The 227,553-nt window shown below is 67.0% G+C and carries 200 protein-coding genes, 1 tRNA gene and 1 riboswitch (2 of these 202 running past the window's edge); of the genes, 87 read left to right on the plus strand and 114 right to left on the minus strand.

Annotated features, from left to right (window positions below):
• The 10 genes from G467_RS0108680 to G467_RS16075 form a co-directional block, all read right to left on the minus strand.
• Window positions 1-741: the 5' portion of a DUF1501 domain-containing protein gene (locus G467_RS0108680; protein WP_022969347.1), read on the minus strand. Its footprint begins 498 nt before the window's first position; only the first 741 of its 1,239 coding nucleotides appear in the window; the start codon lies at window positions 739-741; its stop codon lies beyond the left edge, outside the window.
• A gap of 10 nt (window positions 742-751) precedes the next feature.
• Window positions 752-2,791 (minus strand): DUF1800 domain-containing protein, encoded by a 2,040-nt coding sequence (locus G467_RS17485; protein ID WP_022969348.1) that lies wholly within the window; start codon window positions 2,789-2,791, stop codon window positions 752-754.
• Between the two features lie 94 nt (window positions 2,792-2,885).
• A complete protein-coding gene (locus tag G467_RS0108690) occupies window positions 2,886-3,245 on the minus strand; it encodes a gamma-butyrobetaine hydroxylase family protein (RefSeq protein ID WP_022969349.1) in 360 nt (119 codons plus the stop codon).
• Window positions 3,246-3,287: 42 nt separating this feature from the next.
• Window positions 3,288-4,202, minus strand: a complete 915-nt coding sequence (xerC, locus tag G467_RS0108695) for a tyrosine recombinase XerC (protein WP_022969350.1) — start codon at window positions 4,200-4,202, stop codon at window positions 3,288-3,290.
• A 7-nt stretch (window positions 4,203-4,209) separates the two neighbouring features.
• The gene (locus G467_RS0108700) at window positions 4,210-4,878 is read right to left on the minus strand and encodes a DUF484 family protein (protein WP_022969351.1); all 669 of its coding nucleotides are present in this window, start codon (window positions 4,876-4,878) and stop codon (window positions 4,210-4,212) included.
• Window positions 4,875-5,705, minus strand: a complete 831-nt coding sequence (gene dapF / locus G467_RS0108705; RefSeq protein WP_022969352.1) for a diaminopimelate epimerase — start codon at window positions 5,703-5,705, stop codon at window positions 4,875-4,877. Before dapF ends, G467_RS0108700 begins: the two co-directional genes overlap by 4 nt.
• A 6-nt stretch (window positions 5,706-5,711) precedes the next feature.
• Complete coding sequence (lptM, locus tag G467_RS18040; protein WP_022969353.1) at window positions 5,712-5,852, minus strand: LPS translocon maturation chaperone LptM; 141 nt, start codon at window positions 5,850-5,852, stop codon at window positions 5,712-5,714.
• A 91-nt stretch (window positions 5,853-5,943) separates the two neighbouring features.
• Entirely contained in the window at window positions 5,944-8,073 is a 2,130-nt protein-coding gene (locus tag G467_RS0108715; RefSeq protein WP_022969354.1) for a S9 family peptidase, read from the minus strand.
• Between the two features lie 26 nt (window positions 8,074-8,099).
• Window positions 8,100-10,193, minus strand: coding sequence for a prolyl oligopeptidase family serine peptidase (locus G467_RS0108720; protein ID WP_033397673.1), 2,094 nt, complete (start codon window positions 10,191-10,193; stop codon window positions 8,100-8,102).
• A 95-nt stretch (window positions 10,194-10,288) separates the two neighbouring features.
• Window positions 10,289-10,621, minus strand: a complete 333-nt coding sequence (locus tag G467_RS16075; protein WP_022969356.1) for a hypothetical protein — start codon at window positions 10,619-10,621, stop codon at window positions 10,289-10,291.
• An 80-nt stretch (window positions 10,622-10,701) separates the two neighbouring features.
• Here G467_RS16075 and G467_RS0108730 point away from each other — a divergent pair, with 80 nt between their 5' ends.
• Window positions 10,702-11,343: a lipocalin family protein gene (locus tag G467_RS0108730; protein ID WP_081940328.1), complete on the plus strand. Its 642-nt coding sequence runs from the start codon at window positions 10,702-10,704 to the stop codon at window positions 11,341-11,343.
• Between the two features lie 9 nt (window positions 11,344-11,352).
• Here G467_RS0108730 and G467_RS0108735 read toward each other — a convergent pair whose 3' ends face one another.
• Complete coding sequence (locus G467_RS0108735) at window positions 11,353-12,306, minus strand: patatin-like phospholipase family protein (protein ID WP_022969357.1); 954 nt, start codon at window positions 12,304-12,306, stop codon at window positions 11,353-11,355.
• Window positions 12,303-13,283 carry a helix-turn-helix transcriptional regulator gene (locus tag G467_RS0108740; RefSeq protein ID WP_022969358.1) on the minus strand — a complete coding sequence of 327 codons (981 nt, stop codon included), beginning with the start codon at window positions 13,281-13,283 and terminating at the stop codon, window positions 12,303-12,305. Before G467_RS0108740 ends, G467_RS0108735 begins: the two co-directional genes overlap by 4 nt.
• Window positions 13,284-13,411: 128 nt before the next feature.
• Between G467_RS0108740 and G467_RS0108745 the strand changes: the two genes are divergently transcribed.
• Genes G467_RS0108745 through G467_RS0108755 form a run of 3 tightly spaced genes read left to right on the plus strand, consistent with a single transcriptional unit; the run spans window position 13,412 to window position 18,046 of the window.
• Complete coding sequence (locus G467_RS0108745; protein ID WP_022969359.1) at window positions 13,412-16,357, plus strand: molybdopterin oxidoreductase family protein; 2,946 nt, start codon at window positions 13,412-13,414, stop codon at window positions 16,355-16,357.
• Window positions 16,354-17,100 (plus strand): 4Fe-4S dicluster domain-containing protein, encoded by a 747-nt coding sequence (locus G467_RS0108750; protein ID WP_022969360.1) that lies wholly within the window; start codon window positions 16,354-16,356, stop codon window positions 17,098-17,100. Before G467_RS0108745 ends, G467_RS0108750 begins: the two co-directional genes overlap by 4 nt.
• A gap of 19 nt (window positions 17,101-17,119) precedes the next feature.
• On the plus strand, window positions 17,120-18,046 hold the full coding sequence (locus G467_RS0108755; protein ID WP_211214057.1) for a dimethyl sulfoxide reductase anchor subunit family protein: 927 nt from the start codon (window positions 17,120-17,122) through the stop codon (window positions 18,044-18,046).
• Window positions 18,047-18,149: 103 nt separating this feature from the next.
• Here G467_RS0108755 and hemC read toward each other — a convergent pair whose 3' ends face one another.
• The 4 genes from hemC to G467_RS0108775 are packed head-to-tail and all read right to left on the minus strand — an operon-like array spanning window position 18,150 to window position 21,562.
• Window positions 18,150-19,067, minus strand: a complete 918-nt coding sequence (gene hemC, locus G467_RS0108760; RefSeq protein WP_022969362.1) for a hydroxymethylbilane synthase — start codon at window positions 19,065-19,067, stop codon at window positions 18,150-18,152.
• 49 nt (window positions 19,068-19,116) lie between these two features.
• Entirely contained in the window at window positions 19,117-19,851 is a 735-nt protein-coding gene (locus tag G467_RS0108765) for a LytR/AlgR family response regulator transcription factor (protein WP_022969363.1), read from the minus strand.
• Window positions 19,848-20,882, minus strand: coding sequence for a sensor histidine kinase (locus G467_RS0108770; RefSeq protein ID WP_022969364.1), 1,035 nt, complete (start codon window positions 20,880-20,882; stop codon window positions 19,848-19,850). The genes G467_RS0108765 and G467_RS0108770 overlap by 4 nt, the downstream gene beginning before the upstream one ends.
• Window positions 20,883-20,896: 14 nt before the next feature.
• On the minus strand, window positions 20,897-21,562 hold the full coding sequence (locus G467_RS0108775) for an alpha/beta hydrolase (RefSeq protein ID WP_022969365.1): 666 nt from the start codon (window positions 21,560-21,562) through the stop codon (window positions 20,897-20,899).
• 147 nt (window positions 21,563-21,709) lie between these two features.
• Here G467_RS0108775 and G467_RS0108780 point away from each other — a divergent pair, with 147 nt between their 5' ends.
• Window positions 21,710-22,180 carry a DUF1203 domain-containing protein gene (locus G467_RS0108780; RefSeq protein ID WP_022969366.1) on the plus strand — a complete coding sequence of 157 codons (471 nt, stop codon included), beginning with the start codon at window positions 21,710-21,712 and terminating at the stop codon, window positions 22,178-22,180.
• 26 nt (window positions 22,181-22,206) lie between these two features.
• On the opposite strand, the gene G467_RS0108785 is transcribed toward G467_RS0108780, so the two are convergent.
• The 3 genes from G467_RS0108785 to dtd form a co-directional block, all read right to left on the minus strand.
• A tRNA-Ile gene (locus G467_RS0108785) sits at window positions 22,207-22,282 on the minus strand.
• Window positions 22,283-22,368: 86 nt separating this feature from the next.
• Window positions 22,369-24,219 carry an RNA polymerase sigma factor RpoD gene (gene rpoD / locus G467_RS0108790; protein WP_022969367.1) on the minus strand — a complete coding sequence of 617 codons (1,851 nt, stop codon included), beginning with the start codon at window positions 24,217-24,219 and terminating at the stop codon, window positions 22,369-22,371.
• Between the two features lie 101 nt (window positions 24,220-24,320).
• Window positions 24,321-24,758 carry a D-aminoacyl-tRNA deacylase gene (dtd, locus tag G467_RS0108795; protein WP_026802513.1) on the minus strand — a complete coding sequence of 146 codons (438 nt, stop codon included), beginning with the start codon at window positions 24,756-24,758 and terminating at the stop codon, window positions 24,321-24,323.
• Between the two features lie 112 nt (window positions 24,759-24,870).
• Here dtd and G467_RS0108800 point away from each other — a divergent pair, with 112 nt between their 5' ends.
• Genes G467_RS0108800 through G467_RS0108810 form a run of 3 tightly spaced genes read left to right on the plus strand, consistent with a single transcriptional unit; the run spans window position 24,871 to window position 27,813 of the window.
• Window positions 24,871-25,779 carry an LpxL/LpxP family acyltransferase gene (locus tag G467_RS0108800; protein ID WP_022969369.1) on the plus strand — a complete coding sequence of 303 codons (909 nt, stop codon included), beginning with the start codon at window positions 24,871-24,873 and terminating at the stop codon, window positions 25,777-25,779.
• A 1-nt stretch (window position 25,780) separates the two neighbouring features.
• Window positions 25,781-26,320, plus strand: coding sequence for a PH domain-containing protein (locus tag G467_RS0108805; protein WP_022969370.1), 540 nt, complete (start codon window positions 25,781-25,783; stop codon window positions 26,318-26,320).
• A complete protein-coding gene (locus tag G467_RS0108810; RefSeq protein ID WP_022969371.1) occupies window positions 26,317-27,813 on the plus strand; it encodes a PH domain-containing protein in 1,497 nt (498 codons plus the stop codon). Before G467_RS0108805 ends, G467_RS0108810 begins: the two co-directional genes overlap by 4 nt.
• A 20-nt stretch (window positions 27,814-27,833) precedes the next feature.
• Here the strand turns inward: G467_RS0108810 and G467_RS0108815 are convergent, their stop codons facing one another.
• Together G467_RS0108815 and trkA are read right to left on the minus strand one after the other, a co-directional pair.
• Window positions 27,834-29,267: a TrkH family potassium uptake protein gene (locus G467_RS0108815; RefSeq protein WP_211214058.1), complete on the minus strand. Its 1,434-nt coding sequence runs from the start codon at window positions 29,265-29,267 to the stop codon at window positions 27,834-27,836.
• A 17-nt stretch (window positions 29,268-29,284) separates the two neighbouring features.
• The gene (gene trkA, locus G467_RS0108820; protein ID WP_022969373.1) at window positions 29,285-30,643 is read right to left on the minus strand and encodes a Trk system potassium transporter TrkA; all 1,359 of its coding nucleotides are present in this window, start codon (window positions 30,641-30,643) and stop codon (window positions 29,285-29,287) included.
• 118 nt (window positions 30,644-30,761) lie between these two features.
• Between trkA and G467_RS17490 the strand changes: the two genes are divergently transcribed.
• Window positions 30,762-31,529 (plus strand): glycosyltransferase family 2 protein, encoded by a 768-nt coding sequence (locus G467_RS17490; RefSeq protein ID WP_022969374.1) that lies wholly within the window; start codon window positions 30,762-30,764, stop codon window positions 31,527-31,529.
• 9 nt (window positions 31,530-31,538) lie between these two features.
• Here the strand turns inward: G467_RS17490 and G467_RS0108830 are convergent, their stop codons facing one another.
• Genes G467_RS0108830 through def form a run of 5 tightly spaced genes read right to left on the minus strand, consistent with a single transcriptional unit; the run spans window position 31,539 to window position 37,006 of the window.
• Window positions 31,539-32,528: a glycosyltransferase gene (locus G467_RS0108830; protein ID WP_022969375.1), complete on the minus strand. Its 990-nt coding sequence runs from the start codon at window positions 32,526-32,528 to the stop codon at window positions 31,539-31,541.
• 29 nt (window positions 32,529-32,557) lie between these two features.
• Window positions 32,558-34,237 (minus strand): ArnT family glycosyltransferase, encoded by a 1,680-nt coding sequence (locus tag G467_RS0108835; protein WP_022969376.1) that lies wholly within the window; start codon window positions 34,235-34,237, stop codon window positions 32,558-32,560.
• A gap of 17 nt (window positions 34,238-34,254) precedes the next feature.
• Window positions 34,255-35,568 carry a 16S rRNA (cytosine(967)-C(5))-methyltransferase RsmB gene (gene rsmB / locus G467_RS0108840; protein ID WP_022969377.1) on the minus strand — a complete coding sequence of 438 codons (1,314 nt, stop codon included), beginning with the start codon at window positions 35,566-35,568 and terminating at the stop codon, window positions 34,255-34,257.
• Window positions 35,565-36,485 carry a methionyl-tRNA formyltransferase gene (gene fmt / locus G467_RS0108845; RefSeq protein ID WP_026802515.1) on the minus strand — a complete coding sequence of 307 codons (921 nt, stop codon included), beginning with the start codon at window positions 36,483-36,485 and terminating at the stop codon, window positions 35,565-35,567. Before fmt ends, rsmB begins: the two co-directional genes overlap by 4 nt.
• 5 nt (window positions 36,486-36,490) lie before the next feature.
• Window positions 36,491-37,006 (minus strand): peptide deformylase, encoded by a 516-nt coding sequence (def, locus tag G467_RS0108850; protein WP_022969379.1) that lies wholly within the window; start codon window positions 37,004-37,006, stop codon window positions 36,491-36,493.
• Between the two features lie 131 nt (window positions 37,007-37,137).
• Between def and G467_RS0108855 the strand changes: the two genes are divergently transcribed.
• The 5 genes from G467_RS0108855 (at window position 37,138) to G467_RS0108875 (ending at window position 43,647) form a co-directional block, all read left to right on the plus strand.
• Window positions 37,138-38,253, plus strand: a complete 1,116-nt coding sequence (locus G467_RS0108855) for a LysM peptidoglycan-binding domain-containing protein (RefSeq protein ID WP_022969380.1) — start codon at window positions 37,138-37,140, stop codon at window positions 38,251-38,253.
• Between the two features lie 49 nt (window positions 38,254-38,302).
• Window positions 38,303-39,415, plus strand: coding sequence for a DNA-processing protein DprA (gene dprA, locus G467_RS0108860; protein ID WP_022969381.1), 1,113 nt, complete (start codon window positions 38,303-38,305; stop codon window positions 39,413-39,415).
• A gap of 42 nt (window positions 39,416-39,457) precedes the next feature.
• Window positions 39,458-39,931, plus strand: coding sequence for a DUF494 family protein (locus G467_RS0108865; protein WP_022969382.1), 474 nt, complete (start codon window positions 39,458-39,460; stop codon window positions 39,929-39,931).
• Between the two features lie 68 nt (window positions 39,932-39,999).
• Window positions 40,000-40,929 (plus strand): RDD family protein, encoded by a 930-nt coding sequence (locus G467_RS0108870; protein WP_022969383.1) that lies wholly within the window; start codon window positions 40,000-40,002, stop codon window positions 40,927-40,929.
• A 213-nt stretch (window positions 40,930-41,142) separates the two neighbouring features.
• The gene (locus G467_RS0108875; RefSeq protein WP_022969384.1) at window positions 41,143-43,647 is read left to right on the plus strand and encodes a DNA topoisomerase I; all 2,505 of its coding nucleotides are present in this window, start codon (window positions 41,143-41,145) and stop codon (window positions 43,645-43,647) included.
• Between the two features lie 42 nt (window positions 43,648-43,689).
• Here the strand turns inward: G467_RS0108875 and G467_RS0108880 are convergent, their stop codons facing one another.
• Window positions 43,690-45,267, minus strand: a complete 1,578-nt coding sequence (locus G467_RS0108880; RefSeq protein ID WP_022969385.1) for an amidohydrolase family protein — start codon at window positions 45,265-45,267, stop codon at window positions 43,690-43,692.
• Here G467_RS0108880 and G467_RS0108885 point away from each other — a divergent pair.
• Window positions 45,266-45,895, plus strand: a complete 630-nt coding sequence (locus G467_RS0108885; RefSeq protein ID WP_162140749.1) for a DUF4124 domain-containing protein — start codon at window positions 45,266-45,268, stop codon at window positions 45,893-45,895. The two genes, G467_RS0108880 and G467_RS0108885, sit on opposite strands and share 2 nt — an antisense overlap.
• A gap of 8 nt (window positions 45,896-45,903) precedes the next feature.
• Here G467_RS0108885 and G467_RS0108890 read toward each other — a convergent pair whose 3' ends face one another.
• On the minus strand, window positions 45,904-46,680 hold the full coding sequence (locus G467_RS0108890) for an SDR family oxidoreductase (protein ID WP_022969387.1): 777 nt from the start codon (window positions 46,678-46,680) through the stop codon (window positions 45,904-45,906).
• Between the two features lie 85 nt (window positions 46,681-46,765).
• On the opposite strand from G467_RS0108890, the gene G467_RS0108895 reads away from it, so the two are divergent.
• On the plus strand, window positions 46,766-46,990 hold the full coding sequence (locus G467_RS0108895) for a hypothetical protein (RefSeq protein WP_022969388.1): 225 nt from the start codon (window positions 46,766-46,768) through the stop codon (window positions 46,988-46,990).
• 104 nt (window positions 46,991-47,094) lie between these two features.
• Here G467_RS0108895 and sppA read toward each other — a convergent pair whose 3' ends face one another.
• Both sppA and G467_RS0108905 read right to left on the minus strand, forming a co-directional pair.
• Window positions 47,095-48,981: a signal peptide peptidase SppA gene (gene sppA / locus G467_RS0108900; RefSeq protein WP_022969389.1), complete on the minus strand. Its 1,887-nt coding sequence runs from the start codon at window positions 48,979-48,981 to the stop codon at window positions 47,095-47,097.
• A gap of 108 nt (window positions 48,982-49,089) precedes the next feature.
• Window positions 49,090-50,439: an MATE family efflux transporter gene (locus G467_RS0108905; RefSeq protein WP_033397629.1), complete on the minus strand. Its 1,350-nt coding sequence runs from the start codon at window positions 50,437-50,439 to the stop codon at window positions 49,090-49,092.
• 72 nt (window positions 50,440-50,511) lie between these two features.
• On the opposite strand from G467_RS0108905, the gene G467_RS0108910 reads away from it, so the two are divergent.
• On the plus strand, window positions 50,512-51,696 hold the full coding sequence (locus G467_RS0108910; protein ID WP_022969390.1) for a DUF3667 domain-containing protein: 1,185 nt from the start codon (window positions 50,512-50,514) through the stop codon (window positions 51,694-51,696).
• Window positions 51,687-52,004, plus strand: coding sequence for a DUF4286 family protein (locus G467_RS18170; RefSeq protein WP_022969391.1), 318 nt, complete (start codon window positions 51,687-51,689; stop codon window positions 52,002-52,004). Before G467_RS0108910 ends, G467_RS18170 begins: the two co-directional genes overlap by 10 nt.
• A 16-nt stretch (window positions 52,005-52,020) precedes the next feature.
• Here the strand turns inward: G467_RS18170 and G467_RS17495 are convergent, their stop codons facing one another.
• On the minus strand, window positions 52,021-52,692 hold the full coding sequence (locus G467_RS17495; RefSeq protein WP_052041119.1) for a DUF3106 domain-containing protein: 672 nt from the start codon (window positions 52,690-52,692) through the stop codon (window positions 52,021-52,023).
• Window positions 52,689-53,609, minus strand: a complete 921-nt coding sequence (locus G467_RS17500; protein WP_022969393.1) for a sigma factor-like helix-turn-helix DNA-binding protein — start codon at window positions 53,607-53,609, stop codon at window positions 52,689-52,691. The genes G467_RS17495 and G467_RS17500 overlap by 4 nt, the downstream gene beginning before the upstream one ends.
• 424 nt (window positions 53,610-54,033) lie before the next feature.
• Between G467_RS17500 and G467_RS0108930 the strand changes: the two genes are divergently transcribed.
• Both G467_RS0108930 and G467_RS0108935 read left to right on the plus strand, forming a co-directional pair.
• Window positions 54,034-56,229 carry a primosomal protein N' gene (locus tag G467_RS0108930; protein WP_022969394.1) on the plus strand — a complete coding sequence of 732 codons (2,196 nt, stop codon included), beginning with the start codon at window positions 54,034-54,036 and terminating at the stop codon, window positions 56,227-56,229.
• A gap of 72 nt (window positions 56,230-56,301) precedes the next feature.
• On the plus strand, window positions 56,302-57,555 hold the full coding sequence (locus G467_RS0108935; RefSeq protein ID WP_022969395.1) for an NAD(P)/FAD-dependent oxidoreductase: 1,254 nt from the start codon (window positions 56,302-56,304) through the stop codon (window positions 57,553-57,555).
• Here G467_RS0108935 and G467_RS16100 read toward each other — a convergent pair.
• The 6 genes from G467_RS16100 to metX all read right to left on the minus strand — a co-directional run bounded on the left by G467_RS16100 (window position 57,552) and on the right by metX (window position 64,340).
• Window positions 57,552-59,297 carry a VanW family protein gene (locus tag G467_RS16100; RefSeq protein ID WP_051130442.1) on the minus strand — a complete coding sequence of 582 codons (1,746 nt, stop codon included), beginning with the start codon at window positions 59,295-59,297 and terminating at the stop codon, window positions 57,552-57,554. The genes G467_RS0108935 and G467_RS16100 overlap by 4 nt on opposite strands.
• A 69-nt stretch (window positions 59,298-59,366) precedes the next feature.
• Entirely contained in the window at window positions 59,367-59,798 is a 432-nt protein-coding gene (locus G467_RS16105) for a hypothetical protein (RefSeq protein WP_051130443.1), read from the minus strand.
• A 140-nt stretch (window positions 59,799-59,938) separates the two neighbouring features.
• Window positions 59,939-60,799 (minus strand): RNA polymerase sigma factor RpoH, encoded by an 861-nt coding sequence (gene rpoH, locus G467_RS0108950; protein ID WP_022969396.1) that lies wholly within the window; start codon window positions 60,797-60,799, stop codon window positions 59,939-59,941.
• Window positions 60,800-61,036: 237 nt separating this feature from the next.
• Window positions 61,037-62,116, minus strand: a complete 1,080-nt coding sequence (locus tag G467_RS0108955) for a homoserine dehydrogenase family protein (protein WP_022969397.1) — start codon at window positions 62,114-62,116, stop codon at window positions 61,037-61,039.
• Entirely contained in the window at window positions 62,113-63,321 is a 1,209-nt protein-coding gene (metB, locus tag G467_RS16110; RefSeq protein ID WP_022969398.1) for a cystathionine gamma-synthase, read from the minus strand. Before metB ends, G467_RS0108955 begins: the two co-directional genes overlap by 4 nt.
• Complete coding sequence (gene metX, locus G467_RS0108965; RefSeq protein ID WP_022969399.1) at window positions 63,318-64,340, minus strand: homoserine O-succinyltransferase MetX; 1,023 nt, start codon at window positions 64,338-64,340, stop codon at window positions 63,318-63,320. The genes metB and metX overlap by 4 nt, the downstream gene beginning before the upstream one ends.
• Before the next feature lie 98 nt (window positions 64,341-64,438).
• Window positions 64,439-64,555, minus strand: a riboswitch (SAM riboswitch).
• Window positions 64,556-64,712: 157 nt separating this feature from the next.
• Between metX and G467_RS0108970 the strand changes: the two genes are divergently transcribed.
• Genes G467_RS0108970 through G467_RS0108980 form a run of 3 tightly spaced genes read left to right on the plus strand, consistent with a single transcriptional unit; the run spans window position 64,713 to window position 68,913 of the window.
• Window positions 64,713-66,521, plus strand: a complete 1,809-nt coding sequence (locus G467_RS0108970) for an assimilatory sulfite reductase (NADPH) flavoprotein subunit (RefSeq protein WP_022969400.1) — start codon at window positions 64,713-64,715, stop codon at window positions 66,519-66,521.
• Window positions 66,521-68,200, plus strand: coding sequence for an assimilatory sulfite reductase (NADPH) hemoprotein subunit (gene cysI, locus G467_RS0108975; protein WP_022969401.1), 1,680 nt, complete (start codon window positions 66,521-66,523; stop codon window positions 68,198-68,200). Before G467_RS0108970 ends, cysI begins: the two co-directional genes overlap by 1 nt.
• Window positions 68,197-68,913: a phosphoadenylyl-sulfate reductase gene (locus tag G467_RS0108980; protein ID WP_022969402.1), complete on the plus strand. Its 717-nt coding sequence runs from the start codon at window positions 68,197-68,199 to the stop codon at window positions 68,911-68,913. Before cysI ends, G467_RS0108980 begins: the two co-directional genes overlap by 4 nt.
• A gap of 7 nt (window positions 68,914-68,920) precedes the next feature.
• On the opposite strand, the gene G467_RS16115 is transcribed toward G467_RS0108980, so the two are convergent.
• The gene (locus G467_RS16115) at window positions 68,921-69,910 is read right to left on the minus strand and encodes a LysR substrate-binding domain-containing protein (protein ID WP_022969403.1); all 990 of its coding nucleotides are present in this window, start codon (window positions 69,908-69,910) and stop codon (window positions 68,921-68,923) included.
• 247 nt (window positions 69,911-70,157) lie between these two features.
• Here G467_RS16115 and cysG point away from each other — a divergent pair, with 247 nt between their 5' ends.
• The 5 genes from cysG (at window position 70,158) to cysN (ending at window position 75,703) form a co-directional block, all read left to right on the plus strand.
• Window positions 70,158-71,597 carry a siroheme synthase CysG gene (gene cysG / locus G467_RS16120; RefSeq protein ID WP_033397630.1) on the plus strand — a complete coding sequence of 480 codons (1,440 nt, stop codon included), beginning with the start codon at window positions 70,158-70,160 and terminating at the stop codon, window positions 71,595-71,597.
• A 10-nt stretch (window positions 71,598-71,607) separates the two neighbouring features.
• Window positions 71,608-71,790, plus strand: a complete 183-nt coding sequence (locus G467_RS0108995) for a hypothetical protein (RefSeq protein ID WP_022969406.1) — start codon at window positions 71,608-71,610, stop codon at window positions 71,788-71,790.
• 22 nt (window positions 71,791-71,812) lie between these two features.
• The gene (gene cysK, locus G467_RS0109000; protein ID WP_022969407.1) at window positions 71,813-72,787 is read left to right on the plus strand and encodes a cysteine synthase A; all 975 of its coding nucleotides are present in this window, start codon (window positions 71,813-71,815) and stop codon (window positions 72,785-72,787) included.
• A gap of 133 nt (window positions 72,788-72,920) precedes the next feature.
• Window positions 72,921-73,832 carry a sulfate adenylyltransferase subunit CysD gene (gene cysD / locus G467_RS0109005; protein ID WP_026802522.1) on the plus strand — a complete coding sequence of 304 codons (912 nt, stop codon included), beginning with the start codon at window positions 72,921-72,923 and terminating at the stop codon, window positions 73,830-73,832.
• On the plus strand, window positions 73,832-75,703 hold the full coding sequence (cysN, locus tag G467_RS0109010; protein WP_022969409.1) for a sulfate adenylyltransferase subunit CysN: 1,872 nt from the start codon (window positions 73,832-73,834) through the stop codon (window positions 75,701-75,703). Before cysD ends, cysN begins: the two co-directional genes overlap by 1 nt.
• A gap of 24 nt (window positions 75,704-75,727) precedes the next feature.
• Here cysN and ung read toward each other — a convergent pair whose 3' ends face one another.
• The 6 genes from ung to rhlB form a co-directional block, all read right to left on the minus strand.
• Window positions 75,728-76,417, minus strand: coding sequence for a uracil-DNA glycosylase (ung, locus tag G467_RS0109015; RefSeq protein ID WP_022969410.1), 690 nt, complete (start codon window positions 76,415-76,417; stop codon window positions 75,728-75,730).
• A 31-nt stretch (window positions 76,418-76,448) separates the two neighbouring features.
• Window positions 76,449-76,907, minus strand: coding sequence for a septum formation family protein (locus G467_RS16125; protein WP_022969411.1), 459 nt, complete (start codon window positions 76,905-76,907; stop codon window positions 76,449-76,451).
• A 108-nt stretch (window positions 76,908-77,015) separates the two neighbouring features.
• A complete protein-coding gene (locus tag G467_RS0109025) occupies window positions 77,016-77,858 on the minus strand; it encodes a response regulator (protein WP_022969412.1) in 843 nt (280 codons plus the stop codon).
• A gap of 8 nt (window positions 77,859-77,866) precedes the next feature.
• Window positions 77,867-78,796 (minus strand): permease-like cell division protein FtsX, encoded by a 930-nt coding sequence (gene ftsX, locus G467_RS0109030; RefSeq protein ID WP_026802524.1) that lies wholly within the window; start codon window positions 78,794-78,796, stop codon window positions 77,867-77,869.
• A 47-nt stretch (window positions 78,797-78,843) separates the two neighbouring features.
• Complete coding sequence (gene ftsE, locus G467_RS0109035; protein WP_022969414.1) at window positions 78,844-79,530, minus strand: cell division ATP-binding protein FtsE; 687 nt, start codon at window positions 79,528-79,530, stop codon at window positions 78,844-78,846.
• 98 nt (window positions 79,531-79,628) lie between these two features.
• Window positions 79,629-81,296, minus strand: coding sequence for an ATP-dependent RNA helicase RhlB (gene rhlB, locus G467_RS0109040; RefSeq protein WP_022969415.1), 1,668 nt, complete (start codon window positions 81,294-81,296; stop codon window positions 79,629-79,631).
• Between the two features lie 171 nt (window positions 81,297-81,467).
• Between rhlB and trxA the strand changes: the two genes are divergently transcribed.
• From trxA to G467_RS0109055, 3 genes are all read left to right on the plus strand, one after another.
• Window positions 81,468-81,800 carry a thioredoxin gene (trxA, locus tag G467_RS0109045; RefSeq protein WP_022969416.1) on the plus strand — a complete coding sequence of 111 codons (333 nt, stop codon included), beginning with the start codon at window positions 81,468-81,470 and terminating at the stop codon, window positions 81,798-81,800.
• A 213-nt stretch (window positions 81,801-82,013) separates the two neighbouring features.
• Window positions 82,014-83,792: a transcription termination factor Rho gene (rho, locus tag G467_RS0109050; protein ID WP_022969417.1), complete on the plus strand. Its 1,779-nt coding sequence runs from the start codon at window positions 82,014-82,016 to the stop codon at window positions 83,790-83,792.
• 98 nt (window positions 83,793-83,890) lie between these two features.
• Entirely contained in the window at window positions 83,891-85,702 is a 1,812-nt protein-coding gene (locus tag G467_RS0109055; protein ID WP_022969418.1) for a monovalent cation:proton antiporter-2 (CPA2) family protein, read from the plus strand.
• 36 nt (window positions 85,703-85,738) lie between these two features.
• On the opposite strand, the gene G467_RS0109060 is transcribed toward G467_RS0109055, so the two are convergent.
• Together G467_RS0109060 and G467_RS0109065 are read right to left on the minus strand one after the other, a co-directional pair.
• Complete coding sequence (locus tag G467_RS0109060) at window positions 85,739-89,044, minus strand: ankyrin repeat domain-containing protein (protein ID WP_026802525.1); 3,306 nt, start codon at window positions 89,042-89,044, stop codon at window positions 85,739-85,741.
• Window positions 89,037-89,306, minus strand: coding sequence for a YcgL domain-containing protein (locus tag G467_RS0109065; protein ID WP_022969420.1), 270 nt, complete (start codon window positions 89,304-89,306; stop codon window positions 89,037-89,039). Before G467_RS0109065 ends, G467_RS0109060 begins: the two co-directional genes overlap by 8 nt.
• A gap of 159 nt (window positions 89,307-89,465) precedes the next feature.
• On the opposite strand from G467_RS0109065, the gene G467_RS0109070 reads away from it, so the two are divergent.
• Window positions 89,466-91,835, plus strand: coding sequence for an alpha/beta hydrolase family protein (locus tag G467_RS0109070; protein ID WP_022969421.1), 2,370 nt, complete (start codon window positions 89,466-89,468; stop codon window positions 91,833-91,835).
• Between the two features lie 12 nt (window positions 91,836-91,847).
• Window positions 91,848-92,621 carry an SDR family oxidoreductase gene (locus G467_RS0109075; protein WP_022969422.1) on the plus strand — a complete coding sequence of 258 codons (774 nt, stop codon included), beginning with the start codon at window positions 91,848-91,850 and terminating at the stop codon, window positions 92,619-92,621.
• 48 nt (window positions 92,622-92,669) lie between these two features.
• On the opposite strand, the gene G467_RS16130 is transcribed toward G467_RS0109075, so the two are convergent.
• The 6 genes from G467_RS16130 to G467_RS0109105 form a co-directional block, all read right to left on the minus strand.
• Complete coding sequence (locus G467_RS16130) at window positions 92,670-94,442, minus strand: DUF885 domain-containing protein (protein WP_022969423.1); 1,773 nt, start codon at window positions 94,440-94,442, stop codon at window positions 92,670-92,672.
• Between the two features lie 75 nt (window positions 94,443-94,517).
• Window positions 94,518-97,097 (minus strand): EAL domain-containing protein, encoded by a 2,580-nt coding sequence (locus G467_RS0109085; protein ID WP_162140750.1) that lies wholly within the window; start codon window positions 97,095-97,097, stop codon window positions 94,518-94,520.
• A gap of 20 nt (window positions 97,098-97,117) precedes the next feature.
• The gene (locus G467_RS0109090; protein WP_022969425.1) at window positions 97,118-97,561 is read right to left on the minus strand and encodes a response regulator; all 444 of its coding nucleotides are present in this window, start codon (window positions 97,559-97,561) and stop codon (window positions 97,118-97,120) included.
• Window positions 97,558-99,645: a PAS domain-containing protein gene (locus G467_RS17505; protein ID WP_022969426.1), complete on the minus strand. Its 2,088-nt coding sequence runs from the start codon at window positions 99,643-99,645 to the stop codon at window positions 97,558-97,560. The genes G467_RS0109090 and G467_RS17505 overlap by 4 nt, the downstream gene beginning before the upstream one ends.
• A 264-nt stretch (window positions 99,646-99,909) precedes the next feature.
• Window positions 99,910-102,114, minus strand: coding sequence for a S9 family peptidase (locus G467_RS0109100; RefSeq protein WP_022969427.1), 2,205 nt, complete (start codon window positions 102,112-102,114; stop codon window positions 99,910-99,912).
• Between the two features lie 120 nt (window positions 102,115-102,234).
• Window positions 102,235-102,999 (minus strand): glucose 1-dehydrogenase, encoded by a 765-nt coding sequence (locus tag G467_RS0109105; protein ID WP_022969428.1) that lies wholly within the window; start codon window positions 102,997-102,999, stop codon window positions 102,235-102,237.
• 80 nt (window positions 103,000-103,079) lie between these two features.
• On the opposite strand from G467_RS0109105, the gene G467_RS0109110 reads away from it, so the two are divergent.
• The 6 genes from G467_RS0109110 (at window position 103,080) to uvrD (ending at window position 110,015) form a co-directional block, all read left to right on the plus strand.
• Window positions 103,080-103,880 (plus strand): SDR family NAD(P)-dependent oxidoreductase, encoded by an 801-nt coding sequence (locus G467_RS0109110; RefSeq protein ID WP_022969429.1) that lies wholly within the window; start codon window positions 103,080-103,082, stop codon window positions 103,878-103,880.
• A gap of 7 nt (window positions 103,881-103,887) precedes the next feature.
• Window positions 103,888-104,931 carry a saccharopine dehydrogenase family protein gene (locus tag G467_RS0109115; protein WP_022969430.1) on the plus strand — a complete coding sequence of 348 codons (1,044 nt, stop codon included), beginning with the start codon at window positions 103,888-103,890 and terminating at the stop codon, window positions 104,929-104,931.
• Between the two features lie 262 nt (window positions 104,932-105,193).
• Window positions 105,194-106,849 carry a putative bifunctional diguanylate cyclase/phosphodiesterase gene (locus G467_RS16140; protein ID WP_022969431.1) on the plus strand — a complete coding sequence of 552 codons (1,656 nt, stop codon included), beginning with the start codon at window positions 105,194-105,196 and terminating at the stop codon, window positions 106,847-106,849.
• An 81-nt stretch (window positions 106,850-106,930) separates the two neighbouring features.
• Window positions 106,931-107,149 (plus strand): hypothetical protein, encoded by a 219-nt coding sequence (locus G467_RS0109125; protein WP_022969432.1) that lies wholly within the window; start codon window positions 106,931-106,933, stop codon window positions 107,147-107,149.
• A gap of 9 nt (window positions 107,150-107,158) precedes the next feature.
• Window positions 107,159-107,803, plus strand: coding sequence for a TIGR00645 family protein (locus G467_RS16145; protein WP_022969433.1), 645 nt, complete (start codon window positions 107,159-107,161; stop codon window positions 107,801-107,803).
• A gap of 43 nt (window positions 107,804-107,846) precedes the next feature.
• Window positions 107,847-110,015 (plus strand): DNA helicase II, encoded by a 2,169-nt coding sequence (gene uvrD / locus G467_RS0109135; protein WP_022969434.1) that lies wholly within the window; start codon window positions 107,847-107,849, stop codon window positions 110,013-110,015.
• A 63-nt stretch (window positions 110,016-110,078) separates the two neighbouring features.
• Here the strand turns inward: uvrD and G467_RS17510 are convergent, their stop codons facing one another.
• A complete protein-coding gene (locus tag G467_RS17510) occupies window positions 110,079-111,932 on the minus strand; it encodes a serine/threonine-protein kinase (RefSeq protein WP_022969435.1) in 1,854 nt (617 codons plus the stop codon).
• Between the two features lie 331 nt (window positions 111,933-112,263).
• On the opposite strand from G467_RS17510, the gene G467_RS0109145 reads away from it, so the two are divergent.
• Entirely contained in the window at window positions 112,264-113,166 is a 903-nt protein-coding gene (locus tag G467_RS0109145) for a c-type cytochrome (protein ID WP_022969436.1), read from the plus strand.
• An 8-nt stretch (window positions 113,167-113,174) separates the two neighbouring features.
• Here G467_RS0109145 and G467_RS0109150 read toward each other — a convergent pair whose 3' ends face one another.
• Window positions 113,175-113,603 (minus strand): GNAT family N-acetyltransferase, encoded by a 429-nt coding sequence (locus tag G467_RS0109150; RefSeq protein WP_022969437.1) that lies wholly within the window; start codon window positions 113,601-113,603, stop codon window positions 113,175-113,177.
• A 138-nt stretch (window positions 113,604-113,741) separates the two neighbouring features.
• On the opposite strand from G467_RS0109150, the gene polA reads away from it, so the two are divergent.
• On the plus strand, window positions 113,742-116,489 hold the full coding sequence (polA, locus tag G467_RS0109155; protein WP_022969438.1) for a DNA polymerase I: 2,748 nt from the start codon (window positions 113,742-113,744) through the stop codon (window positions 116,487-116,489).
• A 236-nt stretch (window positions 116,490-116,725) separates the two neighbouring features.
• Here the strand turns inward: polA and hemF are convergent, their stop codons facing one another.
• Complete coding sequence (gene hemF, locus G467_RS0109160) at window positions 116,726-117,646, minus strand: oxygen-dependent coproporphyrinogen oxidase (protein WP_022969439.1); 921 nt, start codon at window positions 117,644-117,646, stop codon at window positions 116,726-116,728.
• A 68-nt stretch (window positions 117,647-117,714) separates the two neighbouring features.
• Here hemF and G467_RS16155 point away from each other — a divergent pair, with 68 nt between their 5' ends.
• Window positions 117,715-118,677: a chorismate transformation FkbO/Hyg5 family protein gene (locus G467_RS16155; protein ID WP_022969440.1), complete on the plus strand. Its 963-nt coding sequence runs from the start codon at window positions 117,715-117,717 to the stop codon at window positions 118,675-118,677.
• Window positions 118,678-118,685: 8 nt separating this feature from the next.
• On the opposite strand, the gene xth is transcribed toward G467_RS16155, so the two are convergent.
• The gene (gene xth / locus G467_RS0109170) at window positions 118,686-119,459 is read right to left on the minus strand and encodes an exodeoxyribonuclease III (RefSeq protein WP_022969441.1); all 774 of its coding nucleotides are present in this window, start codon (window positions 119,457-119,459) and stop codon (window positions 118,686-118,688) included.
• 148 nt (window positions 119,460-119,607) lie between these two features.
• Between xth and ltaE the strand changes: the two genes are divergently transcribed.
• Window positions 119,608-120,621, plus strand: a complete 1,014-nt coding sequence (gene ltaE, locus G467_RS0109175; protein ID WP_022969442.1) for a low-specificity L-threonine aldolase — start codon at window positions 119,608-119,610, stop codon at window positions 120,619-120,621.
• On the opposite strand, the gene G467_RS16160 is transcribed toward ltaE, so the two are convergent.
• Complete coding sequence (locus tag G467_RS16160) at window positions 120,622-122,046, minus strand: MFS transporter (protein WP_022969443.1); 1,425 nt, start codon at window positions 122,044-122,046, stop codon at window positions 120,622-120,624. It abuts the gene before it with no gap.
• Between the two features lie 147 nt (window positions 122,047-122,193).
• On the opposite strand from G467_RS16160, the gene G467_RS0109185 reads away from it, so the two are divergent.
• Window positions 122,194-123,141, plus strand: a complete 948-nt coding sequence (locus tag G467_RS0109185) for a bifunctional helix-turn-helix transcriptional regulator/GNAT family N-acetyltransferase (protein ID WP_022969444.1) — start codon at window positions 122,194-122,196, stop codon at window positions 123,139-123,141.
• Between the two features lie 4 nt (window positions 123,142-123,145).
• On the opposite strand, the gene G467_RS0109190 is transcribed toward G467_RS0109185, so the two are convergent.
• The 3 genes from G467_RS0109190 to G467_RS0109200 all read right to left on the minus strand — a co-directional run bounded on the left by G467_RS0109190 (window position 123,146) and on the right by G467_RS0109200 (window position 127,139).
• A complete protein-coding gene (locus G467_RS0109190) occupies window positions 123,146-125,191 on the minus strand; it encodes a M3 family metallopeptidase (RefSeq protein ID WP_022969445.1) in 2,046 nt (681 codons plus the stop codon).
• A gap of 61 nt (window positions 125,192-125,252) precedes the next feature.
• Window positions 125,253-125,639 (minus strand): DUF6491 family protein, encoded by a 387-nt coding sequence (locus G467_RS0109195; protein ID WP_022969446.1) that lies wholly within the window; start codon window positions 125,637-125,639, stop codon window positions 125,253-125,255.
• An 81-nt stretch (window positions 125,640-125,720) separates the two neighbouring features.
• Window positions 125,721-127,139, minus strand: a complete 1,419-nt coding sequence (locus G467_RS0109200) for a coniferyl aldehyde dehydrogenase (protein ID WP_022969447.1) — start codon at window positions 127,137-127,139, stop codon at window positions 125,721-125,723.
• Between the two features lie 58 nt (window positions 127,140-127,197).
• Here G467_RS0109200 and G467_RS0109205 point away from each other — a divergent pair, with 58 nt between their 5' ends.
• Window positions 127,198-127,734, plus strand: a complete 537-nt coding sequence (locus tag G467_RS0109205; RefSeq protein WP_022969448.1) for a gamma carbonic anhydrase family protein — start codon at window positions 127,198-127,200, stop codon at window positions 127,732-127,734.
• A gap of 14 nt (window positions 127,735-127,748) precedes the next feature.
• Here the strand turns inward: G467_RS0109205 and G467_RS0109210 are convergent, their stop codons facing one another.
• Window positions 127,749-128,030 carry a YkgJ family cysteine cluster protein gene (locus tag G467_RS0109210; protein ID WP_022969449.1) on the minus strand — a complete coding sequence of 94 codons (282 nt, stop codon included), beginning with the start codon at window positions 128,028-128,030 and terminating at the stop codon, window positions 127,749-127,751.
• Window positions 128,031-128,271: 241 nt separating this feature from the next.
• Here G467_RS0109210 and G467_RS0109215 point away from each other — a divergent pair, with 241 nt between their 5' ends.
• The 6 genes from G467_RS0109215 to G467_RS0109240 are packed head-to-tail and all read left to right on the plus strand — an operon-like array spanning window position 128,272 to window position 134,991.
• Entirely contained in the window at window positions 128,272-128,970 is a 699-nt protein-coding gene (locus tag G467_RS0109215) for an RDD family protein (protein WP_022969450.1), read from the plus strand.
• Window positions 128,967-129,959 (plus strand): stage II sporulation protein M, encoded by a 993-nt coding sequence (locus G467_RS0109220; RefSeq protein ID WP_022969451.1) that lies wholly within the window; start codon window positions 128,967-128,969, stop codon window positions 129,957-129,959. Before G467_RS0109215 ends, G467_RS0109220 begins: the two co-directional genes overlap by 4 nt.
• A complete protein-coding gene (locus G467_RS0109225) occupies window positions 129,949-131,586 on the plus strand; it encodes a DUF4129 domain-containing protein (RefSeq protein ID WP_022969452.1) in 1,638 nt (545 codons plus the stop codon). Before G467_RS0109220 ends, G467_RS0109225 begins: the two co-directional genes overlap by 11 nt.
• The gene (locus tag G467_RS0109230) at window positions 131,583-132,698 is read left to right on the plus strand and encodes a DUF4350 domain-containing protein (RefSeq protein ID WP_022969453.1); all 1,116 of its coding nucleotides are present in this window, start codon (window positions 131,583-131,585) and stop codon (window positions 132,696-132,698) included. Before G467_RS0109225 ends, G467_RS0109230 begins: the two co-directional genes overlap by 4 nt.
• Window positions 132,695-133,690 carry an AAA family ATPase gene (locus G467_RS0109235; protein WP_022969454.1) on the plus strand — a complete coding sequence of 332 codons (996 nt, stop codon included), beginning with the start codon at window positions 132,695-132,697 and terminating at the stop codon, window positions 133,688-133,690. The genes G467_RS0109230 and G467_RS0109235 overlap by 4 nt, the downstream gene beginning before the upstream one ends.
• Window positions 133,687-134,991 (plus strand): DUF58 domain-containing protein, encoded by a 1,305-nt coding sequence (locus tag G467_RS0109240; RefSeq protein WP_022969455.1) that lies wholly within the window; start codon window positions 133,687-133,689, stop codon window positions 134,989-134,991. The genes G467_RS0109235 and G467_RS0109240 overlap by 4 nt, the downstream gene beginning before the upstream one ends.
• Here G467_RS0109240 and G467_RS16165 read toward each other — a convergent pair.
• From G467_RS16165 to hemB, 4 genes are all read right to left on the minus strand, one after another.
• Complete coding sequence (locus tag G467_RS16165) at window positions 134,969-135,550, minus strand: hypothetical protein (RefSeq protein WP_022969456.1); 582 nt, start codon at window positions 135,548-135,550, stop codon at window positions 134,969-134,971. The two genes, G467_RS0109240 and G467_RS16165, sit on opposite strands and share 23 nt — an antisense overlap.
• On the minus strand, window positions 135,547-135,894 hold the full coding sequence (locus G467_RS16170) for a DUF952 domain-containing protein (RefSeq protein WP_022969457.1): 348 nt from the start codon (window positions 135,892-135,894) through the stop codon (window positions 135,547-135,549). Before G467_RS16170 ends, G467_RS16165 begins: the two co-directional genes overlap by 4 nt.
• A 22-nt stretch (window positions 135,895-135,916) precedes the next feature.
• Window positions 135,917-136,759: a shikimate dehydrogenase gene (aroE, locus tag G467_RS0109255; RefSeq protein ID WP_022969458.1), complete on the minus strand. Its 843-nt coding sequence runs from the start codon at window positions 136,757-136,759 to the stop codon at window positions 135,917-135,919.
• A gap of 184 nt (window positions 136,760-136,943) precedes the next feature.
• Window positions 136,944-137,930, minus strand: coding sequence for a porphobilinogen synthase (gene hemB, locus G467_RS0109260; protein ID WP_022969459.1), 987 nt, complete (start codon window positions 137,928-137,930; stop codon window positions 136,944-136,946).
• Between the two features lie 48 nt (window positions 137,931-137,978).
• Between hemB and G467_RS0109265 the strand changes: the two genes are divergently transcribed.
• The 4 genes from G467_RS0109265 (at window position 137,979) to G467_RS0109280 (ending at window position 144,045) form a co-directional block, all read left to right on the plus strand.
• Window positions 137,979-138,821 (plus strand): ABC transporter permease, encoded by an 843-nt coding sequence (locus tag G467_RS0109265; protein WP_022969460.1) that lies wholly within the window; start codon window positions 137,979-137,981, stop codon window positions 138,819-138,821.
• Window positions 138,818-140,401, plus strand: coding sequence for an ATP-binding cassette domain-containing protein (locus G467_RS16175; RefSeq protein ID WP_051130444.1), 1,584 nt, complete (start codon window positions 138,818-138,820; stop codon window positions 140,399-140,401). The genes G467_RS0109265 and G467_RS16175 overlap by 4 nt, the downstream gene beginning before the upstream one ends.
• 11 nt (window positions 140,402-140,412) lie before the next feature.
• Window positions 140,413-143,364, plus strand: a complete 2,952-nt coding sequence (locus tag G467_RS16180) for a bifunctional diguanylate cyclase/phosphodiesterase (protein ID WP_022969461.1) — start codon at window positions 140,413-140,415, stop codon at window positions 143,362-143,364.
• 66 nt (window positions 143,365-143,430) lie between these two features.
• Window positions 143,431-144,045, plus strand: a complete 615-nt coding sequence (locus tag G467_RS0109280; RefSeq protein WP_022969462.1) for a DUF4166 domain-containing protein — start codon at window positions 143,431-143,433, stop codon at window positions 144,043-144,045.
• Here G467_RS0109280 and G467_RS0109285 read toward each other — a convergent pair.
• Complete coding sequence (locus G467_RS0109285) at window positions 143,995-144,966, minus strand: NAD-dependent epimerase/dehydratase family protein (protein WP_022969463.1); 972 nt, start codon at window positions 144,964-144,966, stop codon at window positions 143,995-143,997. The genes G467_RS0109280 and G467_RS0109285 overlap by 51 nt on opposite strands.
• Window positions 144,967-145,065: 99 nt before the next feature.
• Between G467_RS0109285 and rsmG the strand changes: the two genes are divergently transcribed.
• From rsmG to rpmG, 7 genes are all read left to right on the plus strand, one after another.
• On the plus strand, window positions 145,066-145,719 hold the full coding sequence (gene rsmG / locus G467_RS0109290; RefSeq protein ID WP_026802528.1) for a 16S rRNA (guanine(527)-N(7))-methyltransferase RsmG: 654 nt from the start codon (window positions 145,066-145,068) through the stop codon (window positions 145,717-145,719).
• 111 nt (window positions 145,720-145,830) lie between these two features.
• Complete coding sequence (locus G467_RS0109295; protein ID WP_022969465.1) at window positions 145,831-146,610, plus strand: ParA family protein; 780 nt, start codon at window positions 145,831-145,833, stop codon at window positions 146,608-146,610.
• Window positions 146,610-147,503, plus strand: coding sequence for a ParB/RepB/Spo0J family partition protein (locus G467_RS0109300; protein ID WP_022969466.1), 894 nt, complete (start codon window positions 146,610-146,612; stop codon window positions 147,501-147,503). Before G467_RS0109295 ends, G467_RS0109300 begins: the two co-directional genes overlap by 1 nt.
• Before the next feature lie 74 nt (window positions 147,504-147,577).
• A complete protein-coding gene (locus tag G467_RS0109305) occupies window positions 147,578-148,333 on the plus strand; it encodes a glycosyltransferase family 2 protein (protein WP_022969467.1) in 756 nt (251 codons plus the stop codon).
• Complete coding sequence (locus tag G467_RS0109310) at window positions 148,330-148,656, plus strand: lipid-A-disaccharide synthase N-terminal domain-containing protein (RefSeq protein WP_022969468.1); 327 nt, start codon at window positions 148,330-148,332, stop codon at window positions 148,654-148,656. The genes G467_RS0109305 and G467_RS0109310 overlap by 4 nt, the downstream gene beginning before the upstream one ends.
• A 593-nt stretch (window positions 148,657-149,249) precedes the next feature.
• Window positions 149,250-149,486 (plus strand): 50S ribosomal protein L28, encoded by a 237-nt coding sequence (gene rpmB / locus G467_RS0109315; RefSeq protein ID WP_026802530.1) that lies wholly within the window; start codon window positions 149,250-149,252, stop codon window positions 149,484-149,486.
• A 12-nt stretch (window positions 149,487-149,498) separates the two neighbouring features.
• Entirely contained in the window at window positions 149,499-149,663 is a 165-nt protein-coding gene (gene rpmG, locus G467_RS0109320) for a 50S ribosomal protein L33 (protein ID WP_022969469.1), read from the plus strand.
• 101 nt (window positions 149,664-149,764) lie between these two features.
• Here rpmG and G467_RS0109325 read toward each other — a convergent pair whose 3' ends face one another.
• Window positions 149,765-150,814, minus strand: a complete 1,050-nt coding sequence (locus G467_RS0109325; RefSeq protein WP_022969470.1) for an NAD(P)-dependent alcohol dehydrogenase — start codon at window positions 150,812-150,814, stop codon at window positions 149,765-149,767.
• A 94-nt stretch (window positions 150,815-150,908) separates the two neighbouring features.
• Window positions 150,909-151,847, minus strand: coding sequence for an MBL fold metallo-hydrolase (locus G467_RS0109330; protein ID WP_022969471.1), 939 nt, complete (start codon window positions 151,845-151,847; stop codon window positions 150,909-150,911).
• A 106-nt stretch (window positions 151,848-151,953) separates the two neighbouring features.
• Between G467_RS0109330 and G467_RS0109335 the strand changes: the two genes are divergently transcribed.
• Window positions 151,954-152,874, plus strand: a complete 921-nt coding sequence (locus G467_RS0109335) for a LysR family transcriptional regulator (RefSeq protein WP_022969472.1) — start codon at window positions 151,954-151,956, stop codon at window positions 152,872-152,874.
• Between the two features lie 13 nt (window positions 152,875-152,887).
• Here the strand turns inward: G467_RS0109335 and G467_RS0109340 are convergent, their stop codons facing one another.
• Together G467_RS0109340 and G467_RS16185 are read right to left on the minus strand one after the other, a co-directional pair.
• Entirely contained in the window at window positions 152,888-153,568 is a 681-nt protein-coding gene (locus G467_RS0109340) for a response regulator (protein WP_022969473.1), read from the minus strand.
• Between the two features lies 1 nt (window position 153,569).
• Window positions 153,570-155,144, minus strand: a complete 1,575-nt coding sequence (locus G467_RS16185) for a sensor histidine kinase (RefSeq protein ID WP_022969474.1) — start codon at window positions 155,142-155,144, stop codon at window positions 153,570-153,572.
• Window positions 155,145-155,313: 169 nt separating this feature from the next.
• Here G467_RS16185 and G467_RS0109350 point away from each other — a divergent pair, with 169 nt between their 5' ends.
• Window positions 155,314-157,200 carry a potassium transporter Kup gene (locus G467_RS0109350; RefSeq protein ID WP_022969475.1) on the plus strand — a complete coding sequence of 629 codons (1,887 nt, stop codon included), beginning with the start codon at window positions 155,314-155,316 and terminating at the stop codon, window positions 157,198-157,200.
• Between the two features lie 21 nt (window positions 157,201-157,221).
• Here the strand turns inward: G467_RS0109350 and G467_RS0109355 are convergent, their stop codons facing one another.
• Window positions 157,222-157,767, minus strand: coding sequence for a hypothetical protein (locus G467_RS0109355; protein WP_022969476.1), 546 nt, complete (start codon window positions 157,765-157,767; stop codon window positions 157,222-157,224).
• A 202-nt stretch (window positions 157,768-157,969) separates the two neighbouring features.
• Between G467_RS0109355 and G467_RS0109360 the strand changes: the two genes are divergently transcribed.
• Complete coding sequence (locus tag G467_RS0109360; RefSeq protein ID WP_022969477.1) at window positions 157,970-159,034, plus strand: alpha/beta fold hydrolase; 1,065 nt, start codon at window positions 157,970-157,972, stop codon at window positions 159,032-159,034.
• A 33-nt stretch (window positions 159,035-159,067) separates the two neighbouring features.
• Here G467_RS0109360 and G467_RS0109365 read toward each other — a convergent pair whose 3' ends face one another.
• Complete coding sequence (locus tag G467_RS0109365) at window positions 159,068-159,478, minus strand: VOC family protein (RefSeq protein ID WP_022969478.1); 411 nt, start codon at window positions 159,476-159,478, stop codon at window positions 159,068-159,070.
• A gap of 28 nt (window positions 159,479-159,506) precedes the next feature.
• Complete coding sequence (locus G467_RS0109370) at window positions 159,507-159,956, minus strand: helix-turn-helix transcriptional regulator (protein WP_022969479.1); 450 nt, start codon at window positions 159,954-159,956, stop codon at window positions 159,507-159,509.
• A 67-nt stretch (window positions 159,957-160,023) separates the two neighbouring features.
• On the opposite strand from G467_RS0109370, the gene acs reads away from it, so the two are divergent.
• On the plus strand, window positions 160,024-161,988 hold the full coding sequence (gene acs / locus G467_RS0109375; protein WP_051130445.1) for an acetate--CoA ligase: 1,965 nt from the start codon (window positions 160,024-160,026) through the stop codon (window positions 161,986-161,988).
• A gap of 60 nt (window positions 161,989-162,048) precedes the next feature.
• Here the strand turns inward: acs and G467_RS0109380 are convergent, their stop codons facing one another.
• From G467_RS0109380 to G467_RS16190, 3 genes are all read right to left on the minus strand, one after another.
• Window positions 162,049-162,384, minus strand: a complete 336-nt coding sequence (locus G467_RS0109380) for a hypothetical protein (protein WP_022969481.1) — start codon at window positions 162,382-162,384, stop codon at window positions 162,049-162,051.
• Between the two features lie 79 nt (window positions 162,385-162,463).
• Window positions 162,464-163,660: a DesA family fatty acid desaturase gene (locus G467_RS0109385; RefSeq protein WP_022969482.1), complete on the minus strand. Its 1,197-nt coding sequence runs from the start codon at window positions 163,658-163,660 to the stop codon at window positions 162,464-162,466.
• A 170-nt stretch (window positions 163,661-163,830) separates the two neighbouring features.
• Window positions 163,831-165,015, minus strand: a complete 1,185-nt coding sequence (locus tag G467_RS16190) for a CVNH domain-containing protein (RefSeq protein ID WP_022969483.1) — start codon at window positions 165,013-165,015, stop codon at window positions 163,831-163,833.
• Between the two features lie 167 nt (window positions 165,016-165,182).
• Here G467_RS16190 and mutM point away from each other — a divergent pair, with 167 nt between their 5' ends.
• From mutM to G467_RS0109415, 4 genes are all read left to right on the plus strand, one after another.
• Window positions 165,183-165,995 carry a bifunctional DNA-formamidopyrimidine glycosylase/DNA-(apurinic or apyrimidinic site) lyase gene (gene mutM / locus G467_RS0109395; RefSeq protein WP_022969484.1) on the plus strand — a complete coding sequence of 271 codons (813 nt, stop codon included), beginning with the start codon at window positions 165,183-165,185 and terminating at the stop codon, window positions 165,993-165,995.
• A 74-nt stretch (window positions 165,996-166,069) separates the two neighbouring features.
• Window positions 166,070-166,630: an ECF-type sigma factor gene (locus tag G467_RS0109400; RefSeq protein ID WP_022969485.1), complete on the plus strand. Its 561-nt coding sequence runs from the start codon at window positions 166,070-166,072 to the stop codon at window positions 166,628-166,630.
• A 9-nt stretch (window positions 166,631-166,639) separates the two neighbouring features.
• The gene (locus G467_RS17515; protein ID WP_022969486.1) at window positions 166,640-169,429 is read left to right on the plus strand and encodes a serine/threonine-protein kinase; all 2,790 of its coding nucleotides are present in this window, start codon (window positions 166,640-166,642) and stop codon (window positions 169,427-169,429) included.
• Window positions 169,411-169,989: a hypothetical protein gene (locus G467_RS0109415; RefSeq protein WP_155844863.1), complete on the plus strand. Its 579-nt coding sequence runs from the start codon at window positions 169,411-169,413 to the stop codon at window positions 169,987-169,989. Before G467_RS17515 ends, G467_RS0109415 begins: the two co-directional genes overlap by 19 nt.
• Before the next feature lie 4 nt (window positions 169,990-169,993).
• On the opposite strand, the gene G467_RS0109420 is transcribed toward G467_RS0109415, so the two are convergent.
• The 10 genes from G467_RS0109420 to G467_RS0109465 form a co-directional block, all read right to left on the minus strand.
• Window positions 169,994-170,626 (minus strand): thymidine kinase, encoded by a 633-nt coding sequence (locus G467_RS0109420; RefSeq protein WP_022969488.1) that lies wholly within the window; start codon window positions 170,624-170,626, stop codon window positions 169,994-169,996.
• Between the two features lie 51 nt (window positions 170,627-170,677).
• A complete protein-coding gene (locus tag G467_RS0109425) occupies window positions 170,678-171,370 on the minus strand; it encodes a pseudouridine synthase (protein ID WP_022969489.1) in 693 nt (230 codons plus the stop codon).
• An 8-nt stretch (window positions 171,371-171,378) separates the two neighbouring features.
• Window positions 171,379-173,031: a ubiquinone biosynthesis regulatory protein kinase UbiB gene (gene ubiB, locus G467_RS0109430; protein WP_022969490.1), complete on the minus strand. Its 1,653-nt coding sequence runs from the start codon at window positions 173,029-173,031 to the stop codon at window positions 171,379-171,381.
• Complete coding sequence (locus G467_RS0109435; protein WP_022969491.1) at window positions 173,028-173,672, minus strand: ubiquinone biosynthesis accessory factor UbiJ; 645 nt, start codon at window positions 173,670-173,672, stop codon at window positions 173,028-173,030. The genes ubiB and G467_RS0109435 overlap by 4 nt, the downstream gene beginning before the upstream one ends.
• A 58-nt stretch (window positions 173,673-173,730) precedes the next feature.
• Window positions 173,731-174,735 (minus strand): 2-alkyl-3-oxoalkanoate reductase, encoded by a 1,005-nt coding sequence (gene oleD / locus G467_RS0109440; protein WP_022969492.1) that lies wholly within the window; start codon window positions 174,733-174,735, stop codon window positions 173,731-173,733.
• Entirely contained in the window at window positions 174,732-176,393 is a 1,662-nt protein-coding gene (oleC, locus tag G467_RS0109445; protein WP_022969493.1) for an olefin beta-lactone synthetase, read from the minus strand. The genes oleD and oleC overlap by 4 nt, the downstream gene beginning before the upstream one ends.
• 68 nt (window positions 176,394-176,461) lie before the next feature.
• The gene (locus tag G467_RS0109450; protein WP_051130458.1) at window positions 176,462-177,283 is read right to left on the minus strand and encodes an alpha/beta fold hydrolase; all 822 of its coding nucleotides are present in this window, start codon (window positions 177,281-177,283) and stop codon (window positions 176,462-176,464) included.
• 104 nt (window positions 177,284-177,387) lie between these two features.
• Window positions 177,388-178,404: a 3-oxoacyl-ACP synthase III gene (locus G467_RS0109455; RefSeq protein WP_022969495.1), complete on the minus strand. Its 1,017-nt coding sequence runs from the start codon at window positions 178,402-178,404 to the stop codon at window positions 177,388-177,390.
• Between the two features lie 111 nt (window positions 178,405-178,515).
• A complete protein-coding gene (locus G467_RS16200; RefSeq protein WP_022969496.1) occupies window positions 178,516-178,893 on the minus strand; it encodes a DUF4156 domain-containing protein in 378 nt (125 codons plus the stop codon).
• A gap of 91 nt (window positions 178,894-178,984) precedes the next feature.
• Window positions 178,985-181,846: a M16 family metallopeptidase gene (locus G467_RS0109465; RefSeq protein WP_022969497.1), complete on the minus strand. Its 2,862-nt coding sequence runs from the start codon at window positions 181,844-181,846 to the stop codon at window positions 178,985-178,987.
• 118 nt (window positions 181,847-181,964) lie between these two features.
• On the opposite strand from G467_RS0109465, the gene G467_RS16205 reads away from it, so the two are divergent.
• From G467_RS16205 to G467_RS17520, 5 genes are all read left to right on the plus strand, one after another.
• Window positions 181,965-182,678 carry an SDR family oxidoreductase gene (locus tag G467_RS16205; RefSeq protein WP_022969498.1) on the plus strand — a complete coding sequence of 238 codons (714 nt, stop codon included), beginning with the start codon at window positions 181,965-181,967 and terminating at the stop codon, window positions 182,676-182,678.
• Entirely contained in the window at window positions 182,672-183,445 is a 774-nt protein-coding gene (locus G467_RS16210) for a hypothetical protein (RefSeq protein WP_022969499.1), read from the plus strand. Before G467_RS16205 ends, G467_RS16210 begins: the two co-directional genes overlap by 7 nt.
• A 124-nt stretch (window positions 183,446-183,569) precedes the next feature.
• The gene (locus tag G467_RS0109480) at window positions 183,570-183,836 is read left to right on the plus strand and encodes a hypothetical protein (RefSeq protein ID WP_022969500.1); all 267 of its coding nucleotides are present in this window, start codon (window positions 183,570-183,572) and stop codon (window positions 183,834-183,836) included.
• A gap of 7 nt (window positions 183,837-183,843) precedes the next feature.
• Entirely contained in the window at window positions 183,844-184,299 is a 456-nt protein-coding gene (locus G467_RS0109485) for a tRNA (cytidine(34)-2'-O)-methyltransferase (protein WP_022969501.1), read from the plus strand.
• Between the two features lie 134 nt (window positions 184,300-184,433).
• Window positions 184,434-185,009: an outer membrane beta-barrel protein gene (locus G467_RS17520; protein ID WP_022969502.1), complete on the plus strand. Its 576-nt coding sequence runs from the start codon at window positions 184,434-184,436 to the stop codon at window positions 185,007-185,009.
• A 70-nt stretch (window positions 185,010-185,079) separates the two neighbouring features.
• On the opposite strand, the gene G467_RS0109495 is transcribed toward G467_RS17520, so the two are convergent.
• The 5 genes from G467_RS0109495 to G467_RS16220 all read right to left on the minus strand — a co-directional run bounded on the left by G467_RS0109495 (window position 185,080) and on the right by G467_RS16220 (window position 188,121).
• Entirely contained in the window at window positions 185,080-186,105 is a 1,026-nt protein-coding gene (locus G467_RS0109495; RefSeq protein ID WP_022969503.1) for an NAD(P)H-dependent glycerol-3-phosphate dehydrogenase, read from the minus strand.
• Between the two features lie 16 nt (window positions 186,106-186,121).
• Entirely contained in the window at window positions 186,122-186,634 is a 513-nt protein-coding gene (secB, locus tag G467_RS0109500; protein ID WP_022969504.1) for a protein-export chaperone SecB, read from the minus strand.
• Between the two features lie 83 nt (window positions 186,635-186,717).
• Complete coding sequence (locus G467_RS0109505; RefSeq protein WP_022969505.1) at window positions 186,718-187,155, minus strand: rhodanese-like domain-containing protein; 438 nt, start codon at window positions 187,153-187,155, stop codon at window positions 186,718-186,720.
• Between the two features lie 68 nt (window positions 187,156-187,223).
• Window positions 187,224-187,640 (minus strand): hypothetical protein, encoded by a 417-nt coding sequence (locus G467_RS0109510; RefSeq protein ID WP_022969506.1) that lies wholly within the window; start codon window positions 187,638-187,640, stop codon window positions 187,224-187,226.
• A gap of 7 nt (window positions 187,641-187,647) precedes the next feature.
• Window positions 187,648-188,121, minus strand: coding sequence for a YiiD C-terminal domain-containing protein (locus tag G467_RS16220; RefSeq protein ID WP_022969507.1), 474 nt, complete (start codon window positions 188,119-188,121; stop codon window positions 187,648-187,650).
• Between the two features lie 39 nt (window positions 188,122-188,160).
• Here G467_RS16220 and G467_RS16225 point away from each other — a divergent pair, with 39 nt between their 5' ends.
• Genes G467_RS16225 through G467_RS0109530 form a run of 3 tightly spaced genes read left to right on the plus strand, consistent with a single transcriptional unit; the run spans window position 188,161 to window position 191,261 of the window.
• Window positions 188,161-188,940, plus strand: a complete 780-nt coding sequence (locus G467_RS16225) for a uroporphyrinogen-III synthase (RefSeq protein WP_022969508.1) — start codon at window positions 188,161-188,163, stop codon at window positions 188,938-188,940.
• Window positions 188,941-188,988: 48 nt separating this feature from the next.
• Window positions 188,989-190,011 (plus strand): uroporphyrinogen-III C-methyltransferase, encoded by a 1,023-nt coding sequence (locus G467_RS0109525; protein WP_162140751.1) that lies wholly within the window; start codon window positions 188,989-188,991, stop codon window positions 190,009-190,011.
• Window positions 190,008-191,261 carry a heme biosynthesis HemY N-terminal domain-containing protein gene (locus G467_RS0109530; protein WP_022969510.1) on the plus strand — a complete coding sequence of 418 codons (1,254 nt, stop codon included), beginning with the start codon at window positions 190,008-190,010 and terminating at the stop codon, window positions 191,259-191,261. Before G467_RS0109525 ends, G467_RS0109530 begins: the two co-directional genes overlap by 4 nt.
• A gap of 66 nt (window positions 191,262-191,327) precedes the next feature.
• On the opposite strand, the gene G467_RS0109535 is transcribed toward G467_RS0109530, so the two are convergent.
• Complete coding sequence (locus tag G467_RS0109535; protein WP_022969511.1) at window positions 191,328-192,608, minus strand: acetyl-CoA C-acetyltransferase; 1,281 nt, start codon at window positions 192,606-192,608, stop codon at window positions 191,328-191,330.
• Between the two features lie 107 nt (window positions 192,609-192,715).
• On the opposite strand from G467_RS0109535, the gene G467_RS0109540 reads away from it, so the two are divergent.
• Window positions 192,716-193,588 carry a hypothetical protein gene (locus G467_RS0109540; RefSeq protein ID WP_022969512.1) on the plus strand — a complete coding sequence of 291 codons (873 nt, stop codon included), beginning with the start codon at window positions 192,716-192,718 and terminating at the stop codon, window positions 193,586-193,588.
• An 11-nt stretch (window positions 193,589-193,599) separates the two neighbouring features.
• Here the strand turns inward: G467_RS0109540 and G467_RS0109545 are convergent, their stop codons facing one another.
• The 9 genes from G467_RS0109545 to G467_RS16230 form a co-directional block, all read right to left on the minus strand.
• Window positions 193,600-194,058: a GNAT family N-acetyltransferase gene (locus tag G467_RS0109545; RefSeq protein ID WP_026802535.1), complete on the minus strand. Its 459-nt coding sequence runs from the start codon at window positions 194,056-194,058 to the stop codon at window positions 193,600-193,602.
• 93 nt (window positions 194,059-194,151) lie between these two features.
• A complete protein-coding gene (ntrC, locus tag G467_RS0109550; RefSeq protein WP_026802536.1) occupies window positions 194,152-195,603 on the minus strand; it encodes a nitrogen regulation protein NR(I) in 1,452 nt (483 codons plus the stop codon).
• Complete coding sequence (locus G467_RS0109555) at window positions 195,596-196,639, minus strand: two-component system sensor histidine kinase NtrB (protein WP_022969513.1); 1,044 nt, start codon at window positions 196,637-196,639, stop codon at window positions 195,596-195,598. The genes ntrC and G467_RS0109555 overlap by 8 nt, the downstream gene beginning before the upstream one ends.
• Window positions 196,640-196,903: 264 nt before the next feature.
• Window positions 196,904-197,722, minus strand: a complete 819-nt coding sequence (locus G467_RS0109560) for a hypothetical protein (RefSeq protein ID WP_026802537.1) — start codon at window positions 197,720-197,722, stop codon at window positions 196,904-196,906.
• Between the two features lie 484 nt (window positions 197,723-198,206).
• Window positions 198,207-199,388, minus strand: a complete 1,182-nt coding sequence (locus G467_RS0109570) for a hypothetical protein (protein WP_022969516.1) — start codon at window positions 199,386-199,388, stop codon at window positions 198,207-198,209.
• A 1-nt stretch (window position 199,389) separates the two neighbouring features.
• Window positions 199,390-201,300: an ORC-CDC6 family AAA ATPase gene (locus tag G467_RS0109575; protein WP_022969517.1), complete on the minus strand. Its 1,911-nt coding sequence runs from the start codon at window positions 201,298-201,300 to the stop codon at window positions 199,390-199,392.
• Window positions 201,300-202,403 carry a phosphoribosyltransferase-like protein gene (locus G467_RS0109580; RefSeq protein WP_022969518.1) on the minus strand — a complete coding sequence of 368 codons (1,104 nt, stop codon included), beginning with the start codon at window positions 202,401-202,403 and terminating at the stop codon, window positions 201,300-201,302. Before G467_RS0109580 ends, G467_RS0109575 begins: the two co-directional genes overlap by 1 nt.
• On the minus strand, window positions 202,393-203,982 hold the full coding sequence (locus G467_RS0109585; RefSeq protein ID WP_022969519.1) for an HAD-IIB family hydrolase: 1,590 nt from the start codon (window positions 203,980-203,982) through the stop codon (window positions 202,393-202,395). Before G467_RS0109585 ends, G467_RS0109580 begins: the two co-directional genes overlap by 11 nt.
• Window positions 203,983-204,375: 393 nt before the next feature.
• Window positions 204,376-204,963: a riboflavin biosynthesis intermediates N-glycosidase gene (locus G467_RS16230; RefSeq protein ID WP_022969520.1), complete on the minus strand. Its 588-nt coding sequence runs from the start codon at window positions 204,961-204,963 to the stop codon at window positions 204,376-204,378.
• A 623-nt stretch (window positions 204,964-205,586) separates the two neighbouring features.
• Here G467_RS16230 and G467_RS17525 point away from each other — a divergent pair.
• From G467_RS17525 to G467_RS0109620, 4 genes are all read left to right on the plus strand, one after another.
• On the plus strand, window positions 205,587-206,135 hold the full coding sequence (locus G467_RS17525) for a hypothetical protein (RefSeq protein WP_026802541.1): 549 nt from the start codon (window positions 205,587-205,589) through the stop codon (window positions 206,133-206,135).
• 126 nt (window positions 206,136-206,261) lie between these two features.
• Window positions 206,262-206,942, plus strand: a complete 681-nt coding sequence (locus G467_RS0109610; RefSeq protein WP_022969523.1) for a winged helix-turn-helix domain-containing protein — start codon at window positions 206,262-206,264, stop codon at window positions 206,940-206,942.
• 17 nt (window positions 206,943-206,959) lie between these two features.
• Window positions 206,960-208,327 (plus strand): sensor histidine kinase, encoded by a 1,368-nt coding sequence (locus G467_RS16240; RefSeq protein ID WP_022969524.1) that lies wholly within the window; start codon window positions 206,960-206,962, stop codon window positions 208,325-208,327.
• A 92-nt stretch (window positions 208,328-208,419) separates the two neighbouring features.
• The gene (locus G467_RS0109620) at window positions 208,420-208,638 is read left to right on the plus strand and encodes a hypothetical protein (RefSeq protein ID WP_022969525.1); all 219 of its coding nucleotides are present in this window, start codon (window positions 208,420-208,422) and stop codon (window positions 208,636-208,638) included.
• 146 nt (window positions 208,639-208,784) lie between these two features.
• Here the strand turns inward: G467_RS0109620 and glnA are convergent, their stop codons facing one another.
• Window positions 208,785-210,194: a type I glutamate--ammonia ligase gene (gene glnA, locus G467_RS0109625; RefSeq protein WP_022969526.1), complete on the minus strand. Its 1,410-nt coding sequence runs from the start codon at window positions 210,192-210,194 to the stop codon at window positions 208,785-208,787.
• Between the two features lie 254 nt (window positions 210,195-210,448).
• On the opposite strand from glnA, the gene G467_RS0109630 reads away from it, so the two are divergent.
• Entirely contained in the window at window positions 210,449-211,225 is a 777-nt protein-coding gene (locus tag G467_RS0109630) for an undecaprenyl-diphosphate phosphatase (protein WP_022969527.1), read from the plus strand.
• Window positions 211,226-211,277: 52 nt separating this feature from the next.
• Complete coding sequence (locus G467_RS0109635; protein WP_022969528.1) at window positions 211,278-212,672, plus strand: sulfatase family protein; 1,395 nt, start codon at window positions 211,278-211,280, stop codon at window positions 212,670-212,672.
• Window positions 212,673-212,714: 42 nt separating this feature from the next.
• Here G467_RS0109635 and G467_RS0109640 read toward each other — a convergent pair whose 3' ends face one another.
• The 9 genes from G467_RS0109640 to G467_RS0109680 form a co-directional block, all read right to left on the minus strand.
• Entirely contained in the window at window positions 212,715-213,707 is a 993-nt protein-coding gene (locus G467_RS0109640; protein WP_022969529.1) for a YheT family hydrolase, read from the minus strand.
• Window positions 213,707-214,513 (minus strand): lysophospholipid acyltransferase family protein, encoded by an 807-nt coding sequence (locus G467_RS0109645; protein WP_033397634.1) that lies wholly within the window; start codon window positions 214,511-214,513, stop codon window positions 213,707-213,709. The genes G467_RS0109640 and G467_RS0109645 overlap by 1 nt, the downstream gene beginning before the upstream one ends.
• Before the next feature lie 45 nt (window positions 214,514-214,558).
• On the minus strand, window positions 214,559-215,173 hold the full coding sequence (locus G467_RS0109650) for a YiiX/YebB-like N1pC/P60 family cysteine hydrolase (protein WP_155844864.1): 615 nt from the start codon (window positions 215,171-215,173) through the stop codon (window positions 214,559-214,561).
• Window positions 215,166-215,588: a hotdog fold thioesterase gene (locus G467_RS0109655; RefSeq protein ID WP_022969532.1), complete on the minus strand. Its 423-nt coding sequence runs from the start codon at window positions 215,586-215,588 to the stop codon at window positions 215,166-215,168. Before G467_RS0109655 ends, G467_RS0109650 begins: the two co-directional genes overlap by 8 nt.
• A 13-nt stretch (window positions 215,589-215,601) precedes the next feature.
• The gene (locus tag G467_RS16245) at window positions 215,602-216,213 is read right to left on the minus strand and encodes a YkvA family protein (RefSeq protein ID WP_022969533.1); all 612 of its coding nucleotides are present in this window, start codon (window positions 216,211-216,213) and stop codon (window positions 215,602-215,604) included.
• 136 nt (window positions 216,214-216,349) lie between these two features.
• On the minus strand, window positions 216,350-218,170 hold the full coding sequence (locus G467_RS0109665) for a phospholipase D-like domain-containing protein (protein WP_022969534.1): 1,821 nt from the start codon (window positions 218,168-218,170) through the stop codon (window positions 216,350-216,352).
• Window positions 218,167-218,784 (minus strand): YceI family protein, encoded by a 618-nt coding sequence (locus tag G467_RS0109670; protein ID WP_022969535.1) that lies wholly within the window; start codon window positions 218,782-218,784, stop codon window positions 218,167-218,169. The genes G467_RS0109665 and G467_RS0109670 overlap by 4 nt, the downstream gene beginning before the upstream one ends.
• 4 nt (window positions 218,785-218,788) lie before the next feature.
• Window positions 218,789-219,265: a SixA phosphatase family protein gene (locus G467_RS0109675; protein ID WP_022969536.1), complete on the minus strand. Its 477-nt coding sequence runs from the start codon at window positions 219,263-219,265 to the stop codon at window positions 218,789-218,791.
• Window positions 219,266-219,898 carry a ParA family protein gene (locus tag G467_RS0109680; RefSeq protein WP_022969537.1) on the minus strand — a complete coding sequence of 211 codons (633 nt, stop codon included), beginning with the start codon at window positions 219,896-219,898 and terminating at the stop codon, window positions 219,266-219,268. It lies immediately after the preceding gene.
• Between the two features lie 207 nt (window positions 219,899-220,105).
• On the opposite strand from G467_RS0109680, the gene gltB reads away from it, so the two are divergent.
• Window positions 220,106-224,572: a glutamate synthase large subunit gene (gene gltB, locus G467_RS0109685; RefSeq protein WP_022969538.1), complete on the plus strand. Its 4,467-nt coding sequence runs from the start codon at window positions 220,106-220,108 to the stop codon at window positions 224,570-224,572.
• Window positions 224,569-225,972 carry an FAD-dependent oxidoreductase gene (locus G467_RS0109690; RefSeq protein WP_022969539.1) on the plus strand — a complete coding sequence of 468 codons (1,404 nt, stop codon included), beginning with the start codon at window positions 224,569-224,571 and terminating at the stop codon, window positions 225,970-225,972. The genes gltB and G467_RS0109690 overlap by 4 nt, the downstream gene beginning before the upstream one ends.
• Before the next feature lie 63 nt (window positions 225,973-226,035).
• Here G467_RS0109690 and G467_RS0109695 read toward each other — a convergent pair whose 3' ends face one another.
• Entirely contained in the window at window positions 226,036-226,617 is a 582-nt protein-coding gene (locus G467_RS0109695; RefSeq protein ID WP_022969540.1) for a hypothetical protein, read from the minus strand.
• A gap of 91 nt (window positions 226,618-226,708) precedes the next feature.
• A protein-coding gene (locus G467_RS0109700) for a GMC family oxidoreductase (protein WP_022969541.1) crosses the window boundary here: on the minus strand, window positions 226,709-227,553 show its 3' portion. 832 nt of this gene lie beyond the right edge of the window; 845 of the gene's 1,677 nt are visible here — the last part of the coding sequence; the start codon falls outside the window, past its right edge — the gene reads right to left on this strand; the stop codon is at window positions 226,709-226,711.

A 227,553-nucleotide genomic window follows, 5' to 3' on the forward strand; every position in this document is an offset into this window, starting at 1 on the left:
GCCAGTGGGATACGTCGCGCCATGCTCGGGCGCGCGTGCGGCGGCGCCGCTGCGCTTGAGCGCCTGCACCGCTTCGAAGGTTTCACGCCCGGTGTCGCCGAGGCCGCCCTGGTTGCGCTGTTCCCACAAGCCTTCGAAGCCGCCCTGCAACTGGCCGGTGTAACGGCCGGCATCGATCGCGAACTGCGCGAGGTTGGTCATCGCGACGGCCGGCGCCGGTCCCGCCAACGAGCGCGGCAACTGCGCGTCCATCGCGACCGCCGTGAACGGCGAGTGCGAAGTCTGTGCCTGCAACAGGCGGTTCATCCAGCCATCGCGCGTGGACTTGCTGCCGGGCGTACCGCTTTCCATGTAGTCCTGCGCATCGAAATGCGAGCGTGTGTTGTCGGGCGAGCCCACGGCGGTGATCGCCGTCATGCGCCGGTCTTTCCAGAACGTCTGCAAGGGTTGCAGGGCCGGATGCAGGCCGAAGCGGCCGTCGAGATCGAGCGCGCCACCGGCCTGGCCCGGACGCGGAATCGCGATCGTGCGACGTGCCGCGTAGTACGCGGCCTCGGCATACGGCACGAGCATGCTCAGACCGTCGACGGCGCCGCGCTGGAAAATCACGATCAGCGTCTTGCCCGGCCGACCGCGCGTTTGTGCGCTCGCCAAGGACTGCAGCACGCCCGGGATGGCACCACTCAGACCCAAGCCTGCCAATGCGAGGCCACCAGACTTGATGAAGAAACGACGGTTCATCGCGGGCTCCTTACTGGCGCTGGAAATCGGGCGAGCCCAGGATCAGGCCGACCACCTTGATGCGTGCGGGATCGCCGCTCGAAGCGAGCAGACGCACCTGTTGGCCGCGAGTCAGTCCGCCGGCAGCGCGTTCGGGATCGCCGAACATTTCCTGCTGCTCGACTACGGCGGCATCGAGCCTCGCTTCTGGCAAGGGTCGCGCCAGCTGCTCCGCGAGCGTGGTCTGCGTATGCGCGGACACCTCGCCGCCGAGCAATCGCTGCACGCCGCTGGCGAGCAGGGCCTGCGGATCGCCATCGTTGCCCAACTGCGCCAGATCGATGCGCGTGCCGGGGATGCGGTTGGCCGCAAGCGCCGTCGCGAAATTCATGCGCTTGAGCAGGGCGCCGGTATTGACCCAGTCCGCCGCGGTGTCGGGATAGCCCGTCGGTGCCTGGTAGCCGTACAGCGGTTCGCCCAGATCGAGCAGCAGCGCCTGGATTTCGCGGCCATTGGTGTCGGCGCGCAGCGTACGCAGGCTGCTGACCACGAGTTCGAACGGCGTCTTGATCTTGGCGCGATACGTCGCCGTGGTGAAGAACTCCGGGTCGTCGAACAGCGCGCGCAAGGTCGTGCGGATATCGCCCTTCGAGTGCAGGAAGGCCTGGGCGACGCGTTCGACCAGGGCCGGGCTGGGCTCGTCGCTGACAAATTTCACCGCGAGCTTGCGTGCGAGGAAACGCGCCGTCGCTGGTTGCGAAGCGAGCAGATCGATGACCGCCTCGCCATCGCGCTGGCCACCGGCGTCGATGCGGTGGCCGAGTACGGTTTTCACGCCGGCATCGTGCAGGCGCGCATTGAAATAGAAGCCGCCGGTCGGCGCATCGCTGGGCACGCCATAGCGTTCGCGCTGACGCGTGAGGCGTGTGCTCAGGCGCGGGTCGTCGCTGTCCTGCGCATACACGCCGTAACCGCGCGCATCGGCGATCGTCCAGCCAGTGAAGCAGCGCGCGACTTCGCGCACATCCTGCTGCGTGTAGCCGCCATCGACACCGAGCGTGTGCAGCTCCATGAGCTCGCGCGCGTAGTTCTCGTTGATGCCGTTCGGCAGCCGCTGCGCGAGCTGACCGCCGGGATTGGCGCGCAGGCGCTGGATCTGGTCGTCGGCCTGTTCGGCGCTCAGACCGCGGCGCTGCATCAACTGGGTGCGCAACTGTTCGTCCGACATCGCCGCGAGACGCTTCTGCCGATCGCCGCCGGCGATCTGCGCAAGATTGGCTTCGGGCGAAACACTTTCGAAATTGTCGAGATAGAACAGCATCGCCGGACTGTGCGCGGTCGCCGCGAGCAGGTCGCGGAAATTGCCGAGCGCATGCGGACGGATCGCCTCACGATCGAACGCGGGCAGAAACCACTGCGTGACGTTCTTGCGCGCATAGATGTTGAAATGATTGCTCCAGAAATCGACCATGACTTCCTGCAGTTGGCGCTCGGAATACGTCGCGCGCAGCAGCCGATCGGCCGCGAGCTGCTGGTACACCTGCTGCGGCCGGCCGTAGCCGTTGTCGCGATACACCTGCGCGATCGCCTGCCGCATCTGGCTGCGCTCGGCTTCATTGGGCAGGTCGGCGGGCGCGGGGCTTTCCGGTACGCGCACCGCCGCGTCTGCATTGTCGCGTCCTCGACGGCCACCGCCCTGCGCACGCAAGACCTGCTGGCGGATCGCGGTCGGGTTCGGATATTTGCCGTACAGCTCGGCCGTGCTCATCGCAGGCACGGTGAGGCCTTTGAGCCGCGCGGCAAGCGCCGCATCCGGAATCGATTCCGGCTGCAACTGCTGCGCAATCCAGGCCTTCACGCCCATCTTCTGCACGCGCTCGACATCGCCCGGACGCGCGCCGAAGCCCAGTCGTTCCAGCACCAGCCGTGCTTTCTGCGCTTCATTGAGTGGCGCCGCGGGCGCTGCGGTCATCGCCGGCGGTGTCGCGGCGGACGCGTTCAGCCACATCGTCGCCAGCAGCAGACCGACGGCGGCACAAGGTGCCCAAAGACGTGAGCGGAACAGGGTCATGACGAGCTCCTGGAGCGGTGGATGCTGCCAAGAACGCGCGAGGGGCGGATCGGATGACAAGGCCTCCGGCACCTTCGCGCCGGAGCAGGCTGAATCAGCGGTCCCGATCCAACCCACGCGCCTGCAACTCCGCCAGATACGCCGGCCAGCGCACGTCGTATTCCTGGCCGAGTTCGCGCAGCGTGGTCCAGCTGTAGATGCCCGACGCATGGCCGTCGTCGAAATGCAGGGCGACGGCGTAGTTGCCGATCGGTTCGATCTTCGCGATGTTGACATTGCGCTTGCCGGGCACGAGCACACGCTGGCCGGGGCCGTGGCCCTGCACTTCCGCGGATGGCGATTCCACGCGCAGGTATTCGCAGGGCAGCGTGTAGCGCTCGCCGTTGTCGAAGGCGACTTCGAGCGCATGCGAGGCGCGGTGGTGGATGATGTCGATGGGACGGGGGTTGCTCATGTGAGGGTCATTCCGAATTCCGGTGTCGCAAGGCCAGGACTTTCATGAGCCATCGCCAGAACCCGCCTCGCGCTTGCGCCGCGCGCGCGGATGCGCGGCATCGTAAACCTTGGCGAGGTGCTGGAAGTCCAGGTGTGTGTAGATCTGCGTCGTCGCGATGTCGGCGTGACCGAGCAGTTCCTGCACGCCGCGCAGGTCGCCCGAGGATTCGAGCACGTGGCTGGCGAAACTGTGGCGCAGCAGATGCGGATAGATGCGTTTCCAGATGCCCTGCTGCTGCGCAAGATGGCGCAGGCGCAGCTGCACGGCGCGACCGCTGATCGGCTTGCCGCCGCGGCCGGGAAACACCGGCGCATCGGCCACCGGCGCGGATTCGGTCTGCCATTCCGTCAGCGCATTGCGCGCATGGCTGCCGACGGGCACGACGCGTGTCTTGCCGCCCTTGCCGGTCACGCGCACCAGGCCGTCAGCGAGATCGAGCTCGCGCCAGCGCAGCGTGCACAGCTCCGACAGGCGCAGGCCCGAGGAGTAGAACAGTTCCAGCATCGCGCGGTCGCGGCGTCCGAGCGCGCCGTCGGTCGGCACTTCGACCAGGCGCGCGGCTTCGTCGGCATCGAGAACCTGCGGCAGTTTGCGCGGGGCTTTTGGCGCGCGGATGCCCTGCGCGGGGTTGCCCGCGAGTTCACCGTGCTTAAGCAGGTCGGTGAAAAAACTGCGCAGCGCCGACAAGCGCCGCTGCAGACTCTTGCCCGACAGGCCGCGCCGATGCTCGCTGGCGATGAAGCTGCGCAGCTGCTCGCCGTGCAGGGCCTTGAAGCTCGCGATGCCGGCTTCGTCCATCCAGCCCGCGAGCGCCAGCAGATCGCGGCGGTAGTTGCTCAGCGTGTGCGCGGACATCCGCCGCTCGACCTCGAGATGCCGCAGGAAGGCTTCGATGCGCGCGGTCAGCACCGACATGCCGATGTCATCCCCGCGCGAGCGCGGTCGTGAAGCTCTCGCCCATCAAGCGCAGGAACAAGGTGCCCATGCCCGGGAAAAAGCGGTTGCCGTCACGACTGCCGACCGCGATCAGGCCCACGCCCGGCAGCGGAATCAACGCGACCGACTGCGAGGCGTCCTGTTCGTCGCCGAACAGCACCTGCATCTTGTCGGGATTGAGCCGACCGCAGATCGGCTCGTTGGCGACGAGGCAGTCGCGGAACGGCGCGAGGCGCGCATCCGTGCCCGGGATCACCTGCAGCCAGTCGGCGGCGAGACCGTCGATCGCGTCGAACAGCACCACGCGCACGGCGTCGCCGTCGAAATCCTCGCTCAGGCTCGCGACCATCGCGCGCACGGTGTCGGCGCGCGTACCGGCGCGCATCAGCGCCTGCGCGAGCTGGTGCGTGCGCACGGTCAGACGTTCGTTGTCCTGCGCGTTCGCGTACAGCTCGTTCAGGCGGCGATTGAGTTCACGGTTCTTGTCGCGCAGCACTTCCAGCTGATAGCTCGCCAGCGACGCGGCCGGGCCGTCTTCGCGCGGCACCACCATCGACAGCGCCAGGTCCGGGAACTGCGCCAGGAACTTCGGATGCCGGCGCAGCCATACCGCGACTTCGTGCGCGCTCAGGCGTTCGCTTTTTTCCTCGATCATGCCGACCACTCCCCTTCGAATACGAATGCCGCCGGTCCGGCCATGCGCACCGGCGCGTCGTCGCGCGGCCAGGCGATCGCGAGGCTGCCGCCGGGCAGATGCACCTGCACCAGGCGGTCGACGCGTTTTTGCCGGATCAGGATCGCGACCGCCGCGCTGGCGCCGCTGCCGCAGGCGAGGGTCTCGCCGGCGCCGCGCTCGAACACGCGCAGACGGATCTCGTCGCGATGCAGGACCTGCACGAAGCCGACATTGACGCCCTGCGGGAACAGATCTGAAGCCTGCAGGGCCGCGCCGATGCCGGCGACGTCGGCTTTTGCGACGTCTGCCACTTCGATCAGCGCGTGCGGATTGCCCATCGAGGCGGCACCGAAGCGCAGCTCGCGGCCGCCGATTTCGGCGCCGTATTCGGGCTTCTCAAAATCCATGCGCAGCGGAATGCGTTTGGGTGCGAACTCGGGCACGCCCAGGGCGAGCGAGTAGCGACCATCGCCGATATTTTCGACCTCGACGCGACCGGCCGGGCTTTCCAGCGCGAAACGCGCGCTCGCCGTGGCGCCATCGCGCACCAGCCAAGCTGCGACGCAGCGCGCGCCGTTGCCGCATTGCTGGGCAAGGCTGCCGTCGCTGTTCCAGATCCGATAGCGGGCGATCGCATCGCCGTGTTCAGGCGTTTCGATGGTCAGCAGCTGGTCGAAACCGACGCCGGTATGCCGGTTGCCGATCGCGGCGGCGAGCGCCGGCGTCGGCGCCGGACCACCCCGGCGCAGGTCGATGACGACGAAGTCGTTGCCGGCCCCGTGCATCTTGGAAAAACGCAGACCCATCGCCTGTTACTTCGCAGGCTCGGCGGGCGCGTCGGCCGGCGCATCCGGCTTGTCGGGCAGGACCAGGTCACCCTTGTTGCCGCAGGCGGCGAGCAAGGTAAGCACGGTCAGGGCGAACAACAGCGAGGCGAGGCGGGAGGTTTTCATGGGGCGAGTATAACGGCACGGCGGCGCGCGCTGGCAGGGCGCGATGCGCCGCCCGGGCCGCCCGGACGGCGGGATCGCCTGCCCGGGCGGCTTACTGCGCCACACCCAGTTCCTGCAGCAGGAACGCGTAGTACTCGGCGGTCTCGTGGTAGCGCTGGAAACGGCCGGACTTGCCGCCGTGGCCGGCTTCCATGTTCACGCGGAACACCAGCGGGTTCGTGTCGGTCTTGTGGTCGCGCAGGCGCGCGACCCACTTGGTCGGCTCGTAATACTGCACCTGCGAATCCCACAGGCCGGTACCGACGAAGATCGACGGGTAGGCTTTCTTCTCTACGTTGTCGTACGGCGAATACGACAGCATGTAGTCGTAGTACGCCTTTTCCTTGGGGTTGCCCCACTCGTCGAACTCGTTCGTGGTCAGCGGGATCGATTCGTCGAGCATCGTGGTGACGACATCGACGAACGGCACCTGCGCCAGGATCACGCGATAGTCCTCGGGCGCCATGTTCGCGACCGCGCCCATCAGCAGGCCGCCGGCGCTGCCGCCCTGCGCGGCGACCCGGTTCTTGGCCGCATAGCCTTCGGCGACGAGGAAGCGCGTCACGTCGATGAAATCGGTGAAGGTGTTCTTCTTGTTGAGCAGCTTGCCGTTTTCGTACCAGGCGCGGCCCATTTCCTCGCCGCCGCGGATATGCGCGATGGCGTAGACCACGCCGCGGTCGAGCAGGCTCACGACCGTGGGCGAAAAACGCGGATCGGTCGAGCTGCCGTAACTGCCGTAGGCGTACTGCAGCATCGGCGCCGTGCCGTCCTTCTTGAACCCGCGGCGGTAGACCACCGACACCGGCACTTTCGTGCCGTCGCGCGCGGTCGCCCACAGGCGCTCGGTGACGTAGTTCGCCGGGTCATAGCCGCCGAGCACGGGATCGCGCTTGAGCAGGCGACGCTCGCCAGTGCGGATGTTGCGCTCGTAGGTCGTGTTCGGCGTGGTCATCGAGACGTAGCCGTAGCGCAGCCAGTCCGTGCCCGGTTCGGCATTCATGCCCAGGCTCATGGTGTACGCGGGCTCGTCGGAGGCGACGAATTCGCTCTTGCCGTCGGCCGTGAGTGTGCGCAGGCGCAGCAAGCCGCCGGACCGCTCCTCGATCGCAAGGAAATCGTCGAACAGCTCAACGTCCTCGATGAACACGTCGTCCTTGTGCGCGACGAATTCGCTCCAGAGCGCACGGTCGCCCCAGGCCTGGCCATCCTGGAGGGTCATCAAACGGAAATTCGGCGCATCCCAATTCGTGCGGATCACCCAGCGGCCGTCGAGATGATCGGGCGAGTACTCGAAATCGCGCTGGCGCGGCGCGATCACCACGAACTCGCGCGGATCGGCTGCCGGCGCGCAGCGGTATTCGCTGCTGACCGTGCTCTCGACGCCGATGCACAGGTATTTGTCCGAACGCGTGCGGGAGATACCCAGGTAGAAGCTGTCGTCCTGCTCCTCGTACACCAGCCGGTCCTGTGCGACCGGCGTGCCCAGCACATGCGCCTTCACGCGCGTGCTCAACAGGGTCACCGGATCCTTCTCGACGTAGAACACGGTGCGGTTGTCGTCGGCCCAGACGATATTGGCCTCGACATTGCGCACGACGTCGTCGAGTACCTTGCCGGTGCTCAGGTCCTTGAAGCGCAGCACGTATTGGCGGCGACCGACGTCGTCCTCGGCCCAGGCAATGAGTTTGTTGTCCTGGCTGACTTCGGAGTCACCGATCTGGAAGAAGCCCTTGCCCGCGGCCATCGCGTTCTGGTCGAACAGGATTTCTTCCGGCGCCTCCATCGTGCCGGCGCGGCGCGCGTCGATCGGATAGTCCTTGCCGGTTTCGTAGCGGCGGTAGTACCAGTAGCCGCGTTCGCGGTAGGGCACCGACGCATCGTCCTGCTTGATGCGGCCGGTGATCTCGGCATAGAGCGTGTCCTGCAGCGGCTTGGTCGGCGCGAGCAACGCGTCGGCATAGGCGTTTTCGGCCTTGAGATAGGCCAGCATCTCCGCGTTCTTGCGGGTGTCGTCGCGCAGCCAGTAGTACTCGTCCTGGCGCGTGCCGCCGGGAGCGACGACCGCGTGCGGTTTCTTGGCGACGGTGGGAGGCGTGGGCATGTCGGCGGCTCGGGAAATCAGGGGAAGGGCGACCAGGCAGGTCGCGAGGGCGATACGGTTCAACAGCACGGTCGACATGGGTCTCTCCGGCGGAACAGGGATGATCAGAACAGTTTCTTCTTGAGGAAGGTGAACGCGAGCGCCTGCATGAAGGCCGACTGCTCGTTGTTCGCCGCGCCGCCGTGGCCGCCTTCGATGTTTTCGTAATACAGCACGTCGTGGCCCTGCTCTTTCATGCGCGCCATCATCTTGCGCGCATGACCCGGATGCACTCGGTCATCGCGCGTGGACGTGGTGAACAGCACCGGCGGATACGTCACGTCCTTGCTGACGTTCTGGTACGGCGAATATTTCTGCAGGAAGGCCCAGTCGGCGGGCACGTCCGGATTGCCGTATTCGGCCATCCACGAGGCGCCGGCGAGCAGATGGCTGTAACGCTTCATGTCGAGCAACGGCACCTGGCAGACGACCGCGCCAAACAGCTGCGGATACATCACGGTCATATTGCCCATCAGCAGACCGCCATTGCTGCCGCCCTGGATGCCCAGGTGCGCCGGCGTGGTGATCTTTCGCGCGATCAGGTCTTCGGCGACCGCTGCGAAATCCTCATAGGCCTTGTTGCGATTCTCGCGCAACGCCGCCTTGTGCCAGCGCGGACCGTACTCGCCACCGCCGCGGATGTTCGCGACCACGTACACGCCGCCCTGGGTGAGCCAGGCGCGGCCGACACCGGCCGAATAACCGGGCGTCAGCGAGATTTCGAAGCCGCCGTAGCCGTACAGCAGGGTCGGGTTCTTGCCGTCGACCTTCATGCCCTTCGGCGAGACGATGAAATAAGGCACCTTCGTGCCGTCCTTGCTCGTGGCGAAGTGCTGGTTGATCTCGAGCTTGCTCGCGTCGAAGAACGCCGGCAGCTGCTTGATCGTTTCCGGCGCACTGCCGACCGTGCCCAGACGCAATGAGGTCGGGGTCAGGTAATCGGTCACCGTCATGAAGTAGTCGTCGGATTCCTCGTCGTCGATCGCAGAAACGCTGACCGTGCCGAATCCGGGCGCGCCGACCAGGGCCTCGCGCTTCCAGCTGCCGTCCGCGGCCGGCGTCAGCACCGTGATGCGGTTCTTGACGTCCTCGAGCACATTGAGCAGCAGATGGTTCTTGGTCCAGGTGTAACCCGACAGCGCCGCATGCTCGGTGGGCTCGAACAGCACGGTGAAGTCGCGGCCGCCGGCCAGGAACTTGTCGAAATCGGCGGCGATCAGCGCGCCAGCCGCATAGGTCTTGCCGCCGACCGTCCACGGATCGCGCAGCTCGAGCATGAGGTACTGGCGATGCACGTTCTTCTGCGCCGAGTTCGGCACGTCGAGCTTGACCAGCTGGCCGTCCTTGCCGACGACGAACAGCTCGTCGTTGTAGAACGCCAGCGAACGCTGCACGAAATCGCGCTCGAAGCCGGTGGTCAGGTCGCGGAAGCCGCCGGCGGCCATATCGGTCGTCTGCGCTTCGTACACGGTCTTCGCGGCGGCCATCGGCGTGCCGCGCTGCCATTCCTTGACGATGCGCGCGTAGCCGGACGTGGTCATCGAGCCCGGTCCGAAATCCGTCGACACGTACACGGTGTTGAGATCTTTCCAGTTTAGGCCGCCCTTGGCCTCGGGACGGAAGAACCCGTCGGCGACCCAGGTTTTCGACGGCAGGTCGAACTCACGCGTGACATCGGCATCGGAGCCGCCGCGCGACAGCGCGATCAGGCAGCGCGCGTACGCGGGCTTGAGGCAGTCGGCGCCGTGCCAGACCCAGTTCTTGCTCTCGGTCTTGTTGAGCGCGTCGAGATCGATGAGGACTTCCCAGGCCGGCTCGGCCTTGCGGTACTCGGCCAGCATCGTGCGCCGCCACAGCCCGGCGGGGTGTTCCTTGTCGCGCCAGAAGTTGTAGTAGTAGTCGCCCTGTTTGACGACCATCGGAATGCGCGCGTTGGAATCGAGAATCGCGCGCAGGTCGTCGCGCAGCTGACCGAAGCTGGGATCGGCGGTCAGCGCCTTCTGCGAATCGGCATTCTGGGCGCGTACCCAGTCCAGCGCCTTCGTGCCTTCGACGTCCTCCAGCCACTGGTTCGGGTCATCGGTGGGCATGGTCTGGGCTCCGGCGTGGGCGGCGAAAAAAACGCCTGCCAGCCAGGCGAACGCGGTGCGGTGCTTGATCACTGACGGCATGGGGTCTCTCCCTGAAGGACCCCGCAAGCTAGCATGCGTCGTCGGACCCGACCCCTAGGCCAGAAGTCATGCCTGCCGCGCCTTCACGCCACGCGCGCGGACTGCTGTCGAAGCCCGCGGCGATAGCCGGTGCGCGCCGCCTGGACCGTGGCCTGGCGAGGCCGGCGGCGACGCGGCGTCCGGACGAGGACCGAACGCCACGCCGCCGCAACGGCATGCCGGTAAAACGTGAGCAGGGCGGTGGCGGGCGCGGCCAGCAACCAGAACGGCCAGGGGCCGAACCAGCCCGAATCGCCACGCGCGCCGGGCAGGCACAACACCAGCAACAGGCCGACCGTGAGCCATTGCCAGAGACAACGCGCCAGCACGGGCGAGACGACGGGCGTGGCGACGATCCGGGCGACGAGATGCGGCATGGGACTCTCCTGGCGGAACCCGCGACAGCGGGCGTGGAAGCACGATGCCCGGCCCGCTTCTCACCGACTGAGATTCGGTCTTGACGCGACGTTCCCGCGCCGCCGTCCATGCTGGCCGCCTGTTCTCCGCCAGGCTGACCTTGATGCGTATCGTGCTGATCCTCGCCGTCCTGCTCGTCCTGCTGTTCGCACTCGGCCATGACGCGATGGCGAAACCCCCCGCCCGGGACAAGCGCCCGCCGCTATCGACCAAGGCCGAGATAGATTTGGCGCGCTACATGGGCCGCTGGTGGGTGATCGCGAACATTCCCTACTTTGCGGAAAAAGGAAAAGTCGAAAGCGCCGACGTCTATGCCTTGCGCGCCGACGGCCGCATCGACAATACCTTCGTGTACCGCAAGGACTTCGACCACGCCGTCAAGGACATGAAGGGCCTGGCCGAGGTCGTGCCCGGCACGAACAACGCGCAATGGCGCATCGCCTTCCTCGGCGGCCTGGTCAAGGTCGATTATCTGGTGCTGGAAGTGGCGCCCGACTATTCCTGGGCGCTGATCGGCCATCCCAAACGCAAGCTCGGCTGGATTTTCGCGCGAGAGCAGGACATGGGCGACGAGCAATACCAACTGCTGCTTGCGAAGATGGAAGGCTACGGCTACGACACCACGCAGTTCCGCCGCGTGCCGCAGAAAGCGGAGCAGCAAGGCCAGCCGGGCTTCCAGTAACGCCCTCGCCTACTCGAGTTCGGCGAGCGCCTTTTCCGCGGCGCGACGACCGACGTCGATCATTTCGCTGCAGCGCCAGTATTCGTAGATCGCGCAGGCATTGCTGGGCACCTGGATCAACAGATCGGCCGGATCCTGCGCCAGGTGCAGGCGCGTCATGTGCGCGTGCATGGTTTCCAGCGAGCGCGACATCAGGTCGAGCATGCTGCGTTGGCGGCCGCGTACGGGTTCCTCGTCGCGTTCCCGCCAGTTGTTCCACAGCGCGGTCATGCGCGCGCGCAGGCTGGAGCCTTCTTCGTCTTCCTCGGCCATCTCTTCTTCTTCGCGCACGAGGTCGATATCGACGCCGTACGCGGTCGCCAGGGTTTCGCTGTCGGGTTCGGCCGCGGGCAGGCGCCAGGACACCGGCCCGTTCACGTCGACGGCGATCACGTGGTCGACGCGCGCCAGGCGTGTCGCGGCGATCGGCAGGGGTGCCAGCAGGCCGCCATCGACGAGTTCGCGGCCGCCGACGATATGCGGCGTGAACAGCATCGGGATCGCGATCGAGGCGCGGATCGCATCGAACAGCGCACCGTCGTTGAGCCAGACCTCGCGCTGCGTTTCCAGATCGGTCGCAACGGCGGTGAAATCGATCGGCAGGTCCTCAATCTGGTGATCGCCGACCAGCTCGCGCAGCACGCCGATCACGCGGTCGCCGCGGATCAGCCCGGGCAGACCGAAATTGAAATCGAGCAGGCGCAGTACCTGGTTGCGGTCGAGCTTGCAGCTCCAGTCGCGATACTCGGCGAGCTTGCCGGCCGCGAAGATGCCGCCGACCAGCGCGCCCATCGAGCATCCGGCGACCGCCTCGATGCGCAGGCCGCGTGCCAGCAGCACCTCGATCACGCCGATATGCGCCAGGCCGCGCGCGCCGCCGGCGCCGAGCACCAGGGCCACGCTCTGCCCGCGCACCGCATTCATGTGCTCTTCTCGTAGGCCGAGACGGCCAGCTGCAGCAGGGTGCGCGCCTGCTGGCGCAGGCTCTCAGGTTCGGTGATCTCGGCGTCGGCGCCGTAGCGCAACACGTCCATCAGCAGTTCCTTGGCATTGCTGTAGGGAATCTTCAGCTGATAACGGCCATCGGGCAGAAACCGGCCTTCCTGCTTGGAGTGCCAGTGCTCGTCGGCGACCCAGCGCGCGGCCTTGGCGGAGAACACGATGCTCGCCCAGCCCTTGGGCGCACCGGAGAAGATGCCGTAGCTCGAGGCCAGATGCTGGTCGAGCTCGGCATCGGGCAGATCGAGCGCGGCCTCGTCGATGACGCGCGCGTGCTGGATGCGGTCGACAGAAAAACTGCGCAGGCCATCGCGATCGTGATCGTAGGCGTCGAGGTACCAGTTGTCCTTGTAGTGCGTCAGTCGCTGCGGCGAGACGGTGCGGTGCGTGCGCTCGTTGGTCGAGCGCGCGAGATAGTCGAAACCCAGGCGCTTGCGCTCGAGCACGGCACCGGCGACCACGCGGAACGCGATCTCGTCGCGCCGGCGCACGCCGCTGCCGAGCACGCGCACGCGTTCGACCGGCCAGCGTTTGCCGCCGGCCTGTTCGGACAGCAGCGTCTCGATGCGGCTCTTCAGCGGTGCCAGCGCCGAGGCGAGCACGCCGTTGCCGCTGCGGTCGAGCAGCTGATGCGTGGCCAGCAGGGCATGCAACTCGTCGGAATTGAGCCACAGACCGGGCAGTTCGAAACGTTCGGCCTCCTTCTCGTCGTAGCGCAGGCCGCCCTCGCCGGTGGCGTCGCTCTCGATCGGGGCGCCCAGTGCGTCGCGCAGGAAGGCGATGTCGCGATACAGGGTCGCGCGCGAGCAGCCCAGTTCGTCCATCAGGCGCTTGATCGGCACCGGATAGCGGGCGTTTTTCAGTACGCGGTGCAGGGCAAGCGTGCGCTCGTAGCGGTCCATGCGATGGCGGCCGGGATCTGGGGGGATGCGTCTAGGATGGCACCGCCCTCTCGCGGTTCCAACCCCGAACGCGCCTGCCGGTGACGACGGGCTCGCCCGAACGGCGTCGGGACGGCACAATGGCGCCCATGTCCGAGCCGTCCCTCGATCTGCAAAAACCCGTCGGCGACGAACTCAAGCAGACGACCTGCTACATGTGCGCCTGCCGCTGCGGCATCAATGTGCATCTGCGCGACGGCAAGATCCGCTACATCGAGGGTAATCCGGCGCATCCGGTCAACCGCGGCGTGCTCTGCGCGAAAGGCTCGGCCGGGATCATGCAGCACTACTCGCCCGCACGGCTGCGCAAGCCGATGCTGCGCACCGGCGAGCGTGGCGCCAATGAATTCCGCGAAATCGAATGGGACGAGGCGCTGACGCTCGCCGCGACCTGGCTGGGCGAAACGCGCGCGCGCGATCCTGACCGCCTGGCCTTTTTCACCGGCCGCGACCAGTCGCAGGCACTGACCGGGTGGTGGGCGCAGCAATACGGCACGATCAACTACGCCGCGCACGGCGGTTTCTGCTCGGTGAACATGGCGGCCGGCGGCTTGTACACGCTCGGCGGCAGCTTCTGGGAATTCGGCGAACCCGACTGGGAGCACACGCGCTATCTGATGCTCTGGGGCGTGGCCGAAGACCACGACTCCAATCCGATCAAGCTCGGCCTGGGCCATCTCAAGGGCAGCGGCGCCAAGATCGTCGCGGTCAATCCGGTGCGCACCGGCTATGGCGCGATCGCCGACGAATGGGTCGGCATCCGCCCGGGCACCGACGGCCTGTTCGCCTTCGCGCTGATCCACGAGTTGCTCAAGGCCGACCGGATCGATCTCGACTACCTGGTGCGCTACACGAATGCGCATTGGCTGGTCGTGCAAAACCCGGGCGGTGCGGACGATGGTTTGTTTGCGCGCGATGCCGACGGGCAGGCTTTGTGTGCGGTGCGGGGTGATGCGACCGCTTCCCCTCACCCCCGGCCCCTCTCCCCCGGGGAGAGGGGAGACGAAATCCTTCTCCCCTTGGGAGAAGGTGCCCGCAGGGCGGATGAGGGCAACGCCGTCGCGACGAACCTCATCCCTGCGAACACCCCCGACATCTCCCCGCGCATCGTCGGCGACGTCACGCTGCCCGACGGCCGTCGTGCCGTGCCCGTTTTCCACCTCGTCGCCGAACGCTATCTGGATCCGCAGTACGCGCCCGATGCCGTCAGCGACCGCTGCGGGATTCCCGCCGACACGATCCGCCGCATCGCGCGCGAAATCGCCGCCGCGGCCTTCGACAGCGACGTGAATCTGCCGGTCGCCTGGACCGATACGCACGGCCGCCGTCACGCATCGATGCGCGGCCGGCCCGTGGCGATGCATGCGATGCGCGGCATCAGCGCGCACAGCAATGGGTTCCACACCTGCCGCGCCCTGCATCTGCTGCAGCTGCTGCTCGGCGCGGTCGATGCGCCCGGTTCGTTCCGTTACCAGCCGCCGTTTCCGCGGCCGATCCCGCCGGCGAATCGTCCCGGCAAATCCCGCGGCGCCGACGGCAAGCTCGACGCGCCGCCGCTGGGCTTCATCCACGGACCGGAAGATCTGCTCGTCGATGCGCAAGGACAGCCGCGCCGGCTCGACCATGCGTATTCGTGGTCCTATCCGCTCGCCGTGCACGGCATGCTGCATACCGTGATCCGCAATGCCTGGGCCGGCGACCCGAACACGATCGACGTGCTTTTCCTGTTCATGGCCAACATGAGCTGGAACTCGGCGATGAACACCACCGAGACGATGCGCTGGCTCACCGACAAGGACGAGCACGGCGAGTACCGCATTCCCAAGATCATCTATTCCGACGCCTACGCCAGCGAGATGACGGCTTATGCCGATCTCGTGCTGCCGGACACGACGTATCTCGAGCGTTTCGATGCGATCTCCCTGCTCGACCGGCCGATCTCCGATGCCGATTGCGCGAGCGACGCGATCCGGCATCCGGTGCTGTCGGCGCCCGAGCAGGCCGCCGGCCGCGATGTGCGCGGCTTCCAGAGCGTGCTGCTCGATCTGGGCGCACGCCTGAAACTGCCGGCGATGACCGAGGCCGACGGCACGCCGAAGTATCGCGACTATGCCGACTACATCGTTCGCCACGAGCGCGCGCCCGGCGTCGGCCTGCTGGCCGGCTGGCGCGGCGAAGACGGGTCGCAATCGGGCAAGGGGGCGCCGAATCCGGCGCAGCTGGAAAAATACATCGCCAATGGCGGGTTCTGGCGCGAGGCCATTCCCGCGTCCGCGCGCTACTACAAGATGGCGAATCGCGATTACCTGGAATGGTCGGCGAAACTGGGCTTCATCGCCAAACCCGAGCCGGTGGTCCTGCAGCTGTATTCGGAAACGCTGCAGAAATTCCGTCTTGCGGCCCAGGGCCATGGCCCGGTGCAGCCGCCTGCCGCGCAACGCGAGCGCGTGGCGACGTATTTCGATCCCTTGCCGATCTGGTACGAACCGTTCGAAGGCGCGCAGACCACGGTCGCGGATTTCCCGCTCAGCGCGGTGACCCAGCGTCCGCCGTTCATGTATCACGCCTGGGGTTCGCAGAACGCCTGGCTGCGGCAGATCACGGCGCGCAATTATCTCTACCTGCATCCCAGTCTGGCCGAGAAGCAGGGAGTGCTCGACGGCGACTGGGTACACGTGGATTCGCACCACGGAAGAATCACCGTGCAGGCCAAACTCGTCGCCAACATGCAGCCCGACACCGTCTGGACCTGGAATGCGATCGGCAAGCGGCGCGGCGCGTGGAAGCTGTCGAAAAATTCGCCGGAATCCAAACAGGGCTTTCTGCTCAACCACCTCATCTCCGACATCACGCCGCGCGGCGACTACGCCAATGCCGATCCGGTGACGGGCCAGGCGGCCTGGTTCGATCTGCGCGTTCGCCTGAGCAAGGCCGAAGCGCAGGACGGCAGTTCGCCGCAGTTCGCGCCGCTGGCCGGTGCCGATCCCTCCGACGCACCGCTGCGCTACGGCGCCATGTTCCGGAAATCCAAATGACCGCGCTGCCCGCCGTCTCGAAGAAAAAACTCGGCCTGGTCATCGACCTCGACACCTGCGTGGGCTGTCATGCCTGCGCGGTGTCGTGCAAGGAATGGAATGCCGGCGGCATCGCCGGGCCGCTGACCGACGAAAAACCCTACGGCGACGATCCGGCCGGCGTGTGGTTCAACCGCGTGCACAGCTACGAGATCGAAGCGCTGGACGCGCAGCCGGCGATGACCCTGCATTTCCCGCGCAGCTGCCTGCACTGCGAAACCCCGGCCTGCGTGACTGTGTGCCCGACCGGCGCGAGCTACAAGCGCGCCGAAGACGGCATCGTGCTTGTCGACGAGGACAAGTGCATCGGCTGCAAGCTGTGCAGCTGGGCGTGTCCGTACGGCGCGCGCGAGTACTCGCCGGTCGAAGGCGTCATGAAAAAGTGCACGCTGTGCGTGGACCGCATCTACAACGAGAACATCCCCGAGGCCTCGCGCCAGCCGGCTTGCGTGCAGGCCTGTCCGACGCGGGCGCGGCATTTCGGCGATCTGGGCGATGAAAACTCGGCCGTGTCGAAACTCGTCGCCGAACGTGGCGGCGTCGCGCTGATGCCCGAGCTCGGCTATGCGCCGGTCAATCGCTACCTGCCGCCGCGTGCGCGACGCGCGGGCGCGGCGACGCCGGCGTCGCCGCCCGCCGAGAATCTTGAAACCAAAGAACTTCCCTCCCTGCTGCGCTGGCTAGACCGCGCCTTGAGCCGCTGACATGCATCCGGCGTTTTCCGTGATTTTTTTCACCACGCTTTCGGGCGCGGGGTATGGGTTGTGGTTCTGGACGATGGTGGCGATCCCGCTGCTCGATGATCAAGCTCGGCACAGCGGGCTGGCCTTGCTCGTGCCGCTGGCCCTGGGCTTCGTGCTCGTCGCCGTCGGGCTGAGCAGCTCGGTATTGCATTTGGGCAAACCCTTGCGCGCTTGGCGCGCCTTCAGCCAGTGGCGCAGCTCCTGGCTGTCGCGCGAAGGCGTGTTGGCGATGACGACGTTCGTGCCCTTGGCCTACTTCGCCGCCGCCTCTTTCAGCCGGGTGCCTTTCAGCAATGGCCTGGGGGGCGTGGCGGCCCTCTGGCTCGCGGTGGGCTCCATCGCCACGGTCCTGTGCACGGCCATGATCTATGCGAGCCTGCGGCCGATTCCGGCCTGGTCGCATCGGTTGGTACCGGCGGTGTATCTCGTGTTCGCCTTGCATACCGGCGCCCTGATCGCGCTCACGATCGGACTGCGCACGTTCGCGATCGGCAACGAAGGCGCGGCGCTGCTGATCCTGTTGACCTCGATGCTGGCGTGGCGCCTCAAGCGCCGCTATTGGCAGGACATCGACCGGGGCGTCCTGCCCGTCACGCGCAATTCGGCCCTGGGGCTTCCGGCCGATCGCGAGATCAAGCAGTTCGAACGTCCGCATACCGAAGCGAACTACCTCACGAAAGAGATGGGCTTCGTGCTCGCGCGCAAGCATTCGCGGCGACTGCGCCTGATCGCGGTGCTGTTGTTCGCCCTCGTGCCGGCGCTCTGCGCCTTGCCCCTGTGGTTCGTGCCGATGGCCCATCCCACGCCGCTGCTCGCGCTGGCCTGCGCTTCGGCCCTGCTCGGCACCTTCGTCGAACGCTGGCTGTTCTTCGCCGAGGCGAAGCATGTGGTGATGACGTACTACTAGGCCCGCCGGCGGCGTGGCGGCTGGTTGTTTCGACGCGTGGGCGGCGCCTATCGCGGCCAGGTCCGCTCCCACGAGCGCTGCCTCGTTTGCGCAAATATCGACGTTATTTGCTTAGGCCCAGCATCGCGTCGGCACCCTGCAAGAGCAACTCCGCAGCGACGAGGCGGCCGAGGCCCTCGGGATCGGCGGCTTTGCCGACGGCGTGCGCGCGCACGCAATGCCCGGTCGTCGCCGAACCGACCAGTCCTTCTAGCGACAGGATGCCGCCGTCGAGCGTGGCGTAAGCCGCGACCGGGACATGGCAGCTGCCGTGCAGGCGGCGATTCATCGCACGCTCGGCTTCGACGCAGGTGCGCGTCTTGTCGTGATCGAGCACCGACAACAGCGATTGCGTCAGCGCATCGTTGTCGCGGCATTCGACCGCGATCGCGCCCTGCGCGACCGCCGGCAACCAGCCCGGTGCTTCCAGGCGATGGCGGATGTAGCGCGACAGGCCCAGGCGTTCCAGACCGGCGCAGGCGAGGATGATCGCGTCGTATTCGCCCGACTCGAGTTTGGCCAGACGCGTATTGACGTTACCGCGCAGGTCCGCGACCACCAGATCGGGCCGGCGCGCGCGCAACTGCGCCTGGCGACGCAGGGACGAGGTGCCGACGCGTGCGCCCTTGGGCAGGGCGTCGATGTCGGAGAAACGCACCGACACGAAGGCGTCGAAGGGATCGGCGCGCTCGAGCATCGCCGCGAGCGTGAACGGGCCGTCGAGCTCCATCGGCACGTCTTTCAGCGAATGCACGGCGGCATCGGCGCGGCCTTCGAGCATCGCCACTTCCAGTTCCTTGAGGAACAGACCCTTGCCACCGATGTCGGCAAGCGGGCGATCGATGATGCGATCGCCACGCGTGGTCATCGGCACCAGTTCCACGGTCAGGCCGGGATGGGCGGCGCGCAGTCGCGTGGCGACATGTTCGGTTTGCCACAGCGCGAGCGCGCTCTGGCGGGTGGCGAGGCGGAGGAGGGTCATGGCGGCATTATCGCGCGAATTGGCAGGCCGGTCGCGGTCGTGCCCGCGCCTACAGGTGCTTGAGGCGATCGCGCAGACCGGGCACGCAGCGCCGGCTGACTTCCAGCGGCGCCTTGCCGTGCCGCAGGATGGCCTGCACCTGGCCGTCGGGCAGGCGGCGCAATTCGACGAACTCCTCCTGCGCGACCAGGCAGTTGCGATGGATGCGCACGAAGCGTTCGGCGAATTCGGTTTCCAGCGACTTCAGCGATTCTTCGATGAGGTCTTCGCCGCGCGCATGATGCACGACGACGTATTTTTCCTCGGCCTGCAAGTAGTGCACGTCCTCGATCGGAATCAGCCGCAGGCTGCCACGCAGTCGCGCCGAGAGATGGCTGCGCTGCCGGTCGGCGGGCATCAGCGCCGCTGGTACGGTCGCCACGGCCGCGCGCTGGCGCCGCGCCCGTTCGATCGCTTCGGCCAGGCGTTCGCGGCGCACTGGCTTGACCAGGTAGTCGACCGCGGCCGCTTCGAACGCCGCGAGCGCGTGTTCGTCGTAGGCGGTGCAGAAGATCACGGCGGGCGGCGGCTCGAGCTGGGCGAGATGACGCGCCGCTTCCAGCCCATCCATGACCGGCATCGCGATATCGAGCAGCAGCGCATCGGCCGACAGCGCTGCCGCCATTTCCACCGCGTCGCGGCCGTTGCCCGCCTGTCCGACGACCGAACAGTCGGGCATCTCCGCGATCATCGCGGCGAGGCGTTCGCGGGCCAGTTCTTCGTCGTCGACGATCAAAAGTTTCATGGCAGGGGCAGGCCGATGTCGCTGACATAGTAGCCGTCGGCGTAGGCGGTCGTCATGCGGGCGGCCGGGCCAAAATGGAAGGCCAGGCGCTGCGCGATCGATTCCTGGGCGTGGCCGTTGCCCGCTTCGCGCGGGTTCGGCGCCAGCGTCGGATTGACCACGAGCATCTGCAGTCGGCGGTCGGCAACCTTCATGAGTATGCGGATCTCGCCACCGGCGGGCAGGCGCGAAATCCCATGCAGCACGGCGTTTTCCAGCAGCGGCTGCAGCACCAGTCGCGGCAGGCGCAGGTCGCGCGGCACGGCCGGATCGATCTGCCAGTCGACCTTCAGGCGTTCGCCGAGGCGCAGTTTTTCGATCGCCAGGTAGCGTTCGGCGAGATGGATTTCTTCGGCCAGCGTGCCCTCGCCTTGCCCGGCGCCGAGGGCGGCGCGGAACAGCTCCGACAGGTCTTCGACCGCGCGTTCGGCGGTGACCGGGTCGCGACGCACGAGCGCGGCGATGGTGTTCATGGAATTGAACAGGAAGTGCGGACGGATGCGCGCCTGCAAGGCATCGACCTCGGCCTGCGCCTGGGCGTTGACCTGCGCCTGCCATTGGTCGCGCACGTAGAAATAGCGCAGCGACAACATCGCGATCAGCACCGACAGCGCGGTGACGCTGGCGACGAATCGCCATTGGCTGTCGCCGGGCACGCGGTACAACTCGCCCAGGCCCAGATCGATCTGCATCAGGGTCCAGGCCACGAAACCGGAGATCAACAACGGAATCGACAGGGCCGCGGCCACGCCGAGCGGCGTCGGCAAGCGATTGAGCAAGGGAGCGCCCTTGCAGTACAGGATCGCCACTGTCAGCGACAGCCAGATCGCCAGCGCACTCGCGGAGGCGAACTCCTCGAGATTCCAGTGGCCGGCGCGGGTCGGTGCGATCGCGATGATCAGCACCACGAGTTCAGCGATGCCGATCACCGCGGCGATGCGCGGGATCGAGCAGAAGTCGGGAAGCCAGGGGCGACGGAGAGCGGCGGCCATGGCGCGAGTATGGCCTAGGCGGCCTCGAATCGCGCCGTCAGCCAGCCGGCGAGGTCGCCGATCTCGGCCGCGCAGACGCTGTGCTGCATCGGATAGCTGCGCCAGTCCACGCTCACGCCCAGGCCCTGCAGGACTTCGCGGCTGCGCTGGCCGAGCGCCTGCGGCACGACCGGATCCTGCGCGCCATGCGCCATGAACACCGGCGTGCGCTTGCCCGCGTCGGTGATTTCCGCGGCGGTCGTCGGCGCCATCGGCAGATACGTCGACAGCGCGACGATGCCGGCAAGCCCGGCTTCGCGGCGCAGCCCATTGGCCAATGCGATCGCACCGCCCTGGGAAAAGCCCGCGAGGATGACCCGCTGCGGCGGCACGCCGCGGTCGCGTTCGCGCGCGATCAGGGCGTCGACGTCGGCCATCGATTCGCGCACGCCGGTTTCGTCGGCGCGCTGGTCGATCTGCTGGCTGACGATGTCGTACCAGGCACGCATGGGCACGCCGCCGTTGATCGTCACCGGTCGCACCTTCGCATGCGGGAACACGAAACGCAGGGCCGGCCACTCCGGGCGCACGAGTTCGGGCACGATCGGTGCGAAGTCGTTGCCGTCCGCGCCCAGGCCATGCAGCCAGACGATGCTCCAGGCAGGTTTGGCGCGGGTTTCGTGTTCGACGGTTTGCAGCATGGCGGGTGGCTTCTTGCTCGGGCGAGGGGCCGATTATCCGGGCGGCGTCCGGCACATGCCAGCGCGGGCACCCGACGCAAGATGCGGATGTCGGCGCCGCGCGGCCTGGAGGAGGATCAACGGCATCGCCCCCATCGGAGAACTGCCATGTCCTTTCGCGTCCTTGCCCTGCCCGCCGACTCCTTCCAGCCGCTGTTCGGCCGCGATGCCGACACGCTCGCCGCGCAGGGCGTGCAGCGACGTGTCGTCGACTGCAAACCGGGCTATCCCTGCCGCATTTCCTTGCGCGACGCGGAGATCGGCGAGACGGTGCTGCTGCTTAATCACGAATACCAGTCGGCCGGCTCACCGTACCAGGGCCGCCACGCGATCTTCGTCCGCGAACACGCCGAGCAGGCGCAGCCAGCCGTTGACGAGATTCCGGAGGTATTGGCACGGCGCCTTCTTTCCGTTCGCGCTTTCGACCGCGAGGGCATGATGGTCGATGCCGATGTCGTGCACGGCTCGGCGCTGCGGCCGGTTATCGAGCGTCTGCTGGCGCTGCCGCAGGTCGACTATTTGCATCTGCACAATGCCAAGCCTGGGTGCTACGCGGCGAGAGTCGAGCGGGCGTTGTGATTTGCTGTGCGCTACGGCGACACGAGTGGTGGGCCCACCAGGACTCGAACCTGGAACCAAGGGATTATGAGTCCCCTGCTCTAACCATTGAGCTATAGGCCCTGCGTCGGCCGATTATCATCCATATTCGTCGGACCGGAAAAGAAAAAGCCCCGCGATGCGGGGCTTTTTCACGACAGCGATGTTGCTTACTCGAGATCGAGGAACGAACGCAGCTGTTCCGAACGGCTCGGGTGGCGCAGCTTGCGCAGGGCCTTGGCTTCGATCTGGCGGATGCGCTCGCGGGTGACGTCGAACTGCTTGCCGACTTCTTCCAGCGTGTGATCGGTGTTCATGTCGATACCGAAACGCATGCGCAGGACCTTGGCCTCGCGCGGCGTCAGGCCGGCGAGCACGTCGCTGACCGTCTCGCGCAGACCGATGTTGGTCGCGGTTTCGATCGGGGACTCGACATTGGTGTCCTCGATGAAGTCGCCCAGGTGCGAATCCTCGTCGTCGCCGATCGGGGTCTCCATCGAGATGGGTTCCTTGGCGATCTTGAGCACCTTGCGGATCTTGTCCTCGGGCATCTCCATCTTCTTGGCCAGCTCTTCGGGCGTGGGTTCGCGACCCATTTCCTGCAGCATCTGGCGCGAGATGCGGTTGAGCTTGTTGATCGTCTCGATCATGTGCACCGGGATGCGGATCGTGCGCGCCTGGTCGGCGATCGAACGCGTGATCGCCTGGCGGATCCACCAGGTGGCATAGGTCGAGAACTTGTAGCCGCGACGGTATTCGAACTTGTCGACGGCCTTCATCAGGCCGATGTTGCCCTCCTGGATCAGGTCGAGGAACTGCAGACCGCGGTTGGTGTACTTCTTGGCGATGGAGATGACCAGGCGCAGGTTCGCCTCGACCATTTCCTTCTTGGCCTTGCGCGCCTTGGCTTCGCCATAGGCCATCGCGCGGCTGATTTCCTTGATGTCGGGCAGCGACAGGTACAGCGAGTGCTCGATGCCGATCAGCTTTTCCTGCTCGGAGACGATCGCGTCCTTGAACTCGCGGATGCCCGACGACCACTTCTGCTTGCGACGGATGACTTCGTCGGCCCAGCCGGTGACAGTTTCGTTACCCGGCCACGCCTTGATGAAATCCTTGCGCGGCATCTTGGCGTCGCGCGTGGCGATGTCGAGGATGCGGCGCTCGTGTTCCTTGATCGAGCTGACGACGTCGCGCAGCTTGCGCACGAAGGAATCGATCTCGGCCAGCGGCAGCTTCAGGCGCAGGAATTCCGCAGCCATCTCTTCGCGCAGCTTGAGCGACTTCTTGTCGGCCGGGCCGACCTTGGCATGCGTCTTCTGGAACTTCGCGTACAGGGCCTTGAGCACGTCCATGCGGCGCAGCACTTCGGCCGGATCCGGGCCGGTATCGACTACAGCGGCTTCTTCGCCGTCTTCGGTTTCCACGGCTTCGACTTCGATCTCGGCGTTTTCGTCGAGCACGACTTCGGGAATTTCTTCGGCCGGCGCTTCCACGTCCAGGAAGCCGATGACGACTTCGGACAGGCGCTTCTTGCCTTCGACGTGCAGATCGTAGTCTTCGATCAGCATCTGGATCGACCACGGGAAGCTGGCGAGCGAGGACAGGACCTGGTTCAGGCCTTCCTCGATGCGCTTGGCGATCGCGATTTCGCCTTCGCGCGTCAGCAGCTCGACCGAACCCATCTCGCGCATGTACATGCGCACCGGATCCGTCGTGCGGCCGCCTTCGGTGTCGAGCGCGGTCAGGGCGGCGGCGGCTTCTTCGGCGGCGACAGTGTCGTCGTCGGTGCGCGTGGGCGTCGCATCGGACAGCATCAGGGTTTCGGCGTCGGGCGCGACTTCGTGCACCTCGATGCCCATGCCGTTGATCATGCCGATGATGTCTTCGATCTGTTCGGGATCGACGATGTCGTCGGGCAGGTGATCATTGACCTCGGCATAGGTCAGATAACCCTGCTCGAGACCCTTGCTGATCAGCAGCTTGATTTCGTTCTGTTGCGCCGGACGGTCGGTGGCCATGAAGTCTGCCGATAAGAGAGGGGTCAGAGGAACCGCGTATTATACACGGACGGGCCAATTATTGGCCAGGCTCATGTTTATAAACGGTTTTTTGGCCTGGGTCAGGTCTCCAGGCGGAAGGTGACCGGGCCGTCGTTGACCAGGTTGACGATCATATGGGCGCCGAAGCGCCCGGTTTCAACGGTCGGATGCCGTTCCCGGCACAGTGCCAGCAGACGTTCGAAGCCCCGCAGGCCCAGCTCCGGCGGCGCGGCCGAGGTGAAACTGGGGCGCATGCCGCTGCGGGTGTCCGCGGCCAGGGTGAACTGGCTGACCAGCAGCAGGCCGCCGCCAGCGTCGGTCAGCGACAGGTTCATCTTGCCGGCCGCATCGGAAAACACCCGGTAGCCGAGCAGGCGCTCGGCCATGCGCCGGATCTTCGCCTCGTCGTCGCCGGGTTCGACCGCGACCAGGGCCAGCAGGCCGGGACCGATGGCCCCCACCCGTTCGCCGTCGACGGTCACGCTGGCTTCGAGCACGCGCTGGATGAGGGCGATCAAGAACACCTGCCGGGCGGAGAGGAAGGATCCGGGACGAAGGATCAAAACAGAAAGCACCGGCAGTGTCATCCCGGCCACGCGGCGCGCGCGGGCAACCGGCTAGACTTCGGGCATGGATGGAGCGCAATTTTTCGGACGCCTGCTGTTCGCCGCTGCCGCCTGCGTCGGCTGGCTGCCGTTGCGGGTATTGCGCGGCCTCGGCGGCGTTGGCGGCCGTCTCGCGCATCGCCTGAACACGCGCGAGACCAAGGTTGCGCGCCGCAATCTTGAAATCATCGCGCCGGCCCTGTCGATGGAGGAGCGCGAACGACAGGTCGGCGCCATCCTGCGCGCGACCGGACGCAACCTGCTCGAGACGCTGCGCGTGTGGACGCGCTCGCGCGCGGCGAACCTGCGCCTGATCCGGCAAGTGCACGGCGAAGAACACTATCGCGCCGCGCTCGCCCAGCAACGCGGACTGATCATCGCCGCGCCGCACTACGGCAACTGGGAACTGCTGATCGAATTCATGGCCGCGCGCGCGCCCTTCACCCTCGTCTATCGGGTGCCGGAGAAACGCGCCGGCGACGTTTTCCTGCGCCTGGCGCGCGGCGGCGAGAACGTGCAGCTCGTGCCCGCCGAAACCAATGCGATGCGTCCCTTGTGGAAAGCGCTCAAGGACGGCGGCACGGTGGGTATCACGCCCGACCAGCAACCGAAGTTCGGCGGTGGCGAATTCGCACCGTTCTTCGGCAAGGCCGCGCTGACCCTGAGCCTGATTCCCAAGCTCGCCGAACGCAGTGGCGCGCCGGTTCTATACGCCTATGCCGAACCCTGCGACGGCGGTTTCGACATCCACTTCGAGCCGGCCTCGCCCGTGCTCGCGGGCGCGGACCTCGAACACGCGATCGCGACGATGAACATCGAGGTCGAAGCCATCGCGCGTCGCGACCTGAGCCAGTATCAGTGGACCTACAAACGCTACACGCTGCGCCCCGCCCTGCCCGGCGAACACAACCCCTACCATCCGGATTGCTACTGACATGAGCGAGAGTCCCGACGCTGTCTCCGCGGCCGCCGTTCCGTTCGCCGAGGCCGCCTGGCAGGCGCTGCCCGCGCCTGCGGCGCAGCTGGCGATGATTTCGGGCGCGCTGGCCGGGTTCGTGCTCGCGCTCGTTTCGGGCCTCGTGCTCGGCTGGCGCGTGATGCTGGTGCGCTGGGACGGGTCGCTGTGGGCGACGATCGCGGGTGTGTTGGTGTTCGCGGTTCTGGGGGCGGCGCTCGGCGTCTGGCTCGGCTACCGGCGTTGGAAATTCGCCGCCTGGCGCCTGGACGCGCAGGGCCTGCAAGTGCGTCGCGGTCGCTGGTGGCGCAAGGAAATCCTGGTGCCGCGTTCGCGCGTGCAGCATCTGGACATCGAACGCGGACCGATCGAACGCCATTTCGGTCTCGCCACGCTGATCGTGCACACCGCCGGCACGCGCCTGCATGCGCTGCGCCAGCCGGGTTTTCTCGATGCCGACGCGGTCGCCCTGCGCGATGCGCTGGTGCCCGCCAGCAACCGCAGCGACGACGTGCTGTGAGTTCTCCGGTCGAATCGGCCCTCACCGAACGGCGCCTGCATCCGCTGTCGTGGTTGTTCACGCTGATCGGACAGCTCAAACAGTTCGCGCTGCCGCTGGTGTTCGTGGTGATCACCGGCCGGCGCGCGAACGCCGATTTCTACAGCCTCATCGGCGTCGGCGTACTGGTCGCGTATTCGGTCGCGCAATACTTCACCTACCGCTACCGCATCGAGACCGACGGTGTGGTCGTGCGCAGCGGGCTGTTTCAGCGCAGCCTGCGGCATGTGCCGTTCGCGCGCATCCAGAACGTCACCGTGCACCAGAATGTGCTGCATCGCATTTTCGGCGTGGCCGAGGTCAAGCTCGAATCGGCGGCGGGCGGACCGCGGCCGGAAGCGCAGATGCGCGTCCTGCGCCTGGACGCGGCGCACGAGCTCGAACGCCTGGTCCGTCAGCGCGTCGTGCCGGCCGGCGACAGTGCAACGACGGAAGCGACGGACGCGGCGCCACCTTTGCTCGCACTGAGCACGGGCGAAGTGATCCGCCTGGGCCTGATCAATAATCGCGGCATGCTCGTTGTCGGCGGCCTGTTCGCGTTCATGGCGCAGGCGGGCGACAACCTGCTCGGGAAGTTCTTCACCTCGTTCGGACACTGGCTGTCCGGTCAGGCCGGTGCGATGCATCTGACCGCGCTCGGCATGCTCGGTGCGAGCGCGATCCTGATCGCGCTCATGCTGATCGCCTTGCGCGTGCTGTCGGTGAGCCTGGCGCTGCTGCATTTTCATGGCTTCACCCTGCGCGAGGACAACGGTCGCTTGAGCGTGGAGCGCGGACTGCTCACGCGCACGCGTGGCAGCGTGCCGCGCCAGCGCATCCAGGCCTTCAGCCTGACCGAGGGTCTGCTGCACCGCTGGTTCGGGCGCCGCAGCCTGCGCGTGGACACGGCCGTGATGGAGGCGGTCAACGACAAGGCCGTGCTCGGCGAACTCGCGCCGATCGCGTCGCCGGCGCGCATCGATGCCCTGGTCGATCATCTGCTGCGGTCGCCGTCGGCACCAGCGAACGAACGGCCGCGCTGGCCGATCGAAACCTGGCAGCCGCTGCATCCGCGCGCATGGCGCCGCAAGTTTTCCCTGCCTGCACTGCTGGTGTTCGCCGCGACGATCGTCGTGAGCTGGCTGCAAGGTCCCTGGGGCCTGCTCCTGCTTGCGCTGGTGCCGCTGCTGGCGCTACGCGCGACCTGGTGGGCGCGCCATTCGGCGTATTCCGTCGCACAGGATCTGATCGCGTTTCGCAGCGGCTGGCTGGACCGGCAGTGGCGCTTCGCCGAATGCCAGAAACTGCAGGCGGTGGAGTGGGTGCAATCGCCGTTCGATCGCCGGCACGGCATGGCGACGCTGCGCTTCGACACCGCCGGCGCCAGCCCGATGGCCTCGGCTCTTGCGATCCCGTACCTGCCCGAAGCCGATGCGCGCGCGATCTACGAACAGCTCGCCGCCAAGCTGCGCTGATCGCTTCACGCCCCGTAGGATCATTCGCTCCAGAACTGCGGCGTCAGCAGCACGAGCACGGTGAACACTTCCAGGCGACCGAGAATCATCGCGAAGCTGCACACCCAGACCGAGAAATCGCCGAGACTGCCGAAGTGGTTGGCGACGCCGTCCAGGCCCGTGCCGGTGTTGTTGAGGCAGGCAGCGATCGCCGAGAACGCGGTGACGATATCCAGTCCGCTCGCCGCCAGCGCCAGCGTCATCACCAGGAAGCTGATCAGGTACAGCGTGCAAAAGCCCGCGACGGAAATCACCACGCTCTCCGACACGCGGCGGCCGCCGACCTTGACCACGAACTGACCCTTGGGATGCACGAGCTGCTTGATCTCGCGCAGGCCCTGGCGCACGACCATCTGCAGACGCGCGACCTTCATGCCGCCGGCCGTCGAACCGGCGCAACCACCGACGAAGCCCAACAGCACCAGCAACAGCGGCGCCAGCCCCGGCCAATTGGTGTAACCGGTGGTCACGAAGCCAGTCGTGGTGAGGTTGGACACGACCTGGAATCCGCCGTAGTGCAAGGCGTCGGCCACGGTCGGGAAATGCCCGGACAGAAACAGGTTCGCCGCCACGACCAGCGTGGCGATAACGGCGATGACCAGGAAGGTGAACAGCTCGGCGTCGGCCTGGTAGTGGCTGATCGTCGCGCGCCGCCACGCGTACCAGTGCATGCCGAAATTGATGCCGCCCAGCAGCATGAACAGCATCGCGACACCGTCGATCAACGGACTGTGCCAATAGCCGAAACTGCTGTCGTGCGTGCTGAAACCGCCGGTCGCGGTCGTCGACATCGCATGGCAGATCGCGTCGAACAGACTCATGCCGCCCAACCAGTAGGCGAGCGCACACATCAGGCTCAGGCCCAGGTAGACCTTCCACAGGGCACGCGCGGTTTCGGCGATGCGCGGCGTGAGCTTGTTGTCGCGGGTCGGGCCGGTGCTCTCGGCACGAAACAACTGCATGCCGCCGACCTTGAGCATCGGCAGGATCGCCACGGCCAGGATCACGATGCCCATGCCGCCGAGGAAGTTCAGCGACTGCCGGTAGAACAGCACGCTGCGCGGCAGCGCATCCAGGCCTTGGATCACCGTCGCGCCGGTGGTCGTCAGGCCCGAGGCCGCTTCGAATACCGCGTCGGTGTAGCTCAGATAGGGCTCGGCGAGCATGAAGGGAATCGCCGTGACCAGGCTGGCGATGACCCAGATCGACGTCGTGATCAGAAAGCCGTCGCGCAGGCGCAGATCGTAATGCGCATGCCGCACCGGCCACCACAGCAACAAGCCCGCCGCACCGATGATGACGAAGCTGTCGAAGAAGGCGCCCTGGCTGGGCTCGCCCAACGCGTGCGCGATGATCATCGGCGGCACGGTGATCAGGGAGCTCAGCGCGACGATCGCGCCGAAAATGCGCTGCACCGTCTGGTATCGATGATTCACAACCAGCCCGCCCCGGCCTGGAACAGCGCATTGACCTGGGGCAGCTGCCGCTTGTCCATGACGAACAGGATCACGTGATCACCCGATTCGATGACGACATCGTGGTGCGCGATCAGCAACTTGTCGCCGCGTACGATGCCGCCGATCGTGGTGGCTTCGGGCAATTCCAGCTCCTCGAGCGAGCGACCGATCACCCGCGAGGTGCGGCGATCGCCGCGCACGACCGCTTCGATCGCCTCGGCGGCACCGCGGCGCAACGAATACACGCGCGCCGGTGCGCCTTCGCGGATGTGCGCGAGCAGGGCGCTGAGCGTGACCTGCTGCGGACTCACGGCGATGTCGATGCTGCCGCCTTCGACGAGCTCGGCGTACGAAGGCCGGTTGATCAGCGCGAGCACGCGCGGGCAGCCCAGGCGCTTGGCGAGCATCGCCGAGAGGATGTTGGCCTCGTCGTCGTTGGTCAGCGCCAGATAGATGTCGGTCTGGTCGATGTTTTCTTCGCGCAGCAGATCCTCGTCCGCGCAGTCGCCGACCAGGACGATCGAGTTCAATAGTTCTTCAGCGATGCTGCGGGCGCGTTCGCGCGAGCGTTCGAGCACCTTGACCTGATATTTCTTTTCCAGCGTGCGCGCCAGCTTGCGGCCGATGTTGCCGCCGCCGGCAATGAGCAGACGGCGCGTCGGCCGGCTGTCGAGTCGCCGCAGTTCGCTCATGACCGTGGTGATGTTGCGGGCATCGGCGAGGAAGAACACCTCGTCCTCGGCCTGGATAACCGTACTGCCCTCGGGCTTCACCGGTCGGCCGTTGCGGAAAATCGCTGCCACGCGCGCGTCCACGTGCGCCGGCAGATGCTGGCGCAGCTCCCGGATCTCGTGGCCGACGAGCGCGCCGCCGCGCACGGCGCGCACCGCGACCAGCTGCGCGCGGCCATCGGCGAAGTCGAGCACCTGCAGCGCGCCGGGATATTCGATGAGCCGCTCGACATGGCGACACACCAGTTGTTCGGGGCTAATCGCGACATTCACCGCGCTCGCGACCTTGAGGTATTCCGATTCGCGCAGCCGCGCGACGCGCGTGGCGGTGCGGAACTGCTGCTCGGCGACCTGGCAGGCGACCAGGTTGACCTCATCGCTGGACGTCACCGCGACCAGCAGGCCCGCTTCTTCGGCGCCAGCCTGCGCGAGCACGCTGGGCAGGGATGCGTGTCCGACGACCGTACGGATGTCGAGCTTCTCGGCGAGATCGCGCAGACGCTGGGTATCGGTATCGACGACGGTGATGTCGTTGTTTTCCGTCGCCAGGGCCGCGGCGACGGACGAACCGACCTGACCGGCCCCGAGTATGAGAATTTTCATGGTCCCCCTAGCGGGCGTCGGGCCTTGGCACGCTCGCCATCATAGCCCAGCCCCTCGCGGGAAGACCCCGTCGCGAGGGTACAATTGCCGCCCCGCCCCCACCTGCAAGTGCCGAAAGATGGCCCTCCCGCTCCCCTTGTCCGGCGTCGTGATCACCAAGAACGAAGCCGACCGCATCGGGCGCTGCGTTTCTTCGTTGACCGGGATCTGCGCGGAAGTGCTCGTGCTCGATTCCGGATCGACCGACGACACCGTTGCGCTGGCGCGCGCCGCCGGCGCCCGCGTCGAGCACCAGGACTGGCTGGGCTTTTCCGCGCAGAAGAATGCCGCGATCGCCCTGGCGTCGCAGCGCTGGGTGCTGCTGCTCGATGCCGACGAATGGCTGGCCGAGGGCGCCGAGACGAAACTGCGCGCGCTGTTCGCCGACCAGCGCGTGGAGCGCGCCGAGATCTGGCGCCTGCAGCGGCGCACGCATTTCCTGGGCAAGGCGCTGAATTTCGGCGGCTGGGGCCGCGAGGCGGTCGAACGCCTGTTCTGGCAGCCGGTGCGCTACTGGCCGGCGCGCGTGCACGAAAAACTCGACTCCGAAGGCCTGCGCTGCAAGTCGCTGGCGGTGCGCATCGAACACGACACCGCGCGCTCGGCCGACGAATACCGGCGCAAGCTCGACCGCTACGCCGAATTGTTTGCCGAAGAACGCCACGCGGCCGGCCGCCGTGCCGGCAAACTGTCGCCGTACACGCACTGGCTGTTCTATGTGCTGAAGAATTTCATCGTGCGCGGCGGCTTTCTCGACGGCCCGCGCGGCTGGCAGTACCACTACCTGCACGCGCGTTACGTGTTCCGCAAATACGCGCTGCTGCGCGCGCTCAAGAAACCGCGCTGACCGATTGCGTCAGCACATCTGGTTGAGCGCGGCGGCGACGCGCTGCGGGAAGGCGCGATCGTTGTCCTCGAACCAGCGGCGCGCGGCCGCTCCCATCGTCTCGACCTGCGCCTCGTCGAGCGCCAGCGCGCGTTCGACCGCATCGACGATGCCGGCCTCGGACACGAAATACGTCGTCGCCAGATGTTGGGTACCGGTGCGGTCGTAGGCGATCGTGATGCCGCGGTCGGCCGTGATCATCTCGTTCATCGGCGGCGCATCGGTCGCCAGCACGACGGCGCCCACGCCCATCGCTTCGACGAGGTAGTGGCCGAAGCCCTCGGTCTCCGAGGAGCAGACATGGAAGCGGTGCGCGTTCTGGATGCGCCGCAGCTCGGCATCGTCGATGTAGTCGACGCGATGCACGATGTTCGCGGTGGCCGCGCCGGGTTTGGCCGTGTGCGGGCTTTGCAGCACGGTCAGCGTCGGCCATTCCGGATGCTTGCGCCAGACCGCGAGCAGCTGCTCGGTGCCCTTGTTCTGGCTGCGACCGGCGAGATGGAAAAACGCCCGTTCGCGCGGCACCGAGGCATCGAGCCGGTCCTCGCTGGTGAAACCGATGAAGGCCGTGCGCGAGCCGCGACCGGCGAAGATCGGTTCGGCGTGATGGGTCATGCACAAGGTGCCGTCGGTTTTTTCGAGCAGGGCCACGTCGATCGGCAGGCACCATTCCGGATGCGGTGCGAACAGGTTCACGCGGGCGAAGCCCAGGTAATCGGCGCGCACGTGCTCGATCATGATATTGGCGTCGAAACGGCCGAGCTTGTCGCTGCCGCTCAGGCGCATCCACAGCTGGCGCAGGTGCATCGCCAGGGGTCGGAACCATTTGCGCAGCTTGCCGCGCCGGATCGAACTGACGGTGACGTGGAACCCGCCGGTGCGCAGGGCATCGCTCAGCAGACGGATATGGCGGGTCAAGCCGAAGCCATTGTCCCAGGCGATGATGTTGATTCGCTTCATTTGGCGTGCGGCCCCGGTGATTGCAGCAGTCATTTTATCGGTGTCGCAGGCGGCTGACAGCCGGTCGGAAGCACATCCGCCGACAGCATGAGCCACTGGCGGCGGTTCGCGACGGCCACCGGTCGCGCCAAACTACCATCCAGGCAAGGCAGCGCCGGCGATTGCTGGACCAGCAAGCGGCGCTGCGCGGGATCGGCCTGCAGCCAGGCAATGCCACGAGCAAGCTGGTCGGGTTCGCTGCGACTGAAGCCGAATTCCTCGACCGGGCCGATCGCCTGCAGCAGGTTCTGCTCCTTCCAGGCGACCAGACCGACCACGCGATCCGGACCGGCAATCGCCCGCGCCTGACGCATGAGCTCGCGCGAGGAACTGCTGGCATCGAGCACCGGATGCGCGACCAGGCCGTAGCCGGTCCAGACCGCGATCAGCAGCAGGGCCGTGGCCTGGAGCGCGCCGGCCGTGCGCCAAAACGCGACAGCGGCCAATCCCACCACGCCGACGGCGGCGAGCATGCGCCACAGCCACACGACCTCTGCCCCCAGGCCGCGCTCGGCAATCAGGGTCGTCGCGAATTTCGGCTGTCCGAACCAGGCCGACGCACCGATACCGAGCAAGAGCACGGACAGCAAGGCGGCGAACGCGAGCAGCACGCGGCGGAATCCGACACGCGTGCTCACCTCGGTGAGCCACGGCGCCGCGGCGAGCGTAAACGCCGGCAAGGCCGGCAGGATGTACATGTCGCGCTTGCCCGGACTGAGGCTGAAAAAAACCACGACGAGCAGCGCCCAGGACAGCGGCAGCCAAACGCGCGCATCGCGTTCGCGCCAGGCCGCGCGCCAATGACGCGCCAACCACGGAAACGCGAGCGAGAACGGCAGCCAGAACAGCGCGATGATCTCGAGGAAATACCAGACCGGCTGCCGGTGGTGCCAGGCCTCGGCGTAGCGCGTCGCGGTCTGCTTGAACAGGATGTTCTGCAGGTAGGCGGCATGCTCGGGATCGCCGCCGCGCGTGGCTAGGATCAGCATCGGCGCGAACCACAGGGCGATCGCCGCGAAGAACGCCAGCGCGCCGACGCTCCAGCGCCAGGCACTGCCCGTGCCCGGATCGGCCAACCCCGACCAGCGCCGCCAACGCATCGCCGCAAAAGGCAGCAGGATCAGCAGAGGCAGGAAACCCACGCCCTTCGCGATCACGCCCAGACCGGCGGCGAAACAGCCCAGCCAGAACGCGCGCCAGTTCGGGCCGAGCAGCAGATGCCGGCACAGCCCGTACAGCGCGAGCGTCGTGAACATCACCAGGGTCGGATCGATCTGCGCGCGTTTGAACTGATAGACGAACTGCAGCGTGCACAACACCGCTGCGGCCGCCCACAACCCAGCGCGATGACCGTGCAGACGACGACCGAGATCAAACGTCAGCCACAGACTGACCAGACCGGCCACCAGCGAGGGCAACAGGAAGCTCCAGCGCCAGCTGCCGACGACAGACTGGCTTGCGGCCAGCAACCAGAAATACAGCGGCGGCTTGTCCGGATACAACTCGTGACCGCGATGCGGGAACAGCCAGTCGCCGCTTTCCAGCATCTGTTTGGCGACGAGCACGAAGCGCGGTTCGTCGGCGGGCCAGGCATCGCGCAGGCCGATGCCGACCGCGAGCACCCATACGGCGATCAGGAAAAAATAGAGACTCTGCCGACGCTCGCTCATGTGCGGAACCTTAGCACTCAGACCGGTTTCGCCAGCAGGGCATAGAAGAATCCATCCATGCCGTCTTCACCGGGCAGGCGCTGCCGGCCGGCACCGCTCTCGCGGCCGAAACGCGCGTCCAGCGGCAGCGCGCGCGCATCGGCATGGCGACGCAGGAACGCCGCGATCTGCCCCGCGTTCTCCTCGCGCAATACCGAGCACGTGGAATAGAGCAGGCGGCCGCCAGGTTTGAGCACGGCCCACAAGCCCTCGAGCAGGCGCGCCTGCAAGGCCACGAGCGCGGGAATGTCGTCTTCGCGGCGATGCCATTTGACGTCCGGCTGCCGGCGGATGATGCCGGTTGCCGAACAGGGCGCGTCGAGCAGCACCGCATCGAACGGCACACCGTCCCACCACGGCGACGGATCGCTGGCGTCGGCGACCTTCAGCGCGATGTTCGCCGCTTCCAGCTGCAGACGGCGCAAGGTCGCGCGCACCTTGCGCAGGCGACGCTCGTCGATGTCGAGGGCGAGCAAGTGGCCGCGTTCGCCGATCGTCTCGATGATCTGCGCGCTCTTGCCGCCGGGCGCGGCGCAGGCGTCGAGCACGCGTTCGCCCGTCTGCGGCGCCAGGGCCTCGACCGCCAGTTGCGCGGCGCCGTCTTGCACGGCGACCGAGCCGTCGCGCCAGCCGGGCAAAGCTTCCGGCGAAAGATGCGCATCGATGCGCAGCGCCTGCGCAGGAAACGCCGGCTGGCTGACGCAGCCGTCGGGATCGGGCAGCAATTTGTAATAGGCCTCGCGCGACACCACGCGCGGATTCACCCGCAGCCACAACGGCGCGGGTTGGTTGTTGGCGGCAAGCACGCGCTCAGCGTCTTCGGGCCAGTCGCGCATCAACGCGGCGACCAGCCAGTCGGGATGCGAACTGCGTTCGGCCAGATCGGCGCTGACCGGCAAGGCTTCGCGCGTCGCGCGTCGCAGCAGGGCATTCACCAGACCGACCAGGGCCGTGCGACCGAGCACGCGCGTGGCTTCGGCGGTCGCGGCAACGGCGGCGTGCGCGGACAGTTTCAATTCGTCGATCTGCGCCAGGCCGACCAGCAACAGGCAATGCACGGAGAATTCGCGGCGCGGCAACGGCCGTTGCAGCCACTGCGACATCGCGTATTCGTAGCGACGACGATGGCGCACGGCAGCAAAACAGATCGCTTCGAACAAGGCGCGATCGCGCACGTCGGCGATCTGCGGCAGGGCATTGGCGAGTTCGGCTTTTAGCGACCGGCCTTCGCCGAGCACGGACACCAGGCTGCGCGCCGCCTGTGCGCGCAGGGCCGCGCCGGGCGCGCTCACGTCGACCTCAGGTGCGACCGCGCGTTGAGATAGTCGGTGGCGGTGACCGGCCGGCCGCCTTCGCGCTGCAGGCTGATCAGGCGCAGCGCGCCCTCGCCGCAGGCGATGTCCAGACCCGAGCGCGTCGCGGCAAGCACCGTGCCCGGCGCGACATGATGATTGAGCGGCAAGGCCTGCGCGGCATGCAGACGCAAACGTTCGCCGGACACTTCCGCCTCGCAGATCGGCCAGGGATGAAAGGCGCGGATCTTGGCGGCCAGCACGGTGGCCGGCTGCGACCAGTCGAGCCGCGCCTCGGCCTTGTCGAGCTTGTGCGCATAGGTCACGCCCTCGGCCGACTGGATCTGCGGCACCGGTCGGATGCCCAACTGCAGCAGCTTCAAGCCGTCTTCGACCACTTCCGCGCCGAGCGCGGACAGGCGGTCGTGCAGGCTGCCGCCGGTGTCGTCGGGATGGATCGGCGTTTCCAGACTCAGCAGGACCGGCCCCGTGTCTAGGCCCTTTTCCATCTGCATCAGGCACACGCCGCTGCGCGTGTCGCCGGCCTCGATCGCGCGCTGGATCGGCGCGGCGCCGCGCCAGCGCGGCAGCAGCGAGGCATGCACGTTCCAGCAGCCGTACCGGGGAATATCGAGCACCGACTGCGGCAGGATCAGGCCGTAGGCGACGACGATCATCAGGTCGGGCTGGAACTCGCGCAGCGCATCCTTGGCATACGAGGACTTGAAGTTTTCCGGCTGCATGACGGTCAGCCCGCGCGCCAAGGCCTCGGCTTTCACCGGCGAGACGCTCAGCTGGCGGCCGCGACCGGCGGGCCGGTCGGGCTGGCTGTACACGGCGACCACATCGGCGCTGCGCGCGGCGGCGCGCAAGCAGGGAACGGCGAACTCCGGCGTGCCGGCGAAAACGACCCGCAGGGCCATCAGGCCGCGTCTTCGGCGGCAGCGCGGCGCTGCTTGGCGAGCTTCTTCTTGACCAGCTCTTTCTTCAGCGGCGACAGGTAATCCACGAACACCTTGCCGGCGAGATGGTCCATCTCGTGCTGGATGCAAACCGCGAGCAGGCCGTCGGTGGTGATCTCGAAGGGCTTGCCATCGCGGTCCAGAGCGCGCACGGTGATCTGGTTGAAGCGGCTGACGTCGGCAAAGATGCCGGGGACCGAGAGGCAGCCTTCCTGATAGGTCTGGCTGCCTTCGGAGGCAAGGATCTCGGGATTGATGAAGACCATTGGCCGGCTCTTGTCCTCGGATACGTCCAGAACCAGCAGGCGCCGGTGGACGTCGACCTGGGTGGCCGCGAGGCCGATGCCGGGGGCGTCGTACATGGTTTCGAACATGTCGTCGATCAGGCCGCGCAGGGCGTCGTCGACTTGTTCGACGGGCTTTGCGACAGTGCGCAGACGGGGGTCGGGAAACTCGATGATGGGTAGCTTGGCCATGGGGTTCTTAGGGGGCCGTAAACCGGGACAGTGGGGTCGGGGAGTCATTGTAGCTCCCCCGCTTGCAATCTGCTCCCGGATTTGGGCTATAGTTCAGCTCGATTGTCTTGGGGATCAGGTGGATAGCCGCCATGCTTAAACGGCTTCTTGCAGTTTTCACTGCCATGCTGCTCACGCTCGCCACCTTCGCCTTCGCGGCGGAGCTGCGCGGGGACCATCCCTCGACCTATACGGTCCGCAAGGGGGATACCCTGTGGGAGATCTCAGCCCGCTTCCTAAAGAAGCCGTGGCTGTGGCCAGAAATCTGGCAGGCCAACCCACAGGTCAAAAACCCGCATCTGATCTACCCGGGCGATGTTCTAAGCCTGGTGTACATCGATGGCCGCGCCCAGATTTCGGGACCGCAGGTCCATAGCGGCGATCCGATCGAGACGATTCCGCTCTCGCGCATCGAGCCTTTCCTCAAGCAGCTCACCATCGTCAACGACGTCAAGTCGTTGCCCTACGTGATCGGTCTTGAAGAACAGCGCCTGCTCAACAGCTCCGGACAGGTGGTCTATGTCCGCGGCCTGAGCAATGCCACGCCGGGCCAGCAGGTCCAGCTGATGCGGCCGATCAACAGCTACTACCGCGGCGCTCGCTACACCCATCGCAATGCGCTGGACTTCCGTGGCGATGAGTTCCATCGCGACTGGGCCACGTACTGGAGCGATGTCGGTGGCGGCGAAAGCAGTGGCCGCGGTTATGCGGGCACCGAGCTGATGCTGCACTCCACCGGCGAAGTCACCCAGGTTCAGGGCGAAGTCGCGGTCGTGCTGCTGCGTCAGGAAGTGCGCGATGTCCGCGTCGGCGACCGTGTGCTGCCGCTCGATACCGCGCCCTACGACGCCCAGTTCATGCCCACGGCGCCCACGAGCGTGGCCGGCGATGCGCATATCCTGGCGGTGTCCGACGGCGTCATCGAGACCGGTCCGTACAACGTCGTGGCCCTGTCGGTCGGTGCCAGCGACAACGTGCGCAACGGCATGACCTTCTCGGTCTGGCATCAGGGCGAGATGACCCCGGACGTGGTCCGTCATCGCAACCTGCTCGCCGCGAAGGGCGACAAGGTCGATATCCCGGACGAGTTCAACGGTCACGTGATGGTGTTCCGCACCTTCGACAAGGTCAGCTACGGCCTGGTCATGGATGGCATCCGCCCGATCAAGATCGGCGACGTGCTCAAACATCCCGACGCCACTCAGTAAGCTTTTCCTACATCGCGGCGCCTTCGGGCGCCGCGATGCTGTCGGGCCCATGAAAGACGCCCGCGCCCTCCTGATCCTCCTGCGCGCCTGCGGCAATGCCGCGGTCCTGCGCCGTCTGCTCGATCGCTTCGGCCAGGCCGACGCGGCGCTGGGCGCCGGTCCGGCGGCCTGGCAGGACGCCGGCATCGCGCCGGACCGGCATACCGCCCTGGAGCGACCCGATCCCGCGCAGCTCGATGCCGACCTGACCTGGCTGGCCACTCCCGACCACCACCTGATCGGCTGGCATGACGCCGACTATCCCGCCCTGCTCCGACGCACGGCCGAGCCCCCGGCCGCCCTGTTCGTGGCCGGCGACCGCGACCTGCTGTGGCATGCGCAGATCGCCATCGTCGGCAGCCGCAAGCCCAGCGCCGGCGGGCGCGACCACGCCGGCCAGTTCGCCCGCCGGTTCGCGGCGGCCGGACTCACGGTCACCAGCGGCCTGGCCGAGGGTATCGACACCGCCGCCCATCGCGGCGCCCTGACGATCGGGCGCACGCTCGCGGTCATCGGCACCGGCACCGACGTGGTCTACCCGGCCGGCAATCGCGAGCTCATGGCGCGCATCCGCGCCGAGGGCGCGATCGTCAGCGAATACGCACCGGGCACCCCGCCCCGGCAGCTGCATTTCCCGCAACGCAATCGCCTCATCGCCGGGCTGAGCTTGGGCACCCTGGTCGTGGAAGCCGCGCTGCGCTCGGGCGCTTTGATCACGGCCCGCCTGGCCGCCGATGCCGGGCGCGAGGTTTTCGCCTTGCCCGGCTCGATCGACAACCCCATGGCGCGCGGCTGCCATCGGCTGCTGCGGCAGGGCGTCGCCCTGGTCGAGTCCCCGGACGAGGTCATCGACGCCCTGCGACCCCTGGCCGCACAGCTCGCCGAGGACCTGCGCGGCCGCCTGGACAGCGGCGGCCAAGGCGGGGCCGGCTCTCCCCTGCCCACCCCCGATTCGCAGGACACTGCCGCCCTCTGGCGCGCACTGGGTCACGATCCGGCCACGCCCGATCAGCTCGCCGAGCGCACGGGATTGACGGTCGCGACCCTGTCGGCCATGCTGCTGACCATGGAGCTGGACGGACGCATAAGCGCCGAATACGGACGCTACGCCCGCCGCCCATAGACCTACCTCGGCGCGCCGACGATCGGCGCAGGCGACAGGGTGATGAAAGAAACCATACTCGACGTCCTTCTCTACCTCTTCGAACACTATTTCTACGACGACCCCGACGCCGTCCGTGACCGCGACTCCCTCCAGAAAGGCCTGATCCAGGCCGGCTTCAGCCCCGCGGAAATCAACAAAGCCTTCGATTGGCTCGACGAACTCGCCGACCAGCGCCCTTCGTCGGCCGATCCGCGCGTGGGTGGCCCGGTCCGCATCTTCGTGGAGGCCGAACTCGATCGCCTGGATCGCGACTGCCGCGGCTTCCTGATGTTCCTCGAACAGCACGGCGTGCTCGATGCCGACCAGCGCGAACTCGTGCTCGATCGCGCGATGGCGCTGGACCAGGAAGAGATCGACGTCGACGACCTCAAATGGGTCGTGCTCATGGTGCTGTTCAACCAGCCGGGCGCCGAGGCGGCCTTCGCCTGGATGGAAAACCAGATCTTCGGCGACGAGCCCGAACCGATACACTGAACGCCGACAATGGCAACATGACAACCCGCCGTCGAGGCGGGTTTCTCACGCGTGGGGACGCGAAAACAATGAGCGCAAGTCTTTGGTACTACGTTGATCGCCATCAGCAGCGGCAGGGGCCGGTCGAAGCGGAACTGATCCGCGAGGCCTATCGCAGCGGCCAGATCAACGGCGATTCGCTGGTCTGGCGCGAAGGCATGGGCCAATGGCAGCCCTTGCGGCAGTTCGAACTGGAATTCGACCTCGAGGACGAACCGGCCTCGCTGGCGATGCCGGCCGCCGCGCCGGCCTACGAAACCACCGCGTACGCCGCACACGTGTCGACGCCGACGTCGGTCGGTTCGCCATACGCGCCGCCGAGCGCGAACCTCATCGATCACGCCGTGCATCGGGACGGCCACGTGGTCTACGCCGGCTTCTGGCGGCGTTATGCCGCGTCGGTCATCGATGGCCTGATCTTCGCGCTGGTGTTCGGCCTGATCTTCGGCGCGCTCATCGCGATCGGCGGCGCCAGTCTCGGCGCGCTGGAGAATCCCGACTCGATGGCCGGCGGATTCGCCGTCACCTTCATCTTGATGGTTTACGTGGTGCCGATCTTCCTGCAGGCGGGCTACTACACCTGGATGCATGCCTCGCCCAGCCAAGCCACCTGGGGCAAGCGGGCGGTCGGCATCAAGGTCGTCAGCCAGGGCGAACGCATTTCGACCGCACGCAGCCTGGGACGCTGGGCTGCCTACTTCTTCCTGCACCTGTTCACCTGCGGCGTCTCCACCCTGGTCTCGGCCTTCATGGCCGGCCTGTCGGAGCGCAAACAGGGCCTGCACGACATGATGGTCGACACCCTGGTCGTGGATCGCTGGGCCTTCACCGAGTTTCCCGAGCGCCAGCGCGACGAGCTCGGCGGCGTGACGATCGCGATGATCGTGCTGTCGGTCCTGCTGTTCCTGGGCTACTTCGTGGTCCTGATCGGCGTCGCCATGATGGCGCCCTCGCACTGACGGCGACGCCGTCTCCGGCCGCCCCGGCGGTCGGAGATGGCGGCAAAACCCCGTCGGGAAAAGGCGGTCGGCGGCGCCGGCCGCGCTCGCCTTGCTTGACAGCTCAAGGCTTTCAGGTGCCTTAATAAAAAAGGATGGCCCGCTTAAACGCGGGCCTCGCCTTCTGGGCCGGCCGCGTTTGGCGGGCCCCTCACCGCACTTGCGGAGCTGTAAATGGCCAAGAACCTCCTCATCGTCGAATCGCCCGCCAAGGCCAAGACGATCAATAAGTACCTCGGCAAGGACTTCATGGTCCTGGCCTCGTACGGCCATGTCCGCGACCTGGTGCCCAAGGAAGGCGCCGTCGACCCCGACAAGAACTTCGCGATGCGCTACGAGCTCATCGAGAAGAACGAGAAGCACGTCGAAGCTTTGTCCAAGGCCGCCAAGGCCGCCGATACCATCTATCTGGCGACTGACCCGGATCGCGAGGGTGAGGCCATCAGCTGGCACATCGCCGAGATCCTGAAAGAGCGCAACCTGCTCAAGGACAAGGCGCTGCACCGCGTCGTGTTCACCGAAATCACGCCCAAGGCCATCCGCGAGGCGGTCGACCATCCGCGCAAGATCGCCGGCCCGCTGGTCGACGCCCAGCAGGCGCGCCGCGCGCTGGACTACCTGGTCGGCTTCAATCTGTCGCCCGTGCTGTGGAAAAAAGTGCAGCGCGGACTGTCCGCCGGCCGCGTGCAATCGCCGGCGCTGCGCATGATCTGCGAGCGCGAGGAAGAGATCGAAGCCTTCGTGCCGCGCGAATACTGGTCAATGGAGGCGGAGGTCAACCATCCTCAGCAGGCCTTCACCGCGCGTCTGGTCAAGCTCGACGGCCAGAAGTTCGAACAGTTCACCGTCACCGATGGCAAGACCGCCGAAGCCGCGCGCCAGCGCGTGATCCAGGCTGCCGGCGACGCGCTGCATGTCACCGACGTGACCAGCAAGGAACGCAAGCGCCGCCCGGCCGCGCCCTTCATCACCTCGACCCTGCAGCAGGAAGCCGCGCGCAAGCTCGGCTTCACCACCAGCCGCACGATGCGCGTCGCGCAGAAGTTGTACGAAGGCGTACCGATCGGCGAAGAAGGCACCGTCGGCCTGATCAGCTACATGCGTACCGATTCCACGCATCTGTCCGAGGACGCGCTGGCCGAAATCCGCGACGTCATCGCGCGCGATTTCGGTACCCAGGCCGTGCCCGACAAGCCCAACGTCTACAAGACCAAGTCCAAGAACGCGCAGGAAGCCCACGAGGCGATCCGCCCGACCTCGGCCTTGCGCACGCCGGCCAGCGTCGGCAAGTTCCTCGGCGACGACGAGCGCCGCCTGTACGAGTTGGTGTGGAAACGCGCGGTCGCGTCGCAGATGGTGCCGGCCACACTCAACACCGTGTCGGTCGAACTCGCCGCCGGCAACCAGCATTCGTTCCGCGCCAGCGGCACCACGGTCGTCGACCCGGGCTTCCTGGCCGTGTACGAGGAAGGCAAGGACACCAAGGCCGCCGAGGACGACGACGAGGGCCGCAAGCTGCCGCCGATGAAACTCGGCCAGAACGTGCCGCTCGGTTCGATCCACACCGACCAGCATTTCACCGAGCCGCCGCCGCGTTTCTCGGAAGCGTCGCTGGTGAAGACGCTCGAGGAGTACGGCATCGGCCGCCCCTCGACCTACGCCAGCATCATTCAGGTGTTGCTGTATCGCGAATACGTGATGCTCGATGCCAAGCGTTTCCGTCCCACCGACGTCGGCCGCGCGGTCAGCAAGTTCCTGACCGGGCATTTCATGCAGTACGTCGACTACGACTTCACCGCCAAGCTCGAAGACGAGCTCGATGAAGTCTCGCGCGGCGAGAAGGACTGGATTCCGCTGCTGGAGCGCTTCTGGAAGCCGTTCAAGAAAACCATCGACGAAAAGACCGAGTCGGTCGATCGCGGCGAAGCCACCGGCGCGCGCCTGCTCGGCACCGATCCCAAGTCGGGCAAGCCGGTGAATGTGCGTCTGGGTCGCTACGGGCCGTTCGCGCAGATCGGCACCGCCGAAGACGAAGAGAAACCGACGTTCGCCTCGCTGCGGCCCGGCCAGAGCATGCACACGATCTCGCTCGAGGACGCGCTGCAATTGTTCGGCCTGCCGCGCAAGCTCGGTCTGGACGACGGCAAGGAAGTCAGCGTCGCCGTCGGCCGCTTCGGTCCGTTCGCCAAACGCGGCGACACCTATGCCTCGCTGCCGAAAGAAGACGATCCGTACACGGTCACCTTCGAGCGCGCGGTCGAACTGATCCGCGCCAAGGAAGAGATGGTCGCGAACCGGCTCATCAAGGCCTTCCCCGGCACCGACATCCAGATTCTCAACGGCCGCTTCGGTCCGTACATCAGCGATGGCGAGAAGAACGGCAAGATTCCCAAGGACCGCGAGCCCGCCTCGTTGACCCAGGAAGAATGCGTCGCGCTGCTCGCCGTCGGCAAACCCGTGCGCAAGGGCGGCCGCTTCGGCAAGAAGGTCGCGGCGAAAAAAGCGCCGGCCAAGAAGGCCGCGAAAAAAGCCGTCGACGGCGAAGCCGCCGTCAAGAAAGCGCCGGTGAAAAAAGCCGCCGCGAAAAAAACGGCGAAAAAAGCCACCAAGAAAGCCACGAAGAAAACCGCCGCCAAGAAAGCGCCGGCGAAAAAGGCCGCGAAGAAAGTCGTCGCCTGATCCCTCGGGCAGGAGCGACCCTGGTCGCTCCTGCCTCGCCGCCTAGTCGCCCGGCTGACTGAGTTCGGTCAGACCGCGCCGCGCCTTGTCCGCCGCCACCATTGCGCGCACCTGCGCGCGCAGTTGCGCCGCGTCGTACACGATGCCGCCCTTGATCGTGTAGGCAACGCCACCAACGCGATGCGGCCGGCCGTCGCTGCCCAGGCGGATATGGCCCGTGCCGTACAGCACCTTCAGATTGGCGAGCGGATTTTCCGCAACCACCAACAGATCGGCGAACTTGCCCGCTTCGATGCTGCCGATGCGATCGTCCGCACCCAGCGCCTGCGCGCCGGACAGGGTCGCGCTGCGGATGACTTCAAGCGGATGGAACCCGGCCTCGCGCAGCAGCTCCAGTTCCTGGATCGTGCCGAAACCATAGATTTGATAGATGTAGCCCGAGTCGCTGCCGACGGTGACGCGCCCACCGCGATTCTTGTAGTCGTTCACGAAGGCCATCCAGCGCCGGTAGTTGTCCTTCCACGCGACTTCCTGCTCGGTACCCCAGTCGTAGAAAAAGCTGCCGTGGTTATCGCGGTTGGGCTCGAAGAAATTCCACAGCGAGGGCATCGTGTACGCCGCATGCCAGTCGGCGCGGCGTGCGCGCATCAGGTCGCGGCTGGCGTTGTAGATCGTGAAGGTCGGATCGATGGTGAAATCGAGCGCGAGCAGTTCCTTCATCACCGCTTCGTATTTCTCGCTGCCCGGCGGCGCAGCCTGCGCCCAGAGCCGGCCGGCTTCGCCGAAGCGCTTGGATTCGTCGAGATAGTTGTAGTCGGCCGGGTACTGCTGCACGGTCTGGCCGTCGAACAAGGCTTCGGGCAGGCCGTACCAGTGCTCCATCGTGGTCAGGCCCCAGCGCGCGGTGGTCAGCACGTTGACGCGCGAGACGTCGAGCTGCGCGTGATGGCAGGCGCTGCGCATGCCCTGTTTTTTCAGTTCGTCGAACGCCGCGGCAAGAATGTCCGGGCGAAACCCGAAACACTTCATGCCCAGGGCGCCGCGCGCCTTCATCTCGCGCACCCATTGCCGCGCCTGCTCGGGCGTGGTGATCGGCGTATCGCGGCCCTGGCCAAAAAACACATACGGAAAAATGCGTGGCGCCGTGATCGCATTCGCGGCGCTGCGTTTTTGTTCGCTCACGCACCAGTCGATGCCGTTGCCGCAGCCAGGATCGCGGATCGTGGTGATGCCATGGCCCAGCCAAAGTTTGTAGACGTAGTCGGCGGGCACGCCCTGTTCGTCGCCGCCGATGTGACCATGCAGATCGATCAGGCCCGGCAACAGGAACTGGCCGCTCAGGTCCATCTCGCGCCCGCCGGTCTTCAGGCGCGGCCGCCGGTTCGGATCGATCGGCGCCTGGGCACTGCCGACGACGACGATCTCGACGATGCGGTCGCCCTCGATGACGACGTCGGCCGGCCCGAACGCCGGCGCGCCGGTGCCGTTGACCACCGTGACGCCGCGCAGGATCAGCTGCGGATAGGGACCTTCGCCCTCGGCACGCGGCGGCGCGGGTGTGACGGTCGCCCCGGCCGGCAGGGCCAGCCCGAACAGCAAGATGAACAGAAAACGGATCATGGCTTCCCCTGTCTGGCGAGGCCGCAAGGGCCGTCGCACAATGCCCGGCATGAACGCATGGTGGGTCCCTAGCTTAGCCGCTGCGCTGCTGTTCGTCGGCCCCGCGTGTGCCGGCGACACGGTGGTCGTACACCGCTGCGTCGATGCCAAGGGCCGCGTCAGCTTGCAGGATGACCCCTGTCCAAAAGGCTCGCAGCAGAGCACGCGGGAGATGCAGCGTCCGGTCGACGCACCGGCGCGCGCGCCGGCCGCACCGGCCCCGCCCGCGAGCGCACCGGCACCGGTCGTACTGGAGCGTCCGCGTCCGCTGATCGAGCCGCCGCCGATGTATCTGTGCACCAGCTACGACGGCATCGTGCGCGAGAGCGAGGTCTACGACCCGAACCCGCGTTGCGAACCGCTGGCCCTGTACTACCCCAATGGCTACCTCACACCGCAGCAGGCCGGTGCCTGCCGCTGGGTGCAGGACAGCTGCGTGCGCCTGTCCGACGCGGCGGCCTGCGAACGTTTCCGGCGCAAGCGCACCGAAGCCAGTTCCGCAGCGATGCACGCCTTCAGCGACACCGCCGCCTATCGCAAGTCCGAAGTCGAACGACTGACGCAGATCATCGACGAAAGCTGCCGCTAGCCGCGCGCTCAGAAACCGTAGCGCAGGAAACCGCCATCCACGGCGACGCATTCGCCGGTGACGTAACTCGCCGCCGGCAGGCAGAAGAACGCGACCGCCGCCGCCACTTCCTCCGGCTCGCCCACGCGGCCCATCGGCGTGCGCTCGATGACTTCCTCGTAGTACTCCGGCTGCGCCAACGCATCGGACGTGCGCCGCGTGCGGATGTACCAGGGCGCGACCGCATTCACGCGCACGCCATCGCCGGCCCATTCGCAGGCCAGGTTCTTGGTCAGCTGGTGCAGGGCGGCCTTGGTCATGCCGTATACCGAGCCGGTGCGCACATGCGTCAGTCCGGACACGCTGCCGACGTTGACGATGCTCGACATCGCATGCCGCGTCAGCAGCGGGTACGCGAAGCGCGCCAGCTCGAACGCGGAAAAAAGATTGGTCTCGAACAGCGCGCGCCATTCGTCCTCGGCGTAGTCCATCGTCGCGCGCCGCTGGTTGGTGCCGGCGTTGTTGATCAGGATATTGAGGCCGGTGCCGAGGTCCTCGACCCAGTCGAAGATCTCGCGCCGCTGCTCCTCGTCGCTGACATCGGCGGCGAAGTGGCGCACTTCCCGGCCCGGATGCTCATCGCCCAACTCGTTCGCGGTGGCGCTCAGCTGCGCCTCATCGCGCGCGACCAGCAGCACGTCCGCACCCAGGCCCAGCAATTCCGTCGCGATGGCGCGACCAATGCCGACGCTCGCACCCGTCACCAGGGCGATCTGTCCGTCCAGCCGCCAACGGTTCGTGGCCATGCCTGTCTCCGGTAAGTGGGCGCGCCGAGCCGGCGGCGATCTGCTGGCGTAGGATAGCCCGCAGTCCCGATCCGAGGAATCGATCATGCGTGCCATCGCGATGTTGTCCCTGCCCCTGCTCGTCGTCCTGGCCGCCTGCGATGCCGCGCCGCCGATCGAGCAGCAAAGCCAGGCCGCGCAGGACGCGCAGAAGGCCACCGAATTGCGCGACTACATGGAACGCGACAAAGCCAAGGCCAAGGCGGCCGCCGACCAGGCGATCAAGGATGCCGAGGCGCAGCGCAAGGCGATCGAGGACGCGGGGGGCTGAGGTTTCGGGTTTCGAGGATGCAAAAAAAAACGCCAGGGCAATCCCTGGCGTTTTTGTTTCTTGATTTGCTGATCGCGGTCAGGCCCGCTCCCACGAGCCCGCTCCTACAAACCGCAGAAGCAGTGGGCCACGGCGCGGATCGGGCTCGCGCCATTGCGACGCTCGAGCCAGCTGAGCTCGTTCTGCACGCGCTCGGTCGTCTCGCGGCCGAGCAGGGCCGGCGCCGGGCCGAGCGTGCGCAGCAGACCGGCATAACGCGCGTTGCGGCTCATGTCGAGGAAGATCTGGTCGATCGCCGACACCGGCGGCTCGACGTAACGCACGTCGTAGCTGTCGGGTTCGAGCTTGGCGAGCTTGGCCGCTTCGATCTGCGCTTCGCGAATGCCGCCGAGCACGTCGACCAGACCGCGTTCCTTGGCCTGCGCACCGCTCCACACGCGACCGCGCGCGATCACGTCGATCTTTTCCGGTGCGCTGCCGCGCGCCGCCGCGACCTTGCCGATGAATTGCGCATAGCCATGATCGATGACCGACTGGATCAGGTTGCCGGCGGCCGGATCGAGCGGACGCGTGATGTCGAACGCGCCGGCCAGCGGCGTCGTACCGATGCCGTCGCTGTGCACGCCGATTTTTTCCAGCGCGCGCGGTGCGCTCATCCACAGACCGAAAATGCCGATCGAGCCGGTGATCGTCGACGGATCGGCGTAGATGCGATCGGCGTTCATCGAAATCCAGTAACCGCCGGACGCCGCGACATTGCCCATCGACACCACGACCGGCTTGCCCGCTTCTTTGGTCAGGGCGATTTCGCGGCGGATCTGCTCGGACGGGAACACGCTGCCGCCGGGCGAATTCACCCGCAACACGAGCGCTTTGACCGACTCGTCCTCGCGCGCCTGACGGATCAGCTCGGACGTCGAATCGCCGCCGACCGTGCCCGGCGCCTGCTTGCCGTCGGTGATCTCGCCCTCGGCCACCACGACGGCGACGCGCGGACGCTCGCTGAGCAGGTCCGAAGCGCTGAGCTTGCTCGCGAGGTAGGCGTCGAGGCCGACCTGGCGGAACGTGCCTGCCTCGTCGTCGAACGCGCCGCGTTCGGCGAGCATCGTTTCCATTTCGTGCGGCGTCTTGAGCGCGTCGACGAGTTTTTCATCGAGCGCCAGCTGCGCCAGATCGCCTTCGGCGGTCTGCACGCGCTCGGGCATCGCCGCGATCATCGCGGTGATCTTCTCGACCGGCAGCTTGCGCGCCGTGGCGATGTCGCCCAGATAGCGGCTCCACAGATCGTTCATCCAGAACAGGTCCGCTTCGCGCGATTCCGGCGACGCCGCGTCGAGGATGTAGGGCTCGGCGGCAGACTTGTATTCGCCGACGCGGAACAGGTGCACGTCGACGCCAAGCTTGTCCTGCAGGGCCTCGCGGTAGTACAGGCGATAGCGACCCAGGCCTTCGAGCAGCACGGCGCCGTCAGGATCGAGGTAGACCTCGTTGGCCTGCGCGGCGAGGTAGTACTGCTTCTGTTCCATGCCTGCGCCGTAGGCGACGATCTGCTTGCCGTCGGAACGGAAATCCCGCAGCGCCGCGCCCAGTTCGCGCAAGGCCGCGAACCCGGCGACGTTGAAGCCGTCGGTCAGCAGCACGATGCGATCGATGTTCGGATCTTTCTTCGCGGTCGAGATCGCCTTGAGCAGATCGCGCAGCTGGAACTCGCGGCGGCTGTCGCCGGTGGCCTGCGCAAACGCACGCTGGATCGGCGCACTCGTGTACTGCTCGACGAGGTTGCCTTCGAGATCGAGCACGAGTGCGGTCTTTTCCTGCACGGGCCCGGCACCGGCGGCGCCGGCCGCAGAGAAACCCAGCGACACGACGAAAAAGAAGAACAGCGCCAGGAAGAGCATTCCGACGAAAAAGATCATGTGATTGGTGAAGCGGATGAATTGCCACACCCCGACCAGGAAGCTCCAGACCGGATTGGACCGCGACTCGCTCATGTGAAACCGACTCCTGCGACTACAGGCGACAGGATACCCGCCCCCGTCCTCGCCGGCATGCGCCGAACGTCACCGGGCCTTTGGCCCTGCCCTCGCGTGACGGGATGCTCACATCCGTCGTACCTGGCGCCAGAAACGCAGCGTCAGCAGGGTCGCCGCCGCCGTGAGGCCAACAATCAGGCCCACCCACAGCCCGGGCGCCCGGCCGCCGAGGTGAAGACCGAACCACGCGCCCAGCGGCAGGCCCACGCCCCAGTAAGCCAGCACCGTGAAGATCATCGGCATGCGCGTGTCCTTGAGCCCGCGCAGCGCGCCCGAGGACAGGGCCTGAATACCGTCGGGATACTGGAAGATCGCCGCATACACCATGAGCGTGACCGCGAGCGCGATCACGGCCGGGTCGTCGGTCAGCAGGCGCGCCAGCCAGACGCCGCCGAACACCAGCAGCAAGGCCGACGCGGTCTGCGCCAGCAACACCAGGCCGTAGCCCGCCGCCGCTGCCCAGCGCACGCCGCCCGGATCTTCGGCACCGGCGGCATGGCCCACGCGCACGGTCGTCGCCATCGCGATGCCCAGGGGCACCATGAAAGCCGCACTCGCCCAGTTCAGGGCGACCTGGTGCGCGGCGACATCCAGCGCACCCAGACGACCGATCAGCAAAGCCGTGGCCACGAACAGACCGCCTTCCATGAAGATCGACACGCCCATCGGCAGGCCGAGCGCGAGCAAGCCGCGAATCGGCGGCCAATGCGGCGCGTCGAAACGCGCGAACAGGCGCAGGTCGGCGAAACGCCGCGAAAAACGCAGGTACGCGAGAAATCCCAGCGCCTGCCCCCACAGCACGGTCGCGGTGGCATAGCCGAGTCCGGCCGCGCCGAGTTCGGGCAAGGGCCCGATGCCGAACATCAACGCGTAGCCCAGCGGCGCGAGTGCGAGCAGGCCGCCGAAGCCGAACACCATCGTCGGAATCGTCCAGGCGATGCCTTCGCTAAGGAAACGGAAAGAGAAATACAGTGCGAGCGCCGGTGCGCCCCAGGCCAGCGCGCGCAGGAACAGCGTCGCCTCCGGTCGCACTTCCGCCGCGATGCCGAACGCGGTCAGCAACGCCGGCGACCACCAGATCAGCGCCATCAGGAACACGCCCATCGCCAGCGCCAGCCACACCGCCTGGCGCCAGACCGCGCCGATCTCGCCGCGACGATCGGCGCCGTTCAACTGCGACACCGATGGCGGAATCGCCATCAGCACGCCGATGCAGATCAGGATCGCGACCGACCACAGCGCGCTGCCAACCGCGACGGCCGCCAGGGTGGTCTTGTTGTAGTGCCCGGCGAGCGCGGAATCGACCAGATTCATCGCGATCGCGGAAAATTGTCCCAGCACGAGCGGCAATGCGAGCACGAAACTGACCCGCATTTCGCGCCGCAGCCGCGCGCTGCGGCTTTCGGTATGGCTCATGGAAGATGGCGGCGGTAATTGCAATCGCTATAGTACCGGCTATCTCCCGCCGCTTCCCGGAATCCGCGCGCCATGACCGATGCCGAGACCGCACCCGCCGCCGCACCGGTCCCACCCGCCGTCACCGGGCGCGTTTGCGAGAATTGCGGACACGCGTTGCTCGGCGAGACCTGCTACGCCTGCGGACAGCCGACCAAGGGCCTGATCCGCGAATTCAGCACGATCCTCGGCGACTTCTTCGACACCCTGCTCAACATCGATTCGCGCATCGTGCGCACGATCGGCCCGCTGTTCGCGCGCCCCGGTGCCTTGAGCCTGGAGTATTTCGCCGGCCACCGCGTGCGCTACGTCAGCCCCGTGCGCCTTTTCATGTTCCTGAGCATTCTCGCGTTCGTGCTCGCGCAATGGAGCCTGGACGTCAACGTCGGTAACGACACCGGCGGCGTGCAGGTCGGGCGCGGCAAGGAAACCACGAACAACCAGATGGGTCGCGCCAAGACCATTCCGGAAGTCGAACACCTGCGCGACGAGGCGCTCGCCGAACTGGCGAAAGCGCGCGAGGAAAGCAAGGACGTGCCCGGCGTCGCCGTGGGCCTGGACATCGCCAAGACCAAGGTCAGCGAGGCCGCCGAGCGCCGCATCGCCGAAATCCGCGATGGCAAGCCGCCGTCGCCGGAATGGAATCAGACGCCGGGCAGTTTCCAGTTCAACGACAAACCCTGGGACGCCAAAACCAATCCGATCACCGTGTCCTGGCTGCCCGAGGCCGGCAACCGCAAGCTCAACGAATGGATCGGGCGCGCGTCGGGCAATCTCAAGCGCGGCTCGCAGGATCCGGACCTGATCAAGAACGCCTTCCTCAGCGTCGTGCCGCAGACGCTGTTCGTGCTGCTGCCGCTATTCGCCGTGCTGCTCAAGATCGCGTACGCGTTCAAACGACGCCTGTACATGGAACACCTCATCGTCGCCCTGCACAGTCATGCCTTCCTGTGCCTGTGCCTGGCCCTGCTGAGTGTGCTGTCCCTGCTCGACGACTGGGTCGGTGTGCGCGCGGCCTTCCTGTCGGGCACGATCGGCTGGCTGGAATTCGGCGTCGCGATGTGGATGCCGATCTACCTGCTGATCATGCAAAAACGCGTGTACCGGCAAGGCTGGATCATGACCTTGCTCAAGTATTTCGTGCTCGGCCTGGCCTACTCGATCATGCTCAGCTTCGGCGCGCTCGCGGCACTGCTCATCAGTCTGGTGTGGATGTGATCGCCTACGAGGTCAATCTGTTCGTGCAGCAGGCGATCCTCGACGAGTATCGCCCCTGGCTCGATGCGCATGTGCGCGCGATGTGCGCACTGCCCGGTTTCCTCGGCGCGGAATGGTTCGAGCGCAGCGACCCGGCCGCGGCGGACGACGAGGTCGTGTTCTGCGTGCACTACCGGCTCACCGACGAAGCGGCGCTCGCCGATTATTTCCGCGACCACGCCGCGCACATGCGCGCCGACGGCGTCGCCCGCTTCGGCGATCGCTTCCGCGCCGATCGCCGCGTCCTGCGCAGCCTCGCGCGCTACTGAGCGCGCCGCACGGCGGTCAGGGCTGACGCTGACGGCGCAACCAGTCCGCGCGTTTTTCCGCCGGCATCGCCAGCAGACTGCGGCGCAGGCGATCGCGACCGGCTGCGTCCAGTCCCGGCAGCAAGGCAGCGAGATCGGCCCGCGCTTCGGCATCGAGCGTGCGCAGCAGCGTCAGCAGCACCGGGCGATCGGCCTCGGGTACGGCCACGAGCAGGGAGGCCAGCGGCGCCAGCTGCGCGCCGAGCACCGGACCGAGTGACCAGGCGCGTTGGCTCTCGGGCAATTGCCGGGCATAGGTATCGCGCAACAGTTGCTGCTGTTCCGGCGACAAGGCCGCGAACTCTGCGGCCAGTCCCCGCACCTGCCGGCGCTCGTCCTCGGCCAGCTGCGTCCACGCCACGAACGGCGCCCGCCGGCGCGCGCGTTCCGCCGCAGGCAAGGCATCCCACCGCTGCATGCGCGCACGCACGGCCTCACGATCGGCAGGCGTGCGCGCGAGCCAGTCGCGGGCATTGGCCTGCAAGGTTTGTCGGGTCGTGGCATCCAGGCCCGGCCAATAGCTGCGCGCGTTGGCGAGCACGGTCTGTTCGGGCGCGGGCAGTCGCGCGAAGTCGGCCACGTCCGCGACGGCGACGGCCACGCCGCTGATAAGCACACAGGCCCCTGCAAGCCACCAGGCGCGGCTCATGGTCCGCCCTCGGCGTCGGCGTCTGGCGCACTCGATTCGAGCTCCTGCGCCTCCTCCAGCGTGCTCAGCGGGGCTTCGTCGACGACGCCCGGACTGCCGGCGCCGATCCAGCTGAGCAGGCCCAAGTCGCGGGCGATGGTTTCGTCCTGCGGCCGGGCGATCTGCAGGTAGTCGGGATGCGTCACGACAGTCGCATCATCGAGCGCCGGCGACACCGGGACGACCTCGGTCGGCAGGGCCTCGCTCTGCCCCGGCGCGAGCCGCGGCCCGAGCGGCCACAGATACGTCGCGACAAAGGCCAGGGCGAGCACCACCAAGGCGAACACCGCCAGGCCGGTGCGCCGGCCGCGCACCGGCGCTGTAGGCGGCGCAACCGGTGTCGGGCGCGGCGACGGTTCGTCGCGGGCAGACAGCGCCTGCGCGCGCCACTGCGCGAGCGCCGCGATGCGTTCGTCGGGCAGGTCGCGCACGCGCGCCTGCAGGGTTTCGCGCCACTGCCGCAGATCCGCCGGGCTGGCCTGTTCGAGCACGCGCGACAGCGCATGGCGATACGCCGGCTCACGCACGCCGAGCACCTGCGCGGCATGCGCAAAATCCAGACCCGCGACCAGACGCAGCAACAGGGCCGCGCGCGGTCCGGGCGTGAGCTGCGCGAGCAGGTCGCCGCCCTGCCCGGCTTCGAGCAGTTGCGGCTGCCGCATCAGCAGGGTCCAGAACCGGAACGGCCACTGCGCGAGCGGTTCGCGCGGGGCTTCGTCGGCGAACGCGCGCAAAGTTGCCGCCAACGCCGGCTCGGCGAGCGCCGGGTCGCCGCATTGCGCGAGGGCAAACACCCAGGCGCGCCGTTCGATGCCGCGCAGGAACGCCGGGAGGGCGGGGGAACCGGGGTGAGGGGGTGTCGCGGGGGTGTCGGGCACGTCACATTCTAGTCCCAGGCCACCGTGGAGCCGAAGCTTGACAGGCCAAAATTCCATGCTCCGCCAGCGACGGCGCGGGTTTGCGCGTGGAACGTTGTGCACAGCCGGCGAGCGGGCGCCGTTCACGCCGCCAAACGGTCACAAACCGGATTCTGACATCGGCGTGACATGCGCAAGTGATTGTTTTACAACGAATATGACGGCGTGGTTAAAAAATCACCAACCCGGCGTGAGCCCCCTTTTCACAGGGGGTGCGCACCGATGGGCGGACATCATTCCACAGACTTATCCACAGAGGATGTGGATAAGACCTTTTATTCTGGCAGGGCAGTGACTTGCATCATTTTCCTCATCCCTGAGGCAGCACTGTGATGCAAGTCGCCCGAAAGGGTGTCCCAGCCCGGTCAACGGCTAGACTTGCCCCATGTCCGACTCCTCCGGAATCGCCCTGCGCGTCGCCCTGCCGGTGCCGCTGCCGCGTGAATTCGACTACCTGCCGCCGGCCGACGCCGGCCCGGTCCGACCCGACTGGGTCGGTCGTCGCGTGCGCGTGCCCTTCGGACGCGGCGAGCAGATCGGCATCGTCGTCGGCCTGGGACCGCCGGCGCCCGACGGCCCCGAGCTCAAGTCCGCGCTCGCGCTGCTCGATGACGCACCGCTGCTCGGCGAGGAGCTGTTCGCGTCCTTGCAGTGGCTCGCGCGCTACACGCAGTCGCCGCTCGGCGAAGTGCTCGCCCTGGCCCTGCCCGGCGTTCTGCGCGCTGGCCAGCAAGCGCCGGAGACCCGTGCCTACGGCTGGCAACTGACGCCCGCTGGCGCCGCCGCGGTCGCCGGCTTGCGCGCCGGCAGCCGGCCGCGCCGTCTCGCCGAACGCCTGCTCCTGGGCGCCCTCAGCGAGGACACTCTCGATATCCATGTCGCCGACTGGCGGGCGGCCCTGCGCGCGCTGGCCAAACGCGCCCTGGTCGAACGCCTCGCCCTGCCCGCGGCCGATGCCGTCGACGAGGATCCGCACGCGCCCACGCTCAATGACGAACAGGCGGCGGCGCTCGCCACGCTGCGCGCCGGCGACGGCTTCCGCACCCTGCTGCTCGAAGGCGTCACCGGCAGCGGCAAGACCGAGGTGTACCTGCAGGCGATCCGCGACTGCCTGCGCGCGGGCAAGCAGGCGCTGGTGCTCGTGCCCGAGATCGGCCTGACACCGCAAACCCTGCAACGTTTCCGCGCGCGCCTGGGCGTGCCCGTGCATGCCATGCATTCGGGACTGGCCGACGGCGAACGCGCGCGCAGCTGGATTGCGATGGCGCGTGGCGAAGCGCGCGTGCTGGTCGGCACGCGGTCGGCGATCTTCACGCCCCTGCCCGAGGCCGGCCTGATCGTCATCGACGAAGAACACGACGGCAGTTACAAGCAGCAGGACGGCATCCGCTACCACGCGCGCGATTTCGCCCTGGTGCGTGCGCGCGCGCTCGGCATTCCGGTCCTGCTCGGCAGCGCGACGCCGGCGCTGGAATCGCTGCACAACGTGCTCGCCGGCCGCTACACGCATCTGCGTCTGGGCAAACGCGCGGGTGATGCGAAGCCACCGCGTGTGCGCGTGCTCGACGTGCGCAAGCGTCTGCTCACGCACGGCCTGTCGCAGGACGTGTTCGCGGCGATCGCGGCCTGCCTGGCGCGCGGCGAGCAGGCGCTGGTGTTCAAGAACCGGCGCGGCTACGCGCCGGCGCTGCTGTGCCACGACTGCGGCTGGAGCGCGACCTGCAAACGCTGCGACACGCCGATGACTGTGCACGCGGGCGGCCGCACCCTGATCTGCCATCACTGCGGCGCGCGCGCGGCGAAGCCGCCCAGCTGTCCCGACTGCGCCTCGCTGTCGCTGCAACCGCAAGGCTTCGGCACCGAACGTCTGGAGGAAGCACTGGCCACGCGTTTTCCCGATGCGCCGCTGATCCGCGTCGATCGCGAAACCACGCGCCATCGCGACGCGATCGAAAAACACCTGGCCACGCTCGGCGACCGCCCCGGCATCCTGGTCGGCACGCAGATGCTAGCCAAAGGCCACGACCTGCCGCGCTTGACGCTGGTCGCCGTCGTCGGCGTCGACGAAGGTCTGTACTCGGCCGATTTCCGCGCCGGCGAAAAACTGGCGCAGTTGCTGATCCAGGTCGCCGGCCGGGCCGGTCGCGCGAACCTGCCCGGCGAAGTACTGCTGCAGACGCATCATCCCGAGCATCCGCTGCTGCTGACCTTGCTCGGCGGCGGCTATCCCGCCGTCGCCGCGCTCGAACTCGCGCAGCGCGAAGCGGCCGGCTTCCCGCCCTACGAACATCTGGCGCTGCTGCGCGCGGAAGCACCGACCGAAGAAGCCGTCCAGACCTTCCTGCGCGAAGCGAAAGAACGCGCCCGCCCGGCGATGCCCGATGCGATCGCGCTCAATGGCCCGATGCCCGCGCCGATGGCGCGCCGCGCCGGCCGCGCGCGCGGCCAATTGCTGCTTGCCTGCGCGCAGCGGCCGATGCTGCAGGCGGCCCTGCGCCCCTGGGTCGCCGGCCTGTACGAACTCAAGTCCGCGCGCAAGGTGCGCTGGTCGCTGGATGTGGATCCGATCGATCTGTATTGAGGCCGCGCGCGATGCAGCGCGTCGCGTCGGGAAGATGGGCGGGTCCCCGCAACCATGCGATTATTGCCGCCCATGGATTCCCGCAAGCATGTGCTGATACTCGGCGGCGGTTTCGGTGGCCTGTGGGCCACACGGGCCTTGGCTTCTGCGCCGGTGCGCATCACCCTGCTCGACCGCACGAACCACCATCTGTTCCAGCCCCTGCTCTACCAGGTCGCCACCGCCGGCCTGTCGGCGCCCGACATCGCCGCGCCTTTGCGGCACATCCTGCGTGCACAGAAAAACGTCACGGTGCTGCTCGGCGAAGCGCAGGCAATCGACCCCGCCAACCGGCGCGTGACGCTCGACGGCGGCACCCTCGACTACGACTACCTGCTGATCGCCACCGGCGCGGCGCATGCGTATTTCGGCCACGACGACTGGGCCGAACACGCACCGGGTCTGAAAACGCTCGACGATGCCTTCGGTATCCGCCAACGCATACTCGCCGCGTTCGAAGCCGCCGAGCGCGAGGACGATCCGGTGCGGCGCGCGGCCTGGCTGAGTTTCGTGGTCATCGGCGGCGGCCCGACCGGCGTCGAACTCGCGGGCACGCTGGCGGAAATCGCGCGTCACACTCTGCCGCGGGAATTTCGTCGTTGTGATCCCGGCACCGCGCAGGTGCATCTGGTCGAAGCCGGTCCGCGCGTGCTGTCGGCGATGCCGGAGAACCTGTCGGAGAATGCGCGTCGCGAACTCGCGCGTCTCGGCGTCACCGTCCACGTGGGCCAGGCCGTGACCGGCATCGATGCCGCCGGCATCGCCCTGGGCAATGCGCGCATCGCCAGCCGCACCGTGTTGTGGGCCGCCGGCGTCGCCGCGTCGCCGCTCGGCGCGCAACTAGGCGCGGAGCTCGATCGCGCCGGACGCGTGAAGGTGAACCCCGATCTGTCCGTGCCCGGGCATCCGGAAATTTTCGTCGCCGGCGATCTCGCCAGCCTCGCGCAGGCCGATGGCAAACCCGTGCCTGGCGTGGCGCCGGCAGCCAAACAAATGGGCGCGCATGTCGCGCGGGTGATTCGCGCCCGCCTGGGTGGCAACGCGGCAACGAACTTCGTGTATCGCGACTACGGCAATCTCGCGACGATCGGGCGCAAGGCCGCGGTCGTGCATTTCGGCCGGCTGAAATTTTTCGGACTGCTGGCCTGGTGGTTCTGGCTCACCGCCCACCTGTTTTTCCTGATCGGCTTCCGCAACCGCCTCGTTGTGCTGGTCGACTGGGCCTGGTCGTACTGGACCTATCAGCGCAACGCGCGAATCATCGGCGGGCAGGCGCGCCGCCGTTAGGCGGGCTCAAGCGACACCGCCGACACCCGCTGCCATTGCCGCAGGCTGGCGCGCAATGCCTCGACATCGCCTTCTTCCACGCACTGCCACTGCGCCGTCCGCGGCAACCCGCAAGCGGCCGTCGCGATGACCGGCAGACCGCGCGCCATCGCAGCGAGCAAGCCACGCGGCTGATGCTCCACCCACGCCGGCAGGACGACGACCTGCGCACGCGTGAGGCCGTCGGCGAACGTCGCGACGCGTTCGATGGCAAAACCCTGCCAGAAATCCGGTGCCTCGCTCGCTCCCGGCGGCAACAGCAGCACGACGGGCAATCCACGCACCGCTTCGCGCAATTCCAAAGCGCCTTTGCGTGCCAGCGCCGACGCCGGGAAAAAGATTCTGAGACGCTCATCGGGCGCGCCCACGGCGGCGCGTTCCGGCTGGGGCGTGGTAATCGCTGGTGCCGCGGCCCAGGGCAAGGGCTCCGCGCGAGCGGCCGCAAGACCGCAGATGCCGGTATGCGGACTGATCCACCGTCGCGCCTGCGCCAGAGCCTCCCGCTCTGCCGTCACCAGCCACGTGGGTGCACGAAAATCACTCAGGGTCGGACTGTTGGGGTGGCGCGCGGCGGCGCGATCGAGCTGTTGCTGGATCGCTGTCATCGGCAACGCACTCATGAGCACATCAAAACGTCGGCCGGCGAGGACGCCTGACTGCCACAGGTAGGGCAGAAGGCCCTGCGATACGACCAGATGCAGGTCCTCCGGATCGAGCTGCGACGCGAGCATCTGCGCGATCTGGCCCTGTCGCTGGGTCCGCGCTTTCGGAATCGGCTGCCTGCGCCACAAGGCGATTCGCCAACCCAGCCAGGCCCAGGCGCGCGCCAGGCGCGTCGCCAAGGTCGGCTGGACCTGCACGCTGCCCAGCACGCGATCATCTTCGCCGCGTTGATCTTGCAAGTAAGCGCGAAACTCCGGCCAGTCCTCATCGATGAGCCAGGTGCGATGCGCACGCAAGTTGCCGGCGCCGATATGGCGATGACAGGAATGTTCATCGCAACTGGAGCAGTCGTTGCTCGCATCCGCGGCACGACGCCCGACTTGCAGGGGCAGCGCGCCGGACGGCAGGTTGTCGCGGGCCCGGATACGCACGCGCACTGTGGTCTCGTCCATCGCCACATCCAGGCGCCAGGCAAAACCGGCGCGCAGGCGCAGGTCGAGATAATTCCAGAACACGGTCGCGTCGCGATCGAGTTCGGCCAGCGAACCGGGAAGCACACGGGAATGGCGGTGCCGTTCGACGACCTCCAGCCCGGCACGCACCGCGCTGTCGTAGATCGCATTCGACAACTGGCAAAGACCGCCGCCGATCGCCGGCACGATGCAGCCCTCGCGCAATTCGCGCCCGAGGACGAAGCCGCGACGCGCGCTGGCGCGTCCGAGCTGGCGCCAAAAGCTGAAGACCGCGCCCGCCGGCACTTCCAGTCCGTGCAGGGATGCGATCGCTAGGCGCAGGTTCTGGATCTTTCCTGCGACCAGACGCGGGTCTGTTTCGTCTCCGGGCCATAGAGCGCCCTCGAACTCGGCCAGCACCGGCGCATCGCGAAGGGCTTGTCCGGTGCGATGCCGTGTCGGCCGCCCCTGCCAGTGCTCACGACCCGCGCGGGCCAGGCGCAGCCCCCAGGCCTTGGTCTCGAAGACGAGACTCGACCACCGCGAGGGCACGAGCGCGCGCGCGGGTGCTTCGCTTAGATCGCGCATGCGCGACTCCCCATCATGCGGGCGTGTTTCCGCATCGGCCCGCGACGCGTTGGGACGCACGCGATGTCGTCACTTGTCGATATCGGACTTCGGCGGATCGTTCGGACCGAAGCGGATCACGCGGCCGCTGGCGAGGGTGAGTTCGCCTTCGCCCAAGGTTTCGGTGTCGGCATCGGTGCTGATGAAACGTGCGCGCACGCGGCCCTTGCCGCGATCGCCGCTCAGGCGGAACACGAACGTGTCGCTGTCGTCGTACTCGCTGCTGGCGACCAGATCCACGTCCATCGACTGGATATGTCCGATGTGTTCGGCGACATCGGGCTGTTGCTGCAAGGCGGTCTGGGCCTGTTCGGTGAACAGCGACCAGCCCATCATCAGCAGGCCGATCACGGTGAGCGCGATCAGCAGGGCGCCGACCGCGAGCAGGCCGAGGATCCAGCCCAGGGCCGAGCCCTGCTGGCGACGGGGAAACGCAACGAACCGGGCACGGACAGGCAGCATGGGCGGGAGGCTCGGACGACGCGACGGCGCCGCTTGCCCGCGAACATACCGGAAATCGCCGCGCGCCAGAATGGCCGCGGCGACAAAAGAAAACGGCCCCGTTTCCGGAGCCGTTTCGGTGCCGCGCGACGCCGACGGGTTCAGGCCGCGAACAGCGTCCGCATTTTCTTCAGCGCGTTCGCCTCGAGCTGGCGGATGCGTTCGGCAGAGACGCCGTATTCGTCGGCCAGTTCCTGCAAGGTCGCCTTCGGCTCGCCGAGGAAACGGCGCTTGAGGATGTCGCGCGACCGCTGGTCGAGATCGGCGAGGCCGTCGCGCAGCAGTTCGAGCTGGTTCTCTTCGCTGTCGTTGCGCTCGTAGGCCAGCGCCGGATCGTCATTGCGATCGACGAGGTAGGCGATCGGTGCGGGCGGCGCGTGGTCGTCGTCCTGATCGGCCGGCGCATCGAAACCGATGTCGCGACCCGAGAGGCGCGATTCCATTTCCAGCACTTCGCGCTTGGACACCTTCAGGTCGGCCGCGACCGCGCTGACTTCGGCATCGTTCATCCAGCCCAGGCGCTTCTTGGATTTGCGCAGGTTGAAGAACAGCTTGCGCTGCGCCTTGGTCGTGGCGACCTTGACGATGCGCCAGTTGCGCAGGATGAACTCGTGCATCTCGGCTTTCACCCAGTGCACCGCGAAGCTCACCAGACGCACGCCCTGGTCGGGATCGAAACGCTTCACCGCCTTCATCAGGCCGATGTTGCCTTCCTGGATCAAATCGCCCATGCCCAGGCCATAGCCCTGGTAGCCGCGCGCGACATGCACGACGAAGCGCAGGTGCGACATCACCAGATGCTTGGCGGCATCGAGGTTTTCTTCTTCGCGGAAGCTGCGCGCCAGCGACTGCTCTTCCTCGACGGTCAACACCGGCACGCGGTTGACCGCGCTGATGTAGGCATCGAGCGAGCCGAGCGCGCTCGGGATCGGCAGGTTGTGGGTGGTCAACGCAGTATTCATCGCTGTTCTGTCCATGGGTTGAAGTTTAACACTCGGACTGTTTGAGTGCTAAAGCCCTGGCAAGTTCCCGCTGTGTTGCGTTCATGGAACGATGCCAGGGTAAAACCATTGTTCCGGACAGCATGCGCCCGGCCCCTGCGAGATTCAGTGACGGCGGCCGCGAATCATTTCAAGGGCGGGGTGCCGAAGGTCATGGTGGGAGGCTTTTCGGGCTGAATGCCGGCCCAGCGGCCCGGCCTAGCCGGTCCGCCCGGCCAGGCGCAGGGCGTCGTCGAGCAGGGCCGCGGCCGTGACCTCGGCGCCCGCGCCCGGGCCCTGCACGACCAGGGGCTGCTCGCGGTAACGGTCGCTCCAGATCGCCAGGCGGTTGTCGCAGCCCGAGCCGGTGGCGAGCGGATCGTCCGGCGCGAGCTCCTCCAGGCCGATGCGGGCGCCGCCCGGTTCGTCGAGGCGGGCGACCAGGCGTAGCTTGCGGCCAACCCGGTGCGCGGCCTGGAAGCGCGCACGCAGCGGCTCGTCGAGCGCCGCGAGCGCGAGATCGACCGCGTCGGGCGCCGCCTCGGCCAAGGCCGGCGGCAGCAGGGACTCGACGCGGATCGCCTCGGCTTCGAGTTCGAAGCCGGCGTTGCGCGCCAGGATCAGCAATTTGCGCTTCACATCCTGGCCCGACAGATCCACGCGCGGATCCGGCTCGGTGTACCCGCGCTGACGCGCCTCGCGCACGAGGGCGGAAAACGGGCGCATGCCGTCGTAGTGATTGAACAGCCAGGCCAGCGACCCCGACAGCACGCCGGCCAGGCCGTGGATGCGATCGCCGCCGGCGCGCAGCTCGCGCAGGCTGCGCAGCAACGGCAGACCGGCGCCGACGGTCGCGGCATCGCCGTAGCGCAGGGCATGCGCCTGGATCGCCTGGTATTGGCTCAACACGCCGCCGGTGCCGGCCTTGTTCGCGGTGACGACGCAAAAACCTGCTGCGAGCCAGGCCGCGTGCCGATGCGCGACCTCGTCGCTCGCGGTCGCATCGATGATGATGCCGGCGCGGCACAAGGCCGGTGCCACGCCATCGAGATGCTGCGACTCGCCGTCGCCGAGCTGACCGCGCGCGATGCGTGGGTCCAGACCGCCGGCGTCGTGGATGCGGCGCCGCGAATTGGCGACCTGCACCAGCCGCAGACCGGAGGCCTTGCCCGTCGCCTGCAGGCGCGCGAGGCGCGCCAGAAACGCCGTGCCGACCGTGCCCGTGCCCAGCAGCGCCAGCGTCGTACCCTGCGAGCGCGCGGCCGAGGCGGCCGCATCGGCCAGACGTAAGGCACTCATGCGAGCGTGCCTTCGACGTGCGCATTGCTCGGATTCGTGCGCGTCGTGGCGGCCGCCGCGCGCGCCAGGGCGGCGTCGAGATCGGTGAGCAGATCCGCCGTCGCCTCGATGCCGACCGACAGACGCAACAGGCCGTCGCCGATGCCGGCGGCGGCGCGCGCGTCGGCGCTCATCGCGGCATGCGTCATCGTCGCCGGATGCGCGACCAGACTTTCGACGCCGCCGAGCGACTCGGCCAGCGTAAAGCACTGCAAGCCCGCCAGGAACGCGCGTACTGCCGGCAAGCCGCCGGCGAGTTCGACGCTGAGCATCGCGCCGAAGCCCTTCTGCTGGCGCGCCGCGAGCGCATGCCCGGGATGCGAAAGCAGGCCCGGATAGTGCACGGCCGACACCGCCGGATGCGCATCGAGCTGATCGGCGAGCGCGGCGGCGTTTTCCTGATGCACGCGCAGGCGAGCATCGAGCGTGCGCAGACCGCGCAGGGTGAGGAAGCTGTCGAAGGGGCTGCCGGTCAGACCCAGTGCGTTCGCCCACCAGACCAGTTGCTGATGCAGCGCCGCGCTGTTGGCGATGACCGCACCGCCGACGACGTCGCTGTGGCCGTTGATGTATTTCGTCGTCGAATGCACGACCAGGTCCGCACCCAGTGCCATCGGCGTCTGCAGCGCCGGCGACAGGAAAGTATTGTCGGCGACGACGAGCGCGCCGATGCGGTGTGCGGCCTCGGCGACAAACCGCAGGTCGGTGATGCGCAGCAGCGGATTGGACGGCGTTTCGATCCAGACGATGCGCGGGTTTTCCGCCAGGGCTGTCGCCAGCGCGCGCGGATCGGTCAGATCGACGGTCAGCAGGCGGAAGTGGTTCTTCTTCGCCAGCGCATTGAACAGGCGCCAGCTGCCGCCGTAACAATCGTGCGGCACGACGAGCGTGTCGCCCGGCTCGAGCAGGGCCAGCACCAGCGTCACCGCCGCCATGCCGGTCGCGGTGATGACCGCGCCCGCACCGCCTTCGAGATCGCTGAGCGCGTCGGCCAGCAGATCGCGCGTGGGATTGCCGCTGCGCGTGTAGTCGTATTGCCGCTTCTGATCGAAGCCGGCGAAGCTGAAATTGCTCGACAGCACGATCGGCGGCACCACCGCGCCGTACGCGGTGTCGGTATCGATGCCTGCGCGCACCGCGACGGTCGCCGGGGAGAGACTGCTCATGCCGCACCTCCACAAAGTGCGCCAGTGAGGATCGCGGCGATGCGCGCAGGTTCGGTCAGGAAGGCATCGTGGCCGAAGGGCGAGCTGACACGCTCGAGCCGACATCGCGCGCCGAGTTTTCCGGCCAGCGCTTCCAGGGTGTGCAGGGGCACCAGACGGTCTTCGTCGATCGCGACGACGACGCTGGGCACGGTGATGGTGGCCGCGTCGACGGCATGCAGGTCGATCGATTCGGACAGGCGCAGGAACGCCGTCGGCGCGGTGCGCGCGACGTACTTCTGGCCGCAGGACTCCAGATAGTCGGCCGACGCGCAACGCGCGACGCCGTCGATCAGCGCGACCGGCGCATCGAAGCGCTCGGCGAATTCCTCCGGCGTGCGATAGCTGAGCATCGCCAGCTGCCGCGCGAGCGACAGGGCCTCGCGACTGGCACTTTCGTTGCGGCCGAGCGCGACGATGTTCCGCTGCAACGCGCGCCAGGCGCTCGAATAAGGATGCGGCCGGTCGGCGCCGCTGATCGCGATCAGCCGGCCCAGGCGCGCGCCGTGACGCGCGGCGAACTGCAGGCCGACCATCGCACCGTACGAGCAGCCGATAAAGGCGTCGGCGCGGTCGATGCCGAGATGATCGAGCACGGCGGCGAACGCGTCGGCCTGATCGGCGCTGTCGATGGCGACATCGAGGCTGCCGTCGCTGCCGAGCCAGTCGATCGCGACGACGCGGAAACGTTCGGTGTCGAGCGCCTTGCCGGCGCCGACCTGGGCGTCCCACCAGCCGGCTTCGGGATAGGCCGGGCTCGCTGCGACATGCCGGTGCGCGGAAATGCCACCGGCGACCAGCAATACCGGCCCGTCCACTGGCCCCTGCCATTCGCAGGCGATGCGCACCGTGCGCGCGCCGCTATGACGCAGGGGCAGACGCAGCGAAAACGTTTCGCGACCGGTCGCGGCGCGGGCGGCGACGCAGGGCGCGTAGCAGCTGGCCGGTTCGGCGAGGGCGTGGGTATCGGTAAGGCTCATGGCGAACTCCGCAGGTCAGGGTCGACACCCACCAGCACTTCTGCGGAGTTCCGGGAAAGCCGTATCGCGCACGGCGGGACCGAGGTCCCGTCGCTGGCGATCCATCTTCCGGCGGACCGAAGTCCCCGTAGGAGTTGGCACCTTTCCAGCGATTTGCATCGCTGTTGGTTGCCCCGGCGTCATCGGGCCTATCCCTATGCCGGTCTTGATGGATTACGGGGCCGACTCTAGCGGGCCCGTTGGCGCGTGTCAACACTTTCATCGCGATGAAAGGATATTCATTCCGGCAAGGCATGAGCGCATAACCAACCGTCCTTTCCGCCGGGGCCGGGGCGATTCCTAGGATGGACTCCCATCCCGGACCTCGCCGCCATGACCGCCCATCTGCCCGCCCCGATCACCCCGCCGCTGTCCGAGGAACGCGGCGTGCTGCTCGCGCGCCTGGTCGACGGCCTGGAGGCGCCGGCGCTGCACTGGCTGTCGGGTTATGCGGCCGGTCTCGCTGCGCAGCCCGGGCGCGCGACGCGGCCCTTGCAGGCCGTTCCGGTCGCCGAGACCGGCAGCGACGCGCGCCTGACCCTCGTCTACGGCAGCCAGACCGGCAACGCCCGGCGCGAAGCGGAAAAACTCGCGGCCGAGGCCGAAGCCAGCGGCCTGAGCGTGCGTCTGCTGCGGGCCGATGCGTATCCCTTGCGCGAACTCGCCAGCGAACGCCTGCTCTACGTCGTCATCAGCACGCAGGGTGACGGCGATCCGCCCGACGACGCGCTCGCCTTCGTCGAATTCCTCGCCAGCCGGCGCGCACCGGCGCTCAAGGAACTGCGCTACGCCGTGCTCGGCCTCGGCGATGCGAGCTATCCGCAGTTCAACGCGATCGGCCGTCGCCTCGACGCGCGCCTGGCCGAACTCGGCGCCACGCGCGTGTTCGCGCTCGGGGAAGCGGATGTCGACATCGACACCGTCGCCGCCCCGTGGCGCCAGCAGGCGCTGACGCAGGCGCGCGATCTGCTCAAGAGCCCCACCGTCGCCACGGTGACCGCGCTGCGGCCGACGGTGCCCACCGCCGTCGCGTGGTCGCGGGAGCGCCCGTTCGCGGCCGGGCTGCTGAGCAACCAGCGCATCACCGCGCGCGAGAGCGATCAGGACGTGCGTCACCTGGAGCTCGCGCTCGCCGACCCCGGCTTGAGCTACGAACCCGGCGACGCGCTCGGCGTGTGGCCGCGCAACGACGACGGCCTGGTCGACGAAGTGCTCGCCACGCTCGCGCTCGATGGCGAGGAAGCGATCCGCCACGGCGACGAAACCCTGCCGCTGCGCGACTGGCTGGGCACGCGGCGCGAACTGACGCGCTTGAGCCGGCCCTTCCTCGCGCGTCACGCCGCGTTGAGCAACGACGTCGCGCTCAACCGTCTGCTTGCGCCCGAACATGGCGCCGCGCTCGCGCAACGCCTGTCGACCGAACAGCTGGCCGACCTGCTCGCCGCGCATCCCGCGCCCTGGAGCGGCGAGGAACTGGTCGCCGCGTTGCGCCCGCTTGCACCCCGCCTGTATTCGATCGCCTCCAGCCGCAAAGCCGTCGGCGATGAAGCGCATCTCACGCTCGCGCGTGTCGACTATGCGCACGGCCAGGCGCGACGTCATGGCGTCGCGTCGCACTTTCTTTCCCATCGCGACGCCGGCGCCACGGTGCCGGTTTTCATCGAACGCAACGAACGCTTCCGCCTCCCCTCGGACCTTTCGCGCGACATTCTGATGATCGGCCCGGGCACCGGCGTCGCCCCTTTCCGCGGCTTCGTGCAGGAACGCATCGCCACCGGCGCGAGCGGACGCAACTGGCTCGTGTTCGGCGCGCGCCACGCGCGCTCGCAGTTTCTCTACCAGCTCGAATGGCAGGACGCGTTGAAGAACCGCCAGCTGCATCGCCTCGATCTGGCGTTCTCGCGCGACCAGGCCGAGCGGATCTACGTGCAGCAACGTCTGCGCGAAAACGGCCGCGCGGTGTACGACTGGCTCGTCTCGGGCGCACAGGTCTACGTCTGCGGTGCGGTCGCGATGGGCAAGGACGTGCATGCCGCCCTGCTCGAGATCGTCGCCGAACACGGCGCGCGATCGCCGGAGGATGCCGGCGAATTTCTCGCGCAATTGCTCAAGGACGGGCGCTACGCCCGCGACGTGTACTGATGTCGGCGCCCCTGTCCCCGGTGGAAACCCTCAAGGCGAACAGTCGCGGCCTGCGCGGCACGCTGACCGACAGCCTCGCCGATCCGGTCACCGGTGCGCTGCGCGAAGGCGATGCCCAACTGCTGAAGTTCCACGGCAGCTACCAGCAGGACGATCGCGACGTGCGCGAAGAGCGGCGCCGGCAGAAGCTCGAGCCCGCCTATAGCTTCATGATCCGCACGCGCCTGCCCGGCGGCGTCGCCACGCCGGCGCAATGGCTCGCGCTCGACGCGATCGCTCGCCGCTACGGCAACCAGACCTTGCGCCTGACCACGCGTCAGGCCTTCCAGGTGCACGGCATCATCAAGCGCGATCTCAAGCCGACGATCGCGGCGATCAATCAAAGCCTGGTCGACACCGTCGCTGCCTGCGGCGACGTCAACCGCAATGTCATGACCAGCGCTAACCCGGTCGAGTCGCGTGCGCATGCGGCCGTGTACGCAGCGGCGGTCGCGCTGTCCGAACACCTGCTGCCGCACACGCGTGCCTATCACGAAATCTGGCTCGACGAGCAACAGATCGTCGGCGCCGACGAATCCGAACCGGTGTATGGGCCGACTTATCTGCCCCGCAAGTTCAAGATCGGCATCGCCGTGCCGCCCAGCAACGACGTCGATGTGTTCAGCCAGGACCTGGGCTTCATCGCGATCCTCGACGCGCACGGCGACCTGCTCGGCTACAACCTGCTCGCCGGCGGCGGCATGGGCAGCACGCACGGCGACGCCCGCACCTATCCGCGATTGGCCGACGTGCTGGGTTTCATCGCGCCGGACCAGTTGGTCGCTGCAGCCGAGGCGGTACTGACCACGCAGCGCGACTTCGGCAACCGCAGCGATCGCAAGCTCTCGCGCTTGAAGTACACGATCGACAAACTCGGTCTCGACGGGTTCCGCGCGGAAGTCGAACGCCGGCTCGGCACAGCACTGGCACCGGCACACGGGTTCTCTTTCAGCCACAACGGCGATCGCTTCGGCTGGACTGCCGGCTACGACGGCCGTTGGCATCTGACCCTGCGCATCGAAAGCGGTCGCGTGCAGGGCGCCGCACTCGACGGGCTGCGCGAGATCGCCGCGAGCCATGGCGGCGATTTCCGCCTGACGCCGAACCAGAACCTGATCATCGCCAACGTCGCCGACGACCAGCGCTCGCGTATCGATGAACTGGTCGCGCACTACCATCTCGACGGCCATCTGCACGCGACGCCGCTGCGCCGATTCGCACTCGCCTGCGTGGCGCTGCCGACCTGCACGCTGGCGATGGCCGAGGCCGAGCGGTACCTGCCGGCGTTTCTCGACCAGGCCGAAGCGCTGCTCGACACGCATGGTCTGCGCGACGCACCGATCCTGCTGCGCCTGTCGGGTTGCCCGAACGGCTGCTCGCGTCCGTATCTGGGCGAGATCGCGCTCGTCGGCAAAGGCCCGGGCCGCTACAACCTGCACCTGGGCGCGGATTTCCAGGGCCGCCGGCTCAATCGTCTGTATCGCGAAAACCTCGCCGAAGCCGAAATCCTCGCCGCACTCGATCCCCTGCTTGCGCGCTATGCCGCCGAACGCACGGACGCGGAAGGCTTCGGCGATTTCCTGCTGCGCGCCGGCCTGCTGCCGGCGCCGGCCATCATTCCCACGGAGTTAGTGTCATGACCTTGCCCGATCCCGTTGCTGCGGCCGAGGACGGCCGCGCGCTCGCCGAACTCAACCGCTGGCTGGGCGATCGCAGCGCCGAACAACGCGTCGCCTGGGCGCTGGAGTCGCTGTCCGGCGGCCATGCGCTGTCCTCGAGTTTCGGCGCGCAGGCCGCGGTGTCCCTGCATCTGCTGGCGACGCAGAAACCGGACATCCCGGTCATCCTCATCGACACCGGCTACATGTTTCCCGAGACCTACCGCTTCGTCGACGAGCTCGGCGCGCGCCTGTCCCTGAACCTGCACGTGTATCGCCCGCGCATCAGCCGCGCGTGGATGGAAGCGCGGCACGGCCATTTGTGGGAACAGGGCGTCGAGGGCATCACGCGCTACAACCAGTTGCGCAAGGTCGAACCGATGCAGCGCGCGCTGCAGGAACTGGGCATCCGCACCTGGTTCGCCGGCCTGCGTCGCAAACAATCCGAGAGCCGCGCACAGACCGATTTCCTCGAACTGCGCGACGGCCGCTGGAAAGTGCACCCGCTCGCCGACTGGAGCGATCGCGACGTCTGGGACTATCTGAAGAAGCACGACCTGCCCTACAACCCGCTCTGGCACGAAGGCTACGTCTCGATCGGCGACACCCACAGCACGCGCCGCTGGGAACCGGGCATGCGCGAGGAAGACACCCGTTTCGCCGGACTCGTGCGCGAGTGCGGCATCCACAACTAGCGCGCCATCACGCCTCGGCGTTGACCTGCGGAAACCGCCAGCGCGGCCACTGCACCGGATCGATGAGCAGCGGTTCGCCGTCCTCGATCGCGCTGCGCAGATCGCGCGCATGCAATTGCGGCAGCAAGGTGGTGATCAGGGCCTGGGTGTAGTCGCGCAGGACGCGGTCGCGACGCAGCAGCAGCCAGGTCGTGCAGGTCGGCAGCAGATCCTCGGCCGGCAGCACCACCAGATCGACGTCGTCGGGCGTGACCGCCATCTCGGCGAGAATGCCGACGCCGAAACCCGCGCGCACATAGGTCTTGATCAGATCGGCATCGCGCGCGGTGACCGCGAGACTGGGCTCGAGACCGGCGGCGACGAAGGCGCGGCGCAGCGAGGATTCCGGCTCGCGGCTCGATTCGTAACTCACCAGCGGGTACTGCGCGAGATCGGCCAGCGTCAGGCGCCGGCCGAGCGCGGCCAACGCATGCCCGCGCGGCACCAGGACCACGCGCTCCCAGCGATAGATCGGCAGCGCGAGATCGGCGGCGGGCGCGGCACCGGCGGTGCTGACGATGGCGATTTCCGCTTCGCCGCGCGCCAGGCGCGCCAGCGATTCGCTGTCGCCGCCCGGCGTGAGGTGCACGGCGACTTGCGGGAAGTTGCGGTTCAGCGCTGCCAGCGCGATCGGCAGCGCGTAGCGCGCCTGCGTATGCGTCGTGGCGATGTGCAGTTCGCCCTGGGTGTCGCGGCGCAGGTTCGCGGCGAGCGCACGGATGTTCGAGGCTTCGGCGAGCAGGTTGCGCGCATGCACGATGACTTGCTGGCCGGCAGGCGTGATCGCCTCGAGGCTGCGCGCGCGGCGCGTGAAAAGAATGAAACCAAGCTCGTCTTCGAGCTGCTTGAGCTGCTTGGACAGGCCAGGCTGGGTCGCATGGACCTTGGCCGCGGCGAGCGTGATGTTCAGGCCGGAATCGGCGATGGCGACGAGATAGCGAAGTTGGGTCAGGGTCATGTCGGGGTCGATCGGGTAGGCGGCGGGTCGGGTCGGCGGGCGGCGGTGCGGGCGGACATGCGACAGGTGGCGGGCTTCATATATCGCTCCATCTTTATAAAAGGATATGTCAATCCTAGCGGGCCCTCCGGCCGCTGTCCAGACGGCTCCCGCCATATGCCCGGGCGGAATGTCACCAGAGCGGACGGTCATTTCCGCGCACCGCGCGCGCTCGGTAGTTTCGAGGCCTGTCCTCCGGAATCCGTCCATGACCGCGCCCCTGTTTCCGCTGTTCGCCGACCTGCAGGACCGCGCCGTACTCGTGGTCGGTGGCGGCAGCGTGGCCGCGCGCAAGGTCGAGGCCCTGCTCGGCGCGGGCGCGCGCATCACCGTCGGCGCACCGTCCCTGGACGCGCGTCTGCACGCGCTCGCCGAGGCCGGCACGATCATCCATCGCGCAGGCAACTTCGTTCCGGACTGGCTCGACACCGTTTGGCTCGCGGTGGCGGCGACCGATGATCGCGCGGTCAATCGCGCGGTCGCCGATGCCGGCGCCGCGCGTCGGGTGTTCGTCAATGTCGTCGACGATGCCGAGCTCTCCAGTTTCCAGGTGCCCTCGCTGATCGATCGCGGCCCGCTGCAGATCGCGATCTCCACGCGCGGCGCGGCACCGATGCTCGCGCGGCATCTGCGCGAAACCCTGGAGGCGCAGTTCGACGCGTCCCTCGGCGTGTTGACCGAGCTGTTAGGCAAACACCGCCGCAAGATCCGCACGCGGCTTCCCGATCTCGGCCAGCGCCGCCGCTGGTTCGAACGCCTGCTCGCCGGCGCGGTGCCGCGCCTGTTGCGCCAGCGGCAACCGCTGCAGGCCGAACGCGCGCTGCTGACGGCGCTTGGGGAATCGGCGCAAGGTCCGGGCGAAGGCTCGGTGGTCCTGGTCGGTGCCGGTCCCGGCGACCCGGGCCTGCTGACCCTGCGGGCTTTGCGCGCGCTCAACGAGGCCGACGTGATCCTGCATGACCGCCTGGTCAGTGCCGAGGTGCTCGCGCTCGCGCGTCGCGATGCCGAACGCATCGAAGTGGGCAAGCAGGCGGGCCATCACCCCACCCCGCAGGACGACATCCACGCGCTGATGCTCGCGCATGCCCGCGCCGGGCGCCGGGTCGTGCGACTCAAAGGCGGCGATCCGTTCGTGTTCGGGCGCGGCGGCGAGGAGTTGGAAGTCCTGCGCGCCCACGGCATCGCCTACGAAGTCGTGCCGGGCATCACCGCCGCGCTCGCCTGCGCGGCCTATGCCGGCATTCCGCTGACGCACCGCGATCACGCGCAGTCCTTGCGACTGATCACGGCGCATAGCCGCGATTGCGGCGCGCCGCCGGACTGGCGCGCGCTTGCCGCCGAGCGTCAAACCCTCGCCGTGTACATGGGCGTCGCCGAACTCGGGTCGCTGCAAGCGCAGCTGATCGCCCACGGTCGCGAGGCCACGACGCCGTTCGCCCTCATCGAAAACGGCTCGCGCCCCGAACAGCGCGTGATCACCGGCACGCTCGCCGACCTCGCGCGGCGCGCCCAGACGCATGCGGTCGTTTCACCGGCGCTGCTGATCCTGGGCGAGGTCGCGGCGTTCGCGACCACCTTGCACTGGTTCGGCGCCGCGCCCCTGACGCATGCCGATCTCCCTTCCTCCGAACTGCGCAGCGCCGCCTGAAGCCACCGCCATGAGCAAAAACGACGACGCCGTCCCGCCCACCTCCGCCGCCTGCGCACCGCCGACGGCCAAGACAAGACCGTTGCCGAAGAACGGCTGGCGCGACCCGGAACGCCGGCGCGCGTTCGCGCTGGGCTCGCTGCGTGATGCGGCGGGCGCGCGCCCGGTCATCAAACCCGTTTCCGATTCCTGATCGCCTTTCCCCGGGACTTCCCATGATCCACGACAGCATTCTCGACACCATCGGCTCCACGCCCATCGTGCGGCTCGCGCGGCTCGCGCCGGCGCACGTCACCCTGTATGCGAAAGTCGAATCCTTCAATCCCGGCGGCTCGGTCAAGGACCGGCTCGCGCTCGCGATCATTCTCGATGCCGAACGTCGCGGCGTGCTCGCGCCCGGACAGACCGTCGTCGAAGCGACCTCGGGCAATACCGGTATCGCCCTGGCCATGGTCTGCGCCGCGCGTGGCTATCCGTTCGTCGCGGTGATGACCGAAACCTTCTCGATCGAACGGCGAAAACTCATCCGCGCGTACGGCGGCAAGGTCATTCTCACGCCGGCGGCCGAGCGTGGCAGCGGCATGGTGCGTCGCGCCGAAGAACTGGCGCGCAAGCACGGCTGGTTCCTCGCGCAGCAGTTCGCCAATCCGGCCAACCCCGCGTATCACCGCAGCACGACGGCGCCGGAAATCCTGCGCGATTTCGCCGGCAAGCGCCTGGACTATTTCGTCAGCGGCTGGGGCACCGGCGGCACGCTGACCGGCGTCGGCGAAGTACTCAAGCTCGCGCGTCCGGACGTGCGCATCGTCAGCACGGAGCCGGCCGGCGCATCCCTGCTCTCGGGCAAGGACTGGGCACCGCACAAGATCCAGGGCTGGACGCCGGACTTCATTCCGGCCGTGCTCAATCGCGCGGTCGTCGACGAACTGCTGCCGGTCGATGACGTGCTCGCGCGCGATACCGCACGCCGGCTCGCGGCCGAAGAAGGCGTATTCGTCGGCCTCTCGGCCGGCGCGACGATCGCCGCCGCGCTGCGGGTTGCCGAAAACGCACCGGCCGGCTCAGTGCTGCTTGCGATGCTGCCCGACACCGGCGAGCGCTACCTGAGCACCTTCCTGTTCGAAGGCATCAGCGAAGGTTCCGACGACGACTGGCTCGCGCAGGTCGACGCGGGCGCGCTCGCCGCCTGAGCCGCTTGCCAGGCAGGGTCTGCGACGGCTCCGCGACGCGGAGATTCCGTCGGCGCCCTCATTTACGTCACACTCCCCCAACGACCCGTCGCCGGCCGCACCGGCGACGCTTCCCCGGCCAAGGCGACCCATGATGTCTGCGGTACCCGCGCTCTCCCACCTCGACCGCCTCGAAGCCGAGAGCCTGCATATCCTGCGCGAAGTCGCCGCCTCGTTTCAGCGCCCGGTGCTGCTGTATTCGATCGGCAAGGATTCGTCGGTGCTGCTGCACCTGCTGCGCAAGGCCTTCGCGCCCGCCGTGCCGCCGATGCCGCTGCTGCATGTCGATACGACCTGGAAGTTCCGCGAAATGATCGCGTTCCGCGATGCCGTCGTCGCACAGCACGGACTGGATCTGCGCGTGCACATCAATCCCGACGGCGTGCGCGCGGGCGTCGGTCCGTTCAGTCACGGTGCCGCCGTGCATACCGAAATCATGAAGACACTCGCGCTCAAGCAGGCGCTCGATGCCGGCGGCTACGATGCCGCGATCGGTGGCGCACGCCGCGACGAGGAAAAATCGCGGGCGAAAGAGCGTGTTTTTTCCTTCCGCAACGCCCAGCACCGCTGGGACCCGAAGGCGCAACGTCCGGAGCTGTGGGATCTGTACAACCCGCGCGTGCATGCCGGCGAAAGCGTGCGCGTGTTCCCGCTCTCGAACTGGACCGAGCTCGACATCTGGCTGTACATCGCCCGCGAGGACATCGCCGTGGTGCCGCTGTATTTCGCCAAGGAGCGGCCGGTGGTCGAACGCGACGGCGGGCTGCTGCTCGTCGACGACGAACGCCTGCCGCTGCGACCGGGCGAAGTGCCGCAGCTGCGCAAGGTGCGTTTCCGCACGCTCGGCTGCTATCCGCTGACCGGCGCGGTCGAATCGCAGGCCGAGACGCTCGATGCGGTCATCGCCGAGATGCGGGTCGCGCGCACCTCCGAACGCCAGGGCCGGCTCATCGACCACGATCCGGGCGCGTCGATGGAGAAAAAGAAACAGGAAGGGTATTTCTGATGAACGACCCGACCCTTGCGCAACGCCTGGCCACGCACGAGAGCAAGCCGCGCCTGCGCTTCATCACCTGCGGCAGTGTCGACGATGGCAAAAGCACGCTGATCGGTCGTCTGTTGCATGACACCGGCGCGCTGTTCGACGATCAGATCAGCGCCCTGGACAACGACAGCCGACGCCATGGCACGCAGGGCGCCGACGTCGACTACGCCCTGTTGCTCGACGGCCTGGCGGCCGAGCGCGAGCAGGGCATCACCATCGATGTCGCCTACCGCTATTTCAGTACCGACGCGGCCAGCTTCATCGTCGCCGATTGCCCCGGCCACGAGCAGTACACGCGCAACATGGCCACCGGCGCCTCGACCGCGGACCTCGCGATCGTGCTCGTCGATGCGCGCAAGGGACTGCTGACGCAGACGCGTCGACACAGTTATCTCGCGCGCCTGTTCGGCATCCGCCATGTCGTGCTGGCGGTGAACAAGATGGATCTGGTGGCCTACGACCAGGGCGTGTTCGACACGCTCGTCGCCGACTACCAGGCGCTCGCCACGGCGCTGGGCATCGAGGCGGTCACCGCGATTCCGTTGTCCGGATTGCGTGGCGACAACCTGATGATGCCCTCGCCGAACACGCCCTGGTATCGCGGCCCCAGCCTGCTGGCGCATCTCGAAGCCTGCGCGCGCGCGACCGGTCGCGCCGCGGACTCCGCGGGCTTTCGCCTGCCCGTGCAATGGGTCTGCCGGCCGAACCAGGATTTCCGTGGCTTCGCCGGACAGATCGCCGCCGGCGCGGTCCGCGTCGGTGACCCGGTCGTCGTCGCGGCCTCGGGCCAGACCAGCACGATCACCTCGATCGCGCTCGGCGACACGCCGCTCGCGCAGGCGGGCACCGGGCAATCGATCCTGGTCACGCTCGCCGATGAAATCGATATCAGTCGTGGCGATGTGCTCGCAAGCGCCAGCACGCCACCGCCGGTCGCCGATCAGTTCGCCGTTCACCTGCTGTGGATGGGCGCGGCACCGCTGCTGCCCGGGCGCAGCTACGCGCTCAAGCTGGGCACCGCGACCGTCAATGCCCAGGTCACCGAGATCAAGCACAAGGTCGACGTGAACACGCAGGAGCCGCTCGCGGCCAAACGCCTGGAGCTCAACGAGATCGGCTACTGCAATCTCAGTCTCGATCAGGCGATCGCCTTCGAGGCCTACGAAAACAATCGCACGCTCGGCGCCTTCATCCTCATCGACAAGCAGACGCTGGCGACGGTCGCAGGCGGTACCATCGATTTCGCGCTGCGCCGCGCCGCGAACGTGCACTGGCAGGCGCTGGACGTCGATCAGGAGGCGCGTGCCGCGCTCAAGCACCAGACACCGCGCTGCCTGTGGTTCACCGGCCTGTCGGGCTCGGGCAAATCCACGATCGCCAATCTGGTCGAAAAGCGTCTGCTCGCCGAAGGTCGCCACACCTATCTGCTCGACGGCGACAACGTGCGCCATGGCTTGAACCGCGACCTCGGCTTTAGCGCCGAGGACCGCGTCGAGAACGTGCGCCGCGTCGCCGAAGTCGCCAAGCTCATGGTCGATGCCGGCCTGATCGTCATCGTGAGTTTCATCTCGCCGTTCCGCGATGAGCGGCGCCTGGCGCGCGAGCTGTTCAAGGAAGGCGAGTTCGTCGAGATCTTCGTCGACACGCCGCTGGCCGAATGCGAGCGCCGCGATCTCAAGGGGCTGTACGCGAAAGCGCGCGCGGGGCTGATTCCGAATTTCACCGGCATCGATTCGCCCTACGAACGTCCCGAGCACGCCGAGCTCGTTCTCGACACCACGCGCGAAAGCCCCGAGTCCCTCGCCCAACGCGTCGCCGATCGCGCCCTGTAATTTCGGCAGGGGACCCGGCCGCTGCTACGGGGCCGGCAGGGCCCAGTCGATCGGCGCGAGGCCGCGCCCGGCGAGCCAGCGATTGGCGGCGGAGAAATGGCCGCAGCCGATGAAGCCGCGATGCGCCGACAGCGGCGAAGGATGCGGCGCGCGCAGCACGCAGTGTTTGCGCGCATCGATGATCTTGCCCTTGGCCTGTGCGTAACTGCCCCAGAGCAGGAACACCAGGCCCTCGCGCTCGCGGTCGAGCGTGGCGACGATATGGTCGGTGAACCCTTCCCAGCCCTTGCCCTGATGCGAGCCGGCGATGCCCGCCTCCACGGTCAGCACCGAGTTGAGCAGCAACACCCCCTGGCGGGCCCAGGGCAGCAGGTAGCCGTGCGCGGGTCGCGGCAGCCCGAGGTCGCGTTCGATTTCCTTGAAGATGTTCACCAGCGACGGCGGTACGTCCACGCCCGGCGCCACGGAAAAACACAGACCGTGCGCCTGGCCCGGACCGTGATACGGATCCTGGCCGAGCACGACCACCTTCACTGCCTCGAACGGCGTCGCGTCGAGCGCGGCGAACATCTGCGCGCCGGGCGGATAAATGCGCTTGCCCTTGGCTTTCTCCGCGCGCAGGAAGTGGGCCAACGCGCGCATGTCCGGCCGTTGCAGATACTCGGCGAGCCGTCCCTTCCAGGACGGCTCCAGACGAATCGCATCTTCGGTCATGCGGTTTCGGTCATCCGCGACCGGGTCGCGCTCAGATGCCCAGGCCCTTGGCCGAGCCGGTGCGCGGCGATTCGTCTTCGGTGACGATCAGGCACAGCACTTCGCGATCGTTCTTTTCCTTCCAGCCGTCCGCCTGCGGCGTGAGCGTCTGCAGGTGCAGCTCGGAATCGTCATAGGACTTGCCCACGAAACCGGCAAAAGCTTTGGTGCAACCTTCTTCGGCGAGCTTGTCGACGACGTCGTCGCCCGGGAACGCGCCGCGATCGATGTCGAACGCGTGATAGACCTCGTACACATGCGGCTTGGCGCAATCGATCTTGTCCATCTCGGCCACCGACTGCGCGTCCATGCCGCTGCTCAGGCAATCGCCGAGCTTGATCGTGAACACATCGACGGTTTCCGACCCCGGCGCTTCGCCGGCCCGGGTACAGGCGGACAGCATCGCGACGGACAGGGCGAGGACGAGAACAGCACGGAGGCTCGGACGCATGGCGGGATTCCTTGGGATCAGGGTGGGCAACGAAAGGATGATACAAGCGGGCCGGAGGCCACGCGCACGCCAATGCTCGGGTCGGCGCAGGTACGCCGGCACTGCGGGCTACTTCGCGAGCTTCTGCCGGATCAGGCGGCCCACGCGCAGCTGGAACAGCAGCTTGGTGACCAGCAACCGCTCCTCGATGGGCTTTTGCACGAGATCGTTCGCGCCCGCGCGCAGCAGGTCGGTCTGGTTGGCCGGATTGGCGTCGCCGGTCATGACCAGCACGGGCAAGAGGCCTTTGGGATAGTTGAAGTCGCGGCGGATCGAATGCACCAGATCCTTGCCGGTCAACTCGCCCTTGAGATACACGTCGGTGAGCACGACGTCCGGGCCGGGAATGCGACCCTGCGCCTTCATCGTTTCCAGATGCGCGATCGCATCCTCGACGCCGGTGGAATGGATGACGGTCAGACCGTGTTTTTCCAGCATGCGCCGGGTTGCGACGGCGACCACGCGGCTGTCCTCGACGTAGAGCACTTCGCCGCCCGCTTCCGATTCCGGTGCGACATAGCCCTTGATGAAAGCCGCCAGCGCGTTGAAGCCAAGCGACTTGTCGAAATAGTCGGTGACATCGTCGCTGATGCTGCGCGTCTCCAGACGCTCCTGCACGTCGCCCGACACCACGATGATCGGGATGTAGGCCTGCGGCGTGTGGTCGCGGATATAACGCGCGAGCTCGAGGCCGTCGATGTCCGACAGACGCAGCGCGGTGGTGACCAGATTGATGCTGCCGGCCTGCAAGGCCGCCTTGGCTTCGGCACCGGTTTCGCAGCCGACGAACTCCATGTCCGGCAATTGCTGGCGCAGCACGCCTTCGATCATCTTGCGCACGACCTTCGACCCGTCCACCACCATGATGCGTGGCGACGTGGTATCGACTAGTCGGAAGCCGGGACTGCTCATGGGAACACTCAGATCTGCGTGGGGCGAGTCTGCCTCAGATGATGGCCCGTGGCGAGCCACGCGCCGAGCCAGCCGATCGCCGTCGCGCCTGCCAGAACGGCCAATGCGCCCAGCCAGCCCGGGCCATCGAGGTGGAACTGGTTGCCATAACTGGCGATCAGGGGCGACAGGCGCGGTTGCAAGGCCCAGCCCGCGACCAGCAGCACCGCCAGGGCGAGCACGCCCGAGGCCAGGCCGTACCAGGCACCGAGGTAGACGAAGGGCCGGCGCACGAATCCGTCGGTGGCGCCGAGCTGCTGCAGGATGCCGATTTCCTCGCGGCGCGCGCCGATGTCCAGGCGCACGGTATTGCCCACGACCAGCAACACGCCCAAGCCCAGCAAGGCCGCGATCACCCACATCAGGCGGGCACCAAACGCCAGCCAGGCCGACAGGCGCTGACGCCAGACCGCGTCGTGCTGCACGAGGTCGACTTCCGGCCGCGACTTCAATGCGGCCGCCAGGGCCACGCCCTCGTCGCGCGGCTGCACGACGAGCACAGTCGGCAGCGGATTGTCCTCGAGCACGTCGAGCGCGCCGGCGAGATCGCTCATCTGCCGGAATTCCGCCAGACCCTGTTCCGGCGTCTTGATGACCACGCCGGCGACATCGGGGCGCGCACGCAATTCATCCGCCAGACGCTGCGCGGCCGCAGCATCGACCTCGACTTTGAGGAACAGGCCGATTTCGCGCGACTCGCGCACGCTGCCGGAAAAACGTTCGATGTTCGCCAGCCCCAGGCCCAGACCCAGCGGCAGCGCGATCGCCACCGCCATGACGCCGACCGTGAGCAAGGTCGCGAACGGACGCTGGAAGAACCGGCCCAGGCTCGAGACCAGCGAATAGGCATGCTGCTCGCGCCACGCGCGCAGGCGCTTGAGTACGCCGCCTTCGCTGATGCGCGCCGCGGCGGCGGGCTTGTGCCGGATGTCGGACTTGTTGGCACTCACGAGGCCAGCTCCTCGGGCGAGATGTCGTCGGCGAGTTTGCCGTGACTGAGCACGAGCACGCGCCGGCGCATGCGCTTGACCAAGGCGAGGTCGTGGCTGGCGATCATCACCGTCGTGCCCTGCGCCGGCAGGGCAGCGAAGTGATCCATGATTTCGGCGGCGAGGGTCGGATCGAGGTTGCCGGTCGGTTCGTCGGCGACCAGCAGGCGCGGCTGCGCGGCGATCGCGCGGGCGATGCCGACGCGTTGCTGCTCACCGGTCGACAACTCGCCCGGACGCGCTTTTTCGCGCGCGCCGAGGCCGACTTTTTCCAGCGTGACGCGCACCCGCCGGCCGACTTCCGCCGAGGGTGTGCCGGCGATCAGCAAGGGCAGGGCGACGTTGTCGAACACGCTGCGGTCCATGAGCAGGCGATGGTCCTGGTAGACCACGCCGACACGGCGCCGGTGCAGCGGCACCTGGCGGCCGCGCACTTTCGCGAGGTTGCGTTCTTCGACGAGCACGGTGCCGCGCGTCGGCCGTTCGCTCAGGTGGATGAGCTTGAGCAGGGTGCTCTTGCCGGCGCCGGAATGGCCGGTGACGAAAATCATCTCGCCTTCGTCGACCGAAAAACTCAGTTCGCTCAGCGCGGTGTGGCCGCCGGGATAACTCTTGGTGACGTTGTCGAAACGCAGCAGGGTCATGGTTCGTTCCGCGATGGCTCGACGCCATCATGTAGGAGCGCTCCTGAGCGCGAAAGCCCTTCGTCGTCGACCCGGTGTCGCCACCGGGCCGCCTGTCTTCAGCCTGGCTTGACCCAGGACTTCACGCGACTCGCGAAGCGCTTGAGGAAGGACTCTTTCGACACGCCGGGCGCGGCGACGACCGGTGCGGGACCGGTGACTTTCGCGGCGGCATGGGCCGCGGCCTGATCGTTGCGCGGCGCGCCCTCGGGGCGCGGACCGCGGCGGTTGCGTTCGCGCGGCGGCGCGTTCGGATCGCGCGGCGGGCGCGGCGGCGCATTGGGATCGCGCGGCGGGCGCGGTGCCGCATTCGGATCGCGCGGCGGTCGCGGCGTGCCGGAGGACGAGGCGCCGCCCTCACGACGCGGACCGCGCGACGACGAACCCTCGCGACGCGGACCCGAACCGGGACCGCCGCGTCCGCCACTGCCGCCCTTCTTCGGGCCACGGCCGCTGGCTTCGAGTTCGGCGCGGGCTTCGCGGAAGATGTCGGCGATCGACTCGGCCTTTTCGCCGTCAGCACCGACCAGCGGCTCGCGCGGCGTGCGCGGGATCGCGGTCAGGGCTTCGGTGGTCACCGGCTCGACCGGAATCTTCTGCTCGATGTAGGCCTCGATCGCCGGCAGGCCCTGCGCGTAGATCTCGCAGGCGAAGCTGATCGCATCGCCCTCGGCACCGAGGCGCGCGGTGCGGCCGATGCGGTGCACGTAGTCCTCGGCCTCAAAGGGCAGGTCGAAGTTGTACACATGGCTGACGTTATCGATGTGCAGGCCGCGCGCAGCGACGTCGGTCGCGACGAGGATTTCCAGTTCGCCGCGCTGGAACTTGGCGAGCAGGCTCTGGCGCTTCTTCTGCGGCACATCGCCCGACAGCACGCCGACGCGGTAGTGCGCGCGCTCCAGGGCGCGGGCGACTTTCTCGACCCAGGCCTTGGTGTTGACGAACACCATCGTGCGGTTGGCTTCCGTGCGCGAGAGCAGGCCGATCAGCAGCGGCAGCTTTTCTTCGTTGGCCGGGAAATAGATCTTCTGGCGCACGCGCGCCGCGGTCACGAACTCCGCCTCGACGACGACCTTTTCCGGCTCGTTCATGTGCTCGTAGGCGAGCTCGAGCACGCGATGGCTCAGCGTCGCCGAGAACATCAGGGTCTGGCGCTCTTCGCGGCGCGGCAGTTTGCGCAGCAGGAAGCGCAGGTCCTTGATGAAGCCCAGGTCGAACATGCGGTCGGCTTCGTCGAGGATGCAGACTTCGCAGGCGTGCAGGTGCACGACGCCCTGGCGGACGTAATCGATCAGGCGACCCGGGGTCGCGATGATGACGTCGGCGCCCGACTGCAGCATGGCTTTCTGCTTGTCGTAATCGACGCCGCCGTAGACGAGCGCAAACTTCAGGCCGAGGGCGCTGCCGAATTTCTCGGCGTCCTTGTGGATCTGGATCGCCAGCTCGCGGGTCGGCGCGAGGATCATCGCGCGCGGATCGGCCGGACCACGGTTGGCCAGGGCCGGCCGGGTCATCAGGCGGTTCACGAGGGTGACCAGGAAGGCGAGGGTCTTGCCCGTGCCGGTCTGGGCCTGACCGGCGACATCGCGCCCGGCGAGGGCGATCGGCAGGGTCATGGCCTGGATCGGCGTGCAGCGCGTGAAACCCGCGGCTTCGAGGCCGGCGAGAACTTGCGGGTTCAGGTCAAAATTCGAAAAAGCGATATCAGTCAGTGGTTTATCAGTCATTTTTGCTCATTCGCGCGGTCTAGCCGCGCTTGCGCCGGTGGCGCGGGGGTCGCAAACTGCGACGGTGTTTCGGGACGGGTGCCGGTTGGTTTTCGGCATGAGAACCCCCAGTTTAGCGCAATCGATGGCCAGACCCGGCTGTCTTCTTCTATAAGAATCAGGAGTTTCCCCGTGAGTGACCAAGTAACCCATGTCGGCGATGCGGATTTCGAAAGCCAGGTCCTGAAGTCCGACACGCCCGTGCTGGTCGACTTCTGGGCACCGTGGTGCGGCCCCTGCAAGATGATCAACCCGCTCGTCGAAGAGCTCGCCGGCAACTACGCGGGCAAGGTCAAGGTGGTCAAGCTCAACATCGACGACCATCCGAGCAGCCCGCGCAATTACGCCGTGCGCGGCGTGCCGACCCTGATCCTGTTCAAGGACGGCAAGCCGTTCGGCACCCAGATCGGCGTGCCGGGCGACATCAAGCAGCGCCTGGTCAAACTGATGGAATCGGGCCTGTAATCCGAACTCCGGTCGCGAAACCGGCGCCCACGCGCCGGTTTCGCCGACCCGCCACCCCGCCCCGCGCGGCGGACCGGCCACCCTCCCCGTTTAGCGCCGCGCTTGTGGTCTGCCCGCAGCCGGTGGTAGCGTAAGTCCCAGCAAGGTGCCCACGGCACTGCTCTCTCTGCACCCTCTCCTTTCTTCCCCTGACTCGCATTCGCGAGGAACTCTGTGTCCGACAACGAGACCGAAACCGGCAGTCCTGCCGTGAAAGCCCCGCGCAAACCGCGCGGACCCAACAAACCCCGAACTGCCGATGACGCCGCCGCTCCTGCGGTCGACAGCGCGCCTGTCGCCGAGGCGTATGCGCCGGCGCCGCCGCGTGCGCCCGAGGCCAGTGCCGAACACCCGGCACCGCGCCATCCGCAAGGCGGACAGCACGGCGGCCACGCCGGCGGCCAGCCCTCAGGCGGCGCGCCGGGCGGCCAACAAGGCGGCCAGGGCGGTGACAATGCCAATGCCTCCCAGGAATCCCGCGAAGGCGGCCAGGGCGGCGAAGAAGGCGGCTTCCAGAACCGCAACCGCAATCGCCGCGACCGCTTCCGCGACCGTTTCAAGGATCGCGACCGCAACCGCCAGGGCGGCGGTGACGAGGCCGGCGAGAACAACAACAACGGCGGCAACAACGACCGCGGCGAGCGCCAGCAGAATTACCAGCCGCCGCAGCTGCCGCCCGATTTCCCCAGCTACACGCTGACCGAACTCAAGCGCATGCCCGCGCACAAGCTGCTGGAGATGGCGGAAACGCTGAACCTGCACGAGGGCGTGGCGCGCATGCGCAAGCAGGACGTCACTTTCGCCCTGCTCAAGGTGCTCACCCGCCACCCGAACGGCGTCGCCGGCGACGGCGTGCTGGAAATCCTGCCCGACGGCTACGGCTTCCTGCGCTCGGCCGATGCCAGCTACCTGGCCGGTCCGGACGACGTGTACATCTCGCCCAGCCAGATCCGCCGCTTCAACCTGCGCACCGGCGACGAGATCTCCGGCCGCATCCGCAGCCCGAAAGACGGCGAGCGCTATGTCGCGCTCAACATCGTCGACACGATCAACGGCGAGCCGCCGGAAGCGTCGAAGGGCAAGGTGCTGTTCGAGAACCTGACGCCGCTGTTCCCGCGCAAGCGCTTCACGCTCGAACGCGGCAACGGCTCGTCGGAAGACATCACCGGCCGCATCATGGATCTGATGGCGCCGCAGGGCAAAGGCCAGCGCGCGCTGATCGTCTCGCCGCCGAAAGCCGGCAAGACGATGATGATGCAGAACATCGCCCAGGCGATCATCCACAACCATCCGGAAACGCACCTGATCGTGCTGCTGATCGACGAGCGTCCGGAAGAAGTGACGGAAATGCAGCGCACGGTGCGCGGCGAAGTCATCTCCTCCACGTTCGACGAACCGGCCGCGCGCCACGTGCAGGTCGCCGAAATGGTGATCGAGCGCGCCAAGCGCCTGGTCGAGCACAAGAAAGACGTGGTGATCATGCTCGACTCGATCACCCGCCTCGCGCGTGCCTACAACATGGTCGTGCCCAGCTCGGGCAAGGTCCTGTCCGGCGGCGTCGACGCCAACGCGCTGCACCGCCCGAAGCGTTTCTTCGGCGCGGCCCGCAACGTCGAAGAAGGCGGCTCGCTGACGATCATTGCGACCGCGCTCGTGGACACCGGCTCGAAGATGGACGAGGTGATCTACGAAGAGTTCAAGGGCACCGGCAACTCAGAAGTGCACCTGGACCGCCGCATCGCCGAAAAGCGCGTCTATCCCGCGATCAACATCAACCGCTCCGGCACGCGCCGCGAAGAGTTGCTGATCGAACCGGACATGCTGCAGAAGATCTGGATCCTGCGAAAGCTCCTGCATCCGATGGACGAGCTGGCCGCGATGGAATTCCTGCTCGACAAGATGAAGACGACCAAGTCCAACGACGAATTCTTCAGCGCGATGCGTCGCGGCTGAGGGTTCGGACCACGTCACCACGGAACGCCGGCGCAAGCCGGCGTTCTCGTTTCCGGCCGCCGTGCCGTGCATAATCCGGGCAAGAATCCGAGGCGCGCATGCACGGTCAAGGCTATCTCGAACTTTTCCTGATCTTCCTGCTCGCGGCGGTCGTCGCGGTGCCGCTGTTCCGCCGGCTCGGCCTGGGCGCGGTGCTGGGCTATCTGGTCGCGGGTACCGCGATCGGTCCCTACGGCCTCAAGCTGGCGAAGGATTCCACCAGCATCCTCGCGGTATCCGAATTGGGCGTGGTGATGATGCTGTTCGTCATCGGCCTGGAACTGTCGCCCTCGCGCCTGTGGGTCATGCGCCGGCACGTGTTCGGCATCGGCGGACTGCAGGTGGCGATCTCCGCGCTCGCCATCGCCGCAGCGACGGCGATGCTGGGCCTGGGCTGGAAAGCCAATTTCGTCATCGGCCTGGGTCTGGCGCTGTCGTCGACGGCGGTCGGTCTGCAGCTGCTGGCCGAGCGCAAGGAACTGACCACGGGCTTCGGCCGCATGGGTTTTGCGATCCTGCTGTTCCAGGACCTGGTCGCGATTCCGCTGCTCGCCCTCATTCCCCTGCTCGGTGAAGCCAAGTCCGCCGCGCACTCGGGCTTGCCGCTGGACGCCGTGCTCAAGGCGGTAGGCATGATCGCGCTCGTGGTCATCGGCGGTCGCCTGCTGCTGCGGCAATTGTTCCGCGCGGCCGCATGGACGCAGATGGGCGAGGTGTTCACCGCGACCGCGCTGCTGGTCGTGGTCGGCACGGCCTGGCTGATGCAGCTCGCCGGACTTTCCATGGGCCTGGGCGCCTTCCTCGCCGGCGTGCTGCTCGCCGATTCGGAATTCCGCCACGAGCTCGAAGCGCAGATCGATCCGTTCAAGGGCCTGCTGCTCGGCCTGTTCTTCATGGCCGTGGGCATGAGTATCGACGTCAGTCGCGTGATGGCCGAGCCCGGCCTGATCGCCGCCGGCGTCGGCGCGCTGATGCTCGTGAAGCTGATCGTGCTCGTCGCGGTCGGCTGGCGACCGGGCGGCCTGCCGCTGCGCCAGGCGCTGATGCTCGGCGCGGTGCTCGCGCTCGGCGGCGAATTCGCCTTCGTCGTGTTCGGCGAGGCGTTCAAGGCCGGCCTCATCGACGGCGCGCTGCGCGATCGCCTCGTCGCGATCGTCGGTCTGTCGATGGCGGCGACGCCGCTGATCGTCATCGCGATGTCGCGCCTGTTGCTCAAGCACCCGGAGCCGAAGGAAGAGCGCCCCGCCGACGTCATCGACCACGAGACGCCGCGCGTGATCATCGCCGGCTTCGGCCGCATGGGCCAGATCGTCGGACGCATCCTGCGCGCACAGAAGATCCCGTTCACCGCGCTCGAACACAATACCGAGCAGGTCGATCTGTCGCGCCGCTTCGGCACGATGATTTATTTCGGCGACCCGTCCAAACCCGAGCTGCTGCGCGCCGCGCATGCCGAGCGCGCGGAAGTATTCGTGCTCACCACCGACGATCCGGAAACCACGGTGCGCACCGCGCGCCTGCTGCGCCGCCTGTATCCGAACCTGAAAGTGTTCGCGCGCGCGCGCAATCGCCAGCACGCCTTCAAACTCATGGATCTGGGCGTGGAAGTGATCCGCGAGACCTTCCATTCGAGCCTGGAGATGAGCCAGCAGGTGCTCGAGGCCCTGGGCATTCCGCCGGACGTCGCGCAGGAGCGCCGCGAGCGATTCCGCGAACACGACGAACGCATCATGCGCGAGCAATACCTGATCTACGACGACGAAGCGGCGCTGATCGCCAACTCGCAGCAGGCGCTCAAGGATCTCGAAGGCCTGTTCGAGGCCGATGCCAGTCGCAATGATGAAAAACGCGAGCCCGGCCAGATCGCCTGATCCGGGACGCGGACTCGACGGAACGTCGCGGCCGGCTTAGCGCGGATCGCGCAGGAACCGCGCCAGCGACGGCGCGCCGCGCGCAGGTTCGAATTCCGAGGCGATGTCGACGTAACCGCGCAGCAGCGCCAGATCGTGCGGCGTGCGGCCGAGACCGTCGCGCAGGTTGCGCTCGGCGCCTTCGCGCAGCAGACGCTGCACCACGCGCGACAGGCCATGCATCGCCGCCATGTGCAGCGGCGACAGGCCGCGCTGGTCCTGGTGATCGAGCGAGACATCCTCGCCGAGCAGGCGTTCGAGCACGGCCAGGAGTACATCCTCGTCGCAGGCCGCGCCGGCTTCGGCACGCGCACCGAGCAACAACAGCAAGGGCGTCTGGCCGGCAAGGTTGGCGGTGTCCGGCGGCAGATCGGCCATCAGCAGCAGATCGAACAGGGCCAGCACGCGCTGGCGTTCGCGCGCGGTGAATGCGTGCAAGGCCGCGCAATGCAGCGCGCTCAGGCCCTGATCGTCGAGCGCGTCGACATCGGCGCCACGCACGAGCAAACGGCCGGCGATTTCTGGCAGACCCAGCGCGGCGGACAGCATCAGCGGCGTCACGCCGCCGGGCAGGGCCTGATTGGTATCGGCGCCAGCGAGCAACAGACGATCGACGACCGGCAGATGACGCATGCTGATCGCCGCCGACAAGGGTGTCGCGCCGGTGCGCGCGCTGATGCCGGGATCGGCCTCGCGATCGAGCAGCACCTGCACCATCGCCTCGTGACCGCCGCCGGCCGCGCGCAGCAGCGCGGTACAACCTTGGTGATCGACGGCATCGACCGGCAGGCCGAGATCGAGCAGGCGCGCGACCGCATCGGCGTCGCCGCCGATCGCCGCGGCCGGCAAGTCCGCGGGCTGCAGCGCGCGACCGGGCAAGGTCCAGCCGCGCCATTCCAGCCAGTGACCGAGATCGCTGCGGCCGGCCGCGAGCGCGATACCGAGCGCGGTCTGGCCGCCGGGTGTGCGCGCCTGTGGCAAGGCGCCGAAACGGATCAGCAGGCGCAGCGCATTTTCGCGACCGAGCGCGGCGGCGACATGCACCGCGGTCTGGCCGCGCGCATCGCGCGCATTGGGATCGACACCGGCCAGCAGCAGCATTTCCGCCAGCCGCGACCAGCCCAGGCGCACCGCCGCGATCAGCGGCGGATCGCAGGGCGCACGCACGCCGAACGCATCGGCGCCACGCTCGAACAGCGCGATCGCGAGTTGTTCGTTGCCGCGTGACACGTATTCGCCGGCCAGGCAGGCCTGCAGGAAACGCGACAGGCCGCCGACACCGCCGACCGCCTGGCCGCGTTCAAGCAGACGCCACAGCGCGGGCTGCGCCATGCCGCCGCGGTCGAGCAGATGGAACAGCACGCCGTCTTCGCCGCGCAGCAGCAGATCGGCCGGCGCGCCATGGCGCAGCAGCCAGTCGAAACACAGCAGATTGTCGGCGTCGGAAAATTCCAGCAGCAGCATCGCCAGCGCTTCCGGCGACACGCCCACGCCCAGACGCAGCATCGCTTCGGCCGATTCCAGGCGCTGCGACTGCAGGGCTTCGCGCAGCAATTCCTGCGGCGTTTTCTCGAAATGTCCCTCGGCCATGCCTTCGGCGACATTGCTCGGCAAGGCGTACGCGGGATCGAGCACCGAGACCTGCGGCCAGCGCCCGCTCTCGATCGCGTAGTCCATCGCCCGGCGGCCTTCGGCATCGGCCTGATTGGGATCGACGCCGAGCACCATCAGCTGCCGCAGCAGATCCGGCGACGCGCCACCGATGCAGGCAAGCACCAGGGCATTGCGCTGCTGCGCATCGGTCGCGGCGACGTTCGGACGCGTCAGCGCCAGGCGCGCGACCACGTCGGTGTGACCGTTGCGCGCGGCCTCGAGCAAGGGCGTGAGGCCGTTGGCGTCGTGGGCGTTGCGATCGGCACCGGCATCGACGAGCACGCCGACGATTTCCGCATTGCCGCTCGCCGCGGCCTGCATCAGTGCGGTGCGTTGTTCGTGGCCGCGGGCATCGGCGCGCGCCTTGTGCCGCAACAGCAATTGCACGCCGGCCGGATCGTCTTCGCCGGCAACCGCCGCGAGCAGGGCCGGTTGCCCGCCCGCCGGCTCGGGCTTGGCGCCGTGTTCGATGAGATAGCGTGCGAGGCGCCAGTTGCCGGAATTGCAGGCCACGCCGAGTGCGCTGAAGCCTTCGCCATTGAGCGCATCGACCTGCGCACCGGCATCGAGCAGCAGGGCCGCGACGGCCGGATCGGTGCTGCGCGCGGCATGGTGCAGCGGCGTATTGCCCTCGCTGTCGGCCGCGCGCGGATCGGCGCCGTTCGCAAGCAGGGTCATCACCGCTTCCGGACGGCCGTGCCAGCTGTCGCGCGTGGCCGCGAGCAACGGCGTCAGGCCACCATGACGCAGATTGAGATCGACGCCGCGCTTGATCAGTTCGCGCAGCAGTTTCAGATCGCCGAGCAGGCCCGCGAGCATCGGCAGCGTGCGCTGGTCGCGATCGCCTTCGAGCGGCAGCGTGTGCGCATTCGCGCCGTCGGCGAGCGCAGCGAGCGCGATGTCCACGCGACCGGAGCGCAAAGCCGCATACAGACGTGCATCGGCCGGCAGATCGGCGCCCTCGGTGGTCGCCGGCGTCGCTGGCGCAGCCGCCGCGACGACGCTCGCTCGACTCACGGTCTCGCTCGCGACCGGCGCGGTGCGCGCCAGGTCGCCATGGCGGTGCACGAAGGCATGGGCGGCCAGCGCCAGCAGCGGATAGGCGATCAGCACCGGCAACCGCGCCGGCGCCGGCAACACGCCCGGCCAGGCCAGGCACAGACCCAAGGCGATGACCGCGAACACGACCGCCGCGATCGCCAGACCGCGCAGGGCGCCGGCGTCGCCGACCGAGGACAGCAGACCGGCGAACGACTGCCCGTGGCGCGAGGCCTGCGCAAAGGCCGGCCACAGCCGCCACAGACCGACCAGGACGAACCCCGCGGACAGGCTCAGGCCCAGCGCGGGCATGAGTGCGCCGCTTTCGCGCAGGCTCTCCAGCGGCCAGGACACGGCGAGCGCGAGCAGGCCTTCGGCGAGCAGCCAGAGCAGGCTGATGCTGGCGAGGTCGGCGAGTAGTGGAAACCGCGGGCGGGCGAGGTCGCGGCTGCCGCGCAGCGCGCTCCAGCCGAGCACGAGCACGGGTTGCGCCAGGGCCAGCAGCAGGGCGATCGCGACCGGCTGCGTCGGCAATGCCAGTGTCGACCAGGCCAGGCCCAGCCCGAGGGCCAGCAAGGCCCAGGGCCGCAGGGCAGGCCGGGCGTCAGCCATCGCCGACACCGCCTTCGACGAGCGGATCGAGCACGCTCAGCGGAGCCTGCAGGTGGAAGCCGCGGTCACTCAGGTTCGCGCGCACGACCTCGGCATCGGCACGCGCGAGCTTGCGGCCCGGCACCAGCTCGACCTCGAGCACGAACACCAGCGGTCCCAGCGGCAGGCGCACGGGATCGGGCACAAGGCCGAAGGCGTCCTTCTCGCGCAGGTACAGGTAGGTATCGGGCTTACGCTGGGATTTGTATACGAAGGCGTGCATGGCGCGGGGGCGCTGGATTTACCGGATTGTCGCCGCAAACGCCGAATGGGGAAAGCGCCGCTCACAGGGCAGCCATGACTTTCCGGGGGCGGCCGCGCGGCGCGTGTTTGCTAGGCTTGAGGACTTTCCTGAACCCGATCCCCGATCCCGGAGCCGCCCATGCGTTTTCGCCTGCTCGCCCTCGCCCTGCTGGCCACCACGCCGGCCCTGGCGCAGACGCCCCTCACGCTCGACCAGGCGATGGCGCATCCGGACTGGATCGGCACCCCGGTCGAGTCGGCCTGGTGGGCCTGGGACAGCCAGCAGGTGAACTACACGCGCAAACACACCGGCTCGCCGCTGCGCGACACCTACACGCAGCGCAGCGATGGCAGCGGCGCGCGCGTGCTCGGCGACAGCGAGCGCGGCGGTCTCGATGCCGACAGCCCGGTGTTCAATCACGACCGCACGCGCATGGTGTTCGTGCGCAACGGCGACATCTTCGAACGCGATCTGCGCAGCGGCGCGCTCGTGCAGATCACCCGCAGCAGCGACAGCGAAGCCGAGCCGCAATACTCCGCCGACGGCCGCGGCGTGCAGTTCCGCGTCGGCAGCGACTGGTTCGTCTGGACGGCCGCCGATCGCCTGCTCGCGCCGATCGCCCTGCCACGCGCGGACAAGGATCCTGCCGCCGCACCGGGCAAGGATGCCCAGCGCGAATTGCAGCTGCGCCTGATCGCCACCCTGCAGCGCCAGAAAGACGATCGCGAAGCCCTGCGCGCGCAATCGGACGCGCTGCGCAAGGCCGATCCGACCCGTGCCGCCGCGCCGGTGTACCTGGGCGCGGACGTGCAGATCGATGCGAGCAGCCTGTCGCCGAATGGCCGCTGGCTGCTCGTGGTGGTCTCGCCCAAGGGCGCCGACACCGGCCGCACCGGCAAGATGCCGAAATACATCACCGAGTCGGGCTACGAAGAAGTCGAAGACGTGCATACGCGTGTCGGCCGCAACCTGCCGACCGCGCAGTCGCTCAAGCTCGTCGATCTGACCAGCGGCAGCGTGCGCGACCTGCCCTACGACGGCCTGCCCGGCATCGCCACCGATCCGCTCGCCACGCTGCGCGCCGCGCAGAAGCTCGAGCCGCTGAAGGGCAATCGCGGCGTGCGCATCGTCAACGAAGGCGACAACACCGCCGGCGCAACGATGCACTGGTCCGGCGACGGCAACCAGATCGCGGTCATGCTGCGCGCGATCGACAACAAGGATCGCTGGATCGCCACGATCGACCTTGCCAACGCGCGTCTGCGCGGCGCGCACCGCCTCACCGATCCGGGCTGGATCAACTGGAACTTCAACGATTTCGGCTGGCTGCCCGACCACCGCACGCTGTGGTACCTGTCGGAAGAAAGCGGCTATTCGCACCTTTACACGCTGGTGCCGGGTGGCAAGCCGACCGCGCTGACCACGGGCACCTGGGAAACCTCCGCCGTGCAGTGGTCGGCCGACGGCGCCACCGCGTACTTCCTGTGCAACCCGCAGTCGCCGGGCGACTACGAAGTCTGCGCCACCTCGCGCAACGGCGGCGCGCTGCGCGAAGTCACCGCGCTCGATGGCGTCGAGGACTACGTGCTCGCGCCCGACGGCAGCAAGCTGCTCGTGCGCTATTCCGGCAGTTATCTGCCGATCCAGCTGGCCGTCGTCGCCAGCAGCGGCGGTGCCGCGACGCGTCTGACCGACACGCGCACGGCCGAGTTCAAGGCGCGCACCTGGATCGAACCGCAACTGGTGCAGGTGCCGTCCACGCACGGCGCCGGCGTGGTCTGGGCCAAGCTCTACCGCCCGGCCCAGCTCGAGGCCGGCAAGAAATATCCGGTGGTGATGTTCGTGCACGGCGCGGGCTATCTGCAGAACGTCAGCCGACGCTATCCCAACTATTTCCGCGAGCAGATGTTCAACAACCTGCTCGTCCAGCAGGGCTACATCGTGCTGGACATGGACTACCGCGGCTCGGAAGGTTACGGCCGCGCGTGGCGCACGGCGATCTACCGGCAGATGGGCCATCCCGAACTCGATGACTACATCGACGGCGTGAACTGGCTCGTCGCGCAGCATCAGGGCGACGCCGGCAATGTCGGCATCTACGGCGGCAGCTACGGCGGCTTCATGGCCTTCATGGGTCTGTTCCGCGCGCCGGACGTGTTCAAGTCCGGTGCGGCCCTGCGTCCGGTGACCGACTGGACGACCTACAACCACGAATACACCTCCAACATCCTCAACACGCCCGACGTCGATCCGGAGGCCTACAAGGTGTCCTCGCCGATCGAATTCGTCGACGGCCTGCGCGGCAACCTGCTCATCGCGCACGGCATGATCGACGACAACGTGTTCTTCCAGGATTCGGTGCGCCTGTCGCAGCGCCTGATCGAACTGAAGAAGGATCACTGGGAGCTGGCGCCCTATCCGATGGAACGCCACGGTTTCGTGCAGCCCGAAAGCTGGTACGACGAATACCGGCGCATCTATCAGCTGTTCGAACGCACCTTGAAATAAACCGGAGCGCCCATGGATCTCGCCTTGCAGGACAAGACCGTCGTCGTGACCGGCGCCAGCCGCGGCATCGGCCGCGCGATCGCGCAGGTGCTGTCGGCCGAAGGCATGCGCGTGGTCCTGGTGGCGCGCTCGGCAGACGGGCTCGCTGAAACAGCCGCGATGCTCTCAGGCGAACACCTGCAGATCGTGCGCGACCTGCGCGAGCCCGACGCGGCGAACGCGGTCGTCGCGGCGACGCTATCGCGGTTCGGGCGGCTCGACGCGCTGGTCAACAACGCGGGCGCGACGCAGCGCGGCGATTTTCTCGCGCTTTCCGACGCCGCCTGGGACGATGGTTTCGCCTTGAAGTTTTTCGGCGCGATGCGTCTGGCGCGCGCGGCCTGGCCGGCCCTGCAGCAACAACGCGGTGCCATCGTGAACATCGGCGGCATCGGCGGACGCACCGGCAGCGCCGAATTCACCATCGGCGGTTCGGTCAATGCCGCCGTGCTCAATCTCACCAAGGCACTGGCCGATCGCGGCCAAAGCGACGGCATCCGGGTGAACGCGGTCAATCCCGGCTCGATCGCCACCGAGCGGCTGCAGGTGCGCGTGCGCTACTACGCCAACGAACACGGCATGGACGAAGCGAGCGCGAGCGCGCAACTCGCGCAGGGTTTCGGCGTGCCCCGCTTCGGCGCGCCGGAAGACATCGCGCAGACTGTCGCTTTCCTGCTTTCGCCGCGGGCGGCCTATCTGCAGGGCGCCATCGTCGACGTCGACGGCGGCCAGACGCGCACGCTGTAAAAAGAAACCCGGCTTTCGCCGGGTTTCGGGGTCTCCGAACCCTCCGGATTATTTCGCGGCCCGCGCCTTCTGCGCCGGCACGAACTCCTCGCGCACGGCTTTCGCCAGCAGGTCCGGCGGCAACAGGCCCTGATCGAGCAGGAAGTTGTTGAAGGCCAGGCGGTCGAACTTGTCGCCGAGCGCGACTTCCGTTTCCGCACGCAGCTGCAGGATGCGCGCATAGCCGTAGAAGTAGCTGCCGGCCTGACCGGGCGAACGGAACGTGTAGCGGTCCAGTTCCTGGCGCGCCATCGGCGCCGACAGCATCACCTCGCCGGTGAGCACCTTGCCCGCGTCCTCGCGGCTGATCAGGCCGAGATTCAACATCGGGTCGAGCATCGCGCGCGCGGCGCGCAGCAGGCGGAACTGCAGGGCGATCATCTGACCGTCAAGCGGCTCGCTCGGCAGCATCTCGGCTTCGGCATACAGCGCCCAGCCTTCGACATTCACGCTGTTGAACGCGTACAGGCTGCGCGCCTGCGAGACGCCGCGTTCGACCATCGCGGTGAACTGCAACTCGTGGCCCGGACGGCCTTCATGCGCGCTGAGCGTCCACGCTGCCGAGGGATGATTGAAATCGTCGTAGGCCTCGCCCGGACCGGCCGCGGTCGGATTGCCGACCGGCAGCACGAACTGGCCCTGCTCGCCGGTATTGCCCACCAGCGGCGGCGGCTGCATGTGCGGGGCGGGCTGCGCGGCCGATTCGGCCTCCGAAGCCAGGCGCATGATCATCGGGCGCGCCGGCAAGTCAACGACATGATCGCGACGGATCGCCGCTTCGAGCTGGGTATTGATGCCCGCGTAGTGCGGCTCGAGCTTGTCGTTGGCGATCGTGTTCTTTTTCAGCAGCGCGATCACCTGGCGATAGTCGGTCGCGGCAAACCCTTTCTGCTTGGCCACCAGCGGTGCCAGTGCCTGCATCGCGGCGCGCGTTTCCATGTATTCGAGCTGTGCACGCTGCACGAGCACCATCGGGTCGATGTCGATGCCGACGCGCTTGAGGCGATACGCATACATCTCCGGCGGCAGGCGGAAGTCCGTGCGCGCGAGCGGCAGCACCTGCGCTTTTTCCCAGGCGGCGTAGTCGGTGAGCTGCTGCTCGAGCGCCGCCAGGGCCGGTTCGGCGCCGGCGATCTTGAAGGTCGCATACAGCTCGCGGATGCCCTTGATATAGGTCGGCACGTTGCCGATCGACTGCTCGACGCGCGCCTTGAACGGACCGGTCAGGCCGGGTTTGCCGCGGCTTTCCTCGAAGCGCGCCTTGGCCAGATCGACCATCGGCGTGCTGCCCGGGAACAGGCCGGTGTAACGCTGCAGCAGTTCCAGCGATTTCGCTTGCCGCTCTTTCGGCAGCTGCTCCTCGAGCAGGACCTGCACGCCGCCGAACACCATCTGCGGCACGTCGTACCAATCCAGGTTGTACTTGTCGCTCAGCCGGATGCCGGCGATATCGTCATCGATCGAGGCGATCAGGATCTGCAGATCCTGGCGCACATTGACGTCTTTCTCGGCGGCCAGGCGCTGCTGCAGTTGCTTGCGCACCTCTTCCATCGACGCGATGTAGCGCGCGCTCAGATTCGGCCCCAGATCGGTGGCGAGCCCGTCGTACTGCGACAGGCCCGTGGCGGATGCATCCTCGGGACCGAAGCGCGCCTGTGCTTCGAGCACCAGCCGGGTATTGCCATTGCTGGCGGTCACCCAGGGTTTTTCGGCGGCCTGCGCCGCGCCGGCCGCGAGGCCGAGCAGCAGAAAACCGGGGACGAGCTGGCGTCGCAGGGACATGGCGGACTCCGCAGTAGGAACGAATCGCGACGCTACCCCGCGCGCCTGGTCGTGACAACCTGCCGGAAGTCCTGCTCAGTGCAACCAGGTTTCCTCGAACTGCGCCTGCGGTACCGGCCGGCCGAAGAAGTAGCCCTGCATCTCGTCGCAGCGCAGCAGACGCAGCAGCTTGGCCTGCTCTTCCTCTTCCACGCCCTCGGCCACGACCTTCAGTCCCAGCGAATGCGCCAGGCCGATGATATTGGTGACCAGGGACAGGGTGTCGGGACTGAGCGCGAGCAGGGCGACGAAACTCTGGTCGATCTTCAGCGCGTCCGCGGGCAGGCGCGAGAGGTAGTTGAGCGACGAGTAGCCGGTGCCGAAATCGTCGATCGCCACGCGGCAGCCCAGGTCGCGCAACGCCTGCAGCACCATGATGCTGTGCGCGATGTCGTCCATGAGCATGCTTTCGGTGATCTCGATGTCCAGGTCGTGGTCGCCACCGAACGGCGCGAGCAGCTGCTCGCACTCGGTGATGAAATTGAGCTGGCGCAGTTCGCGGGGCGAAACGTTGACGGCCAGGCGCAGGCCGAAACTGCCCAGTTCGCGCCAGCGCTGGCAGACCTTCAGCGCGTGCCGGCGGACCCAGGCGCCGGCTTCGACGATCAACCCGGTTTCCTCGAGCACGGGAATGAACTCGGCGGGCGAGACCATGCCGCGCTGCGGATGTCGCCAGCGCAGCAGCGCCTCGGCGCCGGTGAGGCGATGGGTCGCGGCATGGAATTTCGGCTGCAGATACAGTTCGAAGCCGTCGTTTTCCAGGGCATGGCGCAGGTCGCGCTCGAGTTCGACGCGCCGCGTGGCGCGACTGCGCACCTCCTCGGTGAAACCGAGCACCGCGCGATCGCGCGTCTGCGCTTCGGCCAGCACCGCGACCAGGGTGCGTTCGATGCCGTCGGCGGTGTCCTCGTGCAAGGGCGCGAGCAGCACGCTGCCGTGCAGGCGCGCGCGCACCTGTTCGCCTTCGACGAGGAAGGGCTGTTCCCCGCAGGCCACGAGGATCGTATCGACCTTGCCCATCGCCGCTTCCAGATCGCCGGCATGGTCGAACGCGAAGATGAAGGCGTCGTCGCTCGGATGCGCGAGCAAGGCGCCATGTGGCATCAGTGACTTGAGCCGCGCGGCGATTTCGCGCAGCAACTGGTCGCCGAACGGACGGCCACGCGACTGGTTGAAATAGCGAAAGCGGTCGACGTCGGCCATCGCGATCGCCTGCGGCGCGCGCTCGATGCGCGGCACGATCAGGTCGCGATAGGCCACGCGGCTGGGCAGGCCGGTGGTGGGGTTGTGGTAGGCCAGGTATTCCAGATGCTCGCTCTTGGCGATGAACTTGCGGGCGTAGTCGATTTCCGCGGTCAGCCGCTCCAGCAGCGAGATTTCCTCGGCATCGAATTCCTGCGGCTTGTCGGAGAACAGGCCGAGCACGCCCCAAGGCGGCGTGCCGATCGGCAGGGCGATCTGCGAGGCGACCCCGACCTGCGCCATCTCCTGGCGGATCGGCTCGGCGATCGACAGCGCACCGTAGTCGGCGATGGCGATGTTGCGGGCTTCGTTGAAGGCGCGCTGCGCGGGTCGCGCGTCCTGCGCCGGGCCGCCTAGAGGAAGATCGCCGAGTGCTTCGATCATGCGCACCACGCGTTCGTCGCCGCAGTGGCTGCTCAAAGCCAGACAGCCGCCGGGCGTGCGCTCGCCGATGCAGGCCGCCATGAAGTGGCCCTGCTCGACGGTGAGCTGGCAGGTCATGTCGAGCAATTCCTGGGTGTCGTTCGCGCGCAACACGGCATTGCCCAGGGCGCTGAGCACAGCATGGATGCGCGCCAGCTGGCGGATCTTCTGCTCCTGCTGCACGCGCAGGGTGACGTCGCGGTCGATGCCGCGGTACACGCTGACCTCGCCCTCGTCGTCGAACAGCGGCTGCGCCGTGCTCTCGAGCAAACGCACGCTGCCGTCGCGGTGCCGCCAGCGCAGGATCCAGTCCTTCCAGCCGCGTTTGTCCGCGACCAGGCCGGGCAGGGCCGCTTCGACGCGGGCGCGATCCTCGGCGAGCATGAAATCCAGCGCCGAATGTTCGTACAGGGCCTCGACCGGGTAGCCCAGGATGTCGGCGACGCTACGGTTGGAATAGGTCAGCCGCTTGCCCAAGTCCATTTCCCAGATCCAGTCGCTGGTGTTTTCGACGATCGCGCGGAAGCGCTCCTCGCTGATGCTGAGCGCGCGCTGGATGCGCAGACGGTCGCGGCGTTCGGTCGCGGTACGCAGCGCGCGCTCGATCGCCGGACGCAGGCGGCGCAGATTGTCCTTGAGCACGTAATCGGCGGCGCCGCGTTGCAGGGCGTCGATCGCCAGCTCTTCGCCGATCGTGCCCGAGACGAAGATGAAAGGCGTCTCCGGCGTGAGCTCGTGCACCACACGCAAGGCTTCCTGGCCGCTGAAGCCGGGCATGGAGAAATCGCAGAGCACCAGGTCGGGCAGGAAACGCGCGAGGGCTTCGCGCAGTGCCGGTTCGCTGGCCACGCATTCGGTCAGCACCGGCCGGTCCAGATCGCGCAGGGCGCGCAGGTTCAAGGCCAGATCGTCGGCGGAATCCTCCACCAGCAGGATTCTCAGGGCGGGCATCATGCTGTCCATGGCCATGACTACAGACTCGGCGCCTGGTTCGCGAGCACCCAGTACATGCCGACCTGGGCAACGGTTTCGGCGAACTGGTCGAAGTCCACCGGCTTGACGATGTAACTGTTCACGCCCAGCGCGTAGCTTTCGATGAGATCGCCCTCTTCGCGCGACGAGGTCATCATGACCACGGGCAGGTTGCGTGTGTGTGCGTCTTCCTTGAGGTGCCGCAGCACCTGCAGGCCGTCCATGCGCGGCATTTTCAGATCGAGCAGCACGAGCTTGGGATAGCCGTTCTTGCGTCCGGCATACAGCCCGCGACAGAAAAGGTAGTCGAGCGCCTCGACGCCATCCTTTACCCAGGCGATGTCGTTGGCGATGCCACGCCGCTTGAGCGTGCGCTGGGTCATTTCGGCATCGGCCACGGAATCCTCCACGAGCAGGATCTCCACATGCTGGTAATCATTCATGTCGTTGCCTCGCTGACGGGGAGTTCGAAACTGAAGGTGGCGCCGACGCCCGGTTCGGCCTGCGCATCGACGCGGCCGCCATGGCGGTTGACGATGCGTTGCACGATCGCCAGGCCGACGCCGGTGCCCTCGAATTCGTCCTGCGCATGCAGGCGTTGGAACACGCCGAACAATTTCTCGGCATAGCGCATGTCGAAGCCCACGCCGTTGTCGCTGACGGTATAGCGCACGCGCTCGCCGGCGCGCTCGCCCGCGATCTCGATGCGGGCGTCGGCCGCACGCGGCGCGCTGTACTTGACGGCGTTCGACACCAGGTTGATCCAGACCTGCTTGATCAGGGTCGGATCGCCGTCGGCCATCGGCAGATCGGCGATCGCGACGTTGGCTTCGCCGGTGACGATGTCGCGCATCGCCGAATCAAGCAGCTCACGCATGTCGATACGCTGTTGGTGCAAGGGCTTGCGACCAAGCCGGGCCAGGTTGAGCAGGTCGTCGATCAGGGCGCCCATGCGCCGCGAACTGTCGCTGATCGATTGCAGGTAGCGCCGGCTGTCGACGTCGAGCACGGGCGCGGCGTCCTCGATCAGGATGCGGGCGTAGCCGTCGATATGCCGCAAGGGCGCGCGCAGGTCGTGCGACACCGAATAGGAAAACGCCTCCAGTTCCTTGTTCGCCGCTTCCAGTGCTTCCGAACGCGACGACAGGTCGCGATTGAGCGCGGCGACGCGCTGCTCGACATCCTTGCGCTCGGTGATGTCGCGTGCCGTCGCATAGATCACGCCGTCGGACGGCGAGGCGCTGGCGTTCCACAGCAGCCAGATCCAGCGGCCGTCGGCGGTGCGGTAGCGGTTCTCGAACAGGATCGTTTCCCGGCCTTCGGCCAGCGCGAGGGTTTCCCGGATCGTCGCGTCGAGGTCGTCGGGGTGCACGAAATCCAGGAACGGGCGGCCCAGCATCGCCTCGAGCGAATAGCCCAACGTGTTCTGCCAGGCCGGGTTGAGCCGCAGCAGGCGGCCATCGAGCGAGGAGACGCAGATCAGATCGCGCGAGAGGCGGAAGAAGTTCTGCAGATCGCTCTCGGCGTTCTTGCGCTCGGTGATGTCGCAGACGGTGCCGAGCATGTGCGCGGCGCCGTCGCCGTGGCGGTCGAACACCCGGCCACAGGCCCAGATCCAGTGCTGGCTGCCATCGGCCCAGTGGATGCGGCATTCGAAGTTCCAGTCGCCGCCGGTCGCGACGGCCTGCTGGAACGAGGCTTCGACCGCCGCTCGATCGTCGGGATGCACATGCTCGAGGAACAATTCCTTGCTCCAACTCGCGAGCGGCGTGTCGTAACCGAAAATCTGGTCGTGCCGCGGCGAACGCCGTGCCGCGCCGGTGTCCAGGTCCAGGTCCCAGTCGCCGATGCCCGCGACGTCGTAGGCGAACTGCAGCTGCGCGCTGGACTGCGCGAGCCGGGCACTGACGCGTTCGGTCGCATTGAGCTGCCGCCACAACACCGCCAGTCCGCACAACAGCAGCAGCAGGCCGGCCGCGGGACCGTAGAACAGCGCCCAGCGCAGGCGTTGCGCGCCGTCGCTGGCTGCGCGCGAGCGTTGTGCGAGCAGTTGCTCTTCTTCGCCGCGCAGGGTGGCGAGCACCTCGCGCAAGGGACCGAGACTGCCCTGGCCACGGGCGGCGAAGTTCTGTCGCGCCGCCGCCAGGCCGTCGCGCGCGACCAAGGCCGAGGTCGCGCGCATGCGGTCATGCCGTTCGGCCAGCAGGCGCCGGGCCAGGAGCACGCGCTGCTGTTGCCGCGGGTTGTCGCGGGTTAGGGCCTGCAGCGCCGCGATCTGTTCGCCGGCGCGCGCATGCAGGGCCTCGCGTGATTGTTCAAAGGCGCGGTCGCCTTCGATCAGGAAGGCGCGGTGGTCGGCCTCCATCTGCAGCACGTCGGTATCGAACTCCAACCCGTGCTGCAGGACGACCAGGGTATGTTCGACCATCGCCTGTTCGGCGGCCGCGGCCCGGCTCTGGCGCAGGGACTGCCAGCCGGCGGCGAGCAGGAGCGCGAAGGCCAGCGCGAAGGCGAACAGCAGGGCCACGCGCGAGCCGCGTAGCCGCGAAAAAGATCCAAGCGCTGCCGGTCCGCCGTGTGGCACGTCGATTCACCTTTCAGCTCCGGCACGCAACCGTGCCGGACGATGAGCGGTCCACGCCAGCATGTGGCGTGATATCCGTCGACCCCGCGTCGGACCACGCGGGCAATTTCCTGAAACTTTACGCCAAAGACCCGCCGTGAAGGCCAGTCGGTTCGATCATAACCCCAAGGCCGCGTGTGAAGACACGCGGCCCTGCGAGCCGGTGCCTCAGGGGCTCAGGCAGCGATTGAAGAACGCCTCGGTAGTCTTGAGGCGATGTAGCAGGTCGCTGCCGCGCAGGCCGTGCTTGGCGCCCGGATAGGTCATGAGCTCGAAGGGGATGCCCTTCCTCTGCAAGGCCGACATCAGCTTGGTCGAGTTGATGAACAGGACGTTGTCGTCGGCCATGCCGTGGATCAGCAGCAGCTTCGAGCGCAGGCCATCGAGATGCGCGAACACGGCGCTGTCCTGATAACCGGCCGCGTTGTTCTTGGGCAGATCCATGAACTGCTCGGAATAGTGCGTGTCGTACAGGCCCCAGTCGGTGACCGGCGCGCCGGCGACGCCGCAGGCGTACACCTCGCTGTGCTTGGCCAGCAGCATCAGGGTCATGTAACCGCCGTTGGACCAGCCGTAGACGCCGACGCGCTTGCCGTCGACGTAGGGCAGGGTCTTGAGGAAGTCGATGCCGCGCACCTGGTCTTCCACCTCCACCGTGCCCTGGTGGCGGAACAGCGCCGTGCTGAACTTCACGCCGCGGCGCGGGGTACCGCGGTTGTCGATCGAGAACACCAGATAGCCGTGCTGCGCCAGGTACTGGTTGAAGTCCGGCGCCCAGCCGCGCGTGACCGTCTGCGAGGCCGGTCCGCCGTAGACGCTGACGATGACCGGATATTTTTTCTTCGGGTCGAAGTTCGCCGGCTTGATCAGGCTGTAATGCAGGACCTGGCCATCAACGGCCTGCAGTTCGCCGTATTCGATCGGGCGATGCTCGGCCAGGTACTTGGCGTAGGGATGGCTGTCGTTGAGTTCGTTCGTGACCAGGTTGGCGAGCTTGCTGCCGTCGGCGGCATGCAGTTCGGACTGCGGCGGCGTGCTCGGGTTCGACCAGTTGTCGATATAGACGGCGGCATTGTTGCTGAACACCGCGTTGTGCATGCCCTGCGTCTGCGTGAGCTTGCGCACTTCGCCTCCGGCGAGCGGCACGGCGTAGAGGTGGCGTTCGAGCGGCGATTCCTTGGTGGCGCTGAAATACGCCAGGCCGCGGCCTTCGTCGACCGCGAGCACATCCTCGACCATCCAGTCGCCGCTCGTGAGCTGCTTCTTGGCCTGGCCGTCGCGGCCGTACAGATACAGGTGCTCGAATCCGCTGCGCGCCGACGACCACAGGAAGTCGCCGTTCGCGAGGAAGTTGAGATTGGAATGCAGCGGCACCCAGCTCGTGCTCGTTTCGGTGAGCAAGGTGCGCTGCTTGCCGGCGGCCAGGTCGGCTTCGATCAGATCGAGCGTGCGCTGGTCGCGGCTCTGGCGCTGGAAGGTCAGGTGCTTGCCGTCGATCCAGTCCACGCGCGCGAGGTAAATGTCGCGCTCCTTGCCCAGGTCCAGCCAGCGCGTGGCGCCGCCCTTGGGCGCGATGACGCCCAGGGCGATATCGACGTTTTTGTCGCCGGCGGCCGGATAGCGCTGCTCAACCACGTCGGTGCGGTCGGCGTAGATCTCGAAACGCTGCTGCACCGGCACCGGGCTCTCGTCGATACGCGCATAGGCGATCGCGGAATCGTCCGGCGCCCACCAGTAACCGGTGTGGCGATCCATTTCCTCGTCGGCAACGAATTCGGCGACGCCGTTGGCGATCGTCGCGGACGCATCCTTGGTCAGCTGCGTTTCCTTGCCGCTGGCCAGATCGATGACCCACAGGTTGCGTTCGCGCACGAAGCTCACGAAGCCGCCCTTGGGCGAGATCTTCGGATCGGTCGCGAAGCCGCCGCCATGGGTGAGCTGGCGGACCGCGGCCGGGCCGGTCTTGTTCAAGTCGTACAGGTACAGCTCGCCACCGAGCGGGAACAGCAGGGTGTGGCCGTCGGCCGACCACTGGTAGGCGACGATGCCCGACAGCGCGGCGGTGCGCTGGCGCTCGCGACGGGCTTTTTCCTCGTCGGAAAGATTCTCCACGCCCGGCAGCACGACCTTCGAGTCGACCAGCAAACGGGTCTGGCCGCTGGCGACGTCGAGTTCCCACAGATCGAGCTGGAACTTGTTGTCGGCCTTGCCGCGCAGGAAGGTCACGCGCTTGCCGTCGGGCGAGATGCCCGGGCGCATCAGGCTCGGACCGGACAGGTTGGTGCCGCCGGCGAGCGTTTCGAGCGTGAGCTTGTCGGCGTGGGCGGCAGCGGGGGCGAGAGTCATGGCGGCGAGCAGGAGCAGGGATCTCATGAGGGCATCACTTCGGGGAAAGAGGGCAGGAATGACCGATTTCCATCGAAGACGATATGTGCCGAAGGTCACGTGAAGGCGTCGCCGATCACGGTTCCGGCCATACCCGCCGACGCGGCCTCAGGCCAGGTATCCGCCGTCCACGACCAGGGTCGTACCGGTGACATAGCTCGCCGCCGGGCTGGCCAGGAAGAGCACGGCCGGGGCGATCTCGTCGGGCTGCGCGGCGCGGCCGAGCGGAATCATCTGCGTCATCATCGCCATGAGCTTGGGATTGCCGGTGACGGCCGAGGCGAACTTCGTTTCAGTCAGTCCCGGCAGGACGGCGTTGACGCGGATGCCGGCGGACGCGAGCTCCTTGGCGAAGGCTTCGGTCATGTTGACGATGCCGGCCTTGGTCACCGAATAAATGCCCTGGCCCGGCGCCGGCCGCTTGGCGTTGACCGAAGCGATGTTGACGATCGCGCCGCCGCCCTTGGCCTTCATGCGGCGCGCGGCCTGCACGGTGCTCCAGAAATAGCCGCGCAGGTTCACTTCCACGGTTTTTTCGTAGCTCGACAGGTCCATGTCGATCAGCGGACCGAAGTACGGATTGGCCGCGGCGTTGTTGACCAGGATGTCGGGCGCCTGGCCGGCGGTGTCGAGCGCGGCGAACACCGCCTCGATCGCGGCGGGGTCACCGACATGCATCGCCTGCGCCTCGGCGGAACCGCCGGCGGCGCGAATCTTTTCGGCGACCGCTTCGCAACCGTCGAGCTTGCGGCTCGTGCACACCACGTGGGCGCCGTGCGCGGCCAACAGCAACGCGATGCTCTCGCCGATGCCGCGTGAGGCGCCGCTGACCAGCGCGGTTTTTCCCGAAAGCCCAAATGCGTGATCGGTCACACAATTTCTCCGAAAAAGCGGGATAGACTCGACAGATTGCCTAGGCCGACGAGCCTAGCACAGCAGGCTGGGAGGCCAAGATGCGCAAGAGCCGTCGCGTACTGATCACCGGCGCGGGCAGCGGTTTGGGCCAGGCGCTCGCGCTGCGCTATGCGCGCGCCGGCGATCGCGTCGCCTGCGTGGATCTTTCCCTCGAACGTTCCGAGGCTACCCGCGCCAGCCTCGCCGGCAGCGGACATCTGGCCCTGGTCGCGAACGTCGGCAGCGACGAGGCGATGGAGCAGCTGCACGAAACCATCGCACGCGAGTGGGGCGGCCTCGACGTGCTGATCAACAACGCCGGCATCGCCTCGGGCGGTCCGATGGTCGAAACGACGATGTCCGAGTGGCGGCAGGTGCTCGACATCGACCTGCTCAGCGTCGTGCGCGGCTGCCGATTGTTCGTGCCGGGCATGATCGCCGCCGGGTCCGGCCAGGTCATCAGCACCGCGAGCTTTGCCGGTCTCGCCGGCGCGCCCGGCATGATGACCTACGGCGTCGCCAAGGCCGCCGTGGTCGCGCTGTCGGAACAATTGCGCGCCGAAATGCATGGCCAGGGCGTGCGCGTGAGCGTGATCTGTCCGAGTTTCTTCCGCACCAACCTGTGCGATACCGCGATCGGCAGCGAGAAGGTCAAGACGCTCGCGGTGAAGATGATGGACACCGCACCCGACACGCTCGACGGCGTCGCCGACAAGGTGTTCGCGGCGGCCGAGCGCGGCGACTTCATGATCATTCCGACGGTGCGCGAACCGATGCGCTGGCGCCTCAAGCGCTGGTTCCCGAATCTGTACTTCAAGCAGCTGCTCAAGATGATCGAGCAGCGCACCAAGGCGTCGTGAGGCCGACATGGACTGGCTGATCTACGGCGCCAACGGGTACACCGGCCAGATGCTGGCCACCGAAGCGGTGCGCCGCGGCCTGCGGCCTGTGCTGGCCGGGCGCAGCGTCGCCGCGCTCGAACCGCTGGCGAAAAAACTCAAGCTGCCCGTGCGCGCGTTCGCGCTCGACAATGCCGCGGCGATCCACGCCGGTCTCAATGGCATCGGCCTGGTCATGCATTGCGCCGGACCGTTCTCCGCGACCAGCGCGCCGATGCTGGAAGCCTGCCTGGATCTGAAGGCGCACTACCTCGACATCACCGGCGAGATCGATGTGTTCGCGCATTGTCATGCGCAACATCTGCGCGCGGTGAAAAGCGGCATCGTCGTCTTGCCCGGCAGCGGCTTCGACGTGGTGCCGACCGATTGCCTGGCCGCGCAGCTCAAGCGGCAACTGCCCGATGCCGAATCGCTGGTGCTCGGTTTCGAGGCCGGCGGCGGCCCGAGTCCGGGCACGGCCAAGACCGGCGTCGAAGGCCTGGGCAAGGGCGGTCGCGCGCGCATCGACGGCGAGGTCAAGCGCGTGCCGCTGGCGTGGAAGACGCGCACGTTCGACAAAGACGGCGAAGCGCGCTTCGCGATGACGATTCCCTGGGGCGATGTCTACACCGCCTATGTCTCGACCGGCATTCCCAATATCGAGGTCTACATGGGCGTGCCGCCGGCGACCGCGCAGAACCTGCGCCGCATCCGCTGGCTGGGGCCCTTGCTGGGCATTTCGCCGGTGCAGGCCTGGCTCAAGAGCAAGGTCGCCAAACGCGTGCGCGGCCCCTCGGCCGAGCAACGCGCCAGCAGCCAGACCTGGGTCTGGGGCGAGGCCCGCAATGCCGCCGGCAAGCAGATCCAGGGCCGGCTGTGCACGCCCAACGGCTATGAACTGACGGTCACTGCGTCACTGGGCATCGTGCAGCGCCTGCTGACCGGCCCGCGGCCCGCCGGCGGTTATTACACGCCCTCGCTGCTGATGGGCGCGGACTATGTGCTGTCCTTGCCCGGCGTGACGCACGACTGAGCCCGGCCCCTGGCTTTGCCTTCGTGCATTTGGCACGAATTTCGCCGACCCATCACAGTTCCGGACAGACGTCGACACAGCGTCGTGCGCCTCGTGTAATTTCGCGACCGCGGCCCCCGTCGCCCTCGGTCTTCACGCCCGCCAGACACCGTCGATCTCTCGAGGCGTATGGTAGAGCGTTCGTGACCTTGGCCTTTCTGCGCCATGGCATTCGTTGGCCTGATGTTGTGCCCTGGTGTTCCCCCCGGCAAGCGAGGCAGACATGTCCGAAGACCAGTACCGCTTCCTGTTCGACAAGAACCCGCTGCCCTGCTACGTCTACGACGCGGACACCTTGCGATTCCTGGAGGTCAACGAACAGGTCGTGGACGTCTACGGCTACAGTCGCGACGAGCTGAGCGCGATGACCATCCGCGACATTCGTCCGCCCGACGAATTGCAGCGCCTCGAGCGCAGCCTGGCGACGCCGACGCGCGGCTCCGGGGAAATCTGGCGGCACCGGCGCAAGGACGGCAGTCTGATGCTGGCGCTGGTGCGCCTGATCGACATCGATTTCGCCGGCCGGCCGGCACGCTTCGTCATCGCCGAAGACGTCACCGAACGCCTGCAGGTCGAAGAGCGCCTGGCCTACCACGCCAGTCACGACGCAATGACTGGCCTGCTCAACCGCGAAGCCCTGATCCGTTGCATGAACGAACTGCTGGTCACCGCCGAAGCCGATGCGCAGCACATCGCCGTGATCTACGTGACCTTTACCGGCTTCGATACGATCAATGCCAGCCTCGGCCACACCGTCGGCGACGAAGTGCTGACCCTGGTGGCGAAGCGCCTGCGCGAAGTGGCGGCGCAGCCGGCCTGGGTCGCGCGCATCGGCGGTTGCGAATTCGCCTTGCTGATTCCCGCCTCGCACGATCCGCGACCGATCGATACCGTGCTGCAACAGGCGCGCGAAGCGCTGGCGCGGCCGATCGTCGCTCTCGGCACGCAGCATGAAATGCGCGGCAATTTCGGTTTCGCGGTACATCCGCAACACGGCAACGACCCGGAGCTGCTGCTCAAGCACGCGAGCCTGGCCGCGCACGAGGCCAAACGCCTCGGCGACGGCCAGACGGTCGAGTTCTCGCCGGTCTTCGAAGCGGTCATGCGCGAGCGCCTGGACCTGGTCGCGCGCCTGCAGGAAGCGATCAGCCGCAGCGAATTCGAATTGTTCTTCCAGCCGCAGTTCCGCGCGACCGACCGCCGCCCGATCGGCGTCGAGGCCCTGATCCGCTGGCGGCATCCCGAACGCGGCCTGATTCCGCCGGCGGTGTTCATCGCGATCTGCGAGGACAGCGGCCTGATCGTGCCGCTCGGCCGCTGGGTGCTGCGCGAAGCCTGCCGCTTCCAGCAACGCATGGCGGCGGCCGGCTGGCCGCAGGTGAGCGTCGCGGTGAACGTGTCGGCATTGCAATTCCAGAGCGGCCATCTCGTCGAAGACGTGCGCCTGCTGGTCGCCGAATACGGCCTGCCGCCGGGAGCGCTCGAACTGGAACTCACCGAGAGCATCGTCATGGAGAACTCCGACGCCGCGATCACCACCCTGCAGCGCCTGCGCGATCTGGGCATCGTGCTGTCGATCGACGATTTCGGCACCGGCTATTCGAGCATGTCGTATCTGCGCCGCCTGCCGGTGGACAAGCTCAAGATCGACCGCGAATTCGTCAATCACGTCGACCAGGACGAAAAGAACGCGGCGATCTGCGAATCGATCATTGCGATGGCGCATCGTTTCGGCATGAAGGTCGTGGCCGAAGGCGTGGAGACGCTCGAACAGCTCGAATGGCTGCGCAAGCACCAGTGCGACGCCCTGCAAGGCTATGTGCTGGCGCGGCCGATGCCGTTCGACGACATGCTCGCCGCGCTCGGCCCGGGCAAATAGCGGCGCGAGCACTTGGCATCGGGGCATCGAGCCCCTACTCTTGCCGGGCCCCGCTTCGGGGCGCTCCCGGAAGAACCGCGCATGCGCAAGCCCGCCCTCATCGTCGGCATTCTGCTGCTGATCGCTGGTGCGTTGATCGCCGCCGGCGTCTTCAAGATTCAAACCACCGAAAAGGTCGCGGACATCGGACCGATCGAAATCAGCAAGACCGACACCAAGAAACCGCCGCTCAACCTGGGCTACATCCTGCTCGGCGTGGGCGCGCTGGTCGTGGTGGTCGGCGCCGTCGCCAAGAAATAGAGGTCACGCATGTCCGCATCGAAATCCGGTTCCACCGCCCAGGAAAAGCTCGGCCCGCTGCCGGCGCTGATCTTCGGTTCGCGCTGGTCGCAGCTGCCGCTGTACCTGGGCCTGATCGTGGCGCAGGCCGTCTACGTGATCCTGTTCCTCAAGGAGCTGTGGCACCTGATCCAGGGCGCCACCAGCCTCAACGAACAGGAAATCATGCTGATCGTGCTGGGCCTGATCGACGTGGTCATGATCTCGAACCTGCTGATGATGGTCATCGTCGGCGGCTACGAAACCTTCGTCTCGCGCCTGAACCTGCAGGGTCATCCGGACCAGCCCGAATGGCTCAGCCATGTGAACGCCTCGGTGCTCAAGGTCAAGCTGGCGATGGCGATCATCGGCATCAGCTCGATCCATCTGCTCAAGACCTTCATCGAAGCGGGCACGCTCGGCGGCCTGCCGCTGTGCTTCAGTCCGGAAGGCATCGCCGCGACCGCCGCGGTCAAGCAGGCCGCGCTCAACGTCAAGGCCTGCACGACCGTAACCATGCAGGGCGTGATGTGGCAGACGATCATCCACACGATCTTCATCCTGTCGGCGATCGGCATCGCCTGGACCGACAAGCTGATGCAGGGCCCGGGCGCGGCGCGGCATTCCGCGCACTGATTCCGCGCCCGCGCGGACGCGCGCCATCCCGTAAAATGGCGGGATGGATGTTTCCCACCTGCTCGACGATCTCAATCCCGCCCAGCGCGACGCGGTTTCCGCGGCGCCCGGCCACTATCTGGTGCTCGCCGGCGCCGGCTCGGGCAAAACCCGCGTCCTGACCCACCGCATCGGCTGGCTGCATGAAGTCGTCGGCGTGCCGGCGCACGGCATCCTCGCGGTGACCTTCACCAACAAAGCCGCGGCCGAAATGCGCCTGCGCGTGGAATCGCTGCTGCACGGTGGCACGCGCGGCATGTGGGTCGGTACCTTCCACGGCCTTGCGCACCGTCTGCTGCGCCTGCACTGGCAGGAAGCCGGGTTGCCGGAGAGTTTCCAGGTACTCGATGCCGACGATCAGCTGCGGCTGATCAAGCGCATCTCCGCCGATCTCGAACTCGACGAAGGCCGCTTCCCGCCGCGCCAGCTGGTGTGGTGGATCAACGCGCAGAAGGACGAAGGCCGACGCCCGAAACACATCCAGGTGCCGGGCGGCGATTTCTTCACCAAGACGATGCTGCGCGTCTATGAGGAATACGAAATCCGCTGCCAGCGCGCCGGCCTGGTCGATTTCGCCGAGATCCTGCTACGCGCGCACGAATTGTGGTTGGAGCATCCGGCCCTGCTCGAGCACTACCAGCGTCGCTTCGGACAGATTCTCGTCGACGAGTTCCAGGACACCAACACGATCCAGTACGCCTTCATCCGCGTGCTTGCCGGCGAGAGCGGCCAGGTGTTCGTGGTCGGCGACGACGACCAATCGATCTACGGCTGGCGCGGCGCGAAAGTCGAGAACATGCAGCGCTTCCTGCGCGATTATCCGAACGCGAGCACGATCAAGCTCGAGCAGAACTACCGCTCCACCGGCAACATCCTGGCCGCAGCGAACGCGGTGATCGCGCACAATCCCGAACGCCTGGGCAAGCAGCTGTGGACCAGCGACGGCGACGGCGAGCCGATCGACCTGTATGCGGCCTACAACGAGGTCGACGAGGCGCGTTTCGTCATCGAACGCATCCGCGCGCATATCGACGGCGGTGGCGCAGCCGGCGAATGCGCGATCCTGTATCGCAGCAATGCGCAGTCGCGCGCGATGGAAGAGCAGCTCAACCAGTCGCCCAAACTGCCGTACCGCGTCTACGGCGGCCAGCGCTTTTTCGAGCGCATGGAAGTCAAGGACACGCTGGCCTATCTGCGCCTGGTCGCCAATCGCGACGACGACGCAGCGTTCGAACGCGCGGTCAACACGCCCACGCGCGGCATCGGCGAACGCACGCTGGATGAAGTGCGCAAGTTCGCGCGCGCGCAGTCGCTGTCGTTGTGGCGCGCAAGCCAGGCCCTGGGCGAGGGCAGCGGCCTGGCTGGACGCGCGCGCAATGCGCTGCGCGGCTTCGTCGACCTGATCGAAGCATTGGCTGCGGCAACGCCGGAACTGCCCTTGCACGAGCAGTTCGAACATATCCTCGAGCGCTCCGGTCTGCGCGCGCACTACGCCGCCGAGTCCAAGGGTCAGCTCGACTCGCGCACGGACAACCTCGACGAACTGGTCAATGTCGCCAGTCGTTTCGAACGTCCCGATGACGAAGACAGCCAGCGCATGAGCGAGCTCGTCGCGTTTCTCGCCTACGCCGCGCTCGAATCGGGCGAAGGCCAGGCCGAGGCCGGTGCCGACGGCGTGCAGCTCATGACCTTGCACAGCGCCAAGGGCCTGGAGTTTCCGCAGGTGTTCCTGGTCGGCATGGAAGAAGGCTTGTTCCCGAGCAACCGCTCGATGGAAGAAAGCGGGCGACTCGAGGAAGAGCGCCGTCTGGCCTACGTCGGCCTGACGCGCGCGCGCCAGAAACTATCGCTGAGCTATGCCGAATCGCGTCGTCTGCACGGCATGGAAATGTTCGGCACCCCCTCGCGCTTCCTGCGCGAGATCCCGGCGGCCCTGTTGCATGAAGTACGACCGAAGGTGAACGTGTCGCGCCCCGCGTTCGCCGGCCGCTTCGCCGAAGCGCCCGCGACCGGCGGCCTGCGTCTGGGCCAGCGCGTGAGTCATGCGCATTTCGGCCATGGCATCGTCATGGACTGCGAAGGCGCAGGCGCGCATGCGCGCGTGCACGTCAATTTCGAGGACGCCGGACCGAAGTGGCTGGTGCTTGCGTACGCGAACCTGTCGCCGGCCTGAGCCGGTCGGTCCAAGAATCGTTGTCGCGAAAGCCGCCGGCCATGGCTGGCCGGCGGAGTCTGCTCAGTTCCGGACGGCGTTCAGCACGCGGCTGAAGTGCTCGTCGAGCATCATCTGCACCTTGTCTTCGGCGTTGAGCGGCGTGTAGTCGATCTTCTGCCGCATGCCCGTGCCCAGCGGACGACCGCCGCGGCCATACGGACGGATGCCGAGATAGGCCGTGGTCAGGTTCGCGCTCTGGCCGTAGAAACTGATGTCCTGGTTGCCGATGACTTCGGCGCGGATGCGCACGATCACATCGGCGCGATTGGCGTTCTGCACCATTTGCATACCGGCGCCGGACAGCTTTTCTTCGACCATCTGTTCGGCCGGAATCACCAGGGCCGGATCACCGGAGGTTTCGATGTGGAAGGTGCGGGCGCCGCCGGCGACCGATTCGCGTTGCTCGGCGCGGGTTTCCGCACGCTCGGCCACGGCCTCGCGCAGCGGATGCGGACGATCAGTCGTGGCCAGGGCCGGCGCGGTTTCCGAGGCTGTCGTGCTCGCGGCGGGGGCGCTGCTCACGCGGGTCGACGTATTCGCGCTCTCGTTGCCAGAGGGCGGCGGGGACACTACCGGCGTGTCGGGCGTCGCCGGCGGATTGGCGGCGCCGCTGTCGCCCGGCGTCGCCGGTGTGGCGGTCGCCGTGGCAGGCATCGTCGCGCCGGTGGCAGGCGTGGCGGACGTTTCCGTCGGCGTCGTGGTCGCGGCGACTTGTGCGGGCGTGGTCGACGGCGCGAACAGCTTGTCGCGGAACGCCCACACGCCACCGGCCATCAGCAGCACGAGCAAGCCCGTGCCGATGAACAGCGGTGCGCGCGAGGATTTCTGCGGCGGAGGCGGCGTCGATGGCGGTTGCGTCACGCCCGGTCGCGTACTGCCACCGGCAGTGGCCCCGGCCGGCGTCAACGGCGCAGCCTGGGTAGCCGGCGCGGACACCGACGGCGGCGGTGTGGGCGCGCGCATGCCGATACCCGGTGTCACCGGCGTGGCCAGACCGATCAGTGTGGCGGCCGGGCCGCTCGGAGCCGCGGTCTTGATGCTCAACGGTCCGCCGACGGACACGAGCGGATGCTTTTCCAAGTCCGCGATCAACTCGTGCGCGCTCTGGTAACGCTCGGCCGGATCCTTGGCAAGCATGCGCGTGAGGATGTTGGCGACCTCCGGATCGACGTCCTGGTTGAGTTCGCGCACATCGGGGATTTCCGACTGCACGACATCGAGCATGAGCTTGAGCGGGCTTTCGTCGGAGAACGGCGTGCGGCCGGTCAGCATCTCGAACAGCACGATGCCCAGCGCGAAGATGTCCGAACGCTGGTCGACCGCCTTGCCCAGGCAGACCTCGGGCGAGAGGTAGCCGGGCGTGCCGACGAATTCGCCGGTACCGGTGAGCTTGCTGTTGAAGTCGTGATTGGCCAGGGCGATGCCGAAGTCGGCGATCTTTACCTGGCCGCGCTGGTTGAGCATGAGGTTCGCGGGTTTGACGTCACGATGGATCACGCCGCGGTCGTGCGCGACCGACAGACCTTGCGCCGACTGGTGCAGGATCTTGAGCGCGTCGCCGGGGGTGAGGCGGCCTTCGCGCTTGAGCAGGCCCGACAGCGATTCGCCGTCGACGAATTCCATGACGAAGAACGGCTGCTCGTTTTCCTGGCCGATGAAATAGATCTGGATGATGTGCGGATCGTTGAGCGAGGCCATCGAGCGCGCTTCGCGCAGGAAGCGTTCGACCAGCATCGCGTCGTGCGCGAGCGAGGGAGCGAGCTCCTTGATGGCGACGTAACGCGTCAGCGCCGGTTCGTAGCCCTTGTAGACCACGCCCATGCCGCCGCGGCCGAGCTCGGAAACGATTTCATAATGGCCAACACGCGTTTTCATCAGTACAACCCCGGTAGGTTTGACCGCATGGTAGACCCGCTCCGGCTGCCGGGGAAGCGATCGTTCCGGCCTGCAGGGGCGTGTTTGCGGTGACTCGTCCAGTCACGCAGGCGACCGGCCAAAGCGGCCGTGTGCCAGTGGGGATTCGTTGGGTTTTGGCCGGAAATCGCCTTCTAGGCCGTCAGTCAGGGGGTCCGACGGCGCATGCCGCACGACCGGATCGCTGCGACACTCGCTCCACAAGAAAGCGCCGGCATCGACCGGCGCCTGAACATTTCTGGATGGCCGCCACGGTCGGGAAGCGTGGGCGGGCCTCACTGAGGAAAAACCAATGCGCAAGTTATTCAAGGGCGTCGCCATCGCTTTCGGCGTGCTCGCCCTCGCCATCGCCGCCCTCGTCGGCGTGGCCTGGTGGAAAACCGAAAATCTGCTGTCCCGTCACTACGCGGTGAACGACGCGCCGCTGGCGATCGATCGTTCGGCGGCGACCCTGGAGCGCGGCCAGCATCTCTACACCGTGCTGGGCTGCGTCGAATGCCACGGTGCCAACGGCATGGGCAAACTGGCGATCGACGCCGGCCCGGTCGGCAAGATTTATGCGCCGAACCTGAGCCCGGCCGTGCTGGGCCCGCACTACACCGCCGATCACCTGGCGGCCGCGATCCGCCACGCCGTCCGTCCGGACGGCACGCCGCTGCGGATCATGCCCTCGGAGGATTTCGCGAACCTCTCCGATGCCGATACCGCAGCGCTCGTCGCCTACCTGCAGTCATTGCCGGCGTCTACGCCTCCGCAGGGCGAGACCTACCTGACCGCCTTCGGTCGCGTGCTCGTGCTGTTCGGCCAACTGCGGCTGACCCAGGCTGCGGACATCGACCACCGTCCGCGCGTGCGCCAGGCACCGCCGGAAGCGGCGACGGCCGACTACGGCGCCTACCTCGCGCAGGCCTGCACCGGCTGCCACGGCAGCAATTTCGGCGGCCAGCACGTGCCCGGCACGCCGCCGGAATTTCCCGACTCGGCCAACCTGACCCCGCATGCCGATGGTCTGGCGGCGTGGACGCTGGTGGATTTCGAGCGTGCGTTGCGTACTGGTCGTCGTCCCGACGGTCGCGAGCTCGACGGCTTTATGCCCTGGCGCGCCTACGGCCAGATGAGCGACACGGAGGTCGCCGCACTCTGGGCGCATCTGTCGACCCTGCCGCCGGTTCCCAGCGCGAAAGCCAAGAAGTAGGCGCAGGCTCAGGACGACGTGGAATAGACCTCCGGCCGGTAGCGCTCCATGAAGCGCTCCGGCCGCGTGATCGGTTCGAAACCGTGCTGCGCGTACAGACCGTGCGCGTCCGCCGTCGCCAACAGCATCCGACGCAGTCCCTGCAGATCCGGATGCGCATCGATCGCGCGCATCATCGCCTTCGACACACCCTGCCCACGCGCCGCTTCGAGTACGAACACGTCGCACAGATAGGCGAACGTTGCGCGATCGCTGACCACGCGCGCGAAGCCCACCTGATGGCCGTCGCGCAAGGCCGTGAAGCACAGCGAGTGCGCGATGGCCTTTTCGAGCACGGCACGCGGCAGGCCGCGGCACCAGTAGGATTCGTGGGCGAGATACCGGTGCACGAGGTCGACGTCGATGTCGGCCGGGTCGGTGCTGATCTGCAATGTCATGGCGGTTCCTTGCGCGGCAGGCGGCCGCCGGTCCGCGTTCGAACGCGCGACGGGCCTGCCTCGCCGGTGAGCATCGCAAAGACCTCCCTCCGGCCTCAAGAGCCTTAGAATCGCGGCATCGCCGTTCCGAGCACCGCCATGTCCCGCCTCGTCCTGATCGATGGCTCGTCCTATCTGTATCGCGCCTTCCATGCCCTGCCGCCGCTGACCAGCCCGGACGGGTCGCCGACCGGCGCGCTGTTCGGCATCGTCAACATGCTGCGGGCGACGCTGAAGGAGCATCCCGACTACACCGCTTTCGTCGTCGATGCGCCCGGGCCGACCTTCCGCGACGCGATGTATCCGCAATACAAGGCGCAGCGTCCGCCAATGCCCGACGATCTGCGCGCACAAGTCGAGCCGATGATGAAAATCGTCGAGGCGCTAGGCTTCCCGATCCTGCGCGTGGGCGGCGTCGAGGCCGACGATGTCATCGGCACGCTGGCCCTGCAGGCGCATGCCGAGGGCATCCCGGTGACGATCTCCACCGGCGACAAGGATTTCGCCCAGCTTGTGCGCCCGGGCATCACCCTGACCAATACGATGACCGGCAGCGTTTACGACGAGGCCAAGGTCGTCGAGAAATTCGGCGTGCGCCCCGACCAGATCGTCGATTACCTGTCGCTGATGGGCGACACCGTCGACAACGTGCCCGGCGTGGACAAATGCGGGCCGAAAACCGCGGCGAAATGGCTGGCCGAGTACGGCACGCTGGACGCGGTCATCGCCCACGCCGACCAGGTCGGCGGCAAGATCGGCGAAAACCTGCGCGCGGCGCTGCCGCGCCTGCCGCTGAGTCGCGACTTGGTCACGATCAAGACCGATGTGCCGCTTGAGCTCGTGCCGCGGCAACTGGTCCTGCGCGGCCGCGACATCGAGGCCTTACGTGAACTGTTCACGCGCTACGGCTTCCACGCCGCGCTACGCGAACTCGACGGCGGCACGAGTACGACAGCCGCGCCGGCCGGCAAGGCCAAAGCGTATTTCCCCACCGCGCCGAGCGCCGCCACCGAACTGCCCGATGCCGCGCTGTCGGCTCCGGGCGAGTACGAGACGATCCTCACGACGGAACAACTCGCCGCCTGGGTGCAGATCACCCGAGGCGCGGCCTTGTTGTCGTTCGATACCGAAACCGATTCGCTCGATCCGATGCAGGCCAAACTGGTCGGCATCAGTCTGTGCGTCGAACCCGGTCGCGCCGCCTACCTGCCACTGGGCCACGATTTCCCCGGCGCGCCGGCGCAATTGCCGATGGCCGCGGCCCTGGACGCACTGCGCCCGGTGCTCGAGGATCCGGCGACGCCCAAGGTCGGCCAGCATGGCAAATACGATCTGCATATCCTGCGCCGTCATGGCATCGACGTGCGCGGCTATGCCGAGGACACGATGCTGGAAAGTTTCGTCTGGAACGCCGGCATCCAGCGCCACGACATGGACTCGCTGGCGACGAAATACCTGGGCTATTCGACCATCAAGTACGAAGAGGTCGCCGGCAAGGGCGCCAAGCAGATCAAGTTCTCGCAGGTCGCGCTCGATGATGCGACTCGCTACGCCGCTGAGGACGCCGACATCACCCTGCGCCTGCATCGCGTGCTGTCGGCGAAGCTCGCGGGCACGCCGTCGCTGCAGAAGGTCTATCGCGAGATCGAGATGCCGCTCGTGCCGGTGCTCGAACGCATGGAAGCGACCGGCGTGCTGATCGACGCCGATGAGTTGCGTCGCCAGAGCAAGGACTTGTCACAGCGCATGCTCGCCGCGCAGCAGCGCGCGACCGAACTGGCCGGGCGCACGTTCAATCTCGACTCGCCCAAGCAGATCGGTGCATTGCTGTTCGACGAACTCCAGCTCCCGGCGCTGGTGAAAACGCCGACCGGCGCGCCATCGACGAACGAAGAGGCGCTCGAGGCCATCGCCGACCAGCACGAGCTGCCGCGCCTGATTCTCGACTATCGCGGCCTGGCGAAACTGCGCAGCACCTACACCGACAAGTTGCCGGAGATGGTCAATCCCGGCACCGGACGCGTGCATACGAGCTACCACCAGGCCGGCGCCGCGACGGGCCGGCTGAGCTCGAACGATCCGAACCTGCAGAACATCCCGATTCGCACCGAGGACGGTCGCCGCATCCGCAAGGCCTTCGTCGCGCCGCCGGGACGCAAGATCGTCGCCTGCGACTATTCGCAGATCGAGCTGCGCATCATGGCGCACCTGTCCGAAGACCCGAACCTGCTCAAGGCATTCTCCGGCGGCCAGGACGTGCATCGTGCGACGGCGGCGGAAGTGTTCGGCGCGAAACTCGAAGACGTCAGCAGCGACCAGCGTCGCGCCGCGAAGGCGATCAACTTCGGCCTGATGTACGGCATGAGCGCCTTTGGTCTGGCGCGCCAGCTCGGCATCGGCCGCGGCGAAGCGCAGGACTACATCGCCTTGTATTTTTCCCGCTATCCGGGCGTGCGCGACTTCATGGAACGCGTTCGGCAGCAGGCGCGCGAAGATGGCTATGTGGAAACGGTGTTCGGTCGCCGTCTCTATCTCGCCGAAATCCATTCCAAGAACCAGGGCCAGCGCGCCGGCGCCGAACGCGCGGCGATCAATGCGCCGATGCAGGGCACGGCGGCGGACATCATCAAGCGCGCGATGGTTGCGATCGATGAGTGGATCGTGCCGCACGGCGATCGCGCGCTGATGCTGATGCAGGTACACGACGAACTGGTGTTCGAGGTGAACGCCGATTTCGTCGACACGCTGCTGGTCGAGGTGAAAGCCCGCATGGAGTCGGCGGCGCAGCTGCGCGTGCCGCTGATCGTGGATGCCGGCGTCGGTGAAAACTGGGATGAGGCGCACTGAGACTTGGGGGTCACCGCCCGGCGCGCGGGAAAGTCGCTAAACGGCGACTGAATCGCACGAAATCTTAACGGGGCAGTTCACGAACTTCTCATAGCGCCGATGTTCTGATGCTTGCGACGGATGCAACGTCCGTCGTGGATCAACTCCCTCCCCTGAGTGTGATCCCGAAGGAACCGACTTTCCCCAGTCGGTTCCAACCCCCGGCCCCGCAAGCTTCCCCTGGCTTGCGGGGCTTTTTATTGCGCGTCGCGTGCGGCTTCGCCGAGCCAGTCGCGCGGCTGCAGATAATCGCCCAGGCGCGCCTCGGCGCTGCCGGGCGCGGGTTGCCAGGCGTATTCGAAACGCACGCGCGGCGGCAGGCTCATCAGGATGCTTTCCGTGCGGCCGCCGCTCTGCAGGCCGAATAGCGTGCCGCGGTCCCAGACCAGGTTGAATTCCACGTAGCGACCGCGTCGGTAAAGCTGGAACTCGCGCTCGCGTTCGCCGTAGGGCGTGCGCTTGCGCCGCTCGACGATCGGCAGATAGGCGTCGAGGAATCCGTTGCCGACCGCGCGCTGATAGGCAAAGCAAGAGGCGAAATCGCCGGTCAGGTCATCGAAGAACAGGCCGCCGACACCGCGGGCTTCGTTGCGATGCTTGAGAAAGAAATAACGGTCGCACCAGGCCTTGTGCTCGGCGTAGCGGTCGGCTCCGAACGGCGCGCACAGATCCCGCGCGACCGTATGCCAGTGGCGCACATCGTCGTCGAACGGATAGAAGGGTGTGAGATCGAAGCCACCGCCGAACCACCAGATCGGCGCGCCGCCGGGCGGATGCGCCTCGAAATAGCGCACGTTGGCGTGGCTGGTCGGCACATACGGATTGCGCGGATGCATCACCAGCGACACGCCCAGGGCACGCCAGGGTGCGCCGGCAAGATCGGGCCGATGCGCCGTCGCCGATGCCGGCAAGGTGGCGCCGCTGACGTCGGAGAAGCCAACGCCGGCCTGCTCGAAGACCGCACCTTCCTTCATCACGCGCGAGCGACCGCCGCCGCCTTCGGGGCGTTGCCATTCGTCCTGCACGAAGCGGCCCTCGCCATCCGCGGTCGCCAGGCCTTGGCACAAGCGGTCCTGCAGATCGCGGAGAAATTCGTGGACGGCTTCGATCTGGCTCATGGCATCGGACGGCGGGAAGACCCGGGCATGATAGCCGCTGCCGCCCCGGCTATAATTGCCGGCATTCGATGACCAGTCCCGCTCCCTCGCGCGCTCGCCTGCGCATTACCCATGCCGACGACGGCGAAGCCCTGATCCGCTTCGATTTCGCGCCGGGCGAGGCTGCGCCTCTGCGTATTCCCTGCCCGCTGCTCGCGGGCGAGTCCGCGCGCGAAAGCTGGTCGGCCGGCGAAATCACCGAATCTGCCGACACCTGCGGCGCGGCCTGGGCCCACGGCGAGCACTATGCCCTGGTCGCGATCAGCGTCGACGAGGTCGATGGCGACATCGCCGGCGCCGCGCAGACCGCCTACGAACGCCTGATCACCTGCGTGCGCCCGTCAGCGCATCCCTACCTGCTGCGCATCTGGAATTATTTCGGCGACATCAATGCCGGCGACGGCGACGGCGAACGCTACCGGCGCTTCTGCGTCGGCCGTGCGCTCGGCGTCGATGGCATGTTCAACGATCCGCCGCCGGCGGCGACCGCGATCGGCGGCGATGCCGAGGACGGTCCGGCGCGCGTGCAGGTCATCGCGCTGTGCGCGCGACAGCCGGCCGTGGCGCTGGAAAATCCGCGGCAGACGCCGGCCTGGCGCTATCCGCGCGAGTTCGGCCCGGTCTCGCCGGGCTTCTCGCGTGGCGCCCTGCTCGATACCGATACCGACCGGCCGCGCCTGCTCGCGTCGGGCACGGCCAGCATCGTCGGCCATGTCTCCCAGCATGTCGGCGACATCGGCGCACAGCTGCGCGAAAGCCTGGCCAATCTCGATTCCCTGCTGGCCGAGGGCGAAAAGAAATGCGGCCGCCGTTTCCCGCTGGCGGCCTGCGAAACCCTGCGCGTCTATCTGCGTCATGCCGCCGACCTGGCCGTCGCCAAGGCCGTCGTCGCGCAATCGCGATTGCCCGCCGAGCGCGTGCTCTATCTGCGCGGCGACGTTTGCCGGCGCGAGCTCGACGTCGAAATCGAAGGCGTGTTCGCGGCCGAGTGAGCCCGCGCTCAGCGCGGCGCGAGTTCGACCCAGACGGGCGCGTGGTCGCTGGGGCGATCCCAGCTGCGCGGCTCGCGATCGATCACCGCCCCGACGCAGCGCGGCCTTAGCGCGTCGCTGATCAACGCAAAATCGATGCGCAGACCCAGGTTGCGACGGAAGCCCGCGGCACGGTAATCCCACCAGCTGAAATGCCCGCCCTCCTCGTTGTGCAGGCGGAAGCTGTCGTGCAGTCCCAGATCGGCCAGACGGCGCAGAGCAGCGCGTTCCGCGGTCGAGGTGAGAATGCTGTCGTCGTTCCAGACCTTGGGATCGTGCACGTCGCGGTCGTCGGGCGCGATGTTGAAATCGCCGAGCACGATGAGTTCGGGATGCGCCTGGATTTCCTGGGCGAGCCAGCCGTGCACCGCATCGAGCCAGCGCAACTTGTAGTCGTATTTCTCGGTGCCGATGTCCTGGCCGTTGACGACATAGAGGTCGACGATGCGCACGCCGTCGACGGTCGCGGCGATCACGCGTTTTTGCTCGTCGGCGAATCCGGGAATGCCGATCTGCACGTCGGTGGCCGGCGTGCGGCTCAGGATCGCCACGCCGTTGTAGGTTTTCTGGCCGGAAAACACGCTGCGATAGCCCAGACCTGCCAGCACGCTGTCGGGAAAACGGCTGTCCTCGAGCTTGGTCTCCTGCAGCGCGACTACGTCCGGCGCCCGCAGGCGCAACCATTCCTCCAGATGCGGCAGACGCACGTTGAGCGAATTGACGTTCCAGCTGGCGATCTTCATGACGACTCCCGAAGCCCGGCCGCGAGTGTACCTGCGCGACCGGTCGCGATCACGGGCTTCACCCGGACCAAGAACAAGGCAACAATGCCGGTCAGCGCCGGCCAGCCGACACGGCCGCAGACTGCGCCAGCCCCGAGGATGCCCTGCGATGACTTTTGTCGACCTGCGTAGCGACACGATCACCCGACCGACCGCGGCAATGCGCGCCGCCGCGACCGATGTGCCCGTCGGCGACGACGTGTTCGGCGAAGATCCGAGCGTCAATGCCTTGCAGGAACGCCTCGCCGACGAACTCGGTTTCGCGGCCGGCCTGTTCGTCGCCAGCGGCACGCAATCGAATCTGCTCGCCCTGATGGCGCATTGCGAACGCGGCGACGAATACCTGGTCGGCAGCGAGGCGCATACCTACAAATATGAGGGGGGTGGCGCCGCCGTGCTCGGCTCGATCCAGCCGCAACCGATTCCACAGGCGCCGGACGGCACGCTACCCCTCGATCTGGTCGCGAAAGCGGTCAAACCGCTCGGCGATCCCCATTTCGCGCGCTCGAAACTGCTCGCTCTGGAGAACACCTGGGGTGGCCGGGTCTTGCCGCAGGACTATCTCGCGAAAGCGCGTGAGCTCGCGCACCGCAAGGGCTTGGCCATCCATCTCGATGGCGCGCGCCTGTTCAATGCCGCGGTCGCCGACGGCGTGCCCGCACGTGCCATCGCGCAGCATTTCGACAGCGTTTCGGTATGTTTTTCCAAAGGGCTGGGCGCACCGATCGGTTCGATGCTGCTCGGCAGCGAGGAGCTTATCGCCAAGGCTCGGCGTTGGCGCAAGGTCGTGGGTGGCGGCTGGCGTCAGGCGGGTAGCCTCGCCGCGATGGTCAACTACGCACTCGATCATCACGTCGCGCGCCTGGCCGAGGATCATCGGCGCGCGCGTGAACTCGCCGACGCCCTGCGCGCCCTGCCGGGCCTGAGCATCGACGGTCCGCATACGAACATGGTCTTCGTCACGCCGGCCGCCGAGCGTGTTCCGGCCCTGGATGCGCATCTGGCCGCGCAGGGCATTCGCGTGTTCCCCGGCGGAACGAGCAAGCGTCTGGTCCTGCATCTGGATGTCGACGACGCCGGCGTGCAGCGCACGATCGCCGCGTTCCGAAGTTTTTTCGTCTGACTACAGTACGCCCGGCTCCTGCCCGGGCGTTGGTGCCGCGTCGGACGGCGCGCGCCGCGCCATTTCCGCGCCGGCATCGCGCGGCAGGCGCCACAACCACCAGGCCGAACTGGCCGAAATCGCCGCGACCACGAAGAACGCGATCGTGAAGTTCACCGAGGCCATGGCTGGCGTGCCGGTGACATCGCCCGCCAGTTGCAGCGCGTATCCGCCGATCGCCACGCCCAGACTCAGCGAGAGCTGCTGCATCATGCCCGACAGACTGCTCGCCTGGCCCATGCGCGGCGAGGACACCTCGGCGTAGCTGATCGCATTGAAACTGGTGAACTGCAGCGACCGCAGACAGCCGCCGAACAACAACACGGCCATGATCAGCGGCGCGGGTGTGTCGGCGCGGAACAGGCCGTAGCTGCCGAGCACCGCCGACGCGATCAGCGCATTGACCATGAGTACGCGACGAAAGCCCCAGCGCTGCAGGATGCGCGTGGCAATGGTCTTCATGAACATCGCACCGACCGCCGACACGAAGGTCAACAGGCCCGACTGCAGCGGAGTGAGACCGAAGCCCAGTTGCAGCATCAGCGGCAGCAGGAACGGCGTCGCGCCGATGCCGATGCGGAACAGACTGCCGCCCACGGTGCCGGCAAAAAACGTCGGCAAGGCGAACAGTTTCAGATCCAGCAAGGGGTGCGGATGCCGACGCGCATGCCAGACATACATCGCCAGCGCGATCAGCCCGGCGCTCGAGCAGACGATCGAAAGACCCGTCGAGACCAGATGCCGTCCCAGCGTGGAGAATCCGAACAGCGCCAGGCCCAGGCCCAGGCCCGAATACGCGAAGCCGAGCCAGTCGAGCGGCGGCGCGATCTCGCGCACGTCGGGAATGAAGCGCCGTCCAAGCGCGATGCCCAGCAGGCCCATCGGAATATTGATCAGGAAGATCCAGCGCCAGTCGAAATACGTCGTGATAAACCCGCCCAGCGGCGGTCCGACCATGGGTCCGACCAAGGCCGGGATCGTGAGGTAGCTCATGACCTGCAAGAGCTCGGACTTCGGCACCGTGCGCAACAGCACCAATCGCCCGACCGGCACCATCATCGCGCCGCCCAGCCCCTGCAGGAAGCGCGCGGCGACCATTTGCGCCAGGGTGTTGCTGGCCGCACACGCGAGTGAGCCGAGCAGGAACACGGCGATCGCGGCAGTGAAGATGTTGCGCGCGCCGAACCGGTCCGCGACCCAGCCGCTGACCGGGATGAAGATCGCCAGGCTGATCAGATAGGTCGTCAGCGCGAGCTTGAGCGCGATCGGCTCCACGGCCAGGTCGCTGGCGATTGCCGGCAGCGAGGTCGCGATGACCGTGGAATCCATGTTTTCGATGAACAGCGCACAGGCCACGATCATCGGGAGCAGGAATTTCTGGCTCACGCGGGTAGGGCCAGGGCGGGGGTCGGGACGGGGGGCATCGGGGCTAGCCTCACTGATGGCCCGGGCCGGCGCAAGGCGGGGCCAGGCCCTTGTCAGGGACAGGCCATTGATTTATGTTAGTACTTACATAATTGCTATCGCACGTCCATGAACTTCCTCGAATCCCAGGGCGCCCTCGCCCTCGCCAGCCGCCTCAAGAGCCTGAGCGACCGCTGCTTCGACGCCGTCGACCAGATCTACCGCGAGCACGGCACCGAGCTGCAGTCGCGCTGGTTCCCGCTGCTGCGCCTGCTGCAGGAGCAGGGTCCGCAGACCGTCGGCGACGCGGCGCGCGCGCTCGCGCAGACGCATTCGGCCGTCAGCCAGCTGGCGACCAAACTCGTGCGCGCCGGCTGGTTGCACGAAGGCAGCGGCAGCGATCGCCGCCAGCGCGTGCTCGCGCTGACCGAAAAAGCCGAAACGCAACTCAATGCCGCGCGACCGCTGTGGCAGGTGCTGCAAGGCAGCGTCGAAGCGCGCATCGCCGCAAGCGGCGTCGATCTGCTGCAGGCCCTGTCGACGATCGAGGCGGGCCTGAGCGCGCAGCCGCTACCGGCGGAAGTCGCCGGCCGCCTGGGTCGCGAGGAAGTAAACGCCGTGCGCATCGTGCCGTTCGCGCCGGCGCTGCGCGAACATTTCTATCGCCTCAATGCCGAATGGCTGAGCAAGTACTACCGCATCGAGCCGATCGACCATGCGGTGCTGTCGGATCCGGAAAAACACATCCTTGCACCCGGCGGCGCGATCTTCTTCGCCGTACTCGGCGACGAGGTGCTCGGCACCTGCGCGCTCATGCCCGAGGCGCCCGGCGTGTTCGAGCTGACCAAGATGGCGGTGACCGAACGTCGGCAGGGCCTGGGCATCGGTCGCCGGCTACTGCAGGCGACGATCGAGGAATTCCGCCGCCTCGGCGGCCGCGAATTGTTCCTGGAATCGCAGCGCCGCCTGCAGGCCGCGCTGAAGTTGTACGAGCGCATGGGCTTCGAGATGCAGCCGGGCACCAAGCCCGGCTCGCACTACCAGCGTGCCGATGTCTACATGATCTACCGCGGCTAGCGGGTCAGGCCGCGAGGCCGTGACTGCGCAGCAAGGCCTCGGGCTCGGGCTCGCGACCGCGGAACGCGACGAAACTTTCCAGCGCCGGACGCGAACCACCGACGGCGAGAATCTCGCGCCGGTAACGCGCGCCGGTCTCGGCATCGAACACGCCGTTTTCTTCGAATGCGGCGAAGGCATCGGCGCTCAGCACTTCTGCCCACAGATAGCTGTAGTACCCGGCCGCATAGCCGCCGCTGAAAATATGCGTGAACGCATGCGGGAAGCGGTGCCAGGACGGCGGCCGGATCACCGCGACTTCGGCGCGGACTTCGTCGAGCAATTCGAGCGTACGCGGACCGCGCGCGGGATCGAATTCCAGGTGCAGGCGGAAATCGAACAACGCGAACTCCAGCTGCCGCACGAGGAACAGGCCGGCGTGGAAATGCCGTGCCGCAAGCATTTTCTGGTACAGCGCCTCGGGCAGGATCTCGCCCGTCTGCCAGTGGCGCGCGAACGCGTTGAGCGCCTCGCGCTGCCAGCCGAAGTTCTCCATGAACTGGCTCGGCAATTCCACCGCATCCCATTCCACGCCATTGATGCCGCCGACGCTCGGCCAGCGCACCTCGGTGAGCAGGTGATGCAGGCCGTGGCCGAATTCGTGGAACAGGGTCAGCACGTCGTTGTGCGTGAGCAGCGAAGGCTTGTCGTCGGTCCCAGCCGAGAAGTTGCAAGTCAGATAAGCAACCGGCTTGCGTGCTTGCGTACCCTCGCCCAAGGGCGCCCGGCAGACATCCATCCACGCGCCGCCCCGCTTTCCGCTGCGCGCGAAATGATCCAGGTACACGCCGGCGCGCACGCCGCCGTCGGCATCGATCACATCGAAGAACTGCACGTCGGGATGCCAGGCCTCAACCTCGCGCCGCTCCACCAGGCGCACGCCGAAGACGCGCTCGGTCAGCGCGAACAGGCCGGCCATGACCTGCGGCAGCGGGAAGTACGGCTTGATGTCTTCCTCGGAAAAATCGAAACGCCGTTCGCGCAGCTTTTCGCTCGCGTACGACACGTCCCAGGGTTGCAGGTCGGCGATGCCCAGTTCGCTCGCGGCGAACGCACGCAACGCCGCCAGCTCGCGCTCGGCGACCGGCCGCGCTTTCGCGGCGAGATCGTGCAGGAAACCCAGCACGCGCTCCGGTGTGCCCGCCATCTTGTCGGTCAGCGACAGATGCGCACTCGATGCGAAGCCGAGCAGTTGCGCGGCCTCATGGCGCAGCGCGAGCAGTTGGCCGATGCGCGCGGAATTGTCGTGCGCGCGATCGCCCGGGCCCTGGTCGGAGGCACGCGTGTTGTAGGCGGTGTACACGTCCTCGCGCAGCGCGCGATCGTCCGCAAAGGTCAGGATCGCCTGCACGACCGGACCCTTGAGCGTCGCGAGCCAGCCGTCGACCTGCTTGTCCTTGGCCGCATGTGCGAGCATCGCGCGCGCCGAATCGGGCAGGCCGGCAAGTTCGGCCGCAGTGACTGGGCGCGTCCACGCGTCGGTCGCATCGAGCACGGCTTCCTCGAAACCGGTCTGGATGCGGCTGAGTTCGTTGTGGATGTCGCGGAAGCGCGAGCGCTGCGGTTCTTCGAGCGCGACGCCGGACAGACGGAAGCCACGCAGGCTGTCGTCGATGAGCGTGCGCTGCGCGCGATCGAGACCGGCGAAGGCCGGCGCATCACGCAGCGCCTGCACGGCCTCGAACAGCGCGCGGTTCTGGCCCAGGGCGGTGCCGTGTTCGGTGATCTTTTCCAGCGCCGCGGCGTAAGCCTCGCGCAGCGCGGGCGAATCCTTGACCCCGTGCAGATGCGAGGCCGGCGAGAACGTCCGTCCGAGGCGTTCTTCCAAGGCCTCCAGCGGGGCGATCAGCGAGGGAAAATCCCTTGCCTCGGGATCGGCCGTCAGGCGATCGACGGCGGCCTGATAGTCGTCCAGCACGGTTTCGACGGCGGGGAGGACATGTTCGGGCGCGATGCGCGCGAAGGCGGGGAGCTCGCCATCGGCGAGCAGGGGATTTTCGGTCGGATTCATACCAACAACATGGCGCGTGGCCGGCGGCAATTCAAGCCGGCCCGCGCCATCGGTCGCGCGATCAGCCGCGGGCGGCTTTCATCCGGGCCAGGTCGATCGGCTGGATCGTCTTGATGCGGCAACGCATGCGCCCGGCGATGATGCTGTCGGTGCCGGCACGCAGGCGTCCACCGAAACCGTCGACGGCGACCATCTCGCGGCCGCTCAGATCCCAGCACGCGCTCTGCAGGGTCAGCAGATAGGCCTGGCTGGGCTTGGTCCAGACGACGACGGTACGGTCATCGACCTTGTCCCAATTATGGAACCGCGTGTAGTCGATCTCGCGCACCGGCTCGCCGACATAGGGCGTGTACTGCGACGTCGCGGCGGCTTTCGGTTCGGAATGCAGGCTCGCGCAAGCGGACAAGGTCAGGGTGGCGGCGAGCAGGATCAGCTGAGGAGTTTTCATGGCAGGCCTCGGGGGTGGCATCTGGAAGGAGGGGTGCGGGGGCACCCCGGACTATCCGACACAAAAGCTGAACCGATGCCCTCAGCGGGTCAGCCAGGCGATCGCGCGCCGGGCGAAATCGCTGTAAGGCGCATCGAACAGCTTCATGCCGTTCAAGCGCGCCTGATACATCACCGGCATGGCCTTGCTGAAGGTCAGGAAGCCGGCGTGTCCGTGGTAGTGGCCCATGCCGCTGGCACCGACGCCGCCGATCGGCAATTCGTCCTGGCCGAACTGGATGATCACGTCGTTCACGCAGGCGGTGCCGGCAGAAATGCGATCGAGCGAGCGGGCGACGCGCGCGCCGTCGCGATCGAACGGATAGAACGCGAGCGGCTTGTCGCGCGCGAGGATGAAGGCCAGCGCCTCCTCGTGCGTGTCGTAGCTCTTCACCGGCAGCAGCGGGCCGAAAATTTCCTGCCGCATGACCTGGCAGTCGTCCGGTGGATCGATCAGCACGGTCGGCGGCACGATCTCGATGCCGGTCGGCAGTGTTTCCCCGGCCGGCAGATGCTGGCGGATCACGGTGCCGCGCGCCCGCGCTTCCTCGAGCCAATCGCGCAGGCGCGTGGCCTGGCGGGAATTCACGATTGCGGTGTAATCGGGATTGTCGGCCAGCGTCGGATAGCGACGCGCGAAACTCGCCATCAGCGCATCGACAAAGGCATCGCGCTTGTCGCGCGGCACGAGCACGTAATCGGGCGCGACGCAGGTCTGGCCGGCGTTGAAGCACTTGCCGAATGCGATGCGGTCGGCGGCCTGCTCGATCGGGTAGTCGGGCGCGATCAGCGCCGGCGACTTGCCGCCGAGCTCGAGCGTGACCGGCGTGAGATTGGGCGCGGCCGCGGCCATGACATGACGGCCCACCGCGGTCGAGCCGGTGAACAGCAAATGGTCGAAGGGCAGCTGGGTGAACGCCGCGGCGAGTTCAGCGCCGCCCTGCATGACCACGACCTGGTCGGCCGTGAATACCTCGCCGAGCATCTTCGCGATCAACGCGCTGACCTGCGGCGTGAACTCCGAGGGTTTGATCATCGCGCGGTTGCCGGCGGCGAGCGCGTTGACCAGCGGAATGATCGCGAGCTGGAACGGGTAATTCCACGGCGCCACGATGCCGACCACGCCCAGCGGCTGATAGCGCAGTTCGCCGCGCGCGGGCCGGAAAGTGAGATTGACCGGCCGCCGGGTCGGACGCATCCAGCGGCGCAGATGCTTGCGCGCGTGGCCGATCTCGTCGAGCGTCACCAGGACGTCGGCGCCGAGGGTCTCGAGCGGCGCGCGCCGGCCGAAGTCGGCCGAGCAGGCGAGCACGAGTTCGTCGCGGTAGCGGCGCACGGCCTGACCGAGGCGATCGAGCGCATCGCGGCGCTCGTCATAGGTCGCGATGTGCTGGCGCTGGGCCGCGCGCAGGCGCTCGAACGCGGGCTTGAGGGTATCGATGGCGGTGGGCGGGGTGTCCATGGGCCGAGTCTAGCGCGATGACTACGCCCCGGCGTAAAGCCGGCCTTACAATCGGGGCATGAACCTGCGCCCCTTCGAACAGATTTTCCCCACCGTCGGCGAACGCGTCTTCGTCGACCCCGCCGCCACCGTGATCGGCGATGTCGTGCTTGGCGACGACGTCTCGGTCTGGCCCGGCACCGTGATCCGCGGCGACGTGAACTTCATCCGCATCGGTGCGCGCACCAATATCCAGGACGGCACGATCATCCACGTGACCCACGACGGTCCGTACGGCAAGCCTGGCGGCTTCGCCACGATCATCGGCGAGGACGTCACCATCGGCCACGGCGCGATCGTGCATGCCTGCGTCATCGAGGACGCCTGCCTGATCGGCATGGGCAGCACCGTGCTCGACGGAGCGGTGGTGAAGAAAAACGGCTTCGTCGGCGCCGGCGCGGTCATCCCGCCGGGCAAGACGGTCGGCAGCGGCGAATTGTGGCTGGGCAATCCGGCGCGCTGCGTGCGCCGGCTCAGCGACAAGGAAATCGAGCAGCTGTATTACTCGGCCCAGCACTACCTGCGCCTCAAGGACCGCTACCTCGCCAGCGCTTGAGTCCGCGCGCCGGGTCAACCCGCGCGCGGACCGGTCGCCTGCTCCAGCGCCGTCAGGAAGGTGAGGGCGTCCTCGCGACGGCGGCCGCACATCTCCAGGCTCGGTCGCAGGCGCAGGCACACCGCCGGGCGTTCGGGACGACCGAAAATCGCGCAGCGGTTGTCGTCGGTGAGCTGCACGCAACGCACGCCGGCCGGTTTGCCGGCGGGCATGCCGGGAATCGGCGAGGAGATCGACGGCGCGATGCAGCAGGCGCCGCAACCAGCGCGGCATTCGGGAACCGGGGGCAGGGACATGCGTCCAGCCTACCCGAGCGGCGCGGCGCAAACGCGATGCGGCCCGCGGTTTCCACGCAAATACCTTGCGCCGCCGCAGCCGCTGGTGAAAAGTATCCGCCAAGGCACTTTCCGGACGACCCATGCCAGACCGCAACACCCCCCATGCCCATACGGCGGCACGGGTTTCAGACGTTGCGCACGGCGAGCCGAGGGACGGAAATCACACCGGACAGCGTCCGCCGCACGGCGCGCCTGTCTGATGGCGAACCCGCTGCCCCGCCTGGACACCCTGCGCGAAGTCGAGACGCCCGAAGGCGTCGCGCTGACCTTGCGTGCGGCCGGCCCGGTGCCGCGCGCCGTCGCCTGGCTGATGGACCTGGCGATCCGCCTGGCCATTCTGTGGGTGCTCGCGATCATCACCGCCCTGCTCGGCGAAGCGGGCACGGGCGTGTATCTGGTGCTGCTCTTCCTGATCTTCTGGGCCTATCCGATCGCCTTCGAACTGCTCTGGCACGGGCAGACGCCGGGCAAACGCGCGATGGGCCTGCGCGTGATCCGCGACAACGGCGCGCCGATCGGCTGGATTCCCTCGATCGTGCGCAATCTGTTGCGCACCGCCGACATGTTTCCGTTCCTGTACGGATTCGGCCTCGCGAGCACGCTTATCGATGCGCATGCGCGAAGGCTCGGCGACATCGTCGCCGGCACCCTGGTCGTGCATGTCGATGCCGAGGGCATGACGCGCGGCGCGCCGACCGTGCCGCCGCTGCCGCCACCGCTGCCGCTGTTGCCGGAAGAACAATCGGCCCTGGTCTCGTTCGCCGAACGCGCGCCGCTGATCACCCGCGAGCGCCAGGTGGAGCTGGCCAACCTGCTTGAACCGCTGAGCGGGCAGGGTGGCTTCGCCGGCCTGCAGCGCGTGTTCGGCTATGCCAACTGGCTGCTGGGCCGGCGATGAAACAGGACGTCTTCACCGCGCGCTACACCGCCGAATGGGCGATGCTCGAACGCTGGCTCGACGCGCAGGAACATCGCCGCGCGCGCACGAATGCGACACCCCCGGAATTCACCGAGATCGAGTTTCCGGCGCGCTACCGGCGCCTCTGCCAGCAGCTCGCGCTCGCACGCGGCCGCGGCTACAGCCCGCTCGTGGTCAATCGTCTGCAGGCGCTCATGCAGCGCGGCCATCGCCTTCTGTACAAGCCGCCGGTGCCGCGCTGGCGTCGCATCACCGACTACGTGCTGATGGATTTTCCGCGTCTGGTGCGCGCCAATGCCCGCGTCATGTGGCTGGCGGCCTTGCTGCTGTACCTGCCGATGGGCGCGATGATCGGGGCGATGCAGTCGCATCCGGAACTGGCGCAGGCGTTCTTCGAGCCCAACCAGCAGGCGAACATGGAGGAGATGTACAACCCCGGCGCCGAGCATATCGGCCGCGATCGCGAGAGCAGCGGCGACCTGCAGATGTTTGGCGTGTACATCTGGAACAACATCAGCATCGGCTTCAAGACCTTCGCCAGCGGCCTGCTGCTCGGCGTCGGCACCGTGTTCGTCCTGCTCAGCAACGGCTTCGAGATCGGCGCGGTCGCCGGCCATCTCACTGTGATCGGGTACGGCGGACCGTTCTGGAGTTTCGTCGTCGGACATTCGTCGTTCGAACTGACCGCGATCGTGATTTTCGGCGGTGCCGGCCTGCGCTTGGGCTTGGCGATGATCGCGCCGGGACGGCGCAGCCGCGCGCGCGCACTGCAGGACGCGGGTTGGGTCGGCGCGCACCTGGCCCTGGGCGGCTTCGTGATGCTGATCGTCGCGGCCTTCATCGAAGCATTCTGGTCGTCCAACGGCGCCTTGCCGCCGGTGGTGAAATACAGCGTCGGCGGCGTGTTGTGGTTGTTCGTGCTGCTGTGGCTGCTGCGCGGCGGCAAGGGGACGACGCATGCGTCTTGATGCCGTCCGCATCGCCCTGCGTCCGCGCTCGCCCTGGGAAGCGATCGATCTGGGCCTGAGCCTGGTGCGCGAATATTCCGCAGCGATCTGGGGACCGTGGTTCCTGTTGAGCCTGCCGGTGTTCGCCGTGCTCAACGCGCTCGCCTGGTGGGCGCAGATGCCCTGGCTGGCCCTGCTGGCGATGTGGTGGCTCAAGCCGGTGTTCGCGCGCATTCCCCTGTATGTGTTGTCGCGCGCGGTGTTCGGCACGACACCTGATTGGCGCGAAACCGTGCGCGCGCAGAAAACCTGGGGCTGGCGCGGCCTGTGGCCGACCCTGCTGTGGCGACGTCCGGATCCGCTGCGCAGCCTGCATTTTCCGATCGATCTGCTCGAGGGGCTGGACGGCGCGCGCCGCTCGCAACGCCGCGGCGTCTTGCGTCGCGCGATCTCCGGCCAGGCGGCGATGCTGACCTTTGTGATGGCGCTGTTCGTTTTCGCGCTGTTTCTGTCGGCCTGGGCGCTCGTGCTCATGTTCGCCAAGCCGGCGATGCTCAGCGAAACGCTCGAAAGCCTGTGGAAAACCTTCTTCCTGGATCCGCCGCTGTGGGCCTTTGCGGTCGTCAACGGCGTGGTGTGGCTGGCCGAGAGCGCGCTCGAGCCGTTCTACGTCGGCGGCGGGTTCGGTCTGTACCTCAATCGCCGTATCCACATCGAAGCCTGGGATCTGGAGCTGGGGTTCCGGCGCCTGTCCGCGCGCCTGATCGAAGCCAGCCGCACGGCGGCCGCGGCGTTGGCGCTGTGCCTGCTGCTGGGCCTTGGCGCGTTCGGCCTTGCCTCGCCGGCACAGGCGGCGAGCGCGACGCCCACCGCGGCACCCGTGACGACCAACGAGATCGATTCCGCGAGTACGCGCGAGAACGCCAAGAAACCCGACGCTCCTGCCGAACCGGCGCCCGCCCGCGAAGCGGCCGCGACCACCTTGCCGAAGATCTTCGGCGGCCAGCTCGACCGCGGAGCGGAACGCTTCGGGCGATCGGTGGAACGCGCCTATCGCGACCCGCAGTTGGGAGAGCGCAAGAAGATCGAGCGCTGGCAACTGAAAAAACTTTGGCAGCCGGATCCGAAGAAGCCGCAGGAGCCGCCGGCCTTCATCGCCGAGCTCGCGCACATCGTCGGCCTGATCGGCGAATACGGCCTGTGGTTGATCGCTGCGATCGTGCTGATCTTCGTGCTGATCACCGCGCCGCGCTGGCTGCCCTGGGTGCGCGATCCGCGCACGCGTGGTGCGGCGCCCGAGGCCATCGACGAACAACAGATCGCCGTCGTCGTGCCGCTGCCCGACGACGTGCCCGCCGCCGTGCGTGGCCTGTGGCAGGCCGGCAGACGCCGCGAAGCGATGGCCTTGCTCTATCGCGCCTGCGTGCAGGGTCTGGCGCGGCGTCTGGGCGTGGCGCTGCCGCCGGGCAGCACCGAAGCGCAGTGTCTGCGCCGTGCGCGCGCCTTGCAGGACCCGGCCGGCGAAGCGGGCCTGCGCGAGATCGTGCGCGCCTGGCAATACGCGGCCTATGCCGGACGCTGGCCAGACGATGCCGAGCTCGACGCCCTGCTCGCGACCTGGTCGCGGCATTTCGGAGCGCGCGCATGAGCCGGAAAACCACCGCGATCGTTGGCGGCGGCGTGGCACTGATACTGGCGCTGGCGATCGCCGCCTTCCTGTATTTCTTCGAGAAGGTCTCCGACGAAATCCGCCTGCCGCCGCGCGGCGCAGCCTTGTACAACCCGCTGTTCGCGCTGGAACGCACGCTGGTTGCGCAAGGCGTGGTCGCGACCTCGTTGCCGCGCCTGGACCTGGACGCGATGCAACTGCGCGCCGGCGACGGCCTGGTGCTGTATGCCGATCCGCGCCGGCTCACGCCCGCGCAAGTCCAGGCCCTGGTCGCGTGGATCGAAGCCGGCGGCCACCTGATCGTCGGCCTGCCCGATATCGAGGAAGGCCGCTTCGGCGATCTGCTCGATCGTTTCGGCATCGCGCCCACCGAACGCAACTGGCATTGCCAGAAATTGCTCATCGATCCCACAAAAGAACCCGCATCGGTGTTGTGCGCGATGCATCGTTTCGAACTGCCCGCCGATGGTGCGCTGGTCGCCTGGGGCGATCGTGACAACGGCTACGGCTATGCCCGTCTGCAACGCGGCCGCGGTACCGTCGACCTGGCGGCCGAACTGGATTTCCTCAGCAACTACCAGCTCGACGAATTGCCGCAACAGCGCCTGGCGCATCAGGTCCTTGCACCGAGCCTGCATGGCGGCCGCGTCTTCCTGATCTACGACGCCAGCGTGCCCTCGTTCTGGCGCCTGCTGATGACGCACGGCTGGGCGGCGCTGGCGGGCCTGGGGCTGATGATCGCGCTGTGGATCTGGATGCGCAGTCAGCGCTTCGGTCCGCTTTTGCCGGTGGAGGCCGCCGATCGCCGCGCCTTGCTCGAACACGTACAGGCCGCCGGCGAACACGCCTGGCGGCGCGGCGCGGCGCGCGAACTGCATGCGGCGTTGCGTGATTTTTTCCTCGCCCGCCTGCGCCGACGCGATCCGATGGCGATCGCGCTGCAAGGCGAAGCGCGCATCGACTACCTCGCCAAGAAACTCGACCTCGACGCCACGCGCATCCGCAATGCTCTCGTGCCGCCGCCGACCTTCCACGCCGAAAGCTTCCGCGAAGCCATGGCCATGCTCATCCAAATGGGACTCCGTCTATGACCACCGACACCACGACCGCCACCGCGAGCGTCCTGAGCGGCGCCGAACTGAGCGAACGCATCCACGCCGTGCGCGCCGAAGTCGAACAGGCCTTCCTCGGCCAGGCCGACGTGCTCGACCAGGTCCTTCTGGCCCTGCTCGCTGGCGGCCATGTCCTGCTCGAGGGCGTACCGGGCCTGGGCAAAACCCTGCTCGTGCGCGCGCTCGCCGCGGCGATGGACTGCGGCTTTTCGCGCGTGCAGTTCACGCCCGACCTGATGCCGAGCGATGTCAGCGGCCACGCGGTCTACGATCCGAAGACGGAGAGTTTCAAGATCCGTCGCGGCCCGGTGTTCACCAACCTGCTGCTCGCCGACGAAATCAATCGCGCACCGGCGAAGACGCAGGCAGCGCTGCTCGAAGTCATGCAGGAGCAGCAGGTCACGATCGAAGGCAAGAGCTTCCATCTGTCGCCGCCGTTCATGGCGATCGCCACGCAGAACCCGGTCGAGCAGGAAGGCACGTACCCGCTGCCGGAAGCGCAGCTGGACCGTTTTCTGGTCAAGGTGTTGCTCAACTATCCTGAGCTCGCCGACGAGGTGCGCATGGTTGGCGCGGTCAGCACCGGGCGCAGCGCGACCGATTTCGATCTGTCGAACGTGCGCCGCGTGCTCGGCCCCACCGACATCGTCGCGATGCAGATGGGCACGGCGCGCATCACGGTCGACGAAGCGGTCATCGATTATTCGGTGCGGCTGGCGCGCGCCACGCGCGAATGGCCCGGCCTGGCGATGGGCGCCGGTCCGCGCGGTTCGCTCGCCCTGGTGCGACTGGCGCGCGCGCAGGCGGTCATGGAAGGCCGCGACTTCGTCACGCCCGACGACGTGCGTGCGATCGCCAAACCCGGTCTGCGTCACCGCCTGACGCTCGCGCCGGAATTGCAGATCGAAGGCCAGCGCATCGACCAGGTGCTCGACGCCCTGCTCGCGAAAGTGGACGCGCCGCGCCGATGAGACCCTCGCCCGCCCTTGTCTGGGCGTCGGCGCTGCTCGCCCTGCTTGGCGTGGCGGTTGCCTTGGGCTTGGTGCCGGCAGCGGCCTGGTGGATCAGCGCCGGAACGGTGCTGGTGCTGGCCGTGCTCGATGCACTGGAATTGTCGCGACGGCCGACGCCGAGCGTCGAACGCGAGCTGCCCTCGGTGCTGCCGCTCGGGCCCGAGCGCGAGGTATTGCTGCGTCTGCGCACTTCCGCGCGGTTCGGCCAGCGCGTCAGCGTGCACGACCTGCATCCGGGGCCGTGGCCGGTGCGCGGGCTGCCGCGCGCGCTGACCTTGCATGCGGGCAAAGAATCGAGTTTCGCCTATCACCTGTTGCCGATGGCGCGCGGCGCCTTCGTATTCGCCGGCTGTCATCTGCGCCTGTGGTCGGCGCTGCGCCTGTGGACGCAGCAGCGCACGCTGCCGGTGAGTTCGACGGTCAAGGTGTATCCCAATTTCGCACCGTTGGCGAAGTTCGCGCTGTTCTCCGCCGAACAGGCTTCGCGCATGGTCGGTGCGCACCTCCAGCGGCGACGCGGCGAGGGCACCGACTTCCATCAGATGCGCGAATACCGCATCGGCGACAGCCTGCGCCAGATCGACTGGAAAGCGACTTCGCGTGCGCACCGATTGATCTCGCGCGAATACCAGGAAGAACGCAATCAGCAGGTCGTGATCCTGCTCGATACCGGCCGCCGCATGCTTGCGCGCGACGACCGCATCGCGCATTTCGACCATGTGCTCAACGCGTCGCTCGTGCTGTCGTATCTCGCGCTGCGCCAGGGCGATGCGGTCGGCCTGATGGCGCACGGCGGGCCGGCGCGCTGGCTGCCGCCGATGCGCGGCCTGGGCACGATCGATGCGCTGATGGGCACCGTCTACGACCTGGAAGCGCAGCCGGTCGCGACCGACTATCTCGCCGCCGCGACGCAACTGTCGCTGCGGCAGAAGCGCCGCGCGCTGGTCATGCTCATCACCAATGGCCGCGATGAGGACATCGAGGATCTGCTGGCAGCAGTGAAACTGCTGCAGCGCAAGCATCTGGTCTGCGTGGCGAGTCTGCGCGAGCAGGCGCTCGACGAATCGCTGACCACGCCGGTCGTCGATCTCACCGGCGCGATCCGCGTCGGCGCGGTCGCGAATTATCTCGACGAACGCCGGCGCGCCCACGATGCCCTGCGCCAGCACGGCGTCACCGTGCTCGACGTGACCTGCCCGGAATTGCCCGGCGCCCTGGTCGAGCGTTACCTCGCGATCAAGCGGCAGGGCCGCCTGTAGCCGCACCGTCCTGCACTTCGGCGGGCGGGGCTTCGGCTGGCGCCGGCGGCACGTCGGCGGCCGGTTCTTCCGTGGCTGGCGCTTCGCCGGCGGGCGGCGTTTCGATGGGTACGGCCTGCGCTACGGGTGCTTGCAGGCTCACGCCTTCGAGCAGCTTGAAGGTCGCGAGCAGTTGTTCTTCGCTGGCCGCGCTGATCCAGAAATGCGCGACGCCCGCGCTGTCCTGCTTGCCGAAACGGACCATGGTTTCGCGTGCATACGCGCCTTGCTTGTCGTCGGGCGAGACGTTGTACCAGGTCACCTCATAGCTGCCGATGCGGCTGGCTTCGGCCTTGTTCACGTCCAGATGGCGATAGCTGGGATTGCGCCCCAGATACACGCCGAAGACCTGCTCCTTGCCGCGCATCGCATGACAGACGACGAAGTCGGGTCCGTCCGAATGCGTCCAGGTCAGACCGGCATCAGCGGGCAGACCGGGGCAGGGGCCGGCGGTTTCCGCCCGCGCGCTGCCGGCCAGCGCGAGCAGAACGCCGACGGCGGACAACAAAAGCTTGTTCATGCAACGGATCCTTGTTCGGGAAGGAAGATCTCGGCCGCGCAGACCGCGGACACCGGGATCGGAGAATACACATGCGGATACCAGTCGCCGCTGGCCTCGCTCCAGTCGTAGCGCAGACAGTCACCGAGGTCGGCGGCGGCGAGCGTGAGGCGCAGCAGGTTCGTACGGCCCTGCAGATGACGCTGCGCCACCCCGGGAATCTGTTCGGCCGTCGCGCAATGGATGAAACCTTCACGCTCCCAGCCCGGCGGCGCGTATTCGCCGCACAGGCGTTGTTCGGCCCACTGCGTCGCATCGGCGAAATGGAAGATGTGCGCCGGCCGGGGCCCGGACGATGTGATCATGCGCGCGATCGCGGAACGCGGATCAATCCGCGGTCGCCAGCATGTCCGACTTGCGCAGCAATTGTTCGTAGACCGGTCGCGTGTCCGGCCGCACGCCGTGCCAGCGCTCGAAACTTTCCGCCGCCTGTTCGACCAGCATGCCCAGGCCGTCGACGACCGTGTGGCAGCCGGCGCTGCGCGCCCAGGCCATGAACGGGATCGCCGCTTCGCCATAGCTCAGGTCCACCGCCAGCGTGCGCGGTGTCGCCAGCGAATACGGCAGCGAGAAGCTGGTGCTTTCGCGCCCGATCGAGGTGGCATTGATGATGAAGTCGAATGCGCCCTGGTTGCCCAGATCCGACCAGTAGCGCGAATGCACGCGACCGGGCTGGCCGAGTGCATCGCTGAGCGCGTCGGCCTTGTCGGGCGTGCGATTGATGATGGTCAGCTCGCCGATGCCCGCATCGATCAGGGCCGGGGCGACGCCGTGCGCCGCGCCGCCGGCGCCGAGCAGCAGGGTGCGCCGGCTGCGCAGATCCAGGCCGTGACGCTCGGTGAGATCGCGCACGAAGCCGGCGCCGTCGGTGTTGTCGCCGTCCCAGCCCGCTTCGGTGCGCACCAGCGTGTTGACCGCGCCGGCGCGCTGCGCGCGCTCACTCAAGTGTTCGCACAGCACCAGGGCGAGCTGCTTGTGCGGCAAGGTGACATTGGCGCCGCGGCCACCGCCAGCAGCGAAGGCTTCGAGGGCGGCGTGGAAATCATCGATCGAGACATCGATCGCCGTGTATTCGAGCGCGATGCCGGTTTGCCGGCCGAAGGCCGCGTGGATCTGCGGCGACAGCGAATGCGCGATGGGGTGGCCGAAGACCGCGTAACGTGGGGCCATGTCGAATCTCCCTGTCGGATCGAAAATCCGGATCGGAATCCGAATCGAAAACGCTCGCTGGCGACAGGATCACATCCGACCCGATGATCCCGCATGACCGATGATGGTGCGGTCGCGGGTCGCACGGCAAGCCCCGCGTTGGTTCATGTCATCGTCGCCGACAGCAGCGCTCACCGGGATATCGCTACTCGGCGAGCCAGCGTGCTGCGTCCAGGGCGAAATAGGTCAGCACGCCGTCCGCGCCGGCACGCTTGATGCTCGTCAGCGCCTCCAGCGCGCAGGCGCGCTCGTCGAGCCAGCCGTTCAGCGCGGCGGCCTTGAGCATCGCGTACTCGCCGCTGACCTGATAGACGAAGGTCGGTGCGCCGAAGTGGTCCTTCACCCGACGCACGATGTCCAGATACGGCAGCCCGGGCTTGATCATGACCATGTCCGCGCCTTCCTCGAGATCCAGCGCGACTTCGCGCAGGGCTTCGTCGGAATTGGCCGGATCCATCTGGTAGGTGTATTTGTTGCCCTTGCCCAGACTGCCGGCCGAGCCGACCGCGTCGCGGAACGGACCGTAGAAGCTGGAAGCGTATTTGGCCGAATAGGCCAGGATGCGCGTATTGACGTGCCCGTTCTCTTCCAGCGCCTCGCGGATCGCGCCGATGCGGCCGTCCATCATGTCGCTGGGCGCGACGACGTCGGCGCCGGCGTCGGCATGCGACAGCGCCTGCGCGACGAGTGCAGCGACGGTTTCGTCGTTGACGACGTAGCCGCTGTCATCGATCAGGCCGTCCTGACCGTGCGTGGTGTAGGGATCGAGGGCGACGTCGGTGATTACGCCCAGCTCCGGGAAATTCTTTTTCAGCGCGCGGATCGCGCGTTGCGCGAGGCCGTCGGGATTCCAGGCTTCGGCGCCATCGAGCGATTTCGCGTCCGGCGCGGTGACCGGGAACAGCGTCAGCGCCGGAATCTTCAGCGCCACCGCCTGTTCGGCCACGCGCAGCAGCTCGTCGATCGACAGGCGGTCGACGCCGGGCATCGAAGCCACCGGCGCGCGGCCATCGAGCTCGTGCACGAACACCGGCAGGATCAGGTCGTTGGCGGTGAGGACGGTTTCGCGCACCAACCGGCGGGAAAACTCGTCGCGGCGCAGGCGGCGGGGACGGGACAGCGGAAAGGTCATGGGATCGTGCTCCTTTGCCGTCATTCTACCGCCGGATAGGATGGGGCCATGTCGACGTCTCCACCGCTGCCGCGTCTGGTCCGGGTTTGCCTCGCGGGCCTCGCCGGCCTGGTGCTCGCCTGTTGGCTGCTGCCCGCGTTGGGCCTGCCCGATCCGCACCGGCCGGACTGGGACTGGCTGTCGAGCGCGCCCTCCTGGACCTCGACGCATTGGTTCGGCACCGATGCGATCGGCCGCGACGTGCTCGCGCGCACGCTTGCCGGCGGTCGCCTGTCGCTGACCATCGGCGCGATTGCCAGCCTGATCGCCCTGGTGCTTGGCCTGGGTTACGGCGCGATCGCCGGTTATGCCGGCGGTGCGGTCGAGCGCGGGATGGTGCGCGCGCTGGACGTGCTGTCGGCGTTGCCCTTCCTGCTCATCGTGATCCTGCTGCTGAGCTTGTTCGGTCGTTCCCTGCCCCTGTTGCTCGGCGCGATCGGCGGCTACGTCTGGATCGACCTGGCGCGGGTCATGCGTGCCGAAGCCGCGCGTCTGCGTGAATCGGCCTTTGTGCTGGCCGCGCGCGCGGCCGGCGCGAGTTTTTCCCAGGTGCTGCGCTGGCATCTGCTGCCGAACCTGCTGCCGCTGGCCCTGGTGTATCTGGGCCTGATCCTGCCGCAGGCGATCCTGGTCGAAAGTTTCCTGGGCTTTCTCGGTCTCTCGGTCAACGAGCCTTCGGCGAGCTGGGGCACCTTGTTGTACGAAGGCAGCCAGGAGCTCGACAGCGCGCCGTGGACCTTGCTGTTTCCGGCCGGGTTCCTGATCGCCACGCTCGCCAGTTTCCAGTTTCTCGGCGACGGTCTACGCGACTGGCTCGATGTGCGTCGGGTGCCGCGCGAGGCGGCGGCATGAGCCGCGGCCTGCAGGTGTCGGGCCTGGAGATCCGGCAGCCGGCGTCCTCCACGCCCCTGGTCGGGCCGCTGGACCTGGACCTCGCGACCGGCGCCTGCCTGGGTCTGGTCGGCGAAAGCGGCAGTGGCAAGAGTCTGACGGCGCTCGCCCTGATCGGCCTGCTGCCACCGGGTCTGTCTGCGCGAGGCGAGCTGCGCTTCGATGGACGCGAGATTCCGCTCGATTCGCCCGCGCACCGCGCCCTGCGTGGCCGGCAGCTGGCGTGGATGCCGCAGGATCCGTTGGCCAGCTTGCATCCGCTGCGGCGTGTCGGCGCGCAACTGGTCGAGTCCTTGCGGGTGCTGCGCGGTCTCGACGCGACCGCGGCGCACAATGAGGCCCTGCGTCTGTTCGCCGACCTCGAATTGCCCGAACCGGCGGAAAGTTTCCGCCGCTTCCCACACCAGCTCTCCGGCGGTCAGCGCCAGCGCGTCGGCCTCGCGCTCGCGCTCGCCGGCGCACCGAGCCTGCTGATCGCCGACGAACCCACCTCCGCCCTGGACCCACGTCTGGCGCGCGAGATGCTCGACCTGCTCGATCGGCTGCGCCGCGAGCGCGGCCTGTCGGTGCTGCTGATCAGCCACGACCTGCCCCTGATCGGCGCGTACGCCTCGCAGGTCGCGATCCTGCAGCGCGGTCGCCTGGTCGAACGCGGCGACACCGCGACCGTGTTCGCGACACCGGCAGCGGCGTACACCCGCGCCCTGCTCGCCGCCGATCGCCTGCCCGCGCCGATCGCGAATCCGCCCGGCGACCGCCTGTTGCAGATCGACGACCTCAGCATTCGTTATCCGCGCAGCCCGCGTCTGGCCGTGCGCGAGGCCCGGCTGGACCTGCATCGCGGCGAATGCCTGGCCTTGGTCGGCGAGAGCGGCAGCGGCAAGAGCACGCTCGGCCGTGCGCTGCTGCGTCTGGTGCGACGCGGCGTCGCGGGGCGCATCAGCTTCGACGGCGAAGACCTGCTCGGCGCGACGGCGGCGTCGCTGCGGCAACTGCGCCGGCGCATCGGCGTGGTTTTCCAGGATCCGTACGCTTCGCTCGATCCGCGGCAACGCGTGGCGGAGATCGTCGCCGAGCCGCTGCGCATCCACGGCACGCTGTCGGCACCGATGCGCCGGGCGCGCGCCGCGGAACTGCTCGCGCAGGTCGGCCTGGATACCGATGCGCTCGACCGCTATCCGCACCAGTTTTCCGGCGGCCAGCGCCAGCGCATCGCGATCGCGCGTGCGCTGGCCAACGATCCGCTGTTGTTGGTGTGCGACGAAGCCGTGTCCGCGCTCGATGCCCAGCATCGTGCGGAAATCCTGGCCCTGCTGAACCGGCTCAAGCGCGAGCGCGGCCTGGCGATGCTATTCATCACCCACGACATGGGCGCGGCGCGGGCGCTGGCCGAGCGCATCGCGGTGATGGCCGACGGCGTGATCGTCGAACAAGGCGTCCTGCCGCAGGTGCTGGCGGCCCCGGCCCATGCCGCGACCCGCGCCCTGCTCGGCCCGGCCGGCGCCGGACCGCCCGGCTATCCATTCCCGGGGAATTGCTGAACAATCGGTCCATGGCGATACCCAGCACGCCGCTGCAGCGCGACCCCGACACGTTTGTCCACGCCTTGCTGGGCGCGCGCGACATGTCGGCGCTGGCGAAGATCGTCAGCGAGCATCTCGAGGCCAAGGGTCTCAAGCTCGCCGCGATGGTCTGGAACCACCAGCCCGAAGATCCGCGCCGGCTGCATTCGACCAATGACCTGATGCCCGGCACGGCTTTGCTGACGCTGCTCGACAATGCGCGCCGGCATGGCGGCACCGCCGAAGAAGTCGATCCGCGCACCGGCGACATGCAGGTCGCCGTCGTGCTTGCGCAGAACGCCGGCTTCTGGGCGGCGGTGCTGTGCCGGTATGCACCCAGCCGCGTCGACCCCGACTGGCGCGACGCGCTCGCGCCGCTGGCCCTGCGTTCGCGCTCCCTGCTCAACACCCAGCGCCTGCAGGTCGACGTCGAACGTCTGGAGAGCGCCGAACGCCTGCAGCGCGCCCTGTTCGCGATCTCCGACATCGCCAGCTCCGACCGCGCGACCATCGACGTGCTGCACGGCCTGCACCAGATCGTCGGCCGGCTGATGTACGCGGAAAACTTCTACATCGTCCGATTCGATCCCGAACACGAGACGATGCGCTTCATCTATTTCGCCGACAGCCAGGATCCGGTCATCCCCGATCCCGACGAGCAGCTGACGCCCGAGGCGATGCGCAACAGCCTCACGCTCGGCCTGCTGCGTTACGGCAAGCCGATCCGCGGCCCGTCCGAGGCCGTGCGCGACAAGCTCGGCGTGATCCGCGACGGCGGCCTGGGCCCGGACAGCGTCGACTGGCTGGGCGTGCCGATCATCGAGGACGGCGTGGTGCGCGGCGCCGTCGTGGTGCAAAGCTACGACCCGGCCGTGCGCTACAGCGAATCCGACCAGGCCCTGCTCAGCTACGTCGCCCAGCACATCCTCAGCGCGCTGTCGCGGCGCGAGGCGCAGGAAGAACTCGAGCGCCGCGTCGAGGAACGCACCGTCGCGCTGCGCCAGGAAGTGCGCGAGCGCCAGCGCAGCGAACAGCTGCAGCGCGCGCTGTACCGCATCGCCGAAGTGTCGGGCAGCAGCGAAACGATGGAGAGTTTCTACGCCTCGGTGCACGAAATCGTCGGCGAACTGCTCGACGCGCGCAATTTCTACATCGCCCTGCTCACGCCCGACGGCCAGGAGCTGGAATTCCCGTATTCGGTCGATGAACGCGACCAGCGCCACAAGCGCCGCCAGCTTGGCCGGGGCCTCAGCGAATTCGTGCTGCGCTCGGGCAAACCGCTGCTGACCGACCGCCTCGGCGTCGAGCGTCTGGAAGCCGCCGGCGAAGTCAATTCGGTCGGCACCAAGTCGGTGTGCTGGCTGGGCGTGCCGCTCATGGTCGAAGGCAAAGCCAACGGCCTGATCGCGCTGCAAAGCTACACGCCCGACTATCTGTATACGACGCGCGACGAGGAACTGCTGAGCTTCGTGTCCTTCCACATCGCCAGCGCGCTCGAACGCCGACAGGCACACGAATCGCTGCGCCAGGCCTATGCCGAGCTCGAGCAGCGCGTCGAGGCGCGCACCAGCGAACTGGCCGTGACCAACCGCGAACTGCGCGACCAGATCTCCGTGCGCGAACGCATCGAACACAAGCTCAAGCATGAAGCCCTGCACGACACCCTGACCGGCCTGCCCAACCGCAGCCAGCTGCTGGCGACGCTGGGGTTGTCGCTGTCGCGCTACCGGCAGAACGAAGACCACCGGTTCGCGGTGCTGTTCCTCGATCTGGATCGTTTCAAGGTCGTCAACGATTCCGTCGGCCATCTGGTCGGCGACGAACTGCTCAAGGAAGCGGCGCTGCGCATCAGTCGCTGCGTGCGCGAACCCGATACCGTGGCGCGCCTGGGCGGCGACGAATTCGCGATCGTCATCGATCGCATCCACGAACCCGGCGACGCGGTCATGGTCGCCGAGCGCGTGATCCGTAGCCTGTCCGAGCCCATGCGCATCGCCGGCAAAGAGCTGTACACCTCGGCCAGCATCGGCATCGCACTCTCGCACGAGCGCTACCGCAACCCCGAAGAACTGCTGCGCGACGCCGACGTGGCGATGTATCGCGCCAAGGCCGCCGGCCGGCAACGGTTCGCGCTGTTCGACGAAAAACTGCACGAGGACGCGCTGCGCCAGCTCGAGCTCGAGGGCGACCTGCGTCGCGGCCTGCAGCGCGGCGAATTCGTGCCCTACTACCAGCCGATCGTGCGCCTGCACAACGGCGCGGTGATCGGGTTCGAAGCGCTGATGCGCTGGCAGCATCCCGAGCGCGGCACGCTGGCACCGGCCGACTATCTGGCGACGGCGGAAGAATCGGGCACGCTCGAGCAGATCGACTGGCAGATCTACGAACAGGTCTGCGGCGACATCCGCGTGCTCGCACTCGGCGATCGCTACGTCACCATCAACGTATCGCCACGGCATCTGCGCGTCAGCGATTTCGACGAACGCCTGTTGTACCTGTTGCAGGAACACCAGGTCGAGCCACGGCATCTGCGTCTGGAGGTCACCGAAGGCGCGCTGATGGAAAATCCCGAGCAGGTGCAGAACTGCCTGCGCCGCCTGCGCGATGCCGGCGTACAGACCTTCCTCGACGATTTTGGCACCGGCTATTCCTCGCTGTCATATCTGCACGGCTTCCCACTGCACGGCATCAAGATCGACCGCTCCTTCGTCGCCGCGCTCAAGATCGGCGAGAGCGGCGGCAGCACGGCGATCGTGCGCGCGATCCAGCTGCTGGCCGACTCCCTGGGCCTGGAGGTCGTCGCCGAAGGCGTGGAGACCGAAGAGCAGCGCGAACAACTGCGTCTGCTGGGATTGACCCTGTGCCAGGGCTATCTGTTCGCCAAGCCCGCGTCGCTGAGCGAGATCAATGCGCGGTTTGTGGTGGAGGATGCGCGGGGTTGATCGGCGGCGGCCCTCGTCCGGCCCTGCGGGCCACCTTCTCCTGGGGGGAGAAGGGAGGAATGGGGGATGACTGATTTTTCGGGGCATCCGGTCGTCGACTGGCTGGGGCCGCAGTTCGCGCGTCTGCATCCCTTGCTGCAGACCCTGCATCGCGAGGGCGGCGTGTTGTCGGGGCCGGTCGTGATCGCGTTCGGTACCGGCCTCGCGGGTGTAATCGGGCGACGGCTTGCGCGCCGCCTCGGCATTCCCGATCGCGCCGGCGCACATACCTTGCGTGTCGATATCAGCCACGATCCCGGCAATCTGTACTGGGACCGTTGTTTTGACGCGGGCACACGCATGGCCTCGGTGTTCGTGCCGTTCGGCACCTGGCCCGACGGTGGCTGGCGCGAACGCACCGGCCCGGTGGAATTGTGGCTGGGCGTGGATATCGACGACGGCGGCTGGACCTGGCGCCTGCGCGGCGCGCGTGCCTTCGGTTTGCCGCTGCCGCGCTGGCTGTTGCCGCGTTCGCAAGCCGGCAAGCGCATCGTCGACGGGCGCTATCGCTTTTTTGTTTCTTTCGCGTTGCCCGGCCTGGGCACGGTGCTCTCGTATGGCGGCGATCTGTTGCCGCTCGCGGCCGCGAGCTCAGGCGATGAGTTTTTCCGCGCGCAGCCAGGCGATGGTGTCGGCCAGTAGCGCAGGCAGCGCGGTCGCCCGGTAGTCGAGGTCGCGCATCGCCTTGCCCGAATCCACGCGCAGATCGTGGCAGGTGAACATCGCACCCTCGGGCGTGATGTCCGGCGCTTTTTTCGTGATCAGCGACGCGAGGTATTTGCCCTGCGCGAGCAGGCGGATCGCGAACGCCGGCGTCGCCCGCGCCGGCGTCTTGCGGCCCAGCTGGCGGCCAATCTCGGTGACGAGTTCGAGGAAGCTCGCGTGCTCGCCGCCGAGCAGATAGGCCTCGCCGTATTTGCCGCGCTGCCAGGCGCGCACCTGCGCCTTGGCGATTTCGCGCACGTCGGCGAACGCGCCCGAGCCCGGCGGTACGCCGGGCAGCTTGTCCGCATCGACCAGACGAATCAGGCGCGACCAGTTGCGCGTGTCGCCCGGACCGAGGATGTGCGAGGGCTGAAAAATGAGGAAGGGCAGGCCGGATTCGCGCACGGCCTGTTCGGCCAGGAATTTCGTGCGCTCGTAGTTGATCCAGCTGTCGCCGCCGCGCTGCGGCACGTCCTCGCGCAAGGTGTCATGCACCAGATGCGAATACGCGGAGACACTAGAAGTGTGCAGGAAGCCTTGCACGCCGGCCTCGCGCGCGGCGGCCAGCAGGTTCTGCGCGCCGCCGACATTCGTGCGCGTCTGCGCGGCGTTGGCCGGACGCCAGGTATTGGTGTCGGCGGCGGTATGGAACACCGTCTCGACGCCGGCCATCGCCGCGCGCAAAGCAGCGACGTCGGTCACGTCGCCGCGAACCGGTGTGCCGCCGAGCGCGCGGATGTCGGCATCGGCGCGGTCACGCCGCGACAACGCACGCACGTCGGCGCCAGCCGCGACCAGTTCGCGCAGCAGGTGCTGACCCAGAAATCCGTTGGCGCCAGTAAGCAGAACCGTAGACATTCCCCAGCCTAACGTAGGAGCCAGCTGGCTGGCGACCGCGTCGGACCATCGCTCTTGTGGTCGCCGGCAAGCCGGCTCCTACCGGGGGACGCGGCGGTCGTGGACAATGCGTCCATGAATCCGCTCCGTCATCTGCAACCCGAGCTCGAATCGGGGCTCGCCGCGCTCGACCTGCCCCGCACGCTGGCGCCGCGCCTGCTCGACTACCTCGCCCTGCTCGATCGCTGGAACCAGGCCTACAACCTCACCGCGATCCGCGATCCGCGCGAGATGCTGGTCAAGCACCTGCTCGATTCGCTGGCCATGCATGCGCATGTGCACGACGAGCGCCTGGCCGATCTGGGCACCGGCCCGGGCCTGCCCGGCATTCCGCTGGCGATCGCCAAACCCGGCCTGCAGGTTGCCCTGGTCGAGAGCAATGGCAAGAAAGCGCGCTTCCTGCGCGAAGCCGTGCGTCAGCTCGGCCTGGGCAATGCCCGCGTGCTCGAATCGCGTGCCGAGGCCGTCGCCGAGCCCGGCGCCTTCGATCTGATCACCGCCCGCGCCCTGGATCGTCTGGCCGGCATCCTGGCCGTGGGCGGGCATCTGCTCGCGCCCCATGGGCGCCTGCTGGCGATGAAAGGCCCGCGCGTGGACGAGGAAGTCGCCGAGTTACCGCCCGGCTGGGCACTGTCGGCGGTCCATACGCTGATCGTGCCCGGGCTCGATGCCGAGCGTCATCTGGTGGTCATCGCGCGCGAAAGCGCGGCCTGACGCACATCGTGACCCGGGCATCCGCCACCGGAGCGGCCGAACCGGCATAATTGCCCGCTCGGGGTCCCCGCGGGCGGGTCTGGCCCCGGCCTGCCTGCAAGGAAAGCGTTCATGGGTCGCATCATCGCCATTGCCAACCAGAAAGGCGGCGTGGGAAAAACCACCACTGCCGTCAACCTCGCCGCCGCGCTGGCCGCGTCGCCGCGCAAGGTGCTGCTGATCGATCTCGATCCGCAGGGCAATGCCACCATGGCCTCGGGCGTGGACAAACGCGACCTGGAAAACTCGACCTGCGAAGTGCTGCTGCGCGAATGCGACGCCGCCGCCGCGATCGTCACCACGGCCGAAGGCTACGACCTGCTGCCGGGCAACATCGACCTGACCGCCGCGGAAATCCAGCTCATGGACCAGACCGAGCGCGAGCAGCGGCTGAAAGCCGCGCTGCTGCCGATCCGCGAGAACTACCACTACATCCTCATCGACTGCCCGCCCTCGCTGTCCCTGCTCACGCTCAATGCGCTGGCGGCGGCCGACGGCGTCATCGTGCCCATGCAGTGCGAATACTTCGCGCTCGAAGGCCTGTCGGCCCTGGTCAATACCATCGACGCGCTCAAGCAGCGCCTGAATCCGGCGCTGCAGATCGAAGGCATCGTGCGCACCATGTACGACGTGCGCAACAACCTGGCCAATGCCGTGTCGGGCGAACTGACCACGCATTTCGGCGACAAGGTGTTCCGCTCGATCATTCCGCGCAACGTGCGTCTGGCCGAAGCGCCGAGCCACGGCCAAAGCATCGTCGGTTACGACAAGGCCTCGCGCGGCGGCATCGCCTACATGGGCCTGGCCGGAGAAATCGTGCGTCGCGAGAAGAAACACAAGGAGACCGCGTAATGGCTGTCAAGAAACGCGGACTGGGTCGCGGGCTGGATGCCCTGCTCGGAACCAGCAAGGCTGCGGCGGCGGCTACCCCGGAAGAAATCCATAGCGACGCGATGCGCACGCTGGGCATCCATCTCATGCAGCCGGGCAAGTACCAGCCGCGCACGGGCATGGACTCGGACCGTCTGGCCGAACTCGCCGAATCGATCAAGGCGCAGGGCGTGATCCAGCCGATCGTCGTGCGCGAGATCGGCAAGGGCAAGTACGAAATCATCGCCGGCGAACGCCGCTGGCGCGCGGCGCAGCTCGCCGGCCTGACCGACATCCCGGTCGTGTTGCGCGAAGTCGACGACCGCGCGGTCATCGCGATGGCGCTGATCGAGAACATCCAGCGCGAAGACCTCAATCCGCTCGAAGAAGCCCTGGCGCTGACCCGCCTCATCGACGAGTTCTCGCTTACGCACCAGCAGGCCGCCGAAGCCGTCGGCCGGTCGCGCGCGGCGGTGTCGAACCTGTTGCGCCTGCTCGAGCTGCCTGAGGAAATCCGCAAGCTGCTCGAGGAAAAGAAACTCGAGATGGGCCATGCCCGCGCGCTGCTGACGCTGGCGCCGCAGGCGGCGATTTCCCTGGCCCGCGAAGCGGCCGAACTGGGCCTGTCGGTGCGCGAAGTCGAACGCCGCGCGCAGCAGTTCGCGCAGGGCAAGATCCCGAGCAAGAAAGCGGTGGCGCCGGTCAAGAAGGCCGATGCCGACATCGCTTCGCTCGAACGCGAGCTCGGCGAGCGTCTCGGCGCCAAGGTCGCCGTGCAGCACGGTCGCGGCGGACGCGGCAAACTGGTGATCAATTACCACGGTCTGGATGCGCTCGAAGGCATCCTGGAAAAGATCCGCGGCCGCGCCGACTGAGCGATGGCACGCACTGATCCGACGGCGACACGGTCCCCTGCGTCCGACCGCCGCGAACTGCATGGAGACGCCGCATGACGGCCGAAGACCCGCATTTGCTTTCGACGCCCGAACTCTCGGTCGTCGTGCCGGTATTCAACGAACGCGACAACGTCGCCCCCCTGGTCGGGGAGATCGTCGCGGCCTTGCGCGGCAAGCTGCCCTTCGAGATCGTCTACGTCGATGACCAGTCCAAGGACGACACGCTCGCGGTGCTCACCGGCCTGATGGCCGGCACGCCGGAATTGCGCGTCGTGCAGCACGTCAAACAGAGCGGCCAGAGTACGGCCGTGCGCAACGGCGTCAAAGCCGCGCGCGGCGCGTGGATCGCCACGCTCGACGGCGACGGCCAGAACGATCCGGCCGACATCCCGAAACTGCTCGAAGCGCGCGAGACGGCCGATAGCGCGATCAAGCTGTTCGCAGGCTGGCGCGTGAACCGCAAGGACACCGGCTCCAAGCGCTGGGCCTCGAAGATCGCCAACGCGATCCGCTCGCGCCTGTTGCGCGACGAGACGCCCGACACCGGCTGCGGCATCAAGCTGTTCGAGCGCGCGCTGTTCCTGGACCTGCCCTATTTCGATCACATGCATCGTTACCTGCCGGCCCTGGTCAAACGCGCGGGCTGGCAATCGGTCAGCGTGCCGGTGAATCACCGCGAGCGCTCGACCGGCGTGTCCAAGTACAACAATCTCGGTCGCGCCTGGGTCGGCCTGGCCGATCTGCGCGGCGTGGGCTGGCTGATCAAGCGCAGCAAGGTCACCGCGACGCGGGAAGTCGCCCGCCCATGAACGAGCAGATCGTCTGGCTCAGCGGCTTCGGCCTGCACATCACCCTGTGGAAACTGATCGGCCTGGTCGGCGCGCTGATGTTCGGCGGCCGTTGGCTGGTGCAGTTCGTCGCGTCCAAGCGCGCGGGCAAGCCGGTGATCCCGCGCGCGTTCTGGTACATGAGCGTAGTCGGCAGCCTGATGACGCTGAGCTATTTCGTGTTCTCGTCCAAACAGGACGCGGTCGGCGTGGTGCAGAACCTGTTCCCGGCCTTCACCGCCCTGTACAGCCTGTACCTGGACATCAAGCACCGCGGCTGGCATCGGGACCGCAACACTCACTGACGCCAGCCAGCGGGAGCGGCGATAGCGGCCGTTACGGCCGTGGGCGGGTCATGTCCATAAGTCCGCCCCGGCCCCGCCTCGCCGCGGCGGCGCCCGCTCGCGCGCAGCGCCATCCGTGGCAGCTCACGAGCGGCCGTTCCGGCCATCCATGGCCTGCACTTCACCGCCGCGGCGAGGCGGGACCGGGGCTCCAATCAATCATGGATGGCGCTAGCGCCGGAGCGGGCGGCGAGCCCCGCACGACGGAGTGACCGGGCTGCGAAGGGACCGCTCTTGCACCGAGAGAACTCAAGAAGCCGCAGGCGGCGTTGCCAACTTATTGTTTTTATTGCTTTTCCACCGTCATGGTCGCACATCACGTGCACGCGCAGCCACCGAAAACGCAGCTAAGTCCTTGACCGGACTACTGAATTCCCCGATACTTCGCGGCTCGCTGCGCTCCCGCCCTGCAGGCCCCGGCCCCGGAAACGCGATTCCGGCCCGTTTGGCGCAGCGAGAATTCTTTCCGTATCGCGTGCGACGCCGCCGAAAGCGGCATTCGCTGGGCCGATTTCACCCGGGCTATGGGTGACAAACAATGATCGAGGTACGCCATGAGCCGTATTTGCCAGGTTACCGGCAAGAAAATGATGACGGGTAACAACGTCAGTCATGCCAACAACCGCACCCGCCGCACTTTCATCCCCAATATCCATACGCGCCGCTTCTGGGTGGCCAGCGAAAACCGCTGGATCAAACTGAGCGTCTCGGCCAATGGCCTGCGTACCATCGACAAGAACGGCATCGACACCGTCATCGCTGAGCTTCGCGCTCGCGGCGAAAAGGTCTAAGGAGAATCCACCATGGCATCCAAGCGCGACAAGATTCGCCTGACCTCCTCGGCCGGCACCGGTCATTTCTACACGACCGACAAGAACAAGAAGACCACGCCGAACAAGATGGAAATCCTGAAGTACGATCCCGTCGTCCGTAAGCACGTGATGTACAAGGAAGGCAAGATCAAGTGATCTTCGTCTGACGAAGATCCTGCCGCCGAGGCGGTGATCGAACCATCAAAAAGCCCGCCTTTCGGCGGGCTTTTTCGTGGCGGGCGGATCGTCGTCGGGGCTCAGGCCCGCAACGAGGCCAGATCGATCACGAAGCGATACTTCACGTCGCTCTTTAGCATGCGCTCGTAGGCGGCATTGATGTCCTGCATGCGGATCACCTCGATGTCGGAGGTGATGCCGTGTTCGCCGCAGAAATCGAGCATCTCCTGCGTTTCGGCGATGCCGCCGATCGCTGAACCGGCGACGGATTTGCGGCCGCCGATGAGCAGCATCGAATTCACGGGCGGATTGAGCGGGCCCAGATAGCCGACCAGCACGATCGTGCCGTCCAGCGCGAGCGTCGGCAGATACGGGTTGAGATCGTGCGCATAGGGCACGGTGTCGATGATCAGATCGAACTGGCGGGCACTGGCCTTCATCTGCGCGCTGTCGGTGGACAGCACCACGTGGTGCGCGCCGAGCGCACGCGCATCGGCTTCCTTGTCGGGCGAGCGCGTGAACAGCGTGACTTCCGCACCCAGCGCGCGCGCGAGCTTGAGCGCCATATGTCCGAGGCCGCCGAGACCGACGACCGCGACCTTGTTGCCATGGCCGATGTTCCACTGGCGCAGCGGCGACCAGGTCGTGATGCCGGCGCACAGCAGCGGCGCCGCACCGGCGAGATCGAGGCCGTCGGGAATCTTCACGACGAACTTGTCGTTGACCACGATGCGTTCGGAATAGCCGCCGAAGGTCGGCAGGCCGTCGCGCCGGTCGACGCCGTTGTAGGTCAGTGTGCTGCCTTTTTCGCAGTACTGCTCCAGGCCGCGGCTGCAGGACGCGCATTGCTGGCAGGAGTCGACCATGCAGCCGACACCGACCTGATCGCCGACCGCGAAGCGCGTCACCGCCGTTCCGACCGCCGTTACGCGACCGATGATTTCGTGCCCGGGCACCATCGGAAACTTGCTGTTGCCCCAGTCGTTGCGCGCCTGATGCAGGTCCGAATGGCAGACACCGCAATACGCGATGTCGATGGTCACGTCATCGGGACGCGGTTCGCGGCGCGCGGCGGTGAACGGCACGAGCGGCGTGGTGGCGGATTGGGCGGCGTAGGCGGAGACATGCATGGCGGCGCTTCCTTATCGTGGCGAGGATCGAGGTCCATCCTCGAACGCGGCACCCCGATCATAAGTCCACGGGCCGCAATGCACTACGCCGTCCTCAAGGCCACTGCATCTCGCCCTTGGCCACCTTCGCACTCAGTTCCAGCGAGGCGACGCCCTTCAGCGTGGGGTAGCGCTGTTTCATCGCTGCGATGAGGGCATTGCCGTCCTTGGCCTTTGCCGTTTCTTCGTCGAAGGCACGGATGTAATCGGCGGTGAATGTCAGTGCGGCGATATCCTGCGGCACGCCCGGTTCGAAATGACCGGGAACCACGTGCTCGGGCCGCAGCGCCACGAGACGATCGAGCATCGCCAACCAGTCGGCATGCGACTGCGGCGATTGCGTATCGGCCATCCAGACATGCTCGCCGGCGAAAACCGGAATGCCGCCGACGACCGTGCGGATCGACGGAATCCACAGCACGGTGCGATCCGGCGTCGGACCGTCAAGGCCGAGGATCTCGAGCGACTGGCCTTCGAGCGTGATCGTGTTGCCGGTCACCGGCGCCGGCAGGACGATGCGCGAGGGCGCGCCTGCGCCGAGTTTCGGGCCCCAGAACGCGAGCTTGCCGGCCGAGGTTTTCTGCATGTGGGCGATCGTGCTCGGCGTCGCGAGCACCTTCGCGTCCGGGAACGCGGCGGTCAGGGTCTCGAGACCGAAATAGAAATCGGGATCGCCGTGACTGATGTAGATCGTCGTCAACGTCTTGCCCGAGGCGCGGATCATCGCGACGAGTTTGTCCGCGTCGAGCGTCGAGAACTGCGCGTTGACCAGCACGGCCTCGTGCGCGCCGGTGACCAGGGTCGAGGACACCTCGAAGATGCCGGCGGCGCCGGGGTTGTAGGTTTCGATGCGCAGCGGCGCGGCGATCGGGTTCGGAGCAGTGGTCATGGCGGCGGGTTCCTTAGCGGGCGGCGGAGTGGGCGTCGGCGACGAACAGGCCCCGAGGCCAGCGGCGAGGACGAGGGCGGACGCGGTCTTGAGAGGCGAGGTCATCGCGGGGGCTCCACAGGGCGGTGAGGTCGTTGGACGTCACGATAGGCCAATGATCCCGCGCGAAAAACCGCGTATAAGTCCACAAACTGTTGCGTGGATCGGACAAATGGACCGGATGACCGCGATGCAGGTGTTCGTCGAGGTCGCGGACCGCGGCAGCCTGACGGCCGCCGCCGAGTCCCTGGCGATGTCGCGCGCAATGGCTACGCGCTACCTGGGCGAGCTCGAAACCTGGCTCGGCGCACGTCTGCTCCACCGCACGACGCGCCGCCTGAGCCTGACGCCCGCCGGCGAAGCCGCCCTCGCACGCTGCCGCACCCTGCTCGAACTTGGCGACGATCTGCGCGCCGTTTCGGCCGCCCCCGACGCCGCCCCGCACGGCCGCATCCGCATCACCTGCAGCACCTCGTTCGGCCTGAGCCAGATGGCCGCCGCCGTCGCCGACTACGTCGCGCGGCATGCCGGGACCGCCGTGGACATGCTGCTGCTCGATCGCTCGGTGAACCTAGTCGAGGAGCGCATTGATCTGGCGATCCGCATCAGTCCGGCGCTCGATCCGGGTCTGATCGCGCGTCAGCTGTCGGTCTGCCGTTCCGTGCTGTGCGCGACGCCGGCGTATCTGCAAAAACGCGGCCGACCCGAACAGCCCGACGACCTGATCGCGCATTCCTGCCTGACGCACCACTACGTCGGTCGCCAACTCTGGGCCCTGGAACGCGAGGGCGTGACGACATCCGTCGCCGTCGACGGCCCGATCAGTGCCAACGATGCAACCGCTTTGATGCAGGCCGTGCGCGCCCATGCCGGCATCGCGATGCTGCCGACCTATCTCGTCGCACCGCACCTGGCCAGCGGCGAACTGGCGATCGTGCTGCCCGACCACCGCGTCGCCACGATGGGCATCTACGGCGTGTACACCTCGCGCCGGCAAATGCCATTGATCGTGCGCAGTTTTCTGGATTTTCTGGCTGAGCGCTTTGGTGAGGCGCCGGCGTGGGATCGTGATTTGGGCAAGACGGCGCGCTGACGCGGCGCAAGGTCTACACGTCGACGAAGCGCAGCCCGACGCCGGGCTCGGTCGCGATGTAGCGCGGGTTCGCGGCCTCGTCGCCGAGCTTGGCGCGCAGCTTGGCGACGAGGATGCGTAGATAGTGGGTGTCGGTCGTATGCGTGGGGCCCCAGAGTTCGCGCAGCAGCTGCGACTGCGTCAGCACGCGCCCGCGATGGCGCAGCAGCAGGGCAAGCAGCGCCCATTCCTTGCGGGTCAGCGGCACCGGTTCGCCCTTGCGCAGCACCAGGCGACGACGGGTGTCGATGCGCAGCTCGCCGAGCGTCAGCGGCTCGGTCTCGTCGGGGTCGCGGTCGGCGCGCAACAGCACGCGCAAGCGCGCCGCGAGCTCCTGCACGCCAAAGGGTTTGGTCAGGTAGTCGTTCGCGCCGGCATCGAGCAAGGCGACTTTCTCGCCCTCCTGCGCACGCACCGAAAGCACGATCACCGGCACCGAGGACCAGGCACGCAGATCGCGCAGCACGTCGCGGCCGTCGCGATCGGGCAAGCCCAGATCGAGTACCACCGCGTCGGCACCGCGCGTCGCCAACGCCGCCAGACCCGACTGTCCGTCGGCCGCTTCGTCGACGACATAGCCCTGCGCGCGCAGGCTGATGCCGAGAAAACGGCGGATCTGCAGTTCGTCGTCGATGACCAGGATGCGGGCGGACATCTCACTCGTCCTTGGGCAGGTCGGAGGGCGCGGGTTCGAACGGCAGCGACAGACGCAGCACCGTGCCCGGATCGTCGCCCCGCGCCATGGCCATCGCCTCGCCGCCGTGCGCGCGCAGGATACCGCGACAGATCGTCAGGCCCAGGCCGGTGCCGTTCGGACGGCGATCGCCGCGCGACACGCTATGGAACATGTCGAACACCGCGTCGCGTTCTTCCTCCGGAATGCCGGGGCCGGCATCGATGATGTCGATGCGGATGGACTCGCTGTCCGCGTCGGCACGCACGCGCAAAGGCGAGCCCACCGGCGAAAACTTCGCCGCATTGTCGAGCACGTTGAACAGCGCCTGCTCGAACAGCGGCGGATTGACTTGTAGCAGCGGAATGATCGCCGGCAGCTGCAGTTCGACGGCGCGATCGGGATGCACTCGCTTCGCGCGCAGGATCGCGGTGCCGACGATGTCGTCCAGACCGACCCATTGGCGCTCGAGCGCCGGCGCGCCATGGCCGAGTCGCGTCATGTCGAGCAGGTTCTGGATGTAACGGTCCAGGCGCCGGCCTTCGCCGAGAATGTCGCGCGCGAGCTGGCGCTGGTCATCGACCGAGAGCTGATCGCGATAGACGTCGAGACTTTCGGCGCTGCCGATGATCGTCGACAGTGGCGAGCGCAGATCATGCGACACCGAAGACAACAGCGCCGCCCGCAGGCGTTCGGTCTCGGCTTGCAAACGCGTGCTTTCCAGTTGTTTGCCCAGCTGCAATCGGTTCAGCGCCTGCGCCAGATCGCGCACCATCGCCTCGGCCAGACGGGCCTGCTCGGGCGGCAACGACGACAGCGGCGACGAAAAATGCAGGGCGACGACGCCCAGCCAGCGCCCGGGTTGCCCCAGCGGCAGGCAATGCCAGGGGATATCGCGTTCGCTGTGATCGACCTCGCGCTCGTCGCCGGAGGTCGCGCGCGCCCAGCAGCGCCGCACCGCGGCATCGAGGGAGGGATCGAAGCGCGGCAGCGCATTTTCGCGATCGCCCTCGATCAGGCGCGCGCTGCCCGGTTGGCCGTGCAGCACGACCGCTTCGACGTCGAGCGCCTCTGCCAGGGCCTGCGTGGCGGCCGCAATCGCCTCCGCTTCGGTGCCCGCCGCCGTGAGCCGCTGTGCGAGCTGCTGCAGCGATTCGGCATGCGCGCGTGCGGTCTTGAGCAGGATGACCTGGTTGCGCAGACGGTTCGCGAGCCGCCCGCAGACCAGAGCGCCGGCGAGAAACATCGTGACGGTCACCAGCCCATGTCGCGCCGCGAGATAGAGCGTGTAGCGCGGCTCCAGGAAGAAGAAGTTGTAGGCGAGAAAGCACAGCACGGCCGCAAAGACGGAGACGGTCATGCGGCTGCGCGCCGATACGAAGATCACCGCCGTCATAAACACCAGCGACAGATCGTCGAACGCGAGATAGCGCTCGGCTAGCGCACCCGCGGCGACCGCCAGCGCACATGCGAACGTCGCGACGGCGAGCTCGCGCTCGAACGAGGTGTCGTGCGGCGACCCGGGCGGGAAGGGCGGTTTTTCGTTCTCGCGTCGCATCGCTGACTAGGGGCCGATTCCGGTTTTGATGGGTCGGTGGAAGCTTGGCGCAAAGCGGGCGTCTCGGGTGCGTCGCGCGGCATAAATTCTGCGTAAATTCGCCGGTTTTTCCGCCGCCGGACGGCATCCGCGCCGCGACAATGCGCGCCTCCGCTCCTTCGGTGCAAGCATGAACCACACCTCCGCCACCCCTGGCCTGAGAAAGCAGCTGCCCCTGGTCCTCGGTGCGGTCGGCATCGTGTTTGGCGATATCGGCACGAGTCCGTTGTACACGCTGCAGCAAGCCTTCAGTCCGAACTATGGCCTAGCACCGGACCAGACCAATGTGCTCGGCGTGCTGTCGCTGGTGTTCTGGTCCCTGATCCTGGTGGTCACGATCAAATACGTGCTCATCATCATGCGCGCCGACAATCGCGGCGAAGGCGGCATCCTCGCCCTGATGGCGGTCGTGCAGCGCAGTTTGCCGATCGCGGCGCCGATGGCCTATGGCGTCGGCCTGCTGGGCATTTTCGGCACGGCGCTGTTTTTCGGCGACGGCGTGCTGACTCCCGCGATTTCCGTGCTCAGCGCAGTCGAAGGTCTGGGCGTGGTCGCGCCCCAGCTCGAACGCTTCGTCGTGCCGGCGACCCTGGTGGTCTTGCTGCTGCTGTTCGCGCTGCAGCGTCAGGGGGTGGCGAAGGTCGGTCGCTTGTTCGGCCCGGTGACGGTCCTGTGGTTTCTGGCGATCGGCGCGGCGGGGCTGGCCGAACTGAGCGCGCACCCGGGCGTGCTGCGCGCGCTGGATCCGAGCTGGGCGTTCGGCTTTTTCGTCCACCACGGTGTCGTGGCGTGGCTGGCGCTGGGCGCGGTCGTGCTTGCCGTGACCGGTGGCGAAGCGCTGTATGCCGACATGGGCCATTTCGGACCGCGGCCGATCCGCCTGGCCTGGCTGGGTCTTGTGCTTCCGTGCCTGCTGCTCAACTACTTCGGACAGGGCGCCTTGATCCTCGCCGATCCGAGCTCGGTGTCGAACCCGTTCTATCGCCTGGTACCGGCCTGGGGTCAGCTACCCATGATCGTGCTGGCGACGCTCGCCACGGTCATCGCTTCGCAGGCACTGATCTCGGGCACGTTCTCGGTCGTGCGGCAGGCGATCCAGCTGGGCTATCTGCCGCGCATGCAGATCATCCACACGTCCTGGGACGAGATCGGGCATGTCTACATTCCCTGGGTGAATCGCACGCTGCTCGCGGCCGTGATGCTGACCGTGGTGGGTTTCGGCTCGTCGGCGAAACTCGGCATCGCCTACGGCGTCTCCGTCACCGGCACGATGCTGATCAGTGCGCTGCTGACCATCGTGCTCGCGCACGAGCGCTGGCGGGTGCCGGTCTGGCTGCTGGTGCCGGCGTCGCTCCTGTTTCTGGGCATCGATCTGGCGTTCTTCAGCGCGAACATCATCAAGTTCGCCGAAGGCGCCTGGTTCCCCGTACTGATCGGCATCGCGGCGTTCACCCTCATGCGCACCTGGCGGCGCGGCCGCGATCTGGTGCGACGGCAGATCAATCGCGACAGCCTGCGTATCGAGCACTTCATGCAGAGCGTCGCGGTCGATCCGCCGCTACGCGTGCCCGGCACGGCGGTCTTCATGACCCCGTCCAACGACTATCTGCCGCCGGCCTTGCTGCACAACCTCAAGCACAACCAGGTGCTGCACGAGCGCAATGTACTGCTGACGGTCGAGACGCTTGCCGTCCCGCGGGCGGACGATAGCGAACGCGTGTCCTATGTCGATCTCGGCGACGGCTTCTCGCGTCTGAATCTGCGCTTTGGCTACATGGAAGATCCCGACGTGCCCAAGGCCCTGCGCCACTGGGACATTCCCGGACCGGGCTTCGATCCAATGCGCACGACATTTTTCGCCAGCCGCGAATCGCTATCGGCGCGCAAGGATCAGGGCATGGCGCTGTGGCGCGACAAGCTGTTCCTGTTCATGTCGCGCAACGCGACGCCGGCGACGGAATTCTTCCGCATTCCCGGCAACCGGCTGGTCGAGCTGGGCGTGCACGTGGCCATCTAGACGACGGGCCGCCGACGCGGCCTATCGCTGCGCCGCTTTCCAGAACAGCGCCGCGGACACCAGCCACGCCCCGGTGAAGCACACCGTCAACGGCAGCAAGGCCGGGTCGGAGCCGGTGAACTGCGCGCCGACCAGCACCAGGGCCTGCGCCACCGCCGTCGTGATCAGCGCGTGCACCATGCCTGCGGCGCGCAGACGGGCGATGAGGGCGCCGACGAGGCCCACGGCGAGCACGCCGAAGAACATCAGGTTCGCCCGGTTGTGTTCGCTGCCGATGATGCCGACCGCGATGTTGATCCAGACCAGGAAGAATCCCGCGAGCGCCGCCACGCCAACACCGGCGCGATAGAAGGTGTCGCGCGACATGCGCACACCGACTTCATAGGTGCTGCAAGCGACCAGAAGCATGATGCCGAAGACCGCGAAGTCGAGCCCCGTCCAGTTCACCTCTGACGTGAACTGCATCGCTACCAGGGGCAGGAGCAGCAGGCAGGCGGCTGTGCTCCAAACCGCGATCCGCAAGAGATTGCCGCGTCGTTCGCTGCCGTTTTCCATGTTCGCCGCCATTGTTGATCTCCCCGCCCAGGTTGACCCGGATCCGGGCCTGGACGCCAGCTTGCGCCCCGCCCGTGTGCCGGTCATGGGATCCGTGTGAAGCCAATAAGAAGTCCGCGATCGCCGTCGCAGATCGCGTGGCGTGGTCCATACTGCCCGCGCCGGCAAGACGATCGTCTGCCAGCCTCACGTCCTTTCCGGAAATCCGCTCCCCATGACCCGACTGCCCCTCGCCGCCCTGCTGTGGCTGCTACCGTTTTGCGCGTTCGCCGATTTCGCCCCCGCGCCCCCGCCGCCCAATCTGAACCTCGCGCCTTGTCGCACGGCGACCGCGGCCGTGCACGAACAAGGCTTCGTGATGATCGGCGGCATCGAGCAATGGGTGACGATCCAGGGCGCGAGCTGCGCGAACCCGGTCGTGTTGTTCGTGCATGGCGGCCCAGGCAACCCGCTGACGCCGTTCGCCGATGCCGTGTATGGCGCGTGGGAAAAGGACTTCACCCTCGTGCAGTGGGACCAGCGCGGCGCGGGCCGCACCTTCGGTCGCCACCCGCAGGCCGCCGACGCGACGCTGACGATCGAGCAGATGGCGCAGGACGGTGTCGAGGTCGCGGCCTACGTGACCCAGCGCCTGGGAAAACAGAAGGTGCTGCTGCTCGGCGGCTCCTGGGGATCGATCCTCGGTGTGCACATGATCAAGGCGCGGCCGGCACTGTTCACCGCGTATGTCGGCGCGGGACAGCTGGTGAGCTACCGCGACAATCCGCTGGCGAGCTATCAGAAGACGCTCGCGCTCGCGCGTGCCGCGAACGATGCCAAGACCCTTGAGACGCTCGAAGCCCTTGGCCCACCGCCGTGGACGAACCCGCGCGCGTTCGGCGTGCTGCGCCGCGCGACGCGCCTGTACGAAGCGAAAAAATCCACACCCGCACCCGCCGACTGGTGGACGCTGCCGGCCGAGTACGCAACCGCCGAACGGCAGGCCGAGTACGAAGCCGGCGAAGACTATTCGTATCTCCAGTTCGTCGGCCTGACCGGCGAGGGCATGCTGTCCAAGCTCAATCTTCCCAAACTGGGCCTGAAATTCGACGTGCCGGTGTTCATCATCGAAGGCGAAGAAGATCTCGTGTCGACGCCGGAAGTCGCGAAGGCCTATTTCGACGCGATCAGCGCGCCACGCAAGGAATTCGTACTGCTGCCCAAGGCCGGGCATGATCCGAACGCGGCGACGATCGCGGCGGAGTATCGGCTTCTGCGAAGCGTCGCGACGCCGGAATAATTCTCCGGCGCGCGGTTTTGTCTCGAGGTGGGCTCAGGCCACCTCGTTGATGCGAATCAAGGTGCCCGCCGGATCGCGCACCGCGCAATCGCGCACGCCGTAGAACTGCATCGTCGGTTCCTGGACGATCTCGGCGCCGCTGGCCTGCAGCTTGGCGAAGGTGCCGTCGAGATCGGGCGTGGCGAGCGTGAGGATCGCGTACGTGCCCTTGGCCATCATCTCGGCGACGACGCGGCGCTCTTCGTCGGTGACGCCGGAGCCGGGCGTCGGCGGCTGCAGCACGAGGTTCGTGCCGGGCTGATTGACCGGGCCGACGGTGATCCAGCGCAGGCCGCCGTAGGCGACGTCCTTGCGGACCTCGAAGCCGAGCGTGTCGCGATAAAAGGCCAGCGAAGCCTCGGGATCGATCTGCGGCAGGAAGGTGTTGTGGATGGTGAGGTTCATGGCGTGAGTCCTGGTGGATGGGGCGAGCTCAGCCTACGTCTGGCTCGGTCGCGGGCGCTTCTCGATTCCTGACCGGTCGCGTGACATCCTTCGCCACGCAGGCCGGAATGCCGGCGATCGCCGCCTCGCCCTGGCGCTTGTAGACGCTCGGCGACACGCCGACCAGTTCGGTGAAGCGCGTGCTGAACGTGCCCAGCGACGAGCAACCCACTTCGAAGCACACGTCGGTGACGCTGAGCTCGCCCTGCCGCAGCAAGGCCATCGCGCGCTCGATGCGCCGCGTCATCAGATACGAATACACCGACTCGCCGTACGCAAGTTTGAACTGCCGGCTCAAATGCCCGGCCGACATGTGCACGCCCTGCGCGAGCGCCTCGACGTCCAGCGGTTGCGCGAAGGAACGATCGATGCGGTCGCGGACGCGGCGCAGGCGGGCGAGGTCGCGCAGGCGGTGTGCGTCGGTGGGCTGGGTGGTCACGAGAGTGATCCTGACATGTCGATTTTGGCGGCGTCCACCGCTGCGCGCGCGACGGCCTGCTAAAGTCATGGCCGGAGGTTTCGCCATGACCCAAACCAAAATCCCCGTCGATCCTGCCTTCGCCGCCACCGCACAGATCACGGCCGAGAGTTATGCCCGCGATTACGCGCACTCGATCGCCGATCCGAACGAATTCTGGGCGGAAAAGGCGCAGCGGCTGGACTGGATCACGGTGCCGACGCGCATCGACGAGTCGAATTTCGCGCTCGACGATTTCCGCGTGCGCTGGTTCGCCGACGGCGAGCTCAATGTCGCGACGAACTGCCTGGACCGGCATCTCGCGACCCGCGGCGACAAGACCGCGATCCTCTGGGAACCGGACGAACCCAACGAACCCGCACAGCACATCAGCTATCGCGAGCTGCACGCGCGCGTCGGCCGTCTGGCGAACGCGCTGCGCAAGCTCGGCATCCGCCAGGGCGATCGGGTCACGATCTATCTGCCGATGATTCCGGAGGCAGCGGTGGCGATGCTCGCCTGCGCGCGCATCGGTGCGATTCATTCGGTGGTGTTCGGCGGCTTCTCGCCCGATTCGCTGGCCGGGCGCCTCGCCGATTGCGATTCCAAACTCGTGATCACCGCCGACGAAGGCCGGCGCGGCGGCAAGCGCATTCCGCTGAAGGCCAATGTCGACGAGGCGCTCAAGCGCCCGGGCACGACCGCGGTGGAAACCGTGCTCGTCGTGCGCCACACCGGGGCCGCCGTGCCGATGCAGATGCCGCGCGACCGCTGGTACGAGGCCGTGGTCGAGGGCCAGCCCGATGCGTGCGCGCCGACGGCGATGAACGCCGAAGATCCGCTGTTCATCCTGTACACCTCGGGCAGCACCGGCAAACCCAAGGGCGTGCTGCACACGACCGGCGGGTACCTGCTGTTTGCCAGCTACACGCATGCCTGCGTGTTCGACCTGCGCGAAGACGATGTCTACTGGTGCACCGCCGATGTCGGCTGGGTGACGGGCCACAGCTATATCGTCTATGGCCCGCTCGCGAACGGCGCGACGACGGTGATGTTCGAAGGCGTGCCCAATCATCCGGATCATTCGCGCTTCTGGGATGTCATCGACAAGCACCGGGTCACGATTTTCTACACCGCACCGACGGCGATCCGCGCGCTCATGCGCGAAGGCGCTGCGCCGGTGCAACGCACCTCGCGCGCGTCGCTGCGCTTGCTCGGCACGGTCGGCGAGCCGATCAATCCCGAAGCCTGGCGCTGGTATCACGAGACCGTCGGCGAGAAACGCTGCCCGGTTGTCGACACCTGGTGGCAGACGGAGACCGGCGGCATCCTGATTTCACCGCTGCCGGGTGCGACCGACCTCAAGCCGGGCTCGGCGACGCGACCGTTTTTCGGCATCCGGCCCGCACTCGTCGATGCGAACGGCGCGATTCTCGACGGCGCCGCTGAGGGCAATCTGGTGTTGCTCGGCAGCTGGCCGGGGCAGATGCGCACGGTGTACGGCGATCATGCGCGTTTTCTCGACACGTATTTCCGCACCTATCCGGGTAGTTATTTCACCGGCGACGGCTGCCGGCGCGACGAGGACGGCGACTACTGGATCACCGGGCGCGTCGACGATGTCATCAATGTCTCCGGGCACCGTATCGGCACGGCGGAAGTCGAAAGCGCGCTCGTCGCGCATCCCAAAGTCGCCGAAGCGGCCGTGGTGGGCTTTCCGCACGACATCAAGGGGCAGGGCATCTATGCCTATGTCACGCTCAATGCCGGCGAGAATCCGAGCGAGGCGCTGCGAAAGGAGTTGATCGCTTTCGTGCGCCAGGAGATCGGCGCGATCGCCGGCATCGACCATTTGCAATGGGCGCCGGGGCTGCCGAAAACGCGCTCGGGCAAGATCATGCGGCGCATCCTGCGCAAGATCGCCGAGAACCTGCCCGACCAGCTCGGCGACATCTCCACGCTCGCCGATCCGGCGGTCGTCGCGAACCTGGTGCGCGAGCGGCGCGACGCCTGAAGGCCGCGATGAAAACAAAAGCCCGCCTTTCGGCGGGCTTCTCTTTCGCCGTTACCAAACTCAGTTGCTGTTGCGCTGGCAGCTCAGCAAGGCGTCGTCGTCGATCGTCCAGGCTTCGTCGCCGCACAGTTTGACGCCGCGCAGTTCGCAGACATCGCCGTCTTCGTCGACGAGCTTGACGTCGTAGCTGTCGCAGCTCACGCCGTGCAGGCGCAGGGTCTGGCCGCTCTTGAGGATGTCGTCGTCGAGCTGGTCTTCGCCCCAGCTGTCGTCGTCCGAGGAGGACAGGTAGATGCGGTGGATGTCCCACAGCGACTTGTTCTTGATCACCAGATCGCTGGCGAGCGCGGACGAAGCGACGAGCGCGAGCGCCGCGGCAAATACGATGCGTTTCATGAGATTCCCCTGATGGCCGCCCCCCGGCGGCCCGACCCATTGAACCGCGCGGCGGGCCGGCCCGCAAGCCGGCTGCCGGTCAGGCGTGCGCGGGCGCCAGGGCGTAGCCTTTGAGGCGCGCCGAGAACTCTTCCAGCGCGCGGATGCCCGAGGCTTCGGCGTCGGCACACCAGGCGCGCAGGGCCTCCATCTTGGCGTCGACACGGGCGTCCATCGCCGCGCTCTTGAGCTCGTAGATCGCCAGCAGGCGCTGGCGATGCGCGACCAGGGTGGCGAGCTGCGGGCGCGAGGCGATGAAGGCCTGCAGCTTGAGCCGGTGCGCCTCGTCGAGCCAGCGGCCGTCGCTGCGCAGCGCACGGCGCAGACGGCCCGGCAACTCGCGCGCCTCGGTCTGCACGGCGGGCTTGAGCACGGTCGTGAAATAGTCGGTCGCGACCTGCCAGCGGTGCGCCATCATCGCGCGCAGGGTTTCGGCGTCGGGCACGGCGATGTTCGGCCGCAGGTTCAATTCCGGCGCGACGCGCAACACCTTGGCCAGGCCGACGGCGCGCAGCGCGCGGATCGCGATCCAGCCGATGTCGACCTCGAATCGGCGCAGCGCGAACTTCGCCGAGCTCGGGAACGCGTGGTGATTGTTATGCAGCTCTTCGCCGCCGATCCACAGGGCCCAGGGCGTGAGATTGGTCGCCGTGTCGTGCGTGTCGAAATTGCGATAGCCCCACCAATGGCCGAGACCGTTGATGACGCCCGCAGCCCAGAAAGGAATCCAGGCCATCTGCAGCGCCCACATGAACAGGCCGGGCACACCGAACAGGCTCACGCTGATGACCAGCATCAGGATCGGACCGAGCGTGGAACGCGGCGTGTAAACGTGACGCTCGAGCCAGTCGTCGGGCGTGCCCTTGCCGTATTTCTCCAACATCGCCTTGTCCAGGCGCGCGTCCTGGTACAGCTCGACGCCGCGCCAGAGCACCTGGTGGATGCCATGGAAACGCGGGCTGTGCGGATCCTCTTCGGTCTCGCACTTGGCGTGATGCATGCGATGCACCGCGACCCATTCCTTGGTCACCATCGCCATCGTCAGCCAGGACCAGAAGCGGAACGCGTGCACGAGCACCGGATGGAAATCGACGCCGCGGTGCGTCGCGCTGCGGTGCAGGTACAGGGTCGTGGTGAAGATCGTCAGCTGCACCATGACCAGGAAATAGCCGGCCATCTGCCAGTAGCTGGCCTGGGTCAGGCCACGGGCGAGCCAGTCGAGAACGGGGAGAAACATGGACGGGAAACTCCGGCGGGGGGCGGGATGATGCCCCGGACGCCCCGGGTTTCACCTGTGCCCTTGGTATGGGGGCCGGACGCCTTCGGGGCAAGGTGCCAGCCGACTGACGGGCACAAAAAAACCGCGGCCCGTTGCGGGGCCGCGGTTCGGAGGTCGCCCGGTCCGGCTTAACGGCAGCGCAGGTAGCCGTTGTCGTTGCCGATGTCGCGACCGCGGCAGTCGTTCACGTTGACCGAGCTGCGACGTTCCCGGCCACCGGCGTCCTGGCAGGTCGCGGTCAGGGTGCTGCCGCTGACATACGCATCGCGGCAGGTCTGCTGGTAGGACCCGGACGGCACGCCGCCGCCGTAGTTCGTGCAGGTCAGGTTGCCGTTGTTGTTGCCGATGTCGCGGTTGCGGCAGTTGTTGACGTTGATCGAGGTGCGGCGATCGCGGCCATTGGCGTCTTCGCAGGTCGCGGTCAGCGTGCTGCCGCTGACATACGCGTCGCGGCAGGTCTGCTGGTAAGAACCGGACGGCACGCCGCCGCCGTAGTTCGTGCAGGTCAGGTTGCCGTTGTTGTTGCCGATGTCGCGGTTACGGCAGTTGTTGACGTTGATCGAGGTGCGGCGATCGCGGCCATTGGCGTCTTCGCAGGTCGCGGTCAGCGTGCTGCCGCGCACCGAGGCATCGCGGCAGGTCTGCTGGTAGGAGCCCGCCGGGATGTTGCCGCCGTTGCCATTGTCATAGCCGCTGCAGGTCAGGTTACCGCCGACATTGGCGATGTCGCGATTGCGACAGCTGTTGATGTTGATCGAGCTGCGGCGCAGGTAGTTGTTCGGATCGCGGCAGCGGGCGGTCAACGTGTTGCCGCTGACGTAGGCGCTGTCGCAACTCTGCTGGTAGCTGCCGCTGGGCGCGGTATTGGAGCAGGTCAGCTGGCCGCCAGCATTGGCGATGTCGCGATTGCGACAGCTGTTGGGATTGATCTGGCTGCGCCGGCTGTAGTTGTTCTGGTCCAGGCAGCTCGCCGACAGGGTATTGCCGTAGGACTGCACGTTGTAGCAGCTGAGCAGGTAACTGCCGCGCGGCGCGTAGTTATTGGTGTAACCGGTACACACGAGACGGCCGTTCTGGTTGGCGATCTCACCGTAGCAGTCGGCGCTGATGCTGGTGGTCTTGAAACGGCCGCGGCTGTCGGCGCATTTCGCCGTCAGGGTGCCGCGGTAGTTGCCGCTCCAGCCGCCGTCGACGCGATAGTCGCGGCAGGTCTCGAGGTAGCTGCCCGGAGGCAGGGACTGGGCGGCGGCGGGCGTGGGCGCCGCGATCAGCAAGGCCAGTGCGAACAGCAGGAAACCGGAAAATCCTTTCATGGAAGCTCTCCTTCGTGATGTCCAAGGCGCGGATCGGGTACTGCCAGGTCCCGTCGCCCGCACTGTCAAACCAACAGCGCGCCGATGATAGGAGCGGGACAATTGAAGCCCGGCTGAAGGCTAGCGCTGCCGCAGCAGCTTTGCCAGTCGCCGTTTAGACTGTCGCCATGCCCGAGTTGCCCGAAGTCGAAACCACCCGTCGCGGTCTGTCGCCACATTTGCACGGGCGCCGTATCACTGGCGTGACGCTGCGCCGGCCGGACCTGCGCTGGCCGATCCCGCCCGAGATCGCCGAGCTGCTGCCCGGCCAGACCGTGCTCGACGTGCGCCGGCGCGCGAAGTACCTGCTGATCGACACGGCCCCGGGCAGCGCCCTGCTGCACCTGGGCATGTCGGGCATGCTGCGCGTGCTGCCGGCCAAGACGCCGGTCGGCACGCACGACCACGTCGACCTGAGCCTGGATTCGGGCCGCGTGCTGCGCTTCACCGACCCGCGCCGCTTCGGCTGCCTGCTCTGGCAGCCGGCCGACCAGACCCACGACCTGCTGCGCGATCTGGGACCGGAACCGCTGTCGGACGGGTTTGACGGCAACTATCTGTTCGCGGCGAGCCGCGGCCGCAAAGCCCCGGTCAAGACCTTCCTCATGGATCAGGCGATCGTCGTCGGCGTGGGCAATATCTATGCGGCGGAAAGCCTGTTCCGCGCCGGCATCGCACCGACGCGCCCGGCCGGCACGATCAGTCGCGAACGCTATGTGCGCCTGGCGGACGCGGCCCGCACGATTCTCAGCCACGCGATCGAACGCGGCGGCACGACCCTGCGCGACTTCCTCAATGCCGACGGCGCGCCGGGGTATTTCGAGCAGGAGCTGTTCGTGTACGGGCGCGAGGGCGAGGCCTGCAAGGTCTGCGGCCGGCGCATCCGCGACACGCGCCTGGGCAATCGCGCGTCCGCCTGGTGCGGCCACTGCCAGCGCTGACCGGTCCAGGGTCGTGACAGCCATCACGTTCGGGCTATAGTGTCGGCAACCCGCGCAGACGGGTCCGGGGAGTCATGAGCGAAACGGCAGACATCACGCAGTGGTTGAGCGCGGCGCGCGGCGGAGACCGCAGTGCCCTGGACCGCGTGCTGTCCACGCTTTACCGCGAGCTGCACGGCATGGCCAGGCGCCAGCTGGGCGGCCAGAACGGCCATACCCTCGACGCCACCGGCCTGGTCCATGAGGCCTATCTGCGCCTGGTCGGCCGCGCCGATGCCGAATTCGAGGACCGCGCCCACTTTTTTGCGTATGCCGCCTCGGCGATGCGCAGCGTGGTCGTGGACTACGCGCGCCAGCGCCTGGCGGTCAAACGCGGCGGCGACCTGCACCGCGTGACCGACCTGCCCGAGGATCTGGGCGGCGGCATGCGCCTGGACGAGGAAATGCTCGGTCTCGACACCGCGCTGACCCGCCTGGCCGACGTCGACCAGCGCCTCGCGCAGGTCGTGGAGCTGCGTTATTTCGCCGGCCTGTCCGAGGCCGAGATCGCCGGCCTGCTCAAACGCTCTGAACGCAGCGTGCGCCGCGACTGGCAGAAGGCCCGGATGTACCTGCTGGCCTCGCTGCAAGGCTGAGACCTGTCCATGCAAGGCGATCGCTGGTCCCGCCTGTCGCCCCTGCTCGATGAACTGCTGGAACTGACCGGCCCGTCCCGCGACGCGCGTCTGGCGCGCATCGCACGCGAAGACGGCGAGCTCGCCGCCGAACTGAAGAAGATGATGTCGCTCGAGGACGAGCGACCGGACTTCCTGGCGCAGCCGCTGGTCGATGCGAACCTGTTCGCGCCGCAGGCCGGTCAAGAAATCGGTCCGTATCGTCTGGTCGCGCCGCTCGGCGAAGGCGGCATGGGCCAGGTCTGGCTGGCGATGCGCTCGGACGGCCTGTACGAACGTCGCGTCGCGCTCAAGCTGCTGCGCCCGGGGCTGGGCGATGCCGGTCTGCGCGCGCGTTTCACCCGCGAGCGGCAGATTCTCGCGCGCCTGGGCCATGCGCATATCGCCCGCCTGCTCGACGCCGGCATCAGTCAGGACGGCCAGCCCTATCTCGCGCTCGACTACGTGCGTGGCGATCCGATCACCGACTACGCGAAAAAGCATGGCCTCGACGTGCGCACGCGCCTGCACCTGTTCGCGCAGGTCTGCGCAGCGGTCAGCCATGCGCACGCCAACCTCGTCGTGCACCGCGACCTGAAACCGTCGAACATCCTCGTCACGCCGGCCGGCGAAGTCTGCCTGCTCGATTTCGGCATCGCCAAGTTGCTCGACCAGGCCGCCGAAGAACTCACCGAGATCACCCAGACCGACAGCCGCGCCTTCACCCTGCACTACGCCGCGCCCGAACAGCTGCGGCGCGAAGCGATCACCACGATGACCGACGTGTATTCGCTCGGCGTGGTGCTCTACGAACTGCTGACCGACTGCATTCCCTACGACCTCGAGCGGCAAACCGACGCCGCTTGGGAAGAGGCGATTCTTGGCGCGGAACCGATCCGGCCGTCGGCGGCGGTCGCGCGTCTGGCGAAAGAGAGCGGGCTGCTCGTCGATCGCCGGCGCGTGCGGCATCTGTCCGGCGATCTGGACCGCATCATTCTCAAGACGCTCGACAAGGTACCCGAGCATCGCTATCCCTCGGTCGAAGCGCTCGCACAGGATCTGCGCCGCTACCTCGATGGCCAGCCGGTGCAGGCGCGCTCGCAGAGTTTCGGCTACCGCGCGCGCAAATACCTGCGCCGGCATGCGCTCGCGGTCGGTCTGGGCGGCGCGGCGACCGCTGTGCTGACGATCACGCTCGCGATCGTGACCTGGCAGGCCAATCGCGCGGTGCAGGAAGCCTCGCGCGCGCAGGCGATGCAGGATTTCGTGATCGCGCTGTTCGAAAACACCGGCAATGCCAGCCATGCGCAGGGCCTGGACGTGCGCGCACTGCTCGATGCCGGCGTGCGCCGTGCCGACACCGAACTCGCGACGCAGCCGCAGGCGCGCGCGGAGTTGCTGGGCCTGATCGCGCGGTTGCGCTCGGGCCTGGGCGACGATCGCGAAACCCTGCGCCTGCTCGATCGCCAGCAGGAAATCATCCACAGCCTCGGTCCGTCTGCGCCGCCGACCCTGCAACTGGAAGCCGCGGCGCTGCGCGGGCGCAGCCTGCGCGAGCTCGGCCGCGCGCAGGACTGCCTCACGGCCTTGAGCCCGCTGCTGTCGAAGGCACGCGACGAGGCGCATCGCGCGCCCTTGCAGACGGCGGAATTCGAATCGCAGCTCGGCCGCTGCCATCGCCAGCTCAATGGCCGCGATGTCGCCCGCGATCTGTTTGGCGAGTCGCTGAAACTGCGGCGTGGCAATGCCGGCAGCGGCGCGCTCGAAGCCGAGAGCCAGACCGATCTGGCATTGCTACAGCTCGACGATGGCCAGACCGTCGAAGGCATCAGCGCCCTGCGCGACGCGCTGGCGAAATTGCGCGCCAGCGTTGGCGAACGCAATGCGCTTGGCGTCGACATCTGGCGCAGCCTGGGCGAGGCCTACGATCGCCAGGACAATCTGGTCGAATCCGAAGCCGCCTATCGCCAGGCGCTGGACATCGCACTGGGCCGGTTCGGCACGCAGCATCCGCGCACGACAGCCGTGCAGCAGCGACTGGCCGAAGAACTCGCGCGCGTCGGCAAACTGCAGGAAGCCGAACGCCTGCTGGAACTGGCCGAAGACAGTGTGGGACAACGCTGGGGATCGGACAGTCTGCAGTTCGCCGAGATCGTCAGCCTGCGCGGCCGGCTTGCGCTCGATCGCGACCGCGCGGCCGATGCCGAAACCGCGCTGACCGAGGCCGTGCGTCTGTGGCGCGAGCACACACAGCTGTCCGCGCACGCCTGGGATCTGTGCTGGCTGGCGATGGCACAAAGCGACCAGGCGAAAGACGCCCTCGCGGAGAGCAGCGGTCGCGAGTGCGTCGCGGTGTTGCGCTCCAAATCCGGCGAGCATCCCGGGACCGCACTGGCCCTGCTCGGCGAAGCCGCGCTCGATCGCGGCGATCGCGAGCGCGCGCAACAGTGGTTGGGCCAGGTCGATGCGATTCCCGTGAACGCGCGCGACCCGGCCGTCGCGCTGGCGAGAGCACGCGTGGCCGTGCTCTCGGACGCGCCCGACACCGACGCGCGGCTCGCCGCCAGCCTGCAGCTGTTGCCCGACGATGCCGCGCATCGCCGCGGCCGCTGGCAATTGCAGGCCCTGCAGGCCGCACACACCTGTCGCGTGGAATCGTGGCTGATCGGCCAGACTCTGCGCGCGCAGGCCCTCGCCGCCGCGAAACTCGGCGAACCCGAACACCTGCGCTTGCAGCGCCGCCTGCAGCGCATGAGTGCGGATTGTCCGGCGGCGAATTGATGCGCTTGAGCCAATCCGGAGTCCAGGTCCGCCTGCTGGTCGCATTGGCCTTTGTTTTGTGGGTCTGCGTCTGCTGCTCCTCTCCATCGAGTGATTCCACCAGCGTCTACCACGCTGTGTTTGCACACTTCGGCGCCGAGAAATCCCCCGTCTATGTCATCGATCGTCCGGCTGACCCGAGTTCGTTTGATCCCCTGAAGGACGCTCGTCTGCCCGGGCCACTGAAATTTGAGATTCCACCCACAACACTGTCTCCCGCTTTCCTGGGTGCGCCTGAGGCACAGGTCTTGTCGGACGACGAACTACGGAGTTTGTTCCGTTCGAACTGTCGGGTCGCCTGGGCGCTTTTCCACGGCCACCATCGTGACGCGAACGTAGTGCTGAGGTTGTCGCCGGTCGGATACACGCCAGCTCGAGATCACGCCGTCGTTTTTGTGGCGTCCACGAACGTCGCGACCGCACGGAGCAATTGCCTTGGCACGGTCGGCTTCGCCGTGGTCTTGAAACGCGTCGACGGACTTTGGCAGTTTGAGAAAACGGTGGACCTTTTCGTTTCCTGAGCTGCTACAACCCCGCGTCCAGCGGCAACTGCGGCTGCTGCAGGTCGATGCGGCCTTCGCCGGCCATGATCTTCTTGAACTCGCTGCGCGAGACGGACACGTAACGGTCGTTGCCGCCGATCTCGACCTGCGGGCCGTCGGTGACGGCGCGGCCGTTTTCGTCGACGCGTACAACCATCGTCGCCTTCTTGCCGGTGTGGCAGATGGTCTTGATCTCGATGAGATTGTCGGCCCAGGCGAGCAGGTACTGGCTGCCTTCGAACAATTCGCCGCGGAAATCCGTGCGCAGGCCGTAGGCGAGCACGGGCACCTTGAGCTTGTCGACGATCTCGCTCAACTGCCAGACCTGGTTCTTGCTCAGGAACTGCGCCTCGTCGACGAGCACGCAGCCCAGTGCACCGCGCGCGGCGATGTCCGCGGCGACGAGCTGCAGCAGATCGTCTTCGCGCTCGAAGATCAGCCCGCGCGCTTTCAAACCGATGCGCGAGGCGACCACGCCTTCGCCAGCGCGGTTGTCCAGGCGCGGCGTCAGGATGACCGTGCGCATGCCACGCTCGTGGTAGTTGTACGCGCTCTGCAGCAGCGTCGTGGTCTTGCCGGCGTTCATCGCCGAATAATAGAAATAGAGCTTGGCCATGCCGCTAGCCTGACGCCTGCCCCGCCGGCATTCAAGCCTTGACGCGGGCGTTCAGCCGGCGAAATCGATCGAAAGAACCGCCAGCGCCTTGCAAAATTCCGCGTCCGGCGGCGCAGTCACCGTCAGCCGTTCGCCGGTGACCGGATGCAGGAAGGACAGCTGCCAGGCGTGCAGCAGCATGCGGTGCACGCCGAGCATGCGGAAGCTGCGGTTGTGCCGGCCGTCGCCATGGCTGGAATCGCCGATAAGATGGTGGAACTGATGCTTGAGGTGGCGACGGATCTGCCGGTAACGGCCGGTTTCGGGCGAACAGCGCAGCAGGGCATAACGCGAGGTCGGATGCTGCGCGCTGGGCGTGTCGATCTCGGCGGTCGCGAGCCGGCGGAAGCGCGTGATCGCCGGCTTCTTGACCGGTTTGCCCGGGCCGCCGTCGAGATCGTAGTCGACGACGAATTCCTCGTCCGGCCAGCCGCGGCAGATCGCGAGATAGTGCTTGTCGACCTCGCGCGACATGAACACGCCGCCGAGCGCCGCGGCGATGTCGCGGTCGAAGGCGACGAGCAGGCAGCCGCTGGTCGCCCGGTCGAGGCGATGGATCAGGTGAATGGATTTGCCGAACTGCGCGCGCAGACGCTCGTCGAGAAAATCGTCTTCGCCGCGCGCCATGGCACTGGCATGCGCCATCAGGCCGGCGGGTTTGTTGACGACCGCGAGCTGCGCATCTTCGTACAAGACCTCGATCAAGCCCGTTCCTATCGGCGCGGCCAGGCGGCGAGGAAGGCGCCGAGCGCGGCAGCGCCGGCGATCCAGGTCGCGGCGGTCAGGGACAGGAAATGCGGGCCGCCGCGATCGAAGGTGAAAAGCACGGTGGCGGTGATCATCAGCCCGGTGCCGAGAATCGCGTACACCGCCTTGCGCTGGCCTTCGCGCGAAATACGCGCGAGTTCGGCCAGGTCATCGGACTGCATGCGCAGCGAGTGGCGACCATCGACCTGCTGCGAGAGCCAGTCGCGCACCAGGCGCGGCATGTCCGGCGCATGCGTGATGAGCTCGGGCAGGCGTTTGCGGAACTCGGTGATCAGGGTGGCCGGGCTGTAGCGTTCGCGCAGGATGGTTTCCAGTACCGGCGAAGCGACCGCAAAAATATCGAGCTTGGGATCGAGCAGGCGCGCGACACCTTCGACATTGAGCAGGGTTTTCTGCAGCAGGATCAGCTGCGGCTGCAAGGTCAGCTCGTATCGTTGCGCGGTACGGAACAGCTTGACCATGACCTCGGCGAGCGAGATTTGCGACAGCGGCCGGGTGAAATACGGCTCGCAGACCGAGCGCGTCGCGGCTTCGAGCTCGTCGATGCGGATATTGGACGGCATCCAGCCGGCTTCGACGTGTAGCTCGGCGATGCGCCGGTAATCGCGCTGGAAGATCGCCATGAAGTTTTCGGCGAGGTAATACTGGTCGCGCGGTGTCAGCTGGCCGACGATGCCGAAATCCAGGGCGATGAAGCGCGGGTTGTCCACGCGCGTGGCATCGATCCAGATATTGCCGGCGTGCGCATCGGCATGGAAAAAATTATCGCGGAACACCTGCGTGTAGAACACACGCACGCCCTTGGCGGCGAGTGCGCGCCGGTCGATGCCCGCGGCCTCGATCGCCGCGACATCGTCCGAGCCGATGCCGTGGACGCGTTCCATCGTGAGCACGGTCTCGGTCGACAGCGGCCAGTGCACTTCCGGCACGTACAGATCGTCGGAATCGAGCCACAGGCGACGCATGAGGCTGGCGTTCGCGCCTTCGCGCTGCAGGTCGAGTTCGGCAAACAGCGTCATCTCGATTTCCGACACAACCGCCTGCGGCTGGATCTTTTCGGCATTGGGATGATGGCGATCGGTGAACGAGGCCAGCGTGCGCAGCAGGCCGATATCGGCCTCGATCTGCGCACGGATATTTGGTCTCAGCACCTTGATGACGACCTCGCGGCCGTCGTGCAGGGTTGCCGGATGCACCTGCGCGATCGACGCGGATGCGAGCGGCACGGGGTCGAAACTCGCGAACAGCTCGCCGACCGGCTTGCCCAACGCACGTTCGATTTCGAGCTTGGCCAGTTCGCCCGGGAACGGCGCGACCTGGTCGCGCAGCAGATTGAGTTCGTCAGCGATGTCGGGCGGCAGCAGATCGCGTCGCGTCGACAGCACCTGGCCAAACTTCACGAAGATCGGGCCCAGTTCCTGCAGCGCCAGGCGAAGGCGCTGACCACGCGGCAGGTTCGCTTCTTCGCTGCGCACCGCCGAGAACGGCCGCAACAGCCACAGCCAGCGGCCGAATGCGGTGTTCTCCAACAGGCCATCGAGCCGATGCTTGAGCAGCACGCGCGCGATGCGCAGCGCGCGGAAGGCCGAGCGCCTCATGCACTGTCTCCGTGGCGGGCACGCAGGCGGTCGGCGCGCGCGATGAGCCGTTCGGCGCGATCGCGCAGGGCATCGACATCGTCGTGGAAAGCGGCGAGTTCGGCCTTGGCGACGACATCGCGGGTTTCTTCGGTGACGTAGTCGGCGGCATCGCGCGCGAGGTTCTGCGCGAGCTTGCCGCCGCCGCGCAGGGCCTCGCGCAAGACGCGAGCTGCCTGCGGACCGAACACAGGGCCGAGCGCATCGGCAAAGGGCTTGTCCCAATCGGGATCGAAGCGTCCGGCGAGTTGCTGCAGTGTGCGCGCGAGCTCGGCGTCGCCATTGATGCGCAGCTTGCCGACCGGCGGCGCATCCGAGGTGCGCGCGAACGGCAGTTGCGCGAGCAGGCCGCCGAGAGTCGCGCGCAGGCCGAGGTCGGGTTCGTTGCCGGCGTCGGGCGGACCGACCTCGAGCTGGCCCTGGCGCACGGTGATCGCCAGTGCCATCGCGGGCGCGACGAGGGCGAGTTCGATGCGTTTGCCGTCGAGCTTGCGCACGGCGGCCGCCGTGTCGGGGTCGAGCGCCAGCAGACGGTTGAGCGCGATCTCCAGCGCACGGCCGGCAACGGGCTTGAGGGAATCCAGCGGCGAGGGCGTGCTCATGGGCGCATTGTAGCCGCAGGACCGTCCCGTCCCGAGACAGTGGCGACTGCGTGCAGCCTTAACGGGCGCCGTGACGGGTCCAGTCGGCGGCGGTGCGGCGCAGGCCTTCGGCGCGGGTCACGGCGGGCACGTAGCCGAAATCGCGGCGCGCGGCGGAGATGTCGTACCAGTGCGGGGTCGACAGTTGTTCGGCAAGGAATCGCGTCATCGGCGGCTCGCCCGACAGCGGGAAGATCCGCCACAGCACTTCCATCACGGCCCCCGCCGCATAGGCGAGGGCATACGGAATGCTGCCGTCGACGGTCGGCGCATCCACGGCCTGGAGCAGGGCGTTGACGATCTCGCGGGCCGTCGTCGGCTCGCCGTTGGAAATGAAATACGCCTTGCCCGCACAGGCCGCGCCGGGCGCGAGGTGGTCGAACGCCGCCAAATGCGCCTGCACGGCATTGTCGATGTAGGTCGTGTCCATGCGGTTGTGCCCGCCCGCGACGAAGCGCAGTCGGCCCGCGCGTGCACGTTCGACCAGGCGCGGCAGCAACTGGGTGTCGCCCGGGCCCCAGATCAGGCGCGGACGCAGTGCGACGGTCGCGAGCGTCGCGTCGTTCGCGGCGAGCACGGCGATCTCTGCGAGCGTTTTCGTCGCCGGATACGGCGCCTTGAAGTTTTTGCCGTAGGGCGTGTCGATTTCGTTGCCGCCCTCGACCGGCGTGCGCCCGCTGTGGGTCACGCTCGGCGTGGAGGTGTAGACGAGGCGGGCGATGCCGTTCGCACGGCAAGCGGCGAGCACGTTTTCCGTGCCGCGCACGTTCGCGTCGTAATAACTTTCGTAGCTGCCCCAGGCGCCGGCCTTGGCGGCGTTGTGGAAAACCGCGTCCTGGCCGGCGCAGGCCCGGATCAGGGTCGCGGCATCGGTGAGATCGCCCAGCACCTGACGAACACCGAGGGCTTCGATGGCCTGCGAGAAACCGCGCTGGTAGCTGGTGACCTCGTAGCCACGCGCGATCAGGGCCGCGCACAGGCCGCGTCCGAGGAAACCGCTGCCGCCAGTGACGAGAACCTTCATGCCGGGGTTCCGATTTTTTTCGCGGCCCAGCGCGCGAGCTGTTCGCGGCCAATCTTGGCATTGTGGCGGATGTCGACCGGGAAGCCGGCGTGGAACAGCAGCGTATCGATGCGGCCGGTGTGCACGAAGCCGCCGCCGATCCGCAGCAGCTCGCTGCGGATGCGCGCCTGTTCGCCAGAGGCGGTGCCCGGCTGCAGCTCCACGCAGAGCACCGGCCGCTGCCGGCCGCGTTCGCCGAGGCCGACCAGGGCCGTGCGGCGCACGTCCGGATGCGTGTTGAACACCGGCTCGACCTGCTCGGTGAACAAGGAGCCATGCACGGTGTCGACGCGATGCGATTTACGACCGCAGAACCACAGCCGACCCTCCTCGTCGAACCAGCCCAGATCGCCCATGCGATGCACGATGCGCTCGCCGTGATCGCGGTGCTGTTCGCGGATTTTCGCCAGCGCGGTCGCCTGCGGACGCCGAAAATATTCGTCGGTCGCCGAGGGTCCGGCGACGGTGATCTCGCCGACGACGCCCGGCGCGACCTGCAGACCATCGCGCCAGTCGGCAATCGCCGCGTCGGTGATTTCTATCAGACGTACGTCGTTCGCAGCGACCGGGTGGCCGACACAAGTGCCGGCGCCGCGTTCGGTCGCCACGCGCGTGGCCTGCAGTTCGCGGCCTTCGATGACCGCAACGGGCAGGCATTCGGTCGCGCCGTAGGGCGTCCACAATTGCGCGTCGTCGGGCAATAACTCGCGCATTGTCGCGACCACGTCCGGCGGCACCGGTGCACCGGCCGAGGTCACGCGGCGCAGTGTCGGCAGTTTCGCGCCATGCCTGGCGAGCACGGCCATCAAGGCCGGCGATCCGAACAACTGCGTGACACCGAATTTTTCGATCGCGTGCAGCAGCTTGCGCGGGTCGGCCTGCGCGGGTCGGGTCGGGTCCATGTCGGGAATGATCGAGGTCAGACCCAGGGCCGGATCGAACAACGCGAACGGCGGAAACGTCGGCAGGTCGATGCCGCCCGCTTCGATGCCGAAGGCGGTGCGCAGCAGGTCGATCTGCGCGACGAAATGACGATGGCGATACACCACGCCCTTGGGCACGCCAGTCGAGCCGGAGGTGAACAGCAGCGCTGCCATTTCGTCGGGCGCGGTGTCCGCGAGCTGCGGCCCGGCGTGGGCGCCGAGCGCTTCGACCTGCGCGAGCGTGTGTCCGCCCCAGAACCAGCGGCGACCGACCGTCACCTGCACGCGCGCACTACGCGCCCAGCGCAGCACGCAACGTGCGGCGTGCGCGAGCGGAATGCCGATAAAAGCGTCCGGCTCGGCCTCGTCCAGGCACTGCTTGAGCGCCGATTTGGCGATGCCCGGGTCGACCAGCACCGGCACTGCGCCAGCCTTGAACAAGGCGAACATCAGCAGGAAAAATTCCGGCGACGGCCGCACCATCACGACCGTGCGCGTGCCGCGCACGATGCCGAGCGTGGCCAGGCCCGCGGCGATGGCATTGGAGCGGTTTTCGAGATCGCGATAGCTGATCGCTTCGTCGTAGCGCGCAAATCCGTCGGCGCCGCGCGCGCCCGGACAGCGCATGGCGATCTGGTCGCCGCGTTCGGCGGCCATGCGGGGAAGAACAGCGGCGATGTTGCAGGGTTCGGTCATGGACTCAAGGGTGCCCGTCAGCCGCCGTCAACCGCATCGCACCGGCGACGCGGCGTTTTCCCGAAACCTCAGAGCGGGTGTTCGTCGAGGAAATGACGGATCGCCGGCACCAGGGCATCGGCCTTGTCTTCGAGCACGTAATGGCCCGCGTCGCCGAAGATGCGTTGCTCGGCCTGGGGCAGCGCCGAGGTGAAGCCCTCGAGGAAATGCCGGTCGAACACGAAATCGCGCAGACCCCAGCCGATGAAGGCCGGGCGGTCGGCGAACGACGGCAGCGCTTTCTGCGCCTTGTCGACCAGCGGCCAGGCGCGGTCGCCGGGCGACAGCGGAATGTCCTGCACGAAGCGCAGCGTACTGATGCGATTGGCCCACGAGTCGTAGGGCGCGACATACGCGCGCTGTACGGCCGGCGACATCGGCTGCAGCACGCCGTGTTTGGTCGCGCCCGCGGCGAAGGCGTTGAAGCCGCGGATCAGGCCCGTGCCCAGCCGCGAATCGCGACCGAGCTTGAGTTGCCAGGGCATCGCCTTCGCGGCCGGCAGCGGGAACGACGCGGTGTTGAGAATGACCAGGCGTTTGACCCGCGCGTGATGCTTTAGCGCCCAGCCGAAACCGATCATGCCGCCCCAGTCGTGCACGGCGAGCGTGATGTTGTCGCCCAGGTTCAGCGAATCGAGCAGGCGGTCGAGATCGAGCACGCGCGACTGCAGCGTGTACAGGTATTTGTCGTCCGCGGGTTTGTCCGACAGACCCATGCCGACGTGGTCGGGCACGATGCAGCGGTACTTGTCGCGCAGGCCGAGCACCAGCTTGCGCCAGTAGTAACTCCACGACGGATTGCCGTGCAGCATCACCACCGGATCACCGCGACCTTCGTCGAGATAGCTCATCTCGATGCCGGCGCCGCGGTCGAAGCGGCGCGGGTTGAACGGATAGTCCGGGAACGGACCCTTGTGGAGGACGCGCGCCTGTTCGGCGTTCAGGGACGGGTGGCTCACCAGACGACTTCTGCCATCGAGCAGTTCAAACCCGAGCCGATGCCGAGCAACGCGATGCGGTTGCCCTTCTTCAGACGGCCCATTTCCTTGAGCTTGCTCAGCACGATCGGCACCGAGGCCGGGCCGATGTTGCCGTGCTCGTTGAAGATGGTCAGCACTTTCGCCGGATCGATGCCGAAGGCCTTGATGAAGGCTTCGGTGTGCACGCGGCTGACCTGGTGGATCACGAACTGGTCCATTTCCTCGACCGCCCAGCCCAGCGCGAGGCGGGCGGCGACGAAGGTCTTCTGCGCGAGCTTGAGGCCCTCGATCAGCAGCATGCGGGTATCGGTGACCATGCGGTCGAGGTTGCCGCGGCACAGCGTATTCCACTGCGTGGCGGCCTTGGTGACGCCGCCCTTGTAGCGCGGCGCGTCCGGCACGAGTTCAGCGCGCGCGAGCACCATCGCGGCGGCGCCGCAGCCCAGGGTCAGCGAGGCGAGTTCGTTGCGGAACTGCTCTTCGGTGACGTTCGGATCGCTCAGGCGGGTCAGGGTCTTTTCGTACACCAGGTTCGCGGTCTCGCCATCGACGACGAGCGCGTACTCGATGTCGCCGCGTTCGATCATGCGGCTGGCGATGTCCATGCCGTTGAGGAACGCCAGGCAGGCGTTGGCGACGTCGAAGTTCTGGCAGTTCTCGCCCAGGCCCAGGTTGCCCGAGACGATCGAGGCCGTGGACGGCTCGAGGAAGTCGCGGCTGACCGAGGTGTTGACCAGCAAGCCGATCTTGTCGCGCGGCACGTTCGCGTCGAGCAGCGCCTTTTCGGCGGCCATCGTCGCGGCGTCGGAGGACTGGGTTTCGTCGTCCCACATGCGGCGCGAGAAGATGCCCGCGATGTCCTGCAACACGTCGGTCTTGATGCCGAGCCGGTCCATGGTGGGCTGGAGACGGGCATTGATGTCGGCCGAGCTCAGGGCGTGCGGCGCATCGATATGGGCAAGGCCGGCAATGGCGACGTGGGTGAACAGCATGGGAGGCAACCTAGGGGGAAACCCGTCAAAGTTACCGCTTTCGGCCTTCCGGCTCAACCTAAACGGTCGTGAAGACCGGCAAAAGCGCGGTCTACGTCATGAAAAACGCGCTCATTCCTTCAGGGGAATGGTCTCGGCGCTGTCCTTGGCCGGCGGCGCGGTCGAAATCGGGGCGCCGGCGCAGCGGAAGGCGGTGAAGCGCTGCACGCCGTCCTTGGGCTCGGTGCGCGGCTGCACGGTGTCGGCTTTCAGACCGGGCGCCTCGTTGCGGGCGAGGGTTTCGAGCTCGTCGCGCACGCGCAGCGCGTCGCGCGAGTACGGACCAAGGCGGTCCTTCACCGACACTTCGATCTCGCCGCGCTTCTCACAGGCGGCCAGATCCTTGTTGGCCGCGACCACCTTCACCTGTTCGCCGCCGGGGCCCATTTTCACGAACGTGCAGGCCGACAGGGACAGCACCAGGGCAAGGGACAGGACGGGAAGGCGCATGCGGAATCTCCGGGTCGAAAAAGCAGGGCTGAAAAACACGACGGACGGGATTGTGGCCCCGTCCGTCGTGAACCGCCAATGAGGCTGGCGTTTACTTGGCGGGTGTCGCCGCCGGCGCGGTGACCGGCTTGCCGTCGGCATCGACGACCTGCACCGTGCCGATGTTGAGCGCGCGCACACCGGCTTCGATCTTGCTCAGGTCGCCGACGATGACCCAAGTCAGCGCCTGCGGCTTGATCGCGGCGGCGGCGGATTGCACGCCGGCCGGGGTCATGGCTTCGATGCGCGTCTTGCGCTGCACGACGTAGTCGTCGGGACGACCGTAGCGATTGATGCCGCTGACGGCATTGAGCACCGCGCGCGCGGTCTCGAACGAACCGGGCAGGCCGCGCACTTCCGTGGCCTGGATCTTGGCGACTTCCTGCGGCGTGGCCGGGGCCTTGCCGCTGGCGTAGTCGGTGATCTCGCGCTGCATTTCCTTGATCGACTCGATCGTCTTGTCGCTCTGCACGCCGGCCGACGCCGTCCACGGGCGCTGGCCCAGGGCACTGCCGACGCCGCTGTACGACCCATAGGCCCAGTGCTTGTTCTCGCGCAGGTTCATGTTCAGACGCGAGCTGAACTCGCCGCCGAGCACGCCGTTGGCGATATCGAAATCGAGCGCAGCCGGGTCCTTGCTCGACGCCACGAGCTGGCCGACGAGGATGTTGGACTGGATCGCGCCGGGCTGGTCGATGAGGAACACGCGCGGCTTGGTCGGCAGCGCCGCCGTCGGCAGGCTCACCGTGGGCTTGGCCATCGCGGCCGTGGACCAGTCACCGAAGTGCTTCTCGAGCAGGGGCGTGATCTCGGCCAGCGTGGTGTCGCCGACGACGATCACGGTCGCGTTGTCCGGACGGATCTGCTGGGTGTGCCAGGCGGTCATGTCCAGGCGATTGAGCGACGCGATCGACGCTTCCGTGCCGGTGCCGCTGAACGGGATCGCATAGGGATGACCCGGGCCGTACAGGCTGGGCATCAGCACGCGCGAGGCCATCGAGTTGGGACGGGTTTTTTCCTGCTTGATGCCGGCGAGCCAGTTCGCACGCACGCGCTCGATTTCGGCGTCTTCGAAACGCGGACGGCGGATCACGTCGGCATACAGGCTCAGCGAGTCGTCGAGCTTTTCCTTCAGCGCCGAGAGCGAGACGCTGGCGGCGTCGAGGCTGGCGCCGGTGCCGATGTTCGCACCGAGCGATTCGCTGCGGTTGCCCAGGGCGATCGCGCCGAGGTCGCCGGCACCTTCGTCGAGCATGCCCATCGTGAAGCTGGCGGTGCCGAGCTTGCGCCCCTGGTCGGTGGAGAAACCACCGGCGAATTCCATGCTCAGCTGCACGACCGGCACGTCATGGCGCTCGGCCAGGATGATGGTCATGCCATTGGCCAGACGTCCGCGCTGCAGGGCCGGGAACTGCAGGCTCGGGAATTCCGAGGTCTGCGGCACGCCCTGGCTGCGGTCGACCTGGCTGGGCAGGGTCGTGTACTTGGGATCGGCGGCGGGAATCGTCGCCGGCGGTGCGGCCACCGAGGGTTCTTCCGTCGCAGCGCCGCGCTCGCCCGGGGTGATCGTCAGCGTGTAGTCGCCGCGGCTCAGCCACTGGTTGCCGGACGCCTTGATCTCGGCGCCGGTCGCGGCCTGGATGCGCGCCAGCGATTCGCGGAAGCAGCCGGCGTCGCCGGTGTAGACGGCGCATTCGGCCAGGGCATCGGCCTTGCCGCCGAAACCGCCGATGCGCTCGATGCCGCGGATGAAGCCGGCGCGGAACACGGTGCGGGCCTGCTCGAGTTCGGCCGCGGTCGGGCCGGTCGCGAGCAGTTTCTTGAGTTCCTCGTCGATGGCTTTTTCAACCAGGGCCGGATCCACGCCCTGCTTCACGTCGGCGCTGATGAAGAACTGGCCGCCGAGTTCGGACGCATCGACCGAGGCGCTGACGTTGTCGACGAGCTTGTCGCCGAACGCCAGGCGCTGGTCCAGACGCGAGGCGCGGCTGCCACCCAGAACCTGCGCGAACAGCTGCAGGCGCTCGATGTCGGGCGCGCCGTACTGCGGCACGTTCCAGAGCTTGTAGATGCGCGTCTGCGCAACGCGGTCGGTCATCGTCTCGCGCGTGGACGTCGTGCGCGGCGCGATCATCGCCGGCTTCGCCGCAAGCGAGGCCGACGCCGGAATGTCGCCGAAGTAACGCGCGACTTTTTCCTTGGCGGTGGCGACGTCGATATCACCGGCGAGCACGAGCACGGCGTTGTTGGGGCCGTACCAGCTGCGGAACCAGGTCTTCACGTCCTCGAGCGAGGCCGCGTTGAGATCGTTCATCGAACCGATCGTGGTGTGGTGGTACGGATGGCCCTTGGGATAGGTCGCGCGCGCCATGACTTCCCAGGCGCGGCCGTAGGGCTGGTTCTCGCCCTGGCGTTTTTCGTTCTGCACCACGCCGCGCTGCTCATCGAGCGTGGCCTGGTCGAGTGCACCGAGCAGGTGACCCATGCGATCCGATTCCATCCACAGGGCCATGTCCAGCGCGGTGGTGGGCACGTTCTCGAAATAGTTGGTGCGGTCGTTGTTGGTCGTGCCGTTCATGTCGGTCGCGCCGGCGAGTTCGAACGGACCGAAATAATCGCCCGGATGGTTTTCCGAGCCGTTGAACATCAGGTGCTCGAACAGGTGCGCAAAACCGCTGCGGCCGGCGGCCTCGTCCTTGGAGCCGACGTGGTACCACAGGTTAACGGCGACGATCGGCGCCTTGCGGTCGGTGTGCACGATCACGCGCAGGCCGTTGGGCAGGGTGAACTGCTCGTAGGCGATGTCGACCTTGGCCGGCGCGGCGGGCGCGGCATAGGACGCAGGCAGACCCGCGGCGAGGGCGATGGCAAGGGCGAGCAGGGAGGCACGGGGCCGGCGCAGCAAGGTCGTCATGGAGCACCTGTGGAGTGGGAGGGAAAGCGGTCGAACCGGACACGGGGAATCGACCCGGGTCGGGCATCCTAGCCGCGATTGACGGCGCATACACTAGGTCGATGGGCATAGTCGGGCCATGAACTCTCCCGCTCCCCGACGCGTCCTCGTCACCGGCGCCGGCCGTGGCCTCGGTCTGGCCTTCGTGCGGGCCCTGCTCGCGCGCGGCGACCAGGTGCTCGCGACCTGCCGCGAACCGACCGCCAATACCGCCCTGCGCGACCTGCTGCCCGCGCACCCGGACCGGCTGCACTTGCTGGCACTGGACGTGAACGACAGCGCGCGGTTTTCCGCATTCGCCGCCGACGTCGGCGCGCACGTCGAGGCGCTGGACCTGCTCATCAACAATGCCGGCGTGCTGCCGACCGGCGAACGCTTCGGACAGCTGCGCGCCGAGACGCTGGAGGCCACGCTGCGCACCAATACGGTCGCGCCGCTGCTGCTCGCGCAGGCGCTTGCGCCGGCCCTGGCGCGCGGCCGCCGCCCCTGCGTGGCCAACCTGAGCACCGAACTGGGCTCGATCGCCAGCACGCGGCAGTTCCATTCGCCCAGCTACGCGATCAGCAAGGCCGCCCTGAACATGGCCGGCGTCCTGCTCGGCGCTGCGCTCGCCGCCGACGGCGTGCGCGTGGTGAATCTGCATCCGGGCTGGGTGCGTACGCAGATGGGCGGCCCGAATGCCGCCCTCGACCCGGAGCACGCCGTGCACGACCTGTTGCAGACCCTGGACCGCCTGCCCGCCGACTGCCACGGCGCCTTTCTCGATCGCCACGGGCAGCCGCTGCCGTGGTGATCCTGCGGCTATCACTGCTGTGCCTGGCGCTGGCGCCGCTCGCCGCGCGCGCCGGCCTGACTTACGAGGAAGGCATCGCCCGCGATCCCGAGACACGCGCCGAGCTCTATCGCGAACAGCACTGGGTGCGCAGCGAAGGCGAGCGCCGGCTTGAGCGCCTCGTGCTCTACCGCTGCCCGGACGGCACGGCGTTCGGACGCAAGTTCGTCGACTACCGGGTATCGCCGGTAGCGCCGGCCTTCCGTTTCGACGACCAGCGCAGCGGCTACCGCGAAGGCCTGAGGCAGGGGGCGACCCCGACCGTGTTCGTGCGCCGCCCGGGCCAGACCACGGAACGCAGTGCCGACCTGAGTTCGCGACAGTTGGTGGCCGACGCGGGTTTCGACGAGTTCGTTCGCCGCCATTGGACCCCGCTCGTGGCCGGCGAGACCGTGAGCCTGGATTTCGCGGTGCCGTCCCGCCTGGAAAGCATCGGGTTCAGCGTGCGTCGCGTCGGCCAGACGCGCATCGCCGGCGAAGCGGCCTGGACCTTCCGCCTGCGCTTGGGGGGCGTCCTGGGCTGGCTGGTTCCGCATGTCGACGTGTCCTACGGGCAGACGAGCCGGCGTCTGCTGCGCTTCGAGGGCCTGAGCAATCTGCGCGACGACGCCGGCGACGATCCGCTGAGCGCGCGCATCGATTTCCTGCTGCCGCCGCGCTCCGCCGAAGAGGCGCAATGGCGGGCGGGCCTGACGGCGCCCCTGTCCGCGTGCAGGACCGGACACTGAAGCGGACGGTTTACCCCGGAGCGGACACTCGGACAGACGGCGCAACTAATTGATTTAATTATATTTTCTGGATGGCACGGTTTCTGCAGTAACGGGATTACCCCTTACTCGCCGGAGAACGACCATGTCGCTGTCCCTGCAATTGTCCCGCGGCCTCCTCGCCCTGCCCCTGCTGATCGCGTTCGGCACCCTGGGCGTCCTTTCCGATCCGACCGACTGCGCCGCCGTGCCGCCGTCGCCGCCGGTCCTGGTCGTGACCAACCTCGCCGCCCCGGCACCGCCGGTGGTCTGCGAAATCGGCCGTCGCCATGTTCCTGCGCTGCGACTGGCCTCGGCGCCGGCCGACCTGGGCAGGCTCACCGAGCGCTGGGGCCGCGACTGCCGGGCATAATGGTCCGATGCTGCATGTCCTGCTGTTCGAACCCGAAATCCCGCCGAACACCGGCAACATCATCCGTCTGTGCGCCAACACCGGCGCCCAGCTGCACCTGATCGAGCCCCTCGGGTTTTCGCTGGACGACGCCAAGCTGCGCCGGGCCGGTCTGGATTACCACGAGTTCGCCGACATTCGCCGATATTCGTCGCTCGATGCCTGCCTGGAGACGCTTCAGCCCGCGCGCCTGTTCGCATTCTCCACACGGGGCCGGCAACGCTACGACCAGGTCGCCTACCAGGCCGGCGACGCCTTCCTGTTCGGGCCCGAGTCGCGCGGCCTGCCCGAGACGGTGCTCGCGCGCCTGCCCGAGGACCATCGCCTGACCCTGCCGATGCGCCCGGGCCAGCGCAGCCTGAACCTGTCGAACACCGTCGCGGTGGCGGTCTTCGAGGCCTGGCGGCAGTTGCAATTCCGCTGATGGGCCCCACGTCACGGTGACTTAAGGCAGTCGCTTTGTGACAGTCGTTAAGTTTACGTTATGCCTCAGTGGCAATAATCGCCACCCACGTCAGCCCCACGCCGACGTTTTTTCAACAATAGGAAGTCAAAACCATGAAGCGTTCCATTTTCGCCCTGGCCCTGGCCGCTGCCCTCCCCCTGTCTGCTCAGGCCGGTGAACTCAAGTACAACTTCGTCGAGCTCGACTACGGTCGCGCCACGATCGACAACACCGACGTCGATTTCGACGGTCTGGGCATCAAGGGCTCCGTGCAGGTTGCCGAGCCGGTGTACCTGTTCGGTTCGTACCACAAGGGCAGCGACTCGCTGCTCGGCGTCGACTTCGATCTGGACCAGTTCCAGGCCGGCGTCGGCTACCGTCATGCGATCAGCGACAAGGCTGACTTCATCGGCGAACTGAGCTACATCGACAGCAGCCTCGACGTCGACAACTTCGGCAGCGTCGATGCCAACGGCTACCGCATCAGCGGCGGCGTGCGCGGCCTGCTGGCCGACAACTTCGAAGGCTACATCAAGGCCAACTACAACGACGGCGGCGATTTCGACGGCGATTTCAGCGGCACCGTCGGTGGCCAGTTCAAGTTCAACGAAGTCTGGGGCCTGACCGCCGAAGCCGAAGTCGGCAGCGACGCCAAGCTCTACACGATCGGCGTCCGCGCCAGCTTCTGATCTCCGGATCGGTTGCCGCAACAAAAAAGCCCGGCTTCGGCCGGGCTTTTCTTTGGGGCTTTCCACGCGCCTATTCGAACAGGCCGTCGGGATACTCGGGCTTCTGCTCGCGCGCGAGCAGGCGCTGCAGGCCCTCGCGCGGGGTGATCTTCTCGTGCAGCACCGCACGTACCAGGGCACTGATCGGCAGCTCCAGGCCGTGACGGTCGCCCAGGCGCATGACTTCGTCGCCGGTCTGCACCGACTCGACGACCTGGCCAATCTCGGCCACGGCTTCGCCCAAGGACTGACCGCGTCCCAGCGCCAGACCCAGGCGACGATTGCGCGACAGATCGCCCGTGCAGGTCAGCACCAGATCGCCCAAGCCGGCGAGGCCCATCAGCGTTTCCGCGCGGCCGCCGAGCGCGACATTCAGGCGCAGCATCTCGTTGAGTCCGCGCGTGATCAGGCCGGCGCGGGCATTCAGACCCAGGGCCATGCCATCGGAAATGCCGGTGGCGACGGCGAGCACGTTCTTCATCGCGCCGCCGAGCTCGGCGCCCATCATGTCGTTGCCCGTGTAGGCGCGGAACGCCGGGCCATGAAGGGCGTTGGCGACCGTCTGCGCGAACTGCTCGTCGTCCGAATGTACGGTGACGGCGGTCGGCAGCCCTTGGGCGACTTCCTTGGCGAAGGACGGACCGGTGACCACGGCCAGGGGCACGCCGGGACCGAGGATTTCTTCGGCGACTTCGTGCAGGAAGCGTCCCGACCCGGGCTCGAAGCCCTTGGTCGCCCACGCGACACCCGCGTGCGCACGCCGGTGCGGCGCGAGCGCGTGTAGGGTTTCGGTGAAAGCGTGGCTGGGCGTGACCACGAGCAACAGGTCCGCGGAAGCAACCGCCGCCGCAAGATCCGTGGTCGCACGCAGGGATTCGGTCAGCGGCACGCCCGGCAGATAGCGCGGGTTCTCGTGACGCTGATCGATCGCAGCGACCTGTTCGGCATTGCGGCCCCAGATCACCGTCGGGTACTCATGCCGCGCGAGCAAGGTCGCGAGCGCCGTTCCCCAGGAACCGGCGCCCAAGACGGCAATGGCGGGCTTGGCGGTGCTCATGGCGCCGCGCAGCCGATCAGGCGTTGCCACCCTCAGCCAGAGCGACGGAACCGCCCTGGCCCTGCTCGGAACGACGACGCAGGCCTTCGGCGTACAGGCCCTCGAAGTTGATCGGCTGCAGGTAGAACGGCGGGAAGCCACCGTTGACGATGAGCTCGCTCACCGACTGGCGCACGTACGGGAACAGCACGTTCGGGCAATAGGTACCGAGCATCATGTCGAGCGTGCGCTCGTCGAAACCGGCCAGACCGAAGATGCCGGCCTGCTGGACTTCGGCCAGGTACACGGTCTTCTCGCCCAGGGTGCAGGTCAGGGTGACGCCGAGCACGACCTCGAACATGTCGTCGCTGAGGCGACCGACTTTCTGGTTGAGGTTCATGTTGAGCTGGGGCTGGCCCTGCTCATTGAAGATCAGCGGAGCATTCGGGGCCTCGAAGGACACGTCCTTGAGGTAGATCTTCTCGACGGTGAACTGGGCCTGCGGCGCAGCGGAATCGGCGCCGGCAACGGGCGAGGTCTGGTCGGTCATGAGGAACTCCGTAATGCGGATAGGGGAAACCACCGATTATTGCATGGGCCCCGGGGCCGACCAAATCAAGCCGGCCGGGGATTTCAGGCCTTGCCCTTGACCAGCGGCAGGTCGGCCTGTTGCCAGGCGGCGACGCCGCCGTCGAGCCAGTACACCTTCTGGAAGCCGGCCTTGACCAGGCGCTTGGCGGCATCGGCCGAGGTCATGCCGGTGCGGCAGGTGACCGCGACCGGAAGGTCCTTCACGTTGGCGAGCAGCTTGCTCTCGGGATCGAACTGGCTCATCGCGACGTTCTTGGCGTTGGCGATGTGGCCTTTCTCGAAATCGGCCAGGGCGCTGACATCCACCAGCAGCGCGTTGTCACGGTTGATCAGGGCGGTAAGCTCGGCCGGATTGACCGACTTGTAGCCCTGGAACAGGCGCGCGATCTCGGTGTAGAGAATCGCCAGCGTCAGGCCGACGAAGGCCAGCGACAGGAAGGAATGTTCGCCAGCGAAGGCGAGCAGGGAAGCCAGGGACATGGGGGTTGACTCGAAGGGTGGTGCGGGCGGGCATTATCGGTGCCGGCACCGTCCCCGCCAAGCGCGGCTCAGTTGCCCGAGACGTCCGGCAGGCCGCTGATCAGCCACCAGCGCTTGGCGGTGGCATCCCAGCGCCAGCGCTGGTGGTCCACGATCACGCGTTCGGCCTGGGTGAGCTTGCCGATCAGGCGGATCTCGACGGTCTGCTCGATGACGCCGGGCGTGGAATCGTCGTGCAGCTTCACCTCGTAGCCGGTGATCTGGACCTGCTTGAAACGCTCGCGTTCCAGATCGGTCATCGGATGTTCGGCGCGGATCGCCGGATCGACGAAAGCGTAAGCCTGTTCGAATTCACTCCAGCGGATCGCGCCGTTGTAGTCGAACAAGGCGTAATCGGCACTGCGCGGTTTCGCCGGACCGCCGGCGCAGCCGGTCAGAGAAACGGCGAGGCAGGCAGACAGAAGCAGGGCGGTCAGTGTCTTCATGCCGGCATCATACCCGCGGATCGGCGCTTGTCGCGGTCATGACCGCGAAGCGCGCCTGCAGGCTGGCGACGAGCTGACCATCGGCCGCGCGCACCAGGGCGCCGAGGGTCAGACGCGCGCGACCGCGGCTGCGGAAACAGTGCACGGCCGCCTGCCAGTCGCCGGCGTCGCTGAGCGTGGCTTCGGCGTGCAGGTCGTCGTACAAGGGCGCGAGATAACGCAACTGGCTGTCGGCGACGTAGACCTCGGCATCGATGCCGGCGCGCTTGAGCTTGAGCGTCACCAGGCCCCAGCCCGCGAGCGTCATCACGCTGGCCAGGCTGCCGCCGAACGCGCAGCCCTTGTCGTTGAGATTCGCCGACAGGGGCGCGTGCAGGCGCAGGGTGTCACCGTCGAAGTGTTCACCGCGGATCCGCATCGCAGCGGCCGGCGGCATCGCCTGGAAATGCGCATCGAGCGCGGCGAGTTCGGGCAGGGTCATCACATGGCCTTGTGGGTGGGCTTGTGCCAAGCTCGCGACATGCCGCGCGCGCGATCCGAAACGTCCCTGAAGCAGTGGCACGTCATTTCCCTGCGTCCGAAAGATCGGCATGCGGCGGTGCGGCGCGCGGCGAAGCGGCTCGGCGCGCGAGTATTCGCGATATCTACGTCCATACTCCAGCCTACGGATGCGCGCACCGCGCTCACGGCGGCGCGCCGTGCCGATATCGTGATCTTCACGAGCCCGGCGGCAGTTGCCTTCACAGTCGCGAAAGTCTCCCTGCGGAGCCGGCGTGGCCAGACTTGGCTGGCGATCGGCGAAGGCACGGCCGCGGCCCTGCGTCGCGCCGGCATCGCCGACGCACTGGCGCCCGCGCAGGGCGCGCATTCCGAGGCCTTGTTGGCGCATCCGCTGCTGCAGGCGGTGCGCGGCACGCGCATCGGCGTGATCACGGCACCGGGCGGACGCGACCTGATCGCGCAGACCTTGCAGGCGCGCGGCGCCGACGTCGTGCGCGCCGACGTCTACCGGCGTGAGCCAACACCGCCGAACCGCGCACGCCGGACCGGACTGCAGCGGCTGCCAGCGACCAGTGCTCTGCTACTCAGTAGTGGCGAAGCGCTGGAGGTGTTGTGGTCGGCGCTGACGATCGGCGAGCAACTCGAACTGACCGCGCGGCCCTGCGTGGTCGCCAGCGAACGACTCGCCGACCTGGCCCGCGCCAAAGGCTGGTCGGCGCCGATCCTCGCGGCGAGCGCACGCCCCGACGACCTGCTGACGGCGCTGAGCGCGTATGTCCGGTCAGGCCGCTTCCGGTAGCATTCCATGACGCCCGACCCTTCGCCCTCTCCCCCCGTGAGCGATCCCTTGTCCGAAGATTCCGCTGTTTCCGCCCCGCGCCGCATGCGCGGCACGATCTGGTTGTTGATCGCGATCGCGCTCGTCGTCGCCCTGGGCCTGGGCTGGCGCGCGTGGTCGCAGCGCGGTCCGGCAGCGACCCCCGGTGATGCGGCGGTCGATCTGAGTCCTGAAGCACTCGATGCGCGCCTGCTACAGGCCGAGGCCGCAGTAACCTCGATGCGCCGCGCGAACGAATCGATCACGCAGCGCTTGACCGACACCAGCGCGCGCACCGGCCTGCTGCGCGACGAAGTGCTCGGCGTCAGCCAGCGCGCCGCCCTCATCGAGGACTCGGTACGCGAATTGTCGAACACGCGCAGCGAAGGCGTCGCCGCGCTGCGCATGGACGAAGCCGAACTGTTGCTGACGATGGCGCAGGAACGCCTCGTGCTCGCCAACGACCTGCCCGGTGCGATCCGCGCGACCGAACTCGCCGACGGCGTGCTCGCGGCGCTGCGCGACCCGGCCTTGTTGAACCTGCGACAGACGCTGGCGCAGGAACTGAGCGCATTGCGCGCGATGCCGAAGAATCCGCAAGCGATCGCCGCCGGCGAACTCGACGCGCTGGAAGCGGTCCTGCCGCAGATTTCCGCCGCCGGCCCGGCCGCACGCCAGGCCGGATCGCAGGCCCAGGCGGCGCAGGGCTCGGGCCTGGCGCGACTGCTCGATGCGTTGGTGCAGATCCGTCCGAGCGGCGAACAGGATCTGCTGTCGCCGGCCGATCGCAGCGCCGGCGAAGCCGCGCTGTCGCTGGAGATCGCCCTCGCGCGCACCGCACTCGATCGTCGCGATCAGGCCGCGTTCCGGCTTTCGCTCAAGCGCATGGACAGCTGGTTGCGGCGCCTGTACGCGGATGGTCCGCTGCTGCGCGAGCGTCGCGAACGCCTGAAGAAGCTTGCCGCGTTGCCGCTGGCCACGCAGCTACCGGTCGCCGGCACCACGCTCGAACAATTACGCGCCCTGCAGCGCAGCCGGCAAAGCGCACCATGAATTTCTACCGCACCTTGTTGTGGTGGCTGGCGCTGGCCGCGCTCGGTGCGCTGGCCTGGGATCTGCTCGCACAGGATCTGGGCGAAGTCGTGATGCGCTGGCATGGCTATACCGCGCGCAGCACGGTCGCGTTCGCGATCGTCGCGCTGGGCCTGGTGAATTTCGCGCTGTGGGCAGTGTGGACTTTGCTGCGCCTGCCGTTCTGGGCCTGGCGCGAACACGCCAAGCGACAGGCGCGCAATCGCCTGATCAATGGCCTCGCCGCCTTGCACGAAGGCCGGCACGCGCGCGCCGAAAGCCTGCTCGGCAAGGCCGCCGAAGACGCCGATGCGCGCAGCGTCGCGCGCCTGGGAGCCCGCGAAGCGGCCACGCGCCGCGGCGACCTGCTCGCGGCCGCGAATTTCCAGATGGAACTGGCGAAGTCCGATCCGGCGGCGGCCGCTCTCAACACCGCCGACGCGCTCGTGGCCAAAGGCCTGATGAGCGACGCGCTCGACGTGCTGCAGCCCTATGTCGACACCAAGACACTGCCGCCTCGCGGCGAACTGCTGCGCGGCGAAGCGCTGTGCGCGAGCCAGCGCGCGTCCGAGGCCGTGGCCCTGATCGACGCCGTGCGCGCCGGCCAGAATCTTTCCGCTGACGCCCTCGGCGCGCTCGAACGGCGCTGGCAGTCGGCCGCCCTGCGTCAGAGCACGAATGCCGACGATCTGCAGCGCCGTTGGTTGGCCTTGCCCGCACGCGTGCAGGAAATGACCGAGGTCGTCGACGCCTATGCGCAACGCGCCGGCGAGCTGGGCCTTGAAGGGCAGGCGGCCGACGCCATCGCCGAGGCGCTCGATCACGAATGGCGGCCGACGCTGGTGCAGCGTTTCGCGCGGCTGCCGGCCGCACGCGAGGATCAGCGACTGGCCCGGTGCGAACGCTGGTTGCTCGAGCGTCCGACCGATGCGGCCTTGTCGCTGGCGATGGGCAGCCTGTTCCGGCAACAGCAGGCCTGGGGCAAGGCCGATGATTTCCTGCACCGCGCGATCGCGCAGGGCGCGGGCAGCGAAGCCTGGGAAGAACTCGGCCGCGTGCACACCGCGCAGAACCAGCCGGAAGCCGCGCAGGCCAGTTACGCGAATGCCTTGCGGCTGGCGCGTGGCGAAAGCGCCGTCGAACTCGGCGGCCGCAGCCTGCGCGAGCAGATCGCCGCCGAAGCCGTCGGCGAGGTGCGCAACGAATTCGGCGTTCCGCAGGTGCGTCGCTGACGCAGGAGCCAGCTTGCTGGCGATTGACACCGAGCGCCAGCAAGCTGGCTCCTACACGCAAAAAAATCAGCGTTCGATGATCGCCGTGACGCCCATGCCGCCGGCGGTGCAGACCGAAATCAACGCGCGGCCTTTGCCTTTTTCCTTGAGCAGCTTGGCCGCCGTCGCGACGATGCGCGCGCCCGTGGCCGCGAACGGATGTCCCAAGGCCAGCGACGAGCCCACGACATTGAGCTTGCTGCGATCAATCGTGCCGAAGGCACCGTCCAGACCCAGCTGCGTGCGTCCGAACTCCTCCGACTCCCAGGCTTTCAGCGTGCACAGCACCTGACCGGCGAAGGCTTCGTGGATCTCGTAGAAATCGAAATCCTGCAAGCTCAGGCCATGGCGCTTGAGCATCTGCGGCACGGCCCAGGCCGGCGCCATCAGCAGGCCTTCGCCGCCGACAAAATCCACCGCCGCGACCTGCGCGTCGACGAAGTACGCGAGCACTTCCTTGTCATGCGCCTTCGCCCAGTCTTCCGACGCGAGCAGCACGGCCGAAGCGCCGTCGGTGAGCGGCGTGGAATTGCCGGCCGTGAGCGTGCCCAGGCCCGAGGTCTTGTCGAAGGCCGGCTTGAGCGTGGCGAGTTTTTCCACCGTCGTGTCCGGACGCAGGATGTTGTCGCGCTTCAGACCACGGAACGGCACCACGAGGTCGTCGTAGAACCCGCGCTCGTAAGCGGCAGCGGCTTTCTTGTGCGACTCATAGGCCAGCTGGTCCTGCGCTTCGCGCGGAATCTGCCATTGCTTGACCATCATTTCGCAGTGGTCGCCCATCGCCTTGCCGGTGCGCGGCTCGCCGACGCCGGGGAATTCCGGTTTCAGTTCCGAGAACGAGAAGCCCTTGAGAAACGCGCCCAGGCGCGCGCCGAAAGACTTGGCCATGTTCGCGTTGAGGATGCGCCGGCGCAGTTTCTTGTTGACCGCGATCGGCACGTCCGAGGTCGTGTCCGAGCCGCCGCCGATACCCGCATCGATCTGGCCGAGCGCGATCTTGTTGGCGATCGTGATCACGGTGTCCAGGCTGGTGCCGCAGGCACGCTGGATCGTGATGCCCGGGGTCTGCGGCGACAGGCCCGAAGACAACGTCGCTTCGCGCGCGAGATTGAAGTCGGACGAATGCTTGAGCACGGCGCCCATCGCGACCTCGCCCAGCGTCTCGCCCTGCAGGCCGAACTTCTCGACGAGCGCGCCGAGCGCGACCGTGGACAGGCCGAGATTGCCGACGTCGAAGTACGCGGTGTTGTTCTTGACGAAGGGAATGCGGACGCCGCCAAGGATGGCGACACGACGGGCAGTGCTCATGGAAAGTCCTTGGGCGGGGCCAGCGCGAGGGCGCAGGCATAATGACGGATCGGCCATAGCTTAATGGCCCCGGCCCGGGATTCCAAACTCTGGCGTATGGAGATGCGATGAGTGATGTCTTGTCCTGCCTGGGCGCCGTGGCGCTGGAGCTCTCGCCCGGGCACCGGGCGGGCCGGCAGGCCCTGGATCCGGACACCGCCGGCGCGCTGGCCGCCTGCGTCGCCCGCGATCTCGCCAAACTGGTGCCGGCCGCCGCCGGACTTGATTTCGCCCTGCTCGCGGGCCTGTTCGATCCGGTCGAACTGCTGCGCCCGCGCTGGCCGCTGCACGGCGAACTCGAACGCCTGATCGCCCAGGCCCCGGGCGCCGGACCGCGCGTGATCGCGTTCGCGGCGCATGCCGGCGAATTGCCGGTCACGCTGCGCCCGCATCCGGACTTCGCCGAGGGCCCGCTGCGCCTGCTGCCCTTCGTCCTGCGCGGCGATCCGGCCACGATCGCGGTCGTCGGCGAGGCGCTGGAAGCCTCGCTGCTCGATCGCGGCATGGCGGCGGCCGATACCGCCCTGCTCGCGCAGGACGGTTTCGCGGCGACGATCGAACATGCGCGCTACCTGACCGTGCACGACCTCGCCGCGATGATCGCGATGCAGTACGAACATGTCGGTCTCGCGCCGGTGTGGCCGCTCATCGAAACGGCCCTGCTCGCGCCGGACCAGGAACAGTGGCTGGACGCACCGCCGGAACCACTCGCGCGCCTGGTTGGCGGCGAAGCGCATCTGGCCCTGTTCGACGATGCCGCCTGGGGCCAGGGCGGATTCGCGCCCGCGGGCGATCTGGATGCGGCGCGCCTGTCGCGCGCGTTCGATCGCTTCCAGGCGCGTCAGCGGCAGATCGCCGCCCTGCTCGAGGCCCACGGCATTCCGGTGACATTCGACTATTGTTCCGCCGGACAGGACGCGCGCGCCCTGCTGCGCGCCTGAGGTCCGCCGGTCTAGATCAGCGGTTTTTCGTACATGCGGTAGCCGGCGTCGGCCATGCCAAGGAACTCGTAGGTGCGCTGCGCGCCGACGTTTTCGCGCTCCACATAGAGCCGCAGCCCGCAGACCTCGGGCGCTTCGCTCGCCAAGGCGAGGACATGCGCATACAGCGCGCGGAACACCCCGCCGCGACGCTGTTCGATCGGCACGTACACGCTCTGGATCCACCACCACCAGGCATTGCGCCAGTCGCTCCATTCGCGCGTGATCATCAGGGTGCCCACCGGTTCGCCGGCGCGATCGGCGATGTAGTACTGCGCGCGCTGCGGATCGGCGTAGGCGGCGCGGATACCGCGTGTGACCAGATCCAAGTCCAGGCGCTTGTGCTCGGTTTCCCAGGCCATGGCTTCGGCCCAGCGCGCCATCAGGCCGATGTCGTCTTCGCGGGCGGGTCGGATGTGCAGATCGGTCATGGGATTCCCGGAGAGCAGGTCGTGCGGCAGCGACGGTCTGTGCGAGAGCGAAGGCTTGAGCAGGACGCGTCGACGACGAGTGAAGCCGTCGCGCTAGTCCTTCCGGCGCGCGCGTCCCGAGCCCAGTTTTCGCGTCAAGGTATTGCGCCCCACGCCCAGCCGCTCGGCCGCCAGTTGCCGGTGGCCGTCGCTGTGGTCCAGGGCAGTCTGCAGCAGGATCTGGTCGAAGCGTTCGCGCAGCGCAGCATGAATGTCGGTCTCGCCGCGCGCGAGCGCGGCGCCGACCGCGACGGCCAGCGGACGCGCCCAGTCGCCGGCGTCCATGCGCACCGGCGCGACGGCATCGCTGCGCCAGGCCGCCTTGAGATCGCGCGCGCTGATGGTCTCGCCGGGCGCGAGCGCGGCCAGGCGCCAGCACAGGTTTTCCAGTTCGCGGACATTGCCCGGCCAGTCGTGCTGATCGAGCCGGCGCAAGGCCTCGGCCTGGAAACGTTTTGCCGGCGCGCCGAGTTTTTTCGCCGCCACCGCAAGAAAGCGCTGCGCGAGCAAAGGCAGGTCGGCCTTGCGTTCGCGCAACGGCGGCAAGGGCAGGCGCACGACATCGAGCCGATGCAGCAGGTCGGCGCGGAAGCGGCCTTCGCTGACCAGGGTTTCCAGCGGCTGATGCGTCGCCGCGATCACGCGCACGTCGACGCGGATCAGCTCGCGGCCGCCGACGCGGAAAAATTCGCCTTCGGCCAGCACGCGCAGCAGACGCGTCTGCAGGGCCGCGGGCATGTCGCCGATTTCGTCGAGAAACAGCGTGCCGCCATCGGCCTGTTCGAAGCGACCGATATGGCGTTTGTGCGCACCGGTGAACGCGCCCGCCTCGTGGCCGAACAATTCGCTTTCGAGCAGTTCGGCGGGGATCGCTGCGGTATTGAGTGCGACGAACGGACGCGTGGCGCGCGGCGATTCCCGATGCAGTGCGCGCGCGACCAGTTCCTTGCCGGTGCCGGTTTCGCCGGTCACCAGCACGCCGAGCGGCGCCTGCGCGAGCCGGCCGATCGCCCGGAACAACTCGCGCATCGCCGGCGTGTCGCCGAGCAGTTCACCGGCGGCCGCACTGGCGCGCATCGCCGTCGCGAGCGGCGCCGCCTCCTCGGGCTGCGGCAGCGCGCGCGTCGCCAGCGCCACGGCCTCATCGAGATCGAAGGGCTTGGACAGGAATTCGTGCGCACCGCCGCGGAACGCGCCGGCGGTGCTGGCGATGTCGGTATAGGCCGACATCACGATCACCGGCAGCGCCGGGGCGCGCGCCTTGAGCGCATCCAGAAAGCCCAGACCGTCGAGACCGGGCATGCGCACGTCGGTGAAGACGAGGTCGGGCAAGGCTTCGCCGTCGAGCGCATCGAGCGCCGCACGCGCGCTGTCGAAGGCCTGCACGCGATAGCCGGCATCGCGCAGCGCTTCGGCGAGCACGAAACGCACCGCACGGTCGTCGTCGACGACCCAGACGCGCGCGCGCTCCGTTTTCGCGGTCCGCTCGACGCTACGCTCACTCATTGTCGAGCTCCTCTTCCAGCGGCACCGGCAGCAGGAAGGTGAACACGGTGTGGCCCGGGCGCGAGCGATAGCTCAGCGAGCCGCCGTGTTCGCGCGCAACCATCTGCGCCAGCGGCAAGCCCAGGCCGGTGCCTTCCGCGCGCCCGGACACCAGCGGCAGGAAAATGCGCTCGGCGAGGTCATCGGGTACGCCGCGGCCGTCGTCGACGATTTCCACGCGCACGGCGAGGCGATGCGGGGTGTCGCCGATCAGCACATGGTGTTCGGCGCGCGTGCGCAGCGACACGGTGCCGGCGCCGGATTCGAGCGCGTTGCGCACGAGGTTCCACAGCGCCTGCGTGAGGCGATCGGCATCGCCGTCGATTTCCGGCAGGCTCGGATCGTAGTCGCGGACCAGCTTGATCGACCACGCCGCTTCGGCATCGGCGAGCTGGCGCACGCGTTCGAGCACGGCATGGATATTGGTCACCGCGAATTCGCGTGGCGGTGCCGGATTCATCAGGCGATCGAGCAGGGCCGCGAGCCGGTCGACTTCCGCGCCGATGAGCTCGACCAGTTCGCGCGCGTCGTCGCTGTCGACGCGGCGGCTGAGCAATTGCGCGGCGCCTTTCATGCCCGCGAGCGGATTGCGGATTTCGTGCGCCAGTCCCTTCAGCGCGGCCGATAGCGCGGCGGGCAGGGCCGTCGCCGGATCTTCGCCGGGAAATTCATCGGTCGGATGCGCCTCTAGGCGCACGCCGCCGTGTTCGCGCAGGGCCAGCCACAGCTCGGCGAAATGCTCGCTGCTGCCGGGAAACGCCAGCCGCGCGCGATGCACGCGCAGCGCATCGCCATGCACCGGCAGGCGGCTGAGCAGGGCCGACAGGCGCCCGTTCTCGATATCGAGCTCGTCGATCGCCAGACCCTGCAACCGTCGCGCGCTGACCCCGAGCCAGCTCGCGAACGCCGGATTGCAGCCCTCGACGCGGCCGGCCGCATCCAGCCAGGCGACGGGCGTGGCGAGCTGGTCGAGCTGGGGCAGGGAGGGCGCTGTCATTGCACCATCATAGTGCAGACCGGAGGCTCGAGGTCGACCGTACCGGGGCCTGTGGGCAAAACTACGACGCCGAGACGCCGTTGAGGAATGCGAGCGCATCTGGCTAGCTGATGCCAGCATCCCGATGAACATCAAGCTGAAGCGAAGGACCCTTCTGCGTCGAGATATGGTTCCCGAGCCCGCCTGCGAATGGAGTTGGTGGAACGCCTTCTTCTCAGTTGAGCCGCTGGACGGGCTACAGCGGCTTGAACCGCACAACAGAAGTCACTCAGGGGCTTCGTAGCGCACCGTGAAGCGACCCTCGTGCTCAGGAAAAAGGTCGCAAAGGAAGAACTTGCGACGAAAATTGTCGAAGAACTCCCGGTTCTTCTCGGCCAAGAGCTCTGCGAATCGCTCCGGTTCTACAGGTGGTCCGTCGTAATCGACAGGGGGGTTGGCTGCCATTCTCCTTCCCCGCTCCAGGCGCGCCTCGGGTGTTTCCTGCGTAGCCTGATAGTGGTCCCACACATGCTGGAACAGCCATTCCGCCGCGCGATAGACGAACGTATCCGGCGCGGCGGCGCGCATCGCATCCACTGCCTGTCGCGCGGATCGCGTTCGCAGCAGGGTTTCGTAGAGCGCAAGGTACGCACGTGCCAACTCATTTGGCGCTACCGCCCGAGTCGGCCCAATGAGGCCATGAAGCGGTGCGCGATCAACCGGACTGAGCGCATGAGTCAGCGCGCTGCCGTCGCACGCAGAGACAATTACGAGCAGGTTCATTCCGGTGACGACGTTGAGGGATGTCAACGGCTCCTTTAGGTCTGCCCATGAGGCAAACGATCCGTCGGCAAAGGCCAACCCATCATCATTGCCGTGGCATTCGACATGCAGCACTGGAATGTTGCCTGTGGTGGATGATGTCGCACAAAGCTCAGCCAGTAGTGCTAGGTACTCCCCACGGCTCTCGACGCGCCGGTACAAGACCTCCGGGGAAGGAGCGAACACTTGTGCTCGCAGACCTACATCCTGGAATAGCTCGCGAGCCGTGTTTAACTCTCCGCCCGGTATGGAGTCGACGAATAGAATTTGATTGAAGCGCACGTGCCGGTCTCCTCGCCCCAACCTTGTGCGACATGTCCCGATCTGAATTAGGGTCCAGTCCGGACACTAACGGGATTAAAGGTGAGCTTATGGCCGTCAGCGGACTGGTATGTGACCCACCCTGTAATTCGGTCATCCAACGTAACGCTCAACGCCGCTAGCTCGGAGACCTCGTTGCGGATCACGGACTGCCACGGACGCGCCTTGCTGAGTCCTCTTACCGCGGAGGCGAAGCTGCAAACAGTCATCACAGCGAACGCCAAGCTAGCGAATCCCATGGGCTTGGCTCCGTTCGCCAATATCACCGTCCATACGGCTGCTCCGACCAGACCAGCCACCAAGCTGAGCCGACCAAAGAACCTGGCAGTTTCGTATTGGAAGGTCGCGTGCCGCAGGACGTTAAGCCTAAGGCGAATACCTTCCCGTAGGCCTTCGGGAATTGCCACACTTGACTCGGAGATCGGCGCGAATCTTGGTTGGTCGTTCACGCCTTATCATCCTTGACTCCGTACGCCTCCCCTGTCAGTAGCAAACTGCACACCTCGGGTCGCGAGTTCCTTATCGCCTGAGGCTGAACTACGTAACGTGTTGGTTCGGCATGCGGGATCGCCACGCCGTAGTCAGCCCCCAAGTCTTGGGGGCGCATCTCGAAACACGCGAGCCCAGCTCCTAGTGTGATCAGCTTGCTACCAAAGGGAGTCACGACGAGTCGGCACCCTCCGAGCACTTCCATGCTGTCGCGAAACCGCGCCATGGCGCCCAACAATTGTCGATAGGCTTCGAATGGGTGCGCCTCGTGCACGTAAAGAATGTTGCTTGATGGCGTCCTGCGTGACCTGAAGAGAGGATCTCGGTACTCAAGCAGCAGGCGATCCGCCCGCCGCGGGTCCTTTGAGGGGTGAGGCAAGACTGGACAAATTTCGGCGTCCTCGGGGATGGCGTCCGACTTCATGATTTGCTCAAGCTGTTGCACTCGATGCTCACCAAGAATCGGAAACCAGACAAGCGGCCAATCTTGAACACTCTCCGCCTGCATCGCTCCCGAAAAACCGGGGACCAGCACAATTTCGCTGCTGGGATCCTCGGCCATTATTTGGCCGTCTAGGCCTGCATCCTCAGCCACCAGCACCTGAAAATTCACTCCGCCGGCGAAGAGCGGCTGTTTAGCGCTCTTGTCGGGAACCAGCCTGTTGAGCAGACTCGTCATCAGCGCCAAGTAGACGACACGAGGAAGGGAACTCGCGTCCAGGATGATGTCCGTCTCGTCGCCGACCAATTGAAGAACTGCGTCAGTTCCCGAGCGAAGCGAGCTACTGGCGCTGACTTCTTCGCCGTCCTCCGACTGCCCGAACGGCACCAGCTGCACGCTGCCGATCTCGGAAAACATCTCGGAAAGAGCAGCAATATTTTGTTTCGTTAACTCTTCCAGTTCCGGGTCAAGCGTGTAGCTGGAGAATTCGATAAGGGCGAGCTTAGCGTGCTCGACTGTTGCTCCCGCATCTCGAATGCTGTTGATGCATTCCCGCATTACGGTCTGAGCACGAACATCGAAACCTCCGCCCGCAATGTAAAGGAGTCGAGTTGGCCGCCCTTCAAAGAGCCGATCCCATAACTCATTCGCGTCCGGGCCCCGCCGAAAGACGTACTGATCCCAGAGCATCGGCATGCTAGTTCCCCATGACCAGGCGCTTCTGTGGCTTCCAGCCGCGCGTCATCCAATCGATCAGGTCCAAGCAGCGGACGTCCTGCCAACCGCCCTGCTGAAGCGGCAGTCCAAAATTCGTACAGAGCGTCCTGTTGAGATAGAAGATGGAGCCCGACTCGCGCGCGGTGCTGGCCTGGCTTTGCTTCTGAGTGAGCAGGTTTTCAGCGATGCACTCTGACAACACCTTCTTGAGGAGATCGCCCTGGTCTCCAAGCACCCTCGCGCTTCCCTGGAGTTTCTCCATCTCGGACTGCGACAAGCGAATGCCGGTGACGCCCGGGGCGTAAGGTGCGTTAGGAAGAAACGTACGCTCGCGACAATACCCGCCTATAGACGTAATTAACTGCCGCGCCCTTGTTCCCTCAGTATGCTGCTTGGGAACAAACTTCAACCGCTTGGATGCGGCGACTCGAAGGACTTTCTCCTGATCGGAAGGCGAGAGCTCTGGACTCTTCTTCCCAAGCACCTGGTTGGCAACCATTCCTTCATAGAGAGACGCAGCCATCGATAGCAGCTCTTCGACGTTGTACGTGGCCATGACGCACAACTTTTCGAGTCCGTAGTAGTAGGGCACTCCAAGTTCCTCGTGCAACTGGATTTCGGCTGCGCCACGGATAGAAGATGAGTCTTTGTCGTCGATGTTCTCTGCAGGTAACGCGAGGTCTAGACTCATTTGCTTCTTGGAAGCATCTCGAGCAATCAGGATGCGCGTCATGTACAGCTCCGAGAGCATTTCCATGGACGGCTCAATGGTCTTCTTATCGGCCCGGGCGAGCCATTCGCTGTAGCGAGGATTGTTTGCATGGGGCTCAGTCGCCGCGCGGAACGCAGCGATACCCGGCTGTACAAACCTCTTTACCTCGTCTGGTTCAATCTGATCTCGCAACTGCTGCGCGAACGTGCCGGTGACTGAGTCTTGGCGGTTCATCCGTCGTTCCAGCACGTTTTGCGCGAAAGACGAGAACTGATGGATTCCTTTAGCACCGCTCCACAGCTCTTCGAGCGGGTACTCTTTTATGTCGCGCCCTTCCCGCGCCCCTTGGGAAAGCAATGAATCGCCTAGGACCAGGGTCCTCATTGCCAGCCACACCGGAATCGACGGGCGCTGGACCGTCAGCTCATCAATCAGTCCGTCCCTTTGCTTTCTACGTAACCGGTGAAGATCGTCAACCATCAGCAGTCTGTTGGTCGCGACTGCCTGTCCCTCCAGAAGAAACCGCACAGTCTGTAGCCACAGCACGCTTTCGAATCGAGCACTCGAAGGAAGAGTGCCCCCCGGGCGGCCAGCGAAAGCATCGAGCTCGGCATAGATTCGCTTCTCTTGACCTTCGGCCCATGCAGCGAGCTCTTGAGCACATTCAATTTTCGGAATCCCCAGGATTTCCGGGGCATCCTTGGGATACTCGATCTTGATAGAGTCCAAGGCTTCTTCTGATGGCCCGAGAAAAGCTGCAAGGCTCCGAAGCGTCCTGAGAACGACCCTGCAATCGAACAGCGCCCTAAATGGCCCTTCTTCGATCGTCGCCGCACTGGACGGAAGGTCCGCGTAGCCTGCAGCACACGAAATCAGAACGCCAAGCAGGCGAACTTCCTGATCACTAACGACGCCCTTCTCAACAAAGAGCGGAAAGGATTCTTTCAGCTCGCTGGTTCCCTTGGCTCGCAAGAAGCTTCTGAGAACGGTGGGGGTAAAGGCACGAAGAATCGTGGTCTTCCCACCCCCAGGTGCGCTTCTGAAAACGTGAACCCCACCCTTGAAAGCCTCGTCCGAAAGCTTCTCCAACACCTTGGGGGAAAAGACGAGCGCGAATTCTTGATCCGATGTCGTTCGTTCGGATCTCCGTTCCAGAAATGGATTCGCGTTGTATGCCATTAAAAATCCCCATGCCTGACGACGCGGGGGAACAGCCCGGGGTATTTGAACTGGTCAGGGCCCCAGAGCAAGTAGACGGAATTGTTGGGCGAGTTGTGGGAAAGGACTACCGGGAGTGCGCAATTGGCAAATCCCAGCCTTCCGTCGGAGCCGCCGACGCCCATGTGTTTGTCGTGCGCACGCTCGTCGAAGTACTTGGCATTGCCGAGCAGCGAGGCCAACCACTCCGGTGGATCCTTAGTAAGCGCCAAGGATTTCTCCAGGCGGCAGAGCACCCTGAGCTGAAGTGGCTTGTATCCGTGCTCGGAAGTGAACCTCTCACACCAATACTCAATGTGATCAATTGCCTGTCGAGTGGCAATGTAAAGAACGAGAAAGACTTCGTAGTGAGACGGGTCGATGAGATTCCTTTGGTGAAGCTGCTTGTAGATTTTTGGGAGCTTGCCCCCATAGGATTTTTCTTCCCCGTCGTAGCGGATGTAGGTGTTCCCGCTTCCTGAGAAGTCATCTAGCAGCCATATCAAGTTGAAGCGAGGATCATGTGCCTGAAACCCCTTCCTCGTGAGCTCCTCGGCGAGGCCCTTCAGCATTGAGGCCGACTTCTGCTCTCCGAGCTCATAGGCCTGCCATATTTGTTCGTTGTTGATTCGATGGTTGCTTGCCCTTCGAAGCTCGTTCGTCCTGGCTCCGTCGCTCAGGCCCAAGTAGAGGGATTTGATGCGGAGCTCTTCAAAGCGGCGATGCGCAGACAACTCGCCAACTTTGTATGCGGGTATCCCGTTCTCCTCAGCGACAAGTCGAATCCGTTCTTGAACAATCACATCTGGGTACGCCGTCTCAACGAGATGGGCGATCTCCGCGTCGGAAAAATAGACGAGCCGCTCTTTGACCAGTTGTAGCGCGGCATCGCGGTCAGCGGCATCGAGTTGTTTTAGCCATAGGGCGAGGCTTTCAATGAATCGCCGCCCTGGTCCAAACCTCTGGTAATAGTCGTACTTGAAGTACGCGAGCAGCTGCAGTTCGCCGACGTGTTCAAGCACGGACTCTTGGTCCTGCCAACCCATCACCCGCGCCAGTAGCTTCGCAGCGTTGCTATCCTGCATGGGTTGACTCGCTTGCGGATTGCTCGATTTCCGAGAAACGAAATATCCCGTTCTCGACTGCCTGAAAGCGCTCGAGGTACCAAAGGGTCGCGTCAACGTCTCGCTTGTGACCAGGCGCGAGTTTCCATCCTCGATCAAGTCGTCTGGAAGGCGTGTCCACGCTGAGCGAGAAACGATGCTCTAGCAATGAGACGTCATTGCCCGGCCAGGCGCCTTGGTCCCCCATTGTCAGTACTTGATGGGGGTCGACCCTGTCGTTCTGGATGATGTGTGCGATGAGAGCCGTCTTACTGACCCCGGGAGCGAGTACGTCTACCGAGTGTTTGCTGGAGAACATGGTGCTCGTCGTTAGACCGGCCTGTCGTAGTGAATCTGCGACTACAAACCACATCTGATCGGTAGGCAGCCCGTCCCTAAAGCGGATGCTTACCTGATAAGGGTGTGTCGCCTTGATTCGTTCGATGGGCACACCTAGGGACTTGAGTTTCTGCGCGATGCGCGTCACGTGGCTCAGAAACTCAACGGTACCTTCAGGCACGTCAAGTGGCGCACTTGCCGGCCCGACCCAGCCGCCATTGTACAGCCCTAGCAGGATGCGCTCGAGAGTGTCATTCGAGAAAACCTTTGCAAGTTCTTTCTGAATAGAGTCTCCGCGCCCAGACGCGATTCCGACTCGGACTCCCGCGTCAACCAGCCGCTTGATTTGCGTAACAACCGGCTCGGATGGAGGTGCCGTCCGCCTCTGGGAGGCGGTGAGCGTACCGTCATAGTCAAAGACGATAGCTTGGAAATTTTGCTCCTTCAGCGAGGCCACGTACGCGTCGCGTGCTCTGGTCATGTCGCCCCGGCGCCGACGCGACGGCCATCTCGCGCCAATTACGTCGTACTTCGATTGCTCGGCAGACGAAATTCCGGCCCCGGGCGGCGGAATGACTTCTGGCAGATCAATGTAGTAGAGATCTCGTCCGAACTGCGGCACATCAGGCTGGCCGGGATCCTTGCCGAGGTTCTTCGCTACAAGGTTCACCAAGCTCATCTGCCCGATGAGACCAGCGATTAAGTCTCGAGGAGTCGCTCCCGGTAGCGGCATCGACAGGGTGGGCACGGCTGGCGGGAAGAGGGCCTTCATTTTGTTCCAGAGCCCCTCAAGAGAAGGTTCGATTAGCGCCAGAACGGTGATGTCGTCGGGTCGCTCGGCCATCCATAGGTGACGGCCATGAGCGAAAGAGCGGAGGTCAGCAAGTTGGCAGTGTAGTAAAGCTCCTTCCGAGAGCTTGGACTCGAAATCTGCGGCAATGGGATGCAGCAGTGGAGAGTACGTAACTACGATCGCGCCGCGCTTGGTGGTCTCGTCTATAAATCCGTGAGCCGCCTCTAGCCATTCTTCGATTGACTGCCCACCGATTCGGAGTTGATCCATCGTAGGAGGCAGTGCGGCCGGGTTTCCATCCAGTTCGCTGTAAGCGCGCGCGACGAGGACCGCATCGAGAAGCAGACTATTCGTGGCGAGGTAGCCATCTTTCTCCTGAAGCTCGAACACATGCGCGCTGACATCAGCAAGGTTGGTTACGCCATCCATCAACGGGCTCGATGCGCGATTCGTGAGAACGTGTACTGGACGTGCGCTGTGGTGTCTGGCCCGCTCCAGGGCCTCAGTGATATCTGGGTTCTTTCCTTCCGCTGAGACCAAGAAAACCGGACTAGACGAAGCCAGGGTAGGGTTGCAGATGATTTCGAGAGGTGTGGATGGTCGCGAAACTCGGCCTGTATACGACTCATGGAGGCCGCAAAGCAGCGACGCTACTGTGTATGAGCCTCCTGACCCAACTCCAATGATGCTCGACTCACTTGCGCCCGCGATAGCGTGTTTCAGGAGCGAGACGTCCTGTTGCATCGCCGCCAAGTACGTGGCCGGCAACTTGTCTAGCTCTACCTGGTAGCGGGTGGTCGGCATCGATTGGCAATGTGGCCGTTATGCCGCCACCAGTTCGGAGTCGCGGCTGCGAGCCCTGCTCGCTTGCTTGGGTTTCTTGCCGACTTCCTTCGCTTCGGAGGTTGCGATTTTTCTGATCTGTTCGCGCACCTCCATCAGCAGCACTCCGAGCATATTCATCCCTTTTCCATTGACCTCGCCCCAAGTCCGATTGACTAGGTTGTCGGTACGGCCAGCCTCCACCAGTCGAGCACTTCCCGTGGAGAGCAGCAGCGCCTTGAGATCCTCATGCTGTGTGAACTTTGCCAACAACACGTTCCTCATCCGGTCGAACTTGGTCTTGGACCAGTCCGGATTGATGTCCCAGGTGTAGAGCCCATGAGCCGCCATTGCGACTAGCGACGGACTAGGCGCACTGAGGATCCACTCTCGGACTTCCTCTTTGCGAGCCTTTCCGGCCTGGTAGGCGTGCTCAGCAGTAGGGTACTCCCGACCGTCGAAGATCATCGATCGCTTGTAGAGATTGCTGAAGGCTCCATACGGCCTTTCGTTAGACCGATAGAACGAAATATCGACCTGCCTGCTGGTTGTTCGGGGGGATTTCCGAGGTGCCGCGGTCCGGGTCATGGGCTGGTCTCCTTCTTCGACGAAACGATGGGAATGTCTTGGCTCTTGCAGTGGTTGAGGATCAACACCTCGATAAATCCGGTTAGCCCCCGGTTGTCTCGATCCGCCGCGATCTCAGCCGCCGCCTTCAGCTGCGGCGTAACCCGCAACGTTATGGTTGTCGTCTTGGTTTTGGGGCGACCCCTAGGCATGGTCTCAAATGTACTGCGTTTTTTAGTATTTTGTCAGTATCCTGTACTGCGTTTCTGTTTGATACAAAAAAGGTACCGCCGCTTCGTCTCATTTCGAGCGAGACCGAAGGGGTTGGGGCGTAGTCGGGTGCGAGTTCGTCAGGTCGGGGCAGCGCGCTGGCGAGGCGCCACGGACACAGACTATGCGATTTGGAGCGGGGCCTAATCGGACCCCAACTGCATGATTTCCCGGACTTTTACTGAAATTGGCCAGTGCGAAATCGCATAGTCTGTGCAATCTGCATGGATTCCGTGAACGCACCATTGGCGTCGGACGGCACCGACTATCGAGTCATGGCCACCTGCGCGACGCCCATGGGCGTCGCAAACGCCTATCCTGCAGACCCGGGACAGACCGCCTCTGCCCCCGTCACCCCTTTGCGGAGCACCTTCATGCGCTTCACGAACCGAGCCGGGCTGCTATCCGTTCTGTTCCTCATCGGCGCGATGCCCGGCGTCGCGATCGCCGACGAATCGGCCACCGACGCCTTCGGGTCGCTGACCCAACTGGTCGGGCGCTGGGAAGGCAAGTTCGCCGATGGGCGCGTGCACAGCGTGAGCTATCGCCTCACAGCCGGCGGCACGGTGCTCGTGGAGACCTGGACCCTGGGCAAGGATCGCGAGTCGATGACGCTCTATCACCTCGACGGCGACCGCCTGCTGGCGACGCACTATTGCCCGCAGGGCAATCAGCCGCGCCTGGTTCTCATCGACGATGGCGATCCGGAAACGCTGTCCTTCACCTTTGTCGACGGCACCAATCTCCAGGTACCGGGTCGCTCGCACCAGCACGACTTCTGGATCCGCCGCACCGGCGAGACCACCTACCAGCGCAGCGAAACCTATGTCGATAACGGCGGCGATGCCGCGGCCGAACGCGCCGCGACGCCGGACGCGCCGGTGACCTACACCCGCGTCGATCCGCCCGCGCCGTCGCGCTGAACCGCGGCAAACCCGCGGATGGTGACTTGTCGGCACCGCGCGCGGCGAACATTACGAATGTTTAAAGTGCAAAGCCGGCCGTTGTGGTCTATCACGGACGATGGGAACCGGAGGAAGCAAGCCCGCATGCGCGTCCTGCTCGTCGAAGACGAACCGCTGATCGCCGATTTCGTCGCCAAAGGCCTGCGCGAGGCCGGGCACGGCGTCGACCATGCCGCGACCGGTACCGACGGCCTGCATCTGGCCACGCACGAAACCTACGATGCGCTCGTGCTCGACCGCATGCTGCCCGGACTCGACGGCCTGGAATTGCTGCGCACCCTGCGCGCGAGCGGTCACCGCACGCCGGTGCTGATGCTGTCCTCGCTGGGCGAGGTCGAGCAACGCGTGACCGGTCTGCGCAGCGGCGCCGACGACTATCTGGCCAAGCCCTTTGCCTTCGTCGAATTGATGGCGCGACTCGAAGGCCTGCTGCGCCGCCAGGCCAGCGGCCCGGAAACACTGACCCGCCTGCGTGTGGCGGATCTGGAAATGGACCTGCTCAAGCGCAGCGTCAAACGCGGCGGCCAGTCTTTGGATTTGCAGCCGCGCGAATTCCGCCTGCTCGAATACCTCATGCGTCACGCCGAACAGGTGGTCACGCGCACGATGCTGCTCGAAGCGGTCTGGGACTATCACTTCGATCCGCAGACCAATGTCATCGACGTGCATGTCTCGCGCCTGCGGCAGAAGATCGATCGCGATCGCGGACCGCCGCTGCTGCATACCGTGCGCGGCGCCGGCTACCTGCTCGGCACGCGCGCCTGAGTCGCGGCCTCGCCAGCATGCGCCGCTTTTTCGCATCGAGCCTGCATCGCCTGGTGCTGACCTACGGCCTCGCCCTGCTGTTCGCGTTCGCCGTCGTCGGCGGCGTGAGTCTGCTGGCCTTCGATCGTCTGCTCGATCGCGATACGCGCCAGACCGTACAGGCCGAACACGAAGGCCTCATGGAAATCTACCGCGCCGACGGACGCGAGGGCCTGGCGCAGACGATCGCCGATCGCGTCGGGACCCCGATCAATCGCGAAGCCTTCTATCTGCTGGTCGATCGCGACGGGCGCGTGAGCGCGGGCCACCGCAACGAACTCACCGTCGCGCTGCCGCAGCGCGCGGGCTGGCTGCGCTTTCCCTGGCGCGCCGCACCCGACAGCGACGACGTGCTCGCCTACGTGCAGGCCCTGCCCGACGGCGGCTGGTTGCTGACCGGGCACACGACCGGCGAAGAACGGCATCTGCGTGAGCTCATCGCGCGCCTGGGCCTGGTCATGCTGAGCTTGCTGGCGCTGCTGACGATTTCGCTGGGCTGGTTGCTGCGGCGCGCGGTCGATCGCGCGCTGGAGGCCTCGCTCGATACCGTCGACCGCGTCGCGGCCGGACATCTGGACGAACGCGTGCCCGAACGCCGCGGCGACGACGGTTTCGCGCGCCTGGGCCGAACGCTCAATCGCATGCTCGATCGCATCCGCGATCTCGTCGGCGGCATCCAGAGTTCGACCGATGCGATCGCGCACGACTTGCGCACGCCACTGATGCGTCTCAAGACGCGGCTCGAACAAGCACGCCTGGCCAGCATCGACGAGGCGACACGCGGCGATATCGATGCCGCGATCGTCGAAGCCGACCAGTTGCTCGCGACCTTCAACAGCCTGCTGCGCCTGGCCCGCATCGAAGCGCGCGAGGGCGCGCCGATGGCACCGCTGGCGCTGGACGAAGTGCTGCTCGATGCCGTCGACCTGTGGCAGGCCGTGGCCGAAGCGCAGGGCCTGCGCCTGCGTACGCGCATCGTGCCGGCGCGTATCGCCGGCGATCGCGACCTGTTGTTCCAGTTGCTGGCGAACCTGCTCGACAACGCGATCAAGTACGCCGGCACCGACAGCGACATCACCCTCGCGTTGACGATCGAAGGCGAGGAAGCCGTGCTGACGATCAGCGATCGCGGCCCGGGCATCGCCGATGCCCAGCGCGAGCGCGTGTTCGATCGCTTCGTGCGCCTGGAAAGCCACCGCGGTACGCCCGGCACCGGCCTGGGCCTGAGCGTCGTGCGTGCGATCGCGATCCGTCATGGCGCCGACCTGCGCCTGGAATCGGCCGCACCGGGCCTGCGGGTCTGCCTGCGTTTTGCACGCGTGGCCGACATGGACGAAATGTCATGAAGCGGAAAGGCGAGGGAGAATCGCCGCGGCGCAATCTGCGATCACCGGTGGGACACCGGGGTTTTCCTCACTTACCGACACTGGAGATCGCCATGAACATCCGCAATACGCTCGCCGCCCTCACCCTGTGCCTGGCCAGCACCGCCGCGTTCGCCGCCTCGCCGGTCGCCGCGCCGGCCGCACCGGCCAAACCCGCCACGACCCTGGCCAGCACCACGCACACAGCCGCGCTCAAACACGCCAAGCTCAACTGCAAGAAGGGCGAGGCGGCGGTCAAGGGCAAGTGCGAATCGGCGAAAGCCAAGAGCTGATTCCACGCTTGCGAACACGCGAACGCCGGGGCGACGCCCCGGCGTTTTTTGTTTGTGCAGTAGCGTGCTCCCGCCGGCAGCATAGCTGCGCATAAGAAAACGGCCCGGTTACCCGGGCCGTGTCGATGCCGCCTGCGATGTCGCGATCAGATCGCGTAGTACATCGCATATTCCAGCGGGTGCGTGGCCGCGCGGAACTTGGTGACTTCGCCCATCTTCAGCGCGATGTAGCCGTCGATGAAGTCGTCGGAGAACACGCCGCCGGCCTTGAGGAAGTCACGGTCCTTGTCGAGCGCGTCCAGGGCCTGGTCGAGGCTGTGGCAGACGGTCGGGATGTTCTTCTCTTCTTCCGGCGGCAGGTCGTACAGGTCCTTGTCGCTCGGCGCGCCCGGGTCGATCTGGTTCTTGATACCGTCCAGGCCGGCCATCATCAGCGCGGCGAAGGTCAGGTAGCCGGAGTTCATCGGATCCGGGAAACGGATCTCGATGCGGCGCGCCTTCGGGTTCGACACGTACGGAATGCGGCAGCTCGCCGAACGGTTGCGCGCCGAATACGCCAGCATCACCGGCGCTTCGTAACCCGGCACCAGACGCTTGTAGCTGTTGGTGGTGGAGTTGGCGAACGCGTTGATCGCGCGCGCATGCTTGAAGATACCGCCGATGTACCACAGCGCCATCTGGCTCAGACCGCCGTAGCCGTCGCCGCTGAACAGGTTCACGCCGCCCTTGGCCAGCGACTGGTGCACGTGCATGCCGCTGCCGTTGTCGCCAACCAGTGGCTTGGGCATGAAGGTCGCGGTCTTGCCGTTGCGGTGCGCGACGTTCTTGATGATGTATTTCATCATCAGCAGTTCGTCGGCCTTCTGCACCAGCGTGTTGAACTTGGTGCCGATTTCGCACTGGCCGGCGTTCGCGACTTCGTGATGGTGCACTTCGACTTCCTGGCCGGCGGCCATGAGTTCCTTGCACATCTCGGCGCGGATGTCGTGCAGCGAGTCGACCGGCGCGACCGGGAAGTAGCCGCCCTTCAGGCCCGGACGGTAGCCGGTGTTGCCGCCTTCGTATTTCTTCTTGGAATTCCAGTGCGCTTCTTCGGAATCGACTTCGAAGAAGGTGTGGCCCATCTCGTTGGCGTAGCGCACGGAATCGAAGATGAAGAATTCCGGCTCCGGACCGAAGAACGCAGTGTCGGCGATGCCGCTGGCCTTGAGATAGGCTTCGGCCCGCTTGGCGACGCCGCGCGGATCGCGCGCATAGGCCTGCATGGTGGCCGGATCGAGAATGTCGCAGACCAGGATCAGGGTCGGGTCGGCGGTGAACGGATCGATGACCGCCGTGCCGACGTCGGGCAGCAAGATCATGTCGGACTCGTTGATGCCCTTCCAGCCGGAGATCGACGAGCCGTCGAACATCTTGCCGTCTTCGAACAGGGCCGGCTCGATGATCGAGACCGGGAAGGTCACGTGGTGCTGCACGCCGCGCATGTCGGCAAAACGCAGATCCACGAATTCGATGCCGTGGTCTTTGATCAGTTTCTGGACGTTCTCGTAGGACATGACGCGCTCCGGGTGTAGGGGGACACCGAGGAATAGCAAGCGGCGTGCCAGGCTCGGGTGCAGGCAAGTGATTGATTTTATTATCGACCCCGGTTGCGAGAAGCCTTAGTTGCACCAATTTGGTACGTCGCTGCCGAAATGTGCACCGTCTCTGGGCATCTGCATGCGAGGGCCATGACGTATTCTTTCGCGGCCCGGCGCGCGAGCACGCGCCTTTCCTGCGGCCCCGCCGCGCCTGCCGACAAGACCGACCCATGCCCGAGCTGCTGCAAGCCCTGCTGTTGGGAATCATCGAGGGCATCACCGAATTCCTGCCCATCTCCAGCACCGGACATCTGCTGATCGCCGAACACTGGCTCGGCGCCCGCTCGGAGCTGTTCAACATCGTCATCCAGGCCGGCGCGATCCTCGCCGTGACCCTGATCTATCGCCAGCGCCTGTGGCAGCTGGCCAGCGGCCTGCATCTGCGCGAAAACCGCGAGTACGCCCTCAAGCTCGCGCTCGCGTTCGGCATCACGGCCGTGCTCGGCCTGGTCGTGAAAAAACTCGGCTTCGAACTCGACGATGCCGTGCAACCGATCGCCTGGGCGCTGATTCTCGGCGCGATCTGGATGCTCGCCGCCGAACAGCTCGCCGAGCGCCGCGCCGCGCGGCCCGGCATTTCCTGGACGGCCGCCGCCCTGGTCGGACTGGCGCAGGTCGTGGCTGGCATCTTCCCCGGCACCTCGCGCTCGGCCGCAACCATCTTCGTGGCCATGCTCGCGGGCACGCGCGATCGCGGCGAGGCGACCGAGTTCGCGTTTCTGGTCGGCATTCCGACCATGTTCGCGGCCAGTGGCTATTCGCTGCTCAAGCAGATGCACGGTGGCGCGGCCGAAGACTGGACGGCGTTGGCCGTGGCGTTCGCGGCCTCGACGGTCACCGCCTTCATCGCGGTGAAATGGCTGCTGGGCTATATCCAGACCCACCGCTTCACCGCGTTCTCGATCTACCGCATCGCCCTCGGTGCGTTGCTGCTGACCTTCCTGTAGCCGAACGCCGGACCAGGTGCGGGCGGCGGGCGCGATCTGCGACCATGCCGGCATGCCGATCAGCCGCCGCAACCTGCTCAAACTCGCCGCGACCTCCGCCGCCGGCAGCGCCCTGCTCGCCGCCGGCTGCCGGCCCGAGCGTGCACGCGGCGGCCCGCCGAACCTGATCTTTTTCCTCAGCGACGACCAGCGCCACGACACGCTCGGCTGCACCGGCGATCGCCTCGTGCGCACGCCGGCGATCGACGCGCTCGCCGCGCAGGGCACGCTGTTCCGCAATGCCTTCGTCACGACCTCGATCTGCGCCTCGAGCCGTGCAAGTCTGCTCACCGGCGTCAGCGAGACGCGGCATCACTACACCTTCAATACGCCGCCGCTGGCCCGGCGCTTCGCCGACGCCAGCTATCCGGCCCTGCTCAAGCGCGCGGGTTATCGCACCGCCTGTATCGGCAAGTTCGGCGTGCAGTTGCAGGACGAGGCGCAGAACGGCTTTCTCGATTTCTACGATCCGCGCGACCTGCCGATCGAAAAAGCCGGCACCGACGGCCAGCGCCATCACAACGACGAGATCAACACCGACCACGCGCTCGCCTTCCTGCGCGACGTCGATCCAGCGCAACCTTTCTTGCTGGCCCTGAATTTCAGCGCCGCGCACGCGCAGGACGACGACCGTGCGCGGCAATACCATCCGACCACCTGGGCGAAGGATCTGTACGCGGACGTGCACTTTCCGCCGCCGAAGCTCGGCGCGGACTATTTCGAGAGCCAGCCGGAATTCCTCAAGCACTCGCTCAATCGCGAACGCTGGGGCTGGCGCTGGGACACGCCGGAGAAATACCAGCGCAACCTGCGCGACTACTACCGCATGGTCAGCGGGCTGGACCACCAGGTCGGCCTGGTCATGGCCGAGCTGCGGCGCCTGGGCCTGCTCGACAACAGCGTCATCGTCTACGCCTCCGACAACGGCTGCTATCTGGGCGATCGCGGTTTCGCCGACAAATGGACGCACTACGAAGAATCGCTGCGCGTGCCACTCATCGTCGCCGACCAGCGCGCGCCGACGCCCGGCGCGCGCGTGGTCGATGCGCTGGCGCTCAATCTCGACGTGCCGGCGACCTTGCTCGATCTCGCCGGCATCGCGGCGCCGGCGCAGTACCAGGGCCGCTCCCTGCTGCCGCTGATGCGCGGGGCGGCGCCGGCCGATTGGCGCCACGACTTCCTGTGCCAGCACACGATGAACGGCGCGGCGATCCCGAAATGGATCGGCGTGCGCGACGAACGTTATGTCTATGCGCGCTATTTCGAGCAGCAGCCGGTGTTCGAATTCCTGCACGACCTGCACAGCGATCCGACCGAATTCCGCAATCTCGCCGGCGACGCCGGCCATGCCGGGGTACTCGCGACGCTGCGCGCGCGCTGCGATGCGCTGAAGGCCGAGTGGTCGTAGGAGCGGGCTTGCGGGAGCGGGCTCGCTCCCTCAGACCCGTTCCTACATCGCAGAGACTGCCGCGACGAGTTTGGCGGTGACCCAGCGCTCGGAAAACCCGCGCAGATTGGCGCCTTCGATGAAACCGCAATGGCCGCCGTGTTCGGCAACCTCGAGCGTGGAATGCGCGGGCAGCTGCAGCGCATGCAGGGTGTCGATCGGAATCACCGGATCGTCGGCTGCGGCGAGCACGCTCACCGGTATCTGCAACCCGGCAAGGCGACCACCGGCGACCGCGTAGCCGGCGAAATAGTCCTCGACGTCCTGCTTGTCGGTGTGGCGTTTGACCAGCCAGTGGGTGAGGCCGCGCATGTCCTGCGCGAGCACCGCGTCGTCGAAATCATGATGGCTGGGAAACAGCGCGCGCTTCTTGCGCAGCGAACCGCGCCACTTCTTCATGAAATACCAGTGATAGAACGGCGAGCCCGATTCGAGCGACCGCATCACCGCCGACGGATCGACGGCCGGACACACGGCGGCGGCGTGACGCAAGGGGATGCCGGCCTCGGGTGCCGCGAGCGCCAGACGCAGCGCGAAGTTTCCACCCAGCGAATACCCGGCGGCGAGGAACGCCGGTGACGGAAACCGTTCGGCGACCCATTTCGTCGCCTGCACGACTTCGGCCAGGCGGCAGGAATGGAACAGGCCTTCGTTCAGATGATGGGTGTCGCCGTGATCGCGGAAATTGAGCCGGAACACGTCGAAGCCTTCGCCGAGCAGGCGCGCGGCGGTGTGGCGCATGTAGCCCGATTCGCTGCTGCCTTCCCAGCCGTGCAGCAATAGCACCACGCCGCGCGGATCGCGGCCGGGCACGGCGCTGTGGTGACCGAGCAGGCGCACGCCGTCACCGGCGTCGATGATGTGTTCACGGGTGATCGCGCCGGTGCGCTGCAGGTCGCGCAAGCCGTTCGCGCGGCGCATCGGCAACGAACTGAGCACCGACTGCAGATGCGGATTGCGCAGCAGCCGCGGCGGTTTGTAGACGGTACCGGCCATCACAGGCTCATCGCCGCGATGATCCGCTCCCGGCAGGTGTCGGCGACGCGGCGGCGGCCGTCTTCGCTGGGCGCGACGGGTTCGAGGAAATGCACCTCGGCTACGCGGGACGGTTCGCCAAGCAGACGCAGGAAGTTCGCGAAGAAACTTTCCTTGGCGCCGAACGCGACGATGGTCTGGGCATTGCCGCCGGCACCGTATTTGAGCGCGACCGGCTGCGCCGGCACGTTGGCCACGACCGCCGGCTGGAAGATGCGGGCATGGAATACCGAAATCGCGTCGCCGCGCGTGGTGCGCCCTTCGGGAAACACGCCGACCGCCTGACCGCTTTGCAGGCGCAGCACCATCTGGTGCATCACGCCGTGCAGGGAGTCGTTGCTGCCGCGATGGTGGTAGATCGTGCTGCCGCGACTGACGATCCAACCCAGCAAGGGCCACGAAGCGATTTCCGCCTTGGCGACAAAACCCATCATGCGCTGGCTGTGCATCAGGCAGATGTCGATCCAGCTGACATGGTTGGCGACGAACAGGGCCGCGCCCGGCAACGGCGTGCCGAACCGGCGCACGCGAAAACCGAACACGCGCACCAGACCTCCCGACCAGACGCGGATGACGAACTGATCGAGCGGTTCGCCGCGGAACCGGATGCGCGCGCACAGCGGATTAATCAACAGCAAGGTGATCGGAAGTCCCACCAGCACGTGCAGCGCCAGGAAGGGAAAACGCCAGAGGTAGCGCAAGGGCCGGCGCCAGTCGGCGGCGGCGGTTGCGTCAGGGGAGGCGGACATGGCGCGATTGTGCCCCATGCCAGCTAGAGCCTGCACCCAACTGCGCCGTATGTGCCGCGCGACTCACTCACGCGGCGTCGACACCGGCCCGGAATCGAAGGCGATCGTGCCCCAATGCCACAGCTGCCCGGGTGGCACGACCGCAGGCAAGGGATCGCTGCCGCGGGTGAGCGGATAGATCGTCAGTGCCAGCTCGGTGCAGTAGTAACGATCGCGGACATTGACGCCGGCGAGTCCGAGAAAATCGTAGCCCTTGCCTACCAGTCCGCGGGCGCGCGCGATCGCGGCGGGCCGCGTGGCGGCGGTGGCGGCCTCGGGTTTGATCAGCAGCAGGCGACGCGATTTCGCCACGAAATCCGCGATCGGCGTTTCATGCACGCCGACGCCTTCGGCTTCGATGACCACGCCGCGTTCGGGGTCGAGCACAGCCGCATGCGAGAGCGGCTGGTTGCTCAAGCTCGCGACGGCGTTGTCGGTCGCGTGCACGCCACGAATGACCAGCCAATCGCCGGCTTCGCCCTGGCTGTGAATCGCCTGCAGCATCGCCGCCTGGCGATCGTCGGGCGCTGCGTCGTGGACCCGTGGCTGCATCGCGCAAGCCGAGAGCTGCAAAGCGATCGCGGCGACGGCCCAACGGATCCCGATCAGCGGCGTCGCGCGCACCGGTCGCTCAGCCACCGACGACCGCGGCGGTCATGCGCGAGAGGCAGACCAGACGGCCGGCCTCGTCCTCGATGCGGATTTCCCACAGCTGCGTGCTGCGTCCCACGTGCACGGCGCGCGCGGTGCCGGTCACGAGACCGGACTTGGTCGCGCGCACGTGATTGGCATTGATCTCCAGGCCGACGGCCTGCTGATTCTCTTCCACGCACAAGTTGCCAGCAGTGCTCGCGAGCGTTTCCGCGAGCAGGACGGACGAACCGCCATGCAGCAGGCCATACGGCTGTTTGGTACGTGCATCGACCGGCATGGTGCCGCGCACGTAGTCATCGCCGAGCTCGGTGATGACGATGCCCAGCGCCGATATCGCGGTATCGGCGCCGAGGGCGTTGAGCTGATCGAGCGTGGGACGCCGACGAAAAGGACTGCTCATCGGCGATAAAGGCTTAGCGGACGCGCAGCATGCCCGGGCGCCAGGCCGAGGTGTAACCGGCGCGCGCGTAGCCGGAGCTGTCGCCGTAGCCGGTGCCGCCGGCGTCGCGGTTGCGGCGGCGGTGCATGCGGTCCTGCAGTTCGTCGCGGCGCGAGTCGAGCCAATCGGCGCGGCCGACGCTGGCCGGATTCAGGCCGCGGCGGGTCGCTTCGCCCTGACGGAATTCGCAGAATTCCTCGTAGGCGTCGAGTTCGTGCTTGAGCTCGGTCACGCAGATCTCGATCGCGATCGCGTCGTCGAAATAGCCCAGGACCGGCACATTGTCAGGAATGATGTCGGCCGGATCGGCGAAGTACACCAGCGCCGACAGCACGTGCTTGCGATCTTCGTCGCCGAGCGCCCAACCTTCGTCGCGCACCATCGCGATCAGCGCGTCGAGCTTGTCCAGGCGCTGCAGGATGAAGTCCGGCAGGGCGACCTTGTTGGCTTCCTCGAGCAGCTGGCTGGCCGCGCCGACGATTTCTTCGGTGCTCTTGGCGCCGGCAGTGGCGCCGGCGGCCTTGATGGCCGAATGGAAGTGTTCGAGGTCGCGGTCGGAGAGTTCGAAGCTGATGGCGAGGGGCATGGCAGGTTTCCGGCAGTGCGGGAGCGAGACCCCGCAGCCTAGGCGCAGGCGCTGGCGGCGTCAATCCGGACCCCGCGCGGAAACGGCGGAAACGGCCACCGAACGCGGTCCGGACACCCGCCGGGACGGGGTCCGGTTACAGGATCGGGATGAAGCCGGCGCCGAACGCGGTCAGGATGCGCGTGTAGATCGACTTCATGCTCAGGTTCACTTCCGGGAAGTCGCCGACCGCGTCGTAGCACTTGGCGAAGTCCGGGTGACCCATCGGCAGCGGCGTGCAGCCGGGCTTGAGTTCGTAGCTGGTCGCGTAAGGCAGCGGCCAGACGTCGAAGATCGGCAATTTCTCCGAGAGCTTGCCCAAGTTGTAGTTCAGCTGCGCCAGCACCGGCAGCTTCGCGCGCGGCGCGATCGTCCAGGCGTTTTCCGGCGCCATGTCGCGATGGATGCTGGCCGCGAGCGCGGTGGCAAATTCGCTGCTGTGCACGACGACCAGGCTTTCGGTGTTGTAGTCGCTCGAACGCGGGTCGAAGTTGTGGCTGCCGACCACGCCGATGCGGTCGTCGACGACCATCGACTTGGCGTGCAGACCCACGCGCACGCCGGCGCGCTTGAGCGGCACCGGGCCGTCGTCGCGGTCGTAGTCGACATGCCGGCTGGGCAGGACCGAGACGCCGCTGTCGGCGACCGCACCGGTCGCGGCCAGGTCGATCGGCGCATTGGCCGGAAACGGCTTGAACTCGAAAATCTGGAAACCGAGCTCGCGCAGATACAGGCGCTTGTACTTGTGCGACATCGCGTACACCGGAAAGGCGTCGGTCGCGGCCAGCGAGTTGGTCGACACCAGCACCTGCGGCGGTGTCACGCGCCGGTGCATGCGCCGGAACATCTGGCGCGCCGGTCGCGACATCACCAGATACGGCGTTTGCACCAGCAGCTCGTTCTGCGTGCTTTCCAGCACGTCCAGCAGCGCCCGTGAGGCGGTGCTGCGGCTCTTGGCGGCGGCATCGTGCTTGACGGGCAGGTCGCCGAAAAATTCCACGCGGCCAACATCGATGCGCAGCGGCGCCAGGCGCTCGTATACGCCGGCGGCATCCTGCGCCGCCGCTTCCATCGCCAGCACGCGCGCGGAACGTTCGAGTTCCGGTCGCCCGGGCGGACCCTTGTTCGCGAGCAGCACGCGGGCGACGTCGCCAAGCATCGCCGCCGGCTGCGCGCGATGATCGGTCCAGAACGCCTCGAAATTCTCGGTCATCGCCTGTGTTGCCGGCCCGGCGATGAGCAGGTCGCGGTCGCGGTAGTCGTATTTGTCGTTCCAGTCGAAATATTCGTCCTGGATATTGCGTCCGCCGATCACCGCCAGCTGGCCGTCGACGACCATGAGCTTGTTGTGCATGCGCTGGTTGAGGTCGCGGAAATGCAGCACGATGCCGGCGAGGAACTCCATCGGCGCCACGCGCGCCTGGTCGAACACCGGGTTGTAGACGCGCAGTTCGAAATTGCGATGGAAGCCGGCGAGCTCGGCCTGCAGCTGCGGATCGGTCAGGCCGCCGAGCTGGTCGAGCAGCAGACGCACGTGCACGCCGCGACGCGCCGCGGCCATGAGCTCATCGAGCACGAGCATGCCGCTATCGTCGCGTTCGAAATGGAAGGTCTGCAGGTCGATCGTGTGCTGTGCGCTGCGGATCAGATGCACGCGCGCGAGCAGCGAATCCTGGCCGTAATCGAGCAGCAGCACCGAATGCTGCGGCTCCTCCGGCGTCGCCCGCGCATACGCAGCGGCGCCCAGATCATGCAGCGGCGACGCCAGCGCGCAGCCCTCGGACGGACATTCGACCGTGCTGCTCTGCGCACGCTCGGCATAGTCGACCGCCTGCAGCCGCTGCTCCTGCGACAGGTGCGCGCAGGCACCGAGCGGCAGGCAGGCGAGCAGCAGCAGCGTGCGCAGCCAGGGGCTCATGGCGTCTTCCCGTCGAGCAAGCGCACGCGGAAATCGAAATCGACCTGGTCGCGCACGGTCATGCGATAGGCGTTCATGCCGAAATCGTGCCGGCTGACGCGTCCGCGCACCTGGATGTCGCAGTCCTGTCCCGGACGTGCGCAGGTCGAGGGCAGCAGATCGAAGGCGACCTCGCGCCGGCGGCCGCGCAGCTGCAGTTCGCCGAGCACGACACCGCCGCGGCGCAACACCGTGTCGGTGAAGACCTGGGAATGGAAACGGATTTCCGGGTAACGATCGATGGCCAAAAACTCCTCAGAACGGGTCATGCGTGCCATCCAGGCGGAGCCATCGAATTTCAAACTGCGTCCGTCCACTTGCACAAGAACGCGCCAGCCGCGCGCGGCGCTACCGCGCAGTTCACCATTGACCTGGGTGAAGCGGCCGTGAGCCCGCATCGGCAAACGCAGATGCACTTCGAAACTGGCCTGCGCGCGGGCGGGATCGATGACGATGACCGGTTCCTGGACAGGCGCGGGTTCGGGTGGCGGCGCCGCGTCCTGGGCGGAAACGGCGGAAACGAACGACAGCGCGATACCACTCAGCCCCAGGGCGAGCGCTCGCGCGCAGTTCATCGGGTCATGGCCACCAGAAGGCGGCAAGCTCGGCGATGCCGGGCTCCAGGCTGGCGTCTACCGGCAGGCGCAGCACCGCGACGCCACCGGCGGGCATGCCGCGGAAATCCCCGGACTGGCCCGAGCTGAGTAAGGCCGCTAGCTGCTCCAGACCCGGGTTGTGCCCGACCAGCAGCACACGGCCCAGATCGCGCTGCTCGTCCGCGATCGCCATCAGCGTGCCCGGCGTCGCTTCATAGATACGCTGATCGGGGCGCTGCTCGACGACGCCGATGACCGACAGCACCTGCTCCAGCGTCTCCCGCGTGCGCCGCGCCGGCGAATAGATCGCCCGGTCGGGCAGGTAACCGTGCTGCTTGAGCCACACGCCGGCGGCCTCGGCCTCGGCCTGGCCTTCCCGCGACAGCGGACGATCGAAATCCTCGGCACCCGGAGCCGCCGGGTCGGCGTGAGCGTGGCGAAGCAGGATGAGTTCTCGCATTCAGAGCGCCTTCTTGAGCCATTTGAGCAAGGGGGACCAGTCGTCCTGGTGACTGCGGATCTGTTCGGAGTGGTAATCGAACACCGACTTGCCCAGGGCCGCCATCAGGACATAGGCCTGGGTGTCGCGCAGTTCGGCGATCACCGGATAGGGCCAGCTCTTGAGCTGCGCCATCGCCTGCTGCGAGGCGCCGGTCCAGGGCTTGAGGCGGTTGCCGACGATCAGCACCGGCAGCTTGCCCTTCTTGACCCGCTGCACCGTGGCCAGGGTGTTGAGGAAAGGCACGGTCGCTTCGAGATCGATGATCGAGGGCAGCACGGGCACGATGACCACGTCCGCGCGCTCGAGGAAGGCCTCCAGGTCGTCGGCCATGGCGCCGGCCGGCGCGTCGACGACGGCACGCTGGGCGCCGTCGGGCACCTGTTTTTCCCAGCCACGGCGGCTGCCGTCGATCGGCAGCACGGCGGTCGCGAGGGCGGCGCGCTTTTCGCACCAGTGGGTGGAGGATTTCTGCCGGTCGGCGTCGATCAGCAGGGTACGTTTGCCGTCCAGCGCGAAATGCGCGGCCAGGTTGGTGGCGATCGTGGTCTTGCCCGCGCCGCCCTTGGAACTGGCGACAAGTACCGTGCGCATAAGCTCCACTCCACTGCGGGTGAAGCCTCACTCTACAACGCCCCGCGCGCGGGGGGAAACCGGCGGTCGCGCGCGCGGTTCGGGTGAGCGCGGCGTCAAGAGCAGAAACTCTAGTGCGCTGTGTGACGGTGAAGCCGGTACGCACCGCCGCCCGGCTCCCGCTCCGGCCCTGGCCCGCGAACGCGACCACTTGATACCGGAGGGTCGATGCGCGCCTCATCGTCCGGGGGCCTGTACGCCCCGGGTTTCGAACGCGACAGCTGCGGGTTCGGGCTGATCGCCAACCTCGACAACCGTCCCTCCCGCGGGCTGGTCACGGCGGCGTTGACCGCCCTGGCGCGCCTGGCCCACCGCGGCGCGGTCGGCGGCGACGGTCGCAGCGGCGACGGCTGCGGTTTGCTGATCCATCGTCCGGAAGTGTTCCTGCGCGTGGTCGCGGCCGAAGCCGGCATCGCGCTGGGCACGAACTTCGCCGCGGGCATGATCTTCCTGCCCACCGAGACCGCCGACGCCGCACAGGCGCGCGGCGTGCTCGCGACCGCCCTGACCGCGCAGGGCCTGCGCGTCGCCGGCTGGCGCGGGGTGCCGGTCTCGCGCGAGGACTGCGGGCCGATCGCCCTGCGCGGGATGCCGCGCATCGAGCAGGTGTTCGTGCAGGCCGACGACGACCTGTCCGCAGCCGATTTCGAACGCAGCCTGTATCTCGCCCGCCGCGCCGCCGAAAAACAGCTCGCCGCGCTCGCCGAATTCTACGTGGTGACCCTGTCGGCGCAGACGATCGGCTACAAGGCGATGGTCCTGCCCGAAGCCTTGCTGCCGCTGTTCCCGGACCTCGCGCGCGTCGAACTCGCTTCGAGCGTGGTGGTGTTCCATCAGCGCTTTTCGACCAATACCGCCCCGGCCTGGAAACTCGCGCAGCCATTCCGCCTGCTCGCGCACAACGGCGAGATCAACACGATCGAAGGCAACCGGCATTGGTCGATTGCGCGGGGCGCGCGCTGGTCTTCGCCGAGGATGGATTTCAGCGACGTCCAACCCTTGGTCGCCCTCACGGGTTCGGATTCGCAAAGCCTCGACAACATGCTCGAAGCCCTGCTCGTCGGCGGCATGGATCTGTTGCAGGCGATGCGCATCCTGATTCCGCCGGCGACGTCCTCGCTCGAATACAAGGATCCGGATCTTGCCGCGTTCTACGAGTACTACGGCCTGTGCGTGGATCCCTGGGACGGCCCGGCCGGCATCGTGCTGTGCGACGGGCGCTACGCGGCCTGCGCGCTCGACCGCAACGGCCTGCGTCCCGCGCGCTGGCTGCTGACCGAGGACCGGCATCTGGTCATCGCCTCGGAAGCGGGCGTGTACGACTGCGCGCCGGAAAAGATCGTCGCCAAGGGCAAGCTCGGTCCGGGCGAAATGCTCGCGGTCGATCTGCAGCGCGGCGTGCTCATGCAAAGCGCCGACATCGATGCGCTCAACAAGGCGCGCGCGCCGTTCAAGACCTGGCTCAAGCAGGGCGTGACCTACCTTACCGCCGATCTCATCGATCCCTCGCTCGCCGCCGAACCTTTCGACGGTGCGACCCTGCGCCGCTTCCAGAAACTGTTCCAGCTCACGCGCGAGGAACGCGAATCGGTGCTGCGCGTACTCGCCGAAACCGAGCAGGAAGCGACCGGCTCGATGGGCGACGACACGCCGTTTGCCGTGCTCTCGCACCAGGTGCGGCCGCTGTACGACTATTTCCGCCAGGCCTTCGCCCAGGTCACCAATCCGCCGATCGACCCGCTGCGCGAGCAGGTGGTGATGTCGCTGACCACGCAGATCGGCCGCGAGGGCAACGTCTTCGAGCTGACGCCGGCGAATGCGCGCCAGGTCATGCTCAACTCGCCCGTGCTCTCGCAGCGCAAGCTGCGCCAGCTGCTGACGCTCGAGGATTTCCGCGACGCGCACACGCGCCTGGACCTGTACCTGGCCGAAGGCGAATCCCTGCACGAGGGCCTGCATCGCCTGTGCCGCGAGGCCGAGGCGGCGGTGCGTGCCGGCACGATCCTGCTCCTGCTGTCGGACCGCTATCCCGAACCGGGCTGCCTGCCGATCCATGCCCTGCTCGCGACCGGCGCGATCCACCATCACCTGGTGCACGCCGGCCTGCGTTGCGACTGCAACCTCATCCTCGAAACCGGTAGCGCGCGCGACCCGCACCAGATCGCCTGCCTGATCGGCGTCGGCGCGACCGCGATCTATCCCTATCTGGCCTACCAGACGCTGGCCGCGCTCGGTCGTCACGGCGTGCTCGATGGCAAACGCGGCAACGAGGCCGCCGAACTCGGCCGCAGCTACCGTCGCGGCCTGAAGAAGGGCCTGCTCAAGATCCTGTCGAAGATGGGCATCAGCACGATCGGCAGTTATCGCGGCGCGCAGCTGTTCGAGATCGTCGGCCTTGCCGACGAGGTCGTGGCGCTGTGTTTCCCGGGCATCGTGTCGCGTATCGGCGGCGCGGGGTTTGCCGATCTTGAGAACGACGCGCGCCATCTCGCGCAGCGCGCCTGGTCCGAGCTCGACGACATCGAACCGGGCGGCAAGCTCAAGTACGTGCACGGCGGCGAGTACCACATGTACAACCCCGACGTGATCGCGAGCCTGCAGCGTTCCGTGCGCAGCGGCGATGTCGCCGACTACCGTGTGTACGCCGACCATGTCGACGGCCGGCCGGCGTCGACGCTGCGCGACCTGTTGCCATTGCGCCGCGACATCGCGCCGATCGCGCTCGCCGCGGTCGAACCGGTCGAAGCGATCCTGGCGCGCTTCGATTCCGCCGGCATGTCATTGGGCGCGCTGTCGCCGGAGGCGCATGAGGCGCTCGCGATCGCGATGAACCGGCTCGGCGGCCGCTCGAACTCCGGCGAAGGCGGCGAAGATCCCGCGCGCCACGGCACCGAGAAATCCTCGAAGATCAAGCAGGTCGCTTCGGGGCGTTTCGGCGTCACGCCCGAATACCTCATCCATGCCGACGTGCTGCAGATCAAGATCGCGCAGGGCGCCAAACCCGGCGAAGGCGGTCAATTGCCCGGCCACAAGGTCAATGAACTCATCGCGCGCCTGCGTTACGCGCGGCCGGGCATCGGCCTGATCTCGCCGCCGCCGCACCACGACATCTATTCGATCGAAGATCTCGCCCAGCTCATCTACGACCTGAAGGAAGTCAATCCAACCGCGCTCGTGTCAGTGAAGCTGGTCTCGCATGCCGGCATCGGCACCATTGCGGCGGGCGTGGTCAAGGCCTATGCCGATCTGATCACCGTGTCGGGCTACGACGGCGGCACCGGAGCCTCGCCGGTGTCGTCGATCCACCATGCCGGCACGCCCTGGGAACTGGGTCTGTCGGAGATCCAGGAAACCCTGCGCCGCAACGACCTGCGCCATCGCGTGCGCGTGCAGGTCGACGGCGGACTGAAGACCGGACTGGACGTGATCAAGGGCGCGATTCTCGGCGCCGAAAGTTTCGGCTTCGGCACTGCACCGATGGTCGCGCTCGGCTGCAAATACCTGCGCATCTGCCATCTGAACAACTGCGCGACCGGCGTCGCCACGCAGGACCCGCGCCTGCGCAAGGACCATTTCACCGGCCTGCCGGAGATGGCGATGAATTTCTTCCGCTTCGTGGCCGAGGACGTGCGGCATTGGCTGGCGATCCTCGGGGTTGCGCGTCTGCAGGACCTGATCGGTCGCACCGATCTGCTGCAGATCGCCGAAGGACAGAGCGAGCGACAGCATGGCCTCGACCTTTCACCGATCCTCGCCGCGAGCGGCCTGCGCAGCGACGCCGCGCACTACTGCACACAGGCGCGCAACCGTCCGCGCGATCCCGGCACGCTGGCCGCGCGCATGCTCGAAGAACTGCGGGCGGCGATCGTCGAAGCGCGTGGCGGCGAGTTCCACTACACCGTGCGCAATTCCGACCGCAGCATCGGCGCGCGCATTTCGGGCGAGATCGCGCGCACGCACGGCAACCTGGGCATGAGCGCCGCGCCGATCACCCTGCATTGCACCGGCGTGGCCGGACAGAGTTTCGGCGCCTGGAACGCTGGCGGCCTGAACCTGCATCTGGAAGGCGATGCCAACGACTATGTCGGCAAGGGCATGGCCGGGGGTCGCATCGCAGTGCGGCCGCCGCGTGCGTCGCGCTTTGTCGCGCGCGATACGCCGATCATGGGCAACACCTGTCTGTACGGCGCCACCGGCGGCGAGCTGTACGCCGCCGGCCGCGCCGGCGAGCGATTCGCCGTGCGCAATTCCGGCGCCACCGCCGTCATCGAAGGCGTCGGCGATCATGGCTGCGAATACATGACCGGCGGCATCGTCGTGGTTCTCGGACGGACCGGCCTGAACTTCGGCGCCGGTTTCACCGGCGGCATGGCCTACGTACTGGATCTGGATCGCGATTTCGTCGATCGCTACAACCACGAGCTCATCGACGTGCTGCGCATCACGCCCGAAGGCATGGAGAACCACCGCCAGCATCTGCGCAACCTCATCCGCGCGCATGTCGGCTACACCGACAGCGCCTGGGGTCAGGCCCTGCTCGACGATTTCCGCGACGTCGCCGGACGCTTCTGGCTGATCAAACCCAAGGCCGCGAGCCTGGAGTCCCTGGTCGACGCCCTGAGGCGCGCCGCATGAAGCTCACGCCCTTCCAGTTTCTCGATCTGCCGCGGCGCATGCCGCGCGAACTCGACGTGGCCGTGCGCGTGCTGGGCTGGAACGAGATCTACGGGAGTTTCGAGGCGCCGCAGGCGGTCGAACAGTCCGCGCGCTGCCTGGACTGCGGCAATCCCTATTGCGAATGGAAATGCCCGGTCCACAACTACATCCCGAACTGGCTGACCCTCGTGCGCGAAGGGCGTCTGTTCGAAGCGGCCGAACTCGCGCACGAAACCAATCCGCTGCCGGAGATCTGCGGTCGCGTCTGTCCGCAGGACCGCCTGTGCGAAGGCGCCTGCACGCTCAACACTGGCTTCGAATCGGTGACGATCGGTTCGATCGAGAAGTACATCGTCGATACCGCGTTCAAACAGGGCTGGCGACCGGACCTGTCGAACGTCCGTGCCACCGGCAAACGCGTGGCGATCATCGGCGCCGGACCGGCCGGGCTCGCCTGCGCGGATCGCCTGGCGCGCGCGGGCATCGCCGCGCACGTGTTCGACCGCTACGAAGAAATCGGCGGCCTGCTGACCTTCGGCATTCCGCCGTTCAAGCTGGAAAAGGAGGTCATCGCCACGCGCCGCCAGGTGCTCGAAGCGATGGGCGTGGTCTTCCATCTGCGCACCGAGGTCGGCGGCGATATCGCGTTCGCCGATCTGTTGCGCGACTACGACGCGGTGTTTGTCGGCACGGGCGCCTACACCGCGGTCGACGGAAAACTGCCGGGGCAGGATCGTGCCGGCGTGATTGCGGCGCTGCCGTTCCTGATCGCGAATGCGCGACGCCTGTTGTCGCCCGAGTCCGCCGCCGATCCGATGCTCGATCTCGCCGGTCGCCGCGTGCTCGTGCTCGGCGGCGGCGATACCGCGATGGATTGCGTGCGCACGGCGGTGCGCCTGGGCGCGGCGGATGTCGCCTGCGTGTACCGGCGCGACGAAGCGAGCATGCCCGGTTCGCGCCGCGAGGTGAAAAACGCGCGCGACGAGGGCGTACGCTTCGTGTTCAACCGGCAGCCGCTGGCGATCGAAGGCGAGACCGGCGTGAGCGGCGTGAGCGGCGTACGCGTCGGCGCCACGCAGTCGCGCGCACGCGACGAGGTCGCCGCACTGACCGCGGACGGTGAAGAAGTGCTGCCCGCAGATATCGTGATCACGGCCTTCGGATTCCGTGCCAGTCCCGCGTCGTGGCTGGCCGAGCACGGCGTGGCCTTGCAGGACGGCGGGCGCATCGCGGTCGCCGGCGGCCTGCCTTACCAGACGTCGAACCCGCGCATCTTCGCCGGCGGCGACAACGTGCGCGGCGCCGACCTGGTCGTGACCGCCGTGCACGATGGCCGCGAGGCCGGCATGGCGATCGCGCGGATGTTGCTGGCAGGCTGAAAACGAAGAGGCGGCCGATCGCTCGGCCGCCTGCGGGTGGATCGTGACGCGGTCGCGACGCGCTTAATCCGACTGCGGGAAGTTGCAGCTGAGCTGGTCGGGACTGAGCTCGAACGGCGCCGGGCAGCTCACGTTGCTGACCGTGCGGTACGGCGGCGGTGTGTAGCCACTGACCGTATTCAGACCGGCGTAGGGCCGCCAGCCCTTGCCCTTGCCGAACAGGTAGTCGGTACCGAACGTGACGAACTCGGCCTGCGCGGCACCGGTCACCAGGAAGGCGTTTTCATCGAACGACCAGCCCGCGCCGTATTCGCCGGTGAGATCGTCCTTGCCGTCGATGCCCTTCAGGCGCAGTTCGCCGGCGCGGAATCCGCCGGTGAGCGGAAACGTCATGTCGATGCCGGCGCCTTTGACATCGCCGTTGGAATTGACGTCGACATCGCGGTAGCCCACCACCAGCTCGGCCTGCGACTTGCCACCGAACTGCCAGTTGATGCCGACAAAAAACTCGTTGTCGTTGACCTCTTCCTCGCCGACGACCGTGGTGGTGCGCGTCGGCGGCGGCGGGCCGCCCTTGCCGGCCAAGGCCGGACCACAGGCCAGCCCGACCAGGGCCAGGACACCGATACGAATAACCTGTTTCATTTGTTTTCCCCTGCGTTGCGATTAAGCCCCTCCGTTGCAGTCCGGAGGCGCCCGATGGTGGCCGTGTCGAACCCCGTGGCGAGAGCCGGCGTCAGGAAGCCCGCCCCGTCACCACCTGGTCCACTGCACGGATGGCCAGTGCCTGGATAGTGAGGGAAGGCGCCTCACCACCCCCGGAGCTGGGAAACACGCTGGCGTCGCAAATCTGGACGTTGTCCCAGCCATGTATCCGCAGGTTCGGGTCCACCACCGACGTCGCCGGATCCGTGCCCATGCGGCAGGTTCCGAAAACGTGGGCAGCGGAATAAAAATCGTAGCTCCCGTACTCCTCCACCAGGGTCTGCACCCCGGCTGCCTTCATGAGGTCACGACAGGAGCGGGCCATAGCGGCCAGACGCTGGATCGTCGCGGCATCGTTGAAGGAGTGGATTCGCGCCAGCGGCAGGCCGTGGGCATCCGTGCGGGCAGGGTCGAGGTCCACGAACGAGCCCGTGTTGGGCAGGAATTCGCCGGTCGCGCTGACCGCCACCGCGCGACCGACGCTTTCGCGCACCCTCGCCTTGTGCGCGGCGCCCCAGCCCGGCAGGGCGCGCTGGGCGTAGGCGACCGGGCCGACCATGTCGGTCTCGTGGATCGCGTCGCTGAGCTTGTAGCCACCGACGATCCCGGGCACGGCGTCGGGCCGGTTGAAATCCCAGCAGATCGACGCCGCCGGCAAGCCGCCGAAACTCGCCAGCGGCTCTGACGCCAGGCCCACGGTCGTCCAGCTCGACGACTCGAGCAGGTTGCGCCCGATCTGGCCCGCGTCCGCGGCGATCGCCGCCGCCGGATTCGCCGCGTTGTGGATCAGCAGCAGCCGCGGCGTTTCGATCGCGCCGCCGGCCAGGATCAGCTGCGGCGTCGCCACGCGCACGCGCTGGCCCCGTGCGTCGAGGT

Origin of the sequence: Arenimonas oryziterrae DSM 21050 = YC6267 (assembly GCF_000420545.1) — a bacterium.
Lineage (GTDB): Bacteria > Pseudomonadota > Gammaproteobacteria > Xanthomonadales > Xanthomonadaceae > Arenimonas > Arenimonas oryziterrae.

Bases quoted from the DNA above. Each gene is read 5' to 3' on its own strand.
- G467_RS0108805 (WP_022969370.1), top strand. From the start codon at position 25,781: ATGAGCGAGAGTCCCGACGCTGTCTCCGCGGCCGCCGTTCCGTTCGCC.
- xerC (WP_022969350.1), bottom strand. From the start codon at position 4,202: ATGTCGGTGCTGACCGCGCGCATCGAAGCCTTCCTGCGGCATCTCGAG.
- G467_RS0109240 (WP_022969455.1), top strand. From the start codon at position 133,687: ATGAGACCCTCGCCCGCCCTTGTCTGGGCGTCGGCGCTGCTCGCCCTG.
- G467_RS0108770 (WP_022969364.1), bottom strand. From the start codon at position 20,882: ATGGCCGCCGCTCTCCGTCGCCCCTGGCTTCCCGACTTCTGCTCGATC.
- G467_RS0109310 (WP_022969468.1), top strand. From the start codon at position 148,330: ATGAACGAGCAGATCGTCTGGCTCAGCGGCTTCGGCCTGCACATCACC.
- G467_RS0108905 (WP_033397629.1), bottom strand. From the start codon at position 50,439: ATGAGCCATACCGAAAGCCGCAGCGCGCGGCTGCGGCGCGAAATGCGG.
- G467_RS0109355 (WP_022969476.1), bottom strand. From the start codon at position 157,767: ATGGCGGCGAACATGGAAAACGGCAGCGAACGACGCGGCAATCTCTTG.
- hemF (WP_022969439.1), bottom strand. From the start codon at position 117,646: ATGAGCCAGATCGAAGCCGTCCACGAATTTCTCCGCGATCTGCAGGAC.
- G467_RS0108745 (WP_022969359.1), top strand. From the start codon at position 13,412: ATGTCCGAGCCGTCCCTCGATCTGCAAAAACCCGTCGGCGACGAACTC.
- G467_RS0108690 (WP_022969349.1), bottom strand. From the start codon at position 3,245: ATGAGCAACCCCCGTCCCATCGACATCATCCACCACCGCGCCTCGCAT.
- G467_RS17525 (WP_026802541.1), top strand. From the start codon at position 205,587: ATGCGCTTCACGAACCGAGCCGGGCTGCTATCCGTTCTGTTCCTCATC.
- G467_RS0109620 (WP_022969525.1), top strand. From the start codon at position 208,420: ATGAACATCCGCAATACGCTCGCCGCCCTCACCCTGTGCCTGGCCAGC.
- G467_RS17510 (WP_022969435.1), bottom strand. From the start codon at position 111,932: ATGAAAACGCGTGTTGGCCATTATGAAATCGTTTCCGAGCTCGGCCGC.
- G467_RS0108830 (WP_022969375.1), bottom strand. From the start codon at position 32,528: ATGAAGCGAATCAACATCATCGCCTGGGACAATGGCTTCGGCTTGACC.
- G467_RS0109670 (WP_022969535.1), bottom strand. From the start codon at position 218,784: ATGAACTGCGCGCGAGCGCTCGCCCTGGGGCTGAGTGGTATCGCGCTG.
- rpmG (WP_022969469.1), top strand. From the start codon at position 149,499: ATGGCATCCAAGCGCGACAAGATTCGCCTGACCTCCTCGGCCGGCACC.
- G467_RS16185 (WP_022969474.1), bottom strand. From the start codon at position 155,144: ATGCGACGCGAGAACGAAAAACCGCCCTTCCCGCCCGGGTCGCCGCAC.
- G467_RS0108735 (WP_022969357.1), bottom strand. From the start codon at position 12,306: ATGAATGCGGTGCGCGGGCAGAGCGTGGCCCTGGTGCTCGGCGCCGGC.
- metB (WP_022969398.1), bottom strand. From the start codon at position 63,321: ATGAGCAGTCTCTCCCCGGCGACCGTCGCGGTGCGCGCAGGCATCGAT.
- polA (WP_022969438.1), top strand. From the start codon at position 113,742: ATGTCCCGCCTCGTCCTGATCGATGGCTCGTCCTATCTGTATCGCGCC.
- G467_RS0109690 (WP_022969539.1), top strand. From the start codon at position 224,569: ATGAAGCTCACGCCCTTCCAGTTTCTCGATCTGCCGCGGCGCATGCCG.
- G467_RS0109680 (WP_022969537.1), bottom strand. From the start codon at position 219,898: ATGCGCACGGTACTTGTCGCCAGTTCCAAGGGCGGCGCGGGCAAGACC.
- G467_RS0108955 (WP_022969397.1), bottom strand. From the start codon at position 62,116: ATGAGTGCCTTACGTCTGGCCGATGCGGCCGCCTCGGCCGCGCGCTCG.
- rhlB (WP_022969415.1), bottom strand. From the start codon at position 81,296: ATGACTGATAAACCACTGACTGATATCGCTTTTTCGAATTTTGACCTG.
- G467_RS0109610 (WP_022969523.1), top strand. From the start codon at position 206,262: ATGCGCGTCCTGCTCGTCGAAGACGAACCGCTGATCGCCGATTTCGTC.
- trkA (WP_022969373.1), bottom strand. From the start codon at position 30,643: ATGAAAATTCTCATACTCGGGGCCGGTCAGGTCGGTTCGTCCGTCGCC.
- G467_RS0108970 (WP_022969400.1), top strand. From the start codon at position 64,713: ATGACCGCCCATCTGCCCGCCCCGATCACCCCGCCGCTGTCCGAGGAA.
- G467_RS0109115 (WP_022969430.1), top strand. From the start codon at position 103,888: ATGGACTGGCTGATCTACGGCGCCAACGGGTACACCGGCCAGATGCTG.
- G467_RS0109545 (WP_026802535.1), bottom strand. From the start codon at position 194,058: ATGACCGATCTGCACATCCGACCCGCCCGCGAAGACGACATCGGCCTG.
- G467_RS0109645 (WP_033397634.1), bottom strand. From the start codon at position 214,513: ATGGGGCACAATCGCGCCATGTCCGCCTCCCCTGACGCAACCGCCGCC.
- G467_RS0109580 (WP_022969518.1), bottom strand. From the start codon at position 202,403: ATGCAGGATAGCAACGCTGCGAAGCTACTGGCGCGGGTGATGGGTTGG.
- G467_RS0108740 (WP_022969358.1), bottom strand. From the start codon at position 13,283: ATGGACCGCTACGAGCGCACGCTTGCCCTGCACCGCGTACTGAAAAAC.
- rpoH (WP_022969396.1), bottom strand. From the start codon at position 60,799: ATGAATACTGCGTTGACCACCCACAACCTGCCGATCCCGAGCGCGCTC.
- G467_RS0109635 (WP_022969528.1), top strand. From the start codon at position 211,278: ATGCCGATCAGCCGCCGCAACCTGCTCAAACTCGCCGCGACCTCCGCC.
- G467_RS0108930 (WP_022969394.1), top strand. From the start codon at position 54,034: ATGTCCGACTCCTCCGGAATCGCCCTGCGCGTCGCCCTGCCGGTGCCG.
- G467_RS0109335 (WP_022969472.1), top strand. From the start codon at position 151,954: ATGGACCGGATGACCGCGATGCAGGTGTTCGTCGAGGTCGCGGACCGC.
- G467_RS0108855 (WP_022969380.1), top strand. From the start codon at position 37,138: ATGCTTAAACGGCTTCTTGCAGTTTTCACTGCCATGCTGCTCACGCTC.
- G467_RS0108890 (WP_022969387.1), bottom strand. From the start codon at position 46,680: ATGGCCACGAACCGTTGGCGGCTGGACGGACAGATCGCCCTGGTGACG.
- G467_RS0109125 (WP_022969432.1), top strand. From the start codon at position 106,931: ATGCGCAAGCCCGCCCTCATCGTCGGCATTCTGCTGCTGATCGCTGGT.
- G467_RS0109025 (WP_022969412.1), bottom strand. From the start codon at position 77,858: ATGAGCAGTCCCGGCTTCCGACTAGTCGATACCACGTCGCCACGCATC.
- G467_RS0109575 (WP_022969517.1), bottom strand. From the start codon at position 201,300: ATGGCATACAACGCGAATCCATTTCTGGAACGGAGATCCGAACGAACG.
- G467_RS0108865 (WP_022969382.1), top strand. From the start codon at position 39,458: ATGAAAGAAACCATACTCGACGTCCTTCTCTACCTCTTCGAACACTAT.
- G467_RS0109510 (WP_022969506.1), bottom strand. From the start codon at position 187,640: ATGAAGACACTGACCGCCCTGCTTCTGTCTGCCTGCCTCGCCGTTTCT.
- G467_RS16105 (WP_051130443.1), bottom strand. From the start codon at position 59,798: ATGCTGCCTGTCCGTGCCCGGTTCGTTGCGTTTCCCCGTCGCCAGCAG.
- ltaE (WP_022969442.1), top strand. From the start codon at position 119,608: ATGACTTTTGTCGACCTGCGTAGCGACACGATCACCCGACCGACCGCG.
- G467_RS0109055 (WP_022969418.1), top strand. From the start codon at position 83,891: ATGCACGGTCAAGGCTATCTCGAACTTTTCCTGATCTTCCTGCTCGCG.
- metX (WP_022969399.1), bottom strand. From the start codon at position 64,340: ATGAGCCTTACCGATACCCACGCCCTCGCCGAACCGGCCAGCTGCTAC.
- G467_RS0109630 (WP_022969527.1), top strand. From the start codon at position 210,449: ATGCCCGAGCTGCTGCAAGCCCTGCTGTTGGGAATCATCGAGGGCATC.
- oleC (WP_022969493.1), bottom strand. From the start codon at position 176,393: ATGACCGAACCCTGCAACATCGCCGCTGTTCTTCCCCGCATGGCCGCC.
- G467_RS0109235 (WP_022969454.1), top strand. From the start codon at position 132,695: ATGACCACCGACACCACGACCGCCACCGCGAGCGTCCTGAGCGGCGCC.
- G467_RS16075 (WP_022969356.1), bottom strand. From the start codon at position 10,621: ATGCCGCATCTCGTCGCCCGGATCGTCGCCACGCCCGTCGTCTCGCCC.
- ung (WP_022969410.1), bottom strand. From the start codon at position 76,417: ATGACCGAAGATGCGATTCGTCTGGAGCCGTCCTGGAAGGGACGGCTC.
- G467_RS16125 (WP_022969411.1), bottom strand. From the start codon at position 76,907: ATGCGTCCGAGCCTCCGTGCTGTTCTCGTCCTCGCCCTGTCCGTCGCG.
- cysI (WP_022969401.1), top strand. From the start codon at position 66,521: ATGTCGGCGCCCCTGTCCCCGGTGGAAACCCTCAAGGCGAACAGTCGC.
- G467_RS0109495 (WP_022969503.1), bottom strand. From the start codon at position 186,105: ATGAGCACCGCCAAGCCCGCCATTGCCGTCTTGGGCGCCGGTTCCTGG.
- gltB (WP_022969538.1), top strand. From the start codon at position 220,106: ATGCGCGCCTCATCGTCCGGGGGCCTGTACGCCCCGGGTTTCGAACGC.
- G467_RS0109210 (WP_022969449.1), bottom strand. From the start codon at position 128,030: ATGTCCCTGCCCCCGGTTCCCGAATGCCGCGCTGGTTGCGGCGCCTGC.
- G467_RS0109555 (WP_022969513.1), bottom strand. From the start codon at position 196,639: ATGACAGCGCCCTCCCTGCCCCAGCTCGACCAGCTCGCCACGCCCGTC.
- hemB (WP_022969459.1), bottom strand. From the start codon at position 137,930: ATGACCTTTCCGCTGTCCCGTCCCCGCCGCCTGCGCCGCGACGAGTTT.
- oleD (WP_022969492.1), bottom strand. From the start codon at position 174,735: ATGAAGGTTCTCGTCACTGGCGGCAGCGGTTTCCTCGGACGCGGCCTG.
- G467_RS16230 (WP_022969520.1), bottom strand. From the start codon at position 204,963: ATGACCCGGACCGCGGCACCTCGGAAATCCCCCCGAACAACCAGCAGG.
- G467_RS16220 (WP_022969507.1), bottom strand. From the start codon at position 188,121: ATGACCCTGCCCGAACTCGCCGCGCTCGATGCGCATTTCCAGGCGATG.
- G467_RS16245 (WP_022969533.1), bottom strand. From the start codon at position 216,213: ATGCCCCTCGCCATCAGCTTCGAACTCTCCGACCGCGACCTCGAACAC.
- dapF (WP_022969352.1), bottom strand. From the start codon at position 5,705: ATGGGTCTGCGTTTTTCCAAGATGCACGGGGCCGGCAACGACTTCGTC.
- secB (WP_022969504.1), bottom strand. From the start codon at position 186,634: ATGACCGACCAGACCTCGCCCGTTGCCGGCGCCGATTCCGCTGCGCCG.
- uvrD (WP_022969434.1), top strand. From the start codon at position 107,847: ATGGATGTTTCCCACCTGCTCGACGATCTCAATCCCGCCCAGCGCGAC.
- G467_RS16240 (WP_022969524.1), top strand. From the start codon at position 206,960: ATGCGCCGCTTTTTCGCATCGAGCCTGCATCGCCTGGTGCTGACCTAC.
- xth (WP_022969441.1), bottom strand. From the start codon at position 119,459: ATGAAGATCGCCAGCTGGAACGTCAATTCGCTCAACGTGCGTCTGCCG.
- G467_RS0108765 (WP_022969363.1), bottom strand. From the start codon at position 19,851: ATGAAACTTTTGATCGTCGACGACGAAGAACTGGCCCGCGAACGCCTC.
- rpmB (WP_026802530.1), top strand. From the start codon at position 149,250: ATGAGCCGTATTTGCCAGGTTACCGGCAAGAAAATGATGACGGGTAAC.
- G467_RS0109400 (WP_022969485.1), top strand. From the start codon at position 166,070: ATGAGCGAAACGGCAGACATCACGCAGTGGTTGAGCGCGGCGCGCGGC.
- G467_RS16180 (WP_022969461.1), top strand. From the start codon at position 140,413: ATGGCGATACCCAGCACGCCGCTGCAGCGCGACCCCGACACGTTTGTC.
- G467_RS0109100 (WP_022969427.1), bottom strand. From the start codon at position 102,114: ATGAGATCCCTGCTCCTGCTCGCCGCCATGACTCTCGCCCCCGCTGCC.
- G467_RS17515 (WP_022969486.1), top strand. From the start codon at position 166,640: ATGCAAGGCGATCGCTGGTCCCGCCTGTCGCCCCTGCTCGATGAACTG.
- G467_RS0109340 (WP_022969473.1), bottom strand. From the start codon at position 153,568: ATGTCCGCCCGCATCCTGGTCATCGACGACGAACTGCAGATCCGCCGT.
- G467_RS0109330 (WP_022969471.1), bottom strand. From the start codon at position 151,847: ATGACCTCGCCTCTCAAGACCGCGTCCGCCCTCGTCCTCGCCGCTGGC.
- G467_RS0109190 (WP_022969445.1), bottom strand. From the start codon at position 125,191: ATGAATCCGACCGAAAATCCCCTGCTCGCCGATGGCGAGCTCCCCGCC.
- G467_RS16170 (WP_022969457.1), bottom strand. From the start codon at position 135,894: ATGATCACATCGTCCGGGCCCCGGCCGGCGCACATCTTCCATTTCGCC.
- G467_RS16190 (WP_022969483.1), bottom strand. From the start codon at position 165,015: ATGAAAGGATTTTCCGGTTTCCTGCTGTTCGCACTGGCCTTGCTGATC.
- G467_RS0108995 (WP_022969406.1), top strand. From the start codon at position 71,608: ATGAGCAAAAACGACGACGCCGTCCCGCCCACCTCCGCCGCCTGCGCA.
- glnA (WP_022969526.1), bottom strand. From the start codon at position 210,194: ATGTCCTACGAGAACGTCCAGAAACTGATCAAAGACCACGGCATCGAA.
- G467_RS0109420 (WP_022969488.1), bottom strand. From the start codon at position 170,626: ATGGCCAAGCTCTATTTCTATTATTCGGCGATGAACGCCGGCAAGACC.
- G467_RS0109085 (WP_162140750.1), bottom strand. From the start codon at position 97,097: ATGCCCGCCCTGAGAATCCTGCTGGTGGAGGATTCCGCCGACGATCTG.
- G467_RS0109655 (WP_022969532.1), bottom strand. From the start codon at position 215,588: ATGAGCAGTCCTTTTCGTCGGCGTCCCACGCTCGATCAGCTCAACGCC.
- G467_RS0109215 (WP_022969450.1), top strand. From the start codon at position 128,272: ATGGCGAACCCGCTGCCCCGCCTGGACACCCTGCGCGAAGTCGAGACG.
- G467_RS0109200 (WP_022969447.1), bottom strand. From the start codon at position 127,139: ATGGACACCCCGCCCACCGCCATCGATACCCTCAAGCCCGCGTTCGAG.
- sppA (WP_022969389.1), bottom strand. From the start codon at position 48,981: ATGAGCGAGTCGCGGTCCAATCCGGTCTGGAGCTTCCTGGTCGGGGTG.
- G467_RS0109285 (WP_022969463.1), bottom strand. From the start codon at position 144,966: ATGTCTACGGTTCTGCTTACTGGCGCCAACGGATTTCTGGGTCAGCAC.
- G467_RS0109145 (WP_022969436.1), top strand. From the start codon at position 112,264: ATGCGCAAGTTATTCAAGGGCGTCGCCATCGCTTTCGGCGTGCTCGCC.
- G467_RS0108935 (WP_022969395.1), top strand. From the start codon at position 56,302: ATGGATTCCCGCAAGCATGTGCTGATACTCGGCGGCGGTTTCGGTGGC.
- G467_RS0109325 (WP_022969470.1), bottom strand. From the start codon at position 150,814: ATGCATGTCTCCGCCTACGCCGCCCAATCCGCCACCACGCCGCTCGTG.
- G467_RS0109150 (WP_022969437.1), bottom strand. From the start codon at position 113,603: ATGACATTGCAGATCAGCACCGACCCGGCCGACATCGACGTCGACCTC.
- aroE (WP_022969458.1), bottom strand. From the start codon at position 136,759: ATGGCCCCACGTTACGCGGTCTTCGGCCACCCCATCGCGCATTCGCTG.
- mutM (WP_022969484.1), top strand. From the start codon at position 165,183: ATGCCCGAGTTGCCCGAAGTCGAAACCACCCGTCGCGGTCTGTCGCCA.
- G467_RS0109640 (WP_022969529.1), bottom strand. From the start codon at position 213,707: ATGGCCGGTACCGTCTACAAACCGCCGCGGCTGCTGCGCAATCCGCAT.
- G467_RS16225 (WP_022969508.1), top strand. From the start codon at position 188,161: ATGCCGCGCGCGCGATCCGAAACGTCCCTGAAGCAGTGGCACGTCATT.
- G467_RS0108800 (WP_022969369.1), top strand. From the start codon at position 24,871: ATGGATGGAGCGCAATTTTTCGGACGCCTGCTGTTCGCCGCTGCCGCC.
- G467_RS16145 (WP_022969433.1), top strand. From the start codon at position 107,159: ATGTCCGCATCGAAATCCGGTTCCACCGCCCAGGAAAAGCTCGGCCCG.
- G467_RS0109485 (WP_022969501.1), top strand. From the start codon at position 183,844: ATGCTGCATGTCCTGCTGTTCGAACCCGAAATCCCGCCGAACACCGGC.
- G467_RS0109530 (WP_022969510.1), top strand. From the start codon at position 190,008: ATGAATTTCTACCGCACCTTGTTGTGGTGGCTGGCGCTGGCCGCGCTC.
- cysD (WP_026802522.1), top strand. From the start codon at position 72,921: ATGTCTGCGGTACCCGCGCTCTCCCACCTCGACCGCCTCGAAGCCGAG.
- G467_RS0108885 (WP_162140749.1), top strand. From the start codon at position 45,266: ATGGCTTCCCCTGTCTGGCGAGGCCGCAAGGGCCGTCGCACAATGCCC.
- G467_RS0109435 (WP_022969491.1), bottom strand. From the start codon at position 173,672: ATGAGCACGCCCTCGCCGCTGGATTCCCTCAAGCCCGTTGCCGGCCGT.
- G467_RS17495 (WP_052041119.1), bottom strand. From the start codon at position 52,692: ATGAGCCGCGCCTGGTGGCTTGCAGGGGCCTGTGTGCTTATCAGCGGC.
- G467_RS0109205 (WP_022969448.1), top strand. From the start codon at position 127,198: ATGAACCTGCGCCCCTTCGAACAGATTTTCCCCACCGTCGGCGAACGC.
- G467_RS0109585 (WP_022969519.1), bottom strand. From the start codon at position 203,982: ATGGATGGCGTAACCAACCTTGCTGATGTCAGCGCGCATGTGTTCGAG.
- G467_RS0109480 (WP_022969500.1), top strand. From the start codon at position 183,570: ATGTCGCTGTCCCTGCAATTGTCCCGCGGCCTCCTCGCCCTGCCCCTG.
- G467_RS0108775 (WP_022969365.1), bottom strand. From the start codon at position 21,562: ATGCTGCAAACCGTCGAACACGAAACCCGCGCCAAACCTGCCTGGAGC.
- G467_RS0109230 (WP_022969453.1), top strand. From the start codon at position 131,583: ATGAGCCGGAAAACCACCGCGATCGTTGGCGGCGGCGTGGCACTGATA.
- G467_RS0109305 (WP_022969467.1), top strand. From the start codon at position 147,578: ATGACGGCCGAAGACCCGCATTTGCTTTCGACGCCCGAACTCTCGGTC.
- G467_RS0108895 (WP_022969388.1), top strand. From the start codon at position 46,766: ATGCGTGCCATCGCGATGTTGTCCCTGCCCCTGCTCGTCGTCCTGGCC.
- G467_RS0109110 (WP_022969429.1), top strand. From the start codon at position 103,080: ATGCGCAAGAGCCGTCGCGTACTGATCACCGGCGCGGGCAGCGGTTTG.
- G467_RS0109385 (WP_022969482.1), bottom strand. From the start codon at position 163,660: ATGTTTCTCCCCGTTCTCGACTGGCTCGCCCGTGGCCTGACCCAGGCC.
- G467_RS16205 (WP_022969498.1), top strand. From the start codon at position 181,965: ATGAACTCTCCCGCTCCCCGACGCGTCCTCGTCACCGGCGCCGGCCGT.
- G467_RS0109090 (WP_022969425.1), bottom strand. From the start codon at position 97,561: ATGAATGATTACCAGCATGTGGAGATCCTGCTCGTGGAGGATTCCGTG.
- G467_RS0108870 (WP_022969383.1), top strand. From the start codon at position 40,000: ATGAGCGCAAGTCTTTGGTACTACGTTGATCGCCATCAGCAGCGGCAG.
- ubiB (WP_022969490.1), bottom strand. From the start codon at position 173,031: ATGAGGCGCTCGGCCTTCCGCGCGCTGCGCATCGCGCGCGTGCTGCTC.
- G467_RS0108880 (WP_022969385.1), bottom strand. From the start codon at position 45,267: ATGATCCGTTTTCTGTTCATCTTGCTGTTCGGGCTGGCCCTGCCGGCC.
- G467_RS0108715 (WP_022969354.1), bottom strand. From the start codon at position 8,073: ATGTCGACCGTGCTGTTGAACCGTATCGCCCTCGCGACCTGCCTGGTC.
- G467_RS0109570 (WP_022969516.1), bottom strand. From the start codon at position 199,388: ATGCCGATGCTCTGGGATCAGTACGTCTTTCGGCGGGGCCCGGACGCG.
- G467_RS0109070 (WP_022969421.1), top strand. From the start codon at position 89,466: ATGCGTTTTCGCCTGCTCGCCCTCGCCCTGCTGGCCACCACGCCGGCC.
- G467_RS17520 (WP_022969502.1), top strand. From the start codon at position 184,434: ATGAAGCGTTCCATTTTCGCCCTGGCCCTGGCCGCTGCCCTCCCCCTG.
- rpoD (WP_022969367.1), bottom strand. From the start codon at position 24,219: ATGGCCACCGACCGTCCGGCGCAACAGAACGAAATCAAGCTGCTGATC.
- G467_RS0109075 (WP_022969422.1), top strand. From the start codon at position 91,848: ATGGATCTCGCCTTGCAGGACAAGACCGTCGTCGTGACCGGCGCCAGC.
- G467_RS0109220 (WP_022969451.1), top strand. From the start codon at position 128,967: ATGAAACAGGACGTCTTCACCGCGCGCTACACCGCCGAATGGGCGATG.
- G467_RS0109065 (WP_022969420.1), bottom strand. From the start codon at position 89,306: ATGCACGCCTTCGTATACAAATCCCAGCGTAAGCCCGATACCTACCTG.
- G467_RS0109535 (WP_022969511.1), bottom strand. From the start codon at position 192,608: ATGAGCACTGCCCGTCGTGTCGCCATCCTTGGCGGCGTCCGCATTCCC.
- G467_RS0109665 (WP_022969534.1), bottom strand. From the start codon at position 218,170: ATGAGCCCCTGGCTGCGCACGCTGCTGCTGCTCGCCTGCCTGCCGCTC.
- dprA (WP_022969381.1), top strand. From the start codon at position 38,303: ATGAAAGACGCCCGCGCCCTCCTGATCCTCCTGCGCGCCTGCGGCAAT.
- G467_RS0109695 (WP_022969540.1), bottom strand. From the start codon at position 226,617: ATGAAACAGGTTATTCGTATCGGTGTCCTGGCCCTGGTCGGGCTGGCC.
- hemC (WP_022969362.1), bottom strand. From the start codon at position 19,067: ATGACCCTCCTCCGCCTCGCCACCCGCCAGAGCGCGCTCGCGCTGTGG.
- G467_RS0109350 (WP_022969475.1), top strand. From the start codon at position 155,314: ATGAACCACACCTCCGCCACCCCTGGCCTGAGAAAGCAGCTGCCCCTG.
- G467_RS0108750 (WP_022969360.1), top strand. From the start codon at position 16,354: ATGACCGCGCTGCCCGCCGTCTCGAAGAAAAAACTCGGCCTGGTCATC.
- cysG (WP_033397630.1), top strand. From the start codon at position 70,158: ATGACCGCGCCCCTGTTTCCGCTGTTCGCCGACCTGCAGGACCGCGCC.
- G467_RS16115 (WP_022969403.1), bottom strand. From the start codon at position 69,910: ATGACCCTGACCCAACTTCGCTATCTCGTCGCCATCGCCGATTCCGGC.
- G467_RS17485 (WP_022969348.1), bottom strand. From the start codon at position 2,791: ATGACCCTGTTCCGCTCACGTCTTTGGGCACCTTGTGCCGCCGTCGGT.
- G467_RS0109365 (WP_022969478.1), bottom strand. From the start codon at position 159,478: ATGAACCTCACCATCCACAACACCTTCCTGCCGCAGATCGATCCCGAG.
- G467_RS0109185 (WP_022969444.1), top strand. From the start codon at position 122,194: ATGAACTTCCTCGAATCCCAGGGCGCCCTCGCCCTCGCCAGCCGCCTC.
- G467_RS0109295 (WP_022969465.1), top strand. From the start codon at position 145,831: ATGGGTCGCATCATCGCCATTGCCAACCAGAAAGGCGGCGTGGGAAAA.
- def (WP_022969379.1), bottom strand. From the start codon at position 37,006: ATGGCCAAGCTACCCATCATCGAGTTTCCCGACCCCCGTCTGCGCACT.
- G467_RS16100 (WP_051130442.1), bottom strand. From the start codon at position 59,297: ATGCGCGATCTAAGCGAAGCACCCGCGCGCGCGCTCGTGCCCTCGCGG.
- G467_RS0109675 (WP_022969536.1), bottom strand. From the start codon at position 219,265: ATGCGAGAACTCATCCTGCTTCGCCACGCTCACGCCGACCCGGCGGCT.
- G467_RS0109505 (WP_022969505.1), bottom strand. From the start codon at position 187,155: ATGTCCCTGGCTTCCCTGCTCGCCTTCGCTGGCGAACATTCCTTCCTG.
- G467_RS0108780 (WP_022969366.1), top strand. From the start codon at position 21,710: ATGTCCTTTCGCGTCCTTGCCCTGCCCGCCGACTCCTTCCAGCCGCTG.
- ftsE (WP_022969414.1), bottom strand. From the start codon at position 79,530: ATGACCCTGCTGCGTTTCGACAACGTCACCAAGAGTTATCCCGGCGGC.
- G467_RS0109450 (WP_051130458.1), bottom strand. From the start codon at position 177,283: ATGAGCTATCTCGACGAAGGTCGCGGTGATCCGGTGGTGATGCTGCAC.
- G467_RS0109380 (WP_022969481.1), bottom strand. From the start codon at position 162,384: ATGAAACGCATCGTATTTGCCGCGGCGCTCGCGCTCGTCGCTTCGTCC.
- lptM (WP_022969353.1), bottom strand. From the start codon at position 5,852: ATGAAAACCTCCCGCCTCGCCTCGCTGTTGTTCGCCCTGACCGTGCTT.
- G467_RS0109195 (WP_022969446.1), bottom strand. From the start codon at position 125,639: ATGAAAACTCCTCAGCTGATCCTGCTCGCCGCCACCCTGACCTTGTCC.
- G467_RS0109060 (WP_026802525.1), bottom strand. From the start codon at position 89,044: ATGGCTGACGCCCGGCCTGCCCTGCGGCCCTGGGCCTTGCTGGCCCTC.
- G467_RS16200 (WP_022969496.1), bottom strand. From the start codon at position 178,893: ATGCGCCTTCCCGTCCTGTCCCTTGCCCTGGTGCTGTCCCTGTCGGCC.
- acs (WP_051130445.1), top strand. From the start codon at position 160,024: ATGGCCGGAGGTTTCGCCATGACCCAAACCAAAATCCCCGTCGATCCT.
- G467_RS0108980 (WP_022969402.1), top strand. From the start codon at position 68,197: ATGACCTTGCCCGATCCCGTTGCTGCGGCCGAGGACGGCCGCGCGCTC.
- G467_RS0109280 (WP_022969462.1), top strand. From the start codon at position 143,431: ATGACTGATTTTTCGGGGCATCCGGTCGTCGACTGGCTGGGGCCGCAG.
- G467_RS17490 (WP_022969374.1), top strand. From the start codon at position 30,762: ATGGCCCTCCCGCTCCCCTTGTCCGGCGTCGTGATCACCAAGAACGAA.
- G467_RS16165 (WP_022969456.1), bottom strand. From the start codon at position 135,550: ATGAACAAGCTTTTGTTGTCCGCCGTCGGCGTTCTGCTCGCGCTGGCC.
- cysK (WP_022969407.1), top strand. From the start codon at position 71,813: ATGATCCACGACAGCATTCTCGACACCATCGGCTCCACGCCCATCGTG.
- G467_RS0108835 (WP_022969376.1), bottom strand. From the start codon at position 34,237: ATGAGCGAGCGTCGGCAGAGTCTCTATTTTTTCCTGATCGCCGTATGG.
- G467_RS0109225 (WP_022969452.1), top strand. From the start codon at position 129,949: ATGCGTCTTGATGCCGTCCGCATCGCCCTGCGTCCGCGCTCGCCCTGG.
- G467_RS16140 (WP_022969431.1), top strand. From the start codon at position 105,194: ATGTCCGAAGACCAGTACCGCTTCCTGTTCGACAAGAACCCGCTGCCC.
- G467_RS16175 (WP_051130444.1), top strand. From the start codon at position 138,818: ATGAGCCGCGGCCTGCAGGTGTCGGGCCTGGAGATCCGGCAGCCGGCG.
- G467_RS0109465 (WP_022969497.1), bottom strand. From the start codon at position 181,846: ATGACGACCTTGCTGCGCCGGCCCCGTGCCTCCCTGCTCGCCCTTGCC.
- G467_RS16130 (WP_022969423.1), bottom strand. From the start codon at position 94,442: ATGTCCCTGCGACGCCAGCTCGTCCCCGGTTTTCTGCTGCTCGGCCTC.
- G467_RS0109455 (WP_022969495.1), bottom strand. From the start codon at position 178,404: ATGCTGTTCACCCACGTCGCCATTGCCGGCCTTGCCCATATCGATGCG.
- ntrC (WP_026802536.1), bottom strand. From the start codon at position 195,603: ATGAGTGAGCGTAGCGTCGAGCGGACCGCGAAAACGGAGCGCGCGCGC.
- G467_RS0109360 (WP_022969477.1), top strand. From the start codon at position 157,970: ATGACCCGACTGCCCCTCGCCGCCCTGCTGTGGCTGCTACCGTTTTGC.
- G467_RS0109300 (WP_022969466.1), top strand. From the start codon at position 146,610: ATGGCTGTCAAGAAACGCGGACTGGGTCGCGGGCTGGATGCCCTGCTC.
- G467_RS16155 (WP_022969440.1), top strand. From the start codon at position 117,715: ATGACCAGTCCCGCTCCCTCGCGCGCTCGCCTGCGCATTACCCATGCC.
- G467_RS0108700 (WP_022969351.1), bottom strand. From the start codon at position 4,878: ATGATCGAGGAAAAAAGCGAACGCCTGAGCGCGCACGAAGTCGCGGTA.
- G467_RS0109540 (WP_022969512.1), top strand. From the start codon at position 192,716: ATGAGTGATGTCTTGTCCTGCCTGGGCGCCGTGGCGCTGGAGCTCTCG.
- G467_RS0108910 (WP_022969390.1), top strand. From the start codon at position 50,512: ATGACCGATGCCGAGACCGCACCCGCCGCCGCACCGGTCCCACCCGCC.
- G467_RS0108875 (WP_022969384.1), top strand. From the start codon at position 41,143: ATGGCCAAGAACCTCCTCATCGTCGAATCGCCCGCCAAGGCCAAGACG.
- cysN (WP_022969409.1), top strand. From the start codon at position 73,832: ATGAACGACCCGACCCTTGCGCAACGCCTGGCCACGCACGAGAGCAAG.
- G467_RS0109265 (WP_022969460.1), top strand. From the start codon at position 137,979: ATGTCGACGTCTCCACCGCTGCCGCGTCTGGTCCGGGTTTGCCTCGCG.